General features: G+C 36.6%; 197 protein-coding genes, 1 tRNA gene, 1 other RNA gene, 1 pseudogene, 1 riboswitch and 1 other annotated feature (1 of these 202 only partly in view). Of the genes and pseudogenes, 68 read left to right on the top strand and 132 right to left on the bottom strand.

The annotated features are described in order from the left end of the window. The 7 genes from ltrA (D9780_RS03775) to D9780_RS03745 all read right to left on the bottom strand — a co-directional run. Nucleotides 1-1,197 carry the 5' portion of a group II intron reverse transcriptase/maturase gene (ltrA, locus tag D9780_RS03775; RefSeq protein WP_121638889.1) on the bottom strand. Its footprint begins 66 nt before the window's first position, so only the first 1,197 of its 1,263 coding nucleotides appear in the window; the start codon lies at nucleotides 1,195-1,197; the stop codon falls past the left edge of the window. 682 nt (nucleotides 1,198-1,879) lie between these two features. Further along, nucleotides 1,880-3,688 carry an oligoendopeptidase F gene (gene pepF / locus D9780_RS03770; RefSeq protein ID WP_121639337.1) on the bottom strand — a complete coding sequence of 603 codons (1,809 nt, stop codon included), beginning with the start codon at nucleotides 3,686-3,688 and terminating at the stop codon, nucleotides 1,880-1,882. Nucleotides 3,689-3,847: 159 nt separating this feature from the next. After that, on the bottom strand, nucleotides 3,848-5,032 hold the full coding sequence (locus D9780_RS03765) for a competence protein CoiA (RefSeq protein ID WP_121639336.1): 1,185 nt from the start codon (nucleotides 5,030-5,032) through the stop codon (nucleotides 3,848-3,850). A gap of 381 nt (nucleotides 5,033-5,413) precedes the next feature. Further along, nucleotides 5,414-6,097, bottom strand: coding sequence for an adaptor protein MecA (gene mecA, locus D9780_RS03760; RefSeq protein ID WP_121639335.1), 684 nt, complete (start codon nucleotides 6,095-6,097; stop codon nucleotides 5,414-5,416). A gap of 516 nt (nucleotides 6,098-6,613) precedes the next feature. Beyond that, complete coding sequence (gene spxA / locus D9780_RS03755) at nucleotides 6,614-7,009, bottom strand: transcriptional regulator SpxA (protein ID WP_073010767.1); 396 nt, start codon at nucleotides 7,007-7,009, stop codon at nucleotides 6,614-6,616. Between the two features lie 880 nt (nucleotides 7,010-7,889). Beyond that, complete coding sequence (locus tag D9780_RS03750) at nucleotides 7,890-8,474, bottom strand: GNAT family N-acetyltransferase (protein WP_073010764.1); 585 nt, start codon at nucleotides 8,472-8,474, stop codon at nucleotides 7,890-7,892. A gap of 267 nt (nucleotides 8,475-8,741) precedes the next feature. Beyond that, nucleotides 8,742-9,944 carry a putative glycoside hydrolase gene (locus D9780_RS03745; RefSeq protein WP_121639334.1) on the bottom strand — a complete coding sequence of 401 codons (1,203 nt, stop codon included), beginning with the start codon at nucleotides 9,942-9,944 and terminating at the stop codon, nucleotides 8,742-8,744. A gap of 343 nt (nucleotides 9,945-10,287) precedes the next feature. Between D9780_RS03745 and selD the strand changes: the two genes are divergently transcribed. From selD to trpS, 3 genes are all read left to right on the top strand, one after another. Next, nucleotides 10,288-11,337 carry a selenide, water dikinase SelD gene (selD, locus tag D9780_RS03740; RefSeq protein WP_121639333.1) on the top strand — a complete coding sequence of 350 codons (1,050 nt, stop codon included), beginning with the start codon at nucleotides 10,288-10,290 and terminating at the stop codon, nucleotides 11,335-11,337. Nucleotides 11,338-11,359: 22 nt separating this feature from the next. Beyond that, entirely contained in the window at nucleotides 11,360-12,403 is a 1,044-nt protein-coding gene (mnmH, locus tag D9780_RS03735) for a tRNA 2-selenouridine(34) synthase MnmH (RefSeq protein ID WP_121639332.1), read from the top strand. Between the two features lie 91 nt (nucleotides 12,404-12,494). Next, nucleotides 12,495-12,673: a binding site (T-box leader), on the top strand. 55 nt (nucleotides 12,674-12,728) lie between these two features. Beyond that, complete coding sequence (gene trpS / locus D9780_RS03730) at nucleotides 12,729-13,727, top strand: tryptophan--tRNA ligase (RefSeq protein ID WP_073011076.1); 999 nt, start codon at nucleotides 12,729-12,731, stop codon at nucleotides 13,725-13,727. A gap of 316 nt (nucleotides 13,728-14,043) precedes the next feature. Here the strand turns inward: trpS and D9780_RS03725 are convergent, their stop codons facing one another. From D9780_RS03725 to D9780_RS03700, 6 genes are all read right to left on the bottom strand, one after another. Further along, nucleotides 14,044-14,799 (bottom strand): YjbA family protein, encoded by a 756-nt coding sequence (locus D9780_RS03725; protein WP_073006195.1) that lies wholly within the window; start codon nucleotides 14,797-14,799, stop codon nucleotides 14,044-14,046. A 166-nt stretch (nucleotides 14,800-14,965) separates the two neighbouring features. Further along, entirely contained in the window at nucleotides 14,966-15,169 is a 204-nt protein-coding gene (locus D9780_RS03720) for a YuzI family membrane protein (protein WP_073006183.1), read from the bottom strand. Nucleotides 15,170-15,665: 496 nt separating this feature from the next. Beyond that, nucleotides 15,666-16,907: a beta-ketoacyl-ACP synthase II gene (fabF, locus tag D9780_RS03715; protein ID WP_121639331.1), complete on the bottom strand. Its 1,242-nt coding sequence runs from the start codon at nucleotides 16,905-16,907 to the stop codon at nucleotides 15,666-15,668. Nucleotides 16,908-16,933: 26 nt separating this feature from the next. After that, a complete protein-coding gene (locus D9780_RS03710) occupies nucleotides 16,934-17,875 on the bottom strand; it encodes a beta-ketoacyl-ACP synthase III (protein ID WP_121639330.1) in 942 nt (313 codons plus the stop codon). 407 nt (nucleotides 17,876-18,282) lie between these two features. After that, nucleotides 18,283-19,233: a BMP family ABC transporter substrate-binding protein gene (locus D9780_RS03705; protein ID WP_121639329.1), complete on the bottom strand. Its 951-nt coding sequence runs from the start codon at nucleotides 19,231-19,233 to the stop codon at nucleotides 18,283-18,285. A 257-nt stretch (nucleotides 19,234-19,490) separates the two neighbouring features. Beyond that, nucleotides 19,491-20,087, bottom strand: a complete 597-nt coding sequence (locus tag D9780_RS03700) for a hypothetical protein (RefSeq protein WP_121639328.1) — start codon at nucleotides 20,085-20,087, stop codon at nucleotides 19,491-19,493. Nucleotides 20,088-20,479: 392 nt separating this feature from the next. Here D9780_RS03700 and D9780_RS03695 point away from each other — a divergent pair, with 392 nt between their 5' ends. Beyond that, nucleotides 20,480-20,653: a DUF2929 family protein gene (locus D9780_RS03695; protein ID WP_073006176.1), complete on the top strand. Its 174-nt coding sequence runs from the start codon at nucleotides 20,480-20,482 to the stop codon at nucleotides 20,651-20,653. A gap of 181 nt (nucleotides 20,654-20,834) precedes the next feature. Here D9780_RS03695 and D9780_RS03690 read toward each other — a convergent pair whose 3' ends face one another. Beyond that, complete coding sequence (locus D9780_RS03690) at nucleotides 20,835-21,173, bottom strand: hypothetical protein (protein ID WP_073006174.1); 339 nt, start codon at nucleotides 21,171-21,173, stop codon at nucleotides 20,835-20,837. 281 nt (nucleotides 21,174-21,454) lie between these two features. On the opposite strand from D9780_RS03690, the gene D9780_RS03685 reads away from it, so the two are divergent. Then, the gene (locus D9780_RS03685) at nucleotides 21,455-22,279 is read left to right on the top strand and encodes an undecaprenyl-diphosphate phosphatase (RefSeq protein WP_371413727.1); all 825 of its coding nucleotides are present in this window, start codon (nucleotides 21,455-21,457) and stop codon (nucleotides 22,277-22,279) included. An 81-nt stretch (nucleotides 22,280-22,360) separates the two neighbouring features. On the opposite strand, the gene D9780_RS03680 is transcribed toward D9780_RS03685, so the two are convergent. Together D9780_RS03680 and D9780_RS03675 are read right to left on the bottom strand one after the other, a co-directional pair. Next, nucleotides 22,361-22,672, bottom strand: a complete 312-nt coding sequence (locus D9780_RS03680) for a metal-sulfur cluster assembly factor (RefSeq protein ID WP_121639327.1) — start codon at nucleotides 22,670-22,672, stop codon at nucleotides 22,361-22,363. Nucleotides 22,673-22,827: 155 nt separating this feature from the next. Continuing rightward, a complete protein-coding gene (locus D9780_RS03675; protein ID WP_121639326.1) occupies nucleotides 22,828-23,589 on the bottom strand; it encodes a prolyl oligopeptidase family serine peptidase in 762 nt (253 codons plus the stop codon). Between the two features lie 320 nt (nucleotides 23,590-23,909). Between D9780_RS03675 and D9780_RS03670 the strand changes: the two genes are divergently transcribed. The 4 genes from D9780_RS03670 to D9780_RS03655 all read left to right on the top strand — a co-directional run bounded on the left by D9780_RS03670 (nucleotide 23,910) and on the right by D9780_RS03655 (nucleotide 25,831). Next, nucleotides 23,910-24,731 carry a Cof-type HAD-IIB family hydrolase gene (locus tag D9780_RS03670; RefSeq protein ID WP_121639325.1) on the top strand — a complete coding sequence of 274 codons (822 nt, stop codon included), beginning with the start codon at nucleotides 23,910-23,912 and terminating at the stop codon, nucleotides 24,729-24,731. A 233-nt stretch (nucleotides 24,732-24,964) separates the two neighbouring features. Next, entirely contained in the window at nucleotides 24,965-25,114 is a 150-nt protein-coding gene (locus D9780_RS03665; RefSeq protein WP_162985778.1) for a hypothetical protein, read from the top strand. A 1-nt stretch (nucleotide 25,115) separates the two neighbouring features. Then, on the top strand, nucleotides 25,116-25,322 hold the full coding sequence (locus D9780_RS03660) for a DUF3813 family protein (RefSeq protein WP_073006165.1): 207 nt from the start codon (nucleotides 25,116-25,118) through the stop codon (nucleotides 25,320-25,322). 245 nt (nucleotides 25,323-25,567) lie between these two features. Beyond that, nucleotides 25,568-25,831: a NifU N-terminal domain-containing protein gene (locus D9780_RS03655; RefSeq protein ID WP_073006164.1), complete on the top strand. Its 264-nt coding sequence runs from the start codon at nucleotides 25,568-25,570 to the stop codon at nucleotides 25,829-25,831. Nucleotides 25,832-25,952: 121 nt separating this feature from the next. Here the strand turns inward: D9780_RS03655 and D9780_RS03650 are convergent, their stop codons facing one another. Next, nucleotides 25,953-26,378: a hypothetical protein gene (locus tag D9780_RS03650; RefSeq protein WP_121639324.1), complete on the bottom strand. Its 426-nt coding sequence runs from the start codon at nucleotides 26,376-26,378 to the stop codon at nucleotides 25,953-25,955. A gap of 21 nt (nucleotides 26,379-26,399) precedes the next feature. Beyond that, on the bottom strand, nucleotides 26,400-27,242 hold the full coding sequence (locus D9780_RS03645; protein WP_073006160.1) for a YitT family protein: 843 nt from the start codon (nucleotides 27,240-27,242) through the stop codon (nucleotides 26,400-26,402). 182 nt (nucleotides 27,243-27,424) lie between these two features. Between D9780_RS03645 and D9780_RS03640 the strand changes: the two genes are divergently transcribed. Next, nucleotides 27,425-28,297 carry a DegV family protein gene (locus tag D9780_RS03640; protein WP_073006158.1) on the top strand — a complete coding sequence of 291 codons (873 nt, stop codon included), beginning with the start codon at nucleotides 27,425-27,427 and terminating at the stop codon, nucleotides 28,295-28,297. A 154-nt stretch (nucleotides 28,298-28,451) separates the two neighbouring features. Here the strand turns inward: D9780_RS03640 and D9780_RS03635 are convergent, their stop codons facing one another. Both D9780_RS03635 and D9780_RS03630 read right to left on the bottom strand, forming a co-directional pair. Next, complete coding sequence (locus D9780_RS03635) at nucleotides 28,452-29,936, bottom strand: alpha-amylase family glycosyl hydrolase (RefSeq protein WP_121641419.1); 1,485 nt, start codon at nucleotides 29,934-29,936, stop codon at nucleotides 28,452-28,454. Nucleotides 29,937-30,107: 171 nt separating this feature from the next. Further along, entirely contained in the window at nucleotides 30,108-30,476 is a 369-nt protein-coding gene (locus D9780_RS03630; protein WP_073006157.1) for a YisL family protein, read from the bottom strand. Nucleotides 30,477-30,734: 258 nt separating this feature from the next. Between D9780_RS03630 and D9780_RS03625 the strand changes: the two genes are divergently transcribed. Then, on the top strand, nucleotides 30,735-31,931 hold the full coding sequence (locus tag D9780_RS03625) for an ornithine--oxo-acid transaminase (protein ID WP_073006155.1): 1,197 nt from the start codon (nucleotides 30,735-30,737) through the stop codon (nucleotides 31,929-31,931). Between the two features lie 307 nt (nucleotides 31,932-32,238). Here the strand turns inward: D9780_RS03625 and D9780_RS03620 are convergent, their stop codons facing one another. Beyond that, complete coding sequence (locus tag D9780_RS03620; protein ID WP_121639323.1) at nucleotides 32,239-33,414, bottom strand: DUF418 domain-containing protein; 1,176 nt, start codon at nucleotides 33,412-33,414, stop codon at nucleotides 32,239-32,241. 414 nt (nucleotides 33,415-33,828) lie between these two features. Here D9780_RS03620 and D9780_RS03615 point away from each other — a divergent pair, with 414 nt between their 5' ends. The 6 genes from D9780_RS03615 to D9780_RS03590 all read left to right on the top strand — a co-directional run bounded on the left by D9780_RS03615 (nucleotide 33,829) and on the right by D9780_RS03590 (nucleotide 35,879). Continuing rightward, nucleotides 33,829-34,041, top strand: a complete 213-nt coding sequence (locus D9780_RS03615) for a spore germination protein (protein ID WP_121639322.1) — start codon at nucleotides 33,829-33,831, stop codon at nucleotides 34,039-34,041. Nucleotides 34,042-34,062: 21 nt separating this feature from the next. Continuing rightward, nucleotides 34,063-34,263 carry a spore germination protein GerPB gene (locus D9780_RS03610; protein WP_121639321.1) on the top strand — a complete coding sequence of 67 codons (201 nt, stop codon included), beginning with the start codon at nucleotides 34,063-34,065 and terminating at the stop codon, nucleotides 34,261-34,263. Nucleotides 34,264-34,338: 75 nt separating this feature from the next. After that, a complete protein-coding gene (gene gerPC / locus D9780_RS03605) occupies nucleotides 34,339-34,917 on the top strand; it encodes a spore germination protein GerPC (RefSeq protein ID WP_162985777.1) in 579 nt (192 codons plus the stop codon). A gap of 2 nt (nucleotides 34,918-34,919) precedes the next feature. Further along, nucleotides 34,920-35,096, top strand: coding sequence for a spore gernimation protein GerPD (locus tag D9780_RS03600; protein WP_073006137.1), 177 nt, complete (start codon nucleotides 34,920-34,922; stop codon nucleotides 35,094-35,096). A gap of 13 nt (nucleotides 35,097-35,109) precedes the next feature. Then, nucleotides 35,110-35,490, top strand: coding sequence for a spore germination protein GerPE (locus D9780_RS03595; protein WP_121639319.1), 381 nt, complete (start codon nucleotides 35,110-35,112; stop codon nucleotides 35,488-35,490). Nucleotides 35,491-35,660: 170 nt separating this feature from the next. Beyond that, nucleotides 35,661-35,879 carry a spore germination protein gene (locus tag D9780_RS03590; protein ID WP_077703072.1) on the top strand — a complete coding sequence of 73 codons (219 nt, stop codon included), beginning with the start codon at nucleotides 35,661-35,663 and terminating at the stop codon, nucleotides 35,877-35,879. A 176-nt stretch (nucleotides 35,880-36,055) separates the two neighbouring features. Here D9780_RS03590 and addA read toward each other — a convergent pair whose 3' ends face one another. From addA to D9780_RS03570, 4 genes are all read right to left on the bottom strand, one after another. Continuing rightward, on the bottom strand, nucleotides 36,056-39,772 hold the full coding sequence (gene addA / locus D9780_RS03585; RefSeq protein ID WP_121639318.1) for a helicase-exonuclease AddAB subunit AddA: 3,717 nt from the start codon (nucleotides 39,770-39,772) through the stop codon (nucleotides 36,056-36,058). Beyond that, on the bottom strand, nucleotides 39,766-43,263 hold the full coding sequence (gene addB / locus D9780_RS03580) for a helicase-exonuclease AddAB subunit AddB (protein ID WP_121639317.1): 3,498 nt from the start codon (nucleotides 43,261-43,263) through the stop codon (nucleotides 39,766-39,768). Before addB ends, addA begins: the two co-directional genes overlap by 7 nt. A gap of 355 nt (nucleotides 43,264-43,618) precedes the next feature. Further along, entirely contained in the window at nucleotides 43,619-44,170 is a 552-nt protein-coding gene (lepB, locus tag D9780_RS03575; protein ID WP_342068339.1) for a signal peptidase I, read from the bottom strand. Between the two features lie 55 nt (nucleotides 44,171-44,225). Then, nucleotides 44,226-44,882, bottom strand: a complete 657-nt coding sequence (locus D9780_RS03570) for a TVP38/TMEM64 family protein (RefSeq protein WP_121639316.1) — start codon at nucleotides 44,880-44,882, stop codon at nucleotides 44,226-44,228. A 373-nt stretch (nucleotides 44,883-45,255) separates the two neighbouring features. Between D9780_RS03570 and D9780_RS03565 the strand changes: the two genes are divergently transcribed. Continuing rightward, nucleotides 45,256-45,651 carry a YhjD family protein gene (locus tag D9780_RS03565; protein WP_116278140.1) on the top strand — a complete coding sequence of 132 codons (396 nt, stop codon included), beginning with the start codon at nucleotides 45,256-45,258 and terminating at the stop codon, nucleotides 45,649-45,651. On the opposite strand, the gene D9780_RS03560 is transcribed toward D9780_RS03565, so the two are convergent. The 3 genes from D9780_RS03560 to D9780_RS03550 form a co-directional block, all read right to left on the bottom strand. Further along, a complete protein-coding gene (locus tag D9780_RS03560) occupies nucleotides 45,587-46,117 on the bottom strand; it encodes a competence protein ComK (RefSeq protein WP_073006233.1) in 531 nt (176 codons plus the stop codon). The genes D9780_RS03565 and D9780_RS03560 overlap by 65 nt on opposite strands. A 234-nt stretch (nucleotides 46,118-46,351) precedes the next feature. After that, nucleotides 46,352-47,887, bottom strand: a complete 1,536-nt coding sequence (locus tag D9780_RS03555) for a fatty acid--CoA ligase family protein (protein ID WP_121639315.1) — start codon at nucleotides 47,885-47,887, stop codon at nucleotides 46,352-46,354. A 315-nt stretch (nucleotides 47,888-48,202) separates the two neighbouring features. Continuing rightward, a complete protein-coding gene (locus D9780_RS03550) occupies nucleotides 48,203-49,198 on the bottom strand; it encodes a lipoate--protein ligase (RefSeq protein WP_073006121.1) in 996 nt (331 codons plus the stop codon). 661 nt (nucleotides 49,199-49,859) lie between these two features. Here D9780_RS03550 and yhfH point away from each other — a divergent pair. Then, nucleotides 49,860-49,988, top strand: coding sequence for a protein YhfH (gene yhfH / locus D9780_RS03545; RefSeq protein ID WP_073006120.1), 129 nt, complete (start codon nucleotides 49,860-49,862; stop codon nucleotides 49,986-49,988). Between the two features lie 750 nt (nucleotides 49,989-50,738). Beyond that, nucleotides 50,739-52,550 carry an oligoendopeptidase F gene (gene pepF, locus D9780_RS03540; protein WP_121639314.1) on the top strand — a complete coding sequence of 604 codons (1,812 nt, stop codon included), beginning with the start codon at nucleotides 50,739-50,741 and terminating at the stop codon, nucleotides 52,548-52,550. A 46-nt stretch (nucleotides 52,551-52,596) separates the two neighbouring features. On the opposite strand, the gene hemY is transcribed toward pepF (D9780_RS03540), so the two are convergent. The 4 genes from hemY to D9780_RS03520 form a co-directional block, all read right to left on the bottom strand. After that, nucleotides 52,597-54,003, bottom strand: coding sequence for a protoporphyrinogen oxidase (hemY, locus tag D9780_RS03535; protein ID WP_121639313.1), 1,407 nt, complete (start codon nucleotides 54,001-54,003; stop codon nucleotides 52,597-52,599). Continuing rightward, nucleotides 53,996-54,937 (bottom strand): ferrochelatase, encoded by a 942-nt coding sequence (gene hemH, locus D9780_RS03530; protein ID WP_121639312.1) that lies wholly within the window; start codon nucleotides 54,935-54,937, stop codon nucleotides 53,996-53,998. Before hemH ends, hemY begins: the two co-directional genes overlap by 8 nt. A gap of 33 nt (nucleotides 54,938-54,970) precedes the next feature. Continuing rightward, nucleotides 54,971-56,011, bottom strand: coding sequence for a uroporphyrinogen decarboxylase (hemE, locus tag D9780_RS03525; RefSeq protein ID WP_121639311.1), 1,041 nt, complete (start codon nucleotides 56,009-56,011; stop codon nucleotides 54,971-54,973). 102 nt (nucleotides 56,012-56,113) lie between these two features. Next, nucleotides 56,114-58,291, bottom strand: coding sequence for a transglycosylase domain-containing protein (locus D9780_RS03520; protein WP_121639310.1), 2,178 nt, complete (start codon nucleotides 58,289-58,291; stop codon nucleotides 56,114-56,116). A 687-nt stretch (nucleotides 58,292-58,978) separates the two neighbouring features. On the opposite strand from D9780_RS03520, the gene D9780_RS03515 reads away from it, so the two are divergent. Further along, nucleotides 58,979-59,476: an antibiotic biosynthesis monooxygenase family protein gene (locus D9780_RS03515; RefSeq protein ID WP_116278134.1), complete on the top strand. Its 498-nt coding sequence runs from the start codon at nucleotides 58,979-58,981 to the stop codon at nucleotides 59,474-59,476. 267 nt (nucleotides 59,477-59,743) lie between these two features. On the opposite strand, the gene D9780_RS03510 is transcribed toward D9780_RS03515, so the two are convergent. From D9780_RS03510 to D9780_RS03495, 4 genes are all read right to left on the bottom strand, one after another. After that, complete coding sequence (locus tag D9780_RS03510) at nucleotides 59,744-60,223, bottom strand: thioredoxin family protein (protein WP_121639309.1); 480 nt, start codon at nucleotides 60,221-60,223, stop codon at nucleotides 59,744-59,746. 150 nt (nucleotides 60,224-60,373) lie between these two features. Then, the gene (locus D9780_RS03505; RefSeq protein WP_116278133.1) at nucleotides 60,374-60,805 is read right to left on the bottom strand and encodes a disulfide oxidoreductase; all 432 of its coding nucleotides are present in this window, start codon (nucleotides 60,803-60,805) and stop codon (nucleotides 60,374-60,376) included. Between the two features lie 175 nt (nucleotides 60,806-60,980). After that, complete coding sequence (locus tag D9780_RS03500) at nucleotides 60,981-61,487, bottom strand: MFS transporter (RefSeq protein ID WP_305847185.1); 507 nt, start codon at nucleotides 61,485-61,487, stop codon at nucleotides 60,981-60,983. A 184-nt stretch (nucleotides 61,488-61,671) separates the two neighbouring features. Further along, the gene (locus D9780_RS03495; RefSeq protein ID WP_121639308.1) at nucleotides 61,672-62,319 is read right to left on the bottom strand and encodes a phosphatase PAP2 family protein; all 648 of its coding nucleotides are present in this window, start codon (nucleotides 62,317-62,319) and stop codon (nucleotides 61,672-61,674) included. Between the two features lie 124 nt (nucleotides 62,320-62,443). Between D9780_RS03495 and D9780_RS03490 the strand changes: the two genes are divergently transcribed. Both D9780_RS03490 and D9780_RS03480 read left to right on the top strand, forming a co-directional pair. Further along, nucleotides 62,444-62,878 (top strand): ferritin-like domain-containing protein, encoded by a 435-nt coding sequence (locus tag D9780_RS03490; RefSeq protein WP_073006102.1) that lies wholly within the window; start codon nucleotides 62,444-62,446, stop codon nucleotides 62,876-62,878. 335 nt (nucleotides 62,879-63,213) lie between these two features. Next, entirely contained in the window at nucleotides 63,214-64,383 is a 1,170-nt protein-coding gene (locus D9780_RS03480; RefSeq protein WP_121639306.1) for a M20 metallopeptidase family protein, read from the top strand. Between the two features lie 176 nt (nucleotides 64,384-64,559). Here D9780_RS03480 and D9780_RS03475 read toward each other — a convergent pair whose 3' ends face one another. Both D9780_RS03475 and D9780_RS03470 read right to left on the bottom strand, forming a co-directional pair. After that, nucleotides 64,560-65,771: an ABC transporter permease gene (locus D9780_RS03475; protein ID WP_121639305.1), complete on the bottom strand. Its 1,212-nt coding sequence runs from the start codon at nucleotides 65,769-65,771 to the stop codon at nucleotides 64,560-64,562. Beyond that, nucleotides 65,764-66,510: an ABC transporter ATP-binding protein gene (locus tag D9780_RS03470; RefSeq protein ID WP_073006095.1), complete on the bottom strand. Its 747-nt coding sequence runs from the start codon at nucleotides 66,508-66,510 to the stop codon at nucleotides 65,764-65,766. Before D9780_RS03470 ends, D9780_RS03475 begins: the two co-directional genes overlap by 8 nt. A 663-nt stretch (nucleotides 66,511-67,173) precedes the next feature. On the opposite strand from D9780_RS03470, the gene rbsK reads away from it, so the two are divergent. The 7 genes from rbsK to D9780_RS03435 all read left to right on the top strand — a co-directional run bounded on the left by rbsK (nucleotide 67,174) and on the right by D9780_RS03435 (nucleotide 74,720). Further along, the gene (gene rbsK, locus D9780_RS03465) at nucleotides 67,174-68,094 is read left to right on the top strand and encodes a ribokinase (protein WP_121639304.1); all 921 of its coding nucleotides are present in this window, start codon (nucleotides 67,174-67,176) and stop codon (nucleotides 68,092-68,094) included. A gap of 6 nt (nucleotides 68,095-68,100) precedes the next feature. Further along, on the top strand, nucleotides 68,101-69,027 hold the full coding sequence (rihC, locus tag D9780_RS03460; RefSeq protein ID WP_121639303.1) for a ribonucleoside hydrolase RihC: 927 nt from the start codon (nucleotides 68,101-68,103) through the stop codon (nucleotides 69,025-69,027). 24 nt (nucleotides 69,028-69,051) lie between these two features. Then, entirely contained in the window at nucleotides 69,052-70,473 is a 1,422-nt protein-coding gene (gene dcuC, locus D9780_RS03455) for a C4-dicarboxylate transporter DcuC (protein WP_121639302.1), read from the top strand. A gap of 358 nt (nucleotides 70,474-70,831) precedes the next feature. Continuing rightward, nucleotides 70,832-71,845, top strand: a complete 1,014-nt coding sequence (locus tag D9780_RS03450) for a LacI family DNA-binding transcriptional regulator (RefSeq protein WP_073006228.1) — start codon at nucleotides 70,832-70,834, stop codon at nucleotides 71,843-71,845. Nucleotides 71,846-72,658: 813 nt separating this feature from the next. Next, entirely contained in the window at nucleotides 72,659-73,087 is a 429-nt protein-coding gene (locus D9780_RS03445; RefSeq protein ID WP_121639301.1) for an HIT family protein, read from the top strand. A 256-nt stretch (nucleotides 73,088-73,343) separates the two neighbouring features. Then, a complete protein-coding gene (locus D9780_RS03440) occupies nucleotides 73,344-73,865 on the top strand; it encodes a tryptophan transporter (RefSeq protein WP_121639300.1) in 522 nt (173 codons plus the stop codon). 495 nt (nucleotides 73,866-74,360) lie between these two features. Beyond that, complete coding sequence (locus D9780_RS03435; protein WP_073006085.1) at nucleotides 74,361-74,720, top strand: YtxH domain-containing protein; 360 nt, start codon at nucleotides 74,361-74,363, stop codon at nucleotides 74,718-74,720. Between the two features lie 224 nt (nucleotides 74,721-74,944). Here the strand turns inward: D9780_RS03435 and D9780_RS03430 are convergent, their stop codons facing one another. The 4 genes from D9780_RS03430 to D9780_RS03415 form a co-directional block, all read right to left on the bottom strand. Then, complete coding sequence (locus tag D9780_RS03430; RefSeq protein ID WP_121641417.1) at nucleotides 74,945-75,817, bottom strand: glycine betaine ABC transporter substrate-binding protein; 873 nt, start codon at nucleotides 75,815-75,817, stop codon at nucleotides 74,945-74,947. A gap of 171 nt (nucleotides 75,818-75,988) precedes the next feature. Next, the gene (locus tag D9780_RS03425) at nucleotides 75,989-76,888 is read right to left on the bottom strand and encodes a glycine betaine ABC transporter substrate-binding protein (protein ID WP_121639299.1); all 900 of its coding nucleotides are present in this window, start codon (nucleotides 76,886-76,888) and stop codon (nucleotides 75,989-75,991) included. A gap of 68 nt (nucleotides 76,889-76,956) precedes the next feature. Continuing rightward, the gene (locus tag D9780_RS03420) at nucleotides 76,957-77,814 is read right to left on the bottom strand and encodes an ABC transporter permease (RefSeq protein ID WP_073006080.1); all 858 of its coding nucleotides are present in this window, start codon (nucleotides 77,812-77,814) and stop codon (nucleotides 76,957-76,959) included. Then, nucleotides 77,807-79,006, bottom strand: a complete 1,200-nt coding sequence (locus D9780_RS03415; protein WP_121639298.1) for a quaternary amine ABC transporter ATP-binding protein — start codon at nucleotides 79,004-79,006, stop codon at nucleotides 77,807-77,809. Before D9780_RS03415 ends, D9780_RS03420 begins: the two co-directional genes overlap by 8 nt. 357 nt (nucleotides 79,007-79,363) lie before the next feature. Here D9780_RS03415 and D9780_RS03410 point away from each other — a divergent pair, with 357 nt between their 5' ends. Further along, nucleotides 79,364-79,849, top strand: coding sequence for a GbsR/MarR family transcriptional regulator (locus D9780_RS03410; RefSeq protein ID WP_073006077.1), 486 nt, complete (start codon nucleotides 79,364-79,366; stop codon nucleotides 79,847-79,849). A gap of 100 nt (nucleotides 79,850-79,949) precedes the next feature. Here the strand turns inward: D9780_RS03410 and D9780_RS03405 are convergent, their stop codons facing one another. Next, the gene (locus D9780_RS03405; RefSeq protein WP_121639297.1) at nucleotides 79,950-80,285 is read right to left on the bottom strand and encodes a DUF1878 family protein; all 336 of its coding nucleotides are present in this window, start codon (nucleotides 80,283-80,285) and stop codon (nucleotides 79,950-79,952) included. A gap of 333 nt (nucleotides 80,286-80,618) precedes the next feature. On the opposite strand from D9780_RS03405, the gene D9780_RS03400 reads away from it, so the two are divergent. From D9780_RS03400 to D9780_RS03390, 3 genes are all read left to right on the top strand, one after another. Then, nucleotides 80,619-81,176, top strand: a complete 558-nt coding sequence (locus D9780_RS03400; protein WP_121639296.1) for a DUF3267 domain-containing protein — start codon at nucleotides 80,619-80,621, stop codon at nucleotides 81,174-81,176. Between the two features lie 581 nt (nucleotides 81,177-81,757). Next, nucleotides 81,758-81,943: a hypothetical protein gene (locus D9780_RS03395; protein WP_073006071.1), complete on the top strand. Its 186-nt coding sequence runs from the start codon at nucleotides 81,758-81,760 to the stop codon at nucleotides 81,941-81,943. Nucleotides 81,944-82,067: 124 nt separating this feature from the next. After that, on the top strand, nucleotides 82,068-82,958 hold the full coding sequence (locus tag D9780_RS03390) for a peptidylprolyl isomerase (protein WP_116278114.1): 891 nt from the start codon (nucleotides 82,068-82,070) through the stop codon (nucleotides 82,956-82,958). Nucleotides 82,959-83,007: 49 nt separating this feature from the next. Here D9780_RS03390 and D9780_RS03385 read toward each other — a convergent pair whose 3' ends face one another. Beyond that, a complete protein-coding gene (locus tag D9780_RS03385) occupies nucleotides 83,008-83,205 on the bottom strand; it encodes a sporulation YhaL family protein (protein ID WP_121639295.1) in 198 nt (65 codons plus the stop codon). Between the two features lie 278 nt (nucleotides 83,206-83,483). Between D9780_RS03385 and D9780_RS03380 the strand changes: the two genes are divergently transcribed. Then, a complete protein-coding gene (locus D9780_RS03380) occupies nucleotides 83,484-84,704 on the top strand; it encodes an HD domain-containing protein (RefSeq protein WP_121639294.1) in 1,221 nt (406 codons plus the stop codon). Nucleotides 84,705-84,918: 214 nt separating this feature from the next. Here D9780_RS03380 and D9780_RS03375 read toward each other — a convergent pair whose 3' ends face one another. From D9780_RS03375 to D9780_RS03345, 7 genes are all read right to left on the bottom strand, one after another. Next, nucleotides 84,919-85,464, bottom strand: a complete 546-nt coding sequence (locus tag D9780_RS03375) for a GbsR/MarR family transcriptional regulator (protein ID WP_240458772.1) — start codon at nucleotides 85,462-85,464, stop codon at nucleotides 84,919-84,921. A gap of 59 nt (nucleotides 85,465-85,523) precedes the next feature. Beyond that, the gene (locus D9780_RS03370; RefSeq protein WP_121639293.1) at nucleotides 85,524-88,484 is read right to left on the bottom strand and encodes an ATP-binding protein; all 2,961 of its coding nucleotides are present in this window, start codon (nucleotides 88,482-88,484) and stop codon (nucleotides 85,524-85,526) included. A 9-nt stretch (nucleotides 88,485-88,493) separates the two neighbouring features. After that, entirely contained in the window at nucleotides 88,494-89,717 is a 1,224-nt protein-coding gene (locus tag D9780_RS03365; RefSeq protein ID WP_121639292.1) for a metallophosphoesterase family protein, read from the bottom strand. Nucleotides 89,718-89,990: 273 nt separating this feature from the next. Continuing rightward, on the bottom strand, nucleotides 89,991-91,241 hold the full coding sequence (locus tag D9780_RS03360) for an ABC transporter permease (RefSeq protein WP_121639291.1): 1,251 nt from the start codon (nucleotides 91,239-91,241) through the stop codon (nucleotides 89,991-89,993). After that, nucleotides 91,234-92,130, bottom strand: a complete 897-nt coding sequence (locus tag D9780_RS03355; protein ID WP_121639290.1) for an ABC transporter ATP-binding protein — start codon at nucleotides 92,128-92,130, stop codon at nucleotides 91,234-91,236. The genes D9780_RS03360 and D9780_RS03355 overlap by 8 nt, the downstream gene beginning before the upstream one ends. A 344-nt stretch (nucleotides 92,131-92,474) precedes the next feature. Further along, nucleotides 92,475-92,798, bottom strand: a complete 324-nt coding sequence (locus D9780_RS03350) for a hypothetical protein (protein WP_121639289.1) — start codon at nucleotides 92,796-92,798, stop codon at nucleotides 92,475-92,477. Beyond that, complete coding sequence (locus D9780_RS03345; RefSeq protein WP_121639288.1) at nucleotides 92,788-92,997, bottom strand: helix-turn-helix transcriptional regulator; 210 nt, start codon at nucleotides 92,995-92,997, stop codon at nucleotides 92,788-92,790. The genes D9780_RS03350 and D9780_RS03345 overlap by 11 nt, the downstream gene beginning before the upstream one ends. A gap of 304 nt (nucleotides 92,998-93,301) precedes the next feature. Here D9780_RS03345 and D9780_RS03340 point away from each other — a divergent pair, with 304 nt between their 5' ends. Next, a complete protein-coding gene (locus D9780_RS03340) occupies nucleotides 93,302-93,487 on the top strand; it encodes a YhzD family protein (RefSeq protein ID WP_073006056.1) in 186 nt (61 codons plus the stop codon). Between the two features lie 92 nt (nucleotides 93,488-93,579). Here D9780_RS03340 and D9780_RS03335 read toward each other — a convergent pair whose 3' ends face one another. Both D9780_RS03335 and D9780_RS03330 read right to left on the bottom strand, forming a co-directional pair. Next, the gene (locus D9780_RS03335) at nucleotides 93,580-94,353 is read right to left on the bottom strand and encodes an enoyl-CoA hydratase-related protein (RefSeq protein WP_121639287.1); all 774 of its coding nucleotides are present in this window, start codon (nucleotides 94,351-94,353) and stop codon (nucleotides 93,580-93,582) included. Between the two features lie 649 nt (nucleotides 94,354-95,002). Then, nucleotides 95,003-95,356, bottom strand: coding sequence for a YlbF/YmcA family competence regulator (locus tag D9780_RS03330; RefSeq protein ID WP_073006042.1), 354 nt, complete (start codon nucleotides 95,354-95,356; stop codon nucleotides 95,003-95,005). A 158-nt stretch (nucleotides 95,357-95,514) separates the two neighbouring features. On the opposite strand from D9780_RS03330, the gene D9780_RS03325 reads away from it, so the two are divergent. Together D9780_RS03325 and D9780_RS03320 are read left to right on the top strand one after the other, a co-directional pair. Then, a complete protein-coding gene (locus D9780_RS03325; protein WP_121639286.1) occupies nucleotides 95,515-96,414 on the top strand; it encodes a PucR family transcriptional regulator in 900 nt (299 codons plus the stop codon). Between the two features lie 91 nt (nucleotides 96,415-96,505). Continuing rightward, a complete protein-coding gene (locus tag D9780_RS03320; protein WP_073006039.1) occupies nucleotides 96,506-97,603 on the top strand; it encodes an ABC transporter ATP-binding protein in 1,098 nt (365 codons plus the stop codon). Between the two features lie 376 nt (nucleotides 97,604-97,979). Here the strand turns inward: D9780_RS03320 and D9780_RS03315 are convergent, their stop codons facing one another. Continuing rightward, nucleotides 97,980-98,177, bottom strand: a complete 198-nt coding sequence (locus D9780_RS03315; RefSeq protein WP_073006037.1) for an alpha/beta-type small acid-soluble spore protein — start codon at nucleotides 98,175-98,177, stop codon at nucleotides 97,980-97,982. 424 nt (nucleotides 98,178-98,601) lie between these two features. Continuing rightward, nucleotides 98,602-99,987, bottom strand: coding sequence for a class II fumarate hydratase (gene fumC, locus D9780_RS03310; RefSeq protein WP_121639285.1), 1,386 nt, complete (start codon nucleotides 99,985-99,987; stop codon nucleotides 98,602-98,604). Between the two features lie 289 nt (nucleotides 99,988-100,276). On the opposite strand from fumC, the gene D9780_RS03305 reads away from it, so the two are divergent. After that, entirely contained in the window at nucleotides 100,277-101,188 is a 912-nt protein-coding gene (locus tag D9780_RS03305) for a zinc dependent phospholipase C family protein (protein ID WP_121639284.1), read from the top strand. A 30-nt stretch (nucleotides 101,189-101,218) separates the two neighbouring features. Here the strand turns inward: D9780_RS03305 and D9780_RS03300 are convergent, their stop codons facing one another. Next, the gene (locus D9780_RS03300) at nucleotides 101,219-102,514 is read right to left on the bottom strand and encodes an MFS transporter (protein WP_121639283.1); all 1,296 of its coding nucleotides are present in this window, start codon (nucleotides 102,512-102,514) and stop codon (nucleotides 101,219-101,221) included. A gap of 318 nt (nucleotides 102,515-102,832) precedes the next feature. On the opposite strand from D9780_RS03300, the gene D9780_RS03295 reads away from it, so the two are divergent. Both D9780_RS03295 and D9780_RS03290 read left to right on the top strand, forming a co-directional pair. Then, nucleotides 102,833-103,561: a MerR family DNA-binding transcriptional regulator gene (locus D9780_RS03295; RefSeq protein WP_121639282.1), complete on the top strand. Its 729-nt coding sequence runs from the start codon at nucleotides 102,833-102,835 to the stop codon at nucleotides 103,559-103,561. A gap of 21 nt (nucleotides 103,562-103,582) precedes the next feature. Next, nucleotides 103,583-104,191, top strand: a complete 609-nt coding sequence (locus D9780_RS03290) for a GNAT family N-acetyltransferase (RefSeq protein ID WP_121639281.1) — start codon at nucleotides 103,583-103,585, stop codon at nucleotides 104,189-104,191. A gap of 625 nt (nucleotides 104,192-104,816) precedes the next feature. Here D9780_RS03290 and D9780_RS03280 read toward each other — a convergent pair. Further along, nucleotides 104,817-105,050: an IDEAL domain-containing protein gene (locus tag D9780_RS03280; protein ID WP_073006026.1), complete on the bottom strand. Its 234-nt coding sequence runs from the start codon at nucleotides 105,048-105,050 to the stop codon at nucleotides 104,817-104,819. Nucleotides 105,051-105,361: 311 nt separating this feature from the next. Here D9780_RS03280 and D9780_RS03275 point away from each other — a divergent pair, with 311 nt between their 5' ends. Further along, nucleotides 105,362-106,234 carry a cation diffusion facilitator family transporter gene (locus D9780_RS03275; protein WP_121639279.1) on the top strand — a complete coding sequence of 291 codons (873 nt, stop codon included), beginning with the start codon at nucleotides 105,362-105,364 and terminating at the stop codon, nucleotides 106,232-106,234. Between the two features lie 373 nt (nucleotides 106,235-106,607). Beyond that, nucleotides 106,608-107,579 carry an IS30 family transposase gene (locus D9780_RS03270; protein WP_121639266.1) on the top strand — a complete coding sequence of 324 codons (972 nt, stop codon included), beginning with the start codon at nucleotides 106,608-106,610 and terminating at the stop codon, nucleotides 107,577-107,579. 330 nt (nucleotides 107,580-107,909) lie between these two features. Here D9780_RS03270 and D9780_RS03265 read toward each other — a convergent pair whose 3' ends face one another. Both D9780_RS03265 and D9780_RS03260 read right to left on the bottom strand, forming a co-directional pair. Then, nucleotides 107,910-108,200 (bottom strand): AzlD domain-containing protein, encoded by a 291-nt coding sequence (locus tag D9780_RS03265; RefSeq protein ID WP_073006023.1) that lies wholly within the window; start codon nucleotides 108,198-108,200, stop codon nucleotides 107,910-107,912. Further along, nucleotides 108,197-108,880 carry an AzlC family ABC transporter permease gene (locus tag D9780_RS03260; RefSeq protein ID WP_240458814.1) on the bottom strand — a complete coding sequence of 228 codons (684 nt, stop codon included), beginning with the start codon at nucleotides 108,878-108,880 and terminating at the stop codon, nucleotides 108,197-108,199. The genes D9780_RS03265 and D9780_RS03260 overlap by 4 nt, the downstream gene beginning before the upstream one ends. A 694-nt stretch (nucleotides 108,881-109,574) precedes the next feature. Here D9780_RS03260 and nhaC (D9780_RS03255) point away from each other — a divergent pair. Next, nucleotides 109,575-110,951, top strand: a complete 1,377-nt coding sequence (gene nhaC / locus D9780_RS03255) for a Na+/H+ antiporter NhaC (protein WP_121639277.1) — start codon at nucleotides 109,575-109,577, stop codon at nucleotides 110,949-110,951. Nucleotides 110,952-111,159: 208 nt separating this feature from the next. Here nhaC (D9780_RS03255) and map read toward each other — a convergent pair whose 3' ends face one another. From map to D9780_RS03225, 6 genes are all read right to left on the bottom strand, one after another. Next, nucleotides 111,160-111,912: a type I methionyl aminopeptidase gene (gene map, locus D9780_RS03250; RefSeq protein ID WP_121639276.1), complete on the bottom strand. Its 753-nt coding sequence runs from the start codon at nucleotides 111,910-111,912 to the stop codon at nucleotides 111,160-111,162. Nucleotides 111,913-112,370: 458 nt separating this feature from the next. Further along, the gene (locus tag D9780_RS03245; protein ID WP_121639275.1) at nucleotides 112,371-112,478 is read right to left on the bottom strand and encodes a YjcZ family sporulation protein; all 108 of its coding nucleotides are present in this window, start codon (nucleotides 112,476-112,478) and stop codon (nucleotides 112,371-112,373) included. A gap of 231 nt (nucleotides 112,479-112,709) precedes the next feature. Next, nucleotides 112,710-113,825 (bottom strand): IS4 family transposase, encoded by a 1,116-nt coding sequence (locus D9780_RS03240; protein WP_121638939.1) that lies wholly within the window; start codon nucleotides 113,823-113,825, stop codon nucleotides 112,710-112,712. A gap of 240 nt (nucleotides 113,826-114,065) precedes the next feature. After that, nucleotides 114,066-114,824, bottom strand: a complete 759-nt coding sequence (locus tag D9780_RS03235) for a (S)-benzoin forming benzil reductase (protein ID WP_162985774.1) — start codon at nucleotides 114,822-114,824, stop codon at nucleotides 114,066-114,068. A gap of 103 nt (nucleotides 114,825-114,927) precedes the next feature. Beyond that, nucleotides 114,928-116,295: a dipeptidase gene (locus tag D9780_RS03230; RefSeq protein ID WP_121639273.1), complete on the bottom strand. Its 1,368-nt coding sequence runs from the start codon at nucleotides 116,293-116,295 to the stop codon at nucleotides 114,928-114,930. A 166-nt stretch (nucleotides 116,296-116,461) separates the two neighbouring features. Further along, nucleotides 116,462-117,082, bottom strand: coding sequence for a YhcN/YlaJ family sporulation lipoprotein (locus D9780_RS03225; RefSeq protein WP_121639272.1), 621 nt, complete (start codon nucleotides 117,080-117,082; stop codon nucleotides 116,462-116,464). A 287-nt stretch (nucleotides 117,083-117,369) separates the two neighbouring features. Between D9780_RS03225 and D9780_RS03220 the strand changes: the two genes are divergently transcribed. Beyond that, nucleotides 117,370-117,606: a YhdB family protein gene (locus tag D9780_RS03220; protein WP_121639271.1), complete on the top strand. Its 237-nt coding sequence runs from the start codon at nucleotides 117,370-117,372 to the stop codon at nucleotides 117,604-117,606. A 58-nt stretch (nucleotides 117,607-117,664) separates the two neighbouring features. On the opposite strand, the gene D9780_RS03215 is transcribed toward D9780_RS03220, so the two are convergent. Both D9780_RS03215 and sigI read right to left on the bottom strand, forming a co-directional pair. After that, the gene (locus tag D9780_RS03215) at nucleotides 117,665-118,402 is read right to left on the bottom strand and encodes an anti-sigma factor domain-containing protein (RefSeq protein ID WP_121639270.1); all 738 of its coding nucleotides are present in this window, start codon (nucleotides 118,400-118,402) and stop codon (nucleotides 117,665-117,667) included. Beyond that, on the bottom strand, nucleotides 118,399-119,127 hold the full coding sequence (sigI, locus tag D9780_RS03210) for an RNA polymerase sigma-I factor (RefSeq protein WP_073006006.1): 729 nt from the start codon (nucleotides 119,125-119,127) through the stop codon (nucleotides 118,399-118,401). Before sigI ends, D9780_RS03215 begins: the two co-directional genes overlap by 4 nt. A gap of 1,135 nt (nucleotides 119,128-120,262) precedes the next feature. Here sigI and D9780_RS03200 point away from each other — a divergent pair. After that, nucleotides 120,263-121,840, top strand: a complete 1,578-nt coding sequence (locus tag D9780_RS03200) for a BCCT family transporter (RefSeq protein ID WP_121639269.1) — start codon at nucleotides 120,263-120,265, stop codon at nucleotides 121,838-121,840. 208 nt (nucleotides 121,841-122,048) lie between these two features. Here the strand turns inward: D9780_RS03200 and D9780_RS03195 are convergent, their stop codons facing one another. Genes D9780_RS03195 through D9780_RS03185 form a run of 3 tightly spaced genes read right to left on the bottom strand, consistent with a single transcriptional unit; the run spans nucleotide 122,049 to nucleotide 126,605 of the window. Further along, nucleotides 122,049-122,870, bottom strand: a complete 822-nt coding sequence (locus tag D9780_RS03195) for a S1C family serine protease (protein WP_073006001.1) — start codon at nucleotides 122,868-122,870, stop codon at nucleotides 122,049-122,051. A 31-nt stretch (nucleotides 122,871-122,901) separates the two neighbouring features. Next, nucleotides 122,902-124,923: an ABC transporter ATP-binding protein gene (locus tag D9780_RS03190; protein ID WP_121639268.1), complete on the bottom strand. Its 2,022-nt coding sequence runs from the start codon at nucleotides 124,921-124,923 to the stop codon at nucleotides 122,902-122,904. Further along, nucleotides 124,923-126,605 carry an ABC transporter ATP-binding protein gene (locus D9780_RS03185; protein ID WP_121639267.1) on the bottom strand — a complete coding sequence of 561 codons (1,683 nt, stop codon included), beginning with the start codon at nucleotides 126,603-126,605 and terminating at the stop codon, nucleotides 124,923-124,925. The genes D9780_RS03190 and D9780_RS03185 overlap by 1 nt, the downstream gene beginning before the upstream one ends. Nucleotides 126,606-127,022: 417 nt before the next feature. Here D9780_RS03185 and D9780_RS03180 point away from each other — a divergent pair, with 417 nt between their 5' ends. After that, the gene (locus D9780_RS03180) at nucleotides 127,023-127,994 is read left to right on the top strand and encodes an IS30 family transposase (protein ID WP_121639266.1); all 972 of its coding nucleotides are present in this window, start codon (nucleotides 127,023-127,025) and stop codon (nucleotides 127,992-127,994) included. Nucleotides 127,995-128,467: 473 nt separating this feature from the next. Here D9780_RS03180 and D9780_RS03175 read toward each other — a convergent pair whose 3' ends face one another. Further along, entirely contained in the window at nucleotides 128,468-129,538 is a 1,071-nt protein-coding gene (locus tag D9780_RS03175) for an undecaprenyldiphospho-muramoylpentapeptide beta-N-acetylglucosaminyltransferase (protein ID WP_121639265.1), read from the bottom strand. Between the two features lie 392 nt (nucleotides 129,539-129,930). Here D9780_RS03175 and D9780_RS03170 point away from each other — a divergent pair, with 392 nt between their 5' ends. Then, nucleotides 129,931-131,289: an MATE family efflux transporter gene (locus D9780_RS03170; protein ID WP_121639264.1), complete on the top strand. Its 1,359-nt coding sequence runs from the start codon at nucleotides 129,931-129,933 to the stop codon at nucleotides 131,287-131,289. 199 nt (nucleotides 131,290-131,488) lie between these two features. On the opposite strand, the gene D9780_RS03165 is transcribed toward D9780_RS03170, so the two are convergent. The 7 genes from D9780_RS03165 to D9780_RS20940 all read right to left on the bottom strand — a co-directional run bounded on the left by D9780_RS03165 (nucleotide 131,489) and on the right by D9780_RS20940 (nucleotide 142,342). After that, a complete protein-coding gene (locus D9780_RS03165) occupies nucleotides 131,489-132,676 on the bottom strand; it encodes a NupC/NupG family nucleoside CNT transporter (RefSeq protein ID WP_121639263.1) in 1,188 nt (395 codons plus the stop codon). 694 nt (nucleotides 132,677-133,370) lie between these two features. Then, nucleotides 133,371-134,621, bottom strand: a complete 1,251-nt coding sequence (odhB, locus tag D9780_RS03160) for a 2-oxoglutarate dehydrogenase complex dihydrolipoyllysine-residue succinyltransferase (RefSeq protein ID WP_121639262.1) — start codon at nucleotides 134,619-134,621, stop codon at nucleotides 133,371-133,373. Next, nucleotides 134,614-137,469 carry a 2-oxoglutarate dehydrogenase E1 component gene (locus D9780_RS03155; protein ID WP_121639261.1) on the bottom strand — a complete coding sequence of 952 codons (2,856 nt, stop codon included), beginning with the start codon at nucleotides 137,467-137,469 and terminating at the stop codon, nucleotides 134,614-134,616. Before D9780_RS03155 ends, odhB begins: the two co-directional genes overlap by 8 nt. Nucleotides 137,470-138,165: 696 nt before the next feature. After that, entirely contained in the window at nucleotides 138,166-139,428 is a 1,263-nt protein-coding gene (gene ltrA, locus D9780_RS03150) for a group II intron reverse transcriptase/maturase (RefSeq protein WP_121638889.1), read from the bottom strand. Nucleotides 139,429-140,351: 923 nt separating this feature from the next. After that, the gene (trmL, locus tag D9780_RS03145) at nucleotides 140,352-140,825 is read right to left on the bottom strand and encodes a tRNA (uridine(34)/cytosine(34)/5-carboxymethylaminomethyluridine(34)-2'-O)-methyltransferase TrmL (RefSeq protein WP_073005986.1); all 474 of its coding nucleotides are present in this window, start codon (nucleotides 140,823-140,825) and stop codon (nucleotides 140,352-140,354) included. Between the two features lie 260 nt (nucleotides 140,826-141,085). Further along, nucleotides 141,086-141,937 carry an amidase domain-containing protein gene (locus tag D9780_RS03140; RefSeq protein ID WP_121639260.1) on the bottom strand — a complete coding sequence of 284 codons (852 nt, stop codon included), beginning with the start codon at nucleotides 141,935-141,937 and terminating at the stop codon, nucleotides 141,086-141,088. 234 nt (nucleotides 141,938-142,171) lie between these two features. Next, nucleotides 142,172-142,342: a YolD-like family protein gene (locus D9780_RS20940; RefSeq protein ID WP_162985773.1), complete on the bottom strand. Its 171-nt coding sequence runs from the start codon at nucleotides 142,340-142,342 to the stop codon at nucleotides 142,172-142,174. A gap of 130 nt (nucleotides 142,343-142,472) precedes the next feature. On the opposite strand from D9780_RS20940, the gene D9780_RS03130 reads away from it, so the two are divergent. Together D9780_RS03130 and D9780_RS03125 are read left to right on the top strand one after the other, a co-directional pair. After that, a complete protein-coding gene (locus D9780_RS03130; protein ID WP_162985772.1) occupies nucleotides 142,473-142,979 on the top strand; it encodes a hypothetical protein in 507 nt (168 codons plus the stop codon). A 9-nt stretch (nucleotides 142,980-142,988) separates the two neighbouring features. Continuing rightward, entirely contained in the window at nucleotides 142,989-143,303 is a 315-nt protein-coding gene (locus tag D9780_RS03125) for a hypothetical protein (RefSeq protein ID WP_121639257.1), read from the top strand. Nucleotides 143,304-143,336: 33 nt separating this feature from the next. On the opposite strand, the gene D9780_RS03120 is transcribed toward D9780_RS03125, so the two are convergent. Further along, nucleotides 143,337-143,654, bottom strand: a complete 318-nt coding sequence (locus D9780_RS03120) for a YolD-like family protein (protein WP_121639256.1) — start codon at nucleotides 143,652-143,654, stop codon at nucleotides 143,337-143,339. 334 nt (nucleotides 143,655-143,988) lie between these two features. On the opposite strand from D9780_RS03120, the gene D9780_RS21580 reads away from it, so the two are divergent. Further along, nucleotides 143,989-144,132 carry a hypothetical protein gene (locus D9780_RS21580; protein ID WP_162985771.1) on the top strand — a complete coding sequence of 48 codons (144 nt, stop codon included), beginning with the start codon at nucleotides 143,989-143,991 and terminating at the stop codon, nucleotides 144,130-144,132. Between the two features lie 137 nt (nucleotides 144,133-144,269). Here D9780_RS21580 and queG read toward each other — a convergent pair whose 3' ends face one another. The 3 genes from queG to D9780_RS03095 form a co-directional block, all read right to left on the bottom strand. Continuing rightward, entirely contained in the window at nucleotides 144,270-145,412 is a 1,143-nt protein-coding gene (gene queG / locus D9780_RS03105) for a tRNA epoxyqueuosine(34) reductase QueG (protein ID WP_073005983.1), read from the bottom strand. Nucleotides 145,413-145,429: 17 nt separating this feature from the next. Next, nucleotides 145,430-147,127 carry an ABC-ATPase domain-containing protein gene (locus D9780_RS03100; RefSeq protein WP_121639254.1) on the bottom strand — a complete coding sequence of 566 codons (1,698 nt, stop codon included), beginning with the start codon at nucleotides 147,125-147,127 and terminating at the stop codon, nucleotides 145,430-145,432. Between the two features lie 269 nt (nucleotides 147,128-147,396). Next, nucleotides 147,397-147,470 (bottom strand) — tRNA-Gly (locus tag D9780_RS03095). A gap of 253 nt (nucleotides 147,471-147,723) precedes the next feature. Here D9780_RS03095 and dat point away from each other — a divergent pair. The 3 genes from dat (at nucleotide 147,724) to D9780_RS03080 (ending at nucleotide 151,341) form a co-directional block, all read left to right on the top strand. After that, complete coding sequence (gene dat, locus D9780_RS03090; protein ID WP_121639253.1) at nucleotides 147,724-148,596, top strand: D-amino-acid transaminase; 873 nt, start codon at nucleotides 147,724-147,726, stop codon at nucleotides 148,594-148,596. A 116-nt stretch (nucleotides 148,597-148,712) separates the two neighbouring features. Further along, nucleotides 148,713-149,216, top strand: coding sequence for a DNA topology modulation protein (locus tag D9780_RS03085; RefSeq protein ID WP_121639252.1), 504 nt, complete (start codon nucleotides 148,713-148,715; stop codon nucleotides 149,214-149,216). Between the two features lie 124 nt (nucleotides 149,217-149,340). Beyond that, nucleotides 149,341-151,341, top strand: coding sequence for a S9 family peptidase (locus tag D9780_RS03080; protein ID WP_121639251.1), 2,001 nt, complete (start codon nucleotides 149,341-149,343; stop codon nucleotides 151,339-151,341). 27 nt (nucleotides 151,342-151,368) lie between these two features. On the opposite strand, the gene carB is transcribed toward D9780_RS03080, so the two are convergent. From carB to D9780_RS03025, 11 genes are all read right to left on the bottom strand, one after another. Beyond that, the gene (gene carB, locus D9780_RS03075) at nucleotides 151,369-154,608 is read right to left on the bottom strand and encodes a carbamoyl-phosphate synthase (glutamine-hydrolyzing) large subunit (protein WP_121639250.1); all 3,240 of its coding nucleotides are present in this window, start codon (nucleotides 154,606-154,608) and stop codon (nucleotides 151,369-151,371) included. Then, complete coding sequence (locus tag D9780_RS03070; protein WP_121639249.1) at nucleotides 154,593-155,684, bottom strand: carbamoyl phosphate synthase small subunit; 1,092 nt, start codon at nucleotides 155,682-155,684, stop codon at nucleotides 154,593-154,595. Before D9780_RS03070 ends, carB begins: the two co-directional genes overlap by 16 nt. Nucleotides 155,685-156,064: 380 nt before the next feature. Further along, a complete protein-coding gene (locus tag D9780_RS03065) occupies nucleotides 156,065-157,012 on the bottom strand; it encodes an alpha/beta hydrolase (protein ID WP_371413701.1) in 948 nt (315 codons plus the stop codon). Between the two features lie 226 nt (nucleotides 157,013-157,238). Continuing rightward, nucleotides 157,239-159,434: a YhgE/Pip domain-containing protein gene (locus tag D9780_RS03060; RefSeq protein WP_121639247.1), complete on the bottom strand. Its 2,196-nt coding sequence runs from the start codon at nucleotides 159,432-159,434 to the stop codon at nucleotides 157,239-157,241. 364 nt (nucleotides 159,435-159,798) lie between these two features. Further along, nucleotides 159,799-160,911: an ABC transporter permease gene (locus D9780_RS03055; RefSeq protein ID WP_073005967.1), complete on the bottom strand. Its 1,113-nt coding sequence runs from the start codon at nucleotides 160,909-160,911 to the stop codon at nucleotides 159,799-159,801. Continuing rightward, a complete protein-coding gene (locus D9780_RS03050) occupies nucleotides 160,908-162,164 on the bottom strand; it encodes an ABC-2 transporter permease (protein ID WP_121639246.1) in 1,257 nt (418 codons plus the stop codon). Before D9780_RS03050 ends, D9780_RS03055 begins: the two co-directional genes overlap by 4 nt. A gap of 11 nt (nucleotides 162,165-162,175) precedes the next feature. Next, on the bottom strand, nucleotides 162,176-163,108 hold the full coding sequence (locus D9780_RS03045; protein WP_121639245.1) for an ABC transporter ATP-binding protein: 933 nt from the start codon (nucleotides 163,106-163,108) through the stop codon (nucleotides 162,176-162,178). A 180-nt stretch (nucleotides 163,109-163,288) separates the two neighbouring features. Beyond that, complete coding sequence (locus tag D9780_RS03040) at nucleotides 163,289-163,930, bottom strand: response regulator transcription factor (RefSeq protein WP_073005962.1); 642 nt, start codon at nucleotides 163,928-163,930, stop codon at nucleotides 163,289-163,291. Next, on the bottom strand, nucleotides 163,908-165,026 hold the full coding sequence (locus D9780_RS03035; RefSeq protein ID WP_121639244.1) for a sensor histidine kinase: 1,119 nt from the start codon (nucleotides 165,024-165,026) through the stop codon (nucleotides 163,908-163,910). The genes D9780_RS03040 and D9780_RS03035 overlap by 23 nt, the downstream gene beginning before the upstream one ends. A 203-nt stretch (nucleotides 165,027-165,229) precedes the next feature. After that, nucleotides 165,230-166,075, bottom strand: coding sequence for an SAM hydrolase/SAM-dependent halogenase family protein (locus tag D9780_RS03030; protein WP_121639243.1), 846 nt, complete (start codon nucleotides 166,073-166,075; stop codon nucleotides 165,230-165,232). A gap of 1,227 nt (nucleotides 166,076-167,302) precedes the next feature. Then, the gene (locus tag D9780_RS03025) at nucleotides 167,303-167,803 is read right to left on the bottom strand and encodes a DNA-deoxyinosine glycosylase (RefSeq protein ID WP_073005957.1); all 501 of its coding nucleotides are present in this window, start codon (nucleotides 167,801-167,803) and stop codon (nucleotides 167,303-167,305) included. Between the two features lie 75 nt (nucleotides 167,804-167,878). On the opposite strand from D9780_RS03025, the gene D9780_RS03020 reads away from it, so the two are divergent. Further along, the gene (locus D9780_RS03020) at nucleotides 167,879-168,814 is read left to right on the top strand and encodes an NADP-dependent oxidoreductase (protein WP_121639242.1); all 936 of its coding nucleotides are present in this window, start codon (nucleotides 167,879-167,881) and stop codon (nucleotides 168,812-168,814) included. Between the two features lie 224 nt (nucleotides 168,815-169,038). Here the strand turns inward: D9780_RS03020 and D9780_RS03015 are convergent, their stop codons facing one another. From D9780_RS03015 to pruA, 10 genes are all read right to left on the bottom strand, one after another. Next, nucleotides 169,039-169,434 carry a hypothetical protein gene (locus D9780_RS03015; protein ID WP_121639241.1) on the bottom strand — a complete coding sequence of 132 codons (396 nt, stop codon included), beginning with the start codon at nucleotides 169,432-169,434 and terminating at the stop codon, nucleotides 169,039-169,041. A gap of 256 nt (nucleotides 169,435-169,690) precedes the next feature. Then, nucleotides 169,691-171,130 carry an MDR family MFS transporter gene (locus D9780_RS03010; protein WP_121639240.1) on the bottom strand — a complete coding sequence of 480 codons (1,440 nt, stop codon included), beginning with the start codon at nucleotides 171,128-171,130 and terminating at the stop codon, nucleotides 169,691-169,693. Nucleotides 171,131-171,385: 255 nt separating this feature from the next. After that, nucleotides 171,386-172,678: a nucleobase:cation symporter-2 family protein gene (locus tag D9780_RS03005; RefSeq protein ID WP_116279477.1), complete on the bottom strand. Its 1,293-nt coding sequence runs from the start codon at nucleotides 172,676-172,678 to the stop codon at nucleotides 171,386-171,388. A gap of 1 nt (nucleotide 172,679) precedes the next feature. Further along, complete coding sequence (locus D9780_RS03000; RefSeq protein WP_073005950.1) at nucleotides 172,680-173,261, bottom strand: xanthine phosphoribosyltransferase; 582 nt, start codon at nucleotides 173,259-173,261, stop codon at nucleotides 172,680-172,682. A 286-nt stretch (nucleotides 173,262-173,547) separates the two neighbouring features. Beyond that, a riboswitch (purine riboswitch) is annotated at nucleotides 173,548-173,649 on the bottom strand. Nucleotides 173,650-173,728: 79 nt separating this feature from the next. Beyond that, nucleotides 173,729-174,097, bottom strand: a complete 369-nt coding sequence (locus tag D9780_RS02995; protein WP_121639239.1) for a VOC family protein — start codon at nucleotides 174,095-174,097, stop codon at nucleotides 173,729-173,731. A 162-nt stretch (nucleotides 174,098-174,259) separates the two neighbouring features. Then, nucleotides 174,260-174,433, bottom strand: coding sequence for a hypothetical protein (locus tag D9780_RS20935; protein WP_162985770.1), 174 nt, complete (start codon nucleotides 174,431-174,433; stop codon nucleotides 174,260-174,262). 215 nt (nucleotides 174,434-174,648) lie between these two features. Next, nucleotides 174,649-175,839, bottom strand: coding sequence for an MFS transporter (locus D9780_RS02990; protein WP_121639238.1), 1,191 nt, complete (start codon nucleotides 175,837-175,839; stop codon nucleotides 174,649-174,651). Nucleotides 175,840-176,419: 580 nt separating this feature from the next. Next, nucleotides 176,420-176,632, bottom strand: coding sequence for a hypothetical protein (locus D9780_RS02985; protein ID WP_121639237.1), 213 nt, complete (start codon nucleotides 176,630-176,632; stop codon nucleotides 176,420-176,422). Between the two features lie 17 nt (nucleotides 176,633-176,649). Next, a complete protein-coding gene (locus D9780_RS02980) occupies nucleotides 176,650-177,567 on the bottom strand; it encodes a proline dehydrogenase family protein (RefSeq protein WP_121639236.1) in 918 nt (305 codons plus the stop codon). Between the two features lie 270 nt (nucleotides 177,568-177,837). Further along, entirely contained in the window at nucleotides 177,838-179,385 is a 1,548-nt protein-coding gene (gene pruA, locus D9780_RS02975; protein WP_121639235.1) for an L-glutamate gamma-semialdehyde dehydrogenase, read from the bottom strand. A 405-nt stretch (nucleotides 179,386-179,790) separates the two neighbouring features. On the opposite strand from pruA, the gene D9780_RS02970 reads away from it, so the two are divergent. Further along, nucleotides 179,791-180,339, top strand: coding sequence for a helix-turn-helix domain-containing protein (locus tag D9780_RS02970; protein ID WP_371413700.1), 549 nt, complete (start codon nucleotides 179,791-179,793; stop codon nucleotides 180,337-180,339). A 399-nt stretch (nucleotides 180,340-180,738) separates the two neighbouring features. Here the strand turns inward: D9780_RS02970 and D9780_RS02965 are convergent, their stop codons facing one another. From D9780_RS02965 to D9780_RS02940, 6 genes and pseudogenes are all read right to left on the bottom strand, one after another. Continuing rightward, nucleotides 180,739-181,293 (bottom strand): helix-turn-helix domain-containing protein, encoded by a 555-nt coding sequence (locus tag D9780_RS02965; RefSeq protein ID WP_240458771.1) that lies wholly within the window; start codon nucleotides 181,291-181,293, stop codon nucleotides 180,739-180,741. 792 nt (nucleotides 181,294-182,085) lie between these two features. After that, entirely contained in the window at nucleotides 182,086-183,753 is a 1,668-nt protein-coding gene (locus D9780_RS02960; protein WP_121639234.1) for a glycoside hydrolase family 13 protein, read from the bottom strand. A gap of 55 nt (nucleotides 183,754-183,808) precedes the next feature. Then, nucleotides 183,809-184,597 carry an endonuclease/exonuclease/phosphatase family protein gene (locus tag D9780_RS02955; protein ID WP_121639233.1) on the bottom strand — a complete coding sequence of 263 codons (789 nt, stop codon included), beginning with the start codon at nucleotides 184,595-184,597 and terminating at the stop codon, nucleotides 183,809-183,811. Further along, the gene (locus D9780_RS02950; RefSeq protein ID WP_121639232.1) at nucleotides 184,594-186,228 is read right to left on the bottom strand and encodes a PTS transporter subunit IIBC; all 1,635 of its coding nucleotides are present in this window, start codon (nucleotides 186,226-186,228) and stop codon (nucleotides 184,594-184,596) included. Before D9780_RS02950 ends, D9780_RS02955 begins: the two co-directional genes overlap by 4 nt. Nucleotides 186,229-186,626: 398 nt before the next feature. After that, nucleotides 186,627-187,015 (bottom strand): annotated as a pseudogene (locus D9780_RS02945) (RidA family protein). Between the two features lie 27 nt (nucleotides 187,016-187,042). Then, nucleotides 187,043-187,957 carry a hydroxymethylglutaryl-CoA lyase gene (locus tag D9780_RS02940; protein WP_121639231.1) on the bottom strand — a complete coding sequence of 305 codons (915 nt, stop codon included), beginning with the start codon at nucleotides 187,955-187,957 and terminating at the stop codon, nucleotides 187,043-187,045. Between the two features lie 835 nt (nucleotides 187,958-188,792). On the opposite strand from D9780_RS02940, the gene D9780_RS02935 reads away from it, so the two are divergent. The 4 genes from D9780_RS02935 to D9780_RS02920 all read left to right on the top strand — a co-directional run bounded on the left by D9780_RS02935 (nucleotide 188,793) and on the right by D9780_RS02920 (nucleotide 191,684). Continuing rightward, a complete protein-coding gene (locus tag D9780_RS02935; protein WP_073005925.1) occupies nucleotides 188,793-189,230 on the top strand; it encodes a MerR family transcriptional regulator in 438 nt (145 codons plus the stop codon). A gap of 37 nt (nucleotides 189,231-189,267) precedes the next feature. Next, nucleotides 189,268-189,474: a YkvS family protein gene (locus D9780_RS02930; protein ID WP_073005924.1), complete on the top strand. Its 207-nt coding sequence runs from the start codon at nucleotides 189,268-189,270 to the stop codon at nucleotides 189,472-189,474. A gap of 362 nt (nucleotides 189,475-189,836) precedes the next feature. Beyond that, a complete protein-coding gene (locus D9780_RS02925; protein WP_073005923.1) occupies nucleotides 189,837-190,622 on the top strand; it encodes an enoyl-CoA hydratase-related protein in 786 nt (261 codons plus the stop codon). 21 nt (nucleotides 190,623-190,643) lie between these two features. Continuing rightward, nucleotides 190,644-191,684, top strand: coding sequence for an enoyl-CoA hydratase/isomerase family protein (locus D9780_RS02920; RefSeq protein ID WP_121639230.1), 1,041 nt, complete (start codon nucleotides 190,644-190,646; stop codon nucleotides 191,682-191,684). A 58-nt stretch (nucleotides 191,685-191,742) separates the two neighbouring features. Here D9780_RS02920 and D9780_RS02915 read toward each other — a convergent pair whose 3' ends face one another. The 5 genes from D9780_RS02915 to D9780_RS02895 form a co-directional block, all read right to left on the bottom strand. Beyond that, a complete protein-coding gene (locus tag D9780_RS02915) occupies nucleotides 191,743-193,203 on the bottom strand; it encodes a CoA-acylating methylmalonate-semialdehyde dehydrogenase (protein WP_121639229.1) in 1,461 nt (486 codons plus the stop codon). Continuing rightward, nucleotides 193,200-194,096 carry an NAD(P)-dependent oxidoreductase gene (locus D9780_RS02910; RefSeq protein ID WP_073005917.1) on the bottom strand — a complete coding sequence of 299 codons (897 nt, stop codon included), beginning with the start codon at nucleotides 194,094-194,096 and terminating at the stop codon, nucleotides 193,200-193,202. The genes D9780_RS02915 and D9780_RS02910 overlap by 4 nt, the downstream gene beginning before the upstream one ends. Before the next feature lie 118 nt (nucleotides 194,097-194,214). Then, nucleotides 194,215-195,879 (bottom strand): acyl-CoA dehydrogenase family protein, encoded by a 1,665-nt coding sequence (locus D9780_RS02905; protein WP_121639228.1) that lies wholly within the window; start codon nucleotides 195,877-195,879, stop codon nucleotides 194,215-194,217. A 438-nt stretch (nucleotides 195,880-196,317) separates the two neighbouring features. Beyond that, on the bottom strand, nucleotides 196,318-196,809 hold the full coding sequence (locus tag D9780_RS02900) for a GNAT family N-acetyltransferase (protein ID WP_121639227.1): 492 nt from the start codon (nucleotides 196,807-196,809) through the stop codon (nucleotides 196,318-196,320). 59 nt (nucleotides 196,810-196,868) lie between these two features. Further along, nucleotides 196,869-198,626, bottom strand: a complete 1,758-nt coding sequence (locus D9780_RS02895; RefSeq protein WP_240458770.1) for a sigma 54-interacting transcriptional regulator — start codon at nucleotides 198,624-198,626, stop codon at nucleotides 196,869-196,871. Between the two features lie 464 nt (nucleotides 198,627-199,090). Between D9780_RS02895 and D9780_RS02890 the strand changes: the two genes are divergently transcribed. Then, nucleotides 199,091-199,858: a tyrosine-protein phosphatase gene (locus D9780_RS02890; protein ID WP_073005913.1), complete on the top strand. Its 768-nt coding sequence runs from the start codon at nucleotides 199,091-199,093 to the stop codon at nucleotides 199,856-199,858. A gap of 215 nt (nucleotides 199,859-200,073) precedes the next feature. Here D9780_RS02890 and D9780_RS02885 read toward each other — a convergent pair whose 3' ends face one another. Next, nucleotides 200,074-200,445, bottom strand: coding sequence for a M20/M25/M40 family metallo-hydrolase (locus D9780_RS02885; protein WP_240458769.1), 372 nt, complete (start codon nucleotides 200,443-200,445; stop codon nucleotides 200,074-200,076). 292 nt (nucleotides 200,446-200,737) lie between these two features. Beyond that, on the bottom strand, nucleotides 200,738-202,120 hold the full coding sequence (gene gdhA, locus D9780_RS02880) for an NADP-specific glutamate dehydrogenase (protein ID WP_121639225.1): 1,383 nt from the start codon (nucleotides 202,118-202,120) through the stop codon (nucleotides 200,738-200,740). Nucleotides 202,121-202,446: 326 nt separating this feature from the next. Here gdhA and D9780_RS02875 point away from each other — a divergent pair, with 326 nt between their 5' ends. Next, nucleotides 202,447-203,352, top strand: a complete 906-nt coding sequence (locus D9780_RS02875; protein ID WP_073005907.1) for a glutamate biosynthesis transcriptional regulator GltC — start codon at nucleotides 202,447-202,449, stop codon at nucleotides 203,350-203,352. A 300-nt stretch (nucleotides 203,353-203,652) separates the two neighbouring features. Here D9780_RS02875 and D9780_RS02870 read toward each other — a convergent pair whose 3' ends face one another. From D9780_RS02870 to D9780_RS02825, 10 genes are all read right to left on the bottom strand, one after another. Beyond that, nucleotides 203,653-205,242: a long-chain-fatty-acid--CoA ligase gene (locus D9780_RS02870; RefSeq protein WP_121639224.1), complete on the bottom strand. Its 1,590-nt coding sequence runs from the start codon at nucleotides 205,240-205,242 to the stop codon at nucleotides 203,653-203,655. 149 nt (nucleotides 205,243-205,391) lie between these two features. Further along, a complete protein-coding gene (locus D9780_RS02865) occupies nucleotides 205,392-206,372 on the bottom strand; it encodes an NAD(P)H-dependent flavin oxidoreductase (protein ID WP_121641413.1) in 981 nt (326 codons plus the stop codon). Nucleotides 206,373-206,702: 330 nt separating this feature from the next. Beyond that, nucleotides 206,703-208,184, bottom strand: a complete 1,482-nt coding sequence (gene hutH / locus D9780_RS02860; protein ID WP_121639223.1) for a histidine ammonia-lyase — start codon at nucleotides 208,182-208,184, stop codon at nucleotides 206,703-206,705. Nucleotides 208,185-208,425: 241 nt separating this feature from the next. Beyond that, nucleotides 208,426-208,863: a histidine utilization transcription antiterminator HutP gene (gene hutP / locus D9780_RS02855; RefSeq protein ID WP_073005902.1), complete on the bottom strand. Its 438-nt coding sequence runs from the start codon at nucleotides 208,861-208,863 to the stop codon at nucleotides 208,426-208,428. A 157-nt stretch (nucleotides 208,864-209,020) separates the two neighbouring features. Next, nucleotides 209,021-210,301 carry an imidazolonepropionase gene (hutI, locus tag D9780_RS02850; RefSeq protein ID WP_121639222.1) on the bottom strand — a complete coding sequence of 427 codons (1,281 nt, stop codon included), beginning with the start codon at nucleotides 210,299-210,301 and terminating at the stop codon, nucleotides 209,021-209,023. Between the two features lie 13 nt (nucleotides 210,302-210,314). After that, the gene (gene hutG, locus D9780_RS02845) at nucleotides 210,315-211,277 is read right to left on the bottom strand and encodes a formimidoylglutamase (protein ID WP_073005898.1); all 963 of its coding nucleotides are present in this window, start codon (nucleotides 211,275-211,277) and stop codon (nucleotides 210,315-210,317) included. Nucleotides 211,278-211,480: 203 nt separating this feature from the next. Next, complete coding sequence (hutU, locus tag D9780_RS02840; RefSeq protein WP_073005897.1) at nucleotides 211,481-213,148, bottom strand: urocanate hydratase; 1,668 nt, start codon at nucleotides 213,146-213,148, stop codon at nucleotides 211,481-211,483. A 35-nt stretch (nucleotides 213,149-213,183) separates the two neighbouring features. Further along, nucleotides 213,184-214,320 (bottom strand): acyl-CoA dehydrogenase family protein, encoded by a 1,137-nt coding sequence (locus D9780_RS02835; protein WP_121639221.1) that lies wholly within the window; start codon nucleotides 214,318-214,320, stop codon nucleotides 213,184-213,186. After that, nucleotides 214,317-215,465 carry a CaiB/BaiF CoA transferase family protein gene (locus tag D9780_RS02830; protein WP_073005893.1) on the bottom strand — a complete coding sequence of 383 codons (1,149 nt, stop codon included), beginning with the start codon at nucleotides 215,463-215,465 and terminating at the stop codon, nucleotides 214,317-214,319. The genes D9780_RS02835 and D9780_RS02830 overlap by 4 nt, the downstream gene beginning before the upstream one ends. A gap of 124 nt (nucleotides 215,466-215,589) precedes the next feature. Continuing rightward, the gene (locus D9780_RS02825) at nucleotides 215,590-216,915 is read right to left on the bottom strand and encodes a YjiH family protein (RefSeq protein ID WP_121639220.1); all 1,326 of its coding nucleotides are present in this window, start codon (nucleotides 216,913-216,915) and stop codon (nucleotides 215,590-215,592) included. Nucleotides 216,916-217,162: 247 nt separating this feature from the next. Between D9780_RS02825 and D9780_RS02820 the strand changes: the two genes are divergently transcribed. Continuing rightward, complete coding sequence (locus D9780_RS02820) at nucleotides 217,163-218,734, top strand: helix-turn-helix domain-containing protein (RefSeq protein ID WP_121639219.1); 1,572 nt, start codon at nucleotides 217,163-217,165, stop codon at nucleotides 218,732-218,734. Nucleotides 218,735-219,108: 374 nt separating this feature from the next. Here the strand turns inward: D9780_RS02820 and ssrS are convergent. From ssrS to D9780_RS02795, 5 genes are all read right to left on the bottom strand, one after another. Beyond that, nucleotides 219,109-219,293: non-coding RNA, 6S RNA (gene ssrS / locus D9780_RS02815), on the bottom strand. Between the two features lie 142 nt (nucleotides 219,294-219,435). Continuing rightward, nucleotides 219,436-219,576: a small, acid-soluble spore protein L gene (gene sspL, locus D9780_RS02810; protein ID WP_073005888.1), complete on the bottom strand. Its 141-nt coding sequence runs from the start codon at nucleotides 219,574-219,576 to the stop codon at nucleotides 219,436-219,438. 85 nt (nucleotides 219,577-219,661) lie between these two features. Continuing rightward, nucleotides 219,662-220,276, bottom strand: a complete 615-nt coding sequence (locus D9780_RS02805) for a 3'-5' exonuclease (RefSeq protein WP_121639218.1) — start codon at nucleotides 220,274-220,276, stop codon at nucleotides 219,662-219,664. Nucleotides 220,277-220,509: 233 nt separating this feature from the next. Beyond that, nucleotides 220,510-221,208 carry a CBS domain-containing protein gene (locus tag D9780_RS02800; RefSeq protein WP_121639217.1) on the bottom strand — a complete coding sequence of 233 codons (699 nt, stop codon included), beginning with the start codon at nucleotides 221,206-221,208 and terminating at the stop codon, nucleotides 220,510-220,512. A 113-nt stretch (nucleotides 221,209-221,321) separates the two neighbouring features. Further along, nucleotides 221,322-222,083 carry an HAD-IIB family hydrolase gene (locus D9780_RS02795; RefSeq protein WP_121639216.1) on the bottom strand — a complete coding sequence of 254 codons (762 nt, stop codon included), beginning with the start codon at nucleotides 222,081-222,083 and terminating at the stop codon, nucleotides 221,322-221,324. 428 nt (nucleotides 222,084-222,511) lie between these two features. On the opposite strand from D9780_RS02795, the gene D9780_RS02790 reads away from it, so the two are divergent. From D9780_RS02790 to D9780_RS02775, 4 genes are all read left to right on the top strand, one after another. Continuing rightward, nucleotides 222,512-223,666, top strand: a complete 1,155-nt coding sequence (locus D9780_RS02790; RefSeq protein WP_121639215.1) for a pyridoxal-phosphate-dependent aminotransferase family protein — start codon at nucleotides 222,512-222,514, stop codon at nucleotides 223,664-223,666. A gap of 168 nt (nucleotides 223,667-223,834) precedes the next feature. Further along, complete coding sequence (gene serA, locus D9780_RS02785; protein ID WP_121639214.1) at nucleotides 223,835-225,421, top strand: phosphoglycerate dehydrogenase; 1,587 nt, start codon at nucleotides 223,835-223,837, stop codon at nucleotides 225,419-225,421. A gap of 314 nt (nucleotides 225,422-225,735) precedes the next feature. Next, entirely contained in the window at nucleotides 225,736-227,166 is a 1,431-nt protein-coding gene (gene nhaC, locus D9780_RS02780) for a Na+/H+ antiporter NhaC (RefSeq protein WP_121639213.1), read from the top strand. 133 nt (nucleotides 227,167-227,299) lie between these two features. Further along, a complete protein-coding gene (locus D9780_RS02775) occupies nucleotides 227,300-228,025 on the top strand; it encodes a GNAT family N-acetyltransferase (RefSeq protein ID WP_121639212.1) in 726 nt (241 codons plus the stop codon). Nucleotides 228,026-228,314: 289 nt separating this feature from the next. On the opposite strand, the gene D9780_RS02770 is transcribed toward D9780_RS02775, so the two are convergent. Further along, complete coding sequence (locus D9780_RS02770) at nucleotides 228,315-229,127, bottom strand: HAD family hydrolase (RefSeq protein WP_121639211.1); 813 nt, start codon at nucleotides 229,125-229,127, stop codon at nucleotides 228,315-228,317. A 146-nt stretch (nucleotides 229,128-229,273) separates the two neighbouring features. On the opposite strand from D9780_RS02770, the gene D9780_RS02765 reads away from it, so the two are divergent. Continuing rightward, the gene (locus tag D9780_RS02765; protein ID WP_073005871.1) at nucleotides 229,274-230,365 is read left to right on the top strand and encodes a branched-chain amino acid aminotransferase; all 1,092 of its coding nucleotides are present in this window, start codon (nucleotides 229,274-229,276) and stop codon (nucleotides 230,363-230,365) included. Nucleotides 230,366-230,686 lie beyond the last annotated feature (321 nt).

The raw sequence follows: 230,686 nt of genomic DNA, 5'->3' as shown, positions 1-230,686 counted from the left end.
ATCACCTAATGCTCTATGTAAGATCGGACTTTTAGCTATACGCCAATAAGCCTTTCTCGTGTTTGCCCACTCCCATGCTTTTCCTTTACTAATTCCAAGTTTTATTAAATTCTTGTATTTTGTTTTGACTTTCTTCCATTCTTTCCAGCGTATCATTCGCATCCTTCTTCGAATCCAGCTATCCAAAACTTCAAATATAGAGGGCGTCTCTGCTAGCTGATAGTAGCCTAGCCAACCTACTAAGTATCGATTTAGCTTTGCGATTCTATCCTGCATATTCATAGACTTCTTTCTTGAGGTTAGTTCTCTGACACGCTGTTTAAAGCGTTTGATACTTTCTTTAGAAACCCGAATCTTTGGGTTCTCTTTATGGAATGTGAAAGAAAATCCTAGGAATTTACGCTTCCATGGGCGGTCTACTGCACTTTTCTGTTCATTTACTTTTAATTTGAGTTTTCCTTCGATAAATGTAGTGATACTTTTCATCACTCGCGATCCCGCTCTCCTCGATTGAACATATATGTTACAGTCGTCCGCATAACGGACGAAATGGAGCCCCCTTCGCTCTAATTCTTTATCTAGCTCATCTAAAACGATGTTGGATAGCAACGGACTTAATGGTCCGCCTTGAGGGGCTCCTTCTGTGTTTGGTTGAACGATTCCGTCCTCCATAATGCCAGCTTGGAGATACCTACGTATAAGTTTAAGTACTCTCGGATCTTTGACCTTTTGGCTCAGTTTCCTCATTAATCGGTCGTGATGTACTTTATCAAAGAATTTCTCTAAATCCATGTCTATAACCCAGCGATAGCCATCTTTCATATAGCTTCTCGCTTTCCTAACCGCGTCATGTCCTCGTCTGTTTGGGCGAAAACCATAACTATGTTCAGAAAATGTTGCGTCATAGATGGTTGTTAGAACTTGTGCGATTGCTTGTTGGATGAAACGGTCTAGCACGGTAGGAATTCCTAGCTTCCTCACTCCGCCGTTTGGTTTCGGGATTTCGACACGGCGAACGGGTTGAGGATAGTAGGTACCTGATTCGAGTTGTTCTCGAACGGAAGCCCAGTGTTCCATGAGATGCGCTCGTAGGTTTTGTACGGGCATTTCATCCACACCGTGGCTTCCTTTGTTACGTTCGACACGTTTCAGTGCACATATTAAGTTTTCTCGTGATAGAATGCTTTCCAACATGATATCTAACTCCTACGTGAATGGCTCTTTCTTCTTGTGTGGCAATTTCTCTCAGCCCTTCTAGTGTCCCCCACGGGATTCACCGCTTCCTTCACTAGGAAGGTTTTCTTGTTTCTGCTTCATCAAGTATTGCGTACTCCGAAGCGACCATTCTTCTTCAATGATTCAGCCCTTCCTAGAAATATCTAGTACTACGGCTTCGGCTGACTTCTGACAGTTCAGCGAACACTTACATGTTCGGTTACGGCGTGTGCACCGCTTTTCTGTCAGATCTCCCGGGGTAAGCACACATTCTTCCTCTCCATATCCCCACTTCATTTACTCTGTGTACCCTTTGGCAGTAAGGACTTTGACTTGTTGTGCAGTCTCATCCAAGTACACCTAGCCTTCTATGAAGTTCGTGTTCCTAAGGGCGGAGATTTGCCGCCGACTTCCTTCAGATTCTGGGTCACCCCAGACACCCTTGTCTTAGGCTAACCACTACTACTGCCTTCGTGGTTCGGGACTCGAACCCTAGAGAATGTGTGCATGCCTGGCACACACAAAAAAGCAGGATGTTTTTAGCATCTTGCTTTTTTGTTACACTATAAAAAAACATATAGTTTTTAGGCTTTATCGTATAAGCAAAATGAGGCTTTCGCCATAAGAATTGGCGACAAGCCGTGATCTTAATGGGATAAACAGATTACTTAAGCAGACCTTCTAATTGCTCCAGTTTTTCAGCAAACACATCTAATGCATCCAAAATCGTTTGTTTACTATTCATATCTACGCCAGCTTTTTGCAATACTTCAATCGGGTACTCGCTACTACCTGCTTTTAGAAAATCCGTATAACGTTCCACAGCTCCATCGCCTTCTGTTAAAATTTGCTGCGCTAAGGCCGTTGCTGCTGAATATCCTGTTGCATACTGATATACATAATAATTGTAATAGAAGTGAGGGATTCGCGCCCATTCCAGACCAATTTCTTCATCAGAAATAACATCATCACCATAATATTTTTTATTCAAATCATAATACAATTCAGTAAGCTTTTCTGCAGTTAGAGCTTCTCCTTGCTGTTGCTTTACATGGATCATATGTTCAAACTCAGCAAACATCGTTTGACGAAATACAGTTCCTCTAAATCCTTCTAGAAAATGATTTAATACGTATAGCTTTTGTTTTTCATCTGTTAGATTTTTTAATAAGTAATCATTTAACAATGCTTCATTGCATGTAGAAGCAACCTCCGCAACAAAAATAGAGTAGTTTCCATAGCGATAAGGTTGGTTATTTCGCGTATAGTAGCTATGAACAGAATGCCCCAGCTCATGAGCTAAAGTAAACATATCATTTACATTATCCTGCCAATTCAGCAGAATGTAAGGATTCGTTCCATAAGCACCTGAAGAATAAGCCCCACTGCGTTTTCCTTTATTTTCTTCCACATCAATCCATCGATTATTATACGCTTCTTTTACAATATTTAAATAACCCTCTCCTAATGGAGCAAGGCCTTCAAGCACATATTGCTGCGCTTTTTCATAGGTGATTTCCATATCAACATCACGAACAAGCGGTGTATAAATATCGTACATATGCAATTCATCTAATTCCAACACTTTTTTACGCAATTGAATATATCGATGCAGTAACGGAAGACGTTCATTAACTGCTTCAACTAAATTATCATACACTTTCTCCGGAATATGATTATTATCAAGCGCGGCTTGTCTAGCAGATTCGTAATTTCTTACTTTGGCAACAAAGTTATCTTTTTTAATATTTCCACTCAATGTCGACGCAAATGTGTTTTTAAACGCACCGTACGTTTCATACATTGCTTGAAAAGCTGCCTTCCGTACAGAACGATCTTGTGATTCCATAAAGCGAATATATCTACCATGTGTAACGTCTACTTCTTCTCCGTCTTCATCCTTAATTGATGGAAACGTTAAATCTGCATTGTTTAACATACCAAATGTCTGAGAAGCAGTTCCTAACGACTCTGAAGCTTCAGCTAAAATCGCCTCTTCGCGCTTATTTAGAATATGCGGTCGCTGACGAGTGATTTCATCCAATGTTTTTTGATAACCTTGCAAACCTTCTTCTTCTTGCATAAACTGCTTTAAAGTAGCTTCGTTAATTTCTAAAATCTCTGGTACAATATAGCTCATTTTACTAGATGCAACCGTAATAACGTTCTCTGCTTGTGCATTTATCCGCTGATAAAATGAATTTGTCGTATCCTGATCATAACGCATATGTGCATATGTAAAGAGCTTGCCTAACCGTTCCGATAATTGATCCTGAAGCTTTAACACTTCATAAAGGTTTTTCGCAGAGGAACCTAATAAGCCTTGGTAATTTTCAATTTCTGGAATAGCTTTCTGCAAATCTGCTAATTCCTGTTCCCATGCTTCATCCGTTTCAAAAATATCCTCTAACCTCCATGTTAATTCAACAGGGAGTTCTGTTCTTTTAGGTAGTTCTTTATTAGCTTTTGCCATTTCCTTAACCTCCTCATTGTTCCTTAATAGGATACATTAAATTGTTCCCACTATAAAGATTTTCGCTTTTCAATAGCTTTTTCCTGTTCCAAATTTCTTTTTCAGAACGATTATACGATTTTTTCTATAGGAAAAAAATATTTTGTTATTTAGTATACATTATTTTGGAAGAAACATGCTTATTTGTTTCAATTTGTGGAGGAGATGTCTATCAGCAATCACTGCTTCATCTATTGTTTTAGGAAAATAAATCTCCGTTTGTTTCCTAAAAGTGATTGTAGACTGTTGGCTAAACATTTGTAGTTGCTTGAGGAGTAGCATATATTCATATAATGGATTGAATGTATTACAGGTTAAAGGAAATTCACTTGTTGTATTCACCTTAGGGATTCTTTTATAAGAATCGATATTTATCGTCTCACCAATTTGAAGTAAAGCTAATTTTTCTAATACAAAGCTACTTTGCCACTCCCATAGCGGCTTGTTCATGAAAAGCTGGGATTGAATTGGAAGATAAATAATAGAAGGAAGGTTATGAAGATATACGTTTTTGCTGTAGAGCCATTTGTGCCATTGAAGCTGTTGAATAGAAAGTTTATGACGTTGTTTTGTACGAAAAATTAATTTTTCTCGCTCCCATAGCGTATACAAATTTTCACTAGTAAATAATTTATGATCAAACAAATTTAAAAATGAAAATTGATTTAATTTGGAATTTATAAAGTTGGTAATAGCTAATTGTTTGGAAGTCATATAAATATCGTGGGCAATAATGAATTGATTTGCTACTGGACAGAAGAAGAAAATTCGTGGTGAGAGTTGAGCGGAAAACTGGTGGATAAAAGACTGAACGAAAGTATTTATGCGCAATTTATGCGCGCTTTTTCGTTTTAACTGGTTTGCCCCTAATATCCATAATGGGTATATACCAACCGAACGATAACCTTCTGTTCGAGCTTTTAGAAGTTCCCTAGAAATAGTTGCACATTGATACTCGATTGCTATCCGCTTTTTTCCAATATGGAGAAGTAAATCTGGACGCTGTTTAATTTCTTTAATATACGATTCTAATTCAACTGCTAGATTCTGTTTAGTCAACCAATTAAAAAGTAACATTTTTCCTCGTTCATGATACAGTCCCTCACCTTCTTCTACTGCGTGACAATTTGGATTGGAATAGTGCGCAAAATGAGGAATTACCTTTTTACCAGAACGTATAAAAACGGCGCCTTTGCAAATCGGGCAAAAAAAAGATTGCACGTTTTTTTTCATATTAACTATTTCCCGGTAAGTATTTGTAAATAATGTTATTGTGTTACCATGCTTGTCCATAGCTTGTAGCATGAAAAACCTCCTCTTCTATTTGATATGTTATTGTTGTTTATTTATTTGCTTGAAAATGTAACACAGACTCATGTTTCCATCCACAAAGAGGCTGTTGATTTGAACAAGAAATCCTATTCCTTTAGTGACGGCAGAATTTTCGACTGCTTATTAATATGGACAGGCTTTATTTATTGGACACTTATCTCAAGTCGATGGTTAAAAGATTTTATCAATAAGGACTCGTCAAAAATACCATTTAACGCGTAAAGTATTTCTGATAGCATTGTTAAAGCAGAAAGCACTTATAGAATAAATCCTCGTTTAATGAAAGAATGCAAAAAAGGAAAGTGAAGGCGGGGGATATGAATAAATAAAACGCAGGCACTCTATACAGAGTGCCTATATGTTTGCAGGGAAATAGGCTCTAATATTCGAGAATGTGTTTTGTTCAAAAATAATTTTTCCATATTCAGACAGCACATGATTCGTAATATCTGTATCATTACCAAATTCAAAAACTTTACTAATCATGTTCTCTTGTTCTTCTTCTTCTATTTCATCTTCCAAAAATTCCATATATAAATAATAGGTATCGTTATAATGGTATAAGGTTTCTACAGTCCCGAAATCGTCATTTATAAAATAGTGACTTAACTGGATAACATCTTCAAAATCTTTGAAGCTAGCAATAATCCAAAGGTTCTCATCATTGTATTGCTCGTTATCTTCTTCATCTTCTTTACTAAATTTGTCCTCAAGCATATTTTCAATTTTCTTGTCCACTGGAAAATCTACTGCATTTCCTTCATCTGTTTGCAATTCTATATTATCACCATTTTTGGAAATATGAGCCTTCGTAACAATGATTTCAAGCCCCTTTTCCAAAGCTTGAACTTGAATCCATAATGGACCATCAACATTAAAATCTTCTTTATAATTTACTTCATCCATCATTTGCCAAAACAGTTGTTCGCTTCGTTCTCTGTTGTACCAAATCTCCTCGCGTTCAAAACCACGATCTTCAATATCCATATATGAAATGTAAAACTTAACTGTATTCTCATTTATTCTTTCTATTTCCATTTTTTTCTCCCCCTTCTTTTTTTGGTAGGTGGAAGATACAGTCTCACCACTTGTAACTTACCTGGACAATACCCTTATTTGTTCATTCTTAACCTTATTTTTCAACATTATGAATCTCGCCTTTATTTGTCACCGAATCTAAAATAAGGTACATTCACTTAATCATATTGTATGATATGAAGAAGGGATTTGGAAACATATATGCCTATTTAATTAGTAACATATTTTAACCTATAATGAAAGATTTGTCACGCTATTTTTTTTGACGATTTTAGGAAATAATAAAGGTTACCAAATACATTAGATAAATTGAACTTTATGAGTGGGATTTTCTTTTATCCACACTAATCTAACGTATCCCAAGGCAGCTTACAATGATTGATACGGGCGTTACAGCTCTTTGTATCCAAAAATTAAATTTCAACGCAAAAAACACAGCACCACTGGCCTGGTCTGTGTTTTTTATATTATCCATATAACTCTGTGTTCTGCAATTATTATCTTGTTACTTCAAGATTAATTAACCATTTTTTGCGCTTCCCGTAATTGAAAGGTACGAACAGTTCTTGGAAGAAAACGACGGATTTCGTCTTCATTATAACCAACTTGTAGACGTTTTTCATCTAAAATAATTGGCCTTCTTAAAAGCCCAGGGTTCTTTTGAATCAAATTAAAGAGATCCTTCATTGGTAGTTGGTCAATATTTACTTCTAATTTTTGAAATACTTTTGACCGAGTTGAAATAATTTCATCTGTACCATTTTCAGTCATACGCAGGATTTCCTTTATTTCATCCAATGTTAACGGTTCAGAAAATATATTACGCTCCGTAAACGGGATATTGTGTTCTTCCAACCATGCTTTAGCTTTCCTACACGATGTACAACTTGGTGAGGTATAAAGTGTAACCATCAAAAACTTCACTCCTCATTCTAAATAGTTTATTCCTTTATAAACTTTGAATGTTTTATCAAATAAAAATAAGTTTAAATTACCTTATATGTAGATTATACTACAAATGTCAAGCGAAAGGTAGAGGATTTTTGAGAAATTATTAGATTTTATACTTTTTTATTACGTTTATTTTACCGCTTAATTGTAAGTTACCCATAATTGTTCTTATTTAAACCTGTTATTTGATAAAATACACTTTTTTCACTAAAAAATTAAATATTGATGACTACGTAGGCGCAATTTGAGTCCATGGACTTTACCGTATTTGGGGGGGCACTTGCAGTTGGTTTTTTTCAACTTCTTCTGGGTTCATTAACGGCCATAGTCTAACCTAACTCGGCGTTCGAACGCTTGATGTCATTGTCATTACTTGTTGGACAACAGCTTGTTTAGGGGACTTGTTATTCGCAATCAAGCAAATAACCTCCCTGCGCGTTTCTACAGAAGAAATAGCGGGATTAAATTTCACAGAACACGGACTCTAGCGCTTTTGCAAGCGGTGAAAATTCCACAACATCTACGCTTGGATTAGCCGCAAAATTAAATCGATTGACTAAGACGAAAGAAATAAGCTAACACTTGTTATATACTATTAGACGATTGCTCTACATTTGTCATTAATTACGTCTAAACCACCATAGAAAAGCCTTTTTACTAAGTAAGTAAAAAGGCTTTTCTAGGTGCTATTAGTCACCCACTTCAAGAATGGGACAATGTGCATTTTACAAGACTAAGCAAGAAATAACCTGCACCTTTATGGGTTTTATTATATTATTAGAAAAACTTACCTATCATCATAAAAAATTGCCGATAAGCACAAGGTTTCTCCATTAATACTTTATTTATCTGCTTGTAAATTGTCAAAAATGTTGTTTTCTCGATCCTCATCGTATTTTAAAACCTCATCTACATGCTGATAACTTCGACCATAGACCTCTTTATCTTTATACGTATGAATTACTTCATACATTTGTTTCATCTGCTCATATATAAAACCTTCTGATTCATTACTTGGCGACCAGTATAGTATCTCCAATTCGGTGTCTTCGTTGGTAGCAAGCGATCTCCTACTATAACCAATCGATTGCGCATGTGCAAAACCTTCTCTTCGGTAAAAATGTAATCTTTTGGCTGTATCCGTATCTTCATAATCAACTGGCTCAACCTCTAGAATAATTGGCTTATTCTTTTCTTTCAACTTCTCAAGTAATGAATGTCCTATCCCTTTACCCCTAGCTTTAGATGACACCCATAAATAATCAATAAAGATGAAAGTATCAAATTCTGCATACATCATTACGTGCAAGTCACTTTCATCTTTGTAATAGACATTACCTTTCTCATCCAAAAGCTTCTCCATATGCTCCTTCGACTTCATCTCCTCTACAGAAAAATAATTATTTAACTTTTCATACCAATTCATTGATCCACTCCCTTATTTTTTAGTACGCTTTATAAGTATAAGTATTAGGAAGATTTGCTTGCCATTAAAACTTTAGCATAAACGGTAGTTTGCCTAATACTATAAACCTTAAAACGTTAAACTTTTTCTATAGTATAACGAAAAAAAGAATATTTGTTAAATTACCAATGAACAAAAATATACTTATAGGATTCACAAAATTAATACATTTTATATAAAAATGGAGAAGTTTTACCGTTTCAATAAACAGCAACTTCTCCAATTTTATTATTCGTCTAATCCAATTGTGTAATCAACATTTTCTGAATACGTGTTACCAGCATTCCAAAGCAAGAACTCATTTATTCCATTTTCATACAACGCCTTAATCTGCGCTTCTACTTCGGCTTTGCCGTATTGCTTCGTTGCTCCAGAATACAACCAAGGTGCTTCAAAATCTTGAAGCCAAGGTCTTGAAACTGGCGGTTCTTCTAAAGCACCTAATACTTTATTTTCCACCTTCGCATACTCATCCACTAATTTATAAGGCTCGGTATCTGGTTTTTCAATACCGAAATAAGATGTCCAATGACTAGGATAAATCATGGATGAAATAATATCTACGTTCTCTGATATTTTAGAAAAGTTCTGTCCAATTCCAGGCGCTTCTTCTATTGTAGCTGCATAACCAAAGATATCTACAGAAACATCAACATCGTAGTTTGATAGTTCATTTCGCGCATATTCTACGAAATCATTAACTGCTTGAACACGCTTTTGCACATCGTCCATTTCACTGTCCTTATAATCACCTAAACTATAATCCAATTCTTTGTCTCTCGTTTCAAATCCTTCCGGAAAACGAACATAATCAAATTGAATTTCTTGAAATCCCATCTGCGCAGCCATCTTAGCCACTTCTACATTGTATTCCCATACTTCCTTTTGAAACGGATTAACAAACGCTTCCCCTTTATTATTAACCCACACTTGTCCATTCTTTTTAAATGACAGGTCAGGACGTTTTTTAGCTAGAACGGAGTCTTTAAAAACTACCACTCTAGCAATCGGATAGATTTCTTTTTCTTCCAGAGTTTCCATCATTTTCTCAGGATTCTGTATCATATTTGAAGCCATATCTTCATAAGGAGAACCTTCTTCAGGAGTGAATGTTAAATTGCCATTATCTTCTTTTACATCAATGACCATTGAATTCAATTCCGTCTGATCAACAAAATCAACAAGATTGTTGAACCTGCTTCCTCCCGCTGAATTTCCAGTCACATAAATACCACGCACCGCATCTGGATATTCAAATGTATAGTCTGAGGTATGTACAAATCGTTTCATACTATCTTTTAACGGCTGTAGGCTAAGTTCACGTTCTTGGTGTAAGCTAGCAGTAGCTGTCTCTTCCCCATGTGCAACCATAGGAAGACTTAATAAAGCAATACTAATCCCTGAAATTAGTAGATTTCGTGTTTTTCTCATGCTTATCAATCTCCATTTTCATAATTGTAGTTCTAGTATAAAGGAAAACCTGTCAATTTTGAATGAAAAATATCAATTTATGTTGAAAATGATTACCATTTCCTAGAACACTCGTTATTTGTTAATAGGACGTGCTAGATTGTATTTTTATAGAAGATAGATCCAATTTTCATTAATTCCTTTTTTACATATGCAAATTTAAAAAGTTTGTTCTATAATAAGGGTTAGATATATTAGAAAAACTTGACTTACCGCCAAAACTTCATGGCGGAAGCGATAGTTTTTCTTAAAATAAAACCTAACAATTATACTTTCCTATAGTATAAGAAAGGAAGTCTTCTTAATGACGAAGAACAATGTAAAACTAACAACGCTCACCACAAAAGGAGGATGCGGTTGTAAAATTGGCCCCGCAGATTTAGCTGACATTATAAAACAACTCCCTTCACCCACTCCAAACCCAAACGTCCTTGTCGGTTTAGATACAAGCGATGATGCTGGAGTATACCAAATTAATGAGGATACAGCTATTGTGCAAACGTTAGATTTCTTTACACCAATTGTAGATGATCCATATTCATTTGGACAAATTGCTGCAGCTAACGCCATTAGTGATATTTATGCTATGGGCGGTACACCAATAACGGCATTGAACATCGTTGCTTTCCCAGTTCACACCTTAGATAAGGAAATTTTAGCCGATATACTACGTGGTGCTGGTGATAAATTGACTGAAGCAGGAGTTGCATTAGTAGGCGGACATTCCATTGATGACAAAGAACCAAAGTTTGGACTTGCCGTAACCGGAATCATACACCCTGCAAAAGTGCGGACAAACAGTGGAGTGAAACCGAATGATAAGCTAATTCTGACAAAACCGATTGGTGTAGGTGTACTAACAACATCAATTAAACGCAATTTACTTACAGATACAGAGATTGAACATGTTACGAAGGTAATGGCTACATTAAATAAAGCAGCTGCTCATATTATGCAAAGGTATGAAGTACACGCCTGTACAGACGTCACAGGTTTTGGGTTGTTAGGCCATGCATCCGAAATGGCCATAGGTAGTGAAATCAGTCTTACTATATACGACCATAAAGTCCCTAAACTACCTAGGGTTAAAGAGCTAGCAGAATTAGGTGCTATTCCTGGTGGTACAAAGAATAATTTTCAACACGTACAAGGAAAAGTCTCTTTTTCAAGTAGCATGGATCAGATAGACCAGTGGATTTTATGTGATGCGGTTACTTCAGGTGGTCTGTTAATGGCCGTAAAGGATAAAGAAGCTGCTCAACTTCTATCTGAACTACAAGCTGAAGGTATACATGCCGCAATTATTGGCGAGGCTACGGAAGATACGAAAGCACATATTTACGTACAGGAGTAAGATAGGAAGAGGTGGCAAAACATTGTTGCAAAATATTACTATTGAAGCACTTAGGTCAATGAAGGAAAAAAAGAAACTTACGCTTATTGATGTAAGATCTCCTTCTGAATTTAACACCGCCACGATTCCAAACATTATCAATATTCCCTTTTTTAATGATGAAGAAAGAGCAGAAGTAGGTACATTGTACAAACAAAAAAGCCCTGAAATAGCTAAAGAGCATGGCTTAAAAATAATGTCTGAAAAACTACCTCATTTTGTGAAAAGTTTTTCAAATACAGATGGAGAAAAGATTGTATTCTGTTGGCGCGGTGGCATGCGGAGTAAAACAACAGCTACTGTTTTAGACTTAATGGGGATTAGCGTTTATCGGTTAGATGGAGGCTATCGCAGTTATCGCAACTGGGTTGTGAACACGTTAGAACATTTAAATTGGGATACGAAAGCACTCGTACTAAACGGTCATACTGGATCAGGAAAAACAACCATACTTAGAAGATTAGCAAAACTAAATTACCCTGTTATTGATTTAGAAGGAATGGCTAATCACCGTGGTTCCATATTTGGTCAAATTGGCTTACAACCACATAACCAAAAAACATTTGATGCGTTGCTCATCGAACAAATAGAAAGCATAAAACAAACGCCATTTATGCTTATTGAAGGTGAAAGTAAGCGAGTAGGTAGAGTGATTTTACCAAACTTTCTCTTAAAAAAGAAGACGGAGGGCACGCAATTTATCATTGAACTTCCCATTGAAGAACGAACCGCAGAAATTATAAAAGAATACGAACCTTGGAAGTATAAAGAATCTTGTTTAGAAGCATTTAAACGTATCAAAAAGCGCATTCATACACCTATTGCTAAACAAATTGAAACGGAATTAAACGCAGGACACTACGAATTAGCAGTCATGCTATTGCTCAAATATTATTATGATCCTTTATACGACTATACGACGAAACAAATACCCGATAATAAAAAAATAAGAATTAAAGCGAAAAATATATCCGAAGCCTATCACTTATTAAAGGAGCAAATAGATAACAGCTTTTATGCCAAATAACCTAATCAGCAAATGACAAGAAATGGCGTAGACGCCAAACTCCTGCCTTGCAATCTTTAACAAAGCTTTATATAATAATACAAAACAAATACCATTAGCGATGACAAAGATATAGTACAATATTCCCGCTGGTTTTTAAGAGAGCTTGTGGCAGGTGAAAACAAGCACCATGGTTTATTGGAATTGGGCTTTAGAGCTTGTTAGCATGAATGAAGTGACCTTTTCTATAGAAGGTAATTAGGGTGGCAACGCGGTTCAATCGTCCCTGTAACAGGGGATAATTGAGCCTTTTTATATGGAAAATAATGAAAATGGAGTGAACAAAATGACAACAATTTTTTCAGGAATTCAACCAAGTGGTACGTTAACTTTAGGAAATTACCTCGGTGCATTAAAACATTTTACGGAACTTCAAGATGACCATACATGCTATTTTTGTATTGTGGATGAACATGCGATTACTGTTCCGCAAGATCGATTAAAACTTCGAAATAACATCCGTTCGCTTGCAGCCTTATATTTAGCAGCCGGTATTGATCCAGAAAAATCAACGCTATTTATCCAATCGGAAGTCCCTGCACATACGCAATTAGGATGGATGCTACAATCCATTAGTTATATGGGTGAATTAGAACGAATGACCCAATATAAAGATAAATCTGCAGATAGAGAAGCTGCTATTCCGTCAAACTTACTCACCTATCCTGCCTTAATGGCGGCTGATATTTTACTATATCAAACCGATCTCGTTCCTGTGGGAGAAGATCAGAAACAACATTTAGAATTAACGAGAAATTTAGCACAACGATTCAACAATCGATATAACGATATCTTTACTGTACCAGAGGTAAGTATACCTAAGGTTGGTGCACGTATTATGTCATTGCAAAACCCTTTAAAGAAAATGAGTAAGTCCGATGAGAATGAAAAAGGGTTTATTTCTATGCTTGATGAACCAAAAAAAATCGAAAAGAAAATTAAGAGTGCTGTCACTGATTCTGAAGGAATCGTAAAATACGATAAAGAAAACAAACCAGGTGTATCTAACCTATTATCTATTCATTCCATCTGCTCTGGTGAATCTATTGCATCCCTTGAACAAAAATATGCGCACAAAGGTTATGGAGAATTTAAGCAAGGAACAGCTAATGCTATCATTGAGGTGCTAAAACCAATTCAAGACAACTATTATTCACTCTTGGATTCTGAACAATTAGATTCAATTTTAGATGTTGGTGCCGAAAAAGCTGCCCTCACCGCAAATCGAACAGTGGCAAAAGCCAAAAAAGCAATGGGCTTAGGAAGAGTAAAAAAGAAAAAATAATGTAAAATCAATGAGTGGGGCTTTTCTGTTATCCCCATTCATTGTTTAGTAACCCAAGGGGGCCTATCGTCCTCTTATGAAAAAAGGGAAATTAAGTGCTGTTATTACCCGCTTTGTTTTGTCCAACACTTATATAAGGGATTAAAAAACGCTTCTCGTTATAACGACTTTCTTATAAAGAAAAAAATCGGGTAAAGCGTAGTTGCTTCACCCGTTACTTTAATACTATAGAAAAGTATAATTTTTAAGTAGTATAAGAAAACGACAGCTTCCACCATAAAGATTTGGCGGTAAGCTAAGTTTTTCTAAACATCCATTATTTCGAAGCATTTTGTTCTTGCCCATTTTCTATTTCCCACATTTTTTCCAAGAAAGGCTGTCCTTTAATAAGTTTGTGACAGAAATCCTCATGCCTATCACTCCACCCTTTTTTCACACCTTCATATAGAGCGGTCCAAACTGCTTTCTCATCCATAAAACGAATATATGGATAACGTTTTGGATTCCATTCTGTTAACCAGTAACGTAACTCTTCCAAATTATTTGTCGTCCATAACTGATCTAGCCCCATCATCATTAATTGTTTTAGTTGACGCTCTCTTCTAGTTAATCCAAAAATGAGTTCTGGTGGCATAGAAAGCATATGGTATTCTTTTTTATAATTGTTCCCGTCATATTTAAACGATTGCACTTTGGCATTTTTTATCATATCGTAGACGAGCTGTTCTTGCCTTGGAATTAATCTGCTTTTTCGAACTGGGATCCGATAACCAATAGTGTCAAAGATAAGGATTTCCTTGCCATCTGTTATAATGCTAGCATATTCTAGAACTGTTCTATCATGCCCTTTGCGCATATAAGCACGTTTATAGATAGCGTCTAAAAGCGGTTTTGGGATTTCCTGCATATCATTTTCAATATAAGAGAACAGTTCTTTCGTTATGTATAATAATGGTATTTGATCTAATAATTCAATACCATCATCTTTACGCCACTCATGAAAATAACATACATTATAACCATTCTCTTCTCCTTCAAACCAATTCACCCAAACATCATGCATATATAGCATAAAACAACCCTCACTTTTTCAAACTGAATTTAACATACATTATGACCATCTAGCAGACAAAATATTCTAGTTGCAACATATTATTTTTCAAATAAGCGTTTTGAACTATATATTTTCAACAAACATTTTTTAAATAGTTACAACCAAGCATTCGTGAAATAGACGGCTAACTGTTTGGGTAACGTTTTAAAGCAATATGCATGATAATTAGTCCAACTGGAAGAAAATAACATTCTACTCTGCTAGCTATAAAACTCATATACTCCCCCCATGATAGACCAGCTGGAAGAAAATTCATATATGCAATAATGGTGACACCACCCATAATAGAAAAACCAAAGCCCATTAAAAATAAAAACACGTATCCCATTTTCCCTCTCCTGCCTTGTCCTTTTTAATAGACTATGCTTGTCCTAAACCATACATGTTAGAAAAACTGCCCCTTTTCCAACTCTCCATGGCGAAAGGCGTCGTTTTTCTTATACAATAAACTTTTATACTTTCCTATAGTGGAACAAAGGCTTTGGGCACCCGGCTAGCAACGTAGCGACTGGAACGAATCAACGAAAGTTTTAGGAATCATGCTCCTGCAACAGGAGTATGCCGGCGCCCTCCAGCAAGCCCGTTTTTAGTTGGACTTCCTCTTAACCACGAACCAATGATGACTTAGCGTAGGGCAATGGAGTGAAGTCGCTAGTTGCTGGGTGCTTGCGCCGGACGTGGCTAAATAACTTAGTAAGTTTATCCACAGCTGCTAAAATTTTATAATTTCCTAGACCACAAAAAAAGCCGATCAAATTTGATCGGCTTTCTTATTTTTTATGACGTTTCACAACTACGAAGCGTTCCTTCTTCTCACTTTCTAACTATGCTTGGTATTTCTTAAATAGTAGTGCAACATTATGACCGCCAAATCCAAGCGAATTACTTAACACAACTTGAACATGCTGTTTTCTTGCCCTGTTTGGAACATAATCCAAGTCGCAATCTGGGTCAGGATGTTCAAGATTAATGGTAGGCGGAATGATTCCTTCTTCAATTGCTTTAACAGAAATCACCGATTCTACACCACCAGCAGCACCTAGTAAATGTCCTGTCATTGATTTTGTTGAAGAAATGGCAACATCATTCGCATGGTCGCCCAACACTGTCTTTATAGCAGCAGTTTCAAATTTATCATTAAGGGCTGTGCTCGTACCATGTGCATTAATATAATCAACCTCATTTGGTGCAATTGTTGCATCATTTAACGCCATATCCATCGCACGTCCTGCACCTTCACCATTTTCTGCTGGCGCAGTAATATGATAAGCATCACCAGTAGCACCGTAACCAACAATTTCTGCGTAAATATGCGCGCCACGTTCTAACGCCTTTTCTAAGTCTTCTATCACTAAAATACCACTACCTTCCCCCATTACAAATCCATCACGATATTTGTCAAATGGGCGACTTGCTTTTTGTGGATCTTCATGAAGAGAAAGTGCTTTGGCAGAAGAAAAGCCAGCAAACGCCATATTAGATATCGGCGCTTCTGTTCCACCTGTAATAACAGCGTCTGCATCCCCACGCTGCACAGCTTTAAACGCATCACCTATGGAGCTTGCGCCTGAAGCACAAGCTGTAACAGAACATGAATTTATTCCTTTTGCACCTAATTGAATAGAAACTTGACCCGCAGCCATATCTGGGATCATCATTGGTACAAAAAATGGACTAACTCGCTTAGGCCCTTTTTCTAACAGTTTTCGATGCTGATCTTCCCAAGTTTGCATACCACCGATACCACAGCCAATCCAAACGCCTACACGATTCCGATTATCATCATCAATAGTAAGGTTGGCATCTTCAACCGCCATTTTTGACGCTACAACAGCGTATTGTGTAAACAAGTCCATTTTACGAACATCTTTCTTCTCGATATAGGCACTTGGATCAAAATCTTTCACTTCTCCAGCTACTTTAGCCGGAAATAGCTCTTTATCCACTTTGGTAACGAAATCAATCCCAGACTTCCCTGAAATTAAGTTTTCCCACATGGTACTAACATTATTTCCAACAGGCGTAACAGCACCAACTCCTGTTACTACAACTCTTCTTTGTTTCATATGGTTTTCCTCCTAGCTCCATCCAGTTATCTTCCCCATTTTATCGCTAAGGCGCCCCATGTTAAACCGCCGCCAAAGCCAACTAAAACGATCAAATCATTATCATTTATTTTACCATCTGCGACTGATTCCGACAAAGCAATTGGTATAGAAGCTGCAGAGTTATTGCCATACTTCTTTACTGTTTTCGCCATCTTATCTTCGGCGATACCTAATCGTTGTCGAGCCGCCTCCATGATGCGGATATTTGCTTGATGTGGCACTAAATAATCTACATCATCTTCTTTATATCCAGCAGCTTTAATTACATTAACAGATGATTCTGGCATTTGTCTAACAGCAAATTTAAATACTTCACGACCATTCATATATAAATAACCAGTATCTTTTTCCTGCTTTAATTCTTTTCCGCCTGCGCCATTAGCACCTAATTCGAACGAAAGAATCCCTTTACCATCGGATACTTGGCCCATTACAGCTGCACCAGCACCATCACCAAATAATACACATGTGCTACGATCTGACCAATCAGTAATCTTTGACAGCTTTTCTACACCTACAACTAATACATGTTTATATGTGCTGTTTTCAATAAATTGCTTTGCTGTTACCATCCCATACATAAAACCTGAACAAGCTGCACTAATATCCATGGCTGCTGCATTCATTGCACCTAAACGTTCTTGAATCATACAGCTAACAGAGGGAAATGGTGTGTCAGGAGTTACTGTTGCGACTAAAATAAGGTCTATATCGTTAGGTTTTAGATTTGCATTGTTAATAGCTTTTTCTGCTGCTAAAAACGCCATATCTGAAGTATCCATGTCCTCTTCTGCTATTCTTCTTTCTTCAATACCTGTTCTCGTACGAATCCACTCATCATTTGTATCGACGATCTTCTCTAAATCATGATTCGTAACAACTTTTTCAGGAACATAATGACCTAAACCTAAAACACCAACATCCATATTTCCATCTCCTTAAAAAATAATCTAAAATTATTATTATCTATTATTATTACTTGGTACTAATTTTAATGTATCGTGATTTTTTTTGCAAGTTACAGGCTGATAATCTTACCTAGCTAATGATGGTTTGTAGATAGGTTCCTTTTATTCGCTTACTACTTTTTCATGGCATTAGCGAAAATTAACCTATCGTCCATTCTTTATAACATCGAACGCTTTTACTATTTTTCTATGGTTCGTTTAAATTCTCTGTCAATACTTGTTACGGCACAGAAGTTTATGCGAAGAGCTTTAATCTACTGTAGACTTGTCCAATTAAGTATGATCTTACAGCAGCTTATATTCAGCTTAAAAAGGGGGGAGAGGTCACTTTCAATACCGAATAGTAATCGATATGAATAACATAACTACATTTCAGGGAGCAATCCCGTATTTGTATAATGTTCCATTGCTTGGTTCATCTCATATTGATAAGAAAGGGGCACTTGGTCACTAAAAGGCGCTAAAGAAATAACACCATCTTGAAAATCAAAGCTTTTTAATTGTCCGGTTAATTTGCGATCATTCACATGTTCCACTGCATATTCATACAGTTTCTCTACATGATGGACAGTCGAAGTTAAAACTGTATTTTTTGCTAACTCTGCTTGATTAGTCCTATACCCAATGGCATAAACCTCATCTCTTTTTGCATACTTAATAATCTCTTCACTAAAAGTATCACCTATTGGATAAAATACATCTACACCCGTTGATTTCATTTGTTGGTAAATCCCTTGTGCTGTTTGCACCTCATTCCAGTCATTTAAAAAAGCTAATTCTATTTCCGCTTTCGGGTTTACATTTTTAACTCCCTCAAAAAAGCCTTCAATCTCTGACTGCCATTCATAAGTAGCAATGATGCTCACTTTATTTGCAGCTGTCATTTTACCAGATAACATACCAGCAAAATATCCAGCCGCATACGTATCAAATGTAAAACTAGTTACATTTTTTGCAACATATGAACCATTAAAATAAACAAACTGTATATGGGAATAATTCTCAGCAACATCTGTAAAGTGTTTTCCATAAAAAGAACTATGGCCAAATATAAGATTTACTCCTTGATTGGAAAATTCCTCAATCGCTTTAATAATTTCCTTCTCAGTTGCCACATTTTCTTTATAATAAACATCCATTCCATACTTTTCTCCTAATGAAACAAGTCCTTGGTACCCTTTTTCATTCCATACGTGATCAGAGATGTTTCCGTTTAATAACATACCCACATTCTGTATTCGCTGTTCTGTTTGCAAGGGACTACTACAGCTACCTAGTATCAATAACACGCTAATAATGACAAAAACATTTCGCAATAGAAACACCTCCCACTCTACTTCCGTATGAAGACAACCGCCTTTTTTATGCTATAGGAAAGTTTAAAGGTTTATCGTATAAGAAAAACGACAGCTTTCACGATAAAGATTTGCATTAAGACATGTTTTCATAAAATCACTTTACAAATTACGTGTACTTATAATTGTTGCTCATCTAACGCTGGCTATGGAACAAAAAGTCCACGTACTCAAAATTTTACCGTTCGCTTATAAGTCCGTTAATATACGTCCTTTGGTCAGAACCTCTTCCCTAATCGTTGATTTCGAAAGTGTTGAATGACCTGATTAACTGTCGCCTCTTTAGGTCTATTGTCCTTAATATCTATATAATTATCAAGTTTTATTTTGTTTACGTTTTGCTTCTCCTCACCTACCTCGTACATTTCTAACCAATTAAGAAAAACGTCTATAAAATCATGAATATATACGGCATGTTGAAGGAAATAATCCGATGAAAAAGGAACAAGTTCTCCTTGAAAATACATACCATTCTCTGACATAGGCATCCATTCACCAAATAAAAGAGGTAATTCAATAAATACGCCATTTAGGCTTGTAGATCCATGTACTGTACTTGGATGTGCTAGTGTTACACATACTTCCGCAGAAATATTGACATCTTCATGGATGGAACCAAGGCAAATGAATTGTTCATATATTTCGTTTTTATCACCTGAATAAAAAGAAAAATTACTATTTCTCCCCAAAAAAAGAGACAGTGAATCATCTTTCTTACAGTCTACAATCCCTTCCACTTTCATGCCTTGTTCCAATAATTGATTCGTGATATGAAAACCAATCCAATGATTACAATTTGCAACCGCCGTAACCAAAGACACCACTCCTGTTCGTAATTTTTTTCATATATACGGTATACAGAAAAGCTTTTAGCAGAGCTCCCCGCAACATTTGAACGGATGACTAGCAAGGGCAGTACTTCAATTTCTTTCTGCAAATAATGCATTTAAGCCCTGTTATCTCCGAGGAAACTTCTCTAGCATACGTCTTCCTTACTTCCATTAACTTTCTTTTCGAATACATGACTGGATATAGAATAAGTACTCATTGTTCCATAATATTCTTATGGAGAAAAGAACTCTTCCATTCGTTACATTAATGTTATGATTTTCAATAAATGCAAGTTATACTTTTTTTTTCATCTTTGTTTTGGTAAACTAGAAAGAGATATTTCTAATAAAGTTACTGTGAAAAACGAGGTGTTATCATGCGATACATTGTTACACTTTTCTGGTCATGTTTAATTGGCGCAGTGGTTTCCTATGTTTTATCAAGTATGGGAAGTGAACCATTCAACTTAACAGCAACCATCGGATTATCAGTCGTCTTCTTTGTTATGGTATCCGTACTAGGTGACGGTATTTTAAAAGAAGATAACTAAGTCCATTTATAATGACACTGCAACTGTGTGGCAAGCCCACACCGTTGCTTTAGTTTATTCTCCATACATAGCTAATTTCAGGATTGTACGTTTGTACCGTACCCACAGTTGCCTAATTGAAGAAAAGGGAAAGCCCTTGCCTCTTTTTAACGTATAAGGCAAGGGTTTTTTCTTGTTTCCATTAATACCATGGTAAAATGCTGAGTGCAGCTAAAGCTGTTAATGGTAAAATAAGCCTTCGAAATCGGTTAGGAGGGTACCCATATCCTCCGTAACCATAACCAGGCCCACCGTATCCTGGATAGCCATAACCAAATTGTCTGTGATGTTGGCTATGCCCTTGCTGCATATGTGAGTGATGTTGTTCATGCGCTTCTATTGGTACTGCTAAATATACAGATTCGTGATCCAAACCAGTTATTATCCCGTCAACGCTAGAACCATCTACTAACTCAATAAGCACATAAGCATGCATATGATCCTTACAAACATCGTATATATGTTGATGACTGTGACTCATATTATCTGCCTCCTCACCACACAGCCTATTCATTTGCCCATAGGTTGGTGACTTGTATAGTGGTCAAAATCTACTATTGCAACAAGTTTTATCGCAAGGCTCTGAGGTTTCTTAAAGGGATATGAGTATAAATCGCCCTTCTTAACGTTTTGTTTTCTATAGTACAGCTAAAGAGCTTACAAAATTGTAAGCTTCCTGTAAGGTAAATGAATACCTTGATTTTCCATTTAAGTTTAATCTTACAAAAGAGAAATATTGGAGAGGATTTTTTCATGGACGCTATATCTAGCTTAAGTATCATTTTAAAATATTTATTACTCGGTTTATTTCAAGGTTTCACGGAACCAATACCTATTTCATCAAGCGGACATTTAGTTATGCTTCGTGATCTCCTTCATTTACAAGTCGAATTAACAGGATTGTCATTTGAAATTTTAGTAAATTTCGGATCACTAATCGCTGTCCTGGTCGTTTTCCGTAAAGATTTAATTCGGTTAACAAAAAATGGGCTTCGATTTGTTTTACAAAAAGATAGAGATAATGAAGCAACAGCTGACTTTCAATTTATCGTATTTCTAATTGTAGCAACCATTCCTACGGGAGTTTTAGGCTTCTTATTAAACGACTATATAAGTGACATTAAAGCTGTTGCTGTCGGATACACCTTGCTGATTACTGGGGCAGCTTTATGGATAATTCGTAATCTTCACGGGAAGAAAAATGACGGAGATTTAACGATAAAAGACGTACTTATTGTCGGTGCAGCACAAGCCGTCTCATTAGTTCCTGGGATTAGCCGTTCAGGTGCTACTATTGTTGCTGCTATGCTTGTCGGCATGAAGCGGGAAACTGCTTTTCGTTTTTCATTTTTACTTTATATTCCCGTTAGCCTTGGGGTAACGATTTTAGGAGTAAGTGATATTGTCAAAGATGAAAGGTTTAATGAATTAATGATTCCTTATGCTATTGCCTTTTTAGCTTCCATTATTGCTACCTATTTTGCCCTTAAATGGTTCGCTAACATCATGGCTAAAGGCAACCTAAAGTATTTTAGTTTCTATTGTTTCGTAGTTGGAATTCTAGCAATTATTATCTTTACACGATAAAACACAATGGATTCCATGGAATAAAAAAAGCAGTTGTCTATGTCAGGCAACTGCTTTTGATTTATTTTCCTAGATAATAAATTAATCCGGAATACCTAGTGCAATTTTAGCATAACGTGACATTTTTTCCTTGCCCCATGGAGGGTTCCAAACAATGCTAACTTCCGTTTCTTTCACTTCAGGAATATCAGATAATGCGTGTTTCACATCTTGCTCAATATGTCCAGCAAGCGGACATCCCATAGAAGTTAGTGTCATGGTAACCTTACATATACCTTCTTCATCTAATTCTACATCATATACTAAACCTAAATTAACAATATCTATGCCTAATTCAGGATCAATAACATTTTCTAATGCACCAAAAAGATTCTCCTTTAATGCTTCATCCATACAATTTCCCTCCTCCAATATGTTACTACTATTTAAACATATTTTTGTGTATATTTAAAGAAAACAACGCTTGTTACAAACAGTTTGAAAACGGTTTGAATGAATTCCTATGCTTGTAAGCTGGGAATATTTATGTAAAATAGCGTATAACTTGATTATAAATGATCTACAAACCACTTTACCGTTTCAAGTGTGGCAAATCTTCCTACTTTATGACCACGATTTGCTTCTCCTAGAAATACAATATCTTTAGAGTTAGCATAAGTTGGTGCTACTTGTTTATAAAAAGAGTAAGCATGATTAAACGGTACAATTTCATCTGCTTCCCCATGCCAGATAAACAACGGACGTTCATTTAACTTCTCTGGTTGCTGAGACAAATCATACTTGGCTAGCTGATCCAACAAGTTCGTAATTTCTTTTTGTTCTACAGGCAGATCGCCCTTTTGTTTAAACGCATCAATAATTTCCTGAGCAAAGGTTGTAATCTTCGGTGTACCCATTAAGATAGCAGCTGCTTTAACCCATTCATATTGGGTAATGGCAGCAGAAGTCGTTATTCCTCCCATGCTTGTCCCCGCAACGCCAAAGCGATCATCTAATAATAATCCAGCTTCATCTACATAATCCTTTATATATTGTAATTCAGTTACATTTTGTACTACAATATCCCAAAAGGATAGTTGTCTTTCCTCCGCATGAATGCTATTTTCTCGGGCGCCATGATACTTGCTATCAGGCAAAATAACCCGGTATCCTTTTTGAGCAAGTAAAAATGCTAGGGGCAAATTATGCTCTTTTGCGCTGGTAAACCCGTGGAAATAAGTAATTACGGGCAAAGCGACGTCGTTTTTTTCTGCATCCACTATAATTAAGCTTGGAATGGTGTCAATTTTCTCTTCATATATTCCGATCATGCTACACTGTCCCCTTATGTACGTATTCGTATATTTTTCATTCTACTATCACAAAGAATGCCTATCAACTTTTAATCATTACACCGTTCATTCTTTAATTGAAAAACTTACATTATTATTGGATTATAATTGATAAAGCATCTTTCTCCCAATTGTTTGGGCACCGAATAAGTCATCTAAATATATTTTGTTTTTAATTTTTTAATCTAACAGTACTTTATGTGCAGAATAGAGCAAGACACATAGATGTTAGGACAAGTTTTAACTTTACATTCCTTCGTTTCGACTATACACTATGAACAGATGAGGTGATTGTAAATATGCAAACAAACAGACACTTAATAGCATTAGATCTTGATGGAACACTGTTAACCGATAAAAAAGAAATCAGCCCTAAAACAAAACAAGCCGTTTTAAGAGCAATGGACGAAGGTCATATCGTTGTTATTGCAACAGGCAGACCACATCGGGCAAGTATTGGTTATTATAAAACATTAGGGTTAACTACTCCGATGGTAAACTTTAATGGTGCACTTATTCACCATCCAAATGATAAGAAATGGGATGCTCTGCACAGTCCGATGTCCATTCGAACAGCTCATAAAATTATCGGAACGTGTTATGAGTTAAATGTACGAAATATTTTGGCTGAAGTTATGGATGATGTGTATTTAGATCAATATGATCAGGCCATTATTGATATATTTCATATGTCACAAAATGACCCCCCTTTTACAATAGGGAGTCTAAGAAATAAATTAACAGAAGACCCTACTTCTATCTTAATTCATCCGAAAGATGAACATATTTCCACATTGCGAAAGAATCTCGATGACTTTCATGCTGACCTTATTGAACACAGAAATTGGGGAGCACCATGGAACATTATTGAAATTGTTCGCAAAGGAATGAATAAGGCTGTTGGTTTACAGAAGATTGCTCATTATTTCCATATCCCCACAGACCGCATTATCGCTTTTGGTGACGAAGATAATGATTTAGAAATGATTGATTACGCCGGGGTAGGTGTAGCTATGGCCAATGCAATTGATGAATTAAAATCCATAAGTAAATACGTGACAGATTCTAATGAAGAAAACGGAATAGCAAATTTCTTACAAACCTATTTAAAACTAGGCTAAAATCTGTTTCTTATGGCGTTGTTAGGCACTTTTACTGCTTAAAAATATCTTATTATCGCTAAAAATTCAATTATTTCCATTTATAATTATGGAGAACAAGATCACACTAAGGGTGAGCACAATTCATGTGTTCACCTTTTTTGCTTTCGAATAGCAGGAGACGTAATAAAACGCCTAGGATAACTTCAATCATGATTTTTCAAAAAGTGCATATGCACAAGGGAGGAAATATCGTGAGTAAAGCAAGTAAATCAAAGCGTTTTGCCCAACAGAGCGCAGATTCTGTAAAAAAGCATGCTGAACGCTTCCCTTATCGAAGCAGATTCTCTGAGGTGCAGAGAAAACAAGATGAAGCTGATAACCATACAGTAGGAGGGTTTTAGGTTGGAAAACAATCAAAATAATTTATTTCAACAAGCAAGAAATGCTGTGATGAACTTTATGAATCAGCAAAACAATGCTTCTAATGCAGAAGATAAACAAGCTGCACAAAATGCGATTCAAGCTGCTTATCAGGATGCTACACCTGAAGAAAAACAGCAATTACAGCAATTGGAAAATCAATTGAGACAACATAATCAAATACAGTAACCTCTGCAATTAGTAACTTGTATTTGGTTAACCCCTCTAGAAAGTCCCTTAACAGGGGCTTTCTTATGGATAAGTTAATAACTACCATTACCAATTTTAGCTTCGAACTGCCTAACATACATTGATGTTACGAACAAAATACGAAAAGACACGCCTTTAACACATATGCTTAGCAACAAAATACTTTTTAATCCTTCTTATATCTGCTATTATTGAGAATAAGTATGATTTAGGAGGGATGAAATTTGAGTATTCGTGCTGAAGCCACCCCGAATCCAAATGCAATGAAATTTACTACAGATAAAATAATATTTGAAGGAACAAACAGTATATCCATAATGCCTGGAGATACGAGTGAATATGACATTTTAAATGACTTAATGCAAGTAGAAGGTGTAGATAATGTTTTTGGATATCAAAACTTTATTACCGTAAATAAGCAATTCGATACAGAATGGGATGATTTAATACCAAAGGTAACGGAAGTAATAGAAAAAAATGGATTTTAAAAGGCCAGCATCCTTATTGCTTGGCCTTTTCTTACATGATAGAAATAAAAAAAGTTTTTGCTGCTTTCGCCATATTGGCTTGGCGACAAGCCAAGTTTTTCTAACATACACGCCCTTTTGGTTATTTGTTTTCAACATCTACAGGGAAATAATTCGGGTTTATTTTTTCACCATCATGATTCTTTCCATATATCACAATTACTGGAGGTTCCTCCGCATTCAATGTTTCCTCTGGCAGTTCAACCTCTACCATAAACTTCTCCCATTGCCCTTTCTTCTTCTCTAAAGGTAAAGCCGTTTCGTCACTAAGAGACTCTCCTTCATGTTCCAATTGGTAGAATACATTCGTTTCATTCGCATGCACTTCACCTTGTAAAACAGCTATTCCATCGTTCACTTCCATATCCAAGTTTTCAAAACGAACGCCGTTTGCCTGTGCTTCTCGTGTTGAAGTGTCTTTGGCTGTAGTGCCAGCCTTTTCATTCTTCGTACTACATCCAAAAAGTACTAATGATATAGCTAAAAACAAGAAAACTTTTTTCCACATAGCTCCCGCTTCCTCTCTTTTTTAATCTCTGCGAAAAAAACCAAATATACCTGTCGTTTGAACGATATTTGTAAATGCGTTCGGGTCTACTTCATTAATAATTCTCTCTAAATCATACAATTCATACCGAGTGATGACCAGATAAAGCATATCCTTATCTGTTTTCGTATAAGCTCCTTTAGCTGGAAGAATCGTAATACCACGTACCATAGTTTGGTGAATAGCAGCCTGCAGTTCATCCGCTTTACGAGTAATGATCATAGCTGTAACCTTTTCATGACGTGTATGAAGAGCGTCAATTACACGTGTCGTTACGTATAAAGTAAGTAAGGTATACAAAGCATTTTCTGGTTCATATAAAATACCAGCGAATGCTATAATAATCGCATTTAACATTAAAAAATACGTACCTATCGGTTTATCTTTCATTCTCGATAGAACCATCGCCACAATGTCCATTCCTCCAGTGGAAGCACCGACTTTAAGTGTAATCCCTACACCAGTACCACCAACAACACCACCAAAGACAGCATTTAAAATAATGTCTTCTGATATTTGAACCATAGGAATAAATTCTAGAAAAAGAGTCGTGCAAAATACAGAAACGACACTATAAATCGTAAACCCTTTACCTACTTTAAACCAACCCAATATAGCAACAGGGATATTAAATAGAGCTAATAAAATTCCCGTACTAATTCCGATGCCAACGAAATCATTAAAAACGCTAGATGCTAATTGAGCAGCACCAGTAAACCCACTAGCATACACATTTGCTTCAATTAAGAAAAAGTTCAGAGATATTGCATTAAGCAACGCTCCAAAAATGACTACTGCAATTCGTTTTGCTTCAAAAATGAACATAGAGGCCTCCTTCTCCGTTTACAGATAATTAGTCTGTCATCATACACACACCCAAACGCTAGATGTCATTAACTTTTTTATTTGAAAATTATTAAAATTAAACATTCCTTTTTTTTGACTAACTACATAAACAACTATAAACTAAAAGAAAGATTACTAAAAGGAATGTAGGTGAATAAACGATGGATATTAAAATCCTTGCCGATTCAGCTTGCGATTTAACAGCAGATTATTATAATAAATACGACATAGCATTTATACCATTAACCGTCCGGCTTGATGATAAGGATTACGAAGATGTCAAAACAATAGATCCTAAAACAGTTTACCACGCAATGCGTGATGGGAAAACCCCAAAAACATCGCAAGCTTCAGCTCAACGTTTTAAGTCTATTTTTACATCTCATGCTGAAGCAAATCAACCTTTAGTTTACCTTGCTTTTTCTTCTCAACTATCTGGTACATATCAAGCAGCAAAAATGATGGAACAAGAAGTAAAAGAAAGCTATCCCGATGCACCTATTCACGTAATTGATACGAAATGTGCTTCACTAGGGTATGGGCTTGTTGTACTTCATGCAGCAAAGCTTGCCAAGCAAGGAGCGGCGTTACAAAGAATCGTAGAATCAAGTAAGTCCTGCGCTCTTCATATGGAGCACATCTTTACTGTTGATAACCTAGAATATCTATATCGAGGTGGCCGTGTAAGCAGAACAGCAGCGTTTGTTGGTTCTTTGTTAAAGATTAAACCAATTCTTCACGTAGAAGATGGGAAGTTAATTCCTTTAGAAAAGATACGCGGTTCAAAAAAATTGTTTCACCGTATGCTAGAAATCATGGAAGAACGCGGTGATGATTTATCAAACCAAACCATTGCAATCTCCCATGGCGATGACTTCGAGCGAGCAGAACAACTTGCTTCCATGATTAAGGAGAAATTTCACGTAAAAGATGTTATTATTGAGATGGTTGGTTCGGTTATAGGTGCGCATTCAGGGCCTGGAACGATTGCACTCTTCTTTTTAAATGATACCGATTTTGATCGCCCTGCATAAATGGAAGCACCAAGCAGAAAAGGGACTTTACATCCCTCTTCGCAAAGTAACAATACGAAGAGGGCAAAATCCCTTTGTGAAATGCGCAAATAGAATATTCGATTTCTTCTATTGTAATAAATATCACCAAGAATCGCCTGCTTTGTAGTCTCCGTTACCCCTCATTTTTCTTTTGTTTTCTAGATAACACCACTATCCCAACGATAAACAATAAAAATATACCGATTATAAAACCAATAAACCACCAGTTAAGCCCTGTGTCTTCTTCTACAGAGAATATTTCTACCATCTCTCTATCTAAACCAACCCGATATTCTCCGTTGCCATTAGCTCGAAAGGTTTGATCACTTAAATATCCTCGCAATTCTTTTCCTTCTTCTACATCTGAAATGGTAACAGAACGTGTTTTTACATCGTTATTAATAGCAATATACATCGTTTGCCCATCATAAGTACGTTTAAACACACTCATTGCTCCATCTGTCCCTACCATTTCATAGTTTCCTCTTCGTAAGGCGGAAAACTCTTGACGTAAGGAAGATATCCTATTAAAAAACTCCGTTAATTCTTTATCTCCACTGTTAAACTCTACCATCCGTTGTACTTCATCCAATGTGGAACCATACATCGGCAGATGAGAACCTTGATAGATGACGGGGACATCTGGCATGGAATATAAAAAGGTTAAAGCTAATTTCCAAGCTGTCAATGGATTTCTGCCATTTTCCGCTAAAGTTTGTGTAAAACGCTCCATAGATTGGTCATCCATAAATAGCATATCAACAACACTATCCTGCATTGTTGCTTCAAATATATTTTCCGGTGAGACACCGGGTTTAGAAAAAACATCACGCATTGCTTGCTGTGCATTATGGTTCTCAACAGCATCAATATGTTGATTTTCCTGTAAAGTAGTTACATCAGATTTTCCCTCTAGTACATCTGCTAACAAATAAAAATTTTCATCAGATTGTTTTATTTCATTTGAAAGTAGTTTTAAAAACGATGGGGAAGCTTGGTCTGCAGCGTGTAATTGGAAACCGTCAACATCCGTTTCTTCTTTCCAATACTTTGCTACATCGACTAAATAATCTTGTACTGCTTCATTTTCTTGATTCAATGCAACAACATTTTCTCCCCAAGCTGTGTTTACTTGTGCATCTCGATCGATCCAATCCGCTTTAGATGGATTAGTAACAATCGGATGGCTTTTAGCAACATACTTCGTGACAAGCTCCAAAACAACTTTTATCTCTCTTTCATGAGCTTCATCAATTAACTTTTGCAAACTTTCCATATCACCAAATTGCTGTTCTACGTTATAAAAGTCTTCTATCCAATAACCATGATAACCGTCTGGTGCGTTTGCCATAATAGGTGACAGGATGATGGAAGTATACCCCAATTCCTCAAAAGTATCCAACCTATCTGTAATCCCTTCCAAATCACCACCATGATATGCTTTTGGATTATCAAGATCAATTTGTTTATCACGTTCAACATTTAAATTATTATAGCGGTCAACTAAGATACGATAAAAAACTTCATCTTGAATGCTTGTTTCATCCGCTTGAACCATAGTTGGTACATAAATAAAAAACATGAAACTAACTATTAAAAAAGCAATTACTTTCTTCATCACTTCTCTTTCCCCCGTCCATCTTTTTCTTGTCCGATTATTTTTCGCTTTATCTATAATCCAGTTAAAACTTTATGATGAAAAACTGTAGTTTCGCCTATTCTAAAGCCATTATAGTATAAAAAAGGCTGTCCTACGTTCATAAGGACAACCTTTTATTTTTGTTCATTTTTAACCTAATTGAATTCCCATAGGTAAACGAACGAATCCTAATACAAGCAGAATAATAAGCGCAATGACAAACTGTATCCACAGTACTTTTAATGGTTTCTCCTTTGGTAAGCGAACGAGTATCATTTCCATAATAGCAATCATCCATATACCCGCAACCCCTTTAACAATTGCTTCTGCCATTAACGATCCACCATTAAAGTAAGGAGTGATTAAGTCTCCTCCAGAATATAGTATAAGTAAATAATCCAAGCGCAAAATCATATGTACGATTTTCCCTGCTTTTGTATTACCTTTCTTATACATAGCATAAGAGATTGCTAATAAAATAAACCCTAATACCCATCCCGTTATATGCAAATGTGTCATGAAACAATCTACCTCCTATTTCCAATTCAACTAATGCTATCATATCATGATCCTAGTAACTTTTCATTTTTAACACTCTATCGTTTAACAAATATGTAACAGCTACTCTATTATGATAAAAATTACTTTCTAATTAGGAAAGCTTCCCATCTATCAGCTAGGTTTAAATTTAATAGATTCATTTTTTTATAGCTGGCAGTTGCAATAAAAACTGTTATACTGTATTTGTAGATTATTTTTAAAATTCGGAGGGATCATATGGGACAAACAAGTCAACAAATTATTGATCAAACACAGGAATACGGTGCTAAAAATTACCACCCTCTGCCTGTGGTCATCTCTAAGGCAGATGGAGTGTGGGTAGAAGATCCTGAAGGAAACCGCTACATGGATATGCTCAGTGCTTATTCAGCTGTTAATCAGGGACATCGCCACCCACAAATTATTAAAGCGCTAAAGGACCAAGCGGATCGCTTAACTTTAACATCCCGAGCTTTTCATAATGATCAGCTTGGGCCTTGGTTTGAAAAAATTTGTAAGCTTACAAATAAAGAGATGGTATTGCCGATGAATACAGGCGCAGAAGCAGTAGAAACGGCTATTAAAGCAGCTAGAAGGTGGGCTTATGACGTAAAAGGAGTGGCGGAAAACAAAGCTGAAATTATTGCTTGTGAAGGTAACTTCCACGGTCGAACAATGACCGCTGTCTCTTTATCATCTGAAGCCGAATACAAACGTGGCTTCGGACCAATGTTACCAGGTATTAAAATTATTCCTTACGGAGATGCAGAAGCTCTAAAGGCTGCAATCAATGAAAATACCGCTGGATTTCTATTTGAACCAATTCAAGGAGAAGCTGGTATTGTTATCCCACCAGATGGGTTTTTACAAGAAGCATATCAGATTTGTAAAGAAAACAATGTACTATATATTGCGGATGAAATTCAGTCTGGACTAGCTCGCACAGGAAAAATGTTTGCATGTGACTGGGAGAATGTAACACCTGACGTACAAATTCTTGGAAAAGCCTTAGGTGGAGGCGTCTTTCCAATCTCATGTGTAGTTGCTAACAAAGATATTCTCGGTGTATTCAATCCTGGTTCTCACGGTTCCACATTTGGAGGTAATCCACTAGCATGTGCTGTCTCTATTGCTGCATTAGATGTATTAGAAGAAGAGAATTTAGCTGATCGTTCTTTAGAATTAGGAACATACATGATGAATGAATTAAAGTCCATCCCTAATCCAAAAATAAAAGAAGTTCGTGGTAAAGGGTTGTTTATCGGTGTGGAGCTTACCGAACCAGCCCGTCCATATTGTGAAGCGTTAAAGGAAAAAGGACTGCTTTGTAAAGAGACACATGAAAACGTCATTCGATTTGCACCTCCATTAATTATTAAACAAGAAGATTTAGAATGGGCTGTTTCTCATATTAAAGAAGTATTAACACCATAAGAACAAAGGCTCGGGGCGCCCGGTTAGCAACGTAGCGAGTGGAACGAAGCAACGAAAGTTTTAGGAATCATGCTCCTGCAACAGGATTATGCCGGCGCCCTCCGGTAAACCCGTCTTTAGTCGACCTTCCTTTTGAGAACGAACCAATGATGACTTTGCTTCGGGCAATGGAGTGAAGTCGCCTAGTTGCTGGGCGCTGGAGCCGGACGTGGCTAAGTTTATCCATAGATATAAAATTTTATGATATACCAGACCATAAAAAAGCAGCTTGTCACTGTTCCAAGCTGCTTTTTCAGTGTTTCATGACTTATTTGCCCATAACTTGCATCTTTCCATAAGTAAGACTTCTCCATAACCACTCCAAAGGCCCATAACGGAACTTCCTTAACCATATACTACTATATATCATTTGCAAACCATAAATAATAATGGCTATACCTACACCTTGTAACGGGGAAGTTTGACCATACCAACCTAATCCAATCCCATAAAACAAGAGAACACAAAGGATAGATTGCATAATATAGTTGGTAAATGCCATTCTCCCAACATAGTTAAATGGTTGCATCAATTTAGCACCTAATTCTGTTTGTCCCAATAGTGTAATGGACAAAATATAAAACAGGGCAGAGAACAAGCCTCCAATACTATCTTGGGCAATTTCAAACCACAATGGGTTACCAAAGAAATACGGCCCTAATTTAAACACTAAAAACAAAATAAGCGAATACACCCATAACTTTTTTAGTACTGATTTATGTTGCATTGGGTGATGTAACCAACGTTTTCTTGCAAAATACATACCCACTAAAAATAATGGCAAGAGTAAAAAGGGAAGAAAGAAGAGACCTAATCCACTCCCAAACAGCCAATCTTGCGCATTTTGTGACCAAATAGTAGTAAAGGAGTTACTTTGATAATTTGCAATAATAGGTTCAACTGGCTTTAATGGCTCTTGTCCATACATAGCTATCCATGTTCTCGCCAAATAGGAAATAAATGTAATAAAGCCAACAAACCCTCCTAATAGCCCCACAGCCCAATAAATTAAAGTCCTCTCCTTTACTTTCAAAAATAACAATGCAAGTAAACCGACTAGAGCATAGGTAATTAAGATATCACCATACCAAATTACAAATGCATGAATCACTCCAAATAATAACAAAAATAAAAGTCTTCGAGTTAGAAGCGGAACAGCTTCTAACTTTTTTAATTGGAGACGATCCGTCATTAATTGGAGGCCAAATCCAAATAAAAAAGAAAATAAACTGTAAAAGCTCGCTTGAAAAACGATATCAATAACAGCAAGCGTTACCTCATCTTCAGGATTATTCCACACTAACCCTTCTCCTCTGTATGTAAAGTAAGGAGAGCTAAATGACAGCATATTAACAATTAGTATGCCAAAAATGGCAAATCCCCTTGCCGCATCTACCCAATGCAGTCTGTCTTTTGTTTGCACAGGTGAAGCTTGTTGATTCATAAACACATCCCTTTCCTTTATTAGTTTAATTGTCATTAGAAAAAACAATCATTCTTTATAGTGAAAAACACCTATAATACCTTAAACAATAAAAAATCGCTTGTGGGCAAATCAGAAACATTTTATGTATTCTTAACACAAGAAGCTTCGAAATGGATTTACGAATGTTCCTTTTATTTAACTATAAGAAAAGAAACAACAAATCACAAGCTAAATTTTTAAACAAATGTAACATAATTTCTTCTTTTAATTCCTCAACAATTTATTTTTTATACATAACTTAATAATAAGCGAATTTACCTAAAGTAAACTTCTCCTTATTGTTAGAAAAACGTAGCTTATACTATAAAGTGAAAGTTGTACACTTTCCTATAGTGAAAAAAAGCTTTGTCTCGTTAAAGAGGAGGTATTGAAATGCCAGCGAAAGTAGGGGCAGTGAAAGTCGTTAACTTATCATCTTCCAGTATTTTTAATATTGGTGACGTTTACTCGATGTCTCCGAATAGTACTGCTAAAACATTTGCTGGTGGAGGGTCCTTTAATACCGGCAATGGGATTCGCGTAAACTTAGGAAGTGCTAAAACGTATATATACGATTCAGATAAAGTAGATATGTCTTATAACTAAAAGGTGACAGGAGTGATGTAAATGCCTTTAACCGTGCATCAAACCATAAGTATTTATATGATTAAAGTTGGAGCTATTACGAATTCATCTGTTCTACAAATCGGTAGTACGGGGAGTGTTCAATCCCAATCTGACATTTACAATACCGGTGGTTATACGGAACCTGCGCCAACAGCCGAAATTATTCAAGAAGCAGTTCCATTGGTTCCTTTAGCTCCCTAAACTGCACATTTCTCGCCTTTTTTGCATATAGTAAACATAGGCATTCGTCTAGGTATGGCAGAGGAGGGAGTTTCCATGAATCATTCAAACTGGTCCGCTTATATTTACGATATACATGAATACATGAGACAACAGGAAGCGTTAATTCAACAATTAACAGCACGAGTAAATGAATTAGAAGAAAAGCTACAGAACACAAAATCTAACCATATCGAAAAAGTAGAATATCATTTTGACCAACTAAAAATTGAACAATTAGATGGAACACTTCATATTGGTTTATCTCCACAAGATTTGGCTAATCTAGACGGCAGCTTTATTGACCAACCGAAACCTCCAAACTATCAAGCTCCTTTAAAACAAACGATACAAGCAGAATTAAATGACTATTTGCATCAAAACGGCACAAATATAATTAATCAAATGGCAGCAGAATGTAATGTAAATATGGATGACGGTTATCCTCCCATTTTGATTCAAGATATGATCAAACAGTTACCAGGACGAATTGCCTTTTACGAAAACGAAGCATATAACGAAAAAAACTTACAAACAAGAGATGACATCCATCAATTTATATCCGACAACGTAAAACATGAAATTAAACAGTCGCTACGAAAATATATGGATACCCAAAGATCTAAAGGAGAATAGCTATGAATATGGAAGTTCATAATTGGGGATTAAATATTGGTAATGTTCAAGTTGACAACGTGTCCTCATCATCTGTGTTTTTAATTGGGGACAATGAGCAATTTCTTCTTTCATCCTTTTTCGATACACCACCCGAAGCATTTACGTTAGGAAATATCGTACCGTTAGCACTTACGTAAAAGGGGGAGAGAAATGAAAAAAAGAACATCCATTGTTGATAATTTGTTGACTAACTCTGTATCCACAAGTAGTATACTTTCCATTGGAGATACAGAAAATGCTGCGTTAAAATTTAAAGGCATTGCTATTCAAAAACAAAACCCTGTTTTTTCTAAACGTGATGAAGAAACATTCAATTACCCACTATTTAAGCGAAATACGAATTGGCCAGAAACTAAAATGCTCGTAAACAAATCAACGACCCAACACAAAGGGTGCATTCATGTGGCGAATGTTGCAAGTATCGGCGTAAGTAGTTCTTCGTTACTGCAAATTGGTAATTTAACAAGAGTATATGCAGAGTCTCGTGTGAAGCATTTCCGTAAGTTACAAGATACAAGTGAATCTTTTTGAATAAAAATTGGGATTTAGCTATTGTTACCTCCCGTTTAGATTTGTCTAGTCCAAATCTTTCCATTCTTCAAAGAGACTTACAGCACCTTTAACCGAAACAAACCATACGCACCAATAGCTAATAAAGTCATACGCTATAAAAACAGAATTTTTTCAAAAGGTGGTTTCCTATGCCTTCTATTGTTGGTCCGATTAAAATTGTTAGTGTTAGTGGTGGGGTCGTAAATTTCGGTGATTCCTTTTATATTGCTCCAAAAGAATCCACAAAAACAAATGCTGGTTCTGGTTCCTTAAACACTGGAGATTTCACATGTACAAATAATGGAGTAAGTTCAACCAATCCATTTGACCCAGATATAAACGACCAAAATTTAACTGCAAATGCTTAAAAAATATGCCGTGGATGTAGTAAACTCCACGGCATATTTTTTCATCGCCCGCGGATCAGTAGTACTAATCCGTATGCAATACAAAATAGAGTATCTAAGGGCTATTATTTTTCACCATTGCTTGTCCATTTTACAAAGAATCTTAGAATAAATAGGAGCAACGGTTATAAATATCATTATCTTCTGGACGGCACCTGAACAAGCGCCTGTTTTGTAAAGAAATAAAGATATGTTTCCAATACTGGCTGTCTCCAAATCGTTTCAACTGCATGGCGGTAAAGATCCATTTGTGTTTGATATCTTCGCAACAACTTTTCCTCTACTAACTCGGACCATTCTCCGTGAATGGAGTCCGTTTTATAGTCCAGTATAATCCAACCATCCTTTGTCGAAATAATCGCATCGATTACACCTTGTATTAATACATCTTCTTCTTTTCCTTGCCAATCATGATATACTTCTGTGGCTGGAATGGTTAAACTAAACGGAATTTCCCGTTGCACATAAGGAGCTGTTATCATTTTCTGAGCAATTGGCGTTTGATAAAAATGTTCAATAGCTGTAATATCTATTTCTTCGACAGCCTCTCGACCAATCATTTCTTTTTCCACCATTTTTTCTAATTCCGCTTCAATCTCCTCATACGTCAACGAACGATGCAGTGGTAAATGTTGCATTACTTTATGCATAAAGGTACCCTTTTCAGCAGCTGATACTTTCTTTTCCTTTTGCATAAAAACAGGGCGTTTCATAATTGGTCTTTGCCTAGGTGTAATTAAATGATCACTACTATATTCATCTTTTAGTTCCTGCTGCCGCTTTAATTCGGTTACCGTTTGTTTCGCTCTGGATTGCGCAGCGTGTATATAAGGATACGTATCACTCAAACGTTGTTGCACCGTTTTTGCTAACTTGTCGCTGGATAATGTAAACGGAGTCCATTCAGAAATGTGTTGATGAAGCTGATCTAATTCACCATCAGCTTGCTTCCCTGTTTCTTCAAGCTCGTTAGCGTGAATGATGTTAATTTCCCAACTAGAAGGGTCTTGTTGAATTTCTTCTTTTACTTGTTCTCCTATTTCTCCTAGTCGTAATACTTCATTTTCATGATGCCGTACAAGTGCAGGGGCGACCCAATCAAGGTATGTTTTTGCTTCTATTCGTCCATGAGTCGGTAGCACCCAGTAAGGATGGTTTTGAACGGCTTGCCATTTTTCCTTTTTCTTATCAAAAGATGCCACACTTCCAATCATAACAAGCTTTTCTTTGGCTCGAGTTAATGCGACATATAAAACGCGCATCTCCTCCGCTAATTGATCACGTAACATTTCCCGTCTTAATGCATGATAATAAAGCGTAGGATAGGATAGCCGTTTAACTGGATCAATATACTTGCTAGCAAAACCATAATCTTTATGCAATAAATATTTTTGATTTAAATCACTTAAATTAAATTGCTTATCCATGCCACCTAGTATGACTACAGGAAATTCCAAGCCTTTACTTTTATGGATGGTCATAATCCTTACGACATCTTCTTGTTCACTTAAAGCTCTTGCAGCGCCTAGGTCTTCCTTTCTCTCTTCCATACGTTCTATAAAGCGAAGAAAACGGAATAACCCACGGAAAGAGGTTGCTTCATACGTTCGAGCCCGATCATACAATGCACGGAGGTTCGCCTGCCTTTGCCTACCTCCTGGCATACCACCAACATAATCATAATATTTCGTTTCTCGATAAATTTGCCAAATTAACTCCGATAAAGCTCCTTGTCTTGTGGCTTTACGTAATCGTTGTAACGACTCTAAAAACATGGTGATTTTATCAGCTAATGCATTGGCATGCTCTTTTTCGTAGGATAGTAATGCCTCATAGTAGGTTTGTTTTTTTCTTGCTAACCGAATGGTAGTTAATTCTTCTTCATTTAGACCGACAATTGGTGAACGCAAAACAGAGGCTAAAGGAATATCTTGCCGTGGGTTATCTATCACTTTTAAAAAACTAATCATGACTTTTACTTCAATCGCTGCAAAATAGCCTGTCGACAATTCTGCATAAACAGGAATTCCTTGTTTTTTCAGCTCATCTGTAATCACAGGTGCATCCGTCATGGAACGCAGTAAGATAACGATATCTCGATACTGCACGTCACGTTGTTGCTCTGATTTTTTATCTACTACTTGTAATGGTCGCCCGTCTTCTTGGCCAATCCAATGCTTTATTTTTTTTGCATACATTCGCGCTTCTAGTTCTGCTTTCTCTAAGTCCATGGAATGATCGAAGTCTGTTTCTTTACGCTCATTCGTTTCCCGATCAATAATAAATAATTCTGGACTAGGAGTTCTATGGGGAAAGTTGTCATACATCTTATTTCCATAAATGAGCTCTGCATTTGCATCATAATTTATTTCTCCAAGCGATTCATCAATGATTTGTCTAAATACATAATTTGTTGCCATTAAAACTTGGCTACGGCTTCTAAAATTACGCGACAAGTCGATTCGTTTAGCAAGATGTTCAGATTGAGCAAAACGATTATACTTTTTTATAAACAAAGACGGCTCTGCGTGGCGAAAACGATAAATGCTTTGTTTAACATCCCCCACCATGAATCTGTTTCCCGCACCTGCTTGATTGCTTATTAGTGATAAAATAGTCTCTTGAACAAGGTTTGTATCTTGATACTCATCAATGAGTACTTCCGTATATTGCTTTTGGAAACTTTCTGCTACTTTTGACGGCTTTGGCTTATCCACATTTCTATCTTCAACCAATATTTGCAAACACAAATGCTCTAAATCGGAGAAATCGACGAGAGCACGTCCCTTTTTTTCTTCTTGAAACTTCGCTTTAAATGCTTTCACGAGGGAAGCTAACTGTTTCATTATCGGAGCCATTTCACGCATATCTTCTAGGTGGCTTTTTAAATCTCTAGCAAACCAACCTTGTTTCATGGCTGTCCAGCGCTTTTTATAGCTTTCTCGTAATTTTTTTACTTGTTTTTTCTTTTCCTCATTCACCTCTACTTTTTTACTAGATAGCTTAGCAAACGTACTTGCTTGTATGCAATCGTGCAATTGTTGCCAATCATCCAAATAAGCGTTCGCTTCATGAACGAGTACCAAATCCTTCTCGAGTGTATCGGCATAATGATAGGGTCCATCACTTTCTCTTGTTACGTTCATTGCTTGCTCTATTTCCTCTTTCATGGCGTTTAGCTGTTCTTTCACTTCGCGTTTTAAAATTTTTAGCCAGCTTAACTCCCTTTCTTGCACAGTTTTTGGTATATCATAAGCTTCCGCTAATTGATCTAACCATTTATCCGGCCAAGGGTTTTTTACTGCAAACTCATATAATTGTAAAATTAATGTCTCTACATCGGCATCGCTTCGATCACTGGAAAAACGGTCAACAACTTGAAAAAAAGCTTCTTGCTCTTCTGCATCCGTTCCATACCAGCTTTCAAATAAGTCGTCTAATACTTCCTGCTTTATCAGTTCTGCTTCCATATTATTTGCAATCCGAAAAGCTGGATCAATATCTAACAAATAAGCATATTGTTTAACAACATCTAAACAAAATGCATGTAGTGTGGAAATAGATGCCCGTTGCAATAACGATAATTGTTTTTTCAAGTGTAACGAAGCTGGGTTTTCTTCTAAAGCTTTTTCTAAGGCATCCCCAACTCGATTACGCATTTCTTGTGCAGCAGCATTCGTAAATGTAACCACAAGTAAGGAGTCAATATCTACAGGTTGCTCCTTATCTAACAGTTTTTGAATAATTCGTTCCACCAAAACCGCTGTTTTCCCTGAACCAGCAGCTGCTGCAACAAGAATATCCGACCCTTTTGTATAGATAGCTTCTTGTTGTTCCGTTGTCCAGCTTACCATGTTGCGCCCCCCTCTGCTTGCATCCGTTTGAGTATTTCATCCTGCTTCATATCTGCTAGTTTACGGTAATCATTTGTTGGTATCGTCGGATCAAATTGACATACAGATTGAAACGGGCAGTGGGTACAAGCATTTTGTTGTTTAAAATAATATGGATTTAAATCAATGGCACCATGTGTCATATCTATCCCCGCCTGCGTCATCAGTTGATGAACATGTTGCTGTAAATGCTTCATAGTCCTTTCATCTGCTACTTTAGAATAACTGTAAAATCCACCATTCTTTTTAATTGCAGCTGGAATAATTTGGCTTGCACCTGATTCTAAAGCTTGGTCCATGAGTTTAGCAATATCTTCATCTGCCAACAACAGCCCTTGCATCTTATACTTTTTAAACAATTCTTTTTCAATCGTGGCATCATCAAGCTTGTCTTGTCCTGTAATCATCGGATTATGGACGTGGAAATACAGAATACCTGCTGGTGTTGCTTTTACGCCTAACCATTTTTCCGAATGCGTAATAACTACATCAAGGTATGTTAACATTTGCAATGCAAGTCCGTAGTACACCTCAAGCAAATTTAATTCTTTTGCACTTGATTTGTAATCAATAATTCGTAAAAATAGCTCGTCATCTTTAACAGCTTTATCGACACGATCTATCCTGCCTCTAAGCATCAATTCAAATCCGTTTTGCAAAGGAACAGTTAACGGCGGTAGATCTTGATTGTTCCCAAATCCTAACTCCAAACCAACTGGAGAAAAGTGACTTCTTCTAGCTTGCTCACTTAATACATACGTTGCCCTTGCAATTACTTCTTCTAATTTCTGTTGAATATACTGATAGCGATTCGAACTGTGCAAGATTTGGTGCTGTAATATTGGAGATAGCTTAGTAACTGCTTGATGTGCGTATGAAGCCGCATCAGCTTGTGTAAGTTGAGAAAATTCTTTATTTCCTTGTTGAATCCATTCGGTTATCGTTTTTAACGCCTCATGGAATAACTGACCAATATCTGGTGCATCTAGCTTATATGTTCGCCTTTCCTCTAAACCAAGGCTATATTTGGCGAAATGCTGATAAGAACATCTGTAATATGTCTCCAGTCTAGAAACACTTGCTTGAATCTGTTTTGGATATAGCTGCTCAACGGTTTCTGACGATAGATTACTAGGTTTATTTTGATAATATAGGCTCTGTAAAATACGGTATGTCGTTCCGTTCTTTTTTTCCTGCATGATATACCAATTGAGTACATGCCACCAAATGGGTTTTATTGGATACCCCTTACGATACCTTGCTAGTTGTGCTGTTAAGGCAGCTCTTGTTTTATGAGGTGTTGTCACAAAACGATCTGCTTCTAACAATTCATCGGGCTCTTGCAGCAATTGATGTTCACAACAGCTTGGGAATAAGTTCTCTATTCGCTTAATAAGTTGTGATGGCATCTTCGTATTTCCCTCTTCATCACTTAGTGGGTAACTAATCCATAACTGATCACTTGCTACTGTAAAAGACACATACATATAAAACCAGTCGTCTAGTAATTGACGTTTACTCGTTTCTGCAAGCTGTACGCCATGATCAGCTAATAAATTACGCTCTTGTTCATTAATTAACCCATCCACGGGCGGTTTCATCGGCCAAATTCCTTCATTTACACCTAATAAAAAGGCACAACGAATATCGCTTATTCTTGAGCGATCAATAGAACCGACAATCACATGATCTATACTTGGGGGCACATGAGCAAACTTCAATGTTTCTAAACCAGCTTCCAATGTTTTACGGAATACAGGTAAAGACATCGTTTCTTCGCCTACCATTTCTACCATTTCATCCAACAGTTGAATAATCGCATCCCAAACCTGTTCCTGTTCTCGGCCCTTTTCAATTTCAGCTTGTTCATCGTATTCAGCTCGCAATTGTTCTAACTTTGTAGGAACTTGAAGCTCTTCCATTAATTCATACAAGCAAACACATTTTTCCTTCACCGTTTCTGCTTCTCTTAACTGCGTATCAAAGCCTTCAAAGGCTTTGACTACTTGTTGGCGATAACGATTAATACGTAATTGTGTTTCCCGTTCTGTATCAGTTTGTGACAGCTGGTCAAATCCACGAAATCGTTGAAAAATCCAGTCTTTCTTAGAAAACCAGCTTGCGCGGGATCGAACGCCATATTCCAGTACATAATTTTCTAATTCATCAATTGCATCTGCTGTTAGCGGATATTCCTTGTCCAAAATCGGCACAAAACTTGTTTTTAACAGACGAAACACCGCATCGTAACGCCAATTTCCTTCAACGACATCTAATGCTGAACGAATAAATTCCATTAATGGATGGTTTAACATCGTCCGCTTCTCATCAATAAATACAGGGATATCGTAATCATGAAAAATCGTCGCGATTAGATCATGATACATGTCTGTTTGCCTTATAAATAGGGCCATATCTTGATAACGATATCCCTCGTCTCGCACCAAATGAATAATTTGCTGTGCAGCACCTTCCACTTCTGCACGAGGATGAACGGCCTCAGCAATTTGTATAGGTACTGGTTGTTCATATGTTGGTGCTGGACGATGATCAAAGTACTGTTCCAAATGAGCAAAGTATGGGCGATTACGAAAGCGTCCATATGCAGGATCTAGTTTCATCGTTTCTTCTACTGTTACATCTATAGACGCAGCTAATTGCTTTAATGCATAAAACGTTTCTTTCGTTTGATAAAACAAATCAACTTCTGAAGTAGGTTCTTCTTCTGGCTTATCGACCGTTAACGCAACAGTAACTTGCTTACATTTTTTTAATAATGCTTCTATTACAATAAGTTCTGTAGGTGTAAAACGATAAAAACCATCAATATAGATTTCTGCATGTTCTAATAGCCTGGAATGAGCAATTTTATCTGCAAGTAATTGTAATTGATCTTCCCCGTCTATATATTTTCCTTGTAATGAAAGCAACAGTTTTTCATAAATATACAACAAGTCTTCCAATTTATGAAGAAGACTTTCTTCTCCTGTTTTCTTATGTACATAGCTATTCATATGCTCCATTTTAGCTTGTAATAATTCAGGTGTAATAGCATAGCGTTTAAATTCGGTAATCATCGTTTCTAATTGTTCAATAAACCCATGCTTTTCCATAGCATGTTGAAACACATGCCATTCTCCTTGCTTTTCTTCCATAATTTTTCGTAGCATCATTTGCATTCCTATGGTACTAATAAAGGGCTTATTTCCTCCGCCTGTTTCTTGTAACACCCTCCATGCTAAACGCGAAAAACTAACTACTTGTGCCCGTATACTGCCACGAATGTCTTTATCTTTAAATAGATTATATTCTTGCTGAAAAGTCATCTGATCAGGTACAAGATAAAATATAGCTGCGCCTTGTGGCTGATCTAGCAATTTTTCTTTTATTTCATCAAATATGCGACCGCTTTTCCCTGTACCTACGCGTCCTGTTATAAAACGGAGGCCCATCACTCACTTCCCCTTTCATGGTTAAAAATTGATTTATCGACAGCTTTATGACAAAAAGGTATATGATCAGATTTAAATCCCTGCAATGATCATAGATCATGGGGGATTAGCCTAACGTCCACGATCTTCTCCTATACGTATAAAATAGAAAACGGACAGAAGACCCTTTCCTTAGATGAAGACCGGGATCGTCCGTCCGAACTGACTTTATAATTGTTGCTTATGTCTTTACCATTCTAGTATATCATGTTTGAAAAGAAGCATCTTGCTGTAGATGAAGAAGGTGTGACTGGCATCCATATTTGCACAACATCTTGTACAACTATCATAATGACACCAATAACGCTATTTCCCACTAGTTACCCAGACTTAGACTAGCTTGAGAAATAGGCCAATATTTCACATCTACTTTGCCTACCAACTGTGTCTGTGCAATAAATCCAAATACACGGCTATCCAAACTTTCCCCACGGTTATCTCCCATAACGAATAGCTTCCCCTCTGGCACTTTTGTCTCTCCAGTTATTTCTTCCAGCGAGAAGTTTTCTGTATATGGTTTATTACTTAACGTAGCTTGCGCATATTCTTGCAAAAAATCTTCCTCAACATAATTCCCATTTATATATAATTTGTCATCTTGGTAATAAATCGTATCCCCTGGAATTCCAATTACTCTTTTCACGTAATCTTCTTTCTCATTAGCACGAAAAACAATCACATCAAACCGATCGACTTCCGTTAAATCATACACAAATTTGTTTACCATTAGCAGGTTCCCATCGTCCAAAGTTGGCTCCATCGATTCACCTTCTACCACATAGCTGGCAAATAAAGCTGACTTGCTAACAAACATAATCATGGCCCCAAATAAAATAACAAAGACCACTTTCCGATATTTATTTTTCATTTTCATCTTCCTCCAGAGTAAATTCTACTAATAGCTTACCCTAGAAACAGATGTTTTAATCTTTTCTCATATCAGATTCTTCGCGCAGCTCCGCTTTTTTCTGTAATCGCTTTTCAATATATTTACCAATCATCCAAAATAACATGATACATATTCCAACAACAATCGTTTTCACCGGATTCTTGGCAAATTCCATAATACTTGAGCCAACATAAGCAATGGAGAAAATCATGACGGATTTTCCCATAATTACGGCTAAGATAAATTGTTGGGTACTAATTTTAGACAATCCAGAAACAACATTAATAACAGATGACGGAGAAAAAGGAAAACACATTAATAAAAACAGTGGTCCAAAACCATGCCTTTCTAGCCATGCAGTTACTCTCTTTACCTGTTTATTTTTACGAATTATTTTAAATACTTTTCGATCACCTAACTTACGAATAATTAAAAAGACGAGAATAGCACCTATTGCTGCACCTGCCCAAGATAAAATGAACCCTTCAAACAGCCCATAAGCAGCAGCATTGGCAAAAACGAATACAACTAGCGGCAAAAATGGAAAAAACGCCTCAATAAATGGCAACAGGATGCCAGGGATAGGGCCTAGATTCTCATAATTTTTTAATAGTTGCGTAATGTAATCATCAAAAGTTTCACTATCAAAAATCATTTCCCAATCGGATAGTTGGATGTCTAATAAAAGCATGTAGTAAATCTCCTCGATAATATGAATGTTATTTTTCTAGTTTTTTCACATAATAATGATATCTCCATGTTTTCCTATAACAGACGATTTCATACTGAGAAAAACGTCGGTTATACGATAAACTTAAAACTTTACACATTCCTATAGTAATTAAAAGATGAAATGATAGACAAAGTAAAGCTTGAATTAGAGGTGTTCTCTTTAACCCCTTGAAGAATGGTTAGTACTTTCTATTTTAATAGAAAAATCGCCATGTGCAAAGTCCTATCACTTATATCGCCACTTTCTTTTCTTTATGAATTGAATTTTTTTATGGTTATCGCATATACTAGCAACAAAGGAACGTACGTTCTTTATAGAGGAGGAATTCTTTTTGCGTTACTTAAACGAAGATGAGTTAACATTGGCGTCACGCTTCCTGTTTCTTTCCATGACGATCTTAGTAATTCAACAAGATATTTATTTTCTACAGACTGGTTCATTCAAAGCATTTAAAATAAAGGAATCCTATCTAGAAGTTTTAACAAGAATGGAACAGCTTGCATTTCAGGAGCGAAAAAACTTACGGAAAACGATGCAGAAAAAACGAATACAAGTTGTAAAGTTGGAGAAAAATGATTCCTTTTCCTCTTATTTGTTTATTTGTCGAGGACGTGAGGAAAAACGCAATTATTTCAACCCTGCTATCCGAAAAAAAGTGAAACTTATATTTGAGGAGTTGATGAAAAAGTCGATTCTGAAGGAGCAATGTGCTTCTTTAAAAACTTGAGTCGGTTATTTAATAAATACCGAAATTGAGCTGTTCGCTGTATTTGGTTTATCATCGACCCATAGGAAATGTCTAATTCAATAATTTTTCCATTTAGAAAGATAATTTCCGTCCCATATTCGTGCTTCCTTTGAACTTGTTCGATATGGGAATGGGCGATCCATGTACACTGAGAGCTCGAAGGAGAAATCGTTGGAAAAAAATACATGCCGCTTAATGGATCAATTGTAATGGGGGCCTTATGGGTAATACCGCAAACATCACGCGTTCCATCCTGTCTTCCTTTTAAACTGCTGCCAAAATACTTACAAGCGTGATCCATCACCTTACTTGGGGAGCAACCGACTGCATATTCTTCCTGATCTTCAAGCACCATCGTCATTGCTTTGTTATTGGAGTCTCGTCGAGCGACCAAAGCAGCAGTAAAAGGGGTGATTTCGGGAGGATCTGTGTAGAAGTTAAACATGTTTTCATCCTTTCTAGAAGAAAAGAAAGTGGCTTCTTTACTAAAATACCAAACTTCTTCAAAAAAAGAAATAACAAAACTCATTTTTTTCTAATTATTTTATTTTGTTTGCCAATTATTTTCACCATTTCATCAACAAAAATAGAATAATGTCTATTAAAAAATGCCATGTCGTTAGAAAAACTTAGCAACTTGCCACCTGTTTAATGGCAAAAGCTGCTAAGTTTAGACTTATCATTGAAGTACTTGTTCCCGTAAGTTTTTCCTTAAAATTTTTCCAGTAGTATTCTTTGGTAATTCATCTAAAAAAATGATGTTTGTAGGGATTTTATATTTTGCTAAATACGTCTGGCAAAATGAAATTAATTCCTCCGCGGTTACGCCATTTTCATCTGTCACAACAAAGCATTGTACCGCCTCACCAGTTTCTGGATCAGGCGTACCTATTACAGCTACTTCTATTACATTTGGATGCCTATAGAAGACTTCTTCCACTTCACGAGGATACACATTATAACCACCTACTAAAATCATATCTTTTTTCCGGTCAACGATAAAGAAATAACCTTCGTCATCCATTCGTGCCATATCTCCCGTATATAACCAGCCATTTTTTAAAGCAGCTGCTGTTTCTTCCGTAAGCTTATAATAGCCTAGCATTACATTGGGACCGCGAACGATTAATTCCCCAACCTCGCCAACAGGCACTTCTCCACCCCATTCGTCTACAATCTTGTTTTCAACCCCTTGAATACTGCAGCCGATGGATCCCGGTTTACGTGGTCGATCTAACGGATTAAAACAAGTTACCGGTGAAGCTTCAGATAATCCATAGCCTTCAGATATGGTGACATCAAAAGCTTGCTCAAATCCCTTTAACAAAGCTACTGGCATGGAAGCTCCTCCAGAAATACAGAACCGGATCGTTGCAAATGGATTTTCTTTATCTTCGCGCTTTGCTTGCAATAAATAATTATACATCGTCGGTACCCCAGCAAAAATAGTTGCTTGATAGGTTGTACTTAATTCAAATACGGTAGAAGGTGAGAATTTTGGTAAAACGATAACTGTCCCGCCATTCATCAAAGGTGCATTAAGGGAAACCGTTAAGCAAAACACATGAAACATGGGTAAAGCAGCAATTACTTTGTCTTTATCATTTATACTTAAATAATCTGCAACATCTTTTGCATTGGAATACAAATTGTGGTGAGAAAGCATGGCTCCCTTTGGTGTACCAGTTGTCCCAGATGTATATAAAATAATGGCTAAATCATCACTTTGCAGGTCTGGTTGGTCGAAATACGGATCTCCTAATTGTAGCACCTCAGAAAAAGTGTGCAATCTTTCTCTCTCCATCGGTATTGGTTGTTCTCCTACCCGAGAATCACAAACAATGTAATTAGAAATACTTAGTTCCCCATCTATCGCCTGAAATTTTTCTAGCAATCGGTCTAACGTTATTACCGCCTTGACATCTCCATTATGTAAAATATAACTCAGTTCACTTGGTGTATATAATGGATTAATCGGAATAACCACTAACCCCAGCCTTAGAGCACCATATAAACCAATAATGTAATAAGGGCTATTTCCAACAACTAAAGCAATGTGATCACCTTTTTTATAACCAATTGCTGCTAACCCAGAAGCAAATAAAGTCACAGCTTGATCGAGATCCTTATAACTCGTTGGCTGATGCTCAAAGATATATGCTGGCTTATTCGCATATTCTTGCGCAGTACAAGACAATTGCTTACTTATATTCATAAAACTCCCCCTTGTCTTAGAAAAACTCGGATTGGCGACAGACCTTCGTTTTCCTTTTGCTATAAACTAATCCATTCCATCCTTTTCTCTAGCACAATAAAATGAATGAATAATCATTCATTTTATTGTGAACAAATACATTCTCCCCATATCTAACTAAACTATATGAATCGTTGCATAATTCAATTATATATGAGGTTCTTTATCATTTCAAGAGAAAGCGCTATCGAAGAAAAGAACAGCAAAAGGCATGAGCTCCCTAACTGAACTCATGCCTGAATTTCAGAATATAGTTCTTCCAACATTACAAAGACATTAATAGATTAATTGAATAAAGTCTTCTTTCGATATCTTTCCTAAATAACGAGGAACATCAACATCGGTTAACGCTTCTTCAATTGCTTCTTGTTGATGGCGGACACCAATAAGACTATTTTCCAAAACATTGATCTCTCCCACACCGAAAAAGTCACCATAAATTTTACAATTCTCTATTATTCCTTTCTTGACGTCTAAACGAACATCAACAAGACCTGCATCAAATTTATGGGAAGATTGAATGTTAAACGATGGCGACTTACCGTAGTTCCAATCCCAATTATTATAGCGGTCACGTGATATTTGTTTAACATTTTCCCAATCTTCTTCTGTTAATTCATAACGCGGAACTTCCGAGATATCCTCCACATCAAATACGTGCCGTAAAATGACGTGTTTAAATTCGTCCATGGATATTTTTTGATTGAGAAATTCGGAAATGTTTGCTACCCGACTCCGGATGGACTTAATTCCTTTGGAAGCTATTTTTTCTTTATTTACTTTAAGTGCTGATACAACTTTATCAATTTCAGAGTCAAGCATGAGCGTCCCATGACTGAACATCTTTCCTTTTGTCGCATACATGGCATTCCCTGAGATTTTACGATCTTCGACAATTAAATCGTTACGTCCTTTCAATTCGGCAGGCACACCTAACTTATTTAATGCTTCTACTACAGGCTGGGTGAACTTAGCAAAATTTTGAAAGCTATTCCCATCATCTTTTGTAATAAAACTAAAGTTCAAGTTTCCTTCATCATGGTAAACGGCCCCGCCCCCTGATAAACGGCGCACAACTTTAATATCATGCTCGTTAACATAATGCGTATTTATTTCTTCAATCGTATTTTGATTGCGTCCAATAATGATGGAAGGTTGATTCACATAAAACAATAAAAATGTATCTTTTTCACCAAAGTTTTCTACAATATACTGTTCCAATGCTAAGTTCATAGCTGGGTCTAAAATACCTTGATTATCAATGAATTTCATACTTGTCATACTCCTTCCAAAGTTTGCAATTTCTTCTAACTGCTTATCCTTTATGCTCTAAACATTCACCTGATATCGTAATGAAGCAACAAAAGAGCAAAGAAACAACATTTTGATCTTCTTGTCCCTTCTTTCTAGTTTAATAAAAAAAACAGATAGAAGCAAAAATTGTGTAAGCCAAGCTTTTCTTGGCATAATTATAACTTCTATAATTCTAGCACTCTATTTATGTACAATTTTTCTGATTTTTAATACAACAGTCACTTCGAAAAACACTACGCTTCCCATGTTTATCCTCGCTAGCTTAACAGTATCAACTGCCCTTTATTAGCATGGAAAAAATCTAACCACTAACACACTATCACTTGCCCACCTGCTTTTTCTATCATGACTGAATGCAAATCGCCCCAAAGGGCCAGTTAACCCTCATCTTGCTTTTTAACAATAATACTTTCCTATAATCTAAATAAGTTATCATACCTTAAAACGGCCAATATACTGTTACATTACTAAGTCGTTCTTCCACGGCACTACATACGTTTTGCTGCAGCAGATACCAAAAATGGTGAAATAATATTTTTGTTGTAACACAGCATTGACTTTAATCATACTGTTATATTACAATAGTGTATAATTACTAACCGAGGGGGGAGGAATTCCAATGCTCAACGTTCTTGAATTTTTCAGAAATTTACCTAAGAAAAAATGTAGTAAATGTGGGAATGATATGTTTGAAAAAGCAGACTGCTATGGAAATTTATGTGATGAATGTGATCATCCAGCAAGATAAATGTTCGAGAGAACTACTTTATCTGCCAGCAGTTCAAGTACCATCTTCAAATTAATCGCATCAAGCATGAACGGCCTATACACAAAGGTGCAAGCGCACATTTAGCAACACAGCGAGTGGAACGAATTAACGAAAGTTTTAGGAACCATGCCCTCAACAGGGGCGTACCGACGCCCTCCGGCAAGCCTGTTTTTAGTCGGACGTTCCGATTTAGCACGAACCGATGGTGACTTATCGTAGGGCGACTTCGTGAAGTCGCCTAGTTGCTGAGCGCTGGAGTCGGACGTGGCTATCATTTAAATCCTTATCCCATAGCAACAAATTTTATAGTTTCTTATCTTTTGAGAAAAGCTGACAATGGACATGTCAGCTTTTTTCCTGTTCAAAGAAAGTTATTTTGCATGATAAAGTGAACCTTCAGTAAGAGGTGGTTTTTTTATCCCCACTGATTGTTAGGTGAACGAATCAGGGATTTAGGTGCTGTTACCTCCAACTTTTGAAGTAGCATTCTTACAGTGTCTTATATAGAAATGAATACTAAATTTTCTCAAAACACCTATTATTATTTCAGTCATTATAATATAATAATACATACATCCAATAAAGTAGGAAATTTTTTCTACTACACGGATTGCTTTAGAAAGATAATTCATCTTTAAATCAGACCTCTTATACTAAGGATGTCAAATCAAACTTACAGCATCACTATTTACAATTTACTAATTTTCAATTATGAAAGGGGAAGCGTCCATGAAGAAACGACCAGCTCGTTCTGAAGTATCTGAAAACTTAACATGGGATTTATCAGATCTATTTTCTACACACAAAGATTGGCAAAACGAATTAGAGGCCATTCAAAAGGATGTAGAACAATTTGCGATTTTTAAAGGAGAATTAGGAAAAGAAGCTTCTACATTATATCAATGCCTTGCCACCTACGAAGCTTTTCAAAAAAGAGTTATTTGGGTAGCAACCTATGCTACTTTACGAAACAGTACAGATGGAACAGATCCATCTCGTCAAGAAGATAGCGCAAAAGTAGCCCAAGCTCTAGCAATAATTCAAGCAAAACTATCTTTTATTCAGTCAGAAATACTGGAAATACCTACAGAAACCATTGGGGATTTTGTAAAACAGCACCCCCAATTAGCAACGTACCGCAAAATGCTTGCTGATTTAATAGAAAAAAAACCTTATACATTGTCTTCGCAAATAGAAGAACTACTCGCTTCCCTTTCTGAAGTTCACGATGCGCCATATATGATTTATCAGCGTAGTACATCGTCCGATATGATGTTTGCTTCCATTACGGATGAGCATGGAAATGAACTTCCGATGTCTGCTGCATTGTATGAAGACCGTTATGAGCTAACTGCTGATAACACTGCTCGTAGAAATGCATATAAATCTTTTGTAGAAACGCTTCGACAATATCAACATACATACGCTGCCGTTTATGCAACAGAAGTTACCAAGCAAGTGGTGATGGCAAGGCAACGTCAGTATGATAATGTCACGGATATGCTATTGCACCCACAACAGGTAACGACAGATATGTATCATAATCAGCTAAATATTATTCAAACGGAGCTCGCTCCTCATATGCAACGATTTGCTAGACTAAAAAAAGAACAATTAGGATTGGAAGAATTATACTTATGCGATCTGAAAGCGTCGCTTGATCCAGACTTCAATCCGGTCACTACATATGAAGAAGCGACAGCTACAATTGTGGACGCTCTCGGTATCATGGGAGAAGAATATCAACAAGTTATGAAACAGGCTATTCAAAACCGTTGGGTCGACTTGGCTGATAACATTGGAAAAAGGTCAGGTGCTTTTTGCTCCAGCCCTTATGGCGTACATCCCTATATCCTAATTACGTGGACAGATACCATGCGCGGTGCATTTGTATTAGCTCATGAATTGGGACACGCAGGTCATTTTTACTTTGCCGGAAAAGAACAGTCTTTATTTAATACTCGTCCTTCAACGTACTTTGTTGAAGCACCTTCCACTTTAAATGAATTACTGCTCGCGAATCACTTATTAGCTAAAACAGATGATGAGCGAATGAAAAGATGGATTATCACCCAGTTATTAGGGACATATTACCATAATTTTGTGACGCATTTACTGGAGGCAGAATTCCAAAAAAGGGTGTATACGTTAGCCGAAAATGGGACGCCTTTAACAGCAAAAGTTCTTTCTGAACAAAAGAAAGAAGCTTTAGCGAATTTCTGGGGAGATAAAGTAACAATGGATGAAGGAGCCGGACTCACATGGATGCGTCAGCCGCATTACTACATGGGACTCTACCCTTATACGTACTCTGCCGGTCTGACCGTCTCTACTGCTGTAGCACAGACTATCCAGCAAGAAGGGGCTCCAGCTGCCGAACGTTGGATGAACGTATTAAAATCTGGAGGTACACTAAAGCCGCTTGATTTAATTCAAAAAGCTGGTGTGGATATGTCTTCGCCTGAACCTATTAAGCAAGCTGTCGACTTTGTAGGATCACTTGTAGATCAATTAGAAGCAAGTTATCAGAAAGAAAAGTAACGGCATGATGCCCCCTATAATGGCAATCATTATAGGGGGGGTAAGGTTAACGTAAAACAAACTGTAATGCTTCCTGAGCTGTTCTTTCTCCTTGTTCAATGCAGTCTGGAATACCTTGACCATCATAAGAACAACCTGTTAAAAAAACACCAGGTAGCTGCAGCCTAGCTTGTCTTCTAATTTCAGCAAGTCGTTCCAAGTGCCCGACTGTATATTGCGGTCTTCCATTTCGCCAACGTGTAACAACACTAAATGTCGGATCACCTTTTAATTTCATTGCTTTATGTAAATCTTTTAGCACAATGTCTGTTAGAGTATCATCTGACTCCTCAACTATTTCTTCGTTATCTGGTCTCCCAACATAACAACGCATTAAAACTTTCCCATCTGGGGTTGTTAACGGCCATTTTTTATGTGTCCACGTACAAGCAGTAATATGGTAATTGCTGTCCTTGTTCACAAGAAAGCCTGTGCCATCTATATCTTTTATTTTCACCTTATCAAACGCCAACACAATATTAGCCGTTGATGTGGCAGGTACTTCTGTAAAAGGTTGAAAGAAATCATACTGGCTAAATATTTTCGGCACGGCAAAATGTGGTGTAGCCATAATAACAGCATCTGCTTTATAAACATTTCCATCACTTAGCAGTACATGATAGCCGTGTTCCTTTTTTTCAATATGATCAACAGCTGTCTGAAGCATCATATTCTCTTCTCCAATTTCTTCTGCTAAACGATCTACTAAAGTACCTAAACCGTTTTGAAAGGAAAAGAAAGCACCAGGTGCCGGTCCTTTTTCTTTATCTTTGGTAGCTTTTGGAATGGTTTGGTTTAATCCTTTCATTAAACTTCCATACTCTTGCTCCAATTGACGAAAATGTGGGTAAGAAGCTGTTAAACTCATTTCTTCTATATTCCCAGAATGAATTCCAGATAACAGCGTTTCAATCTGATTATGGAGTAATTCATCTCCGAAGCGACGTCTAAAAAAAGCTGCTAAAGACTCATCTGTTTCGTCTTTTCGTTTTCCCTTCCAAAAATCTGCCAAAGCTCTTAATTTTCCTTTTGGAGAAATTAATGTAGAAGCCCATATAGAACGCGCATTTTTCGGAATTCCCATGTAGGTATCCTGTGGCATACGGTGGAACTTATTTCCCTTCAAAATATAGGATTTCCCCGTAGCATTACGAACAATTTGATCTTCAAGATGTAGCTCTTGTACTAATTTCATAGCCGGCTGTTTACGAATTAACATCGAGTCGGCACCTTGTTCAATCGTAAATCCATCCCGGTGCAACGTTTTTATTTTCCCCCCTAGATGACTACTTGCTTCCACAAGCTTCACCTTATAAGGAAGTTGCTTTTCAACAAGCTGTTTTTGTAAATAATAGGCAGCAGATAAACCTGTTATACCGCCGCCTATAATGACAATTTGTTTTGAATTATTCATTCGATTCACGCTTTACTTGCTTTAGTACAACATCACTTAATGTATGAATAAATTGTGGATGTACGTTTGGCATCTCTGGTCGATAATAGGATGCACCTATTTCATCACAAACTACTTTGCATTCGTAATCATTGTCATATAACACTTCTAAATGGTCGGCTATAAAACCTACAGGTGCGTAAACAAAAGCTTGGTATCCCTTTTGCTCGTAAAGATCTCTTGTAAGATCCTGTACATCTGGTCCTAACCAAGGATCTGGCGTGTTACCTTCACTTTGCCAACCAATTTCATAATTCTTAATCCCAGTTGCTTCTGAAATTAGTTTGGCGGTTTCTTCTAACTGTTGTGGATAAGGGTCACCATCCTGTAAGATTTTCTCAGGCAAACTATGGGCAGAAACAATCAGCACTGCTTTTTCCCGTTCCTCGTCTGCCATCTTGGCATAAACGTCGGTAATTTGATCAGCCCAATATTTAATAAAACCAGGTTCATCAAACCAGCTTTCCACTGAAGTAATCGTAATACCATATTTTTCAGCTTCATTGTTTGCTCGTTTATTATAGGATTGTACGCTAAAAGTAGAAAAATGTGGTGCTAAAACAATTGACACCGCTTCTTCCATGCCATCTTCAGCCATTTGTTGCACAGCATCTTCAATAAATGGCTCAATATGTTTTAACCCAGTATATGCTTTAAAGTCATATTCGTTTTGAACGGCATTTAATGTTGCCTCCAGCTTCTCCACTTGCTGATTCGTTATTTTTGCCAATGGAGATATGCCTCCAATTGCTTTGTAACGATCTTTTAAGTCTTGCAATGCTTCTGCTTCAGGCTTTCTGCCGTGGCGAATATGCGTATAATACCGTTCAATGTCCTCTTCCTTGTATGGTGTTCCATAAGCCATCACTAATAATCCCATTTTCTTTTTTTCCATGATTCAACACCTCGCAAATATAATTTTTTCTTTTTACCTATTACGCTGGCTATACTCATGAATAAACGCAGTTAATTTTTTTAATGTAGCCGGTTGAATATCTGGCGTCACGCCATGACCAAGATTAAAAACATGGTTTCCATCTGCTAAGCCTTCATCCAATATAGCTTGTGTTCGCTTCTCTAGCATTTCCCACTCTGTTAACAAAATTGCTGGGTCTAAATTTCCTTGCAACACTTTCGTAACTCCCATATTCCTTGCTTCTTGCACGGAAGTCCTCCAGTCTAACCCAATCACATCAACAGGTAAATTGTTAAACTCCATCAATAAATGCCGTGCGCCGACACCAAATAGAATGAGTGGAACGTCGTGTCGTTGCAGTTCAGAAAAAATTCTTGTCATTACTGGTTTAATAAAAATACGGTAATCAGACGCATTTAAATTACCTACCCAAGAATCAAAAATTTGAATAGCCTGTGCACCAGCTTCAATCTGAGCTTCTACATACGTAATGGTCATATCAGCCAATTTATCCATTAGTAAAAACCACGCTTCTCGTTGCTGATACATAAATGCTTTCGTTTTACTGTAGTTCTTTGACGGTCCTCCCTCAATCATATAGCTCGCCAATGTAAAAGGAGCGCCACTAAAACCAATTAAGGGTACTTGTAACTGTTCTTGTGTCAACAGGCGAATTGTCTCCAATACATACGGAACGTCGGATTGTGGATCAATTGCTCCAAGCTTTTCTACATCACGAAGAGAGGCAATTGGATTATCAATCACTGGACCAATACCTGATTTAATTTCCACATCCACCCCTATTGCTGGCAGCGGAGACATGATATCTTTATACAGAATTGCTGCGTCTACATTGTAATTTTCTACTGGTAATCGCGTTACATAGGCACATAATTCTGGTTGATGTGTAATTTCAAATAAAGAATACTTCTCTTTTAATTTTCTATATTCAGGTTGTGACCTCCCAGCCTGACGCATAAACCAAACTGGTGTATAATTCGTAGATTCCCCTTTATAAGCTCGAATAATCGTATCATTGAATTTGTTTGCCATGCCCATCCATCCTTTTCAACGTTCTATATTCCCAATCTTACTATAACGATCATCTGGAATTGTGTACAGTAAGCGCTACTATTTGTCATTATTTTGTCTAAATCATGCTCCCCAGCTAAGCGTTACTGCGTTAGATGAAGAACCTTCCGTTTTTGTCAACGGGTCATAAGGGACAACATAATATTCTTTTTCGTTCAACAATGCGTTTTCAACTACAAATTCCGTTTCTCCTTTGACTTGACCAACTCGTTCATCAATACCTTCTTTTTTTCGGTAAATTCGATAGATAACGCGGTCATCCTCTGACCCTTGCCAAGTAATCTTCCCCTGAAACAAAGACAAACTACCAAAAGCATAACTGGCTTGTACATTTTTAATTTCTGGTAGTATGATAGGTTCCGGTAAAGCATCTACTTCTGCAGGTTTTGCAAACGAATCCGCTAATGGCTCTTGCTGATCTAGCTCTGTTAAAATAGATTTTACTAACCTCGTCGGATAGGCGCTTCCCCCCGTTAAATAATGCTCCTCATCCGTTTGATCGTACCCCATCCATAATGCCATTGCATACGTTGGAGTATAGCCTGCAAACCACGCATCTTTTACTTTTCCTTCCACTTGCGGATGCTCTGTAGATCCTGTCTTTCCAGCTAATGCTTTTGCAAAACTTCCCGCAGACGCTGTTCCTGATTTAACGGTTTGCTCTAGCATTTCTGTCATATTCCAAGCTACTTGTGGATGAAATACTTTTTCTGCCTTGCGATTCGCTTGGAACACTTTTTGGTGGTGTCGATCCTTAATTTGATCAATAGCTTGAGCTTTAACGACTTTTCCACGCTGAGCAAAACTAGTATAAGCTTCCATTAATTCAGCTGGTGTTACGCCTTTAGATAAGCCACCTAAAGCAATCGCTAATCCTTTATCCTCGACGGGAAGATGGAGCTTTTTTAAATACTTCTTTGCATCGGTAATCCCAATTTCATTTAATAACCATACAGCAGGGGCGTTTTTAGAATAAATAATGGCATCATAAATGGAAACAAAACCACCATACTGATCATCGTAATTTTCCGCTGTATAACCATCATAGGCTTGTTTTTGATCGGGTATTAAAGCATAAGGATGATACTTTTCTTCTTTCATAAGTGCTGGACCATAAACCGCTAGTGGTTTGAAGGTAGAACCTGGTTGCCTCGATGCAGTTGCTCGATTCAAGTCACCAAATGTAAAATTACGTCCACCAATTACCGCTACAATATCCCCTGTTTTGTGATCCATCATCGTAAAAGCGCCTTGTACATCATCCGTGCTTCCAGGAAAAAAGGAATCTTGTTTAAATTGTTCATAAGCAACTTTTTGTACAGCAGGATTAACGTTAACAATTAAACGATAACCGCCTCGCTTTAATTCTTCTAACGATAAATGATGTTCTTGAGCGGCTTCTTTCATAACAAAATCACTATAGTCTGTCCACCATGGTTCAGGTTCCCATTTATTTACTTTCAGATCAAGTTTCTGCTTTTTTGCTTTATTTTGTTGTTCTTCGCTTATAACGCCAATATCTTTCATTGCCAAGAGTACTGTATTCCTCCGATTTATTGCCTTTTCAGGATAGTTAATAGGTGAATATCCATTAGGTGCTTTAGCAAGGCCAGCTAACAATGCACCTTCTGCAATAGACAGATCCTCTACATCTTTGGAAAAATAATAATTAGCAGCTGTAGCTATGCCATAAACGCCATGTCCAAAGTAAATTTCGTTTAAATACAATTCCAATATCCGCTCTTTCGGTAATGTGCGTTCTAAATAAACAGATGCCATGACTTCTTTGGTTTTACGAAGCCATGTTTTCTCATGACTTAAAAATAAATTTTTAACAAGTTGTTGTGTAATCGTGCTAGCGCCTTCTACTTTCTGCATAGCCAAAATATCTTTATACACCGCTCGAAAAACAGAACGAAAATCAACCCCTTGATGGTCATAAAACCTGCGATCTTCAATAGCAATAAATGCATCTCGCACATGCTCAGGTATGTCATCTAAATTAGCTAAGGTGCGATTTTCATGATAAAGCCTGCCAATTACCTTGCCATCTCTTGTTTCTACCGTTGTCGTTGCGTCCAAAAAAAATTGTTCATCATCAACAATCAACCGACCACCAAAAATAATGGAAGCATAACTAACTAATCCGATGATTATCATGAATAAACAACTATATAAAATTATTTTCCATTTCTTCAACAAGCGTGAACGCTTCTTCTTCCTTTTTTCTATTCTGCTCATTGGTTCACCTCTATATTGTCACTTCTACATTATACGACAGAATGATACAATCTTAAAGTATTTATATTTCATATTAAATAATAATTGTTTCAATTTCCCTTCATAAGATGGTGCAGAACGCTTCAAAAATGGCTGTGCAAAAGGCACCTATACTTTATTTTCAGTTTTTGAAGTAAGTGAGAGTTTTACAGCCTATCTGGAAAAAAGAGAAATGATTTGACTTAGCTCCTGTTCACTAAGGTAGTATAGTAGGTAAGAGATACTTACTATAGTAAGTCAAGCATCTACTGTCTAATTTCACTTCATAAAGACTTCACTTAGCGCCAAGTCTTTATGGGAAGGTTGAAGGTCGAAACGCACACGGAGAAACAGTCTTCGTAATGCAGTTACGCCCGCAGAAGGAAAAAAGAATTGTCCCAAATGATCTAGGAACATCGCGGAACGTCCAAGGTATTTGACATATTATTTAAAGCTTTTACTCTTTCATGAATTCTAAACCAAGTTACTTGAAACGGAAGGCGGCGACTCCAGTGGGGGAAGCATGAGTCTTGAGACCCCACAGCGAACGGTTTTTGTGAGCAAGGAGGTTCAAGCAGCCTGGGTGCACGCAGATTAATTTTTATGAATGAGTTAAGATTGAGAAGGCGAAAGTAATGCCTAAACATACTATACGAGGAGGTAATGATTATGTTTGCTCATATGACAAATGGAACCGCTGAATTTTTACAAAAAATCATTGATAAACACCCAAAAAAACATATATCCCTTATGCATGGTGAATCCAGTTCGCTTGCCTATTATGAGGATAAAGCTAAAAGCATTTTCAATTCTGGAAGAGAATATGTAATTTTAATTACAATTGGAGCGATACAAGAAGAAGGATATGTTGTTATGAATAACATACCCGTAACAGAAGAAGGGCAACCCGTTTTTGAGCATCATTTTCAAAATCGCAAACATGAGGTAGAAAAAATGCCAGGATTCCAAGCATTCCGCCTGTTAAAACCAAAAAAAGGAAATACCTACATTGTTTTCACCCAATGGCGCTCTGTGCAAGATTTTGAGAATTGGAAAACGTCGGATCAGTTTAAACAGGCACATAAGAATCCATCTGTGAAAACTCCCGATTATTATGCAGATCGACCATTTATAACATCTTATCATATGGTGACAGAAGAGAAATAATCGTATGTTTTTATGTCGCGATCGGGGTGTAGTAGCTATCGAAAAAAGCGGAAACGGTAGCCAAAAATCTCAGTATGGATAATCATTCAGTAAGTTGATAGTACAGGTGGTACAAATCTTGTTTAGTTAGTATTTGAGGGACTGGATATAATGGATTTGCTTCCTTTAGATCCCTTTCTACCATTTTAGGTATCTATTTAGAAAAGCCAACTATTGAATAGTTGGCTTTTCGATGCTACATAATAAACTCTATAACATGTTACTGTTTTATCTATTTACATATTCATCAAAGAAGGTTTGAAAATTAGCTTCTCCCTGATCACCAACAATACGTGAAACTTCTTTGCCATCTTCAAAATGGACTAAAGTAGGCGTAGAATCTATGCTGTAAACTTCCCACTCATCTTTAAACTCAAGTAAGTTCATTTTTTTCATATCGATGTCATTATCTTCTGCTAAAGGCACAAGATACGGAGTAGTTGACTGACAGTGTGAACATGTTGGACTATAAAAATAAACCGTTACAGGATCTCCACTATCCACTTTCTTTTTGAGCTCATCTGGCATAATCTGATTCTTATAGTTTGGATCATCTAATTGATCAATTGTTCCCTGCTCCAGCTCTTTATCTCCATAAGGGTTGTTGTTATCTTCAACAGCTTGGTTATTTTTGTAGTCGACAACAAAATATAGACCTGCAAATAAAACGACAATAACACCAATAAAAATGGATATTTTTTTAGCCATAATTTCAGCTCCTTTTGAGAAAGACTCTTCGACATTATATACTACAATATCATTCTAGTAAATCACTATTTTCTTTGCCCGTTAAAACAATTGACATCTTTAACTGTCATTTCCTTACCATCCATTTCTTTTAGTTACTATTTTTCACAGCTATAACATCCGTCTAGATCGTATTAATATTATATGTAATCCAAATATAAAAATAAATGCTGTACCTGCTAAAAAGGGAATTGTCACAAAACCAAACCAATTAATATAGATAGTATTGCATGGGATCAGACCACATGCATCGCCAGCCTTTTGTAAGGCTGGGAGTTTTTGCGTTAGATAATGGTATATGGATACAAGCATTCCTATCCCACTCAAAAACAAACCTGGTAACGCAATGGAGATGTCTTTCTTCCATAAGGCTGTACCGTAAATAATAACAAGTGGGTACATGAATATTCGCTGTATCCAACATAAATCACAAGGCGGGTACCCCATTATTTCAGAAAAAAACAGACTCCCAAGTAGAGCAACTACAGACGGCGCCCAAATAAGTAATAAAAGATTTTCTTGTTTGTTTGAAAGTTTCACCATAAATAATCCTTTCCCCTATCCCCATCGCTATTGCGACTAGATTTTCTCATCTCATATGTGTTATTAATAGTATACAAACAGCAGAGAAGATTAGCAAAAAGAAAAAATGACATGTATCCAATGGCTGCTTAAAAGTTGTTAAGCTATGTAGTACAGTCAGTATAACAAATAGACCTTATTTTTGCTGATACAATCGATTACGGTGTACATAAACTGCAGCTTGGGTTCGATCGTTCACTTCCAGTTTTGATAGAATATTACTCACATCCGTTTTTACTGTCATAGAGTTTGTAACCGGGTAACTAAAAGCATCAGCGATCCCAAACAATGCGGCTAAAATGATTAAATGCCAAACTGTTACCATATCAAGATAGAAGAATAACAAAAGCGCAGCAATGAACAAAGCCCTAAGCAAATCAGCAATAAATAAAATGATTCGTTTATTAAACCTATCAGCAACAACCCCACCAACTGCCAATAGTAACAATCGTGGAACAGAAGCTGCGAAAAACAGCATGCCAAAATAAACTCTATTTTCACTGATCGTTAACATTAACCACTCTGCTGCGATTAAATAAATGTAGTAACCAGGTGCAGAAAAAAGAGAGCCAATAAATAATAACAAAAAATTTCTATTCTTTAATACTGGTACTGCTTTACTTGTTTCAGATATTACGTCCATCTTCATTTCTCCTCTCATAAATAACGGGATGCTTAGAGCAATGAAGCCTTTCATCCATTGGAAGTTGCTAAGATAGTTTAAATAGAAGGCTAGCAAAAGCTTCACGAAACGCATCAGCATCTCTGTCATTTTTATCCTATCAATATAAGTGGGAGAGGAGAACATCCTCGGGACTGCTTTCTCCTCAACCTCTAGACGGAGAAATTTGTCTGCTCGTTAACTGATAAAGATATACCAAACCAATCAAGCATAAAAAACCGATAAAGAACCCTGCAAGAACATCTGTTAAATAATGGACATTAATGATATATCGACTCATGCCTATTAAGAGTATCAAACCGGCAAAAAAGACTTGGATGAGCCATTTTTTTGTCTTTTGTTTTAGGCGATTGGACAGGAAATACGCAACTAAACCGTAGCAAACCATTGATATCATAGCATGACCTGAAGGAAAACTATGTCCTTCTGCATTTGCTGCAACGAGTACACTCGGTCTGTCTCTTTCCACCAAATGTTTAATGGCTATGTTAAAATAATGCGTTGAAAGTGTCCCTAAGCTAAAAATCAACGCAGGTAATATACTACGGTACATCCACCAAAAAACAAATGCCATTACAAGGACAAACGGAATTGTAAAAGATGATGAACCTAGCTCTGTAATCCAGCGAAAAGCAGTATAAATGGCTGTATCATCTAATCTCTCTACTACATCACGTGTCCATTGATCAACATATGGCATTGTTTGATTTGCCACTTTATAACCCCATGACAATGTGAGAACAACTCCAATGAAAAATACGGTCGCATACAAGTACATCATACTTCTTCTCATAACCAGATCCTCTCCTTTATTTTTGTCTTTTTTCACATCATACCCGAATTTACGTTTTAAAAAAACAGAGAAGGGTAATAGATATGTGGAGTATTTAAGAAGTTTATGAAAGGATGGATTGCAAATGGAACAAGACTTACAAACATTAATTGATGGTTTAAATGTAGACTTAGCAAATGAATATGGGGCAGCTATTCAATACACGTATAGTGCCTCCGTAGTTAGCGGACTATATCGTTCTGCATTAAAACCTTTTTTTGAAGCAGAAGTGACAGATGAATTAGGACATGCTTTATACCTTTCAGAAAAAATCAGCTCTTTAGGTGGCACACCTACGACTAAAGCAGCTGACGTTCCACAACCCACAGACGTTAAGGATCTATTACAAGCAACATTACAAGCAGAAACAGATACAATTAAACGTTATGAAAAAAGGAAAGAGCAAGCTGAGAAATTAGGCTACACGGAACTTGTTGTAAAATTAGAAGATATGATTGCTGATGAAACACATCATAAAGAAGAAATTGAGCGACTATTAGCTGATCCACGCTTGGCATAAGCATAAGCATAATCGATCCTAATATTTAAAACAAAGGTTCGGTTATTTCGTTATACAGAAGCACCTTACTTTTTACTTTCTTATCTTTTTAGAAAAGACTTGGCCTATCATACCACCAAGTCTTTTCGGTATACTTTCCTATCTTCCAAGGGAACAATTTCCGCACGCACCTTCCACACCTTCTACTTTTATGTAACCAAAATATGACGCGGCATGCTTTTGTACTTTCATCGAGCAAGTACATACATCACCTTTGTTTATTTTTTCAAAAAATAGATTCTTTTTATACACTGCTAATGGTATAATTACAACTAAAAACATTGGAGGTACGTTCTTTGTTAAAACAAATATATCACTCCATTGAAGCGTTGTATGAAGAAATGGTACATATTCGGAGACATCTTCACCAATATCCAGAGCTATCGTTTCAAGAAACAAAAACAGCTGCCTATATTGCTAATTATTACGAAACATTAGGTATACCTTATGAAACAAATATCGGAGGCAATGGTGTCATTGCAACTATAAAAGGTGGAAAGCCAGGAAAAACAATTGCGCTGCGAGCCGATTTTGATGCGCTTCCCATTCAAGATGAAAAAGATGTTCCCTATCGTTCTAAAGTAAAGGGTATGATGCACGCATGTGGGCATGACGGTCATACAGCTACATTGCTAACTTTAGCTAAGGCATTAATAACGTACAAACAAGAATTGCCTGGGACAATTGTTTTTTTACATCAACATGCAGAGGAATATGCACCTGGAGGAGCAAAACCTATTATCGATTCAGGTGCCATTGATCATGTTGACGCTGTTTTCGGTACCCATTTATGGGCCACAACGCCACTTGGGGTGTTACAAACATCCAAACAGGCTTTTATGGCCGGAGCAGATCGTTTTACAATAGAAGTCCAGGGCAAGGGTGGCCATGGCGCGTATCCACATGAAACAAAGGACGCCATCGTTATTGGATCACAAATCGTGTCGCAATTACAACAAATTGTCAGTAGACGAATGAATCCGTTAGATACAGCCGTTATAACCGTAGGCATTTTCGAAGCTGGTAAAGCATTTAATGTAATAGCTGACAAAGCAAGTCTTGTAGGAACGGTACGATATTTGAACCCTGACTTACAAGCAACAATTATGAAGGAAATGGAAGCAGTCATTAAAGGAATATGTATGAGTCAAGATGCCACCTATAGATTTGATTACATCAAAGGGTACCCCCCTTTAATTAATCACAAGGAAGAAGCAGCACTTTTGTTACAAATGGATCAACATATTAAAGAGATTACAAAAACAGAAACGATTGAGCCTTCTATGGCTGGTGAGGACTTTGCATATTATCTGCAAAAAAAACCTGGAGCGTTCTTTTTTACAGGCGCTCAAAAAGATAAACAACCATTCCCACACCACCATCCAAAATTTGATTTTAATGAACAAGCTATGCCAATAGCTGCCAAAACACTCATAACTGCTTATTTAGCTTATCAAACTAGATAATGCCCCCTTTAAAATAGATGTTGAAAGTATAATGATGCTATGCAAAATCTTATACGACCTCTGGTAAACGACGACTTTAGACATAAATCAGCCGTATTATCTCTTGCATAGCTGTTAAAAATGTTAGACTAGTGCAACGTAAAAAACACATGAGGTAACATACCCCTCATGTGTTTTTACGTAAGCTTTCGTTTCACATAGCCATCTACAAACAACCAAGAGAATATAATCCCACCTGCAAATGTTATCATGGCCCCTATATATATACCCATTACAATAAACAATGCCGTAAATAGAATCACTTGTACAATACTTAATTGCAATAGTAACTTTAATAATGATTGTTGGCGAATTTGCAGGGAAACCGGGTAGAGATCCAGCCACAAAATCGTACGGTGATGCTGGTATAAGGTCATCATTTGAAAACTACTTAAATATAAAAACAATAAAGCAAAGATAATTTTCAGCCATAATGGTGGAATCACATAAATAAGCACCCCACCTATAACGACTAATCTCATATAGATACCGAGGTAATCACCACTTCGTATCAAAGTGATTCGATATAAATAATCGTAAGTAGCTGTTCGAGTAAAAGGAACTTGACTAACGATACGGACCAACCAATGCCGTTTTTTCACTTGACTTTTTAAATGAGGTACATCTGCGAACATATTTGCTAATCGGTAAAATGCTTGCATACGACTTTGGTCTTTTTCCACCAGTAAATCCCATAGTAATCCAGAACGTTTACTCGCTATTTGATAATCATACAAAAACACAATGGCAAAAAGCAATGTTGTGATACCGGCTAATAACATGCTGCCAGATATAAAAAAATAAAAGACAGCTATATTTAACACAGTACGAACGACTGTATCAATCAACCGAGAATCACGTTCCCTCACTTTGAGCATCCACCAATTCGCAATTAGATTGGCGAATTTAAATACAAGCAACAATACAATGGTTATGAGATATACAACCCCAGCACGATTAGCGAAAACAGTTGTATATAACGGGCCCAAAGCTGCAGCAGCTAAAAATACTAAATACAATTGAATCGTAAAGCTGTATGCAATAGCATTACGAAAATAAGCTTTCATTTTCTGTTCTGCTGGAATTAAAAATACAAGATCTGGTTCTTTTAACAAGGTGCGCACCGGGCTATAACTTGCTATCAAGCCAAAAACAATGGATATAACCCAAGCAGCAGGAAAATCATCTGGGATCTCTTGCAACCACTTTTGGTAATAAACAGCTAACGCAGAGATGAAAAATAGCATTGCAATAGCTATATGACCATTAAATATATAGCGTAAATAACGACTTGTCTCTTTTAAATGCGCTGAAAACCGTTCCTTGAAAAAATGGTGAGAATTAAACATGGTCATTTTCTTCCTTTGTTAATTGTACATACAAATCATCTAAAGTAGCATGGGGCATTTTAAAGCTCTCTCTTAATTGATCCAGACTGCCATCAGCTCGTATCGTTCCGTCATGTAATATAACAAAGCGATTACAATACCGCTCTGCTGTTGCTAAAATATGGGTAGACATCAGCACACCCGATCCATTTTCTTTCATCTGATTCATTAGCTGTAAATAAGATTGAATACCTAACGGATCAAGCCCTACAAAAGGCTCGTCTACAATATATAATGGTGGCTCAATTAAAAATGCACACATTATCATAACCTTTTGACGCATACCCTTGGAAAAATGGACAGGGAACCAGTTTAACTTCTTCTCCATTCTAAATTCTTTTAATAAAGGCTCTAACCTTTTTTCAAATATATCTTGCGGAATATCATAAGCCATAGCTGTTAAACGCAAGTGTTCATACAATGTCAGTTCATCATATAAGATAGGCATTTCAGGAATATAAGCCATTTGATTCCTGTATGTCTCCGTATTTTCTTGAAATGTTTTTCCGTTTACAGTAATCGTCCCTTTTTTTGGTTGCATTAACCCGATAACATGTTTAATAGTAGTGCTTTTTCCAGCTCCATTTAAACCAATTAACCCAACAATTTCACCTGTATGTACCGTAAAGGAAATACCTTGTAACACATGCTTATGCGTATATCCTCCATAAAGGTTTTCAATATGTAGTAAAGATTCCACAAATGCCCCTCCTCTTCTTGTTTATATTTTAGCACTTGCTCAATATAAAAAACAAAGTAAACAGTATGCTTTTTTTCGACAAATATAAGTTTGCCTTTGTCACGAAAAATTTCACAGTAAAATGTTACCTTCTCCATACATGTTGTCATAATGGTTCTTATAGCTCAAAAAATATTTTTTACGTACGTATATTTTGTAGATTACTGCTAATAATAAGTAGCGAAGGAGAAAAAGTTCTTATAAATATCCTCCAAACAATTTATTAATACAAGAAAAATGTATACAGTCTTAACTGTCTGCACAGATTCTTTTTAGTAATTTGTTTCTTAAAGGATACGTTGTCCAGTCTTTATGCTGTTCCACTAGCTGGAACTAACTAATGATCATGTAAACAACTTTATGAAGCAAACCCCGCTCTATGAAGTGTACTGTTTACTTCACAATGCATAAGAACTCTCTCCTTCAAGAGAGCTGGTCCTTAATAAGGCCAGCTTTTCTATATCTTCCTCTCTTTTTTACGCATTCCAACTATTAATTCAAAAAAACTTTAACATCCATTCGACAAAATTCGATATTTGTATTGACTATTTTTATGTACACGTTGTATATTTATTATGATAAAACGTTTTATCATAATATTTTTTACGTAAAGGAGGGAATATATTGAAGAGAGTACTTACTTTTGGAAGCTTAAATATGGACCTTTCCATTTATACCGATCGCATTCCAAATAACGGAGAAACGATACAAGGAAAAAACTTTTTCCTATCTCCTGGAGGTAAGGGGGGAAATCAAGCTGTAGCTGCCGCTAAAAGTGGAGCAAATACTTGGATAGCAGGAGCAGTAGGCACAGATTTATATGGGAACAAATTAGTAGAAACGCTAACAAAATATAATGTGAATTGTGATTATATAAAGATGAGCCGACATATAACGACCGGAATTGCCATGATCATTAGGAATGATGGAGACAATCGAATTATTTTAGACAAAGGAGCGAATGACGACGTTGATTTCCAAGACGTCAACAAAATGCTGCAAGATATCGGTCGTCCTGGAGATATTTTTTTAACGCAATTTGAGAACGATTACGAAACGACTTTGCACGCACTAAAAGCTGCAAAGAAAAAAGGACTTTTCACTATATTAAACCCTGCACCAGCTAAACATATTACAAAAGCCAATTATCTTCATATTGATTTACTTATCATTAATCAATCAGAATGTGAATTTTTATCGGGAATATACCCATCCGAAGAAAGCGAATACAGAAAAGCAATACAATACTTTCAGCAACAAGGAGTTCATGCAGTACTGATTACCTTAGGAGCGGAAGGGAGTATAGTTGGTGAGGGTACAACCATCCATTTCGTGCCTAGTCTCTCTGTAAATACTGTAGATACAACCGCTGCTGGAGATACTTATATTGGGGCGCTTGCCTGTGAACTTTCTCATGGAAAAACAATTCAAAAAAGTATGGAATATGCTACGTGTGCCGCCGCGTTAACCGTATCTAAAGCCGGTGCGCAGAAATCCATACCTACTAGACAAGATATAATTGATTCCAAATATGTAGAGGAGTAGATATTGATGAATGACAACCAAACACCTATTATTATTGATACAGATCCAGGAATTGACGATGCTGTAGCCCTTGCTGCCGCATTATATAGTAAAGAATTAGATATTAAATTGATTACGACAGTTGCTGGTAATGTAAGTCTCGAAAAAGTAACGTACAATACGTTACGACTTTTACAATTTTTCAAAAAAGAAATTCCTGTTGCTGCTGGTGCAGCGCAACCACTAATTAAAGAACCGATAGATGCGAGTAATGTTCATGGTGAAACAGGTATGGATGGTTATGATTTTCCAGAGCCTAACGAAAATCTCTTATTAAAAGAGCATGCTGTTAACGCGATGTACAAAACCATTCTTCAAAGCAATAAGCCAATTACGCTTGTACCCATTGGGCCATTAACCAATATCGCATTACTTATAAGATTGTATCCAGAAGTGAAAACAAATATTAAAGAAATCGTATTAATGGGCGGATCTACAACGCGAGGGAATTCTGGAGTCATGGCTGAGTTTAACATTCATGCTGACCCCGAAGCCGCAAGTATTGTATTTAACAGTGACGTACCCATTGTAATGGTTGGATTAGATGTCGGTTGGAAAGCACTCGTTTACCCTGAAGACAGTGAAAAATTGAAAACATTAAACGAAACAGGTCATATGATTTACCATTTATTCCAAAAATATCGTGGCGGTAGTATGAAAACTGGACTAAAAATGTATGATAGTTGTGCTATAGCCTACTTGCTATGTCCAGAGATGTTCACGACACAAAAAGCTTATGTAGGTATTGAGCTAAATGGCTCCTTATCAAAGGGGTGTACTGTTACTGACTTAAAAGGATACTTAAATATGCCAAGTAATGCGACCGTTTGTTTAGACATTGATGAAAAATTATTTAAAGGATGGTTTTTGGATAGTTTACAAAAATGCAACTAAACAACTCAAACAGGAGGATACACCATGACAGATAACTTAATTATGTATAGCTCAGCAATCCTAGCTGTTATTATCGTCATTTATATGCTAGTAAAGAAAATGGACATAAAAGTCGCTTTATTTTCGATTGGTATACTTTTAATATTTATAGGGACGAGTATGGGCAATGAAATTCCTATAGCCGACTTTGAAACAACCGGTTCTACATTACTAGACCCATTGCAAGTTATTGTTCAGCAATTTAAGGAAACCTTTACGAAAGCAGGACTTATTATCCTCATGCTTGGCGGATATACAGCATATATGTCTTCAATTGGTGCGAACGACGTTACTGTACAAGTTCTAACAAAACCAATTAGTAAGATTAAATCTGTTTATTTTTTAGTTCCAGCAGTGTTTTTGCTCGGAAACTTATTATCGCTCGTTATTCCAAGCGCTTCCACATTAGCTATTTTATTATTGGCTACTTTATATCCTGTGTTAAAGCGAGCTGGAATGTCGGTACTAAGTATAGCTGCAGTTATCGCTACTTCAGCTACAATAATTCCAACACCATTAGGAAGTGATAACGTCGCTGTGTCGGAAGAGTTGGCGAAATTCGCTGCTTTTACTGACTTATCTGTAACCGATTACGTGTTTCAATACCACGCTATTGTCTCTATACCGACGTTAATATTCATAGCAATAGTTCATTATTTTTGGCAAAAACGAATGGATAAAAAAACGCTAGCTTCTCAAGCGAAAGAGGAAGTGGAATTAGAAAATATAGAGGAAATAACTGGTGGTAAATTATTCAAAGTTGTATATGCATTACTACCTATCTTTCCAATTGTCCTTTTGCTTATTTCTTTTATCTTGGAAATGACTACAAATGCAACGATCTCCCTTAGCGTAGAAAATTCCGTGCTTTTTTCGCTAATCATCGCTGTTGTTTGTGAATTAATACGTAAAAAAGGTAATAAAGCGGTTTTATCAAACACAGAGAAGTTTTTCGAAGGGATGGGGAAAGCTATTCCTATCGTAGCGCTTATTGTTGCAGCTTCCGTGTTTGTTACTGGTTTAAAGTCCATCGGCTTGTTAGACACGTTACAGACGGCTATGCAAAACTTTCACGGACAAGGGTTAGATTTTATCTTACCACTAATTTTAGTGCTTTTTACTGCGCTTATCGTCTTATTAAGTGGAAGTGGTATTGCATTATTCTTTGCAATGATTCCTTTAATGGTTCCATTAGCAGAAGCAGCAGGAATAAGTCCAGTGGCTATTTCCATACCAATGGGACTTGCTGGAAACCTATTTCGTGCAGTATCTCCTGTAGCAGCTGTTGTATTAATTATTGCCGGCACATTAAAAGTAGATCCATTAGATATTATCAAACGTACATCTGTGCCAATGATTTCCGGCGTCGTTTTCATGTTCGTTCTTTCAATGGTCATCTTTCTATAGGCAATTTATAGTAGAAGCTGTAGTTTTTTCTTAGGCTATAAATAAGACATTCCCTGTTTTATTTAGTAAAATGATATTAAGGTGAAGTGTCCTTAAACAGATGGTAATATAGCGATCACTAGATTTAAGGGGGAAGTAGCGCACAGAGAGTATCGAAAATGAATGTTACAATTTCTTTGTGTGATCTCTCTGAAGCAAATTCCTTGCAAATGCGACAAGTTTAACAAGAAGAGGATAGCAAAATGCTACAGATTAACCTTGACTTGAACTCACAAGCTCACTTACATCTAGTTATTCCATTAAAGTTTTTGGTTCAAGCCAATTTAAAGCGATTAAATTTATAGGGGATGTATTTTTAGTGAAAGTAACTATTAAAGATATTGCCAAGAAAGCTGGTGTCTCTCCAAGCTCCGTTTCATTAGTATTAAATGATCGACCGAGCCGGATTTCCGACCAAAAAAAAGCTGAAATTAAACAAATTGCCAAAGAGCTGAACTATACTGCAAATCAAATAGCAAGAAGCCTTGTTACGAAACAAACAAAAACGTTCGGTTTAATTATACCTGACATTGAAAATATATTCTTTTCTTCTTTAGCCAAACATATCGAAATGCAATGCCGTATGCACGGTTACACATTAATTATTGTGAATTCCAATGACCAATTTGAAAATGATATCGCATTACTGGATTTATTATTATCGCGTGCTGTAGAAGGTATATTTCTTATCCCTGCCAGTGAATCATGGCTAAAAAAACCAGAGCTCATCGAAAAATTAAAGCAACTCACTGTCCCTTATATTTTGCTGGATCGTGTGTTTTCTGACCTATCTTGTGATAAAGTTTGGTTTGATAATGAATATGGAGCTTATATAGCGGTGAAATACTTATTGGAAAATGGCCATCGAAAAATCGCCTGCATTGCCAGTTCCAGTTTTATTAATGGACAATTTCGTTTAAACGGGTATTTGCGGGCTTTAAAAGAATTTAATATTCCAATCGATTATAACAACATTGTAACTGGTGATTATAAAAAAGAAAGTGGTTATCTAGCGGGCCAAAAAATAATAAACAAGGATGTAACAGCTATATTTATTACAAATGATATGATGGCGCTTGGTTTCATTCATAGCATTTATGAGAAGAACAAAAAAATACCCGACGATTACTCTGTTATCAGCTATGATAACACCATTTATCCTTACTTATTTGGTGTTGAATTATCATCTGTTAAACAAGATGTAAAAAAATTAAGTGAAACTGCTTTCAAGCAATTGTTTCAAAAAATACAAAAAAAAGATACTGTTGCCCAAAATACTTGTTTACAGCCTGAACTTATCGCAAGAACAAGTGTAAAAACCATACATGCTTAGCATCAAAAAAAATTATTTTTCCTATGTATATTTCTTAGCACATTGCACAGACTAATCATTGTAGGCAAAAGGATTAAAAAAGTTATCAAGCAAACAATTTGCGTGTTTAATGAGAAATGAGCTAAGTTTCGAACTAACCTTCATGAAAATGAGGTGTCTGCGATCGATATTTAACTGTGTTTCAAAAAATAACACAAATGAGGTGTTTGCAAACGGCAATTAACATGCCATATTAACTCATTAAGCCACTTCTTCTGAGAAGTTCATTAAAGGAAATTGTAAAACGTCAACCAAGCTGAATTGCTTATTGCCTTTACAATCTGCCTTTAGCAAAGGCTTTATCCTTCATGCCTTCAAACCAGTCTCCTCCTAGGGGGCTGGTTTTCTTTTTTCATATGATAAAGTGAATCTTCGTGTGCGTTTTTTATCCTTCATTGATTTTTTAGATAAAGCGAAATGGAAGTTTAGGTACTGTTATTCCCACTTAAACTTGTTCAGCTCACAGCTTCCAATTATTGTGGGACCTTATATTCCCGATAAATATGTATTTTATTAGAAAGACTTGGCGACAAGCCGTTGTTTTTCTTATACTATAAACAAAAAACCTTATACTTTTCTATAGTGTCAGAAAACAGCAGTGCTTCTTACTCTTACTAAGTCACGCTTAGATAACGTTATACACATGTTCTAACAAAAAGTTCTTAGCGAATTTTTGCTAGTTAACATTCCTTAATAAGTTAAAGGATTTGCTTTACAACCTCATCCATTCCTATATACAATAGAAATAATATGGAAAAGAAAGGGGAGATCATAATGAGTCATGAAGATTGTATATTTTGTAAAATCATTAATCAAGAAATTCCTTCAGCTAAAGTGTATGAAGATGAGCATGTATATGCCTTTTTAGACATCAGTCAAGTTACAAAGGGGCATACATTAATTATTCCTAAAGTACATGTTAAAAACATTTATGAAACTCCATCTGACGTTGCCGCAGCTCTTTTTGAAAAGGTGCCAAAAGTGGCAAATGCAATTAAATCAGCTTATAAGCCAATTGGGATGAACTTACTTAATAATAATGAAAAGCCAGCCGATCAATCCGTTTTTCACTTACATATCCACCTTCTTCCACGATACGGAAAAAACGACGGCTTTTCCTCTAATTGGAAAGTACACTCCGATGATTATAGTGCGAGTGATTTGCAAGAAATCGCCGGAGCGATAACAAACCATATGGATTAAAATCGTAGAACCAGTGAGCCTCCTACTCACTGGTTTTTAAACGTCTGAGTATATAAGGTTATTTAAGACGTACTTCCACCATACTTATTATCCTTCCATACTAAGGATTGCATTTTAATAAGGAAATAAGTGTTTTTTACAGCTTTTTATTTTATAAATTCTTTGTTATAATAAACGTAAGTTCTTGCAATTGGCAAAGAGTTGTACAATTGAGGAATGATAGTTTGAGAAAAGTTGAGTAGAGGAGAGTTTACAAATGAATATTCGAATTTTAATGATTTTATCGCTACTGATAGGGATTGGCGCTGTGTTGCATGCTATTGTACCACCAGTTATTTTTGGAGTGAAGCCAGATATGTTGCTTTCTATGATGTTTTTAGGAATTTTATTATTTCCTAAACTGAAATACGTCATTATTCTTTCCATTGCTACTGGAGCTATATCTGCTTTAACAACAAGTGCACCCGGCGGCCAAATAGCTAACATGGTTGATAAACCTATTACTGCTATTATTTTCCTTAGTTTATTCTTCATTATCTCCAAAACATTGCGCCCGCTTTCACAAGCAGTTATTTTAACTGCAATTGGGACAATGATCTCAGGTGCGATATTTTTAAGCGTTGCACTCTTTTTAATTGGAATTATGGAGGGTTCATTCATAGCGATGTTTAGCATAGCCGTATTGCCAGCAGCATTTTTAAACTCTATCCTTATTGCTGTTGTTTATCCAATTGTACAAAGGATTTTAAAAAGAACACCGCAATTAATGATGACATGAATTAAAATCCTCTGGCATACTGGATTGTCCAGGGGATTTTTTAAAAAAGATAAAAAAGCATAAAATTTGGTGCTATGGCGTAACCAATAACCGAATAGGCTCCGTCCGGCTCCAGCGCCCAGCAACTAGGCGACTTCACGAAATCGCCCTACGATAAGTCATCATCGGTTCGTTCCTCACCGTGATTCCTAAAACTTTAGTTGATTCGTTCCAGTCGCTACGTTGCTAACCGGGCGCTTGCGCCTTTGTTTTCAAAACATACGAAGTTTAACGATATTTGTTCGTAGAAAACGAAACCTATCGCCAAACTTTTACGATGACGTCCACCACTTTTGTTGTACGATAAACCTTTAGAAAAACTTGGCTTATACTAAAGACACTAAAAATTTCATATTTTCCTCTAGTATAAAAAATTATATTTTATACTTTTCTACAGTACAAAATATACGAAAGTCCCTTTTAACTCTTAAACAAATAGAAAGGAGCGATAAATGAATGACAAATGCGAAATCACTATGGTTAGGAATTGCAGTCGGCGGTGCTGTAAGTGCAACTGTTACGCTGTTAAGTGCACCAGCTTCCGGAAAACAACTTCGGGTGAAAATGAAGGAAAAAGGTATGGAGTGGAAAGATATGCTTTTACATTTAAAACAGGATGGTGTTCGATTAAAGAATCAAATTAAAGAAACTTCACAGGAAGGCGCCATATTAATTAAAGAACTCACGCAAGATATGAAAAAATCGGTATCGGAATGGAAAACAACTGTAGAGCCTCATCAAGAGAATATTCATCAATATTTGGCGCAAATTGAATCCAGCCTAAATGACCTTGAAAATAAAATAAAAAAACAATAAACATTAGGATATTTGGTGGGAAGCTTTCTCAAAAGGGAAAGCTTTTTATATGTATATGCAAAGTGGTGAAATTTCCAGCATGGGCTTTAAATAAAAATAAATTTTTTTCCATAAAGTTTGTTTACTAACCAAGTTTTTCTTATATTCCCTTGTCTAGACTGGGGTACATCCTTGTTTCATAAAAACAGAACGAGCATTTCATAGCTCATTCTGTTTCTAGAGATCTATTTAGCTTGTATATCTTCAATAGAATCTATATCCATATAATCAGGTACAACTAAACCAATCTTTGCCCCTTCTAAATTTGCTCCTAAATCTTCAAAATCATCTTCAAACTTCTCATAAAAATCTTTATGAGTTGCTGGCATCCAAGCAGCTAATGTAGCATCTCCGTCCCCATTAGCAACTGCTTCAAACATAACGGCGACATCTACAGGAGTAATTGTCACTTCAAACCCTTTTTGACGCATGACTTCAGCGACAACATTCGCCGAAGCTCGTTCTGAATCCCAAGGTGTAGAAACAAGTTCGAATTCAACACCATCCACATCTTCTACCCCTTCTGTCCACGCTTCTACTTTATCCGGATTATCCTTAACCCACTGTTTTGCTACTTCAGCAACTTCTTTCCCGCTTTCAGAAGCTTCATACATAATTCCTTCCATATCTTCTACAGACCATTCAAATTGGTCAATTAGCTTATAAGCATTCGGTTTATCTTTTTCTAGCCCTTTTCTTGCTAGTGATTTAATAACCTCTACGTCACCATAAATACCTTTTGGATCTTCCAAATATTTCAGATTATCGAATTTTGCAAATTTCCAATGTGGATTCCACCCGGTCACAATAATTGGGCTTTCACTTGCAATTGCTTCTTCTAATTCCGTTACCATGGCTGCCGTGGAAGACTGTTCAAGCTCCCAACCTGACAAACTATCATATTCTTCTATCGCCTTCTCTGTTGCTACTGTAATCCCTGCCCCGGGCTCAATCCCCGTGATCGTATAATCTATTTCTTCGCCATAATTCGTCTCACCTGAATCCCCTTCTGCATTGCCTTCTTCTTTCTCCTCAGAACCGCAAGCCGCTAGTAGCATCACGGCAATAATTGAACTAAATAATAACAGTTTACTCCAGCCATTTGCTTTCTGCACTAAACCCTCTCCTTATTCCTTATACTAATTTTTATTAGAAAGCTGATACAGGATAGTATCAGCTTCACATATACATTTCTTTGTGGCTGTTATTTAAACAAAATATATTTCAACTTACTCTACACCTTTTAGCCATTCATCCACTTTATCTTGATTTTCTTCTATCCAATTTGCAGCAGCTTCTGTAGGCTTAGCGCCATCTGAAATCTCAAGCATAACAGCTTCCATATCTTCAGCCGTCCAGCTGAATTGATCTAAAATCTGGTACGCATTTGGCATATCTTCTTCCAATCCTTCACGCACCATCGTTTCAATGGTTTCAGCCTCTCCAAATGAACCTTTTGGATCTTCTAAATATTTCAAGTCATATTTTGCAAATTTCCAATGCGGCGTCCAACCTGTTACTACAATTTCCTCTTCATTTTCAATCGCAGACCCTAACTCCGTTGCCATTGCACCACTTGAAGAGGTCTGTACAGTCCAATCACTTAAGTTCTCATAGTCCTCAACCGCTTTTTCTGAAGCAGCTACAACACCTGCCCCCGGCTCAATACCAGTAATAGTTTGATCAGCTTGTTTATCTAAATCCTCAATACTAGTGACATCCATATATTCTGGTACAACTAAGCCGATCTTTGCACCTTCCAAATTTACGCCTAGTTCTACTACTTGGTCGCCATATTGCTCATATTGACTTTGATGTGTACCAGGAAGCCATGCTGCTACCATACCGTCTGCCTCTCCATTGGCTACCGCTTCCCACATAACGGCATTATCTAGTGGGGTTAACGTAACATCAAAGCCTTGATCTTCCAATACTTTTCCAATCACATGCGTAGAAGCTACTTCGGAATCCCACTCTACATAGACTAATTCTATTTCTTTACTTTCACCTTCGCCAGATGTTCCTTCTTTTGAATCAGATGATTCATCATCTGACCCACAACCAGCTGCAAATAAAGTTAATGAAAGCCCAGCAACTAAGCCAAGTCGTTTCCAATTAAATTTTAACATAATCTAATACTCCCCTTTTTCTTCATAGTTATATGGAAGCTTTTCTTTAAGAAAAGGTACCATTGAGCTTATTTTTCTTTTCGATTATTCATACTTTGCGTGAAACGATCCATAATGATCGCTAAAATCACTATACCAATTCCTGCAACAAATCCAGCTCCCGCTTCTGCACGCTGTAATGCTGAAAGAACGTCTCTACCTAAACCAGGTGCTCCGATCATAGATGCAATGACAACCATAGATAAGGCTAACATGACCGTTTGGTTAATTCCTGCCATAATGGTTGATTTCGCCATCGGAAGTTCGACTTTAAACAACTTTTGAGCACCTGTGCTTCCGAAAGCTTCTGAAGCTTCTACTAACTCAGCAGAAACTTGACGAATTCCTAAATTTGTAAAGCGAACAGTAGGTGGGGTAGCAAAAATTAAGGAAGCGAACACACCCGGTACCATTCCGATACCAAAGAACGCTACTGCCGGAATCAAATAGACAAAGGCCGGCATGGTTTGCATAAAATCGAGAATTGGTGTAATAATTGCGGTTGCAATATTACTTTTAGACATGAGAATACCGATAGGAACACCAATAATGACGGATAAAATACTCGCCAACAATACGAGTGTAAATGTGTTAATTAGCTGATCCCATAATCCTTGGTTGTAGATCAACCACAGACCAACAATGGAAAATGCAGCAAGCCCAACTTTCTTTCCTGATATAAAGAACGCTATAATTGCTACAACAAGAATAATAATAAGTGGCGGAACACCCATCAAGGCTTCAGAAGTAACATCCATAAATTTCTCAAACTGTTCTTTCACAGGATCAAATAGAAAGGAAAATGATTCTGTAATCCAATCTGTAGCGTTATCAGTCCATTTAGCTAATGGCATATTTGGTACAGCATCTAAGACATTATTAAACATGTAAATTCACCTCATTCTCACTGGATAAAGCGGCAATTACTGCCCCTCTAACGATCACGCCTGCTAACTTTTCATTGTCTACAACTGCAACTGGAATAGGTGAATTATAAATTAAATCAAAAATATCATGCATCGGTGTTTCTTTTTCTACAGTTGGAATATCATTTTTCAATATTTCTTTTAAATCCTTGATCCCTGATTTTTTTGCTTCAGATGCATTATCTGCTGTGATATACCCCTTAAGATTTCTTTTACTATCTACCACAAAAATACTTGACAACCCTTCTTCACGCATTCGTTCCAGCGCCACTCTTGGTCCATGCCTATCTAAATTAACAGTTTCCGGTCGCTTCATGATATGTTGTGCTGTTAACACTTTCGAACGATCCACATCCTCGACAAATTTTTCTACATAATCATTCTCTGGATTAACTAAAATCTCTTCTGGTGTACCAATTTGGACAATTGATCCGTCTTTCATAAGTGCAATACGATCACCAATACGTAATGCTTCGTCTAAATCATGCGTAATAAAGATGATCGTTTTTTGCATTTTATTTTGTAAGTCCATTAATTCATCTTGCATTTCTTTACGAATTAGCGGATCTAAAGCAGAAAAAGCTTCATCCATTAACAGCACTTCCGGGTCATTCGCTAACGCACGTGCGAGGCCAACACGTTGTTGCATACCTCCTGATAACTGGTTTGGTTTTTGATGCATATAATCTCCTAAGCCTACCAATTCTAATGCTTCTTTTGCTTTGCTTTGTCGTTTTTCTTTATCCACCTTTTGAATTTCTAAACCGTATTCAGCATTTTGTAAAATGGTACGATGAGGAAATAAACCAAAGTTTTGAAAAACCATGCTTAGCTTTTGTCTACGAACATTACGTAGCGCTTGTTTATCCATTGCTACTAAATCCTCACCATCGATCAAAATCGTACCTTCTGTCGGTTCAATGAGTCGGTTCAGCATTCGAACTAAAGTAGATTTTCCGCTACCAGATAGCCCCATAATCACAAACACTTCACCTTGCTCTACCGAAAAAGAAGCCCGATTGACTCCAACTGTATTACCAGTCTCTTTCAATATTTCTTCTTTCGATAAACCCTGATCCAATAACTTAATGGATTGCTTCGGGTTCTTTCCAAATATTTTAGATACATTCTTTGCCTCTATTACTATCGGCACACTTTTCACCTCGTTATTTAGTTTGCGCAAATGATCATGCAATCGTACTACTACTTTTTGATCATTGCGACTACATACCAAGCCCCTTGAAAAACTAGCATAAATTTTTCATAGTTTTTCAACAGTTCGGAACATGTCATTTACTTACTTTACAACTATAACTATTTTGTATTTACAACACAAACTTTAAATTCTTTAAGTTTTGTACATATTTTTTATACAGTTAAAACTGAACAAAAAATATGTACGTTATTCTTTATATAACTTCAATATGCTTTAAATTACTACCCAATGACAAAGTTTTAATCGTTTGCTATTTAGTGTAACCTTTATATATCAAGGTTTTAGGAGGATTTTATGAATAAACCTCAAACAGAGAATATAAACAATAAAATTTTACTTGAATTTACAAAGACTATTGAAATGTTTGGACTAACACCATTAGAGTCAAGACTATTTACATATTTATATTTAGCTGACAAACCGATGACACTAGATGATATGGCGGAGGCCCTAGGAAAAAGTAAAACAGCGATGAGTACAAGTATTCGAACGCTCGCAGACCAAAATTTAGTCACACGCGTTTGGAAGAAAGGCGTGCGTAAAAGTCTTTATAGAGCGCATACACAATTATTTAAAGCATTTATGATTTCTTATTTGAACAAGTGGGTAGAAGCGGTGAATCAACAAAAAAGCGCATTTATAGAATTGGAGCAAATGATGAAAGAAATAAAGAGGAATCATACTAATTTAAAATTAAAAGCTACGGAAGAACGTCTTCAGGAGATAATTCAGTTTCACCAGAAAATGGAAGATGTATTTCGTGAGGTAAAAAAGGATTAGCAAAATGACAATAAAGCTGTAAAGCAGGCAGTGGAATTCATTATTTTACCGTAAAATAAGATTGCCAGCTTCTCAGAAGAAAACACATGTATGTTGTATGCTAATCCTCTAAATTTTCCATGATTTTTAAAAACTCATTCATTAAAGAAGGATAATATCCTTCTTTTTTTAGTGCATAAATAGTTTGATGAGGTGCTAATTTTTCAGTTAGCATACCAGCAAAATGGATCAATAAGGAAGAAAAATCTAATAATCCTGCTTCTTTTTGTTTTTTTAATTGATTTTCTAGCAGATCAAGTAAGTGAATTAAGCGATTGTATTCATCTTCTGTTACACCTTGTTCTATAATTAGCTTCGTAAACGGGTGTGCTTCCTTATCAATAATTTTGGAAAGTAAATGCAAGTGAAAAGCAAACGTTTCTGCCTCATTTTTCATAGGTATTCCCTCGTTTCTCCTTTCCAGCCTATTTTTCTATTATAGCATAAGTAGGAGCACACCCGTATGGTAAAAGGCGTTTCATCTGATGTTCGCAAATAAAAAGATTTCACCATAATATTCGCCGATAAGCTATGTTCTTCTAAAGCTCCTGACAATCAGGGGGAAGAAAAAAACCCCAACTAATTGTAGATTCAATTACTGTTCTATGAGGTAAATGTAAACATTTTTTAACAAGTAAAAAATTTGCTTCAAACCTATTGCTTTTTGCAGCCATTTTTACTATGATTCTTGAAGGATAAGTAACATTTTATAGGAATTGGAGGGATCCACATGAATTGTTGGAAATCCATCAACCTTGCAAAAGACTTTGGTCGTAATCGATTATTTCTTATGTCAAGCTTAATTACGTTGTTCTCTTTTATTCTTTTATATGTAGTAATAACTATGGCACAAGGTTCAACAGCAGAAGTCAGTGAGATCGGCATTTTACCTTTCTTCTTATTTCTCATGCTTCTACCACTGGTTCATTCGTCCATGCACATACTTCCTTTAATTCTAATGAATAAACGTATGAAAATCGTCTTTAAATTTAAAAATAGATGCTTTCCTGTGTTCTATTATTATACAAAATATCACTTAACCAAAAAAGCGTATTTACTTGCAACTATAGCACCAACCGCTTTATTAACTATTCCAGGAGTTGTTGCCAGTTATTACTTTCACTCCTATTCGGTGTACATTTTATTACTTACATCCGTAAATATCGGCATTGCTTTCATTGATTTACTATATATTTGTCAGCTCTGGAAAGCGCCCAAATGTTCACTCATAGAGAATAATGAAGACGGTAATGGTTTAGATATACTAATTCAAGGTTCAATAACCTAAAGAAGTGCTTGGGCTTTATCCAAACAGCTAACTAAAAATTTTCAACCCGCAAATTATATACTCCCTATAGTGTGAACAAAGGCTCGGGGCGCCAGTTTAGCAACATAGCGAGTGCAGCGAATTAACGAAAGTTTTAGGAATCACGCTCCGGCGCCCTAAGGCAAGTCCGTCTTTAGTCGGCCTTCCTATTGAGGCACGAACCGATGATAACTTATTGTAAGGTGATTCGTGAAATCGCCTAGTTGCTTGGCGATGAAGCCGGCCTCATATCATCAAACTTTTATACTTTCTTATCTCTTAAAAAAAGCCGAACAATACCAATTTTATTGTTCGGCTTTTACTATATCGCATTTGTTCATCCCCTACGTTCTGAGAATAGTAGGATTGTTTCATGCTTAGATGGTAGGGCAACATGATGTTCTAATCGGACAAAGAAACCAATTAACCCCTATTCAGATGATTAAACTTTTGATACAGTAAAGAATATGATATTTTAAAATGACAAGGAGATTAACAGCCCTTCGTCGTTCCTTTTTAGAGCCAATAAGTATAATCTGTTCTTTAAATATAGGGGGGGTACCATGAATATCATTTTTCTCATTTATGGATTTATAATATTTCTTATTTTTAATTCTTTAACGCATAAATTGTGTATTAAAATGGAAATGGAAGCACTAAAACAAGGGAAGATGTTCCGAGTCATTAATCTAATGATTACAATTCTTCTCGTCAGCTCCTACTTGCGATTGATGAACGCAATGGTATAACCAAACTAATTGACGAAAATTTTTTATTGTTATTTTAGAAATGAACTGTATTTTTAACTTCATTTTATGTTATATTAATTGCTAGGGGAGAATTATTGTACAAGCAGATTAGGAGTGTTTGAGTATGAAGAAAATAGCAATTGCTGCTACGTTAACTGCTAGTGTATTAGCACTAGGCGCGTGTAGTTCTGGTGATGACGAAGCTGTCGTTGAAACTGGAGCTGGAAATATAACGAAAGATGAGTTTTATGAAGTACTAAAGGATCGCCATGGCGAAGAAGTTTTACAGGAATTGGTGACTGTAGAAGTACTTAACGATAAGTACGATGTTTCTGACGATCAAGTTGATAAAGAAATTAAAAAAATGAAAGACCAACTTGGTGAGCAATATGATATGGCTATTGAACAGCAATTCGGTAGTGAAGATGAATTGCGTAACATGATAAAAATTAGCTTATTGCAGGAAGAAGCGATCGCTGAAGATGTAGACATTAAAGAGGAAGAATTGAAACAGCTTTACGACCGTAAAAACAAAGAAATAAAAGCACAGCATATTTTAGTAGAAGACGAAAAGACTGCTAAGGAAGTCAAGAAGAAGTTAGACGATGGCAAAAAATTTAGTGACTTAGCAAAAGAATATTCTACAGATGGTAGTGCTGAAAAAGGTGGCGACCTAGGTTACTTCTCTGCGGGACAAATGGTGCCAGAATTTGAAGATGCTGCCTATAGTATGAAAAAGGATGAAGTTAGTGATCCAGTCAAAACACAACATGGTTTCCATATTATTAAAGTAAATGATATTCGCGATAAAGAAGAAAAACTTGGAAAATATGAAGATGTAAAAGAAGACTTACGTCGTGAGCTATTAACAAAGAAAATGGATCCTACTAAAATGCAGGAAAAAATTGATAAGCTAATTAAAGACGCAGACGTTAAAGTGAAAATTGATAAATACAAAGATTTGTTTAAACAAGACAAGAATAAAGAATCTGAAGATACAGAAGCAAAAGGTTAATATTCAATGTAAAACAGAGGCTAGGCCATTCGTTGGCACTAGCCTCTGTTTATTCATCAGTTGCTTGTTTCCCCCTTTCTTTCAACGCCCTCCCCTTTCTAACACGCTCCATGTATACTTCCCCTTCTTGCTCAATGAAATGCTGTTCCATTCTTCTTTCAGCAACCATTCCCCGAAAAGCCATATATCCGCTAACAAAAATGAGTAAAATCATAGCAAACACCCACCAAGGTACACCGAGTATCATATTATCTCCTCCTACTTGTCTCTTGTACAAGTATATGTTTTCTAAGGGAAAAAATAACCTTCGATATGAAATATCACTTTTCCTTATAAAGGCTAGTATCTATGCTCGTTCAGAACAAGGATGCAACAAACAAACAGGAGTTTTTCAAGCGAAGTTAAGAGCCTTTTTTTCACTCTAGGAAGATTTAAAATTTTTAAGGTTTATAGCAAATTATTTTCGATAAAACATGATTTAAGATACACTTAATTAAGCTTAGTAAAATGGAGTGATGATACATAATGACATTATCTTATTTTTACAATTTTGTTCCTATCACCTTTAACTGCAATGAAGCAGAACGAAAAGAAATTCTTAACCAATTCCCAGCACCCGTTTTACCTGATTCTACGGAGTTTTTTAACATAGCAGATGAATCCCCTGGTAACCATGTGAAAGTTCGAGTACTTCTTAATGAATTTCATGTACAAAAAACAAAAACAAACAAGCAGTATCTTAAAATGCTGTTCAGCAATAATGCTGGTACGATAAATACAAAAATGTGGGATAATCAAGGTGCTGTAGAGAGGCATCAACCTATTTTAGAGAAATACGCTGTTTTTGACATTGAAGGAATAGTCGATGATTTTCGCGGACATAAGTCTTTAACAATTCATCAATTAACTCCTTGCACAGAAGAGATAGACCCGTTCTCATTATTAGCTTATACCCAACAAAATATAGACGATTTAACTATTGAACTATTTTCCTATCTAAATGAATTAGCACTACCATATAAAGACATCGCATTAGGGGCAATGCGTCAATTTTGGGATCAGTTTAGAATTGGACCTGCCGCAAAAGGGTACCACCATAATTATTTAGGTGGCCTATTAAAGCATACGGTTGGCCTAATGAGATTTGCTAGATATATAATTAAAATGGAAGAAAATCATTATAAAGCTGTCATGAAGCTAATTAGTGTAGTAGAAAAAGCTTATAAAAATGAATTATGGTCGCAATTTCAAACAAGTGAAAATCAACAACTTATCTGGAAAGGTACCATAGATCACCTCTACGATATGTTGCAAGGTATGATGGTCTATAAGGAACAAGAACCTAACTATGATGTAATCATGACGAGCATTCTATTTCACGATATTGGTAAGTTATTAGAGTACGACCATGCTGGAAAAACATTTGAAGCATTTAAATTTCTCTTCCCTACAGCTGTCCATTCTGATTTAGAAAATAGAAAGCAAGCGGGAATTACAATGGATGAATTAGGAGTAATGGTTGGTCATATTCCCTATGGCGTATTGATCCTTACAAAGATAATCGAAGCAGAAGGCATAGAATTATCTTTAGGAGCTATTCATCAAATGTCACATTGCATCCTCTGCCATCACGGGCTACCAGAGTGGGGAGCCTGTGTTCGAAAACCGCAATCTATTGAGGGGTATATTATTCATATTGTGGATTTTTTAGACAGCCGATATGAAAATGCTGAAGAGATAAAGTAATTCTTCATTCTCTATTTGTAAGAGAAACCTAGGCTTGCCATCCATGCTTTATGGAGAAGACTGTTTTTTTAGTACACAGTAAAAAACAGCTTAGGAAAACTTGGCTTTTCGCCAATTCCTATAGTGTAAAAAATCCTTGCTATAAATGATAAGCAAGGATTTTTTACATCATTGGTAAGGAGACACCGGATATTTGTTTTACCTTAAAAGATGATTAATGTTTTGGTATATAGTTAAATATTTCACCTGATTCAATCACTTGGATAAATTTCATTAACCATTCATAGTAATTTTTAGCATACTGTAACCGTTCTATATCCGCCTGAATCTTTGCTTTTAATTGTTCATCTTCTGTTTCTTTTGCTATCTGTTGAAGTTCCGCCATTGCTTCTTCCGCTTCTTCGATATTTGTTTCCGTATGGTGACGCCAACGATTGCCAAACAAAGAAGTAAAAGATTTATACCAATCTTCTTCGGATTGATAAAGGTCTTTCCGAATACCACGTTTAAAAGTGGATTCCACCATTTTCATCTCTGACAGCGTCCTCACGCCTGTCGACATGCTTGTTTTACTCATTTCAAGTGCATCACGCATATCGTCTAAAGTCATTGGCTTATTAGAAAAATATAATACACCATATAATCTGCCTACTGAAGATGTAAGGCCATAAAGGTTCATATTTTTGGCAATGACTTGAATGAATTTTTCAATTGTTTCATCATATTTTTCCCAGTCTTTGTATTCATTTTTCTCTGGCACTGGATGTCCCTCCACATGCATTATAATCATATAATCTGCAAATAGTTTATCATTTATTGTCAATGAATGCGAATAGAATTTAACATTTGAACAAAACTTCTTTTTTTCGCTACTTCAGCAAGGTCTTGTTTACACGTGAAAACGATCACTTGTTGCTCTTGTGCAATGCGTTCAAGTAGCATTGTGACACGCTTTGTACGTAACGAATCAAAATGTACAAATGCATCATCAAGAATAAACGGTAAAGCATGTTCTTCACTCATACTTACACTAACCGCTAAACGTAATGCAACATATAATTGATCCATCGTACCTTGAGATAACTCTTTCACATTTAAACGTGTACCATCCTCTTTTTCTACCGTAAAAAATCGCCCTACAGTTGGTGGGTAAACACAGCGATACTTCTCTACGGTTAGTTCGCGAAAATAGATTGAGGTTTTTTCCATCACCTTACTTATATATTTACTCTGATAAGATCGCTTCGCCTGTAATAGCATTTCTTTTGCTACTTTTAATGTCGCCCAATGTCTAGCTTGTTGATGTAGTGCTTCCTGCTCCATTTCTTTTTGATGAATCAATGTAGAAAAATCTTCTTTGTTCTCCAATATATCTACTTCCGTATGAACCTTTGCTAATTTTTGCTGTCGTTCGTCTAAATGCGTCTCTAATTCTGTAATGATTTGATGCACTTTTTCCCCTTCCTGTTCCAAGTCAAAAACAGATGGGGTATTAGATAGCAATGCTTGCCACTTTTCTTTAGGAAACAAGGAATCAAGTTGCGCTACTAATTCTTCCTCTTGTTGCTTGAGTGATTGCAATCGTTGCTTCTGCTTTCCTTTCTCGTAATACGCTTCTTCATTTTCTACCAGAGCTGCTTTTAATAAGTGATTCATTTCCAATTCTAAAGGCTTCATTTGTTCGTATACCTGTTGCAATGCCCATTCATTTTCCGCTAACTGATTCTCATAATACGATCGTTGGTTCAGATGTGCTTCATTTTGTGTCAAGGCATCCTCTACATATTGAAATTGCGTTTGCACAGTCTGATCCAACCATTCCCCATTTATACGTTCGATAAACGCGCTTAGTTTCGTATGAATTGCCTGCATCTGTTGTGCTTGTTCATTGTAAATGGTTTCATCTTCTTCCATTCGTTTGTGAATAAACTGTAACTGTTTTAAACTATGAAAGGCATCTACCCAATATTGGGGGGCAAGTTGTGCTAAAAATGGATAAATACGTTGCTCAGCAAGAATACGTTCATCCATGCGCCTCATTTGCTCCGATAAAAGTAGTTGTTGTTCTTCTTGTTGTAACGCTTTTACATCGACCGATTTCAATTGTTCGTCCATTGTATCACGCTTTGTGCGAAACTGTAATTCTTGATGCACAGATTGTTCTAGACGTTCTCTCTCGTCATCTGTTATAGAATAACGCAGCTCACTTGTCGACGCTGTAAACCATCTGTCCATCTCTTTTATCGACTGTGTCCGCATCTTCCATTGAAAAAAAGCTAAAATCACTACAAACGGAACCACAAATAGAAGCATGTTATAATTCGTAACACTACCCGCAAATGCTAAAACGAATGCAACAATAATCCCGCTAAGCAAGAATGATCGTGCTTGCTTTTGTTTTCGCTGCTTTTCTTGCTGCCAATTAACTGCGTTTCTTTTTTGTTGATCCATGGATAAGGAAGGATCAGACGTTTGTGCTTGTTGTAGTTGTGCTTTCCATTGCTTTAATTGATGTTCTTTAGCCATCCGTTCTTGAATAGCTTGTTTCTCTTCCATCAGTTTCTGCCGCTGCTTTGCCAATTGTTGTTTTTCTAGCTGTAGTTGCATTTGTTTTGCATCTAATTGGTCTAAATCCTCTTTTATTTTCTTCCAATTCTTTTCCGTAAAGATAGACAACTCTAGTTTACTTACCTCTTCACGATTTATCGGTAATTGGAGGTCGCTACAAATGGTCTGAAACTGTTGTTGCTGTTTTTGTATTGATTGCAACAAATTATCTGTTTGATCCCGCAAATGTTCATATCGTCCCATTTCTTCCAACACGTTTTTTCCATCATGATTTAAATCCACTGGTAATAATGTTTCGTCTAATAATTTTATTTCATTATGGTAACGCGATTGGTTTGCTTCTAAAACAGCTTGTTTACTCTTTATAGGCAAGAGCTTCTCTTTTACCTGCTCCCAGCGCTCTATTCCCGCTTCAGGAAAACAAATTTTCTCTGGCATCTGCTTCAATTGCTTATAGATAGATTGAAGAGCTTGAATAGTTGGCAAGGCATGTCTTTGTTTTTCTATAAAAAATCGTTCTTCATATTGATCACTAATACTTTGTTTTATATCCTTTAACGATTGCTCTAATTCCTTTATATGCTTTTGTTTTTCTTGGTACGTTAATTCTATCCGTTTCCAATCGATGGCCTTTGTTTGAATTTCTTGAAGCTTGGTTAATTGTTGATTGATACTTGGGTTCTTTCCAGAAGGTTTAAATAACGCTCCTAGTTGCTGATCCAATCGTTTTTCTACTGTATATAAATTCTTCACCCCTGTTAACCCAATTCCAAGGATAACCTCTCCTAGGTCATCCGCCTGCATGTCGGATATGCCCATTAAATCTTTAGCAGAAAAAGAATAAATAGACTGATAAGTTGCTAACGTCATTCCTTTCAGCTTATCTTGTAGCCAAACTTCTCCTTTTTCATCCCCATCTGCTGTATAAATAACCGCTTCGCTATGCCTACCTTTGTATAAACGTTCAATTATACACATATCCCCATGAAGAGAAACATGCAATCTACCTCCAAATTGTCCGCTTGTCTTCGGGCGATATAATTCACATTGTTTGGGTGGTAAGCCAAATAACATAAATAGAATAAATGTATGCAAAGTAGACTTGCCTGATTCATTTTCTCCGTAAATATAATGGACTGGACCATTAGAAAAATTAAAGGTCTCATTCACCCATTTTCCAAACCCAAAAATGGTTGCTCGTTGAATAATCACATTTCTCCCTCATTCCTTTAACAGTTCATGAACAAGAAGTTGTTTTGCCGCTGTTTTTATTGCTTGTTGTTCTTCCTCTGTTAACGGCGGCAAAAACTTGCGTGCTAGCTTTTGCTTATAAAGGTCTGTTAACAACGGTTGCACTGGCTGTTTTTCAGCTTCACGGAGCATTTCTCCAATGAAGTGGTTGCCATCATATAATGTTTCATCAATATTTGACTGCCCGTAAATTGTAAAGTGAAAAATGTACGACCAAGGATGAAATTGCTGAAGTGTTTCATTGACTACATCGATCACATCTTCTACGTGTCCATCGCGTTCCCATTCATAGATATGCTCATTCTTACTTTCTAGTTGTACATCGATTAACTGTGGTGTTACAGCTGCCATCTCTTTTAGTGTTGCTAATAGCACGCTCTCCATATCAAAAACAGTGTCACATGATGTTATGTCTACGGATACATGTTTAATTTGAATAGCTTGTAGTGGCAAAAATTCCAGCTGTGGTTCATTTTTTGTAAGGCGAACATAATAACAGCCTTTTTCTCCTGTTTCTTTACGATGTCGACCTTGAATATTTCCCGGATATATAATTGGAGGTGTCTGTTTTACGATTTGTCGTTGATGAATATGTCCTAGTGCCCAATAATCCATATCTATTTCTGTAAGATCCGATATTTTAAAAGGTGCATACGTATCGTGCTCTGTATTACTTTGCACACTTCCGTGTAACATAGCAATATGAAAGGTTACAGCTGGATTCTTTATCTCATATTCGCCCACTTTATTATCTAACACGACTCGTTTTTCGTAACTAAAACCGTAAATTTCTGCAACGGGTTCGCCGTTTTTGACATATGTATACGAAGATACCGTTTCATTTGAAAATTCAATCACATTATTAGGATAAGGAACAAAACGAGGATTCCCCTCCACATGATCATGGTTACCATAAGATAAAAACACGGTAATATTATATTGTTGGAGCGTTTCAAAAGCCCGTTTTAGTCGAATTTGCGCTTGCAAGCTTTGTTGCTCATTGTCAAACAAATCTCCTACAAGTAATATAAAGTCTACTTGGTATCGAATCGCCTTATGAACCAAATGTTCCAAAGCTGTAAATGTACTTTTCCGTACTTCTTGAAAGATAGCTTCAGGTGCAGAAGCTAACCCCTTAAATGGGCTGTCTAAATGTAAATCAGCCGCATGAATAAACGTGATTTCTTCTAACACATTTCCACCTCCAGTTCGTTTACTATTTTAGCAAATTCATTATCAGAATGCACGTTCGTCCATTTGTTAGAATCATTGTCGCTCCCATTTCTAAAGGAATTCCTAAATCGTTCGAAAAAAAAGCTAAGAAAGCGTTGGCATGGTTGACTACTTCTCAACAAATTCTCTTTAAAAATATTTGCGAAAACCCCCTATTCTTTATGCTTCCTTTTACTGGAAAAAAGCTCTGCCTTAAAGCAGAGCTTCGACACTTACTGTATTATTTTCAATAAGTTATTTTTCTTTTTTTGATAATGCTAGTGCTTTTTTTAAATCTTTTAGTGAACTAGATCGACCATACAGGAGAACTCCTCCACGGTACACTTTAGCTCCTAGAATCGCTAAAATAATAATGGTTCCAACTAAAAGACCGATAGATAAGGCAATTTCCCAAACAGGAATATCTAACATACCGACTCGGAGAAACATTATCATCGGTGTAAAAAATGGAATGAACGACGTGATTTTAATAAACCCGGCATCTGGTGTAGAAAGACCACTTATTGCGATGATAAAAGCGATAACAATTAAAAATGTCATCGGCATAATGATTTGTTGCGCATCTTCAATTCGACTAACTAACGAACCTAACATGGCTGCAAGTGTCGCATAAAGAAGATAGCCTAAGAGAAAAAATACGATCGCATAAATATAAATCGACGCAGAAGAAGAACCAATCCCAAACTGCGCAAATAGCTCTTTAGTTGCTTCATCTTTGGCAGTAATAAGCGCATAACCAGCACCTAAAAACAGTACTATTTGTGTTAATCCGACTAACGCTACACCAATAATTTTAGCAAACATATGTGTCACAGGCGATGCACTGGAAATAAGAATTTCCATTACTCGAGATGACTTTTCCGTTGCTACATCTGTGGCAATCATATTGCCATACATAATAACAGTCATGTATAACAAAAATAACATGATGTATACAATGCCACGAGCTTGATTCAGTTCTTCTTCCGTTTTAGCTGATTCATCTAAAGCAATGGTATCAAACACTACTGGTTCATTAATCATAGCTAGTGTCGCTGGATCAACACCAGCTTGCTCTGTAGCATACATTGTTTTCAGCTGCTGTAGCTGTTGCTCTAACGTTGTTTGTAAACTTGACTCGGAAATACTATTCGCGTAATAAGTTGCTTTTGGCAGTTGCTTTTCATTTTTACTCAAAAGGATAAGAGCTGCATATTCTTCTTCCTCTACCGCTTGTTTTGCTTTTTCTTCTGTGTCCTCATAAAGCGTAAGTTCTATATCTTCATTGGTTTGTTCCACATTTTCAGCAAGTGGCTTAAAAAGTTCATCTGTCTCATCAATAACAGCAATTTGATCTTTTTCCCCATCAGAAAAAACATCAATAAACGTTTTTATATTCGTTAAAGCAAATATAAAGACGAGTGTAATGAGTGTTGTAATGATAAATGATTTCGATTTCACTCTAGTCGTATACGTATGCCCTAAAATAATCCAAAACTTATTCATAGGAAGCACCTACTTTCGCAATAAAAATATCATTGAGAGACGGCTCTTCCAACTCAAATTTTCTTACAAATCCCTTGCCTTGTATAGCAGTGAAAATTCCTTGAGACACTGCTTCATTTTCAATTTGCAACTCGCACCCTTCCATAACGGGTTTATATTTCGTAACACCAGGAAAATTGCTAAGAAAATCAACGGAAAAGTCAGCATAAACACTTAAGTTTTTCTTACCAAAGGAACGTTTTATCTCCCGTAATGACCCTTGAACGACTTGCTTGCCTTTATGTAATATGCATAAATGCTCACAAAGCTCTTCCACATGCTCCATGCGATGAGAAGAAAAAACAATCGATGTCCCTTGTTCTTTTAAATCCACTACTGCTTCTTTTAGCATTTCCACATTTACTGGATCCAGTCCGGAAAAAGGTTCATCTAAAATTAATAGTTTCGGTTTATGGATAACCGCAGAAATAAACTGGATTTTTTGTTGATTGCCTTTGGATAATTCCTCAACTTTCTTATTTAGATATTCTGGAACTTGAAATCGATCAAGCCAAGATTTTAACTCTTTAATTGCTTCTGTCTTTCCCATTCCTCGAAGCCTTGCTAAATAAGTAAGTTGATCTTTCACAGTTAACTTCGGATAAAGTCCCCTCTCCTCAGGAAGATAGCCAATTAAATGACTCTTTTCATAATTAACTGCCTTTCCCTCCCATGATATGTCTCCAGATGTTTTGTCTAATAATCCTAAAATCATACGAAATGTTGTTGTTTTCCCAGCACCATTTCCGCCCAAAAACCCATACATTTCTCTTTCAGGTATTTCCAATGACAGCTGGTCAACAGCAGTATGAGTCCCAAATTTCTTTGTTACTTCTTTTAGTTGTAACATATTTCGTCTCCTCTCTAACTATATTTAGGCGTTAATATACGCCTTTATTGCTAACAGTTTATTTGTTTTCCGAATCGAAATTGTATACGTGCTTGAACCCGTCGCTTTCCTCAAGGCATGACTTACCCCCTCATTTGCCAAAAAAGTTCGGGGTCTCATCCTTTTCCCACAGGAGTCTCCCACATGAAATTCCAAACGATTGATTACCTGCTACTACTATTACTGGATATGCCAATTCCTTTGACACTCCTAAGATGTACCTAAATATTGATCTTAAGATCATGTGAGACAATTCTTTCATTCATCTAATAGCATATACGTAAAATAACGGCAAAAGATTCATATCATTCTACTTTTGATCTAAAATAAACGGAAGCAACCATAAAAGATCCACAATGTAATTGGAATACAATAGACATTACAATGAGATGCAGATAGTAATAATCAAACAGCATCATAACAATATATGCGAAAAAAAGGACAAAAAAAGTAATATTCCAAGACTTCGCTTTTGCTTGGTTCATCATTTCTTTATGTCGTTCATCAAATAAACGTTTCTTTTTACCAATAGTTCGGGTGATAAAATAAACAATCGGAAGTAAGAGCAAATTTCCTACAAGAAATATCCAAATGACAATAGGTTTTTCGAGATAAATGTCACTTAACATTCTCATCCCCCTCAAAAATAAAAATATCTTCTATTGTACAGTTAAATGTCTGTGCCAATTTATGAGCCAGTATGAGCGACGGTTTATATTTCCCTTTTTCTAAGGATATGATCGTCTGTCTTGATACTTCCAACTTTTGTGATAATTCCTCTTGTGTCATATCGAACTGAATACGTTTTTCACGAATAAGTGTTTTCACTTCTCTCAACCTCTTTAGTAAAGTAAGCTTTACGCACAGCTTCCTTTACATTTATGATGCTGTCAATAGAGACAGAAGAGACAGATTAAAAAACTCGATTATCCCCAATACCTTTCCCATCGTTTTAAACTTTCTATGGATAAAATAGAAAGAAGGAGTTTCCTTTTCTTTGTCGAATTAACACTATAAAGTCAAAACACATTTTCAATATATATCCAAAGACTTAGGTGAACACTGTAATTAAAATAGAACAGCCTAGATGCGAACTTTAATACTTTAAAACGCAATAAAGGAGAAAGATACTATGCCAAATTATACATTGACTGTGTTTGATCCATCTGGTGAAAAATTGCTAGATGAAACATTTACAGCTACAAATGATGAAGAAGCGAAAAAAATAGGTACAGCTAAATTAGAAAAGGAAGGTTATTCCGAACATACACACCGTTGTGTTACACCAGATGCTAAACTTCTTTTGTTTCATCGTTGACGTATGGAATACTAAAATCGTAACGTCTGTACGAAAATCTTTAAAACTACACGAATAAACCGACCTTTTAACAGTCGGTTTATTCACTTCACCTAAATCCCTCGAAATTCGGGCTTTCGTTTATTTAAGAAAGCTTGTACACCCTCTTCGTGATCTTGTGTTTGTCGTAACTTCCACTGCGCCTCTTTTTCCGCTTCTAAAAAATCAAGAAGCGTTTCTTTTTGGCGTGAATGGTACATCATCTTTGTTTCCACCATAGATAGTATAGGTGTCTGTTTTAATTTATTTGCCAATTGAATGGCATATGGCATCACGCGCTCTGGCGCTAATTCATCGACCAATCCAAGCTTTTTAGCGCTGCTAGCATCTACTTGTTGTAAACTCCAAATAAATTGTTTTGCCTGTTGCGCTCCAATTCGCTCCTTTAACAGAAAATGCCCCCCTCCATCTGGAGCTAAACCAATGCCAATAAACAACATACCAAGCTTTGCTTCTTGCTGTGCTACAACAAAGTCCGCAGTCAATGCATAACTCAGCCCTAGACCTACAGCTGATCCTTGAATAGCGCTGATTACTATTTTTGGCATCATATATAACTTCAACGTAATTTCACCAATTAAATCCATAATGGATGCAAAATCGTTATAGTCTGCTAATTGATTCATCATGGAAATATCTCCACCTGAGCAAAATGCATTGCCTTCACCAGAAAGAATCACAACTTTATCGTCATTTGCCTCCACTTTTTCAATCGTCGTTAATAACTCATCTAACATCTCTAAATGAATCGCATTGTAACGTTCCGAACGATTCAAATGAACATACGAAATTCCTTCCTTACTTTCATAAATAACGGTCGTTCCCATTTCTACTCCCCCTTTGTTTGAACTACATAATAAACTTCATTACTTCCTTTTATTCGGTAAAGTTTTTCATATTCCTGCTTTATTTTTAGAAAACTTAGCTTCAATGCCAGAGCTTTATGGGGAAAATAGTATTATTTTTTAAACTAAATGAACAAAGGCGCAAGCGCCCGTTCAGCAACGTAGCGACTGGAACGAATCAACTAAAGTTTTAGGAATCAAAGTGAGGAACGAACCGATGATGACTTATCGTAGGGCGATTTCGTGAAGTCGCCTCGTTGCTGGGCGTTGGAGCCAGACGTGACTAAATAACTTAGTCAGTTTATCTACAGCTGCCCCAGACCATAAAAAAACTGCGGAAATAGCTGCAGTTTTTTCAGTGTATAGTAAATCACAAACTGAAGTGCTTGTGTATAACAAAATAACCGAATAGTCACTTTTGCCACCAATCGATGAACAACGAGAGGCCTTCGCTCCATTGCCCTAAGATAAACCATCATCGGTTCGTCCCTAAGAGGAAGGCAAGCTAAAAACGGGATTGCCATCAGGCGTCAGCGTATCCCTGTTTTAATGGCATAATTCCTTTATCTCCATTAATACCATCCATTCACTACGTTACTTAACGGACACCCCACGCCTTTATTGTGGTGTCCTATGCGTTTGCTTCTGGGCCGTAAAGCTCTTCTAAAGGTTTCGTAATAATTCGACTAATATCATTAATTACCATATTAAGCCGTTGTTCCTCTTCCATCAATTTAGAAATTGCTTCATGTTGCTGAACAACTTCAACAACTTGCCTTGCTTTTTCTACTTCTTCTTCCGATATTTCCTGACCTTGCATTTGTTTTTCTTGTAAAGTCATTTGTGTTTCTCGAAAGTTATCAAACATCTGTTTAGCAGATGAGTCGTTCATCACTTCATCATAAGCTTGTTTTAAAGCCTTAAACTCTTCACTTTCACGGATTGCTGTTTCTAATTCATATGCACTATCATAAATATTTGGCAAAATTGTTCCTCCTTCGAATCACTTTCTCATTTACTATAACAAACGAAGCCTTTCATGTATACCGTTTGTTTTAAGACAGGCTATTAGGTATTTTATTTTTTTAACTTGCTTTTACTGCTATAATGTAAAAAACAGCTTCTTAAAAAGGGGTTTTCAACATGAACGAACGTCTAAAAAAAATATTTCCTAATCTTATTATAGAACCAAAAGACGCCTCGCCAACATCAACCGTATATAAATGGTTTTTATTACAAAATGGTACGAAAGTAGGTATTCCTAAACAAGACTTAACAGATAAAGATATACATTTATTAGCAACATTTCTTACCCCTTACCGAGCCGACCTGCCACATCCCACGAAAAAAGAAATACGATGGCAAAGCATTGTCGAACAAACCATTGAACACGTCCCAACTGAGCCATTAACCTCCTACCGATTTGTTTATTTTTCTATGAAGGAAAAACAAATTGAACCGTTGATGTTTAAAGAATCGGTTCAAACACTATTCGATTATGAAATAGCCATTTTATGGGAAAACAGAAATGAAGGGGTATTTATTGAAGAAAAGGTGGGAGCTCAAGATGAAAGCATTCCATATGAACAAATCATTGATGTATTAATGAATGACTTATCTGTAAACATACGCTTTTTAGTAGGACCTTATTTAAATAGCTATCAACAAGCAAGTATTCAATATATGCATATATTGACCTACGCGAAAACGGCGTTCAAATATGCAACTAAAGCCGTTTTAAAATATCAAGAAGCATTGCCCTACATATTGTTAGAACAAACGGATGACACATTTCAACTTTACTTGTCTGAAGTGGCTTTGCAAGAATTTGCGACCGATAAAGACTTTTTACAAACCATACGTACTTTTTTACAATGTAACTTGAATATATCCGTTACAGCCAAAAAATTATATATGCACAGAAATAGCTTACAATATCGAATAGATAAATTTATTGAAAAAACTGGAATTGATCTTCGGCAATTTCACGAGGCCGTCACTGTCTATTTTGCACTTCTAGCAAACATGCACAAAGACGAATAATATCTTTGTGCATGTTTGCTATTTTCGATTTCCTAACTTTTATCTATACTTAAGTTAGCTAATCAAACGCTTTCAAATTGGAGGAATAAAAATGGCTGAACTACGCTTAGAACATATTCAAAAAGTTTACGACAAAAAAAATGTTGCCGTTGATGACTTTAATCTTCATATCCAAGATAAAGAATTTATTGTCTTTGTTGGTCCATCTGGTTGTGGTAAATCAACAACGCTTCGTATGATTGCAGGATTAGAAGAAATTTCTGATGGCGACTTCTACATTGACGATAAGAAAATGAATGACGTTGCACCTAAAGATCGAGATATTGCAATGGTATTTCAAAACTATGCGCTATACCCTCATATGAATGTCTATGACAACATGGCATTTGGCTTAAAGCTAAGAAAATTTAAAAAAGATGAAATTGATAAGCGTGTAAAGAACGCTGCAAAAATATTAGGGCTAGAACCTTACTTGGATCGTAAGCCAAAAGCATTGTCCGGGGGACAGCGACAAAGGGTAGCGCTAGGAAGAGCTATCGTTCGTGATGCAAAAGTATTCTTAATGGATGAGCCTTTGTCCAACCTTGACGCAAAACTACGTGTGCAAATGCGTGCTGAAATTCAAAAGCTACATCGTCGCTTGCAAACAACTACGATTTATGTTACTCATGATCAAACAGAAGCGATGACAATGGCAACACGACTTGTTGTTATGAAAGACGGAATCATTCAACAAATTGGTGCCCCAAAAGATGTTTATGACAATCCTGATAATGTATTCGTCGGTGGTTTTATCGGATCACCTTCTATGAACTTCTTTACTGGAAAATTATCAGAAACACATTTTGAAATTGGTGATACGAAAATTGCAGTGCCTGAAGGGAAATTAAAGCCATTACGTGAACAAGGATATATAAATAAAGAAGTTACTTTAGGTGTTCGACCTGAAGATATCCATGATGAGCCAGTGTTTATTGAAGCATCTCCAGAAACAAAGATTACCGCTACCATAGAGGTGGCTGATTTAATGGGTGCTGAAACCTTCCTTTATTCCAAGATTAATGAGCAAGATTTCATCGCTCGCATTGATTCGAGAACAGATATTAATGTCGGCTCCAACATTGATTTAGCACTTGATATGAATAAAGCGCACTTTTTTGATATTGAAACAGAATTACGTATTCATTAAGAACATAGGCACGGAGCATCCGTTTAGCAACGTAGCGACTGGTGGAACAAATTAACGCCACTAAAACAAAGGCGCAAGCGCCCGACTAGCAACGTAGCGACTGGAACGAATTAACGAAAGTTTTAGGAATCATGCTCCTGCTACAGAAGTATGCTGGTGCTCTTCGGCAAGCCCGTCTTTAGTCGCTATTTAGAACGAACCGATGATGACTTGTCGTAGAGCAATGGAGTGAAGTCGCCTATTTGCTGGAAGCTGAAACCGGACGTCGCTATTCGGTTATTTTTGTTATACAAAAGTACCACATTTTATAATTTCTTATCTTTAAAAATAGGGAAAAGCTTCTTTTATGAGGCTTTTCCCTTTTCACCATTCATATTTATGCTTTTGGTCCTAATTGTTGTTGTGCTGTTTGCACAAGTCGTTTCGTAATCTCTCCTCCAACTGATCCATTAGCACGAGAAGTAGAATCTGGACCTAAATTCACACCAAATTCTTGAGCAATTTCATACTTCATTTGATCAAGAGCCTGCTGTACGCCAGGAACGACTAGCTGATTTGAACTGTTTCTAGCCATATTTATCACCTCCTGTACCTATAGTGTGAGCAGAATTTCTTTACTTATGATAAATTAGAGTTGGTAAATAATAGGGTTATTTCTGAATTAGGCGGGTTGCGTTGCATATAAAATCGCTGTTATTTATTATTGCGTGAATATGCAATAGCTCTTACAGACCTTAAAAAAATTGGATAGCGTCAAGTATCAATAAATGAAGCCTCTTTTTGCTCAAACTCTAAAAAATCTGCTATTATGAAGAACATTGTGCTTTTGGCGGTCGTTCCTGTTTGTATGGAGTAGAAAAATTGGATTATCCTCGTCTCTTAGTAACAAAATTTACCGTCCGTTTACTTATACTAAACGAGATATTCATGCTTTCTTATGATGCATAAAAAGGCTGTTGCACCATCAGAGTCTGATAGCGCAACAGCCCATTGTTCATTTACTTTGGATAGGTCATTTCCTTAGGATTTACATATTGTTCGAACTGTTCTTCGGTAAGTAAACCTAATTTGACTGCTGTATCTTTCAAGGTTGCATTATTTTCAAAAGCAGCTTTGGCTATTTTAGCTGCATTCTCATATCCAATATGTGGATTTAATGCTGTTACTAACATTAAAGAATCTTTTAAGTTTTTGTCAATATTCTCTAAGTTTGGTTCAATTCCTTTTGCACAACGCTCATCAAATGATACGATGCTATCTGCCAGAAGCTCACAAGATTGTAAGAAATTATATGCGATTACTGGTTTGAAGACATTTAATTCAAAATTACCTTGACTAGCAGCAATACCAATAGTTGCATCATTTCCCATCACTTGGGTGGCAACCATCGTAACTGCTTCGCTTTGCGTTGGGTTTACCTTACCTGGCATGATAGAACTTCCTGGTTCATTCGCTGGAATATTAATTTCTCCAATCCCACATCTTGGTCCACTTGCAAGCCAGCGCACATCATTAGCAATTTTCATTAAATCAGCAGCCAACGCCTTTAAAGCTCCATGCGCATAAACAGACTCATCGTGACTCGTTAAAGCGTGAAATTTATTCGGAGCGGAAATAAAGTTTTTACCAGTGGTAGCATTTATCTGTTTACACACGTGCTCCGAAAATTCTGGATGAGCGTTTAAACCTGTACCAACAGCGGTGCCGCCTATTGCTAGCTCTTTTAAATAAGTAGTACTTTGCTCAATCATCATTTCTGATTTTTCAAGCATGCGATGCCAACCGCTAATTTCCTGTCCTAATGTAAGGGGGGTAGCATCTTGCAAGTGTGTTCGACCAATTTTTACAATATCTTGATAGTTGTCCATCTTTACTTTCAATGTATCTTTTAATGTGCGTAAAGCAGGCAGAACTTTATCCTCCAGCTTCAATACAAAAGCTATATGCATTGCTGTAGGATATGTATCATTAGAACTTTGAGACTTATTCACATCATCATTAGGATGTAAAGTCCATTCACTTCCTTGTTCTTTCAACCACTTGTTCCCTACATGTGCAATAACTTCATTCACATTCATGTTTGATTGTGTACCGCTACCTGTTTGCCATACTACCAAAGGAAAGTGTTCTGTTAATTCGCCTCGAACAATTTGATCTGCAGCTACTTCAATTGCTTCCGCTTTTTTTGGTTCCATAAAACCTAGTTCTTTATTTGCAAGAGCTGCACTTTTTTTTAAAATCGCAAACGCTTTAATTATTTCTAATGGCATTGTCTCTTTACCAATAGGAAAGTTTTGTTTACTTCTTTGTGTTTGCGCCCCCCAATATTTTTCTTTTGGTACATGAATTTCTCCAAGCGTATCTTTTTCTATACGATACTCCATTGTACATATCCTCCCTATGTTAAATACTCCATTTCTATTGTATCAGAAAATAGCTTAAATTTAATTATAAAGCCTGCCTACATTAACAATTATACTTTTTATTATCTTTTTTTAAAAAAACTTTCTGGTGATAAGCCAAGTTTTTCTATGGGACACAAAATTGTACGGGCTTTTTATTCCCTTCTTTGAAGAATATCTTTTATAATATGTAAAAGATGCCTTTCATAGTTTTTATGCACAGTAAGGATATTTGCTTTTGTTAGAGAGTACTTTGAAGGAGGATTCAATCGTGCCCAATATTTGGACTCATATTATGTTTTGTGAAGAAATGGCTGATGCGGTAACAAAGACCCATCAATTTCCAAGTTACGAACCCATGATGAAATTAGGCGCCCAAGGACCTGATCCTTTCTTTTATCACCGTTTTTGGCCATGGATGAAAGAGGGAAAAGCTCAAGAAATAGGCTTAGCATTACATGAAACAAAATGTGGGCCATTTTTACTTGATTTAATACACACAGCTAAAACCATGGATAATCAAGTAAAAGCTTATGTATTTGGCTTCATTACACATCATATATTGGATCGCAATACACATCCATACATTCATTACTACGCAGGTTATGAAGGGAATAAACATCAAAAATTAGAAATCATTATTGATACGTTAATGCTGCATAAGTTCAATAACTTAAAGACATGGAAAACACCGGTTTATAAAGAAATTGACGTTGGAAGGAAATTAGATAAACAAATTGTTCGCTTACTTTATCAAATAATTAATAAACACTATCCAGAGTTAAAAGCAACTCCATTCTATATTCAAAAATCATATAAAGATATGAAATTAGCCTTAAAAATATTATCAGATCCATATGGGTGGAAGAACCGTCTCTTCCCTTCCCTTATTTCATCCTATTCTCATCAACCGGTGGAAAATGAGAAGGATTATTTGAATGAGAAAAAAAATACTTGGTATCACCCCGCAACTAGAGAACCAAGCAACAAAAACTTTATTGAACTATATCAACAAGCAAAAACAGAAGGTGTAAAAATCTTAACTACTGTCCATAGTTATTGGAAAGAACAACATGATGAGCTGTATCATGAGTTAGCTCTGCAAATTGGCAACATATCTTATGATACTGGCAAGAGTCTTGCGTTAAAACTAGCCAACCAATATGCTGATCCAATTGTATAGGTACATTTAAATCATGTACTTTGCATGTGGCTATTTTAGGATAACCCCAGCTTCTGAAGCGGGGTTTTGCCTTGCAGCGTCCGCAATACCTTTTTCAATATTCACAAACTTTAATAAAAGGATACCGCCAATGAAAAAGACAAGTAACGAGATAATTCCATAGCGGCTTGATCCTGATAGCTGCCCCACAAGCCCAAATAAGAACGGTCCAAAAATAGCAGCAAACTTAGAGGAAATACCGTAAAAGCCAAAAAACTCAGCATGCTTATGTTCTGGAACCATTCGACCATAAATCGATCTACTTAACGACTGCGCTCCGCCTTGGACAACCCCTACACAAATAGCAAGCAAATAAAAATGCAAAGCGGATGTCATGAAATATCCAAGTAATACAATACCTGTATATGCATATAAAGAAATCGACAGAGCTTTTTTTGCCGTTATTTTACTAGCAAGCCACCCAAAGAAAAAAGTACAAGGAATGCCTACAAATTGAGTAATCAATAAAGCTACAATTAAACTGTTTCCATCTATTCCAATGTCTCTTCCATAAATGGTAGCCATTTTTATAATGGTAGAGATGCCATCATTATACATCCAGAAAGCTAATAAAAAGATTAATAATTGCTTGTATTGTTTTATATCTTTAAATGTAGTAACAACTCTAGAAAAACCAATAGCTACATAAGATTTATCCCGTTTTACAGCTTGTTTCTTTTCTTCTTTAATATTACGAAAAAGTGGAAGTGAAAATAAAAACCACCATATTCCGACAGTTACAAAAGCTAGCTGACTTGCCGCTGTAGCATTTGAAATTCCAAACCAATCAAACTTTAAAATCATGAGAATGTTAATCGCTAAGAGTACTCCGCCACCTATATATCCCCAAGCAAAACCTGCAGCAGACACTTTATCTATATCGCCTTCTTTGGCGATTTCAGGTAAAAATGCATCGTAAAAAACATTCCCTCCTGAAAATCCAATCGTTCCAATAATTAGTAGTATGGACGCAAATATGTAGTCTCCTTCACCCACGAAAGCGAGTAAAATACTAGCGATCATTCCCATATAAGCAAAAAACTGCAAAAACTGCTTTTTCGCAGCTGAATAATCACTAATCGCCCCTAAGATTGGTGCTAAAATAGCTACGATTAATACAGCAAAAGATTGAGAATACCCCCAAAAGCTAGCCGCTAAGTTTTGATTTGCACCAACTGCTGCGACATCATAATAAAAAACCGGTAAAACCGCTGCCATAACCGTTGTCGCAAACGCAGAATTACCAAAATCGTAAAGCACCCAACTAAGGGTGGTCTTTTTCTTCATTTTGCTTCAACCTCCTTTTCAATTAGCATAACAAAAGTACGAATGAAAACGTCGGTTATTTACAAAAATTTAACACTTCTTTCCTATGTAACAAACATTCCCTTAAGTAGTAACTGTACTTTTATTGTAATGCATAAAGTGATGCGTGAACAGTTATTTATATAATATTCTTACTATTAAAGTTTTAGGTAAAAAATTTTTGTACGTTTTTATTTTGCACTATTGACCTTAGAGTAACTCTAGGGTATATACTATAAGCCAAAGACGTGCGAAATTACAAGGATAGTAATAGACCACATATCTACGAGGAGGTGCAAGATGAAACATACATACTCTGTTGGGGAAGTAGCAAAATTGCTTCAAATCTCCATTCATACCATTCGCTATTATGAAAAAGTTGGCTTACTTCCTAAAATAGAACGATTGGAAAATGGTTACCGTTATTTTGATACAGAATCGATATTACGCCTAAAAGGTATTGTTTTGCTTAGAGCGTGCGGAATGTCGATAGATAATATTTTAAAAATCCATCAAGATAATTCCATTGAAAATAATCTTAATTTAATGCTAGATACATCTAAAATGCTGGAAAGTCATATTGCAGAACTTCAAAATAAAAAAAGAGAGCTGGATGAAGCCATTATTGCCTCCGAAGAATTTCATACTACATCGAGTTCATCCATTGTAAAAGAGAAAATCACAGGATGGTTTACTCCTTACTTTAATAATGAGATTTCTCTACCTGATTTTTTAGAGGATGACGATACAGCTTGGCTTCTCCGAGATGAAGAATTTGTTATGGGAAAAATGAACGCATCACAAGAATCGGAAGACTCCCTTTCATTGAAAGATCAGATATATTTATGCTGTTACTTTTCATTTAATAATGAAGAAGCAATCGAACAAGCCTTAAAAAAGCTACTCGCTTATGCAGCAAATAAAAAGTATAATACGAAAGATTATGCTCTTTTGACAGTATTGTCGAAACCATCCATTTCCCTAGGACATCATTTAGCAGGACGACTGATGCTGGCATTACACAATTAAATTATTAAAGGAGACGATAACATGTATACCATTAAAAAAGGGTTTGACGAATCCAATAGACAAAGAGCAGCAAAACTTTATAGTGAAGCATTTGAGCGAAAATTTTCCAAAGTCGTTGGTAATAGAGAGGTTGTTGAAGGTCTGCTTGAACAATGTATGGACTCTCAGTTTTGTTTTGGTGCCTACAACGAAAACAAGCAATTAGTAGGACTAATGGGTTTTCATATGGATGACCAAGCATTAATAAAGATAAATATCCGAAAATTAATCCAAACATTTGGTGTCATTAGAGGTATCTATAAAGCTTCTTTATTAAAAATGCTTTTTAATCACAAAGCAGATAATGCCGAACAACTATTGTTGAGCGGTGTTGCTATAGAGACTACTTATCGTGGCAAAGGTATTGGTAGCCAACTTTTCGAAGCGTTATTCACCTTTGTAAAAGCAGAGGGATATGAAAGTATAAAATTGCATGTTATTGATGAAAACCCACGAGCTAAAGCTCTCTACGAACGGCTTGGATTTGTACAAAAAAAACACGAAAAATTGCCTCGATGGGCGATAGATTTATTTGGTGTAAGCGGATTTTCTGCAATGGTGTTACCAATAGGAGCAAAGGAAAAGAAATGAACATTCGTGTAAGACTTATATTAGGCGTAGGTATTGGTGTAATTTTAATTGTTGTTTTCCTTATTGCTCGGTTTCATGAATTCGAGATTCAATCCAAATAGAAAGTTCCAAGCTTCTGGAGTAAAGTTATCCGGGCCGTTTTATACTTACCTAAGTCCCCCACATTATGATGTTGCTGTGTTTATACATGGAGACGGACCACATGATCGGACTTCAAATGGGCACTATGCATTTATAATGAACGCTTTACTAAAAAACAATATAGCATGTTTCTCTTTTGATAAAGCAGGGGTAGGAGACTCTAAAAAGAAAATTATAACACATATAAAGCGATTTTCAATGATATGGGCGAGACTTATGAAATGGTGATGCTATCGAATGCTACTCACAAACTTTTAGATGCGAAATATAATGGCCAACGAAAAATCTTGACACGTGACGCCTTTTTATGGGGAGATCGGTTTTATACTGATGAGGCACTGTTTACGTTAGTGGATTGGATCAAAAAAACGGTTGATTAATATTTAAAAGAAGGCATATCCATCGTTTGCTAAGTCTTTCTATTTGATAAAAATCACCAAAAAAGCCGCCCTACCAACTTGGCAAGGCAGCTACGTATTTCTACTTATTCCCAAAGGAAGGTTTTATACGCTTTACTCCATTTCAAAAAATCGCTTTTATTCCCTTCATCAATGGAACGATTAATTTGTTTCTCAAGATATGCTTTATTATAATTAAAGCATATTTCATCCAAAAGCAGACGACTAGACAATCGCAGTTCAAACGTAATTTCTCGCTTCGCTTTTACCTTTTTTCCATTGTATCGAAAGAATTGATATACAATCTTCTGCTTTTTCATGGAACACTTCCCCCTTGTTCCTTTTCACTATTATCCTAAATTTTTAGAAAAATTTCAATAGGTAAGTGACGAAAAAATATAATTTCCTCTTTTTCCCTAATGAAACATCCTTCTATTCGCTCAATACATATAGTTGCATGCTTCAATTTTTCTCTAGACTCACCAGCACTGCCTTTGGTAGAATCTTAAAGGTATAGCTGAGGACTTTCGAAAGGAAGTTGTTTAAAGATGTATCGTTGGCATATGTTCAGCTGAAACTAAATCGTACATCAAACGTGCAGTTATGTGTCAGAAAACAGGAGGTCCGTATAATGAATCATTCGGATAACTTAAAAAAGGGAGAAAAAGGGGCTTGGATAAGCATCTTTGCGTATATCATATTGGCTGCTAGCAAATTAGTAATTGCTGCAATTGGAAATTCTGAAGCTTTACGTGCCGATGGATTGAACAACGCAACAGATGTTGTTGCTTCCATAGCTGTTTTAGTCGGTCTAAAAATATCTCGCAAACCACCAGATGAAGATCATCATTATGGACATTTCCGAGCAGAAACAATTGCTTCTTTATTTGCGGCTTTTATTATGATGTTAGTAGGAATTCAAGTAATTATAGAAACATTCCAATCTATCTTAAAGGCACATTATGTCCAGCCTGATATGCTAACAGCATGGACAGCATTAGTTGCCGCTATCATCATGTTTATGGTTTATTTTTACAATTTACGTCTTTCTAAAGCCGTTTCAAGTTCTGCATTATATGCGGCTGCTCAAGATAACCGCTCCGACGCATTAGTTAGTATTGGTGCTTTTATCGGCATTATCGGTGCTCAGTTTGGTTTATTTTGGCTAGACCCAATCGCAGGATTAGTCGTAGGTTTTATTATTTGTAAAACAGCTTGGGGTATTTTTAAAGATGCTACACATACATTAACAGATGGTTTTGATGAGAATCAAATAGAAAAAATAAAATCAAGTGTATTAAAAGATCCTGATGTAAAACAGTTGTATGATATTAAAGGAAGAATTCACGGTAATCAAGCATTTGTTGATATTACAATATTGGTTGACCCAAACCTTAATGTAGAAGAAAGCCATGCGATTACCGAACGAATTGAAAGATATTTATATAGGAATTACCATATCACACATGCGCAAATTCACATTGAACCTTACCGAAACTTTTAGAAAAAGCCTAGATTGTAAAATTAAGCGAGACACATAAAATATTGTCATCAGATTAGGGCTTTAAGTGAAGGTCACCCTACCACCACCCTTGACCTTGTTTGTGTCCGTGGTGAGATGTAAACGACGGATGGTTGAAAAAATGCCTTAAGGCAACATCCGCATGAATAGCGTACCACGGACAATTCATTCTAAGCTCCGCTGGTGGGGCCCCGACCCCTTCCAGCGATTACTAAGAATGGGCACGGCGGTCAAGGGCAGGCAGCTAAAGCTGTGGTTAGTGTGATATTGTGACTTCAAAGAGATGCAATACAAAAAAGACATGCCATGATATACTCAATCAAAACCTACCAAAGTTAAGGAGAGTGTATCTGACATGTCCTATACCCATCTTACCAAAACAGAGATCATATTCATAGAGGAATATCTTGAATTTGGTCTATCAGGTCGAAAAATTGCTGAAAAATTAAAGCGTGGTCATGAAACTATATATCGTGTGATTCGCGAATTGAAAAACGGTCTAACTGCGATAGACATTCATTTGAACTATCAAGCGAACAAAGCTAAATGTGGTCGAAAAAGAACGCAGTTAACAGATGAAGAAAGAGCCTACATTGAAGAAAAAGCCCGTGACGGTTGGACGCCTGATGTCATCATCGGTCGGAATGAAAGACCTATTTCCTGTAGCATGCGCACGCTTTACCGTAAGTTTAAAAAAGGCGAATTTGATGTAAATACTTTACCTATGCAAGGCAAACGCAATCCAAATGGCTATAAAGAAAAAAGAGGGAAACAAAGCTTTAGACGCGGCATTCAAGACCGAGACAATGACCATCCGAACTACAAGAAAGAATTTGGTCACCTAGAAGGAGACACGATTGTTGGTCGCCACCATAAAAGTGCTGTCATCACATTGGTTGAGCGATTAACAAAATGTATCATTGCCATTAAGCCAGAGGGAAGAAGAGCTGCTAATGTTGAATCATCGCTTAATGACTGGCTCGCTCCACTGCCGAAACACTTGTTTAAATCGATTATTTTCGACTGTGGTAAAGAGTTTTCTAATTGGAAATCTATCAGTAATAAGCAAGATATTGATATTTATTTTGCAGATCCTGGAACCCCTTCACAAAGAGGATTGAATGAACATTCAAACGGTCTGCTTCGAAGAAATGGGCTACCAAAAGATATGGATTTCAACCCCATAACCCAAACGTATATATCTGAAGTAGCACTTAGAAGAAACAATATTCCAAGAAAATCATTAGGTTACAAAACACCGATGGAGTGTTTCATGTCCCATGTCGATAAAGAATTTGATCAAAACATGTTGTCTCGCTTAATTTGACAAATCAAAAAGGTTTAAAATCGACGGAGGGGGCATGTTCTTTCTGCATTGTTTACCTTATCCCTTCCTTGTCCTGTTAAAGGTTTCCATAGTAGTACATTATCTCCTATCTCTAGTTGGTAAAAGAAATTTGTGCGTAGTGTGTTTTGTGTGTTAGGCACTTCTCCTCTCCCCACAGGACATGGCATTTTTTAGAGGAAGGTCACGTATACAAACACATACATGAGTTCAAAAATGGACCTACATCCAAATTCACAAAGCTGTTGTCTTTCTAGGATGTCTGTCATTTTGTTACTCATGTTACTCATACGTATATCGCAGCCTGTTTTACTATGTTAGTAAGTACACCGTTACAATAGCTGTAATAACGACAAGTATAATATGAACGCCTAAGTATGCTAATAGAATAGCAACAATACCACCAAACAAGCCAATATGCGGTTCATCTGCTTTTACTGACATAATCCCCGGAAAAATGAGCGCCCCTAACGCAGCATATGGAATAGCATTCAGCCATCGATTTACCCAATCCCGAAATTGCAGTTTATCTACAATAAAAGCTGGTATTACTCTAGGAATCATCGTTACCAGTGCCATCCCGGCTACAATAAACAGCATCATGCTTGTTCCCCCTTTAGAAAATAAATTCCACTTAACCCACCTAATAAAGTACCTAATACAATTGCCCAACCTGTACTCATTCCTAGTTGTACACAGATTGCGTTAATGAGCATAGCTAAAACAGCGATTAATGCCACTTGTTTATTTTTTTTCACAGAAGGCATTAAAAGACCAATAAACATGGCATAAAGAGCAATACCCATGCTTTGGCTTAACCTTTCAGGAATAATTTCTCCAATTATTCCTCCTAAAAAAGAACCAATAACCCATGAGAGATAGGCAGTGAGAATAATTGCACCATAAAAATAAACGCCATGCTTCATACTTGCTTTTTTTGGATACATAGCAGTAACTGCAAAGGTTTCATCTGTTAGTCCCATCGACATGGGAAGTTTCCATTTTAATTCTAACCCTCGCAATCGATTCATAAAAGAAAAACTCATCACAAAATGACGAAAATTGAGTACGAAAGTTGCCACAATAATTTCAAGTGCTCCAGCTCCTACCGCTATCATATTCGCCGCCATAAATTGACTAGCTCCAGCAAACACAAACACGCTCATTAATGTCAGTTCTGTTAGCGACATCCCTGCCTGTTTTGCCAATACACCGTACGTTATTGCTATTGGAATATATCCAACCATAATAGGAAAGCCCTTAGCGAACCCTTTTTGTATCATAGCTGAAGGAGATTCATTATATCCTTCTCCATAGTTCGTATCCAACACGTCTCCCCCCCAAAAAATATAATTCATGCTATTATACCTTAAAGTAAATAAATTTGAAAAGGTTAACTTCTGTAAATTTTGTATTGACAAAATTGCAATTCACAGTTATATTCAATAATAATCTTCAAAAATTATTTTGTTGCAACAATGATTTTTGAAAAACTTATCCATCGTGTAAAAATAAGCGTGCACGCTTCATTTAAATCGATACACACAATTTAAACATTAAATATGACTTATCATAAAAACAACATAATACAACCTTGAATGATAGTAGACATTTTCTGAGCAGCTATGATAGAGACAGAGTGGTTGGTGTAAACTCTGGCAAGAATTTGATCGAAGTACACATTCGCTTGTAAAAGGTAGAATAAATCGAGCGGCTGGTGTATATACCAGCAAGTTGGGTGGTAACGCGGAGTTAAGCTTCGTCCCTTCATGAGGGATGGGGCTTTTTTGTATTTATATAATGCCTTTTTCGCATTATTACGATGATATGCATCTAACAATTATTTGAAAAACTTGGCTATTGCCAAGTCTTGATGCTCCATAGCCTTATTTTTTCTTATACTATAAACTAAAAAATCTTATACTTGCCTATAGTGCAAAAAATAACTTCAAAGACAGACAGAAAGGAATGATAATCATGTTTCCAATTCAACCAAAACATCAACCAACTTTATTAGGTGCCATTGCATTTTTTATTATCATTGTTAGTTTAATTAGCTTCTTTATTATTAAGCTGGGAACAAATCCACATATTCCAATTATTTTAGGTATTTTTCTATTACTTGCCTACGGTCTTATTTGCAAGATATCGTTTATTGATTTACAACATGGTCTAGTAGAAGGTGCTAAAACGGGAATGGGTGCTGTATTTCTATTTTTTGTCATTGGTATTCTAATTAGCAGTTGGATGATTAGCGGCACTATTCCAGCACTCATTAACCTTGGCTTTTCTTTTATTGGCACTACTTGGTTCTATGCTGTCGTATTTTCGATTACAGCAATTATCGGCGTCTCTATGGGAAGTTCATTAACAACAACTGCCACAATTGGAGTAGCTTTTATTGGTATGGGGGATGCTATGGGAGCATCAATGGCGATTACAGCAGGTGCTATTGTTTCAGGAGCTTTTTTTGGAGATAAAATGTCACCCCTTTCCGATACGACGAATCTTGCGTCAACTGTAGTAGGCGTAGATTTGTTTGAGCATATTAAGCATATTAGTTTAACGACAATTCCTGCCTTTATTATTTCGTTTATTATATTCGCTTTCCTCTCACCAGAAGCAACTTCAACATCTATCGGAAGTGGAAAAGCGTATCAAGAAGCTTTGGAGGCAACGAATTTAATTCATTGGACTTCTTGGATTCCTCTAATTGTACTAATAATATGTACGTATTTCCGGATACCAGCCTTCATTTCTATTTCGCTTAGTAGCTTAGTTGCTACAGCTTTTGCCGCCTTTACAAGCAATCTAGCGTGGAATGAAATTTGGAGCATTTGGTTTAATGGTTACACTGCGACAACAGATTTTGAACCAGTTAATTCGCTGCTTACAAAAGGTGGAATGAACAGTATGCTGTTTACGATCTCCTTAGTTATTTTGGCTTTAGGGTTTGGTGGTTTATTATTTGTAACTGGAATCATTCCTACATTACTATTAACATTACAAGAAAAATTAAAACGCGTCCGTTCTATTGTCGTTTCAACAGCAGCAACAGCTATTGGAGTAAATATTTTAATTGGTGAACAATATCTCTCAATCATGCTAACAGGCGAAACGTACAAAACAATTTACACAAAAGCGAAACTACCAAAGAAAGTATTAGCACGTACTTTAGAAGATGCTGGGACGGTTATTAATCCACTCGTACCATGGAGTGTATGTGGAGTATTTATTGCTGATGTTCTAGGTGTCTCTGTCTTAACCTATTTACCATTTGCTTTTTTCTGCCTGTTAAGTCCCATTATTACGATGATTTTCAGTGGAAAGTCATTTGAAACTTCCAAAAAATAAACAAGATGCTTTCACTTTCATAACCGTATATAGCTAAAGCAATAAAAACAGTAGCAACTCGTGGATAGTGTTAAACTTCATCGGCTTTTCATGAAACTCAAAATGATAATAAACTGCAGCGACTTTACTAATTTCCTACTTTATAGTATAAGCAAAACTACGGCTACCGCCATAACAACTTGGCGATAACCGTAGTTTTGCTAAAAAATCATTTATCTTGCTCTGTAAGTATAATGGGTTCATCTTTTGTTATTACTATCGTATGCTCATACTGTGCAGAACGCCCCTGATCAATGGTTCTGGCAGTCCAATTATTGCTACCCATTTGACTATGCCAGCTTCCCTCATTAATCATAGGCTCTATCGTAATAACCATCCCTTCTTTTAAACGTAATCCTTTATTTGGTAACCCAAAATGAGGGATGTGTGGGTCTTCATGAAGAGTTGGACCAATACCGTGACCGGTGAAATCACGCACAACGGAAAAGCCCTCTCCTTCTGCATATTGCTGAATGGCGTGACCAATGTCGCCAATTCTCTTTCCAGCACGTGCTTGCTCTATTCCTTTATACAACGATGTTTTTGTAACTTCCATCAAACGAAGACCTTTCTCATCTACATTCCCAACCGCATATGTCCATGCAGAGTCGGCAAGCCCTCCATCGACGTTTACAACCATGTCAATCGTTACAATGTCCCCATCGTTTAGCTTTTCGTGGCGAGGAAAACCATGACAAATTTCATCGTTAATAGAGGCACATATAGCATAAGGATATCCATTAAACCCTTTTTGCTCAGGGGTTGCACCATGTTTTCGTAAAAATGATTCTGTAAATGCATCAATTTCCATCGTCGTCATTCCAGGCTTTATTAATTTTGCAATTTCTTTATGGCATTTTACTAATACATTAGCAGCTTTTTGCATTTGTTCTATTTCACGTTTACTTTTTCTTGTAATCATTACATATCCTCTCTTTCCTGTTCGTCTTTAGATAGTCAATTTTTTTGCCTTAAAGCAACTAGTCAAGGTACGTTTACAATAGAAATGCACCGTTACATTATAAGCATTTGCGCACACAACTGGCAGTAAGACATCTACTTCATTAAACAAGGAGAAGTTGCAGATGATCCAACTGCCAGTAAAAAACAAGTTTGTAGTCTACAATCAGAAAATTGTAGGATAACGTACTAGTTGAATGATTGTACTTTTCGTTTGCAATTTTCACCCATATAAAAGTGTATCATAAATGAAGAAAATCTAAAACGAATTAGACACATTATCAATATAAGTGTGCATTCGAGTAGTTTGGCTTACTGCCAAGTGTTATGGTTAAAGCTGTAGTTTTTCTTATACTATAAAGCTTTAAACTTTTACACTTTCCTATAGTAAAAAATGCAGAGAGTCTTCTCTGCATTTTTTTAGCAACATCCGGATCCTGTGTAAGCAGTACCGATAATAATTAATAAAATAAATAGTACAACTAATAAGGCGAAACCTCCGCCATAACCGTAACCTTCTTTACCCATTCAGTCCCCTCCTCTGTCAATAACTAATGTATTATATGACAGTTAATTAAAAATGGGAGAGAAACAGTAAAATATGGGCAGCATCACTAGCATTGCATAAATGTGGTTTGAAAATTCAGTAAACATCTTTGCAGGATTTTTTGCCAAAAAGACAAAGGCTAAACAAAGGTGGTCTGTCCATTTGGAAAAATTATACAATTAAACTATTAGCAACAACGACACTGTATGTATTTACGGAATAGATCTATCGTCAAATCTGCGAATCCAGATGTACGCAGGTTTCCACAGCGCTTTATTTAACCAGCGGCTAATTCGGAGTAAGGACTTCTTACTCCTCATCTCTAACTGGATAAGTACATGTAAACAGTAAGCAATAAGTGCAAGGAAAATTTGATTTTGAATGGCAGTTTCGCTCATGCCATAAAAGTGTTTGATCTTTACATGCTGTTTGAGCCACTTGAAAAATAGCTCAATGGTCCATCGTTGACGGTAAATTTCACTAATCTCTTCGGAATCTAGATCGAAACGGTTAGTAATTAATCGTAGAATGTTTCCCTTTGTATCCACTACTTCAAGTAGGCGGAATACATTCTCTGTACGATTTTGCGTCGAACCGATGTAAACCATCTTGTCGGATAAAACCGTAGAATCTTTAGGTATAGAAAATGATTCTACTTCACGAGTGATGGCGTTTTTCTTCAGTCTTGATACGAAAAAATAGCCTTCATCTGTCATTCGATCAAATCGTTCATAATCAACGTATCCACGGTCAAACACATACATGGCTTCTTTGTCGTCTACGAGAACTTCCAGTTGATTTCTGTCATGTTCTTTGGCTGTTGTAATCACTGCTTTTTCAGGATAGACGGTGTCTTTATTCATAAATACAAGTCGTAAATGTAGCTTAACTCCTGCTTTTGTTTTACGGAACTTTGCCCACTTATGATTCGTTAAGTTCAATGGAAGCGTGCTAGAATCAATGATTTTCAATGGCATGTATTTCCCGTTTTTAAATTGGATACCTTTTATTTTGTAAACAAGTTCCAAGAATAAATGGGAAAGGATCATTGGATTCATTTCATTATTCTTCCTTGATAGCTGAGATGTACTAATCGATTCAAACCCCAGTGCTTTTTGAAGTCCATCATCTATTAGGGCATCGCTCATTTCTTCCAAGCTCTCGAATCCTTGCAGTTGGGCAAGTAACATAAGCTTTATATACGCTGCAGTTGTTAGCTTTTTTGTGTAGTAATCTTGTTTATTTTCTTCTACTTGTTCAAATAGTTTTTTCGTATTTATAGGTGAAACCCATTTACCAAATGATGATTTTAGTGTATTCTTGTCCATACGGATTATCCTTTACTTTTGGATTTGGACAGGAACCACCTGTACTTCCATTGTAAAGGATTTTTTTGTATCATGAACACATAATTATTGAACATTTTCAGTATTTTGAATCATCAGGTTTAATTAATGCAATGCTAGTGGGGCAGCATATATTCATAATTAGAAAAACTTGTCAGGTAAAAATCAACAAATCCTATCATCATAAACTTCTTCCAATTATTCAAATTTTGACATTAACTCTTAAGATAAATAATCTCGCGCATAATATATTCGTCCATTTTCTATGTTATTGTCTAACATGATTTCTGTAGCTATAGAGGCAATTTTATCTGCTTGTTGTAACCGTTTAGTTTCATAGTACGCTTTAAATGTGTCTACTGCTTGAAATGCAGATTTTTCACTCGAACGAATTTGTGCTTGCATCTCCGTATCCATAACACCTGGACTGAAAGCAACGATAGTATGTTTTGTTTTTAACTCATCTTGCTCTTTAGCAATGGTTTTTGTATACATGTTTACACTAGCCTTAGAACTACAATAAGCAGTCCATCCAAACGTCGGTTTTTCAGCAGCACCAGAAGTCACTGTTAAACAAGTTAGTGGAATATCTTTTTGATTCGCAAACTGTAAGAACAAATTCGTTAATGCCATTGGCGCGACAGCATTAATCTGAAAATGGTAATTTAAAGACGTAGGTGATATATGAGCTCCCTGATTAATCGGTTCAATGACGGCTGCATTATTCACAAGATAAAGCTTTGTAACGTCATTTTCCATATGCTTTGTAGTGATTGTATCAAACAACTTTTCTAGATTTGCTACATCCACTAAATCATAAGTAACACTTTGAAAAGTAACCTTATATTTATCGGCTACACTGTGTAAATCAATAATCTTACTGCGGGAAATACCGATTACATGTACACCGTAACTCAATAACAACTTAGCTATTTCTTTTCCCAACCCTTGTGAAGCTCCTGTAACAATTGCATAATCCATGAACCATCCTACTCTCATAAAAAATTGTTTACATATGTTACTTGCAAAAATTATTCATTTAGTTGAGATAACCACTTTAATTAGACAGTTAACAAAGTCTCCTTTAATTACCTACTGAATTCCAGTAATAGACAATGGTTTCCATCCCTTTATCAAAGCTATCCAAAGGAAAACTCTCATTAGGTGCATGTAGACGATCTTCTGGTGTTCCAAAGCCTAGTAATACAATAGGGATACCATATATGGATTCTATCCACTCTACTACAGGTATAGATCCACCCATTCTTACATACACTGTCTCAGCTTGAAAAGCTTTTGTATATGCTTCTGCTGCTTTTTTTATTAAGGGATGATCCGGCTCTACTTTATACGCTTTAGCGGATAATTTTTCTTTTTCCACATGAACTTCAACACCTGACGGCGCTACCTTATAAATATGATCTTCCAATAGTTGTTGAACTATTTCAGGATCTTGCCCAGGTACTAGACGACAAGTTATTTTAGCTGTTGCCGAAGAAGGAATAATTGTCTTCGTGCCTTCCCCTTGGTAGCCACCAAATATTCCATTCACCTCAAAAGTTGGGCGGCCCATTGTATGTTCGACTGGTGTATATCCTTTTTCTGAAACAGTTTGATTTACACCAGTGGATTTAGCAAAATCTTCACTAGGTACAGCTGCCATCATTTTGCGCTCTTCAATAGATAGAGGCTCTACACCATCATAAAAGCCATCGACTGTAATAAACTCTTCTTCATTTTTCATGGAGGATAAAATGTGGCTTAATGCCATAATTGGATTTCTAATTGCCCCACCATACATGCCAGAATGTAAATCATGGTCCGGCCCTTTTACGGTAATCTCCAATCCTGTGAATCCTTTTAAGCCATACAAAATGGTTGGCTGATTTTTAGCAACCATCCCCGAATCAGATATCACTGCAAAATCTGCCGTAAACTGCTCTTGGTGTTCTTGCAATATGTTATATAAATTCTCACTACCAATTTCTTCTTCACCTTCAATACATACTTTAACGTTCACAGGTAGTTTTCCTTCTGTTTTTAAAAAAGCTTCAAATACGGCCAAATGCATAAATACTTGTCCCTTGTCGTCACTTGCACCTCGTGCATATAACCTTCCGTCTCTAATTTCTGGTTGGAATGGGTCACTATGCCATAATTCCATTGGATCAGCTGGTTGCACATCATAATGTCCATAGAACAACACCGTCGGCGCATCTTTTCCAGCGCTATTGTATTCACCATAAACAAGCGAATGGTTATTTGTTGGCTGTTTCTCAGCGGAGTCAAACCCAATCTCTTGCAAATATGTAACAATGAAGTCTGCTGCTTTTTCCATATCTTCCTTATAATCGCTATCTGTGCTAATACTAGGTATTTCTAAGAATTTAAACAGCCGTTTCAGAAAATATGATCGATTTTTTTTTAAGTATAGCAATACTTGTTCACTCATGACGGAGCCCCCCTTTAGGTAATTATATATATTTTAGCATATTCTTATTATTTTACTAAAGAGAGCACTTTCTTTGTTCCTGTATTTATTAAACGTAATCATTTCCCGGGAAATTTTGTACGAATTAAATAGGAGTAAACCTCTTTTTAAGGCTTACTCCTTTTAATTAGCGGTTTTGCGGAAATAATCGTTCTATCATATTGCCAAATTGGTCAAAAAATCCTTCAACAGGTTCACCATTCTCCATATCGTTTGCATAGTTTTGTGTTAAATTAACGAAGTCTGGGTTTGTTGAGACATATACATTGTTAATATCAGCGTCAACGGATTGAACAATTTCCTTCACTCTAGATTTCACATCACTTGTGAGATCATTACCTTCATCTACATTATTCATATTATTTGCCGTATTGTTTCCTTTGTTTTTGTTTTCTACGTTCGTATCATTGGAGTCTAACCCTGCTGCAACGTATGCATTGTTACCCATTGTCAATACATATGCTGTGTCAATCTCATCAATTTCATCCGTGATTCTTTCAGCAGACTCCTTAGATACTTCATAACGGCTTTCATTATTACGGTTATTGTTTCTTTCTTGATCACGCTCCGCTTGTCTTGTCATGTCGTAATTTCGGTCACCAGTCATACCATCGCCCGTATTATTGTACCTTGTCTGTTCTACATTATCATTAGCCGCATCATTATCCTTATTGGTGTCATTACCATTCATACATCCTGCTAATACTAAACCAAGAATCGCGATGAAAGTAAATAGTTTCAGTTTCATCTATGTTCTACCTCCTTTGTTTTGCCCTTAGTATGGAGCAAAATAAAAGGATTATACGTTCTCTGACCCACCTTTTTATGGCAAATACACCATTTTTCTTTTAGACAATATATATATAATACGGGAATGCTAAAAAAGAAGTAAAGTCCTCTATTGATGAAGATTTTTCAATTTAATTGGTTTTAAATGAATTACTGCTTCGCTTTTTTCATTTCGAGAAGGAAGCCTTATGACAACAGATTATATATGGGGGAAGTAACCCTTATGTTTTAAGGAGGGGAAGGAATTTGGATATACCTGACTATGATAAAGCACTTTACTATACACTTTGGGGATACTGGGACGATTTGCTTGTACTTATGGTTCGAACAAATGATGACATGTTGTCAAAAAAAATTCAATTATTTTTACATGCTTTCCACTACTCCCTTGATGAAAAAAAAATAATGGAATCGCATGACAATTTACTTTACTATCTAGATCACGCTATGAAGTATGACCCTTCGACAGTTCTGAAATTGTAAGAGAGCTGCTGTTTATAAACAGCAGCTCTCTTACAATTAACAACATAATTGTTGTTACTTAATAATTATAAAATGATTGTATAATTGCTCTGTCTTCCTTTTTCAATTCCTCCACGTTTTTAAACTGGATACGCATGGGTTTTTTTTCTGCAAGTTCTTTCGCCATTAACTCATTCATGGATACATTTTGCGCTTCTGCTATATTTCTAATTTCATTTGGGACTTTCACAGTAGTTATTTTCCAATCCTGTAAAGAAACTGATTTTTCCTTTAATTCCTCAAGCAAAGTAACGTCTGTTTCTTGTAACGAACTAACTCCGATAATCATCTGCTTATTCTTATTCGTCAAACCTGCTTGTTCTACCTTTTCAATAAATAATGGAATAACATCGGTTGCATTTTTGTCCTTATAATTCATTAAGTATTGAGAGATTCGTTTAGCTTCGTCATTAATTGATCGTATTCCTTGTACATGTAAATCCTTATCCAGTTTAAATTCAATGCTAGGATTGATATCAATTCCTACATACGCATAAACTCTATTATTATCTGCTACAAAATAAAAAGGCAATACAAATAAACATATCATACTTACAAAGGCAAGGAAGCTAAAAAAGTTATGATACTGCTTCTTTCTTCGCATAAACTTCAGTTCCCCTTGATCTGAAAGTGGCTCAAAACACACTTCCATACCTATATCTACACCTTTTATTGGTATAGCTTTATGAAAAGCGCCATCTTTAGTCAGTACAATCATATACTCACGGCGCTTTTCCATAATTATCCCTTTATTCACTGCTTCACCACCTTTAAATAGTCCTTTAAATATAAATAATCTTCTGTAAGCACAATAAAAACAGCTAAAATATACTTTCTGTTTCGCTCAATTGTCTTTTTACTTATATCGACTTTTTTAACAAGTTGTTTAATTGGTAGCTTACGTTTTGCTAATACGTAATCTCTTAAAGATTTATTCTCATATAATACCTTAGCTGTATGAATGGCCGACTCTCTCGCATCTCGATGCTTTGGGGCTACTTCCGTTAGCTCATCTAAACTTAGCTTGTACACTTTTAATTTCTCTTTAAAATCTAAAATTTCCTGCTTTCTATGCCAAGAATCTTGTGCCAATTGATACTGTTTCTTTACGGCTAGTATTTCGGTGGGATTCTCTAATAAATCTGCATCGTATATTTCATCTAACGATAACACAGTAGGATTCTTTTGCGTATAGCGAATATAATCAATTACTTTTCGTTTAATAACTAGTTTCGCGAACCCTAAAAAAGAGCTACCCCTTTCTCTGTTATAGGATTTAATTGCCTCATTAAACGCCGAAAGCCCTATACTAAATTCATCATCGTTTGCTATATCTATGTAACGTTTACACACTTCTGATACACATTTTGCAACAAATGGCTGATACGTTTTAAGTAAATAATTTTGAACGGATTGCTCACCATGTTGCGCCATTACAACCAGTTCTTCAAGAGGTGTATCTTTTTTTATATGATCTAACATATAGGAAAAGCCCCCTTGAATAATATAAATTTCGTTTTACTACAATCTTTTTTGGGCGTAATATTCTCCTTCATCAGAAGTTGTCCAAGAAGATTCCTACATTTGTTTATAATTAAATTGCTGCTTTGTTTTCGAAAAATGAGTGCCGATTTTTTTAAATTATTTAAAGCCTTTATATATTTCACGATGTTTTCACCATCTTTATAAAAATTATGAAGCAAATATTAATTAAAATACATATACATTCGACAATTTTCGCCGTTTTCATTAAAAAATATAGCCTTTGATAAATCTAATGCGAAAATTTATTGTTTTATTTTTAAAGTCCTTATCTCCACATGTTTATGGTACAAACGTAGTTTAGCTTAGACTATCTATCTTAAAGTTTTATACTTTTATATAATACATTAGAAGACTTTGGCTATCGCCAAAGTCTTTATGACGATCAAACGCGTCGTTTTTCTTAAACTATAAACCCTTAAAAATTTATGTTTTCTTACCGTAAAAAAATAAATTTATCTTTAACCAGACAAGTTATTATATCTTAACGTATCGCTGGTCTATTAGCTATCACAAAATCGTTACAATTTGTTTAAATAGGCGTGACTATTATGTAACAAGATTACTACGTTGCCTCCGAGAGAATGGTACTTGAAGCTTTTTCATTAAGCAGTTTATGTAGAAGGCCTGGCCGTATTGCTTTATAGTCATAGAAACTTTCCGTTTTCCCATTCTATATTTCCTTAAAATAATCCCTATAGTACCGACAACACTATCTTACTCGTACATTATATGAAGATTATGTCTCATACTTGCATACTTTTTGGTTCCATTAAAAAACATTATAGTAAAATTTGCTTACTCTGAAAACTGAAATTTTTGCTTTCTCACAGTACAAAGAGGATAGAAATGATGTTTGCGTAATTTATGGAATATGCTGCTACGTATTAGCAGTAAATACAAGTATATCTAAGGAAATGAACTATTCTTAAGCGTAAATCTTATAAATCATTTAAAATATTTATTTTATGAACTTTTTTGCCAGTTGTTTGTTTATGCCTACTTTGTTAAGCTAATAGAGTCCTTAAAAATCGGCAAAATATGACATTAATAAAAGAAAGGTGTTTGATTTTGAATGCGATTTAAACTAATTGATTGGCCAACATTTTTAGGGGCACTGGTGATTTTATTAGGGGTTTCTCTACCGCTTATATTTTTCCCAGAGGCTGGAGCTGAAGTTATAGGATTAGCCAATAACTTTATGACAAGTAACTTTGGAATTCTTTATTTATTGATCGGGCTTTTCTGTTTCCTTTTTTTAATTTATGTCGCTTTTAGTAAAAACGGACGTATAAAGTTAGGAAATAGAGAGGATAAGAAAGAATTTAGCACATTTTCTTGGGCTGCTATGTTATTTGCAGCTGGTATTGGTTCCAGTATTCTATATTGGGGAATGATAGAATGGGCTTACTATTACCAAGGACCCCCCTTTGGCGCAACTCCGAAATCAAATGAAGCTGTAGAATGGGCCTCTACTTATGGGATCTTTCACTGGGGACCTATTGCTTGGGCTATTTACACATTACCTGCTTTACCAATTGCCTATTTTTACTATGTTCGAAAAAAGCCTGTGTTAAAAGTAAGTGAAGCAGTGCGACCTGTTTTAGGAAAGTTGGTTGATGGTCCGATAGGCAATATTATTGATATTCTATTTATATTCGGTCTTATGGGTGGCGCAGGCACAACATTAGCTTTAGGAACTCCTATGATTGCTGAAGGTGTCCATGACTTAACAGGTATCCCTGTTACATTAGGCTTAAAAGCAGCCATTATGATATTATGTACCATTATTTTTGCAATTAGTGCTTATTCTGGATTACGCCGAGGGATTAAAGTGCTAAGTGATATCAGTATTTGGTTAACCATTCTCTTGATGGCGTTTGTTTTTATATTTGGACCAACTTTGTTTATTAGTGAAACGACTTTTAATAGTCTAGGAATTCTAGCCGATAATTTCTTTCGCATGGCTACATGGTTAGAACCATTTAGAGATTTTGGCGGATTTACTGAAACAGGTTTTCCTGAGTCATGGACTGTTTTTTATTGGGCATGGTGGGTTGTATATGCACCATTTGTAGGTTTATTTGTCGCTCGTATTTCCAGAGGGCGCACTATTAAAGAAATGGTTTTAGGAACGATGATATATGGAACATTCGGATGTGTCCTATTCTTTGGTATACTTGGCAATTTCGGTCTTTACCTTCAACTAACGGGGGCTTTCGATGTTATTAGCTTTATGAATGAATACGGTGCTCCAGCAGCCATTATTGAAGTCCTTCACCAGTTGCCGATGTCCAATATTGTTGTGGCTGCTTTCTCTATTTTAGCTATTCTATTTTTAGCAACTACATTTGACTCCTCATCTTATATTTTAGCATCTGTTGTTCAAAAACAAGTAACGGGAGAACCATTACGTTGGAACCGTTTATTTTGGGCATTTATGCTCTGTTTATTACCGCTTGTCTTAATGTTTATCGGCGATTTAGAAACATTGCAAACAGCTAGCATTGTTGCTGGCTTCCCACTGATTTTCATCATGTTTCTATTAGCATGGTCATTTGTTAAAGCTTCTAATTATGACTTGCGTATGTCGAGGGAATTTAAGTCTCCAACCATCTTCATTACTGGAAAAGAAAAAAGAGAAAAGCAATAACATGTTAGAAAAACTGGTCTTTTCGCCAAGCCTTATAGCGGAAAACGCCTCCGTTTTTCTTATACATAAAAAACTCCCCTGAAGGTAGACAGATTCTATTTTTTAATCTGCCTACCTTCAGGAGATCTTAAGACTTCTTTTTAATAAGCATGAACGAGGGTATTATATACATATTTTTTTATGAATCTATCCGTATGAGCTAGCTCACCTAATTTGTTCTGTACTCATAATAATAATGAATCGGATAAAACAAACCTACTTTTCCATGCTTTTTATCATCTAATGTCGCAAAGATAATGCCAATCACTTCTCCAGATTCATTCAATACAGGGCTGCCACTATTTCCACGATACACCGGTGCTTCGATCATCACCACTTCTTCTTCCCATGAGCTAAGCGATGTGTAATCAATAATTTCCCCTTCGTTGGCAATCCCATTAAAATTTAACGGATTGCCTATAAAACGAATCGGTTGATCTGGTTGCACAGCTGTCTCTTTGGTCAATTTCAAGAATGGAACATCTTTTACATCTGCTTGCAAAACGGCTAAATCAATAGTTGGGTGCGTTTCCTTTACTTCCGCTTCATGTAATCCATCTTCTGGAAAAGCAACAGCGACTTTTTCTTCCCCTTCTACCACATGGTGATTTGTTAAAATGACACCATCTGATGTTATGGAGAAGCCTGTACCTTTAGAGTCCTTTGTTTCAATCGTTACTACTGCTTGTTTGTACGTTTGTATATCATCCTGCAGCGAGAGCTTAGCTGATTTGTAGAGAAAATCTATCGCTGGAATAGAAAACGTCTGAGGGAGAAGAGCAACAACATTTAATAATAGCATCCATGCAATTAACCAGAACACCCATTTAGGAAATGGACGCTTGGGGCGTTTGTTCTCTTTAGCTTCTCTTTCTCTTGCCAATGCTTTCTCTTTTTCCCTCTGCACAAGTTCATATAGTTCTTCTTCATCTATTTCTTCATATAAATCTTCATCTATAATATCATGCTTTTGCTCTTCATTTTTATCCATAAGCCACCCCACAACATGAATAATTCCTATTTTAAACAGCAGATTTACTACTTTGTTGCATCTGATACATGTGATAATAGATACCTTTTGCTTGTAACAAAGTATTATGATCTCCCTTTTCTTTTATCGTACCATGATCTAATACAAAAATGGTATTAGCTTGTTGGATGGTTGATAATCGATGTGCAATCACCAATGTCGTACGCCCTATTTTAAGAATTTCTAAAGCTTTTTGAATCATTGCTTCTGTCTCCGTATCAATATTAGCGGTAGCTTCATCTAATATAAGAATTGCAGGATCAAAAGCGAGTGCGCGTGCAAAGGATATTAGTTGCCTCTCTCCTAATGAGAAAGTCGTGCCTCCCTCACCAACTTCTGCTTCATACTGATTTGGAAGCTTTTCAATAAATGTGTCAGCGCCAACTGCCTTTAACGCTTGTTTTGCTTTATCAATTGAAATGGCTGGATCATTCATCGTTACATTAGAAATAATTGTTCCCGAGAATAAAAAAGGGTCTTGAAGCACAATTCCCATATGACTTCGAGTTTGTTGTCTGGACCAATCAAGTGTTGAATAGCCATCAATGGTGATTATTCCTTGTTGTGGATCATAAAACCGAAACAACACATTCATAATAGAGCTTTTTCCTGAACCCGTATGCCCAACAAAAGCTGCCGTTTCGCCAGGTTTTATTTCAAATGAAATATCCCGGAGCACATAATCTTCCTCTTTATAAGCAAACCATACGTTATCAAAACGAATATGTCCGTTATAACGCTCCACTTTGTTGTCAGTTACGTATTCCCCTTTATGATCTATTAAAGTAAATACACGACTTCCTGCAACTCTTGCTTGCTCAATTAGAGGTAATTGATTCACAATATCAGTAACCGGTTCAAATAGCCGCGTTAAATAATCGGTAAACGCATAAAGTAGACCTATAGATATGGCGCTTGTCGGTTCTAGCGATGCAGAACCAAAATACCAAATAAAACCAACAAAAGCAATATTTCGAAATACAGTCACCAAGTTATACGAAGTTAAAGCACTTAATTTCACCAACTTACGCTGATAGATATAATGTTTTTGATTTAACTTCTCAAACTCTTGCTTTGTCTTTTTTTCTCTTTGGAATGCTTGAATAATTGGCATACCTTGAATTGCTTCATTAATATTTCCATTAATTTCACTTATCGTTGAACGGATCACTTGATTGTATTTCGTACCAAAATGCTTATATAACTTCATCCATCCCCAAATTAACGGGATTAATAGTAAACACCATAAAGCAAGTCGCGCATCCAATAGAAACAGGGCCACAAATATTCCTGCCATATAGATAACACTTGTAACTATAATCGATAATACACGTTCATATAAATCTCGAATTGCCTCGGTATCATTTGTAATTCTAGCTACGATCTTACCAGCAGGCTGATCGACGAAATAATTAATGGGAATGCGCTGTGTATGCTCAAATAAGTCATTTCGCATCTTTCTGACAATCTGATTAGAAGCTTTTTGCAATAAAAAAGTTTGATAAAATTGAAAGAAACCAGCGATAACTAATAAACCAACATATAAGCTAAGCAAATAAAGAATAGGTCTTTGTTCTGGCTTAAAAAATGGATAGATTTCTGCTAAGGACAATTTATTAGCAGTAAATTGCTGCTCAGCTTCAGCTGTTTTTACCGTGAGCGTATCATCTTGAATTTGCCTTTCACCTTCAAGCGGTACGTCATCATTAATAAAATAATAGCTTGATCCTACCGCTAAAATGGTAACCATATCTTCTAAAGTTGTTTCATCGCTTTCCATGCGGTCTGATCGTTTAAAATGTTTGCTTTTATACTCCACTGTATAGCGATCATTTTGCTCTCTTACTTGATTCCAAGTCCCTTCTATGCCTAAAATATGCTCATCTATAACCCGCTTCGCAATTAATGGACCCGCTAGTTCAAGAACGACGGCAATAATTAAGCATATCAAGCCAATTAGAATATGTTTCTTAAACGGAAAAGCATATGCAACTAATCGTTTTTCTGTAGACATTATCCTGTCACCTCCACCCCATGAAGCTGCTGTTGTACATATTGGGTGTAATACCAACCTTGCAGCTGCATCAACTCATCATGTGTTCCCTGCTCAACAATTTGCCCCTCATGGAGCACGATAATATGATCTGCATGGGTTACAGCAGACAGTCGGTGAGCGGCAATAATTGTCGTTTTATTTTGCCTCTCTGCTCGTAAATGCTCTAAAATGTTTGCTTCTGTATTTCCATCCACAGCTGATAAAGAATCGTCTAGTATTAGGAGTTCAGGACACTTAATAAAAGCTCTCGCCAAGGCGACTCTTTGCTTTTGACCTCCTGATAAAGTCACACCGCTCTCTCCAACTTGTGTATCTAACCCATTTGGGAGCTGTTTTATATCATTTAAGAAATGGGCGAGCTCCATCACTCGAAATATTTCTTCATCGGTTGCGTCTTCTTTACCAAACTGAATATTTTCTCGAATTGTTTTCGAGAACATCATTTGATCCTGAGGAACATACCCAATCCAAGAGCGAATCGTATTCAAAGCTAAATCACTCACATTTACATCTGATATACGAATCTCTCCTTTAACTCCTGAATATTGACGTAATAATAATTTAAATAAAGTTGTTTTTCCCGCCCCTGTTTTCCCAACTACCCCAAGTGTCTCTCCTTGTTTAATTTGAAAAGACACCTGTTCTAATTGATTTTTATCCGTATTCGGATAAGCAAACGAAACATGATCAAATGTGATAGATGTTACTTTTTCTACATGTACGGGCACATCCGACTCTGTTACATCCGCTTGATAATGTAATATATGGTTTATTCGATCTAAGGAAGCATTTCCTCGTTGTAAAACATTAATTAACTCCCCTACGGCAAACATAGGCCAAATAAGCATACCTAAATATACGTTAAATGTTACTAAATCTCCTAATGTTAATACATTTTCAAAAACAAGCAAAGCCCCATATCCAAGTCCAATCGTATACGACAATCCAACAAGTATTTTCATCGTTGGTTCAAATAAAGCATCAATCTTAGCTACAGCAATATTTTTGTCATATACATCTTTAGTACGTTGTTCAAAGCGCTTCGCATCATATTTCTCCTGCACAAAAGCTCGAATTACCCGAACGCCTTTAATGGATTCCAATACTTCGTTATTCATTTCTCCAAACGCTGCTTGTGCTGTGGAAAATCGTTTATGAATAGCAGCGCCATATTTATTCATTACTATAGCCATAATTGGCAATGGAATAAGCGCGGCAAGTGTCAGCTTCCAACTAATTGTAAAGCCCATCATCGCAATGATCATGAGCATAAAAATGCTAGAATCGACCAATGTAAGCACACCAAAACCTGCTGTTAAACTAATTGCTTTTAAATCGTTCGTACTTCGCGCCATTAAATCTCCAGTTCGATATTTACTGAAAAATATTGGTGTCATGGATAAAAAATGCTGCATCAGTTTACTACGCATCCATTTTTCTAAAATGACAGCGCCACTAAATAGTGTGTAATCCCATAAAAATGAAATGGAATAATGAATGATAATTAAAAGTACGTAACCAATAATAATAGCTGTCAGCAATTGTAATGTTAATGTTTCAAATTGAATTTGATCAATGGTATAACCAGCAATCTTGGGTGGGATCAATCCAATAGCGCTAGCTATAATTAGGGAAATAATAGCAAATACATACCGTTTCCAATAGTACCTAAAAAACCAATTTAATTTTTCCTAGATTGTAAAATTAAGCGAGACACATAAAATATTCTCATCAGATTAGGGCTTTAAGTGAAGGTCACCCTACCACCACCCTTGACCTTGTTTGTGTCCGTGGTGAGATGTAAACGACGGATGGTTGAAAAAATGCCTTAAGGCAACATCCGCATGAATAGCGTACCACGGACAATCCATTCTAAGCTCCGCTGGTGGGGCCCCGACCCCTTCCAGCGATTACTAAGAATGGGCACGGCGGTCAAGGGCAGGCAGCTAAAGCTGTGGTTAGTGTGATATTGTGACTTCAAAGAGATGCAATACAAAAAAGACATGCCATGATATACTCAATCAAAACCTACCAAAGTTAAGGAGAGTGTATCTGACATGTCCTATACCCATCTTACCAAAACAGAGATCATATTCATAGAGGAATATCTTGAATTTGGTCTATCAGGTCGAAAAATTGCTGAAAAATTAAAGCGTGGTCATGAAACTATATATCGTGTGATTCGCGAATTGAAAAACGGTCTAACTGCGATAGACATTCATTTGAACTATCAAGCGAACAAAGCTAAATGTGGTCGAAAAAGAACGCAGTTAACAGATGAAGAAAGAGCCTACATTGAAGAAAAAGCCCGTGACGGTTGGACGCCTGATGTCATCATCGGTCGGAATGAAAGACCTATTTCCTGTAGCATGCGTACGCTTTACCGTAAGTTTAAAAAAGGCGAATTTGATGTAAATACTTTACCTATGCAAGGCAAACGCAATCCAAATGGCTATAAAGAAAAAAGAGGGAAACAAAGCTTTAGACGCGGCATTCAAGACCGAGACAATGACCATCCGAACTACAAGAAAGAATTTGGTCACCTAGAAGGAGACACGATTGTTGGTCGCCACCATAAAAGTGCTGTCATCACATTGGTTGAGCGATTAACAAAATGTATCATTGCCATTAAGCCAGAGGGAAGAAGAGCTGCTAATGTTGAATCATCGCTTAATGACTGGCTCGCTCCACTGCCGAAACACTTGTTTAAATCGATTATTTTCGACTGTGGTAAAGAGTTTTCTAATTGGAAATCTATCAGTAATAAGCAAGATATTGATATTTATTTTGCAGATCCTGGAACCCCTTCACAAAGAGGATTGAATGAACATTCCAACGGTCTGCTTCGAAGAAATGGGCTACCAAAGGATATGGATTTCAACCCCATAACCCAAACGTATATTTCTGAAGTAGCACTTAGAAGAAACAATATTCCAAGAAAATCATTAGGTTACAAAACACCGATGGAGTGTTTCATGTCCCATGTCGATAAAGAATTTGATCAAAACATGTTGTCTCGCTTAATTTGACAAATCAAATTTTAAAAACACGAAACATAATACTCCTCTTTTCTTTCCAAGACTTTTAGAACATTACCTCAAGCAAATTTCCCTACACAAAACTTACAGTAGTTTTTATAGCATTAAAAAAATTTAGCTTATTTTAATTTTTAAGCAATGGCTATTGTTTTACATATACTATAAAAACGTAAAATTTTGATACTTTCCGAACAAAAAAATGCGCATTCATCTATGACGAATGCGCATTTTTGAAAAGCATACAAACACTTTTCCACATAAAAAGGTCACAGATAGACGTGACCTTTTTTCGAGAATAAGTCTATAAGTTGATTGTTAAACAGACTCCGCTTGAGGCCACAAAATAATACGTATATTGGTTTGTTGTTTGAAATAATTGTTTTTTCATCATTGTGACCTCCCTTCCAGTTTTAACTAATTATAGATGGATATATATTGAAAGTCAATATAATTTTTAAAATTTCTTATTTGCCCACTTCTTCTAAAATAGCTAATACTCTTTCACGGGACTGCTCTGTTTGATATTGCTTCATGGTATCTATCATAATTGGTGCATGTTCTCTTAATAAATCAAGTTCTTTCACTAATGTTTCTTCTGTTAAAGATTCTTCTTCCAATACACGAGCATACCTTTTTTCTGCAAAGGATTTGGCATTAATTATTTGATCACCACGGCTCGCTTGTCGTGATAAAGGAATAAGTAACATCGGTTTACGTAAAGCTAGAAATTCAAATATTGCATTCGAACCAGCTCTCGATAAAATAAAATCACTTGCTGCAAATATATCTTTTAATTCATCATGCACATATTCAAATTGCGTGTATCCTAGTTTATTAATGCTACGATCTATCTTTCCCTCTCCGCAAATATGGATAATCTGAAAAGTAGAAAGTAATTCTGGTAAACTTTGACGAACTGTTTCATTAATCTTTTGTGAACCACCACTACCTCCCATAATAAGAAGCACTGGTTTCTGGCTATTTAAACCAGCTATAGTGCGCCCACGTTCCTTTTCTCCTTGAAAAAGTTCATCTCGAATAACTGCTCCGACATACTCTGATTTTTTTTCTGGTAAATACTTCATTGTTTCTGGAAATGTCGCCAATACCTTTTTCGCAAACGGCATAGCAATTTTATTTGCTAAGCCTGGTGTATAATCAGATTCGTGAATAACCGCTGGAACATTTGTTAATTTTGCTGCTAATAAAACTGGTACAGATACAAACCCTCCTTTGGAAAAAATGACCTTTGGCTTTTGTTTCCTTATAATTCTTACTGCTTGCCACGTCCCTTTTAAAACTTTAAATGGGTCTTTTATATTTTCAACCGAAGCATAACGTCGTAGCTTCCCCGTAGAAATAGGGTGATAAGTCACCCCGTTCAGCTTTTCAATAAGCTTACGTTCAATACCCGTTTTTGAACCAATATAATCAACTTCCCAGCCTTTCTCCTGATAATACGGAATTAAAGCTAGGTTGACGATGACATGCCCAGCGGTTCCCCCACCAGTGAATAAAATACGTTTATGTGTCATAAGATGAATATCCTTCCTTTCCAAGTCATTCATAAAGCGTTATAATGTCTCTTATATATGTGTGTTTAACAAAGGCTCAGGGCGCCCGGTTTGCAACATAGCGACTGGAGCGAATCAACAAAAGTTTTAGGAAGCCTACCACTAAAACAGGGGGACGCCTAGGCACTAAGGCAAGCCCGTTTTAAGTTTATACGAAATCGCCTTTTCTCATGGTCTTTTTCATAAAAACTGGGCTATTGCCAAGTTTTTATGGCGAGACAACAGCTTCGTTATGCCTATACGATAGAGCCTAAAATTTTTGCGCTTTCCTATCATATAAATAAAACCTTGGAAGAAAAATTTACGTCCTCTTCTATCCTAATAAAAATCACATAAAAAAGGAAGAGAATTATATGTATCGTACAACAAGTTTAAGCGAAAAATTAACCTTATTTATTACGATTGTTATCCCCATTTTAATTACTCAAGTAAGTATGTATGTAATGAATATTTTTGATACGATGATGTCTGGTCGCGCAAGTGCAGCAGATTTAGCTGGGGTAGCAATCGGTTCCAGTTTATGGGTCCCTATTTTCACAGGAGTTAATGGCATATTATTAGCTATTACTCCCATTATTGCCCAATTATTAGGAGCAAAATCAGAAGAACAAATTAGTAAGAAAGTGAAGCAAGCATTATACCTTTCTGTTACACTTGCCCTTTTCGTCTTTCTATTTGGAACCATACTTCTTGACCCCATCTTGCAATTAATGGATCTTGAAAACGACGTTGAACACATAGCAAAATTTTATTTAGTAGCACTCAGTACAGGTATTATTCCGTTGTTTATTTTTAATACATTACGAAGCTTTATCGACGCGCTTGGTCAAACCAGAATCTCTATGTTTATCATCCTACTGTCCTTACCATTAAACCTAATCTTTAACTACATGTTTATTTTTGGTAAATTTGGTATACCTACTTATGGCGGTATCGGTGCGGGAATCGCTACATCAATCACTTATTGGCTTATTTGTTTTATAACGTTCGTTGTTATTCATCGACTGTATCCATTTCGCAAATTTTCTATTTTATCTTATTGGATTAAACCATCGTTTAAAGCATGGTGGGGACAATTAAAAATTGGCGTGCCTATTGGAGCTGCGATGTTTTTTGAAACGAGCATTTTTTCTGCCGTCACTTTATTAATGAGCGCATACAGCACGTATACCATTGCAGCTCATCAAGCAGCCATGAACTTTGCTTCTCTTTTATATATGATTCCTCTTAGCGTTGGTATGGCATTAACAATTGCAATTGGCTTTGAAGTTGGAGCTAAGCGTTTCGATCAAGCGCGTATATATGGGTATATTGGAATAAGCGGTGGAATTTTCATCGCATTATTTGCTGGCTTGGTGCTCTATTTTACGAAAGATGGGGTAGCTCTACTTTATAACTCTAATCCAGAAGTAGTTCATTTGACCAAGCATTTTCTGATTTACGCTATTTTCTATCAACTAGCTGATGCCTTCGGTGCGCCTATTCAAGGAGCGCTTCGAGGATACAAAGATGTGAACGCTACATTAGTGATCGCTTTCATTTCCTACTGGGTAATTGGCTTACCTGTTGGTTGGCTGCTAGCGAATTACACTGCTTTAGAACCTTTTGGTTATTGGGTCGGAATTATTACTGGACTATCATGCGGAGCTATAGCATTATTAACACGCTTATTGTATTTACAGCGTAAGTGTAAGAAAAAAATGCATGCGTAAATTTTCTTTTGCTAACTTGTAACTCGGGATGCTCTTTCCTTGTTTAGCAAAAGACTTGGCTTATTGCTAAATTTTATGACGAAAGCCGTCCTCTTGTTTATACCTTTAATATCTTATTAATAGTACAAAAAAACTGTCCTAGCAATAAAGCTTAGGACAGTTTTTAATAACAAAACTGCAGGTGTAGTAAACTTCTATTTTATAAAAACATTCCTACAACAGAAGCGGATAAAATAGAGGCTAGTGTTGCTCCAATTAAAAGTTTCATTCCAAAACGAGACACGCTAACAGCTTTTTCTTCATCAATTCCTTTTACAGTACCAGCAATAATACCAATAGAAGAGAAGTTAGCAAAGCTGGTTAGAAATACCGTAACAATACCGATTGTTTTTTCCGACATATCCCCCATCGCTTGTTGAAATTGCAGCATAGCGACAAATTCATTTGTCACAATTTTCGTACCCATAATAGAACCTGCTTGAATAACTTCACCAGGAGAAATTCCCATCAATAAACCAATAGGATATAATATATAACCTAGTATTTCTTGTAATGTTACACCAGCGAAGATCAATTGAATAAGCCAGTTCACTAACTCAAGGGAAGCAATAAAAGCAATTAGCATAGCTGCAACAATAAGGGCAATTTTTCCACCTTCTAACGCACCATTTCCCATTGCTTCAAAAATACTTTTCTCTTTACTAACGTTTTTTATGTCTACAACGTCTTCTTCTTTTGGTACATTGACCGGTGCAATAACAGAAGCAATCATTAAAGCACTGAACATATTTAACGGAAGTGCGACTAGCACGTATTGTGGTGGAAGCATTTGTAAATATGCACCAACAATGGATGCTGAAACAGATCCCATCGCGGAAGCACTTACAATATAGAGCCGATTAGCATTTAAATGATGAAATTGAGACCGGATTGCAATCAAGGCTTCAGATTGCCCGAAAAAGATACTATTTACCGCATTAAACGATTCTACTCTAGGCAGTCCAGTAACTTTAGAAATTAACCAACCTAAATATTTAATAATTGGTGGCAAAATTTTCAAATATGTTAGAACAGAAAGCAAGGTAGCAAAGAAGACGATTAAAAGTAGAACGTTAAAGAAAAAGACGCCACCCTCTTGTAGTTCAAATCCTCCTACAACAAAACTGATTCCCACATTACCAAATTCAATTAATTTATTGAATCCCTCTGAAATCTTTTTAATAACCCATTGTCCAACACCCGTTTCAAACATAAACAGTGTAATTAAAATTTGAAAAATCAACATAATTCCAATTGCTTTATAATTAACATTTTTCTTATCATTCGACATTAAAAATGCTAACCCAAGTACAACGACAACGGCTAATAAACCTAGTAAAATATGCAAGGTGTTTTTCCTCCCTTATTTTGTAACTGTTTTCATAACTTCTTTTAAATCCATTTTAACAAGTTGTCTGACGTCATGCAAGTGATTGTTTTTTCTGTCAAATCACCCATTTTTATATGTATTTATTGAAAATCCGACAGCAATTAGCAAAATTAGCGTCATCTCTATAACAAAACTTATTAGCTATTATTTCTATGCAAATATTTTCCCTGATTAGCCTAATTGTTAACCTTATATTTCATTTAACTCATCAACGGGTAAACAGCTTTACAAAGTAATGCTTCCATTAAAAATTAGTTTTTCATCTCATCTTAAAGCTCGTTTGTTCGCAAAAGGTAATAACGAAATACTAGACTAGCATTTACATCTCTATTTCCTGCTTACGTAATATCTTTAATTTTTAACCCCTTTACTTATAAGGATTTCGAAAAGGACAAAGGCTCGGGGCGCCCGGTTAGCAACGTAGCGAGTGGAACGAAGCGACTGGGATAAAGGAATCATGGTGAGACAGTGTTGACGAACCAATGATGACTTATCGTAGGGCGATTCGTGAAGTCGCCTAGTTGCTGGGTGCTGGATCCGGACATGACTAAATAACTTAGTAAGTTTATCCACAGCTGCAAATTTTATAATTCTCTAGACCACCTAGAAAACCCCCGTTTCATAAAGAAACAGGGGTATGATTTAGTTTCCATTATCCTTCTAATAATAAATCGTAAGGATCTTCTAATAATTGTTTAACACGAACAAGGAATTGTACCGCCTCTTTGCCATCTACAATACGGTGATCATAGGATAGCGCTAAATACATCATTGGACGTACTTCAATACTATCATCTGGCATTACAACGGCACGTTTTTGAATATTATGCATTCCTAAAATTCCTACTTGAGGTGCATTTAGTATTGGTGTGGAAAGCATAGAACCAAATGTTCCACCGTTTGTAATCGTAAATGAACCACCTTGTAAGTCACTCATTTCTAGCTTCTTATCACGCGCTTTCTTACCTAAGTTACCAATTTCTTTTTCCACTCCTGCAAAATCGAGACGATCAGCATCTCGTACTACAGGAACTACTAAACCATCTTCTGTAGATACTGCAATACCAATATCATAGAATTTCTTCATTACTATTTCATTACCTTGAATTTCTGCATTAAGCAATGGAAAATCTTTTAATGCACCAACGACAGCTTTTGTAAAGAAAGACATGAAGCCTAACTTCACACCATGCTTTTCAATAAACTTCTCTTTACGTTCACTACGTAGTTTCATAACATTGGTTAAATCTACTTCATTAAACGTTGTAAGCATAGCAGCTTCTTGTTGTACTTCAACTAGACGTTTAGCAATAGTTTGACGGCGACGGGACATTTTTACTCGTTCAACCGGTTTATCAAACTCTGTTTTCTCAACAGGCTTCTTCTCTTCTTTTTGCTTGCTTGATTTTGCTGTACCCTTCGCAGCATCTTCCACATCTTCTGGACGAATGCGGCCTAATGGGTCGCGTGGGCTCACCTTACTTAGATCAATACCTAGCTCCCTAGCACGCTTTCTAGCAGCTGGTGAAGCGATTACGTCACCACTTGTTTGGGTCTCTTCTCTTACTTCTTCCTTCATGTCTTGTTTTGGAGACGCTTCTGTCTGCTTTTCTTCTTTTGCATCAGCTTGACCTTGAGCAGATTCAGTATTTGCATTTCCTGCTTCTGCATTTTCGTCAATTTTTGCAATGATGTCGCCAACTTCTACATCATCGCCTTCGACTTGAATTATTTCAGTAATTACACCAGAATATTCAGAGTTTACTTCCACATTCACTTTATCTGTTTCTAACTCAACAACTGGATCGCCTTTTTCTACTTTATCCCCTTGCTTCACTAACCATTCCGCAATGGTTCCTTCTGTAATAGATTCAGCTAGCTCTGGTACTTTTATTTCATTCATTAGAATCTCCTCCTTGTGATGGGGCTATTGCTTCCTGAATAATCTGCTTCTGTTCTGTTTTATGCACATTTGGCTCGCCTACTGCTGGAGACGAACGGTCTGGACGACCAATATAGCGCAACTTCTGCCCGTCTTGTAGCAAATCTCTTAAATAATCGTCAACAAAGTCCCAAGACCCCATGTTTTTCGGCTCTTCTTGGACCCATACAATTTCCTCTAAATTTGGCAACTGCTTTATTTCGCTCGCTAATTGTTCTTTAGGAAACGGATATATTTGTTCTACCCTGAGTGCTCGCAACCAATCAAATTTTTCTTCTGAATGTGCTATTTCTTCTTCAATATCTACCATTATCTTTCCACTACCTAGAAGTAAGCGTTTCGCATTTTTCTTGCTTACTTTTAAGTTAGGTTGATCTCGTAACGCTAGGAACTTACCATTTGTAAACTCTTCTGCTGATGAAGCCATTCGCTCATTTCGTATTAAACTACTTTTAGGCGTCATTATGATTAACGGTCTAGCCTCTTCACGATTACGCAATGCAGCTTGACGGCGAATTAAATGGAAAAATTGAGCAGATGAAGTAACATATGCTACAATCCAGTTATTCTCTGCAGCCATTTGTAAAAAGCGTTCCAAGCGAGCACTAGAATGTTCTGGCCCTTGACCTTCATACCCGTGTGGAAGCAACATAACCATATTGGATTTTTCGCCCCACTTCGCCCGAGAAGAAGAAATAAATTGATCAAATACAACTTGAGCCGCGTTAGCAAAATCTCCAAATTGCGCTTCCCAAATAACAAGTGTATTTGTTGCTTCAACACTATACCCGTATTCGTACCCTAGCACACCTGCTTCAGACAACGGGCTGTTCCGAATGTCAAAAGAAGCTTTTGCTTCATCTATAATATGCAAGGGACTAACTTTTTCATTTGTTTCCACATCGTGTAACACAAGATGACGATGCGCAAAAGTTCCTCTTTCTGAATCTTGTCCGGTTAGTCGAATTGGGATGCCGTCTCGTAAAATAGAAGCATATGCTAAAGCTTCTCCAGTTCCCCAATCCGCTTTTTCCCCATCATTAAGCGCATTCTCACGTCGTTTTAAAATACGTTCTAGTTTTCTGTTGCTGTTAAAACCTTCAGGTCGTTTCAACATCCCTTTATTTAGGGATTGTAACGTTTCTAAATCAATAGCTGTTTCAAACTGATCCAAACCATTTTTCAAAGCTTTTGGCATTGGTTTTGGTTCGCAATCTCCTGTTTCATTCTCTTTCATATTATTATAAATGTCCCGCAACTTGGACTCTGTATTTTGCTTCATTTCTTCCAATTGTCCATCGTTAATAATCCCTTTTTGTTCCAAGTCATTTGCAAAAACTTGTGAAACGGAAGGGTGATTATCAATTAGACTATACAAATCTGGCTGAGTCATTCTTGGTTCGTCCATTTCATTGTGACCATAGCGGCGATAACCAACTAAATCAATCAGAAAATCTTTATGGAATTTCTGGCGATACTCGTAAGCAATTTGAATAGCTGAAATACACGCAATTGGATCGTCTGCATTCACATGGATAATGGGAATTTCAAAACCTTTTGCGAGATCACTTGCATATCGAGTAGAACGACCGTCTTCTTGATCGGTAGTGTATCCGAGTAAATTATTAGCAATAATATGCAAGGAACCACCAGTCGTATAGCCTGGCAAACCACTTAGATTTAAAGTCTCTGCAACCACACCTTCGCCGATAAACGCCGCATCTCCATGAATTAATACAGGGATTGCTTTATTTACATCCTGCTTAGGATAACCTTTTTCATAACGATAATCTTGTGCTGCACGTGCAAAGCCTTTGACAACCGGGTTAACAAATTCTAAATGTGAAGGGTTGTGTGCTAAACGAATCCGTGTCGTTCCCTCTTTCACATCTGGTTCCTTTGTTGCACCGAAATGATATTTCACGTCACCTGTCCAGCCATAATTAATGCCGGTTGAACCTTCAGAAGGTATCAGTTCTTTATTTGGCGAATGGTGAAACTCTGAGAAAATTTTATCATAAGGTTTTCCAAGAATATGTGCTAAAACAGCAAGGCGACCACGATGAGCCATCCCCATCATAATATTCTCTACTTTGTCCGCGCTTGCATTTTTTACAATCTGATCAAGCATAGGGACCATGACTTCTAAGCCTTCAATGGAAAAACGCTTTTGACCAACAAAGGTTTTTTGTAAAAATCCTTCAAAGCCTTCTACTTGAGCAAGTCGGTCAAGCAACTGAATTCTCTCGTCATTTGGTAGATTAAGCCTCGCCTTACCAGTTTCAATTAGATCCATTAACCAATTGCGTTCTTCTTCGTTATTTACATGATCAAATTCAAACGCAATTGTGCCAGAATAATACTTTTTCAATTCTTTTACTACATCTAATCCATTTTTTACATGGCTAGGAGCTTTTTCCCATAACCAAGAAGCTGGAATGCTCATTAAGTCTTCTTGTGTCAATCCATAGCTTTCTGCATCTACTAAGTTAGACGTTCGTTCACTTCTTCCAACTGGATAAATATCTGCCACGAGATGCCCAAAACGTCGAATAGCCTCAACAAGTTTCATTGCTGAGGTAAGTTTCTTCACATCGTCTATGGATGCAGCTTGAGTTTCTGCTACAGTTGAAACACCTGCTTGGGATAACCATTGAGGGGCTCCATGCTCATCGAACATCTTTTTAATGGATGGATCTACTGCCTCTGGATCCGCTTTGTATAAATCATATTGTTCTTCTACATACCCCATGTTAGGACCATGAAATTCTGACCAGAATCGCTCATTGGATTCTTCATATTGTGCCACCTTCTATACCCCCATTAAAAGTTACGTTATCCGTATGAAACGGTATACATTATTCACTGTTCATTATAGAACTGAGTACCCATTACTTCAACTAATATACCCTATTTTGTTAGCGGAAACAACAGCCTGCTCGAACGTTTTATATAATTTAAATTTTCTAATGATTCCTTTAATAAAAGCAATATATTTTTACTATACAAATTTAACCGTTGTTCATTCTATTTATATTTCAAAATTCATTCATTTGCTACCTTCACAAACGTACATTTTATAAGCAAGGTTAAATGGAGAAAAATATTCGTTTACGATACATGTTGTTTCATTTTCACTAATCATTCGTTATAATAGAATCACTAGAAATTATACTGTCTGTAACAAAAGGAGGATGACAAGATGAAATTAGCATTAATATTAGGGGTAGCTATTGTATTTATAACTTCTTGCTTCACTGCGGGGTACGAATCAAAACCAGGTATGCCGAGAAAACAACAAAGGACATAACATTCCTATTGCAGGTTTATAAGAAAGCCTCTACTTGAACATAGGCGCGGGGCGTGCGTCCGTTTATCAACGTAGTGAATGAAGCAAATCAACGAAAGATTTAAGGATTATGCCACTAAAATCGAGTAGGAGGGGGCGACTAACCCCCGACCTCTCACACCACCGTACGTACGGTTCCGTATACGGCGGTTTCATTTAAGTCCAACGCATCGTTTGATATCGTTTATGTAGACTCTTTAAGCCTAGGTTTGACCAGTATCGATCACCTAATGCTCTATGTAAGATCGGACTTTTAGCTATACGCCAATAAGCCTTTCTCGTGTTTGCCCACTCCCATGCTTTTCCTTTACTAATTCCAAGTTTTATTAAATTCTTGTATTTTGTTTTGACTTTCTTCCATTCTTTCCAGCGTATCATTCGCATCCTTCTTCGAATCCAGCTATCCAAAACTTCAAATATAGAGGGCGTCTCTGCTAGCTGATAGTAGCCTAGCCAACCTACTAAGTATCGATTTAGCTTTGCGATTCTATCCTGCATATTCATAGACTTCTTTCTTGAGGTTAGTTCTCTGACACGCTGTTTAAAGCGTTTGATACTTTCTTTAGAAACCCGAATCTTTGGGTTCTCTTTATGGAATGTGAAAGAAAATCCTAGGAATTTACGCTTCCATGGGCGGTCTACTGCACTTTTCTGTTCATTTACTTTTAATTTGAGTTTTCCTTCGATAAATGTAGTGATACTTTTCATCACTCGCGATCCCGCTCTCCTCGATTGAACATATATGTTACAGTCGTCCGCATAACGGACGAAATGGAGCCCCCTTCGCTCTAATTCTTTATCTAGCTCATCTAAAACGATGTTGGATAGCAACGGACTTAATGGTCCGCCTTGAGGGGCTCCTTCTGTGTTTGGTTGAACGATTCCGTCCTCCATAATGCCAGCTTGGAGATACCTACGTATAAGTTTAAGTACTCTCGGATCTTTGACCTTTTGGCTCAGTTTCCTCATTAATCGGTCGTGATGTACTTTATCAAAGAATTTCTCTAAATCCATGTCTATAACCCAGCGATAGCCATCTTTCATATAGCTTCTCGCTTTCCTAACCGCGTCATGTCCTCGTCTGTTTGGGCGAAAACCATAACTATGTTCAGAAAATGTTGCGTCATAGATGGTTGTTAGAACTTGTGCGATTGCTTGTTGGATGAAACGGTCTAGCACGGTAGGAATTCCTAGCTTCCTCACTCCGCCGTTTGGTTTCGGGATTTCGACACGGCGAACGGGTTGAGGATAGTAGGTACCTGATTCGAGTTGTTCTCGAACGGAAGCCCAGTGTTCCATGAGATGCGCTCGTAGGTTTTGTACGGGCATTTCATCCACACCGTGGCTTCCTTTGTTACGTTCGACACGTTTCAGTGCACATATTAAGTTTTCTCGTGATAGAATGCTTTCCAACATGATATCTAACTCCTACGTGAATGGCTCTTTCTTCTTGTGTGGCAATTTCTCTCAGCCCTTCTAGTGTCCCCCACGGGATTCACCGCTTCCTTCACTAGGAAGGTTTTCTTGTTTCTGCTTCATCAAGTATTGCGTACTCCGAAGCGACCATTCTTCTTCAATGATTCAGCCCTTCCTAGAAATATCTAGTACTACGGCTTCGGCTGACTTCTGACAGTTCAGCGAACACTTACATGTTCGGTTACGGCGTGTGCACCGCTTTTCTGTCAGATCTCCCGGGGTAAGCACACATTCTTCCTCTCCATATCCCCACTTCATTTACTCTGTGTACCCTTTGGCAGTAAGGACTTTGACTTGTTGTGCAGTCTCATCCAAGTACACCTAGCCTTCTATGAAGTTCGTGTTCCTAAGGGCGGAGATTTGCCGCCGACTTCCTTCAGATTCTGGGTCACCCCAGACACCCTTGTCTTAGGCTAACCACTACTACTGCCTTCGTGGTTCGGGACTCGAACCCTAGAGAATGTGTGCATGCCTGGCACACACAAGGGGTATGCCGACTTCGGTCGACATACCCGTTTTTTAGTCGGCCTTGCTCTTAGTAACGAACTGATGATGACTTAGCTTAGGGCGATTCGTGAAGTAAGTCGCCTCGTTACTGGCGATGGATCCGGACGGGGCGTATTCTTTGGTTGCGCCATAGCATCTTTCTTATCTTTGAAGCAAAGGCATAGTAAGCATCTAGTTACTATGCCTTTTGCCAACACATTTAAATTTTTTCCATTTAAAATGCGCTGCACCAAAAGGATAGGAATACAACGTTCAGAGTGATACCTGTAGAGAATAACACGCATCTTTCATTTATGAAGTTGAGGAAGCAATAAAGTACAGCGGAGGCAACTACTTTACCTTGCTAGACTTTCCCAAAATTAAAATAGCCCAGGAAAACCTTGTTGCCTTAAAGCTTCGTAAATAATAATCGCCGCAGTGTTGGATAAGTTTAATGACCTCACTTTATCCCCCATGTGAATGCGTAAACAACGGTCTTCTTTCCCTTCTAGTAATTGCTTTGGTATGCCATTTGTTTCCCTACCAAACACAAAGAATAACGGTTCACCCTCGTCACTAAAATCAAAATCGGTATAGTGCTTCGTCCCAAAGTTTTCAATATAATAAAAACTTCCTTTTGGATATGCTTCATATAAAGCTTGAATAGACGGATATTCATGGATATCTACATCATGCCAATAGTCTAACCCTGCCCTACGTAGCATTTTATCATCTGTAGAAAACCCAAGCGGGTGAATTAAATGCAGTGTTGCATTGGTTGCTAAACATGTTCTTGCGATATTGCCAGTGTTAGCTGGAATTTCTGGTTGATATAATACGACATGTAAACTCACTATTCTCTATTCTCCTTACTTCTTCATTCAGTGTTTAGTATAGCATTACTTTTTTCATTGGTGAAGTTATCTGTAAGCCGTAGTAACTTTCTTAGAAAAAATTAACTTATAATCAGATCTTATGACGAAAAACACTATCTAAACAAAAATACTCTCTGTTAAATTATTAAAAATGCAGCTTATGTTCATGGTTCAAAAAACGGCAGTGCTAATAAAATATTACTCTAGTTATATTACCTAAAGCTCGGGTACTAGGAAAGTTATTCTATGTGAATACGAAAAAACTTATATTGAATGTCAGGTGTCCATGCTGTTGAATCTTCATACGACCAATAACGGTTACGACTATTATCTGTATGTGCATTGACAAGTGGCATCCCATTTGCATCTTTGGCAACTACAATTGTATTGTGGTCCCATCTCCCATCTCCGGTAAAATCATAACATATAACATCACCTGGTATAAGCTGATTAGCAGTTTTCATTTCTTCCCCTCTTAATCCACTTGTTGCTCCGGCTAAATACCAGCGTAATGAATGTGCAACTGCCCAACTAAAACTCCAATTGGTATCTTGATACCACCATCCCCGCTCGCGAACAGGAGCACCATGCATTGGCGCACCGCCCGCATATAAACATTGTGATACATAGTTCGTACAATCTACCGGAAATTGACGATAGGCAGGATTATAATCATTCCACCAACGTTCTGCATATTGTACCGCAGCCTGACGATTGTATTTACTTCTGCTATTTAAAGAAGAACTATCGCCTTGCTTAAACATTTCCGTCTTAACTAGATCTTCCTGTTTGTAGTCATGGCGACGATGTGCTTGCATGTTACCTTGATGATCTTTCTTAAACACATAAGGAGTGACAGACTCTTCTAAATATAGTTGCTTTTGCTGCTTAATAAGATATTGGACATGTAGATGATACTGGTGAATATTCTCTTGTTCATAACTTAATTTACTATATACATGCCCATTTCCTTTAATTTGAATAATGTCAGCACCTCGCTCAGCGAATAATGCTTGCTTCCTTGCCCACCAATCATTTTCATTTCGATCTATTGCAAAAAAATCTTGCCAATATCTTTTAAGTTGTTCCATAAAAAAATCCCCTCCATATGAAAGTATATGGATAAAGGTTTTTAGTTAGCACTATTAAATGAGTTAAAAACCAGGATTTATAAGCGTTTGAGAAGAATATACAAAGAATCTGCTTTGTATATTCAACCATATAAAACTTTTTATTTGGGGGAGGTTTTTAAGTAAGTGTGGGCAGGTGTCTATTCTTTATTAATAATCGATAAAAGAGAAGGTGCAAAAACCTTCTCTTTTATATTACTCTACATCCACAATAATATTAGCGCTTACCATAAATTTTCCAACATCAAATGTAATCATCTTTGTTTCCGCATTTGCACTTTGTATTACTCCTGTAAATTTTTCGTATTGCCCTCTGTTGTATGTAGTAATTGTAATCTCGTTTTTAAACTCCAATGCATCCGCCAATTTTTCCGTTACCTCAAAGAATAAATGTGTAAAAAATGTAAATTTTTCGCAAAAACGGTTTACATGTACATGAAGAAATGGTAACTTTTTTGATAAGATTTAAAAAAATAAATTAATTTAGGAGGGTTTCATGATGAAAAGTTTGTTAAAAAAATCAGTATTTCTAGTGACTTCCGGCGTATTGCTGATGAGTGGGCTATTTATGGGTACGACAAAAGCACATGCTTCCACTTCAGCTACTATGAACAATGTAAATGTATCAGTACAATCAAAAAATGTCTACCCTTTATCTTCTCGACCAAACAATGATGGTTTAGTCACCCCGATGGGAGTTAAGTCAACAGCTGTTATTAAAGTAGCAAACGCTCTTAGAGCTGGTGGCGACGTAGTTATTGATGCAGCTAAACATTTTAAAGTTATTGACGGTTCTACAGCAAGAACTCTAAAAAGAAACAGTAAAAAGATCGGTAATTGGTTAAAAAAGTTTGAAAATGCGGGTGATACAGCAGCGGCGCAAGTACGTGAACAACTACCTGTATTTCTAAAAGAAAATACTAAGATGAGTAAAGGCACAGCTGAAAACATTTCAATTGCTGTAAGTTGGGCAATTAAATGGGCGGATGTCATATTTTTATAGGAGGTATCTATGGATAATCTCACTGTCAGCGAATGGATGAAAGAAAACGGTTTAACTGATGACGAAGTAGATTTTATTGAAACGATATTAACATCTACCGCCATGCAAGAAAGCGGAATAATTAACTACAAAGAAATTAATCGTAAAATTAATATGTATTTCCCAGAAAGAAGATTTTATTTAACTGGAAAAATTAACTTTGAAAAATTTTTAAATATCTTAAAAGAAAATGAAATATTTATAGATTTAAAGGAACTGTTAAACAGATATCATTCTCAAGGAACTTGCAAAGAACACTGCGAAAAGTTATTAGAAAGAGTTTAATTATTAATTCTCACCACCTCCTATAACAAAGAGTTATGGGGAGGTGGTTTTGATATATATATAGAACTTCTTTAATATATCCATAATGCACTCAAAAGGAAAACATTGTCCAGCTATGCTTCTGTATTTATTTTGCTTATTGATACTGCTAAACTTACCTTTTACTTTATAAAAATCATGCTTATCAAAATACTTTAATTCAACTGTAAGATCATTTACTATAGCCATTAGTAATTTTGTGTTTATTTCCTCTTGCTGCTGTTCGTCCAAAATCGGCTTTTCTTTATGATTTTGTTCTTCCCATATTTCCTGTAGCATCTCTATGTGTTCAGGCATAATGAGAGATTCCATTTTATCGCACCTCGATCATTAGCCATTAAGCCCCAACCTTCTTTCTTACTTTTCCAGCGGATAAAATATTTTTAATGTTAAATGTTCGCACTTGTTTACGATAAAAGCAATAGGCTAAAATACTATTTTCCTTTATCTCCAATACACGTATGTAGCGCTCAGTTACTTGATTATTGCTATAAATATAAAAGATGATGATTTTGTTTTTATATCCAGAACAGGAAAAATAAGAAATGACCACGTAGCTTTTAATAAAGCTTTGATTAGAATGATCGAAAAGGCAAAAGTATAACGTATCACGCCACATGGTTTAAGACACACGCACGCAACAATATTGTTAAACAAAAAAACCTCAATAGTGACAGTAGCTAAACGGTTAGGGAATACTCCTGAAGAAATTTACAAAACTTATGGTCATACTGATGAACAAGCTAATAAACAAGCATCGTTAGCCTTTATTTCCGAAATGAGTATATAATTTTTTGGGGGAGGTTCTCATGTCTAACCTCGAAACACCCTAGTGTTATCGAACTAATCAAGCTTTAACCCTCCATATGAAAGTATATGGAGGGAAAGCTTGACACATCATCATTTTTTACATGGTAGGTGCTACATTCATGAATGATATACATCTTCAAAAGCAAGTCCTTTTTCCATTTCCACTAGCACCTGTTCATCCTTTTCTTCTTGCATCGCTTCCCTTATAGCTTGGAAAGCTTCTTTTGTGCCAATTTTCCCTAAAGACCAAGCTGCAGTTCCACGTATAACAGGTCGGGGGTCATTTTTCATCACTGTTATCATGTCTGCTACAGCCGTTTTGTCCTTATAGTGTCCTAAAGCAATAAGTGAATTACGCTGAATTGGCTTTTTACCGCGCCACGAACCTGAAATATGGCCGAATGTCTGTTTAAATTCACGGTTGGATAGTTTTAACATGGGAATTAACTTTGGCTTAGCGACTTCATGCTCTGGCTCAAATTCACGATGATGATGAAAGTCTATCTTTAAATTTTTTGGACAAACCATCTGACATGTGTCACAGCCGTATACACGATTACCAATTTTTGAACGAAATTCATCTGGTAAAAAATCTTTTGTTTGCGTTAAAAAGGCGATACATCGCTTGGCATTTAGCTGTCCACCTTGCACAATCGCTCCTGTAGGACAAGCATCTATACATTTCGTACAAGATCCGCAGCTATCATCAACAGGCTCATCTGGCGTAAACGGAACATTTGTTATGAGTTCTCCTAAATAAACAAATGAACCAAACTCTGGAGTTATAATGGAGGTGTTTTTCCCACTAAAACCAATACCTGCCCGTTCTGCAACAGCCCGATCAGATAGTTCACCCGTGTCCACCATCACTTTGTTTTTTCCATCTGGGACTCTTTCTTGAATGAAGGACGCAAGCTTTTCTAATCGTTCTCGCATGACAATGTGATAATCAACGCCCCAAGAAGCTCTAGCAAATAACCCCCGTCGTTCTTCCTTTGTACTTCTTGGTGCACCTTTCATGCGGGAGGGATACGCTAAAGCAATGGAAATAATTGATTTTGCTTCTGGTAATAATCGCATAGGCTCCGTTCTTTCGTCTATGGACCCTTTTTCGAAGCCGGACTGATAATCCAATTCTTGCTGTCTGCGCAGCCTCTCTTTTAATTCGGTAAACACATCAGCTGAGGCGAAACCAATTTTATCAATCCCAATTTGTTTACTGTATGCAATTATTTCCTGCTTTAGTTGATCTGTGTCCATGTCATCTCCTCCTAATGCTACTTTACAACAGCTGTACGCATACGATTAACCACTGCTGCAATTTCAAACTTACGTGGCCTTGCTAAATCTCCTGGATGCTGATTCGAGTACGGGGTAAAGGAAGCAAGGCCGCGTTTATTCATTTGTTCTTCTACCTCAGCTAACAGCTGGGGTAGCGTTTGATTGGCTAGCTTATTCTGGCGATCTAAGTATTGGAGAATTTCTGCAATCATTCTTGTTTGTGAAGCATCTACCAACTGCTCCACCTCAGAAAAAGTAATATCGGTTGTTCCCATTAAAATATGATTCAACCCTTTAGCTTGAACTTTTGAACGCTTGCCTTTTCTCGTCTGTAAAGTCTGTTGTTGAAAATAGCGCTGCTCTCTTATTTGAATTGGGACATCCAATTTTTCGTTTCTTTCTAACGGATAGTTTTCTATAATTACTTTCGCTTCCTTTGTAGCATTATCAGGAATGTAATTTTCTAAACGAATTACTGTATCCGCATGTGCAAAATAATCTCCCGATCCGCCCATAACAATAATCGTCGATACGGCTAATTCATCGCGGATCTGCTGAATCTTATCAATAAATGGGGTGATTGGCTCTTTGTCAGCATGAACAAGTAACTGCATACGATGATCACGAATCATAAAGTTGGTCGCGCTCGTATCCTCATCAATAAGTAATGTAGTCGCCCCCGCTTCTAACGCTTCCATGACATTTGCAGCTTGGGAAGTACTTCCACTTGCATTATCCGTTGAGAAAAATGTCGTATCTTGACAATATGGCAAGTTATTAATAAATGGGGAAATGTCTACACCGGTTACTTTTCGACCATCTTCAGCTCGAATTTTTACCGCAGCAGGGTCTGTTAATACATACTCTCTACCGTCTCCTTGTACATGATTATAAACACCACGTTCAATGGCTTGTAATAATGTACTTTTCCCATGGTAGCCACCACCAACAATTAACGTAATACCTTGTTTAATTGCCATACCTTTTATTGGCTCTTTGGCATGTGGAATGTCGATAGTGACCTCATTTTCAGGGGGACTTTGAAAAGGTATCGCTCGTTTTAATGGACGATTACTAATACCGCTTTCTCTTGGCAATGTAGAACCATTCGCCAAAAAAGCTACCCAGCCATTTTGTTTCATTTTTTGACGAATTGCCTCTTGCTGATCTGCAAGTTGTATAGACTGGTTCACTGTTTCATCCTTCATAGCAAAAACAGATCGTTCCATAATAGACGGTAACACTTGTGTAAATAGCTTTTCTGCTTCTTTTCCATTAATCTTTCTTCCATTAGCAGGTAAACCAATTGAAATACAGATCGTTATGGATGTAGCATTTATTTGCACAGCCGTCCGCTCTAACTTTTCTTGTCCTGGACGATCAAATAAGATCAACCCGCTTTTGCCAGATCCTTTGATAAACGTAGATTGTTTAGCGGCTGCTTTTCCTATCCACCGTGCAAATACGTCCTCTGCGGCAACTTTTCTTGAATAGGTTTGCAGCCAAGCTGATCGGATGGGCCGTTCATTACTAGGGATAATAATGCGTATTTTAGAAGGTGAAGCAAACGGGTCACCTTGTACGTAATCAACCGCTAATTGATAATGATCTGCTTGATAATGGCCTTGAATACGCTTATACCCTTTATAACCCTTTCCGTCCAATTCTCTTAAAAGCTGTATTAAGTTATGCATACATACACCTCCGATTATACATCATACAGTTTCATCATTTTCTACCGTTAGATTTTACATGTTCCCACGCTATAAGTAAAACAAACATCTACTTTATGTTTGGCAATGAATGATATTAGAAATACTTGGTTTATTGCATAGTTTCTTTTAACTTTATCATAGATGAATCGTTCGCTTGAAAGAAACACCATCGTTTCTTATCGTACAACGTAAAAAACGCAATACTTCGTACCCTTACTAATACGAAATACTGCGTTAAGACATATGTATGGAGCGGATGAAGGGAATCGAACCCTCGTCATCAGCTTGGAAGGCTGAGGTTTTACCATTAAACTACACCCGCATCAAAAAATGTGTTTTTTTGACTGCAGAAATAATTATAGCAATTACTTTGCTATAAATCAAGGGGGAAATTCACTTTTTTCGACAAAAAGTTTACAAATTATTTACATTAGCTTTATAAAACAATCTTATTCCACTTTTGTTACAATCTTTTAGTATTACAATGATAGCTTTATGTAGTTAGGTGATTTGTATATTTACAATTTAGGGAAGAAGTTATAGAATAGTCATAAGATTTAGGGAGGAGAGAAAGCATGACTGTATATCCAATCGTCATAGCACAGCAAAATTTCACGCACCAAGATAGCTTGCATTACCCGTTTGAGGAACGTGGGTTGCAATTTGGTGATGGTATTTATGAGGTCATCCGAATTTATAAAGGGAACTACTACCTTTTAAAAGAACATATGGATCGTTTATTTCGTTCAGCGGAAGCGATTAAAATTGATCTAAATATAACGAAAGAAGAACTCACTCGTCTGTTACTCAAATTATTAGAAAAAAATAAAATGACTACGGATGGAAAAGTATATTTACAGGCAACTAGGGGATCAGCACCTCGAGATCACGTTTTCCCAGTAGATACGCCTGCAAATTTATATGCTTATGTCCAAGATTTACCACGTCCTAGCGAAAAATTAAAGAATGGGATTTGCACGATTACAACCCCAGATGTTCGTTGGGAAAATTGTTACATTAAAAGTTTGAATTTGCTTCCGAACGTTCTTGCTAAACAAGAAGCAAAGGAAAATAATTGCTATGAAGCTATCTTACACAGAGGGGAACTTGTTACTGAATGTAGTTCATCCAACATTTACATAGTTAAAAATGGAGAAATTTATACACATCCAGCAACAAACCGCATCCTACACGGTTGTGTACGTATGCGTGTTGAAAAATTTGCTAACGACCTTTCCATACCGTTTCATGAGCAAGCTTTTGATAAAGAAGCTATTTTTCAGGCAGATGAAGTTTTCCTATCCAGTAGCACATCGGAAGTAATGCCTGTCGTTCGAGTAGATAATCAGCACATTCAAGAGGGAAAACCTGGGGCAGTTACGCGAAAACTACAAAAAGCTTATGAATTAGATGCTGCTATTACAGAAAATAATATTACGCAAGCTTAATGTATTATCATACGAAGTCGTTCAAGGCTTCGTTTTTTTCTAACATAAGGATATACTAAAATTCCATGCACAGTTAAACTGCTCGGTTTTCATCCCACTAGAAGGGAGGCTTTATTTTGAAAAAAATCATGATTATTGGAAGCCCTGGTTCAGGAAAATCAACTTTAGCTAGACATTTAAGAGAATTATTGCATATCCCCGCTTATCATATGGACTACATTTTTTGGCAACCTGGCTGGGTGCCGATAAAACGAAAAAAACTTGTTGAGGAAACCAAAAAGCTAATGGAAAAAGACACGTGGATTATTGACGGCAATTACAGCGCAACGATGGATATACGTTTGCAGGAAGCTGACACGATTATCTTTTTACATTTCTCCACCATGCGTTGCTTGTATGGAATTACGAAACGGCGCCTCCAGTATCACAAACAAACACGCCCTGGCTTAGCTGCAGGCTGTCCCGAAAAACTGGATTGGGAATTCTTTCAATGGGTTCGCAAATTTAATAAGCGGAAAGCTCCGCACATCTACGAGCTTCTAACGAAATATCCCGATAAACAGCAGATCATTTTCAAGAATAGATCCCAATTACAAAAATTTCTTCAAGAACTTAACTAAAATCCCTGAAATACGAATCATCATGATAATCTAACGAAAAATCAAATTATTTTTCATTAGCTAATTGATTCGGGAATCGAAATAGTTTAAACTATGGTTACATATTCGTAAAGGAGTGTTTTTCATGCATGATAAACGAGCATTGCAAACAGAAGATATCTTACAACTGAACGTTGTCAGTGACCCACAATTCACACCAGATGGTCAAGCTTTCACATACACTCTCACTACTATTAATGAACAAAATGAGTACGAATCACAGTTGATGTATCAAAATTTAAAGGAAAAACAGACTACTCCTTGGACCTTTCACTCATCCAAAAATAGTAAACTACGACTTTCCCCTGACGGAAAACGAGCTGTCTTTCAATCTACTAGAAGTGGACGCCCGCAATTGTGGTTACTCCACACAGATGGAGGAGAAGCAAAACAGTTAACAACTTTCCGCTATGGCGCTATGGATCCCATGTGGTCAAAAGATAGCCAACATATTTTCTTTACCGCCCCCCTCGAACACGATGATGATATACATAATCAAACAGAGCCTTCGAAAGAGGAAGAAAAGAAGGAAAAAGAAGCAAAGAAAAAACAGCCATTCATGATCAACCGTTTAAAATACAAATCAGATGCACGAGGGTTTCATGATGATACACGCTCACAGATCATTAGACTGACAATAGATAATTCTTCCTTACTGCAAATAACAGACGGTGATGCCGACTATCGTTTGCAAGATATCTCACCTGATAGCACAACGCTTTTATACACGGCTAATCTAAATGATCATGCAGATTATGAGTTAAATAATGACCTCTACTGTTTCCAAATGTTCACCAAAGAAACAACCAAACTTACAGATGGGAAAGGGATTTATCACAATGCTCATTTTTCCCCTGATGGTAGTAAAATTGCCTGTTTCGGACATGAGTTTGCGTATAAAGGCGCTTCCCTTACTGAACTTTATTTGTTTGACATAAAAACAAAAGAAAGAAGTTGCCTAAGTTCAGATTGGGATATAGAGATTGGTGATGCAATGATTGGCGATACACGCCTTGGTGAATCCGAAATTGGCCCAGTTTGGAATGAAGATAGTTCAAAGATTTTCTTTATTGTAACAAATCAAGGTGCTACGGAATTACATGCTGCATCCATTTATGGCAAAGAAGAGGAAATATATAAGGATAATAACCATATTTTCGGTTTTGCTTATAACAAACACTGTCAGTGCTTCATCCTCGGCATAAGCAGCCCGACTAATCCAGGAGAATTTTATTTATTGCATGACAATGGTTCTTTAGAAGCCCTTACAGACCATAACTGTGCCTTCTTAAAAGAAATAGCGCTTCAAGAACCTGAGGAATTGTCTATTCAAACAGAAGATAATTGGCAAGTTCAAGGTTGGGTTTTACGTCCTTATGCGTTTATAGAAGGAAAGAAATATCCTACCATACTAGAAATACATGGTGGTCCTCACGCCATGTATGGGCAGGCATTTTTCTTTGAAATGCAGCTCTTAGCCGCAAAAGGCTATGTCGTCTTATATACGAACCCCCGTGGAAGTCATGGATACGGACAATCATTTGTTAACGCATGTAGAGGCGATTATGGTGGGGGCGATTATCGTGACGTGATGACAGCTGTAGATGGCGCCATTGAAAAGTTTAGCTTTATTGATACAGTGCGCCTCGGCGTAACAGGAGGAAGTTATGGTGGTTTCATGACAAATTGGATTGTGGGGCATACCAATCGTTTTAAAGCGGCTGTGACACAACGTTCTATATCAAATTGGCTCAGTTTTTATGGTGTAAGTGATATTGGATTTTTCTTTACAGAATGGGAGCATGGAGTAAACCTATTAGATGATCCAACAAAGCTATGGGAATTCTCCCCATTAAAATACGCTGCAAATGTTGAAACACCACTCCTCATTCTTCATGGTGAATTAGACTACCGTTGTCCCATTGAGCAAGGGGAACAACTATTTATTACATTAAAACATCTAAAAAAAGAAGTAGAATTCATTCGCTTCCCTAACGCAAATCACGAGCTTAGCAGAAGCGGTGATCCAAACATGCGCATGGAGCGGTTGCAACATATGCTGAGATGGTTTGACACATATCTTTAGATGGAATCGAGAGCTGATAAGTACCATTCAGCTCTCGATTATTTGATGATCTTTTACTAACAAGGCCTGATAATCTTGTAATGCTAATATTTCTAGCCCGCTATAATTACTTGTGTTTTTTATCACAATAGCTGCAAATGTTTCTATGCTCGTAAAACAAGGAATTTGGTTGCGTACTGCCCATTCCCGAAGGTTGAAGCCAAAACTACGATTATTTCTTCCTTGTTCTGGCAAATTCAACACCATATCAGGTCGATTGTTTTCCAAAATAATGGCGAGATCATCTTTGTGATGAATCACTTTCGTAATCAAAATACCATTTTCTCGCAAAAATTGAGCCGTTCCTTTTGTCGCAATCAATGACATGCCCATCTTACTAGCAGCTTGAATCGTTTGCAGACTAGATGATTTCATACGATCTGCAATAGATACGACCAGCGTAAGGCCTTTGCCTGCTTTTACTTCACCAAGAATCGAAATAGCGATTTTAGCAAAAACTTCCTCTTGACGACGCGATATAGCCATAATTTCTCCTGTTGATTTCATTTCAGGTCCTAATACAGCGTCCACTCCCTTTAACTTTCCTGTAGAAAAAACAGGTGCCTTCATTATATGAAATGACGGTTCAAGACATAGATTGCTTTTCGTCGTAATATCTTTTAAAGCAGCTCCAAGTTGTACTTGAACTGCCCATTTCACCATTGGTATATTTGTTATCTTACTTATTATTGGAACTGTTCTTGATGCTCTAGGGTTCACCTCCAACACATACACTTCACCATCTTGTAAGATAAACTGAATATTCATCATCCCAATAATCGGTACCGTTTGAGCAATTTTTTTAGCTATTGCGTTGATTTTTTGCTTTTCTACATCTATCAATGTAAGCGGAGGACAAACAGCTAAACTATCACCGGAGTGCACACCAGCCTTTTCAATATGCTCAAAAATAGCAGGGATAAGAATGTCTTCCCCATCGCTTATAACATCCACTTCACATTCTTTTCCAGGCAAATATGCATCAATGAGCAGTGGCCAACAGTGATCATTTGTGTCCTCTTGAATACGTGATACATACACGTTAAGTTCTTCCTGATTATAAGCTATAAACATAGACTGCCCTCCAATAACATAAGAAGGACGAATTAACACAGGGAACCCTAACTGTTCCTCTGCACCACTTAATTGAGTGGGATTGTAGGCCATAAATCCATTCATGTGTGGAATGGAACATGTATCTAACATGTTATAAAATAGCTCTCGTTCTTCCATTTGATCAATATGTTGTGGACTAGTTCCTAATATACGTATTCCTTCTTCGTCCAGTTCTGTCGCCAAGTTCACCGCTGTTTGACCACCAAATTGAATCAATACTCCATATACTTTTTCTTTAACAATAATATGCAAAATATCTTCAAGTACTAAAGGTTCAAAATAGAGTTTATCCGCAACAGCGTAATCTGTACTTACCGTTTCTGGATTATTATTGATGACAATGGCTTCGCACCCAAGTTGCTTCACTGCTAAAGCAGCATGAACGGAACAATAATCGAACTCAACTCCTTGCCCTATCCGAATTGGTCCTGATCCTACAATTACTATTTTCTTCCTCCCTTGACTTACTTTCACTTCATCTTTTCCATGCCAAGTAGAATAATAATAAGGGGATGTAGCAGTGAATTCTCCTGCACAAGTATCTACTAATTTATAAGCAGGCTGCATATGTAACCGTTTATATTTATTTCTTAGTTCATATGGCTTCACACCAATTAACTTAGCAATCTGGTGATCACTTATATTGAATCGCTTTGCTTGCATGAGTAAATCTTTTGGAATCTCGTCCAAACGATAGGTTGTTAATTCTTTTTCTAAAGCAATTATTCGTTTTATTTTATTTAAAAACCAAAGATCTATTTGAGTTAGCTCATGGAGGTTATCCATAGACCAGTTGCGATAAATTGCTTCAGCAATTGCAAATAAACGCAAATCAGTCGCCTCTGTAATTTGTTGATGCAAAATCGCATCTGTTACATTGCTTAGTTTAGGCGAAAACAAGCTATATATACCCATCTCCAATGAACGGACCGCTTTATTTAGGGCTCCTTCAAATGTCCGGTCAATTGCCATAACTTCACCAGTCGCTTTCATTTGCGTCCCCAGTATGTGATCTGCTTCGGTAAACTTATCAAAAGGAAAGCGTGGTAATTTAACAACGACATAATCTAATGCAGGTTCAAATGCCGCTGAAGTTGTACCCGTAACCGGATTGATAATTTCATCTAAATGATATCCAATGGCACATTTCGTAGCTACACATGCTATTGGATAACCTGTTGCTTTGGAGGCAAGTGCCGACGACCTACTTACTCTTGGATTCACTTCAATAATGCAATAGGTATTCGAATTAGGATCTAAAGCAAATTGAATATTACAGCCTCCTATTACATCAAGTGCGCGGATTACTTTTAATGAAGCCGAACGTAACATCTGATACTGCTGATCCGTTAATGTTTGTGAAGGAGCAACTACCGTCGAATCACCTGTATGCACACCAACAGGATCTATATTCTCCATATTACAAACAATGACACATGTATCATTTGCATCACGCACTACTTCATACTCAATTTCTTTCCAACCTTTAATGCTTTTCTCGACAAGGACTTGATGAATGGGGCTAAGCGCAAGAGCTGTGTGTAATTTTTCTACAATTTCTGTTTCATTATAAGCAAACCCTCCTCCTTCTCCTCCAAGCGTATATGCAGGCCTTAATATAACAGGAAAATCAATTTCTTCAGCAAAAAGAATTCCTTCCTTTACATTTTCCACTACTTTTGACTGAGAAACGGGCTCATTTATATGAAGCATTAACTGACGGAATTCCTCTCTACTTTCCCCTTTTTGAATCGATGCTACACTCGTTCCAAGTACTTTTACATTGTATTTATCCAAAATACCTTGATTATGCAACGCGATCGTTACATTTAGTCCAGTTTGCCCTCCAAGCGTGCCAATGAACCCATCTGGTTTTTCCTTCGCTATAATTTTCTCCACATTTTCTACCGTAATGTCCTCCATATAAACACGATCCGCAATTTCTTTATCTGTCATTATCGTTGCTGGGTTATTATTTACTAAAACAACTATTATTCCTTCTTCTTGCAGTGCTAAGCACGCTTGTGTACCAGCATAATCAAATTCTGCTGCTTGACCGATGACAATTGGACCGGAACCTACTACGAGCACTTTTCTTAAACTTTTTCCCATAAGTATTCTTCCTTTAACTGTTTGACCTGTTGAACAAAATCCGTCAGAATGTATGTCGTATCTCTTGGACCTGGATGAGCTTCTGGATGAAATTGCACCGTCGTAATTGGCAATTGCTTATGTTTCATCCCTTCGACAGAATTGTCATGAACATGTTCGAAAGTAAGTTGAAAAATAGATTCGTTCACACTTTCTCTATTTACTACATAACCATGATTTTGCGCAGTTATATTTATTTTTCCTGTTTGTAAATCTTTTACTGGATGATTTGCTCCCCTATGTCCAAATAGCAATTTTTCTGTTTTCGCACCATATGCTAGGGCAATAAGTTGGTGCCCTAAACAAATTCCCAATGTTGGAAAGGATTCAGCAACTGATCTAATTTTCGGAAAATAAATTTGTAGCTCACTAGGATTCCCTGGACCATTACTAATCACAATGCCATCTGGGTTTAGTGCTTCAATTGCTTCCATATCATAATGATAGGGTACAATTGTTACTTTACATCCTTCATTCACAAGGAAATGTACCATCGATTTTTTAAAACCAAAATCAATGATGACTATATGACAACTACCTGCACCTGTTTGTACCATAGATGTTACAGCTACTTGTTGAACGAGCTTTTTTGCATCCGGCAAAATAAATTCATGTTTATAGTCTGGAAAAGGTTTCTCTAACACCAGCTTCCCTTTTATCGTTCCATGTTTCCTAATAGCAACAACTAGTGACCTCGTATCCACATTTTTCAATCCTGGAATACAATGTTTCTTTAATATATCCGTTACCGTTGCCTGCGATTGAAAATGGTTTGGTTCTTCACAAAGGTCATTCATAATAACACCTGCTACTTGGAGGAAATCGCTTTCTAAATCTTCGTGATTTATTCCATAAGTCCCAATGATAGGGTAGGTTAGTGTAATCATTTGCCCAGCATAAGATGGGTCTGTTAACATTTCTTGATAACCTGCCATACTCGTATTAAACACGACCTCACCTACACACTCTCCTCTATACCCTATCCATTCTCCAGAAAATACCTCCCCAGTTTCTAAAACGAGCTGTCCCTTTGTCATATTATTCATTCACCTCTTAGATTAAATTCTAATTATTCCATATTATAGAGGTACTATTTGGTTAATTCAAGTATATTTATAAAATTTTATTTATATTTATGCAAAAAGAAGTTACCGTTATCCTTAATATAGAACATGGCCTTTTTGAAAAACTTTGCTTTCCGGCAAATCTTATGGCGAAACTTGTGGTTATTCTTATACTAAACCTTATAATTTCACCCCAGATATAAGGTGCTGTCGTCTTCCACTTTAAAAATTCAAAAATGGAAGCTGACCAAGTCTACTTGGGAGCGTACAGCACCTTCATCCATTTTTCGTACGAACCAACGCGTGGAATAAAAGCAGGTCCCTACCGTATAAAAGATTCATTTCATAAATTCCTATTGTGTTAAAAACTCATGTAACTTTTCTATATAATCTTCTTTATGCGTAACAAAAGCTTCACCATGCCCTGCCCCATCGAATATAATCAACTCTTTATCACTATTTGTTTGCGCATATAACGCTTCACTCATACGAGTAGGTACAAATGTATCTGCACTCCCATGAATAAACAATATAGGTATGTCTGTTTTTTTCACTTGTTCTACTGCGGAAGCTTCTTTTAAACCATACCCAGCACGTACTTTCGTCACCGCACTTGTACTAGGTAACAGTGGAAATGAAGGTAAATGGAACATTCGATCCATTTGGTAAGCAAACATGTCATACACACTCGTATAAGGACTATCTGCTACAATTGCTTTTACATTATTAGGGAGTTTCTCACCGCTTGCCATTAATACAGTCGCAGCCCCCATAGAAACCCCGTGTAACACAATTTCTGCATCTTCTCCTTGTTCTTCAATTACTCTATGAATCCAATCTACGTAATCCAGGCGATCATGCCAGCCGAACCCAATATAATTTCCTTCACTATCACCATGACCTCTTAAATCCGCTGTAAACATATTATAACCAAGTTCTTCATAGTAGTGTTGACCAAACATCCCCATGTCTAAGCCACTTCCTAAATAGCCATGTGCGAAAATAACTGTTTTATTTGTTTCTTTCTTTGCAGGTAAATAATAGCCTTGTAGTTTTAGCCCGTCGTAAGATGTCATATTCCACGTTTCAAAGTTCTGTTCACGGACCCAATCCCGCCAATCTCCTTCAAGCATTTCGTCTAACGCTTGCGCAGAAACTTCAAGATCTTCATTGCCTTGCAAAAAATCCTTTTGATTACGTGCAATTGCTAAATGATAAAAATAGAAACTAGCAATTATATCAATAATAAATAATAATATAATGACACTAACACTTATATACAAAACTCTTTTTTTCCTCAACAGTCTTTTCCACCTTTCACATCTTTCTTATTAATTATATAGGGAAAAAGCCTTATATAAAACTAACACGCAGCTGGTACTTGTTTACAAGTAATGAAAAATACTTGGGATAGAACTTCCTGCATATGAGGTCTCTAAACTATTCTTTTACACATAATTGCCTCTAAACGAATAGTTAAAAAGCCCCATTTGATACATCTTTCGTATCAAATGGGGCTTCTTTGTTTTAGTGAAATAAACCAGATTCTTTGGATTTTTTCTTCAGTTTATTTGTATGCCGATTAATGATTGGTTTAAAGAACGCACCTAGTACGATAGCTACAACCCCAAAAAAGCTGAGGTATAAAATATCCTTGCTCGCTCTCTCCCAAACGATACCGCCAACAGATTCTCGTAATAAGTCAATGGCGTAGGTAAACGGAAGAAATGGATTAATCATTTGGAAAAACTCTGGTAACAATACAACAGGATAGGTTCCTCCCGATCCAGCAATTTGCAGAACGAGAAATACAATTGCCATTGCTTTTCCGACATCACCAAACACGGAAACAACTGTATAAATAATAAGCATAAAAATAAAACTAATAAATATCCCAAACGTCATAAACCAATATGGCGCAGCCGCATCGACTCCTAGTAAGAGTAAATCACCTGCTGTTACAATAATCGTCTGTAAAAAACCAATTCCCATAAATGTATATAACCGTCCGAAATACATTTGTCGTTCTGTATAATTAATTTGGTCGTGCACATCGGTGGCTAGTAAAGAAATGAGCAGTAACCCACCAACCCATATTGCCAAAGCTGTATAAAATGGTGTCATACCAGTACCATAATTCTCCATTGGGAACAGCTTATTCTGATTTAGCTGAACAGGTTCCGCAAAGAAACCTTTCTCAGCTTCTGGGTCATTTTGCAACAGGTTAATAATTTCATTCATGTCCGTTTCACCTTTAATGCTACGAATTCTGTCCGCTAGCTCATTAACCTTACTATTCACATATGGGAATTCACCTAAGGCTTGCTTAAGAACATCTTCTCCTTTCCCTAAATTACTCTCTGTACTACCAAGAATACGTTCTACTTCTGGTATTGTCTCTTGAATATCTACCAAGATCCCTCGGGCTTCTGAAAGCGTACTTTTTGCTCGACTAATTTCCTCCATCACTGTAGGTTCAATCGATGCTTTATATTCTTTAACAAAAGCATCAATATTTGCCGAAGTATTTTCAGCCACTTGCTGCAAATCATTTACCATTTGATCTACATCTTTATCTTTCGCATCTATAAATTGGATAACTTCTTTATTTGTCTCTTTTATATTCGTTAAGGCTTCTTGTAATGTCGTCAGTCTTTTAATAACCTGATCCATTTGTTCACGATTCACGTTTGAGCTATTCCCTTGCTCACTTTCATTGTTGTCCGTTTGATCATTTTGTTGTTTCAATTGCTCTAACGAACTAATCACTGCCCCCACTCTATTAGCGCCATCGTCAAGCTGTTGGTTTATTTGATTAGCAAGTTCTTTTCCACCACTAAAATCAACATCTGCTTTCTGAACATCTTGCAGAAAGTTGTTTGCTTTACTCGCAACATCTTGCACTGTACGTAAATCCTGTTCAATTTGCGGAGCCATTTTATTTAATCGATCTTCTGCTTCTTTCAAAAAAGACGTTGTATTATCAATGGTTGTTAATCCATTATCGGTTGCTTTTTGCGCATCAGGAATTAAGTTTTGTGCCTTATTAACGATATCTTGTGCCTGATTTGCGTCAGATAATGATTGATTAAGCAAATCATTAATTTCCGGAAGCTTTTTCTCCATTTCAAATACGTAATTTTCAAAGCGTTTAATATCAGGTAAATCTTTCTCTAGTTCAATACCTAATTGGTTAAACATATCAAAGATTACCCCATTGACCGTAGAAATAAATTGACTACTTATTTGCTCGACAATAACCGAGGCACCTTTTTCCGTAATTTTCGGCGCAATCGCATTGACTTTTTCATTCACATAGTATTCTACGTTTGCTTTTTCTGGATTGTCTTCCATAACGCTACCCAATTGTTTTGAAAAATCCTTTGGAATAACGATAACAGCAAAATAATCACCGTACTCCACTTCTTCCATTGCCGTCTTTCGATCTGTAAATCGCCAATCCATTGCTTTATTTTCTTGAAGTGTGTCTACAAGATCTTTCCCAACGTCAATGTTTTCCCCTCTCACTGTTGCGCCCTGATCTTCATTCACTACTCCAACGGGGATCTGATCCGTTTGCCCATAAGGGTCCCAAGACGCCTTAATATTAAACCAAGCATAGAAAGAGGGTAAGAAAATAAGCCCACCAATGATAATCAGCGCCACCCAGTTCTTACTCAATTTTTTTATATCTGTCATAAATATTCTTAAGCTGTTTTTCATAGATTCACGCAACCTTCTAACCAAAAATGAATGACTGTTCATTTTTTAGTGATAAAAAACGAATATAATGGATGATTATAACAACGTTAATAGAACAATACCAGCCATAAGTATAAATCAATTAATTCTTAATACTCTAACAAAATAATTTTAGTTGGATTCTACAGTGTACGATTACCAAAAAACACGCCACTCAAACTACAAAAATGTAAATTATTCTTAACACAAGTTTGGTTAGACACAGAGTAACTCTCTATTCTCCGAAAATTGTTTAAGCATTTCCTATCCCCTATTGGAATAAGAATAGACCCCCTTGCAGCAATTATATGTTATTGCAAAAGGATCTATTCAACCACTGCACTAATTATATATGTCGCCTTTCCATTAAATGTATGCCCACACCAATCATAACAGTTCCCATTAGTAACAGAATACTCACCGGGTAGAAAAGTTCTTCCAACGAATAACCATAGTTTACAACCCCATGTAAAATTTCCATGCCATAAGTTAATGGATTTATTTTTGATATGGCAATTAGAAAGTTGGATTCTACAATTTCGATCGGCCAATAGGCACCACCAACCATAGCCATACAAACTGCTAGAATGGTAATAAATGCATTAAATTGTTGGGAATTTTTCACTATGGCTGTTAACAAAATACTTAATGCAACAATGGTAAAAACATAGGGAATTAAAAGTAATAATGTTTCCGGAAATTTCCCATTAAAGTCAACGCCAAAAACAAAATAGAAAAACGAGAATATAATCAATACTTGCAAGTACCCTATACAAAAACTGTAAATCATATTTCCAGCGTACATTTTCCATTTCTTAACTGGAGATAAAATAAGCCGATCCCAAACCCCTTCCTGCTTTTCAATTAGCATTGGTAACACATTATAAGCAACCGTATAAATAACGAAAAACAAACCAAAGCCAAATACATACTGATAAATTGGATCGTACATCATCGTCTGATCAGTAGTAAAATTGCTTGTAGTAACAGAGAAAACAGGATTTTTTGAAGCTTCGTCAATTTCCTTTTGCAACGCATTCTCCGTTTGTTTTAAATCACCTATATGCTCTATTATTTTTTGCCGTTGTCCATATTCTGTATAAGCTTGACGTATCATATTGTCCACGGACGAAACCGTTGTTGATTCTACACCTACGATTAACTCATATGTGTCTTTATTTAGTATGGCGCCAACTTCTGCTTTTCCTTCCTTCACAGATTGAATTAATGCATCTTCTTCCACCTCTTTAAAGGAAATGCTTTCTTCATCATTCAATGTTGTAAGGATAGAAGAACCTGTTACTTCCTCGTCCGCAATTACTATGGGAACGCTAGATCGACTCTCAAAACCAGTTAGTCCCATAATAAGCGCAAACACAATACATATTCCAGTAAAACCGAGAAACGCCCACGGATTACGTAATAGATGTTTTAGCTTAGCAAGTAAGATTGCTGTCATACCATTCTCCCCCTTTTAGGAAATGTCATTGCAGCAATCATAATCATGGCAAAACCAAAAACAGAAAGAAATAAAATATGATTACCGATTTTTTCAATAGATTCCCCTCTTAATATTGCTAAATAGGCTGACATTCCTGATCCATTAGGAGTAAAATTACCAATTAGTTCAATGACTTGAACATTTTCTCCGATTGGAAAAAAGCTACCTCCAACTAAAGCGAGTATGGACACAATGACACTTGAAAATAAATTGGTTACCGCTTCGGAATGCATTCGATAACTAATTGCTGTTAATAAGACAGTAATACCTCCAACCGAAATGGAAAATGCAATCGTTATTAAAATAAAAGCTGTTAAATCATCCCATGATACATCAAAGATAAGCCAAGCAAAACCATAAATAACGAGTAATTGTATGAGCGAAAAAATTACAGCTGAACAAAGGACACCTGTAAAATAGGTCCATTTTGACATATTAGCTAGAATAATGCGCGCAAACACAAAGCTTTGCCTTTCCCGAAATGCTATAAGCCCAATTGTTGAAGCAACAAATAGTGCATTCATTACAGCCATGCCAACAGTGTAATATTCTTTTGCCGTTATAGGTTTGCTTTGCTCAAGATTTTTTTGTTGGCCTTCAACAGATATAGTAGATAAAGCTGCCTCGTTTTGATCCATTCCTTTTTCTTCAAGTAATGACTCCAAAGTAAGCTGTTGCTGAAAGCTTTTAATAATACTTTGAATAGCTCCTGCACTAAGTTGTTTCTCTTCGTTTTCATACAGTTGTAACTGTGGAGCCTGCTTACGATCTAACAAAATGTATGAAAGGTATTGATAGGAAAAATCTTCTGGAACTTCAATAACTGCAGTATACGTGTCCTCCTGCAATATTTTACTTTTTTCTTCCACACTAACCTCTTTTAACTCCATCATTTTCGAGATCCCTTTTGTATGAAAAATTGTTTTTAACATTTGAATAGGTAAACGTTTTTCTATGTTTGCTACTGTGTCCTCCGTCAATCCCAGGTCCGTTTTAAAATCACGTTTAAATTTTTCAAATTGCTCCCTTTCTGAACTGTGCTCTATCATAGCTACTTTTGCATGCATACCTGGCGAGTCTCCATCCATAAAGTTCCCTAAAGCTGACCCTAAAATTACAATAAGAACAACTGGTAAAGCGAGAAGTAACAACAGCTCTACAGGACTTCTCCATAATAGAAGGAATTGTTTTTTAATAATTTGTCCAATCATCTGCCACTCTCCTAATCTCGCAACGCTCTACCAGTAAGATGTAAAAACACATCTTCTAATGTCGGTGTTTTTATATTGACAGAAATTAACTCGATGTTTGCCTCATCTGCCATTGCAATTAAATCTTTAAATAGATTAACCTCTTTAGAAACCATGACGGTAATCTGTTTATCCATTACATCCACACTATTTACAAGTGGACATGTTTTTAATTCATAAATAAATGGATTGGTTAGATGGCTTGCTTTAATTACGATTGATTTTTCACCAGATAGAATACGGTTTATCTCTTCCTTTGTTCCAGCTGCAATAAGATTCCCTTTATCCATGATATAAATGCGATTACATAAATACTCGACTTCTTCCATATAATGGCTCGTATAAAGAATTGTGACATTCATTTCTTTGTTTAATCGTTTTACCGTTTCTAAAATATACTTTCTCGATTGTGCATCAATTCCAACAGTCGGCTCATCCATAATAAGTAATTCTGGTTCATGTAATAAAGCTACTCCAATATTTAACCGTCGCTTCATCCCACCAGAATATGTTTTCACTGCTTCTTTCTTTCGATCTGCTAAACCAATTATTTGTAGAACGTCTTCTATGCGTTTTTGTAATTGTTTTCCTTTAATCTGATAAATCCTACCAAAAAATCGTAAATTTTCTTCCGCAGTTAAATCCTCGTATAGCGCAATTTCTTGTGGTACAATGCCAGCAACTTTACGAAAAGACGTAGGGTTTTTTAAAATACTTCGATTGTCAAAGTAGACTTCCCCTGCTGTTGGCTCCACTAATGAAGACATAATAGATATAGCTGTTGACTTCCCGGCTCCATTTGGCCCTAGTAAGCCAACAATTTCACCACGTTCCATGAACATATTCATATTCTTAACTGCATACGTTTGTTTAAATTTCTTTGAAATATTTACTAATTCAAGCATAACATTCCTCCTGTTAATCATCTTATCGGTTTTACTTTCTATTTTGCAGTATCTTCAGTCATTAAAAAAAAAATAAAAGTGACGGAGGTCACTTTTATTACTCTATAAGAAATGACTTACAAAGTTATTCTAAAATAAATAAGTTATTCATCGTTTTAAGTTCATACTTTCATAGAAGCATTACATCGTTAAGTGATGTTTCACAGCGAAAATAGCAAGTTGCGTCCGATCTCGTAAGTTAGTTTTTTGTAAAATTTGTGTCAAATGGTTTTTTATCGTCCCAAGAGACAAATGTAATGTTTGAGCTATTTCCTTGTTTGTTTTTCCTTCCCCTACTAATCTGGTAATAAGTAATTCTCGCTCTGATAAAGGAACGTCTAATTCTGTCTTGTTTTGTTCTGTACCTTTTAGTAAACGCGGCATCACTTTAGCAGCTACCTCTTCATGAATCGTCATTCCACCACGCATACAGCTATGTACTGCATCAATCAACTTTTTTGACTCTGTAGTTTTAAGCAAAAAGCCTTCTGCCCCTTCTTTTAAAGCTGATAAAACATAGTCATCATCATTAAACGTTGTTAAGATGAGAATTTTTACAGAGGGGTTCATCTGTTTAATAATCCGAGTAGCTTCAATACCATTCATGACCGGCATTCTAACATCCATCATTACTAAGTCAACAACATGTTGTTCAACAATTTTAATTGCTTCTTTTCCATTCGCAGCTTCAAACGGTACGCTAATTTGCTCATCTTGCTGTAAAATTACTTTTAAACCTTGCCGAACAATAGCTTGATCTTCAACAACTAGAATTCGCCACATGCTTTTCAATCTCCTTTACAACGCATGGAATAGTTCCCACAACTACAAAATGCTGCTCTGTTTGATAAATATGTAATTTACCATGTATCTCCTCTATTCGTTTTCGCATGTTTGTTAACCCAAACCCAACAACAAACTGTCTAGCCTGTAAAATTCGGTTTCTAATCTCAAAAGTGACATCATCCACTGCCGATCTTCCTAGCTCTACTTGTACTTCTCGATATGAGGAATGCCGCATGACATTTGTTAAAGCTTCTTGTATCGCTCGATATAAAGTAATACTTTGCTTATTTGTAAGCGCAACTGATAGAACACCTTGCTTCATCGTAAACTTCACCATTAGCTGACTTTCTGCTTCTAACTTTCGAATGAGTTGAACAACAGATGCTACACCCTGAATCTCTTCCTGGTGTAAAGCCTTTACAGCCTCTCTTGTTTCTTTTAAAGCTTCTTTGGCCATTATTTTTAACTCTTCATAGTCACGTTCCTTATTTTGAATGGATAAAATTTCTATTTTCATCATAAGCGCTGTTAAGCGGTGTCCGACAGAATCATGAATGTCGCGAGCAATATTTGTCCTTTCCTCTAATCTCGCCTCTCGATCAGCTGAAGCATTCATTCGTTTGTTTTTTCGAAATTCGCCAAGTAGTTGCTCATACATTTGCCTTAGCTCTTGCCTTTCTGTAAAAATCCTATTTCCGACTAATATTAAACTAACAAAAAGAATATGTAATAAGATTACTTCGATTATGAAATCTTTAATTAAAATCGTGTACAAAATGGAAATTACAAAATTAACGATGAGATAGCCTTTCAATAAATATCCTTGTAACCTAAAAGTAGCATCGACAACGAGAAAATAAAGATAAGTGATGATATAAAATTGCTCAGTCCCTACTGTCCACATGTGTAGAATTGCAATAACAGACAAGACAACATAGAAATAGATATGATGCTTTTGTAACGATAATAAGCAAAAAAAGGCAAAAGAAACTGCAAATAAACTAATGCTAAACGGTATATAATTACTATCAAACAAAATAAGCATAAGCCATAAACAACTAAACAAGCTAACCCTTCCCATAAATACCCCCACAGCTTCACCCCTCCCTCCTTCAACATGCACTTGCCACCAAGTATTAAAAAACAAAATTTAAGTGTTTGACGTTCCAAATTTCCTTATATCACAAACCTAATACTTGCAAAAACAAACGTCTACAATCATAGTCAATCAACGACGGTAAACGGTGATTATTCTCTATAGTGTAACAGAAAAGCCAAGTTTAAAAACCATTCCATTCACTCGTCAACTTTCTGAATAAAAACTCCCCAACTTGTTCCCGTTCCTATATGATACGCTTTAGCAAAAGAACCTTGATTAAGCGCAATAGCTGCTTTATCTAATGAATTAATGTATAGTAATGGTTCTCCTAAATGTGTTTCAGCGAATGAACGGACAAATAATAGTTTGTTTTTGTATACATCCTTCTGATGATGCGAAATCGTAACATACAGCCTATCCCCATATTGATACTCAGCTTCAACTAATAAACGACGATCTATGTTTGTCCACACATTTCCAAATCGCACATCAAGTATGTCGATACATCCACGAATGATTCCTTTATTAATTGCAGCCTTCTCTTCTTTTAAACAAGTAATTCGGTCTTCATCCCTTTTCGGTCCAACCTCTTCATAACGAATGACACCAGCAGAAAGTCTTGCAGCTGTATATGCGTAAATATCCCTTCCATGAAAAGTGTGTGACTCTCCGGATCGCGGCAATCGGTTTATTTTTTCATCAATGATTCGAACTTCTTTTATACCAATATGGCTTTTAACATGCGTCAGTGTTCCGTTATCTGGTGTTACAATATACTGGTCGCTATTTGTTTTAACAACAACACTTAATCGATCCGTTCCTACCCCAGGGTCGACAACAGAAACAAACACCGTTTCTTCTGGCCAATAGGACATCGTTTGATATAAACGGTAAGATTCTTCCCAAATATTATATGGAGAAATATGATGTGTTAAATCAAAAACTTGAATGGAAGGATCCACCGATTTAGCAACACCATACATAGCACTAACCGCGCCATCACTTAAACCAAAGTCTGTTTGTAATACAACATGCTTTAACATTTCTATTCCTCCAATATTTTATCATAAGGATATCTCTTTACTTATCCTACTAGAGATTACAGTTGTTACACTTTTTTCATTTAACTTATGTCTTTAAGTACCGTTTCTTATGTTTAAAAAATCTTTATGTATCATTCAGTCACTATGGCAAAAAACGATGTTTCCTAAGTACAAAAACACGCTCCCATCTCCAATTCTGGATAAGGACGTGATTATATTTACGTCATACCACCTAATTTTACAGCAGCTACTATATACAGTTTTCCAAATATGCTTACTCAAAAACTCGATCACACTTTGACATCAAGTACAGTTTGCAGCTGATACTTAGGTTACTCAAACAAAAAACGCTCCGTCGTAATCTACAAATGATTAAAAACGATGTTTAAAGAGGTCATTGTATGCCATTCAGACTTTTCTACTGAACCAGTCTTGTCGTAAAATCTCTATCATAAAAAGTGGCTTATAGCTTCATTAAAATCTGTCCATCTTTCATTTTGTCAAAACATGTATTCATGCTAACAATAGCCTATTTACCCACAGAATTGCCTATTTTCTACTTACGTAATTTGAAAAGAAACAAATCTAGGTTTATAACCTACGAAAAAGCAAATATAGCATAGGGAATATTGCTTAATTAATTGAAAAATAAGAATTTTATACCATTTCCTAATAATTCCCACAAATTACTGCTGGATTATAGTATAATGAGGGGGACGGGTTATGCAGAGGGCGAAAGCAGTGAAGAAGATTTCTTCATGCTTGGCGACTGGTAATCCCTTAGAGAAAGGGGCTGAATGAATTGATACCAATTGACAAGACGATTGAACTGATGTTTTCGTTCGCAACGCTTGTATTGTTAATTGTAAATAGCCGCGAAAGCAAATAAAGCCTCTCTGCCGACGGAGTTAGTAAAGGATAATGATGACGCCACTAATGACATGATGTGCCATGCTATCCTATAGCGAAGTCGCCATAAGGATAACCCGTCGCAGGAGTCGTAAGTTGCCGCTTACGACTCCTTTGCTGTCCCCCGTCCAACTAAAAAATCACTGCATCATCTCTCTCTAATCCTTTCATTGCAATTCCATTTCAAACAACCAATCTTATACTATTAGCGAACAGTTACACTTATTCATACTAAACGCTAAACTAATTATTTCTTCCTACTACATTCATTATACCCTATTTTCTGACTACTAATCGACAATAAACATAAGCTATTCGTCAAATATAATTCAAAATCACCTTCCACGCTTCCACCTTATCTACAAAACGCTTTGTATATTTCCCGGGAATTGGGCTCGTTGAAGGTAGCTTAACCACATCTACTTGAGCTAAATGCTCTTGCTTAAAATACTTATTTAATAGTTGATAGGATTTCCCTCCATTACAAGCAATTAATTTGATGGCAGGATACTTATGTAATAAAGAAGGAATATCATTAGGGGTTTCATCTTTAATATTTGCATCTAAACTGCCTGCTCGATAACAAGTCCCTACCGTATCCCAAAGTGCTAAGCAATGTTTTTTACAAACCTGCAACTTTTGCGTATAATCGAATACCTTAGGTTCTTGAAGGATCGTGAACAGGATATCCCAAAACTGATTTCTTGGGTTTCCATAGTACTCTTGTCGTTGAAGTGATTGTTTTCCTGGCATGGAACCAAGGATAAGCACTTTAGGATCTTTTGGTAAAACAGGTTGAAAAGATGATAGTCTTTCCATCTTACTACCTCCTATGCATAATCTGAACAGAACCCTTAGATTATAATACTAACATCTTTAGAAAGTAGGGAAAACATGAAAGCTATTATTATAAATCAATATGGTCATGCAAACCAGCTTCAAGAACGTGATGTTCCTAAGCCACAAATAAAGGATAATCAAGTGCTTGTAGAGATGCACGCTACAAGCATTAACCCAATCGATTGGAAAGTTCGTGAAGGTTATTTAAAGGAGATGCTACCACTTGAGTTCCCCATTATCCTTGGTTGGGATGCTGCTGGTATCGTTCAAGAAATTGGTTCGAGCGTTACAAAATTTAAAACTGGTGACCGTGTATTTGCCCGTCCAGAAACAAGTGCACAAGGAACTTATGCAGAATACACCGCGATAGACGAAGATAAACTAGCGCTTCTTCCTGAAAATATTACATTTGATGAAGCAGCAGCTGTACCTTTAGCCGGTTTAACGGCTTGGCAATGCCTTTTTGACTTTGGCCAAGTCAAAGCGAATGACAAAGTATTCATTCACGCTGGGTCTGGAGGAGTCGGAACATACGCCATTCAATTTGCAAAACATGTTGGCGCATATGTAGCTACTACAGCAAGCGAGAACAATAAGGAACTTGTTGAATCTTTAGGAGCGGACAAGTTTATTAATTATAAAAAAGAAGATTTCACTGACATCATTAAAGACTACGATTTAGTTATTGATACCATTGGTGGAGAAGTACAAGAAAAGAGCATGCATGTATTAAAAGAAGGTGGAAAATTAGTTTCCATTGTTCAACCACCAAATGAAGCTTTAGCAAAAGAATTAGGGATTACAGCTGGATTTTTATGGTTACAAGCAAATGGAAAGCAACTCGAGGAAATAGCAAAGTTAATGGAAAGCGGTCATGTCAAATCCATTGTTGGACATCACTTCCCGCTAACGCAAGAAGGAGTACAACAAGCTCACCAGCTTAGTGAAACGCATCATGCTAAAGGAAAAATCATTATAAATATGAAGTAAATATTTGATGATGTGGTCATAAACGACATGACCATATCATCTTTTTTGGCAGTATACTGCATGTGGTGGCATCCTCAATCGCAATAGAGTATAACAGTTTAAAAGCTGGTCAACAAGTCAAGTTTTTCTAATGGAAAACGAGCTCAAATAAAAAAATTGTGCCGTGAACATGACGTCAACTTATTTAAAAAAGTTCTTTTTATACCTCATGTAACGTCCATAACTTAAGTGTTCTCTTTGTTTCTATCTTTACGAACATACATTCTAGTTCTTATGTGATTTATCCAAGTATGAAAGTAAACAGACAATTTTTTTCCTACGTTATCTTTTAAAAATAAACCTAATGAAAACAGTAAGTAGAGATGGAGCAGTACAATAATAAAAGCATTTAAATTAGCAGCCACTATTTGTTTAAAAACATACATGAACCCATTCGTGTTTGTTGGTTTTCCATTTATAAATAGAAAAGCTACTAACGGTGAAGCAATAGCTAAAACAATCGATGCATAGGCAAAAGGAATCCATTGATCACGAAAATTATGAATAATTGCAAGCAAAAACGTAGCAACAATAAAAATAACATACATAAAGACTAGTGTTGCAGACAACAAATTCAACATATATCACCTCTTTAAGCATGTACCCCACTTACTTCCTTTACAACCTTTTTTGGTAAGTAAGCATAAAGAAAGCTGTCGTATACGTTAAGTGACAGTGTTTTTCGTCATGGTACTCGATGATAAGCTAAGTTCCTCTAAAAGAAACTTGTACTAAAATAACTATTCATATGAAGCCCCTATATGATTCCGCGTAGATATTTTTAAAGATACTTGCAATTACTTTTAATATAAGTTATTTCCACAACATTAGCCATACTCAAGCTTCCTGTTGTTCTAAAACTTTTTCTTTTATTTTTTTGGACGTCTTGTCTTTTACGAAGAAAGCTAAGATAAGACCAAGGAAGGAAATTGCTGTTGCAACATAAAACGCCATGTTCACCCCATGTATTTGTCCTGTAACAGTTACTTCTTTACCAGTACTCAAAGCCGTCACAGTCATAATTGTAATTAATAAAGCTGTTCCAATGGATGCGGCAACTTGGCGCATTGTATTCGTCATTGCTGAACCATGTGGAATTAAACGATAGGATAATTGATTTAACCCCGCCGTCGTAGAAGGCATCATAATCATGGATATACCAAACATTCGAACTGCAAAGACGATAGTTAAATAAGTAAATGACGTATCTACAGACAGATTGGTATACAATAATGACGTAATCGTTAATAAGAATAGCCCAATGATGACTAAATATCTAGCACCAAATCGGTCAAAAATTCTTCCATTGATCGGCGACATAATTCCCATAAGTAGTGCGCCTGGCAAAATCATTAAACCAGATTCAAATGGCGTAAATCCCGCCATATTTTGCATATAGATTGGCAGAATGGTTTCTGCAGAAATTAAGCCAATAAACCCAATCATTCCAATGATCATCGTAATGGTAAATATTTTGTTTTTAAATACTCGAAATTCTAAAATTGGCTCTCTTAGCTTAAATTGACGTGTAATAAATAGTGCTAAAGTAATTACTCCGATAGCTAACGACACAAGCACCGATTGATCGATCCACCCACTATTACCAGCACTACTGAATCCGTAAAGTATTCCTCCAAAACCGAGGGTTGAATATACTATGGATAAGATATCAACTTTTGGATAGGTACGTTTTGTTATATTCTTCATCACAAAATACGCAATGATAACGTTCATAATAGCTAAAGGTAAAACGACATAAAAAATAGACCTCCAATCGAAATGCTCAACTAACCAACCAGAAATAGATGGTCCTAAAGCAGGGGCAAAACCAATTACAAGCCCAACCATTCCCATGGCAGTTCCTCTTTTTTCAATTGGAAACATAAATAAGAAGATGGTCATCATCAGTGGCATCATAACTCCAGCACCAGCAGCTTGAATAACTCTTCCCGTCATTAATAGAAAAAAGCTTGGTGATATAGCGCAAATAAATGTACCAACAGAAAATGTTCCCATAGCTGTAATAAATAATTGTCTTGTAGTAAAGGTTTCAATTAAAAAAGCAGTAATAGGTATCATAATGCCGTTTACGAGCATAAAAATCGTCGTTACCCATTGGGCGGTATTTTCCGTTAAATGTAAGTCTTGCATAATAGGAGGTATAGCTGTGGTAAGTAATGTCTGATTTAAAATGGCTAAAAAAGCTCCAGTAATCAGCACGATAACGATCGGTAATTTATTCATATTCTCTACTTCTTTTACGGATTGACGTCCCATCCTATTCCCCCTTTCTCTTTGAAAACAACCAAATACGACTTATATAGAAAAGTATCTCTTATTCTATCATAAGTCTATTGGATAATAAATAAAGTAAAATTTCACGCAATAGAGTTATAGGAAAGGTGCTTCAACGAAGAAAAGCGGAACAGAGTGGAGATCAAAATACCGTTATTCACTCCCTTCGCTTTTTTTCTAATCAGGTTTTGAAGGGAGAATAAATACGGTACTTCATATGTTGTGGCATCTATATCTTTATACTTCTTGCTCACGCAAACTAATATGCTCATTGGTTTTTCTTTGTGGCAGCATATGGAATAAGATGTTTAGTACTATAGCTGTAACACTTCCTGCCACAATGCCATTACTTGTTAATATTTGAATGCTTTCAGGAAATTTGGCAAACAATTCAGGTACGACAGTTACACCTAACCCCATTCCTACAGAACATGCCACAATCATCGCATTTTCCGATGATTTCATAATGACAGGACCGAGCATTTTAATTCCTTGAGAAATTACCATACCAAACATAGCAATCATCGCACCACCTAATACAGGAGTTGGAATAATTGTCGTTAAAGCAGCAATCTTAGGAATGAAACCAAGCGTTATAAGCATGACACCAGTAATAACGATAATGCTTTTCTTTTTCACACCAGTCATTTGCATCAAACCAACATTTTGAGAAAAAGCGGTGTATGGAAAGGCGTTAAAAAAGCCTCCCATTAAAATAGCTAATCCTTCCGCCCGGTAACCGTTTGCCAAGTCCTTCCCTTTGAGTTTTCGATCTGTTATATCTCCCAAGGCAAAATATACACCTGTAGATTCTACTAACGAAACGATCGCTACTAAGGTCATCGTTAAAATAGCAGACCATTCAAATGTTGGTGTACCAAAATAAAAGGGGTGCGGTAAATGAAGATAGGAAGCTTCTCGAACAGCTTGAAAATCAACTAACCCCATCATCCCAGCCGCTAATGTTCCGACAATTAAACCTACTAAAATAGCAATAGATTTCATAAATCCTTTAGCAAATCGATATAATATAATAATAAATAATAGCGTCCCAAAGGATAAACTTATGTTTACTAATGAGCCAAAGTCACTTGCTCCTTGCCCGCCCCCCATATTATTTATAGCTACAGGTATAAGCGTAATTCCAATAATCGTTACAACAGAACCTGTTACCACTGGAGGAAAGAATTTCACCAATTTACCAAATATCCCGCTTACAGCAATGACAAAAAGCCCAGATACAAGAATAGCTCCATATATAGCAGTCACTCCATAACTAGAGCCAATTGCTATCATTGGACCTACGGCTGTAAAAGTACAACCCAAAACGACAGGTAAGCCAATTCCAAAGAATCGATTTCGTAAAACCTGTAATATAGTCGCTACACCACACATTAAAATATCAATAGCAACAAGATACGTTAGTTGAGCTGACGTTAAGCCAAGTGCATCACCAACAATAAGTGGTACTAAAATAGCCCCTGCATACATAGCTAATAAATGTTGTAGCCCTAAAGCAGCATTCTTCATGCTAGTTTTCCTCCTCTAAAAAGGTGACATTTCCGTCTGATAAATGTGCTATTCTGGCAAGGGACTCTACTCGATAACCAGCGTTACGAATGGATTTTCCACCATCTTGAAAACTTTTTTCAATTACAATACCTATCCCAGCAATCGTTGCTTTAGCTTGCTTTAAAATATCAATCAAACCAAATACGGCTTGTCCATTAGCTAAAAAATCATCAATAATGAGAACTGTATCGTCCTGAGTTATAAACGTTTGCGAAATTGAAATTTCATTTGTTTCTTGTTTGGTGAAAGAATGGACTTGTGCAGAATAAAGATGATCCGTTAATGTTAGAGATTTACGTTTTCTTGCAAACACAACAGGTACCTTTAAAACTAAACCCGCCATCACGGCAGGAGCAATTCCTGAAGATTCCAAAGTCAATATTTTCGTTATCCCAGCAGCTGCAAATCGATCAGCAAATTCTTTTCCAATCTCCTCCATTAAGGCTGGGTCAATTTGATGATTTAAAAAAGCATCCACCTTTAAAACCGTATTGGATAATACTTTTCCTTCTGCTAAAATAGTCTGTTTTAAACGCTCCATGATGATAAACTTCCTTTCCATGTCAATATGCATACAAGATTTTCATTTTTAAAAGGTGGACTTCAATGAAGCTTTTATGCAGTTAAATAAGTCCAATTAGGAAAGGAGTGCTATACGGTAAATCTGCATATTTTCCGATTATGAAAAAAACTCGAAAATCCGCTTCCGTCAACCTAACTATGAACGGAAACTGATTTTCGAGTTAAAAGAGAAACGATCGTATTTTGCATAAGAAAACTTCACGTGATGGCGAAATGCGAACACTTTTCTTACAGTGTAAAATACAATCTATATCAGTTATTTTCATAGTCGGTTTATTTACGGTAAACCGGTAGAAACTCGCAAGCCTTATCCCTGCTATTATATGAAAATCGTATTTATTTGAATGTAATTAGTATAGCACGTCACCATGAATAAACAACCCGCAAATAAATAAAACTAACATTACTATTTTTCTGATATTTTTTCTAACTTTTCTCCAAAAACTCTAGCCGATTTCCAAAGGGATCACTAACGTAGAAGCGTTTATAATTTGGCAATCGCTCGTCTTCCAAATAAGCTACATCGTGGTCTTGTAAATATTGTTTTAGCTCATCTAAATGTTTTACGTAAATAGCAGGATGTGCTTTTTTCGCTGGCATAAACGGTTCTTCCACACCAATATGTATATGAACATCACCTGATTGTAGCCAAATCCCGCCATTTTTTTGTAAATTCTCTGGTTTATTTATTTCTTTAAATCCTAGAACATGAACGTAAAATGCCCTTGCTGTTTGTTCCTCATCTTTTGGTGCTGTTAATTGAACATGATCCAATTTTTCATAATAAAATGCCATCTTATCCCCTCCCTGTTTTTAGTATAAGGGGAAATGACATCGCTTGCTAATACCGTTTGATTATCACATGATATCATAACTAATTATGATGTTTGTTTTTAATGTTATTAAAAGTTACTTTCAGAAAAAAAGCGAACTCCACCCTTCTTTTCAACGTACGATTCAAGCAAAATCAACTGTTTTTCCAAAACCAATCGAAAGAGCTTTCCCATAAATACCCCTTGCTACAGCTAAGTCAAAGTAAGCCGTACCGACGGATTTTAAAAAAGTGATTGCCTCAACAGATGGGCGAATAATATGCTCCTGTCGAATCCGTTCATTTAATTCTGCAAACACCTGATGAAGCTTTTAATGAAGGATACCATTCAACGCGTATTATCATTCTTTGCATTCTTTAAGAGAATTGCTAATACCAACTAATCCCAAATGCTTAGAGCAACTTCCGTCCTTTCAGCTCAACCAAAAATTAACACTTTCAATTTTTATTAAATTAACCAGCTTCACTAATGCCAGTTATTATTAAAAACGATATTAACTTAAGATATTTTTTCTCAATGTTTTGCACGGTTAAACTTATCATTTAATATCCCTACAAGAGATGCCGACATAATAATTAAACCACTTAAAATAGTCGCAAACTGAATATTTATGTACTCTATTAAAAATCCAAAAATGTAGTAACCGATTGGTAAAAATAAAAGACCACCAAACATTTGCAGACTTGTTACACGACCGAGATATTCTTCTTCAATTAATTCTTGAACGGTACTATCCCATATAATTACAAAAGATGTAATGGAAAAACCTATACCAAACATAATTATTAAAGACATTAGAAAATGATTTGAAAATGACAAAAACAATATTAATAGTCCCAAACTAAACATAAATATATAGTATTTTTTGAAGCTCTTGGAAACTTCTGATTGTTTACTAATTAACCATGCCCCTAAAAATGCCCCTAGCGCCATACTACTTAAAAACCAACCAAAACTTTCAATTCCATTGAAATATTCATTTGCATAAATTGGAAGGATGATAACATCAAATGAAGCGACACCTATGTTAACTATGGAACCAATCAAGATACTTAAACCTAACCACTTATGTTTAAATAAGATTTGAAATCCTTCCTTAAATTGTAGGAACATTGTTTTTTTAAATTCTGATTGTGGTTTTTTTTCTAATGAAATAAATACAAAGGTAAAGGCGGCAAGCAAAAATGATAAACCATTCATTCCAAAGGCTATAAATATGCCAAAAGTCGCAACTAAATAGGCGGCTAAAACAGGTCCCACCATTTCCAGTACTTGTTGTGCCATCGATCTATAGGAATTCGCTTTAACCAGATGTTGTCTATCAACAATACTCGGCAATATCGCTTTTAATGTTGGTCGATATAAAGTGTTCAATGCTCCCAAGAAAAAGCTAAGTAAGTAAATATGCCAAATGAGTATATTTCCACTTAATATTAGATAGGTAATAAGTAAAAGGGCAAGACCCCTCATTATGTTAATGACTACAATCAGAAATTTTTTAGGGAGTTGATCTACGAGCATGCCACCGAAAAGAAGAAGAAAGAGTTGAGGTATAATAAACATACTTTGAGTTGCACTGATGTCACTTGCTTGACCATCCAAGTAAATAATTAGAAAAGGCAAGGAGGTTGAAAATAAAGCAATCCCTGTAAATGAAATGATTTGTCCACTAAATAACATAGTGAAGTTTTTATTTCTCCACATTTTTCACCCCTCCTGATGATATTCTATTACAAATATATATATTTGTATAACATTATATATTCTTTCTATTCTCAAAAATATAAATAAAAATGAATTAAATCTATATTTCGTTTATTATATGTTATAAATTGAGGGGGAAAATTTAGGTGGTGATTTATAAGGAATATTTTTTATATAATTAGCTTAGGCGATCATAAATGCCAATAGAAATTCCAACTAAACATGTTCAAAGAAAAAGGGATGCCCCTTTTGTAGAATAAAGTTAGCACACAAAATTCACAGAAAAGAGAGCTTCCCTTTGAACGGTCTTGGTAACGATAGTGTAAAAAGTTTTTTTATAAATGAATATACTTTCCAATTAAGGAGAAGATCATTTATGCAAAAATCATCAGAAATTCGGAAAGAGAATGTCGTACTGTAGAAGATGTTCCAGACAGATAGTAGATCTCGTGCTACAGTTAACAATATTAGCAGATTTCATGTCAGATTTGACAGTTTGTACTACTTGTATGGAGTTATTTACTCCCCATTCGATTAATTTATCCTTAAATGCGAAAGTTTTTTCTAATATACGATTATATCAAATAATTTCTTTAACAGAAGCAATATCTGACGATACATCCGCACTTGGCATATATAAATCGGAGCCATTGAACGTTGGAAGATGTATAACTGTCCGATGCGGATTTTTAATCATTGCATTATTTTTTGCTTGTAACCCTTGCTTCAAATCTTTTATTGCATCGAGCATGAAATAATTTTCTCGTATTTCTTTTTTCGATGAAATTAACATATAGGATTCTTTTCCGCTTATTTCTTAAAAATTCCTTTTAATACGAAAGCAACATTAGCAGGCCTTTCAGCTAATCTTCGCATATTATAGCCGAACCAATCATCGCCGTAAGGCATGTATACACGTACTTTGTACCCTTCTTTTAGTAATTGTTTCTGAAGCTCAAGTCGAATTCCATAAAGCATTTGAAACTCAAACTGCTCTTTGGAAATTTGATATGTTTGTTCCAGTTCTTTTGTATAAGTAATGATCTCATCATCATGAGTAGCTACTGCCGTGTAATTACCATTTAACAAGTTCTGCTTAATAATTTTTTTATAATTCTTATCTACATCTGATTTATTAGGAAAAGCAACTTTTTCTGATTCCTTATATGCCCCCTTTACTAATCGCAAGTATGGGTTATATGGATTTAATGCTTCTAAATCTTCTTCTACTCGGTATAAATAGGCTTGCAGTACAGTTCCTACATTATCATATTCCTGTTTAAGACTCGTAAAAATATGTAACGTTTTCTCTAATCGTGCATAGTCTTCCATATCTATCGTAACAATAACATCATTTTCTTTACCTGCTTGTAATATTTTGTGCATATTCTCCATCACAAGCTCATGAGATATATCTAACCCAAGTGAAGTAAGCTTTAAAGATAATTCGGATTGTAAGCCTTCTTTAGCAATTACTTCAATTGCTTTGACACATTCCTCCGCAGACTGTTTAGCCTCTGATTCACTATCTATAAACTCCCCTAGGTGGTCTACAGTGATAACAAAACCTTTTTCATTTAAAGCCTTTATTTTTTGTGCAGCTTCTTGAATATTTACCCCTGCGACAAAACGTGAAGCTCCAAAACGAAAGCCATATTTTTTTGCTACTTTTGTTAAAGTTTTATTATTAGATAGAAACAAAAAGAAATTTCGCATTATTTGTTCCATGAACTTTCCCCTCCCGACTTTCTCTAAACTTTGGTTGCTATCATTTTATATTGTATATAGGGAAGTATAAAATTTTAGGCTTTATCGTATAAGAAAAAACGACAGCACTTTTCGCCATTGAGACTGGCGTTTTCTAATAACGAGATAGCGTCAAGTCAATTGCCTTATTCTGTTTGTAGTTAAACTATCTCCCTCTGTTTTTATGCATAAACAGAGGGAGATGTGACTATTCATTTTAGCAAGAATGCCCTATTCTATTTACTTTAAGAACTAAAACATTTCTGAAGTTGTTTTACCTTGCATATGATGTATCAAGTAGTCTGGTCCTCCTGCTTTGGAATCCGTTCCAGACATATTAAATCCACCGAATGGCTGATAACCTACAATTGCTGCTGTGCAGCCACGATTAAAGTAAAGGTTTCCAACATGAAAATCTTCTCTCGCTTGTTCAAGATGAGCACGATTGTTTGTAATAACAGCGCCAGTCAGACCATACTCGGTATTATTTGCAATTTCAATTGCTTCCGTAAAATCTTTAGCTTTCGTAAGACCAACAACAGGGCCAAATATCTCTTCTTGCATAATCCGACCTTTCGAATCCACATCGGCGAATACGGTTGGCTTTATAAACCAACCTTTGCTATCATCACCTTCACCACCGGCGATTAACTCTCCTTCCTGCTTACCAATATCAATATACCCCATTATTTTATCATATGCAGCTTGGTCAATAACCGGCCCCATATAATTTGCATAGTCTACTGGATCACCTACCGTTAACGCCTCTGTTAACTCTACAACACGGGTTTTCACATCTTCATACACGTCCTCATGAATAACAGCCCGAGAACAAGCAGAACATTTTTGTCCAGAGAAACCAAAAGCAGATTGAACAATGGACTGGGCAGCCAATTCTAAATCAGCTTCACGGTCGACGACGATGGTATCTTTTCCACCCATTTCAATAATTGTTCGCTTCAGCCACTTCTGACCTTCTTGTACCACAGCAGCTCGTTCAAAAATACGGGTCCCAACTTCACGAGAGCCTGTAAAGCTTACAAAACGTGTTCGCGGATGATCCACTAAATAATCCCCAACGTCTTTGCCTGACCCAGGAATAAAATTGATCACACCAGCTGGAAGACCCGCTTCTTCGAGCACTTCCATAAATTTATAAGCGATTACAGGTGTAGCACTAGCCGGTTTTAGCAACACTGTATTCCCAGTTACCATAGCAGCAGCAGTTGTACCTGCCATAATGGCAAATAAGAAGTTCCAAGGTGAGATAACAACACCAACACCGAGTGGGATGTAGTGAAATTGATTATGTTCAATAGGACGACTATTTATTTTAATACCGTCTTTTAATGTAAGCATTTGCCTTCCATAGTATTCCAAAAAGTCAATCGCTTCCGCGGTATCAGCATCTGCTTCCTTCCAAGGTTTGCCACCTTCTTTCACTAAGTGTGCAGTAAATTCGTGCTTTCTGCGACGAATAATGGCAGCTGCACGAAATAACAAATCAGCGCGAAACTTTGGATCTGATTTACGCCATGATGCGAATGTTTCATCTGCTGTTTGCATTGCTTTTTCTGCTAACGCTTGATTTGCTTTGGAAACATAACCAACAACTTCATCTTTATTTGCAGGATTTAGAGAGATAATTTTTTCTTCTGTCGTAATTCTCTCTCCACCAATAATTAACGGATATTCTTTTCCAAGATCTTGTTCAACTTTTTCCAAGGCTTTTACCATTTTCCGCCTATTTTCTTCAACTGTAAAATCTGTAAATGGTTCATGTTTGTAAGCTACTACCATACAAAAACCTCCTTCAATATTTTCGCCACTCTACAGGAAGCGTTTTCAAATGTTGCAATTTGTTCAACCATAATTTAACTATTATTAAGCGCCGCATCCCCCTTCAGCAATGAATTACTAAGTTTTACTACAAGTCAGCTTCCTATAACTGCATTTGAACACATACTAAATTGCAAACGATAGTAATTTTCACACAATTTAACGCGAAACTATTTAAGTATTACTTAAATTATGGTTAACTAAATTATAAGATAGTTTCATCTTTTTCGTCAACCGATTCTTAGAGAAGAAAGCTCATTTTATAAATAGCGTGTTCACATATACCTTTCATTGATATAAAAACGCTTTTATTATCTAAAGTTAAAAGATATATCTTATAAGAAATGGTGTAGAGGAGGGCAAACGATGCAACTGACAACACATATAGGAAAAAGAATAAACGAGCTGCGAAAGAGAAAAAAATTAACGTTAAAAAACATCTCTGAGCAAACCGGGCTATCAATTAGCTTCTTATCACAATTAGAGCACGGAAAAACCTCTGCTACTTTAGAGTCACTTAAAAAAATTTCAGAATCACTTGATGTAAACCCGAGCTATTTTTTCTCAGAAACAGATGATGACTCGCGTTCTACAATTACTAGAAATACGGTAGACACAGCGAACTTGACAGAAAATAGATTTATTTATAAAAATTTATCAGGAGGCATGAAAGATCCCGCGTTTATTCCAAATTTAATTATTCTCGATCCTGGTGCAAATCGTGGTAACAATTTTTCTCATAAGGGGCATGAATTTTTATTTGTCCTAGAAGGCACCTTAACCATTGAAGTAAATAATTGTGTGAATGTTTTACAGCCATATGATTGTGTATTTCTTGACTCTTCTAAACCACATTATTGGTTTAATAAGACAGATAAACCGATAAAATTTTTATGCATTTCAACAAACGATTAATTCTATGGAAAAAATCGGCGGCATATCGAGAAATTTTTATGGAGAAAGTCTTCGTTTAACTTTCCTATCGTGTAAAAAACGGAGAGCGTCGGGGAATTGATAGGAGCGTTGCTTTATTTACACTATGTTCTGCTATCATCCACTTTCACGCAGGGATAATACCTTCACTACTAGGAGGCGAAGTAAATGGTGGCTTCCTACTTTTTTCGGCTATTGCTTTTACTACTTAGAACCTTCGTACAAACGGATCCTACTGCCTAAAATATCCAGTTCAAACTGTCCGAGGAAGGTTAAGAAAACTTGTTGTTATCGCCAAATATTTATAGCGAAAGCAAGTTTCCTTATAACTATAAACCTTCCTATAGTAGAAAAACGCCACGGATGGAAGTTTGACTGGATTTACAATTGGTTATCAATAAAAATAGTTAGTACACGTGCAGGTTCATTATTGACTGGAATAAATAAATGAGGTTTATCCCCTTTAAAATAAGCGCTATCCCCTTGTTCCATATAATGTTTTCTACCTTCATAACGCAAATGAATCGCACCTTCCAATACATAGATGAATTCATCTTGAGAGTGAGTATAAGACTCTTCCCTTACATTCATATCCCTTGGCGTAACATATACAATTGTCGGTTCAACGCCTGTGAATGGAGATCGGTTCGCCAACAATTCATAGGAATACCCCATATTGTCGTCCCCAACTTTAAATTGCCGTTTATTAGAAGGAAGTAATACGAGATCACGATCTTCTTGATCATCTAAAAGCCATGATAGTGGCACGTTTAACGCTTCACTTATTTTAGATAAAGTAGCAATTGCTGAAGCTGTCTGTCCGTTTTCTATTTTCGACAGTAAACTTTTGGATATACCACATTCATCTGCGACCTGTTGTTGCGTTTTCTTCGCGCGTAAACGCATTTGCTTTACTTTTGCTCCAATGTTATTCAAATTTATAGCAGCTCGCTCCTTCCATGTATAACATTTCTTTTCTCAAATTTTTATTAGTGGATTTCAATTATTTAAAAATGCTCTTTTATCTCCCACTTATTGTTCGTAGTCTTAGAAGAGCTTGGGTTATGTATAAGCCCTAAAACACCTAAGACCTGTGAACAAACTAGGTATGTAGGTGCTATCGTCTCGAATAAGATTTGTTCAGCCCGCATTTTTTTCAAATTTTGCAAGCGTCTTGTTGTAACTTTTCTATTGGCATAAAGGGTACATAAGTATATTTAATCATAGAATAGAAGAAAATTGTCGTCAAATATTTGTATGTGTCTAGTTTTTCTCGACTAATTATAAACACTATATTTTTCACTCTATTCTAAACACTTTTACTGTCGTTAATATAACAATTGTTTTAAATTACAAGCGTAATGTAGGTGGTGACAACTGCGGAAAAACACTACACTTTCCATGGACCCAAGCTCAGACTCCACAAAAAAGCAGTTCGCTTTTTTCCCTACTGGGGGCTTCCCACTGCGCTTTCCCATAGTACAAACAGCGAAACGTCGCAAAGGGACTATTTATTTTCTATCCACTGTCGTTTATTTGTACTAGAAAATCTAACAACTACGAGTTATTCCTTATCGTCCTGCTCTTTTCTATCACGTTCTTCAAACCAAGAAACTAACTGAAAAAAGCAGGATATTATCAAAAATCTTAGCTATTCTACAGCACAAAAAAAGAAGGTTAAGTGATCCGCTAAATTACCTGCGGCCACTTAACTTTCTTTTAGCGTACTTAAATTAATTCATACACTCTAGCTTCATACGGTTTTAAAGTTATCTGTTCCAACGATTTAGACGCGTCAGCTTTATAATTGGCTAAAAGCAGTTTTCCTTCTTTAGATGTAATCGTTTTTGGTAATTTAAAGGTAGTTTTCTCAGCAAATAGATTCGTTAACACAAGCATTTGTTGGTTATCCAACGTTCTCGTATAGGCATAGATTTGGTCATGATCCTCCAAAATAAGATCATAACGTCCGTAGATGAATACATCATTTTCTTTTCTTATTTGAACCATTTTACGATAATAATGGTAGATCGAATTAACGTCTATTTGTTGCTGTTCCACATTAATTTGTTTATAATTTGAATTCACCTTCAACCACGGCGTCCCCGTTGTAAAGCCAGCGTTGGCTTGATTATTCCATTGCATTGGGGTTCTCGAGTTATCACGACCATTTTTCCAAATAATTTCCATGATTTCCTCATGACTTTTTCCATTTTCCAGTTCTTCCGCATACATATTTTTAATCGATACATCATTATAATCGTCAATAGAATCAAATTGAACATTAGTCATACCGATTTCTTGACCTTGGTATATAAAAGGCGTTCCTTGCATTAAAAAATAAAGTGTGGCAAGACACTTGGCCGATTCTTGCCAGTAAACTCCATCATCACCCCACGTCGATACGGAGCGGGGCTGATCATGATTTTCTAAAAATAAAGCATTCCAACCATTTCCCTCTAAACCTTTTTGCCATTTTGTCAATGTTTGTTTTAAAGCGTGCACATCTAAGCCACCTGTAACACTTTTTCCCCACAAGTCCAGATGTTCGAATTGAAACACCATATTAAATTTACCTTGTTCTTCACCAACCCATAAGTGAGCGTCATCGATGGTAACCCCATTTGCTTCACCAACAGTCATAATATCATAATTTGAAAAAGTCTCCTTTTTCAATTCTTCTAAAAAATTATGAATACCAGGTTGGTTCATGTGACCTGCAAAAGAAGGTACATATTTTTTATTATCTGGATTTGGGAGATCAGGAAAACCAGGCGCTTTTTTTATATGTGAAATAGCATCTACACGAAAGCCATCAATACCTTTATCTAACCACCAGTTCACCATATCATATAAACTTTTACGTACAGTAGGATTTTCCCAATTTAAATCCGGTTGCTTTTTAGAAAAAACATGTAAATAATAGGCTTTTGTTTGTTCATCATATTCCCATGCAGAACCGCCAAAAATAGAAGCCCAATTATTTGGCTTTTTCCCATTTTTTCCTTCATGCCAAATATAATAATCTCGGTATGGATTATCCGTTGATGATCTTGATTCAATAAACCACGGATGCTCATCAGATGTATGGTTAATCACTAAGTCCATAATTAATTTCATTCCACGTTGATGAACTTCATCTAATAATAGATCAAAATCTTCCATCGTTCCAAACTCAGCCATGATTGCTTGATAATCACTAATATCATACCCGTTATCATCGTTAGGTGATTGGTAAACAGGGCTTAGCCAAATGACGTCCATTCCCAAGTCCTTTAAATAATCGAGCCTTTGAATGACACCGGGTATATCGCCAATGCCATCCCCATTTGAATCCATAAAGCTACGTGGATAAACTTGATAAGCAGTTGCTTCTTTCCACCAAATTCTTTTCATCGCTGTCTTCTCCTTCTTACCTTTTCTACATTTCTACTTCATAATTAAATGCCTTTTATATACTGATGGTAACATCTACGCCAAAATGATCAGAAATAATGGGCAAATTCATTCCATTAAAAATCACTTGCGAACGAATAACTTCAACCTTTGCAGAAGAAAAAATATAATCAATTCGTTTATTCGTATGACTATCTTGCCAACCAGCAATATCACCACATACTGTAATGCCTGCGTCTTTTTCTTTCGCTAACTGATAAGTGTCATAATACCCTACATGTTGAACATAATCATACCCTTCATTCTCTAATGATGCTTCATTGTTAAAGTCACCTACTAAGAAATGAAGTCGATCCTTAGGGACGGACTTGACTAGTCGATCGATTTGCCTTTTAAAAGGTTCTACGCTATCGTTCCACCAGCCCATATGACAGGAATAAAAGTCCACTTCTTTTCCGTTTATATCTATTGTCATACCAACCACTTTTCGAGCCTTCCAATAGGATGTATCTTCACTTTCACTCACAAAGAATGATTGTCCATTTACTACCTTATGCTTTGTTAATAAAGCGACTCCTTCTTCAAATCGATCATAAGCAATATGTGCATAGTCCCAAATGAATGCATACGTTGACCCTAATGCTTGCAATTCTTTTTGCAGCAATAAAATAAAGTTATCTGCTCTCAAGTTCTTACTCACTTTTTTTGCTGTAATGGTTTGATTTACTTCCTGCAACGCAATAACGTCATAGGATAGATGATGAATTGTTTCTGCTAGAATAGAGAGCTTATCTAGTTGCGAATCTTCTAGCCAAGAATGGCAATTTAACGTTAATAGCCTCACGATCTATCCTCCAAATAATCAATCACTTTCGATTTCAATACATCTGCTTTCGGGCCATATATTGCTTGAATACCTGACCCTCTAACTACTAGTCCCATAGCGCCGGTTTTTTTCCAATCTGCTTCTGACGCTACTTGTTTTACATCTTTCAACGACACACGTAATCTGGTCATACATGCATCTACCTCATCAATGTTTTCTTTCCCACCTAACATGTTTACAATAGCGACTACCTCTTCATCTCCTTGAAAGGATCCGCCTTTTTCCACTTCATCATCTGAATAATTACCAGCGCGGCCCGGTGTTGCTAAATTCATTTTTTTAATGAACAAGTAAAACAGAAAGTAACTACATACGAAGAACACAATACAGGTGAGTACAAAGTTGATAACATCTCCTAAAAGCCCTGCATTTATAGCCATTGGTAACCTGGTAAAAAATTCAACTAAGCCAAATGAATGTAAACGTAAATCAATCAAATCCACGATAGCAAAGCTCAACCCTGCTACGATAGCGTAAACAAAGTAAAGTAAGGGAGCTGCAAACATAAACATAAATTCAAGTGGCTCTGTTACACCAGTAATAAACACAGCTATACCTGCTGAAAAGAACATCGATTTATATTTTACACGTTTGTCTTTATCCACATTACGATACATTGCTAAAGCAGCACCCATTAACACAGCGGTGGATAAAATCATTTGCCCCATTTTAAACCTTGCCGGTGTTACATCTTGCATTAATTGATGATAAGCTGTTGTATCACCATTAGCTTTTAAATTTACTAAGTCAGATATCCAAGCTAACCATAGTGGATCTTGTCCAGCTACGATTTCACCTGCTGTTGCACCTGTTAAAACGGTATAGGTGCCACCTAATTCCGTATAATTAATTGGAACAGTTAACATATGATGTAGACCAAACGGAAGCAATAATCGTTCAAGCATTCCCATCGTAAAAGGAGCTAAGAATGGTGCAGCATCTTTTGAATTTGCTAACCAGACTCCGAAATCATTAATTAACCCTTGAATAAAAGGCCATACAACTGACATAACAAGCGCGATAATAACAGACCAAAGAATCACTACAAATGGGACGAACCTTTTCCCATTAAAAAAAGATAATGCTTGTGGTAACTTGCTGTAATTATAATAGTTGTTATAAATGATCGCCCCGACAAACCCAGAAATAATACCAATAAATACTCCCATATTTAACGCTGGGGCACCTAATATGGTTGTAAAGTAATTATCTACTATGAGGTCGCTTCCAAATAAAGAATGAACGGTAGCTTTTGCATTGGTAAACATGTCATTTGTTACACCAAAAACAGCACCTGTAATTCGGTTAATTAAAATAAAGGCGAGGAGTGCAGCAAAAGCTCCACCAGCTCTCTCTTTTGCCCAAGCACCACCAATAGCAACTGCAAATAATATATGTAAATTATTTATAATTGCCCAACCTATATCTTCCATTACTCGTCCAACTATAAGGATAAAAGAAACATCCCCAGACATGCCTAAAACTTTTCCTAAAGAAATCATGATTCCAGCTGCAGGCATCACAGCCACTACAACGAGTAAAGCCTTTCCTAATTTCTGCCAAAAATCAAATGAAATTACATTCTTCATGCTGTCTTCCTTTCTCTATTGTAATAAAAAACCTAAAAGGTGCAATCGTTTTCTACAACCGTTTTCTTTTACACCCAAGATAATATTTTGTATATACTACAACATCCAATGTATTTAAAACAAAATAATGATTGCTCCAATAACAATTCAGCACAAATGTTGCGCAAACGATTGCTCGTAGTACATTAACATCATATAAGATAAATCAAATTCGGTCAATACCAAATAAATTACTTTTTTACTAATTTGCAGTGGGACATAGAAAAAGAAGGCTAGTCGCCAAATCTTTATGACGAAAGCCTTCGTTTTGCTTATACTAACATGTGTATTTTCTATCGTGGAACAAAACATAGAAATATATCATATTAAAACTCTTAACTTCTAATTTCCTATGAAAGTTACTCTTCTTTGCACGCCCAAGCATCTATTTCAACTTTACATCGTGGAGCTGCTAAAGCTACTACATACACCATCGTAGTACACGGCAAATGATCACCAAGAAAATCACGAATCACTTTTTTTCGAGCTTCTGTATCTATATTTTCTACTAGATAAAATACCAATTTCGTAATATCTTTTATTTCCATATTAGCTGCAACTAAATTATTTTCTATATTTTGAAACGCCAATCCCATTTGCTCTAATGCACTTTCTGGAACATTTCCATCTACACACATACCTAATTGCCCAGAAATAGTTAACCACCTCATTGGGTTTAAAATTTCGATTTGATGCACATAGGGCGCTACAGGAGATGAACATTTTTTGGATTTCTAGCTATTTTCAAAACAATCACGTTTCGTTAGAAAAAGCTTTATACTGTCTTTTTATAATCGTTTGCTTGTGAAGCTACTGTTTTACTTGGTAATTTCTTGCCAATTTTATCTTGAATAAATAAAGCCGCTTGTTGCATTTTATCTTCTTTAATGCCTGTTTTTATACCTAAACCGTGTAACAAATAAAGTACATCATTTGTTGCCACATTTCCTGCCGCACCTCTTGCGTATGGACAACCGCCTAAACCTCCTACAGAACTATCAAAACGAGTGATTCCATAACGTAGAGACGTTAAAATATTTGCTATCGCCATCCCTCTTGTATCATGAAAATGCATGATTAACTGCTCTGAGCTAAACTCAGTCAACATCCGTTCCAAGAGGGCTTCAACTTGTGAAGGGACTGCTGTTCCAATTGTATCTCCTAATGAAATGGCATCTACACCATCTTCCATTAGCTGATTACATACACGAATAACTTGTTCAGGGTCCACTTTACCTTCATAAGGACAATCGAAAACCGTTGACACATAGCCAGTCACATATTTATTGGCTTGCTTTGCTTCTTTAATTACTTTACGCAATACTGGATATGTTTCTGAAATAGATTTATTAATATTTTTTTTATTATGTGTTTCACTTACTGACATGAATATGGATGCTCCATCAATCCCGACTTCTAATGCATGCTCTAAACCTTTTAAATTTGGCACAAGTGCAGAATAAAAGACGTTCTTATTTCGTTTTATTTTTCTCCCTACTTCTTGAGCATCCCTCAGCTGTGGGATCCATTTTGGATGAACAAATGAAGAATATTCGATCTCGCCAACCCCAGACTCAGACAGCATATTGATCCATTTAACCTTATCGTCCGTTTCAATAAACGCTTTCTCATTTTGTAACCCATCTCTTGGCCCTACTTCTTTAAGCCGAATACAGTTAGGATAATTCACTTTTCTCCCCCTCTCGTAAAATCCGTGCTTTGCTAAAAACTTCCAATAGCATCCAAAACAATAATTCACTCCTGTGTACTATGGAATTAATCAATAGGTACATACGAAGCTAAATTGGAATGCGCTTTCAATCCATAATATGAAATGACGACGATGTTGTTATTTCCTAGTATAAAATTCACATGTATTCGATTATGTTTATTTTCATTCAACATTGTTGAATAAAGTATATTACAAAAATTCAGGTATCGTCAACCCGTTTTATGATCTAACTTTTAAAGACATGTCGCAACGTATACTATTCGTAAAAATTCATACATTCACTTTTCTTCTTTTCAGAAATATATTTTCATGATAAAATTACTTCAAGTTTTTAGAGGAATTAGCTTATGTCAAGAAGGTGTAATAACGACTGATACATGCAAACTCAACATGAAAAACCTTGTTAGAAAGATTTTGTTTTCCTTATACTATAAACAAAAAAATCTTATACACTTCTATAGGGTAAAACACACCGTTATTCCTCTTACATTTTCAATGCTTTACTTTTACTCTCAATAATGAGCAGCAGCGTTAACACACGGTGTCTCAATCAAAAAATTCACCCAAAACAAACCTACAACCATGACAACGGTCACCTTTTTCTAATCGCATTCCAAAGAAAATTACTTATTTATTCCACATTTTTCACATAATACTACCGTCTCCATCCATTAAGATAGATCGTAAAGTTCATAATTTTTGACAAGAGTAAGCTAAATTTCTAATAAGCCTTGTTCAAATAACATAATTGTATGAAATAATTGTTTGGACAAACAAGAAAGTGGTGACAGTAGTGGAATTACTTAGCCTTCAAGGATTAGCACATATTGTAGGTGTTCCACCATCTATTCTGGCAACATGGATAAAACAATTTGCCATGTATGTACCTAAAGCACAGGAAGAGGATGAAAATTACTATCTTCCTGAAGCAATTGATGTGCTAAAATACATTAAACAATGTAAACAAGCGCAGTATAGTTTTACGGAAATTGAAAATTTATTACTATCTGAATTCACAAGCATAGAAAATAAATCAGCATCAACTGTTTATCAGACAGAAGACAAAGAAACGATTCGTTGTATGATGCAAACCATTGGCTTGACTGTAACGAACATGAATCAACTTACCGAATCATTTCATGCGTTAGAACACAAGTATAAAGAACAAACACGAGAATTAAACACATTAAAAAAACAAATAGAGCTACTCCATAGCAAACAAATTCAATGACCTTTTCCATTAATTCTGTTTAAAAGGAGGAAAAACTATGTTTAAACCTGATACAAAGACAGCTAAGCCAGGTGATATTATCGAATTTAAAAGAGAGGATGTACTTTTACAAGGAAAAGTACTACCTTCAAGCTGTAAACAAAGTATCATTGTCGATATTTCAAAAGCACAGAATTTAGCTGAGTTAAACAACGGTTATTCTACTACTGTTGTAGCTCATAAAAATTACCGTGTTATTGGATAACATGTATCGTTTTCTTTTCCCGTTCAATGTCTAAAATGAAGGACCTTATAACATCTATGTTCGTGATAAAATGTGGCATAATGTATGTACTTAATTGACGTTAGAATGCAGACACCTTACCGATCGCAAGTTCAATCGTAATTTGTAGAATTGCTTTTAAATCATGTATAATTGTGTAGACAGTTATACATGATTTTTTGTTTGCTTACCCTATGTTTAAAAAAGGAACGCATCATGTAAAGCCTATCAATTAACTATATTAGCTACATTCTTCTCTATTTTTATACACTTTGTAAGCTTTGGCATAGGATTTGCTTTAATAAAAAAACAGGACTGTTGATGAACTGAAGGAGGAACTTACTATGGAATTTAATCACGTTACAGTAATTTATGAAGAAAATATCGCTATCTTGACCTTAGATTCACCACCAGCTAACGCCCTATCCTCAGCAATGATTACAGAATTACGCACCATGTTAAAACAATTTCAAGACGATTCCAATGTACATGCTATTATTTTAACTGGAGCAGGCAAATTTTTTGCTGCTGGGGCTAATATTAAAGAGTTTGTACCAGCAATGGGAAATTATCAAAAAGGAATGGATATGTCTAAAGCGGGACAGGATTTATGCAATGAATTGGAATTTATGACAAAGCCGGTAATTGCAGCAATAAATGGACCAGCACTTGGCGGAGGTTTAGAAGTAGCAATGGGCTGCCACTTCCGAATCGCATCTGAAAAAGCAACAATTGGCTTACCTGAAGTAAAACTTGGACTTGTCCCATCATTCGGCGGGACACAACGTCTTTCACGAATCACTAGCGTAGCTACTGCGTTAGAATTAATTCTTACCGGAAAACATATAGACGGTGATAAAGCACTAGAGTTAGGTATTGTTCAAGCAAAAGTTTCTAGTGACGAGCTAATGTCAACTGCGAAGACGATTGCCCGTTCTTTTATAGAAGGAAATAGTATGCAAAGTATTACAAGAGCTGTTGAAAGCGTCGTTCAGGGGGCACAGAAATCTTTTTCGGATGGATTGCAGAGAGAAAAGGAAATCTTTGGTGAGTTATTTCTAACAGAAGATGCTAAAGAAGGCGTTCAGGCTTTTGTCGAAAAACGCAAACCTGATTTTCGCCACCAATAATACATAGGGGGTCATAGGAAGATGAGCGATGTTTTATTTTCCAAAAAAGAACATGGCGTTGCAACCATTACATTAAATAGACCAAAAGCAATTAATTCGTTAACATCAGGTATGCTTTCGCCAATTTATGAGAGATTGCTAGAATGGGAAAATGATTCTGATGTGCAATTAATTATTTTAAATGGTGAAGGACAAAAAGGGTTTTGTGCTGGTGGAGATATAAAAACATTATATCAGGCAAAAGAAAACGAAGAAGCGTTTGAAAAAGCAATGGATTTTTTTGAAATAGAATACGCAACGGATAAATTCATCGCTAATTTCCCAAAGCCAATAATCGCATTGCTCGATGGTGTTGTCATGGGAGGTGGCGTTGGACTCTCTTACGGAGCTAGCCATCGTATCATAACAGAAAAAACAAAATGGGCGATGCCTGAAATGAACATTAGCTTTTTCCCAGATGTCGGTGCAGCATACTTCCTTAATCAAGCTCCGGGCTACGTTGGAAGGTATTTAGCACTAACGTCGGAGATTATAAAAGGTGCAGATATTCTATATGCTAATGCTGCTGATTATTATATAACAACATCGCAAATAGAACCACTAATCAAAGCAGTTTATGATATAAATTGGCTGCATGAAACAGAAACAGAACTAAAATTAACTCAATTGATAAAAAGCTTCGAAACTGAATTAAAATCTGAAAGTAATTTGGCGCAGCATCAAGAGGAAATTAACCATCATTTCGCGCATCAAACAGTAGAAGAAATTGTTGCTTCTCTGGCGTCAGCTGATAGTCTATTTGCAACAGAAACAAAAAATACGATTGTCTCTAAATCACCTATTTCTCTAAAAGTTACTTTAGAGCAGCTAATTCGTGGAGAGAACCAAACTTTAGCAAAATGTTTGGAAACCGATCTAATTATTGCTAAAAATTTCTTGAAAACAAATGATTTTTATGAAGGGGTACGTTCCGTCGTCATTGACAAAGATAAACAACCAATCTATCAATACAAGCAATTATCCGACGTCTCTCAATCTGTTGTAGAATCATTTTTTCAGTAAAAAACGATGTCAAAACAGCCGAACAATAGGTTAAAATGTTCGGCTGTTTTCAAATAACCTAGAACCAGCGTTCCGTTACTACTTTCTTTCTTGTATAGAATTGCACCCCGTCTTTTCCGTTCGTTCCTAAATCACCATAAAACGAAGCTTTATTTCCTGCGAAAGCAAAAAATGCCATCGGAGCTGGAACATTTACATTCACACCGACCATTCCTGCATCAATTTGGTCACGGAACGTTTGCGCATGTTTTCCGCTTGACGTATAAATGACCGCCCCATTTGCAAATCTCGATGTATTCGTTAGCGCTATCCCTTCTTGTAAATCCTTCACTCTTACTACACTTAACACAGGAGCAAAAATCTCATCCTGCCAAATCTTCATATCTGGTGTAACATGATCAAAAATAGTCGCACCTACATAGTAGCCATCTGGCGTTTCTTCTTCAATCGTTCTGCCGTCTATGAGTAGTTCAGCCCCTTCCTCTACTCCCTGATCAATATAGCCAACTACTTTATCTTTGTGAGATTGTCGGATGAGTGGACCAACAAATGTTGAATCATCTAATCCATCTCCAGCCTTTAATTTTTTTGTTTCTTCCGTTAATAAATGCAAAAATGCATCTGCTACTTCATCTACAACGGCAACAACCGAACAGGCCATGCAACGCTCTCCACTGCTTCCAAATGCAGCACCAATGACACCTTGGACTGTTTTTTCTAAATTACAATCAGGCATGACGACAGCGTGATTTTTCGCACCTGCTAATGCTTGCACCCGTTTCCCGTGTGCCGTACCTGTCTGATATACATGCTTAGCTACTGGCTCTGATCCTACAAAAGAAATTGCCTCAATATCCGGATGCTGTAACACCCGATTTACAACCTCTTTCCCTCCGTGAACGAGGTTAAGTACACCATCAGGGAAACCTGCTTCATAAAATAATTCAACTAATCGTTCTGCTAAAATCGGTGTACGTTCAGACGTCTTTAAAACAAATGTATTTCCACAAGCAATAGCTAGCGGGTACATCCATAGTGGAACCATCATCGGAAAATTAAATGGTGTGATGCCTGCCACTACACCTAATGGGTAACGCCAGATAGTCCCATCGATGCCACTTGCAATTTGTGGCAATGCATCACCCATCATTAAATTCGGAGTAGATGTTGCTAATTCAACTACTTCTATTCCGCGTTGTACTTCTCCCCTTGCATCTCTGAGCGATTTCCCATTTTCCAATGTAATAATTTTTGCCAAACTTTCTTTATGCTCTTTTAATAAATGCAAATAATTAAATAAATAACGCGCACGGTTTGGAACAGGGACATTCGCCCAATCCTCATAAGCATTTTTAGCTGCTGCTACCGCTTGATCGACGTCTTCCTCCGTTGATAGCACAACTTGGGCAATGATTTCACCTGTTGCTGGATTAGGTATATCATGTTTTTCTGCACCAGATGAAGCCACCCAGCTATTTCCAATATAATTTTGCATCACTTTTACTTCTTGCGATATCATTTTTCAGCCTCCTTTTTAGCCGACTGTTCCTTTACCCGTTCATAAAGAACAGCCATATCCTGATCTCCATATCCTTCTTTTTCCACTTGTTGATATAAAGATAATAACGTTTTGCTAATGGGTAAATCTAATTGATTGTTTTCCGCTGCTTCCATAGCAAACTCTAAATCTTTACGCAATAATTTTAAAGAAAAACCAGGTTCAAAATCATTGTTGGCAATAAACGCCTTATAGTTTCGTTCATAAATACGACTTTGCCCGTAACTCACACTTAACATAGAATATAAGTCATCTAAATTAATATTTTTCTTTATAGCAATATGCAACGCTTCACTGACACCAGCTGTATAAAATCCAATTAGTAAATTATTAATTAGTTTCACCGTCGTACCGCTATCAATTTGTTCATTAACATGAAAAACATTGCCACCAATCACTTCAAAAATTGGTAAAACACGCTCAAAAACTTCTCTTCTGCCTCCCGCCATTACGGTTAACGTTTGCTGTTCTGCACCGACGACACCACCACTTACAGGAGAAGCCAGAAAAGGAATTTCTTTCTCTGCACAGGCTTGATCAATCATTTGGTTTAATTCGGGAGAAACGGTACTTGTATCGACGAGTATTTTCGTTTTATCTCCTTGTTCAATTAATCCATCGGCAGCTAAATATACTTCCTCGACAGCTTTCACCGATGGAAGACTTGTCAAAATGACATCACTGGAAACGAGAACTTGCCCAATCGTTGTCGCAATTCTTCCTCCTTGCTCTTTCAATGAAAGGACAGCCTGTTCATTAATGTCATATCCAGTAACGGTATATCCTTCTTTTACTAAACCAATCGCCATTGGCAATCCCATATTTCCTAAGCCGATAAACCCAATTCGCTTCATATTCTTCCTCCTTGTTCCCATTGTACGTAACGAAATTATGTTCCATTACTACTTCGCATACGATCCATACGATATTTTAAGGTAATACTTCGACATTCATTGCTAAAACATTTAAAATCTAAAATCCATTACGGTTAATCATTTCTTTTGCAATGGTCTGTTTCTTTGCAATAATATTTGTGTATAGCACAGGGAACGAACGCACCTCCCTTATTCGCTCTTCGTATGTTTCCATTTCTTCTGAAATAGAAGCAAGTAAAGCGATTGTATGCTTTTCAACTCGTTGGTAGGCTTCCTCACAAAAGACGTCAGCTAGATTGATATATAGTGAATCTTTCTCCAACATAGCCTTGATCTCTGTAGCTTGCATAAGATAAATATCTTCTAATATAAGAGCTAGTCGATGTAAATGAAATTGATCGAGATGTGGAAGTTCGCCTGTTTCAGAAAGCGCATTCAAAACCATTCTTAATAGTTGATTCGCATAGCGAATAAATATATTCTCTTCCTTCTCGACGGATAAAATGACAGATGAGTCTTTTGTATACTGCTTTAAAAACGCCTTAGCAGTTGTTAGTCGATTAATTTCATTTGTTCCTTCAAAGATTCGATTTATTCTTGCATCTCGATATATACGCTCTACCTCATATTCTTGCATATACCCATATCCGCCATGGATTTGCACAGCCTCGTCGATGACATAATCAAGCGTTTCAGAAGCTTTCACCTTATTAATGGAGCAAGCCATTGCATAATCCGATAACCTTTCCAATATATCCCCTTTGTTGTCTTGCTCCATTTCGTCTAACCTATTCACCGTGTAATAGGCTGCACTTTCTGCTCCATATATTTCAAGCGCCATATTAGCTAATTTCTCTTGCACCATTCCAAAGTGAATGATTGGCTGTTTAAACTGCTTACGTTCTTTTCCGTATTCTACGGCGAGGCGTAACGCTTGTTTGGAAGTTCCAATATTAGCAAAAGCTAGCTTTAATCGTGCTAGATTTAAAATATTCAGCGCAATTTTATGCCCTTTCCCAACTTCACCTAGTATATCTTCTTCTTTCAAACGAACATCCTCTAAAATTAAAGTCGCCGTTGAAGAACCCTTAATGCCTAACTTCTTTTCCTCAGGTCCTACGGATACACCTGGCTGGTCACGCTCAACAACAAAAGCAGTAATGCCATCTGAAGTATTAGCAAACACTACATATACTTGAGCTATATGTGCATTCGTTATCCATTGCTTTTCTCCATTTAATGTCCAGCCTGAACCATCTACTGCCTTTTTAGCTGTCGTCTTAGCAGATAATGCATCAGACCCAGCATCTGGTTCTGTTAATGCATAGGCACCAACCCATTCACCGGAAACTAACTTCGGTAGATATCTGGTTTTTTGTTTTTCACTCCCAAAATATACAAAAGGTAACGTACCTACGCCTGTATGAATATTGAAAGATACACTAAATGATCCGCCAAAACCCATTTTTTCAGCAATAATTCCAGCCATACGCTTTCCCATTTCTAAACCACCATAAGCTTCAGGCACTTCCGCACCTAACAGCCCTAATTCACCAGTCGCTCGAAACAATTCACGAGCAATTTCATAATCATGCGCTTCCAACTTATCTAAATTTGGCGTTACTTGCTCTTCTACAAACTTTTCAATCATCCCTATAAGCAGTTCCTCTTCCTCTGCAAATGGATTCGTGGAATCCTCCTTAAGAATCCACTGTTTATTTGGAAAAATAGAATCTTTATCATGAAAGTTTACTTTTTCCATTACCTATCCCCCTTTCCATTTCTTAATGCAAATTACATGCCAAATTATAAAATTTAAAAAATAAAATTTAGACTAAACAATGAAACTTTTTCTTTTTTGTTTAAAAACTCGTCTTTAAGATTTGTCAAAAGGCGAAAACGGAAATCATAGTAAGACTAAATAAATCTAGCTTATCGTCAAGTTTCAATACTAAAAGTCTATAGTTGATTCCATCTAGTGGTGTTAAATAACCGAGAATAGTATGAACAAACAATGGAACAACTGTCTAACTGTTTAAACAATAATACATTTTGTGCTTCAAAAACTTATTTTTTAAATAATTCGTCTTATTGCCAAATTCTTAATGATGAAAAAGACCATCGTTTTATTAGTGATTAGCGAGATCTTGAGGGATTGCAACGATTAGTTCAGTCCGTTTCTGCGGAGCTTTGCTCTATATTAAATTTTTCGGTAATATCGAAGCGATACCTGTCTCTCACTTGTTTCCGTTTCCGTCACATTTTTCTGCTTATAGATAAAACCTCTTGCTTCATAAAAAGGAATTCCTAATTGATTTCCTTCTTGAACCGATACCCACTGCTCTTTCGCTCCCTCAGCTACTTGTTGTTCCGTTAATGCTGCGAGCAATTTACTGCCAATTCCCAAATAGCGATACAAACTATCTACGTAAAGAACATAGATTTCAGTCGAGCCATCTTTCATTGCCCCACCAATAACGCCAACCACTTTCATGCTAACTAACGCTATATAAGAATACAAACCAGCTTGTACATCCTGAGCAACTTTTCCCGGGTTGTACCAATAGGCTATATTTTGTTTTTGGTATTTTGCGCTTAATATTCCAGCTACTGTTTGTTTCCAACCTTCTGCACAAATTCTTGCTATATCATCTACATGTACCAATTGCGGTTTTACAATAGATATAGTCATTCGCACCTCCTATTTATCCACCTTACAAATAGACTTTGAACTACCTTACCAGTCATCTGTTAAAAATGGTTTAATTTATAACGAGCCAACTTATTGTAGAGCGTAGCCCTTGACATACCTAACCTTTCAGCTGCCTTTGTTTTATTTCCTTGTACTTGCTTTAATGTTTGCGTAATCATTTCTTTTTCTTGTTTTGTAGCCTCTTCTAAAAGTTCGTCCTTTCGATGATTGTATGGGTGATACGTTTGAAAAAAAGTCTCCCTTACCGAAGCAGGCAAATGATTAAATGTTATGTGGTTCCCATCTGTTAACACATATAGTCTTTCTATTATATTCATTAACTCACGCACATTTCCAGGCCAATGGTGCTGTTTCATCCATTGCAATACATGTTGATCAAAGGTTTTTTCTCCTTGTTTATAACTCTTCGCTAACTGCTGTAATTGATAGGCAATTAAAGTAGGTAAATCCTCCAACCGTTCTCGTAACGGCGGTATCTCAATAGGAATAACATAGAGCCGGTAGTATAAATCTTCGCGAAATTTCCCATCCTTGACCATTTGTTGCAAATTTTGATTCGTTGCCGTAATTAAACGAAAGTTCACGCCTACAGCTTTTCTATCTCCTACTCGTTCCACTTTCCTTTCTTGCAACACACGTAAAATTTTGGCTTGCATGTTAAAAGGCATATCGCCAATTTCATCAAGAAAAATCGTACCCTCGTGTGCCAATTCAAATTTTCCTGGTTTTCCATCTCGATGTGCGCCAGTAAATGCACCTTTTGCATAACCAAACAATTCAGATTCCATTAATCCATCTGGAATAGCAGCACAATTCACGCTAATAAATCTTCCATTTTTAGCAGCACTCGCATCATGAATGGCTTTTGCAAACTGTTCTTTACCCACCCCACTTTCTCCTGTTAACAATACAGCCGCACTTGAATCTGCAGCTTTTCGAGCTATTTTTTTCGCTTCAGTAAGCGCTTTACTATCACCTAAAATATTCTCGAATTTAACAACTTCTAACGCTGGGCTATCAGATATTATAGGTAGGTTTTCCACTCGTCGCCTTTTATCCAATTGATCCATCTTTTGTATTACTTCATAAATTTCCGACACACCTTCATATACAAGGATACCGGCTGCACCAATAATTTTGTTGTTTTTCCAAATTGGAATTCGATGAACGACTAAGTTTTGCCCTTGTAACCGATGAGGTTGGCTACGTTCTGGAATGCCTGTTTTTAACACAACAGGTAATCGCGTGTTTTCGATAATGTCATCTGCCTTCTTTCCTAAAGCCTCTTCTTTAGCTACTCCAACATAACGACTGTACGCTTGATTAAACAATTGGATAACCCCTTGATCATCAACAACCGTCAACCCTTCATATGCCGTGTCAAAAATTAACTCGTACCAATGCATCAGATTTCCCATTTGGATAAACTCACGATGCATATACTTTTGAAAACCTAGTAACTCTTTTGCCGTTATTTGTCCAAGTAATTCTTCCGTGTTACCATCAATGACATAAACAGGGGTTTGATAAATATCTTCCATAGATGACCCTACAAAAGCTGTAGGATAATGTTTATTCATGATAGAAACTACTAACTCTTTTTGGCCCTTTATTTTTATATACTTCCATACATCATAACTTGACACAACACCTTGCATACACCCTTCAGCTACAACCGGTATATGAGTAATGGCGTGATTACATAACGTAGTAAATGCTACTTCAAGAGACGTAGATGGAGAAATAGATAGGGGGTTCGTGTCCATCCAATGCTCAACAAAAAAATTCTTTTTCAACTTATCTCTCCTCCAGTCATTTTAGCAACAGTACACTAATATAATTTCCTGATTTCACTTTTAAAAATGAATAAAAATGAACATGGTTTTAAATGATGCATTTTTCAGAATTATATCATTGTCGCTATCACACCGCAAACGGATAATAGTTACATAATTTATTTCATTTAAAGCACATTAATGAAAAAGGAGGTTACACAATGGCTAAAGATAAAACAAAAACGAAAAACAAAAGCAAGCAAGAGCTAAATGATATGAAACAGCAAAACAAGTACAAGCGCAATCGCCCTCCAAGCAACTAATAAAACAACACTCTATGTGGGGAAAATCTTTTCTCCACGTACTATCGCCCTTCTCTCATAAACTCTCCTTGACTTTTATATGATTCCCCCAGACAATACAGAGAGAAGCACAAGTTCAAAATCAAAAACAAACTATTTATCGGAGAGGCAGGGAGAGTACGTATGGAGAAAAAAAATACTGTGAGAACGATTGACTTAGAAGGAAGTTTTAATTTTCGTGATTTAGGTGGATATGAAACGCGTTCAGGAAAAAGGGTAAAAAATGGAATTCTATATCGTTCTGGTAATTTGCAACATATTACAAAGAACGATATCGAGAAAATTAATCAAACTGGCCTAAAGACGATATTTGACCTTCGAGGAAGTGACGAAGTAAAAAACTACCCTACGCCTTCCATTTCAGGAGTTACGATAAAGCATATGCCTTTAATAGAAATAGATAGAGAAATGGTACGACAACCTAAAGACCTACAAAGATTTGGCGAACACCCACAAGAACCGGGAATGATATTAGAAAAGCTTTACCGGGAAGTAACGAAAAACACTAACGTCTATAACACATTTTTCTCAGCCTTACTAACAGATCCTGAATCGCCTCTATTATTTCATTGTATGGCGGGAAAAGACAGAACTGGTGTCATGGCAGCATTAACTTTGTATGCGCTAGATGTCCCCGAGGAGCTCATCTTTACAGATTACTTATATACAAACAACTTCCTTGATATTTTACGTGCAAATTTACAACCTGAATCTATTCAAGTAAATCAAGCTTTTATGCAAGCAATGCTCGAAGCAAGGCGAGAATATTTACAAGCCTTTTTTGATGAAGTGGAGAGCCAATTTGGTTCCGTGAATCAATATATTAATGAAGGTATCGGTTTAAGCAAGTCAGATGTTAAAACCCTACAAGCAGCTCTACTCGTTAAGTAATAACGGTAAAGACCAAAGAGAGGTTTATACTCCTTTGGTCCTTTTTAAGATAGTATAAAATTAGTATGGATTATAATATAAGAAAAACGAAGGCTTCCGTTATGAAACTTGGCGGCAGTCAAGTTTTTCTAAGCGAGCAATATAGGAAAGTATAGCGGGTTCGATCGTATAAGCCGCGTTTCCTACTATACAAAAAGTGAAGGAATATCCTTCGCTTATCCTTTTCTCGCTACTTGATCCATATATGGTAACGTAGCAACTCCTAATACTTTGGCTGCATGCAATAAAGCGCGCTCATCTATATCAAATTTGGGCTGATGGTGTGGGTATGCCCTAGCCCAGTTAGGATTACTAGCTCCTGTAAAAAAGAATGCACCGTTTACATGTTGTAAGTAATAAGAAACATCTTCTCCACCCATTATTGGTGGAGTTTCGGTTACTTCTTTAATCCTAGGAACTTGTTTAGCTATGTTGGCAACAAATTCTGTTTCTTGTGGGTGGTTTACGAGAATAGGATATCCTCGAGTAAACGTAAATTCATAATCAGCATGAAACATGTCGTAAGAAGCTTTTATTGTGCGTTCCACTTCTGCTTCAATACATGTTCGCGTTTGCTCTGTTAACGTACGTACTGTTCCTGTTACGTACGGATACGCAAAGTAGCAAAAACTAATTGCGCTATTACAACGAAAGGTTAATATGCATTTATACAGTCAACAAGAAAAATTATTGACCCTATAAAGGAACAAGGACCCAATCATTAGGTCCTTGAAATAGTATTTTCTATTGAAGTAGTAAATTACTTTGCTCGTTTTGCTGCAAGAGAAAGTTAGCTCGAATATTGATTAAATAGTATACTGCATTTGGTTACTCTTTCATTTAAATGACACCTTGTGAAATCATAGCAGCAGAAACTTTTTTGAAAGCAGCAATATTCGCACCGACAACCAAGTTTCTTGACTCACCATATTCCTCTGCAGCTTCCGTTGAGTCTTTGTAAATCGTATGCATCATTTGATGTAATTTCCGATCCACTTCATCAAAACTCCATGCAATTCGTGCACTATTTTGCGCCATCTCTAACGCAGATACAGCTACACCACCAGCATTTGCTGCTTTAGCAGGAGCAAATAAAATATGGTTATTCATGAAAACTTCTACCGCCTCTAAAGTGGATGGCATATTTGCCCCTTCGCCTACAGCTTTCACTCCATTGGCAATGAGTTGTTTAGCAGCTTGCACATTAATTTCATTTTGTGTCGCACATGGTAAAGCAATATCACAGGGGATAGACCAAATTTCTGTACATCCTTCATAAAAAGTTGCTTTAGGATGGACGTTGACATATTCATAAATTCGGCAATTTCCTTCTTCTTTTAGACGTTTTACTGTTGCCAAATCAATGCCTTGTTCATCATAAATGCAACCATCTGAATCACTGCAAGCAATCACCTTTGCACCTAATTGGGTTAATTTTTCCATTGCATAAATGGAAACATTTCCTGAACCAGATACAACCGCATTACTCCCTGAAATACTTAAACCATTATCCTTAAGCATAGCGTCCATGAAATAAACTGTCCCATACCCAGTTGCTTCTTTACGGGCTAAACTACCGCCATATCCTACTCCTTTTCCGGTCAACACACCAGCCTGATAGCCTCCGCGCATTTTTTTATACTGACCAAACATATAGCCAATCTCTCTTTGGCCAACACCGATATCTCCAGCAGGTACGTCTTGATCTGGTCCGATATAATTACTGAGCTCTGTCATAAAACTTTGTGTAAAGCGCATAATTTCAGTATCAGACTTTCCTTTAGGATCAAAGTCTGCCCCTCCTTTTGCTCCACCAATTGGCTGGCCAGTTAAAGCGTTCTTAAAAATTTGTTCAAAACCTAAAAACTTAATAATACTATCGTTTACCGTAGGATGGAAACGAATTCCGCCTTTATAAGGGCCAAGAGCACTATTAAATTGGACACGGTACCCGCGGTTTACCTGAACATTGCCTTCATCATCGATCCAAGGTACACGAAACGAAATCATCCTCTCTGGTTCTACAATACGTTCAAGAATAGACTGTTTCATATATTCTGGATGCTTTGCCAAAACTGGGATTAAGGAAGCTAAAACTTCTTTTACTGCTTGCTGAAATTCTTCTTGATGAGGGTTACGCATTTTCACCGTTTCGTATACAGATTCTACATATTCTTTCGCTTTTTGCATGTACGTAAATTCCATTTTGTCAACTGTTTTCATTCAAGTCATTCCCTTATCCGTCATAATGTTTAGAAAGATATGGCCTGTCGCCAAGTTTAAATGGTAAAAGTTATCGTTTTTGCTAACCACTTTAAAGATATTTACTTTCTATAAAAAACTTATCTGCAAACACTTTTCCATGAAGACGCTAACTCTTTGAATGCCATGATGGTTTTCCTAACGTTTCAGAAAAACTTGGCTTCTATCGTGCAAAAATAGTAGATTTCCTTATAAGGAATATTCTATAATTAAACAAAGTATCGAATCAATATAAAGAAACGATAAAATCAATGCGTTTTACGCATGAATAAGGAGCATGAGGCAAAATGGAACTGAGGCAAATTCGTTATTTCATGGAAGTAGCTTCCAGAGAACATGTTACAGAAGCAGCGGCTGCGCTACATGTTGCCCAATCTTCGGTAAGTAGACAAATTGCCAATTTAGAATCTGAGTTAGGCGCTGATTTATTCATTAGAGAAAACAGAAAAATAAAGTTAACCCCTATTGGGAAAATCTTTTTCGAACGGATGAAGCAAGCGATGAACGTTATAGATCATGCCAGTAGGGAAGTAGAAGAATATGTAGACCCTAAAAAAGGTACCATTCGCATCGCCTATCCAATTAGTCTCGCTGCTTATATGTTACCTACCGTTATTCATGCCTTTCGAACAGAATATCCAGAAGCAAAATTCAACCTAAAGCAAGCACTTTATCCTGAATTAATGCATGGGCTTACAGATGGAGATTTTAATTTAGCTTTGCTTGGTCCGTTGCCTAAAGAAAATAGCAAATTTCAACGAAAAGCATTATTTACTGAAAGAATCGTAGCATTACTACCCCTTCATCACCCACTTGCAAATAGAAGTTCCATTCGCCTCAGGGAGCTAAAGGATGATCCTTTTATTGTTTTGCCAGAAGGATTTGTATTACGTAATCTAGTTGAGGAAGCATGTTACACCAAAGGTTTTGCTCCTATTATTGGGTTTGAAGGAGACGACACAGATGCTTTAAAGGGGTTGGTGTCAGCAGGACTTGGCATTGCGCTTATGCCAGAAGTCACGTTAATTGATAATACACCACGCTCTACGGTTGCCATTCCGTTAGCAGAAAACGATATTACACGAACAGTTGGCGTGATTACCCCTTCCCATCGACAATTATTACCAACAGAAGCAATCTTTTATGACTTTTTATTGCATTTTTTTTCTAGAATAAACTACTTTAGTCATTAGTTGTGCCTATAAAAGTAGCCTCCCGACAAGCATTTGTTGTTAACGGAAGGCTGTTGTAAGGGTTTTTTATTATACTGTAGGAGCGTTTAAAGGTTTATCGTATAGGAAAAACGACATCTTTTTTCTCCATAAGACCTGGCGACAAGCAAAGTGCTGTAAGACTGCTGCTCCAAGATTTGGAACATGTGAAGTAAAAGAAAGATCCCACAGATGAACAATCAATTCTTATTGCAAAAGTAATTGTTGTCCTTTAGGCTAAATGTGCTTTTTCTATATTGATAAACGAAGACGCTTCATGGATTAATTCACCAGCCGTTCACTATCCCAATACATTTGACGCAAACGAAATTTCTGTAATTTTCCTGTAGCTGTTTTAGGTAATTCTTTAACAAAAACTACTTTTTTTGGTGCTTTAAAATGTGCCATATTGTCACGACAATACGTAATCATATCTTCTTCAGTAACTGTAGCGTTTTTCTTCAAAATAATAATTGCTAGTGGTACCTCCCCCCATTTATCATGTGGAATAGCGATAACAGCTGTTTCTAATACGGCAGGATGACGATATAAAACACCTTCAATTTCCGTAGAAGAAATATTCTCACCGCCAGAAATAATGACGTCTTTAGCTCGATCACGTATTTCTATATAGCCATCAGGATGCGTTACAGCTAAATCACCTGTATGAAACCAACCGTCCTTGAACACCTCTTTGGTTCGCTCCTCATCTTTATAATAACCTTCCATAACAACATTGCCTCTAGTTACAATTTCTCCAAGTTCTTCCCCGTTCCATGCAACTTCTTCGCCATCTTGATCGACTACTTTTGTTTCTCCATTAAAAACCATTTCTACACCTTGCCTCGCTTTTAAAGCGGATTGTTCTTCAATAGATAATTGGTTGAATGAAGATTTCCACTCATTGTATAAAATGAATGGGGAGGTTTCTGTCAAACCATACACATGTAAGATATCCAATCCAAGCAAATCTTGCGCTTGTTGGATTAACGCTGCTGCTGGTGGAGAACCTGCTGTAGCCATTCGTGATTTCACATTAATCGAAACCTCGTTTACTTTTGGCTCGTTTACAAGCATGTTAATCACGATTGGAGCGCCACATAACAGCGTTATATGATGTTTTTCAAATAAGTCTAAAATGACCGTTGGATCAACTTTTCGTAAACATACATGTACACCACCTACTGCCGTAATCGCCCAAACACCACCCCAGCCATTCACATGAAACATGGGAAGTGTGTGGAGATAAACGTCTTCGTGCTTTACCCCTAAGTGAAACATAAAATCTGCGGCATTCATATAATTGCTACGATGTGTTTGCATCACTCCTTTAGGCTTAGATGTTGTACCACTTGTATAATTAATGGTTAAAAGTTGATTTTCATCTATGTGAAGTGGTGAAAATGAACTGTGCTCAACGTATTGAATGAAATGTTCATAATCTATTCCCTGTATTTGATTATCATAGCCAGGTACCTCGACAACAATAATATCATTCAGATTCAATTCAGATTGAATCTCTTTAATAGAGGCAGTGAATGCTGCATCAACAATAAGTAATTTAGCATCGCTATGATTAATAATATACGCCATGTCTTCAGGTGAAATACGATAATTTAACGGAACCATCACCGCCCCCGTCTGACATATCCCATAAAAACATTCCAGCATATAATGTGTATTCGGTAACATAACTGCTATGTGATCTCCTTCATGGATTCCCGTATTAATTAACGCTTGTGATAGTCGATCTGTTCTTTCTCCAAATTGCGCATACGTAAATGTTTTTTCTTCATCAATAACTGCCACTTTGTTCGGATAATATTTCGTTGCTCTTCGTTTCCAATCAATTGGTGTTAGTGGATAATGCATACAACCTGCCCCTTTGTATGTAGTTTTTATCTTCTTCATAATAGATGTCGTAAACGAACAGAAACTACGGATACGACATCTCTATGGCTAAAGTATTAGTCGGTACGTGCACGAGTTTCTTAACAAATCAGATAGTTTAGTAGAGAAGATTATTTGGTGTATACAGCATTTCGTTGTTTTATATTTCGTATGGCCTTTTCATAGGAATATTCTAGCTCATCCACAATTTCTGAAATAGTTTGAATCTCTTTAATAGGACCAATTCCTTGTCCAGCACCCCAAATATCTTTCCATGCTTTTGCCTCTGTTTGCAGCTTATTAAAATCAATTTCCTGTTTCGGTTTTAAGTTAGTTGGGTCTAACCCTGCTTTTGTAATACTCGGGATAAGGTAATTAGCATGTACTCCACTAAAAGCATCCGTATAAATAATATCTTCAATAGCAGATTCAACAATCATTTGCTTATAATCTTGAGAAGCTTCACTTTCTTTTGACGGAATAAATCGCGTCCCCATATAAACAAAATCTGCTCCAAGTACTTCAGAAGCTAGAATATCTTCTCCTTTTGACATTCCACCAGCTAAGATAACCGGACCTGAAAAGAAAGATCGAACCTCATGCAGAAATGATATCGGATTTAGCTGCCCTGCATGGCCACCTGCACCACTTGCTACTAAAACAAGTCCATCTGCTCCTTTTTCTATTGCTTTTTTAGCAAATTTCATATCAATGACATCTGAAAAAACAATTCCACCATATTCATGAGCAATTTTCACAACTGGACTAGGGTCACCTAAAGAAGTAATAACAATTGGCGGTTGATATTTTTCTATTAATTGTAAATCCTCCGTATAACGCTTATTAGAACGATGCGTTATAAAATTTATTCCCCACGGAGCCATTTTTTTATTTGGATTATCTTTTTTCATCTCCTCTAACTCGTTCGTAATTTGTTCCAACCAATCCTCCAATATTTCTTTTGTTCTTGCATTTAATGCAGGAAATGTCCCTACAATCCCTGCTGCACAAGCTTCTGTGACCATTTTAGGACTAGAAACTAAAAACATTGGTGCCATAATGACAGGTAAACGCATAGAAGCTTTCATTTCTTGGATTGCTTCGTTAACCATCATTTTTACTCCCCCTTTTGTCTGTATTTAGATCTACCACCCGAAGTAATCGCTTTCAGTAGCGCGTCTAGCAAATTTACTATGAGCATTAAATCCATCGTATGATTACTGATAATTCTAATAATTATTCCAATAATTGTCAAGACTTTTTATGCATAAATGCCTATGGCTTACAAACATACTTCTCTAAAAAACAGCATAGTGCCAATGCATATAAGAGGTATTTTATATGCACAAATAATAATTGGTCGCTAGTGCTCTCGGCAGTTATGATGGCTCTTTATTCAATTGAAACGATAACTACTTCATAGCAAAAATAGCACTTATAATTTAATGGCTTGATAGCGTATCAGATAACCGCTCTATATCTTTTGAAAAAACGCGATCTTTGGTAATCCTTGGCACAAATTCTCTATATTTCCTCCATTTATCTCTCGTTCTTGGGGCCATCTTATCAACTCCCCTATATTCTACAGCTTCAAGAGCACAAATACATTCTATAGCAATGACTTTTCGCAAATTATCAATAATTATTTTCGCATGTCTAGCTCCGATAGTTCCCATACTTACATGATCTTCCTGATTAGCAGAAGAAGGAATAGAATCCACACTAGCTGGATGCGCCAACGTCTTGTTTTCTGATACTAAGGAGGCAGCAACATATTGCATAATCATAGCTCCTGATTCGAGTCCTGGTGATGGGCTAAGGAAAGCTGGCAAATCATTTAACTGTGGGTTAACTAACCTTTCCACCCTACGCTCAGAAATATTTGCTAACTCAGCAACTGCAATTTTCAAAAAATCCATTGCTAAAGCAATTGGCTGCCCGTGAAAATTCCCGCCTGAAACGATCAACTTTCCATCATTTAAAATTAACGGATTATCTGTGGCTGCATTGATTTCTATCTCTAACTTCTCTTTCACATAATCCAATGCCTGCCATGAAGCTCCATGAACTTGTGGAATGCACCGTAATGAATACGCATCCTGTACTCGTTTTTCACCTTGACGTGTAATTAACTTGCTTCCTTTAAGCCACTCCCTCATTCGCTCTGCTACAGCTGTCTGTTGAGGGTAACCCCGCACTTCATGAACGGCTGGATGAAATGCATCGATAATACCTTCAAGCCCTTCCATCGTCATTGCTGCAATCCATTCACTATCAAACGCTAGTTTTTCCGTTTCAATATAATTCATGACACCTACTGCCACCATTGCTTGTGTTCCATTAATTAACGCAAGCCCTTCCTTAGACTGTAACATGATTGGGACTATTTCTTTTTCTGAGAAAACCATTTCTGTAGACCTTATTTCACCGTTCTTACCGAAAACGTTGCCTTCTCCTATCAACACTAAAGCTACATGCGCAAGTGGAGCTAAATCACCTGAAGCCCCTAATGATCCTTGTTGAGGAATAACTGGATGAACTTGTTTGTTAATCAGCTCTGCTAGTAAGTGTACCAATGTTGGCCTAACACCAGAAAAACCTTTCACTAGAGCATTTAGTCGCAGTAATAGCATAGCCCGAGAAATTGTTTCAGAAAAAGGCTCGCCAACTCCACAAGCATGCGAACGAATTAAGTTCAACTGTAAATCGCTTACGTCATCATTATTAATAATAACGTCACTAAGTTTCCCAAATCCTGTATTTATGCCGTAAACTGTTTTCTGATTTGCTACTATTTGATCGACGCTATTACGACTAGCTTTCACTTTTTCCATGCTTTCTTTGCATATAGATATATCTTCCATATTAACACAAACACGCCTCACTTCATCGACCGTTAATGAATGACCTGTTAATTCCACCATACGTACTCCCCCTTTTGAAATGTCTTTGTTAAACTGTATCTTCAAGTAGTAGGGTTTTCCTTCATCCCAAAACTTGTTGATAGCATAAGAGAAACTTGGCATTTTCCCTTTTTATGAAGAAAGCCGAAGTTTATACCCCTTTGGCCTTTATGCTTTCTTATAGTACAACAAAAAAGAGGTAATAATGGCAGATAAAACTAGCCATCATCACCTCTACTTAGCTAACGACTATAGGTAATGATTATATATGATTAATTCCTAAGCCAATTGCTTCGTGTTCCAATCCTTTTATAGGCGCTCCAATTGTCCCATAAAAGGCTACCGCTATCCACTCACCTTCTTGTTCAAGCTCATACGGCTTTCCGCGTACGACAGCAAAGCGCAAACCAACCGTTCGCATCATTTCTCCAAGCGCCCACTGCCCTCGTGTCACACCTTCAAGCGCTTCCAATATAGCATGATATAATGCATGCGTTTCACGGTAAAGCTTTCCTTCAATCATTCCACTCCGTTTAACAGCGGTTTCTACAGAGGAAATAACCTTCTGTAATTCCATTGACCCTACTTTCCCCTCACAAACCTGCACCGTTTCAAAAGCAGATGAGAAGTAAGTACGTTCTTCCTCATCCAGCATGACATGTAAAGTTGCAATCTTACCAATACGCAAATGGTTATTCATGATTAGTACATACCCCTAAGCCGACATCTTTTCTATTAACTAATAGCTATCTTCAGTATATGCGTTCTCCAATAATTTCGTCAAGATTGTGAAAACGAAGCGTAATATTATTTTTTACTTTTAACAAAAACTGTACATTCTCATCAATTCCAATTACTTAGTAATACACTAAATGTCTATCTTCCACAACAATTCCCCCATTTTTAATCACTGTATCTACATGATTCATCCCATACTGATAGGATAATGTTAAGTAGTTAGGTACATCAAAAATCGTTATATCTGCTTTTTTACCAACTTCTAAACTACCAACCTCTTTTGCACAGTCAATAGCGTGAGCAGCATTTATTGTTGTTGCCGTAAGCACCTCTTCTGGTGTCATTTCCATCTTTAAACAACCTAAATTCATAATAAATGGCAATGATAATGTTGGAGAGGATCCTGGATTAGCATCCGTTGATAATGCAACAGCAACCCCATTATCAATCATCTTCCGTGCATCTGCAAATGCCGCCATTAGGAAAAAAGCAGTGCCAGGCAGAAGAACACCAACGACATCATTTTCTGCCATTTTATTCATTCCTATTTCAGAAGCTTTTAACAAATGATCTGCAGAAATAGCACCTACTTCCGCAGCTAACTCTGCTCCACCGTATGGCTCAATTTCATCCGCATGAATTTTAGGTATAAGGCCATATTGCTTTCCTGCTTCTAAAATTCGTCTGGATTGATCAGGCGTAAATACACCACGCTCACAAAAAACATCGTTAAACACTGCTAAATTACGCTTGGCTACTTCTGGAAGCATTTCATGAATCACTTTATCGACAAATTTTTCCGGGTGGTTTTTTTCTGTAATTGGAATTGCATGCGCCCCCATAAATGTAGATACAATATCCATGACATGATCCTTATTTAACTGCTGCGCTACTTCCAATTGCTTTAATTCGTGTTCTGTTGTAAGACCATAGCCACTTTTCGCTTCAATTGTTGTCACACCATGTAATAGAAACGTATCTAACCTTTTTTTTGCCGCTTGATAGAGTTGTTCAAAATCTGCTTTCTGCGTCGCTTCTGTCGTTGCATGAATTCCACCTCCTGCATGCATAATATCCATATACGTCTTTCCTTTTAGTCGCATTGCATACTCATTTTCTCTCGTTCCAGCATGTACAAGATGTGTATGTGGATCAATAAGCCCAGGTGTGACAATTTTTCCTGTTGCATGAATTTCTTTCGCATTTCTAACTACGTCTGGATAATTGTTTTTTATTTCTGCTTCCGTACCTACTGCTATTATTTCTCCGTCTTGAGCTAACACACTTCCATTCTCAACAATGCTTAATTGCTTCATCGCTTCTTTTTTAGCTGGTTTATCTGTATGACCTTGCATCGTAATTACCTGCGCGGCATTTTTCACAAATAGAGAGTTTGACATCTATAACGCCCCTTTATAGCATATTTTTTCTATTTTGTATGGATTGCATAGCTTCTGCAATGAAATAAGCAGCTAATTTTACTGTTTTATTATTTTCATCAACAACAGGGTTTACCTCGGAAATATCCATACTAAGTACATTCGGTTTGGCTACTATATACCGTATCAAGTCTCTTACTATTTTAGGTTCTAACCCAAGCGGAGATGGAGCGCTCACACCTGGAGCTGCAGTTGCTTCCACCGCGTCCATACATAAAGTGAAGATAATATAATCATGCTGTTTCGTAAAATCGTCTATCACTTTTATAGTTTGGCTATCATTGGCTACGTCCTCAGCAAAAATATAATTACTTTGATACTGAGCTGCTTCTTGAAAAAGAGCTTGCGTATTTCCCCATTTTTGAATACCTAAACATAAATACCCTGCATACTTATCTTGCTCCAATATTTGTTTAAACATCGTACCTGAAGTTGGCGGAAAATCATTTCGTAAATCAAAATGGGCATCCATATTGATTATCCCCAGTTTCGTTGTTTGATTGGCATATTGACGTGCCCCAAGATAATGTCCATATAATGTTTCATGTCCTCCACCAAGTATAATTGGTGTGGATTGTGCTCGTAGTAAATAATGCATGTATTTCCCTAATTCTTCTTGTGATGCTTCTAATTGTTGATCTATACAACTTACATTCCCTACGTCAAATAGAGACAATTTTTCTAAATGGTAGGCTAAATTTGCCAGTACAGATCTAATTTCATATGGAGCTTTTGCCGCACCGACTCGACCTTTATTTCTACGAACACCTTCATCAGAAGAGAACCCAAGCAAAGCTATGGATTCCTTTAAATCATTATCTTGTTTACATGATGCAATGTCTTTTAATTGAATAGCTTGGTGAAACCGAAAGTAAGCTGGATCTGTCGCATGATCAACCCTTCCAGACCACCATTGTTTTTCTGTCATCGAGTACATGTTTCAACCACCTTTCAGATGCTTTGTGACAAAAGCTATTGTTCTATACGAAAAGCCTTTATTTTTCTATGGGAGCACACTGATCATGGTTAGAAAAATTTTGCTTGTCACCAATCTGATGACGAAAAAACGCTGTCGTTTATTTAACGATAAACTTTAAAATTTGTATAAAAAGGAAAATCTCAGCAGTTCAAATTCTTCGACTATACTTCGGAATCCATCATCGGAATGTGAATTCCTTTCTCTTTTGCTGTTTCAATGGCAATATCATATCCAGCGTCCACATGCCTCGCTACTCCCATGCCAGGATCAGTGATTAAAACCCGCTTTATTTTTTCAGCTGCTTCTTTCGTGCCATCTGCTACAATAACTTGACCCGCATGCTGTGAATATCCCATACCAACACCACCACCATGATGTACGCTAACCCAACTAGCACCACCTGCCGTATTAAGGAGTGCATTCAATATTGGCCAATCAGAAACGGCATCACTTCCATCTTTCATCCCTTCTGTCTCTCGATTTGGAGAAGCTACCGACCCTGAATCAAGATGATCACGACCGAATACAATAGGAGCTTTCATTTCCCCTGTGGCAACCAGCTTGTTAACTTCTAAAGCAAAACGATGACGATCTCCATATCCGAGCCAGCAGATGCGAGAAGGAAGCCCTTGCCATTGTATCATTTTTTGTGCCATATTTATCCACTTTACAAGAGACGCATCTTCAGCAAACATTTCTTTAACTAGACGGTCCGTACGATAAATATCCTCTGGATCACCTGAAAGCGCTGCCCAACGAAATGGCCCTTTCCCTTCACAAAATAACGGACGGATATAAGCAGGAACAAAGCCAGGAAAATCAAAAGCATTTTCAACTCCCATTTCTTTCGCATAAGCCCGAATATTATTACCATAATCAAACACTTCAGAACCAGATGCTTGAAAATCCAACATTGCCTGAACATGAACACCCATAGCAGCTTTTGCCTTTTCTTCATAAGCTTTAGGGTCATTCTTTCGTAATACCAAGGCTTGTTCGAAACGCATTCCATTTGGTATATATCCATTTATTGGGTCATGCGCGCTCGTTTGATCTGTTACAATATCTGGGACGATTCCCTTTTCATAAATAGCTGGAAATATATCAGCACAATTACCAACAAGACCAATGGAAACAGCTTCCCTTTTTTGGCGATATTTATTCACTAGCTGTAAAGCCTCGTCTATGTCGGTAACCAAGTAATCACAATAGCCCTCATTTATTTTGCGTTCAATTCGTTTTCTTTCTACTTCGACTACAAGCGTAACCGCTCCAGCCATTTTCCCTGCTAATGGTTGCGCACCACTCATACCTCCCATGCCGCCTGTTAAAATAAGTCTTCCGGATAAATCTGCCGATCCAAACGCTTTTTTGCCAGCTTCTACAAAGCTCAAATAAGTTCCTTGTAAAATGCCTTGTGCCCCAATATATATCCAACTACCAGCTGTCATTTGCCCATACATCATAAGGCCTTCACTTTCCAATTTATAAAAGTGATCCCAATTTGCCCAACTGGGCACGATATTTGAGTTTGCGATTAATACACGAGGTGCATGGTCATGTGTTTTAAATACAGCTACAGGCTTTCCTGATTGTACAATTAGTGTCTCATCGTTTTCCAGCTTTTTCAACGTAGCAATTATTTGATGGAAAGATTCCCAATTCCTTGCTGCTTTGCCTATCCCACCATAGACAACTAATTCATCTGGATTTTCTGCCACTTGTGGGTCTAAATTATTCATTAACATCCTCATTGCTGCTTCTTGCTGCCAACCTTTACATGTTAATTCCGACCCCGTAGGTGCCTTAATAACTTGATTTGTCTTCATCGTAACATCTCCCCTTTATATTCTTTATGAAGGAATCATTTTAATAAGTGACTAGCGATAACAATTTTTTGTATTTGAGACGTGCCTTCAAAAATTTCTAATATTCGTTGATCGCGATAATATCTTTCTACCGGAAATTCCTTCATATATCCATAACCGCCATGAATTTGAACTGCTTTATGTACAATTCTTTGACTCGCTTCAGACGTAATTAATTTCGCAATAGCTGCTTCTTGAGAAATTCTTCCTCCATTATCTTTTAATGAAGCTGCGTAATACGTGTACATACGAGATACTTCTAAATCAGCTTTCATTTCAGCCATCATCCACTGCAAACCTTGATATTCTGCAATGGGGTTGCCAAATGCTGGCCTTTCTTTAGCATATTGAACTGCTGCATCTAAGGCAGCTTGTGATAAACCTACAGCCATCGCCGCAATGCCTATCCTTCCCCTATCCACAACTTGCATAGCAAGCTTAAAACCATCCCCCTCTTCTCCCAAAAGATTTTCTTTTGGTATTCGACAGTTTTCAAAAATCACTTCATCTGTGGTTGCTCCCCTAATCCCCATTTTGTCATCCCCTACTCCAAACGAGAGCCCTTCTGTTCCGTTTTCTACTATAAAAGCACTAATGCCTTTATTTCCTTTTGATGTATCCGTTTTTGCATAAACAACAATAATATCAGCGTATTTACCATTAGTAATAAAATGTTTCATACCGTTTAAAACATAATCATCCCCATCCTTTACGGCTGTCGTTTTCATGGAACCTACATCTGTTCCTCCAATCGGTTCTGTTAACCCAAATGCAAATAGCTTTTCACCTTTACAACCAGGGGTTAAGTACTCCTTTTTTTGTTCAACACTCCCAGCTAAGAATAAACCATCAACTCCTAAATAATGGGCTGTTAATATGGAACCAGTTGCTGCACAGCCATATGTTATTTCTTCAACTGCTATTGCTTCCGTTATAGAGTCAGCACCTACACCGCCAAATTCTTCTGGGTATGCTATTCCTAACAATCCAAGTTCCCCCATAGACTTTATGTGCTCCAAAGGGAATGCATTCTTCTCATCCAACTCTTTTGCGCGGGGCGCCAATACATTTTTCGCATATTCATGAACCATGCTTCGAATACTTATTTGTTCCTCCGTATACCCAAAGTTCATTTCATCATCTCCTTATATTTTTCAAGTATAGCTTCTGTATGCTCTCCAAGCTCTGGTGCTCGCTGCATATTCGTTTGTTTTAAGCTTGATAACTTAATAGGATTCCCGGGTATTTTAAACAACCCATGATCTAATTGGTTTACATCTACAAGCATATTTCTCTCTTTTATATAGGCACTTTCAGAAATATCTTTAATGTCGTGTATAACAGAACAAGGTATTCCCCCTTGTTCAAGTAAAGCTGCTGCCTCTGTTGCAGTGTATTGACATAACCAATTTTCTATTTCAACTTTTAATAATTCTTGGTAATTCTGTCTATTATTATCTGTACGAAATCGTTCATCCTCTAGCATATCTTCTCGATGAATGAATATAGCAAATCTTTCGAACAATGATTCATTAGCAATAGCAATAGCTAAATATCCTTCTTTTGATTGATATATATCAAACGGTGCACTTATCGGGTGCCGATTTCCAATACGTTGTGGAATATTTTTTTCTACGGTATACCGCATCACATTACTCTCCAATAATGCATATATCGAGTCTACCATCGCCACATCAATCTGCTGCCCTTCGCCCGTTCGCTCTCTATGAAATAAAGCAGTAGTGATACCAATCGTTGCATTTAAACCAGCACTAGTATCTCCTAAAGAAGCGCCAACTCGAGTCGGTGGTGAATCGGGATAACCATTAATACTCATTATGCCTCCTGCTGCTTGTGCAATAAGATCATAGGCAGGCTTATTACTCCAGACACCTTCTTGTCCAAAACCGGAAATAGAAGCATAAATTATATCTGGTTTGATAGCTTTTAAAGACGCGTAATCTAAATTAAATTTGCGCATAATTCCAGGTCTAAAATTTTCAATGACGACATCTACATCTTTCACCATTTCCTTTAATAAACAAATAGAGTCAGGGTCTTTTAAGTTTAGTTCAACGCTCTTTTTTCCAGTATTTAAACAAACAAAATAGCCACTTAACCCATTTTGAAATGGACCAAAAGAACGTGTATCGTCTCCTTGCCCTGTTCTTTCTATTTTTATAACTTCAGCACCGAAATCTGCTAGTATTTTTGTAGCAAATGGGCCAGCTAAAACCCTTGTAAAATCTAACACTTTTATTCCCTCTAATGGTTTCACAGTAAAACCGTCCCCCTTTTATTTTGAAATTTTTCTTTTATTTACGTGCTTATCCGATAATTGCAGTTTTTATTGTACTAAACCTTAAATTTTTATATTTTCTTATAGTTTTAAATTACTCTTTTCAAAAAATGAACTTTGCTATAGGTATGATGATAACTAACGTTAGCACAACTCTCTGAAACCATATAATAATCATCTTAGATATCGGTATTGGTATATCCGTTGAAATAATGACAGGGATGACTGCTGAAAAAAATAAAATAGATGATACGGAAAGCACAGCAACTATAAATCTAGTTGCAAGCTCAGCTTCCACCACAAGTAAAGATGGTAAAAATATCTCTGAAATGGAAATAGCAGCAGCTTTCGCCGTTAATAGAGCTTCAGGTGCTTGTAAGAGCCATGTAATTGGAACAAAAATATAAGCCAACCAATCAAATAGTGGTGTATAATAGGCAAGTACTAAACCAAGTAGACCTACAGACATTATGGAAGGGAGCGTATTCATTGTCATCATTAATCCTTCTTTTAAATGCGCAACTACACTAGTAAATATACTAGGAGCTCGATTTGCCGCATGAATGCCTTCTTTCCATCCATGATATAATCGATTCTTTTTGATAATCGTTTCTGGATTTCCTTTTCCGCTAATGTACGTATCCTTTATCCTACTTAAGGGCCAAATTCTTACTGTAATAGCTGTTACAACAAACGTTATGATTAAAGACATCCAAAAGTACAAGTTCCAAAAATCCATTAGATTTAACGTATTTGCAATAACTATCATGAACGTAACAGAAACTGTAGAAAAGCCAGTAGCAATAATGGAAGCCTCTCGAATTGTGTATTTACCCTGATTAAAGACTCGATTTGTTACTAATAAACCTATCGAATAACTACCGACAAACGATGCAACTGCATCAATTGCTGAGCGTCCTGGAGTTTTAAAAACAGGGCGCATAATTGCTTGCATAAATACGCCAACGAACTCTAAAAATCCATAGTTAACAAGTAATGCTAAAAACATAGCTCCTATGGGTATTAAAATACCAACAGGTATGATTAATTGCTGTAATAAAAATGGCCCGAGATCAGGATGAAAGAGCCAAGCTGGCCCAACATTCCATACAAGCATGGTTCCTAAAACAAACCCAACAACTTTAAATAAAGTAAGGATTACATTAATAAAACTATTTTTCCATGTCTTATTAGCTATTGGATATACAGCCCCAAGGAAAAGAATGAGAACAATATAACTATGTATGACAAACATGGGGAGGGTAGTTTCAATTCCATTTACAATATGGTCGAGTAAAATCGATGATTCTCCTCCAATTGGTATGGGAACAAAGAAAGAAATGATCCCAAACAAACTGAATAGCACAAACTTCCAAGCGGCTCTTTTATCCGATAACGATTGCTCCTCTCGAATTTTTGTTTTTTCCATTGCTTAACCCCCAGAACTAATAATGCGCTTACATTTTTATTATTTTCTTTATTATATTTTTTCTGATATCATTAAAAAAGAGATTTTTTTACGAACTTTAGCATATTTTTATTACTCAATTCGATATAGCAATTCCTTTGTAGCAATACTATTTTATAGTTAGGATTTTTTATTAACTAGGCATGCCTCCAATCTTATACTACAGCCTAATTAAGATGTTCAATACGTTAAGGAAAGGGTCTAGATTATGGATATTTTAATTATTGATCGAGATGAAACCGAAAGAACTGGAATGGAATGGTTTATTCGTTCCAACCAGTTGCCATTTGAGCATATTCTTCATGCAAGGAATATCAAACAAGCAAATATGCTTTTAAGCAAAAGAAAACCGCATGTTGTCATACTCGAACTGGAATTGCTTTCTCCTACTAATTTTGCAGCTTTTGCTACGAACATTCGCAGGTATTCCAAAAGCTTAATTACAACAACAGCAGAGCCTGTCTTTGAAAGAGCCTCGCAAGCTATTGAACTGCAAAGCAAATCACTACTTGTCAAACCACTTAACCTTACACTATTAAAAAAAGCACTAACAAACGCTACAAAAATAGAGCACAGCAGTCAGCCTATGGAATACATTTCAAGAAGTCACGAAATATACCATTCCTTATTTTTAAAAACTTCTTTATCAGACCCTGTTCAGCCCATTTTTTTGCTAATGGAACCAGAAAAGCAAGCACACATACAGGATTTATTTACATGGTTATACAATAATAGCCCACCATTTAAAATTGAACTTTACCCACTGCATAACCGAATTGTTTGTTTAGCGTATGTCAGGTATCCGTATACAACGGAGAACATCAAATTCGAAGTCTCAAAAATAATGCAGTTATGGAGAGAAGCATTTGACTTCAACATAAATATCGCTATTTATAAAAACGAGAAGGATCATATCAATCTGCATCAAGCCTATACAGTGACAAGAACTGTGCTTAACATGAGATTTTACAAAGGGTTTAATCAGGTATTTGTAGTTGATCAAGTTCACACCTTCTCATCTTTCGACCCTTTTTTAACTTCTGATGAACAGAGATTTTGGATGGAGAGCTTAGAAAAAGGAGATATTGAGAGTATTAAAGATTATTTATATCAAACGTTTACAAGACCATTTAACAATTATCCCGAACCAGAGATTGTACGAATTCAACTTACAAGTGTTCTTGCACAGGTGCGACGGTTTATTAATAACTGTAAATTATCTAAAATAGAAGTTGTGGAAGAAGCTTATCACTATACATTTCAAATCATTTTAAATCATCCAGTTCTGTACACAATTGTGCAAGAATTCATTCTGTTTTGTATCACTATCATCAAACATGCTCAAGTTCAAAAGCAAAAGCGAGAATTTAATTATTTAGAAAGGTCGCTTTTGTATTTAGAACATCATTTTAATAATGTAAATCTTCGCCTAGAAGATGTAGCGAATCACCTAGAAATCAGCCCCAATTACTTAAGTCATTTACTTTCGATGGAGAATAAACCATTTAAAAAAATTGTAAATGAATTCAGAATAAATAGTGCAAAAAAACTTTTACTCCATACAAATGAAACCATCTATAACATAAGCAATTCGGTCGGCTTTAAAGACCAAAATTACTTTTCCAGAGTTTTTAAGCAATTCAACAATACATCACCAAAAGAATATAGAAGGTCACATCAAACGCAGCCAAGAACAAAGGCGCAAGCGCCCGTTCAGCAACGTAGCGACTGGAACGAATCAACTGAGATAAAGGAATCACGGTTAGGAACGAACCGATGATGACTTAGCGTAGGGCGATTTCGTGAAGTCGCCTAGTTGCTGGGCGCTGGAGCCGGACGTGGCTATATAACTTAGTAAGTTTATTCACAGCTGCTAAATTTTATAATTTCCTAGACAAGAACAAAGGCGCAAGCGCCCGTTCAGCAACGTAGCGACTGGAACGAATCAACTGAGATAAAGGAATCACGGTGAGGAACGAACCGATGATGACTTAGCTTAGGCGATTTCGTGAAGTCGCCTAGTTGCTGGGCGCTGGAGCCGGACGGGGCTATATAACTTAGTAAGTTTATCTACAGCTGCTAAATTTTATAACTTCCTAGACAATTAAAAACGACCAGTTCTAATAAAAGAACTGGTCGATCGTATTATTTATCTTACAGGCCACAATTGCCGTATTTTGTAATAAAAAGTTTTAAACCACCACTTCGCTAAGTGGGTGTTTGCAGAAACTATCCTGTCTTCCGCTCGAAGACGGCACGACATTAAAGCTTCGATATAAAACTCCCTATTCATTCATTAGAGGTTAAAACTAAATAAAATACGTACATTGCAGCTTGTAAATTTATTATACCACCGCTAACAAAAAAATCAATAAAAAAAGCAACGGATGATCAAATGAACCACAAAAATTACACTTATTTTTCAAAAGCTGTTCACAGATGCTTAGGTTAGGAATCAATAGCCCTGCAATTTATCTCCTATTAGATCTTCGTATTTTTCTTTTTCGCCCTATCTTCTAGTTGCGTTTTTGGACGATGATCTTTTTTATCCTCAGACAGACCTTGGGGATTGACACTACTTTGAGCGCGCTTAGAACGATATGCATGTTGCTCTTCTTTCACGGATCACACCTCCTACTCCTACTACAATAGTGTGAACCAAGCAGCAACTTCCTATGCAGTTATCTTTATTTCAAACAAATAAGATTTAAGTAAGAAAAATCTGTTTATATTGACGTATTTTCTTTTTCTTTGGTGCATGATACCCATGATGAAAAATTTTACCACTTTGTATATGATACATAGCTAATAAGCCTTCTATTGTATGCTGCTTACTTTCATTTAAAGATTTAGAAAAAAGTTTTGCTGCAACACGGGCATCTTCTAAAGCATGATGATGTTCAAAAGGGATTTGATGGAAGGCAGCCAATGTATCCAATTTATGATTATGTAGCTGTGGCCATATTTGTTTTGCAAGCATAACTGTACATAGATAATTCAAGTCAGGGTATGTTAACCCAAAACGATCTAATGTATTTCTTAGTACACTCATATCAAAGCTCGCATTATGAGCAATAACCATACCTTGCTGTAAGTATGTAGAAAGGACTGGCCAAACATCTGTAAAAGTTGGAGCATAACGAACATGTTCTGGCGTAATACCATGTATTCGTATGTTCATTGCTCGAAAATCTGTAAGCGGATTGATTAAACTATAGTACTCATCCACTATTTGTGTCCCATCTGATACAACGATGCCAACTGCACAAGGGCTTGTCCGTTTTTCGTTAGCCGTTTCAAAATCAATTGATACTAGAGTCATATTAGAATCCACCTTCATCATTAAAACTTAAACTATTTATCGTGAACTAAATCCATTTAATTAGAACTAATAATAAGCGGGTAGATTGGAGATCACATGCCTTTACTAAGCTCGCAACAGTTAACTATGCCGACATGATTTATCTTAGTTATGCTATTACTATAGCATAGCCATTCACGTCGTTGATCATGACATCTACAGACAAGCTACATAACGCTTCAAGCTATTTCAAACTATGAAATCTCCAAAATATCCCACGCTGTAATAATACCTAATAATTCGGCTGAAGGTTCACCATTCGAAGTGATGAGCAAGGCTTCTAATCGCTTACCCCTACTTGTATGTTCTTTAAACATTTCAATTGCTTCATACAAAGTAGTGTCCTGGGCAATAAACTTCGAATTCTCATTGTTTTCAAAAGGTAAAATATCTTTTAAGTGATAACTGCTTTTTAACATTTCACCTCGTTGATCTATGCTCGCCAACCAATTCGTAATTCCTTTTTGGGTAAGCAAACCTCGGTACACTTTACCTTCATAAATTGGGAATTTGGACAATCTTTTTTCATGAATAATCTTTAACAATTTATTTAATTCATCATTACTTTGAAAACAATATACATACTTTTGAAACGTAGGAATAACGAGTTTAGGCTTTCTTAGCTCCTCTTCAATCCATTCAATTCTTTCAACAATTTCATCGTGTGGTTCAGCTATGGCATAAGTCATATCCACTTTATTATGCACGATTGCATTTCTGAGTTCCGCAAACTCAAGCAAGTCATCACTGTATTGGCTCACTAATGCATTTGAATTCCGCAGAATTTTTACTGTTTTAGAAAAGCTTACATCCTTTTTATGTATCATGAAAGAACGGAGCATCTTTTCAATTCGATTAAAAGAAGTTAAGAATCGATCTGAGTTTTTGTACATATATCTTTCTCCTCATATTTGATATCAACTTTCCTTTTATTGTATACGTGCTGCAACAAATGACAAAGCTATACGATATTCCAACTCCAAAGCTACTTGTAGGAAGCACCATACTAAATATACACGGTTTCGGAATAAATGGATTGGATTTTTTCCACAATTGCTTTTTCTCCATCTTCTTGGTAAGAAACATGCTCATCAGCAAATCGTGACAATTGATCGTGATCGTCAATCATAATTGCCTGTGCAGCATGTTGGAACATGGAGATATCATTCGCATCATTGCCAAAAGCTATAAAACTGTTCGGCTTTATACCTAATACTTGTAACGCACTCCACTTATCAATATTTCTTGGACTTACGTCAATCAGTTGTTCATTACGATGTTCGTGAACAGTTATGTCCAAGCGCTGTAATTGAGTGAATAAAATTTCGTAATCCTTCATCGTAATGAATAATATTTTTACTACAGAGGAAAGTTGAGCAACATCTACATGTTGAGCTAATTTTCCTTGGTCCAGATTGTGTACAATCGGATGATCCTTTGGGCCTGTATACACATAGTCCCAATCACTATCCATTAAGAAAGTCGCTTCCTGCTCCTCAATTAGCTTTAAAATGACATGTAGCTGTTGTTCGGTAAATGTTTGGGCGTGTAATAGCTTATTATCTTGATAAATCAGTGCACCATTTCCACCAATGAGCGTATAAGAATGAAAATCTTTAGGAAGCACTGGAAGCATATCCCTGATTGGTCTAGCCGATGCAAAGATAACGTCATTTTTATTTAACTGTTTTAAACATTGGACAATCGTATTTGAAAGTGGTTTACCGTTGAAACATATCGTTCCGTCTAAATCAAACACAAACTTCATGGTTACACCTCGCTATCATCTATACTTTCCATTATAAACTATTTTTCAGGAACGAAAACAAAAAATAGTTAGCTAATCTAATTAGCTACGCTCCATTCTTACACTATAGGCAAGTATAGAAGTTTTAAGGGTTATAGAAAAACTTAAGCTGTCACCATAAAGGATTCATGAAGCTTTTTAGAAAAACGAAAAATCTATTGCCAATTCATTCGAGTAGAAGCCTTCATTTTACTCATAGTAAAGTATACCCCTAAATTTTTATCCTTTTCTATAGTGTAAAAAAACTTATAATTTTATACTTATCTACAGTCAATAAATTTAAAACAAATAGCTTAAATTTATTGACAATATATAAAGTTCTGCTATGCTGTTAACTATTATTCAGAAAAAATATCAAAATAAACCAACTAGTTTGAAAGGAGATAATCATGCAACCCGATCAACATCTACTTAGAATTCCTGGCCCAACACCCATTCCACCTAGTGTAGAACGTGCAATGGCACAGCCTATGATTGGACACCGAGGACAGGAAATGAAAGAACTGTTAAAAATTGTAAAGGAAAAATTAAAACCTATCTTTGGTACAAAAGAGGATGTACTTATTTATACTGCAAGTGGTACCGCAGCATTAGAAACAGCAGTCGTAAATACCGTACAACCGGAAGAAGAAGTGCTTGTAATTGTCACAGGCGCTTTTGGTGAACGTTTTACAAAAATTTGTGATGAGTATCACATTGAAACCCATAAATATTTGGTCCCTTGGGGGGAAGCAGCTGATCCGAAACAACTAGCATCTTTATTGCAACAACATCCCAATATTAAAGCAGTGTTTGCGACTTTCTGTGAAACTTCTACAGCCGTATTAAATCCAATTAAGCAACTTGCAGAAGTCGTGCACAATGAATCGGAAGCATTATTTATCGTTGACGGCGTCTCTTGTATTGGGGGAACAGAAACAAAAATGGATGAATGGGGATTAGACGTCGTTGTAACCGGATCGCAAAAAGCAATGATGCTCCCTGCAGGGCTAGCTTTTATAGCTGCAAGCAAACGTGCCTGGGACGTTATTGAAAAAAATCCACATGCTAGATTTTATTTAGATATGCGCAGGTATCGTCTTAAACTTCAAGAAGATTCGACTCCCTTCACACCAGCAGTATCCTTACTACAAGGCTTAAAACAAGCCCTTACCCTCGTGGAGGAAGAAGGATTAGAAAATATTTTCTATCGCCATGAGATGATGAAGAATATGACTCGGGAAGCATTTAAAGCTTTATCCATTCCATTGCTTACATCGGATAAAAATGCTTCCCCAACAGTTACTGCTGTAAAACCAGGAGATTTTGCATCTGAAGACTTACGAAAGATCGTTAAAAGTGATTTCGGTTTAACTTTAGCGGGAGGACAGCAGCATTTAAAAGGACAAATTTTTCGAATTGGACATATGGGCTACTGTTCCCCTGCTGATGTGTTACAAGTAATAAGCATTATCGAAATTGGTTTACAAAAAATTGGTAAACACGTAGAGCTTGGAACAGGCGTACAAGCTGCCCAAGCTACCTATTTGAAAATGAATGGTTGATACCAAATTTTAAATAGATTTCATCCTTTCTAAAATGAAAAATACATTGTACCATATAATAAATTTATCTGGGGATATGGATATGTACGTTGCCTCATAGATTCTATCGCTGTAAAACAAAACATGCTATATATAATAAAACGAATTACACTGGGAGGAAGACGAAAGATGGGATTTAGAGTATTAATTGCTGATCCTTTAAGCCAAGAAGGAATTACCCCTTTATTAGAATCGGAAGAAATTCAATTAGATATTGGAACAGAATGGACAAATACGGAACTGTTTGAACGAATTTCAGAATATGACGCCTTAATAGTTAGAAGTCAAACACAAGTAACGCGTGCACTCATTGCGAAAGCAACCCATTTAAAAATCATTGGCAGAGCTGGTGTGGGTGTTGATAATATTGATCTAGATGCTGCAACAGAGCAAGGAATCATTGTTGTAAACGCACCGAATGGTAATACAAATTCAGCAGCTGAACATACAATGGCAATGATGATGGCTTTATCTAGAAAAATTCCACAAGCATACTTATCTTTAAAAAACAAACAATGGGATCGGAAAAAATATATTGGCAAAGAGCTAAAAAATAAGACTTTAGGCATCATTGGATTTGGTCGTATCGGAGCAGAAGTCGCCTACCGAGCGAAAGGACAACGGATGCGTATAATTGCATACGACCCGTTTTTAACAGAAGAACAAGCAAGTAAATTAGGTATTAAAAAAGGTTCCCTTGAAAGTGTTTATGCGCAAGCGGATCTCATTACCATTCACACGCCATTATTAAAGGAAACGCGATATCTTTTAAATCAACAAGCCTTCGAAGCAATGAAGGACGGCGTTTACATTATTAATTGTGCTCGAGGTGGAATCATTGATGAAGCGGCACTGTATGATGCTATCCAAAATAAAAAAGTTGCTGGAGCTGCTCTCGATGTATTTGAAGAAGAACCATTTTATGAACACCGTTTATTAGAATTACCTGAAATAATTGCTACTCCTCATTTAGGCGCAAGTACGGTAGAAGCACAAGAAAGTGTTGCGATAGATGTTAGTGAAGATGTCATTCGCTTCATGCGTGGAGAGGCTGTTCATAATCCTGTCAATCTTCCTTCTATTCCGCGAGAAGCTTTAACAGAAATTAAGCCATATTTCCTCTTAGCTGAAAAGCTTGGCCAATTTCTTATTCATTTAGCAAATGAACCGATTCAAGAAATTAACCTTTATTATTCTGGGGATGTGGCTAAAACAAAGATTGGTCCAATTACGAGGAATGCAGTGAAAGGACTGTTAGCTCGCCATTTAGGTGATCACGTAAATGATGTAAATGCCCTTTACCTCGCAGAAAAAAGAGGCTTAACTATTCATGAAAACATGACTTCTTCCACGCAAGGATTTACAAACTTAATGCGTGTAGAAATAGTAACTAAATCTGAAAAGAAAAGCGTTGCCGGTACACTGCTTAATGGATTAGGCCCTAGAATTGTTAAAGTAGATCCTTATAGTGTTGATGTAACTCCAAAAGGACATCTTTTAGTTATCCACCATCAAGACCAACCAGGCGTTATTGGTAAAATGGGCAGCCTGCTAGCTACAAAGGAGATAAACATTGCAACCATGCAAGTAGATCGTGCCAATGTTGGGGGAAATGCTATTATGGTTATGACAGTAGACAGACATATAGAAAAGATAGAATTAGAAGCATTAGAACAGCTTGAAGAAATTCATAAAGCTATTTCTATCGATTTATAATACATTATATTTTTGCGCTCATGTTGAAGATCAGCAACTACTATATAACAAAAGCCGAACAATTAAATGCTAGTTGTTTGGCTTTTGTTGTACCATGAGAAGCGTTCAATGTTCGTATTCTCGCCTTACCTAGCACGAAAAAACTGCTACCAAAGATCGTTTTTTTAACCTATTTTCCTAGGACTCACCAATGAATAGCCCCCAACAGGTCATCCTCAGCGTTTGTAAACTAAAAAACATTAATTTGACAATTCTTTCATTTCTAATTAAAATGAATTTTACTATGTTATTTTTTTACAGAAAGGAGCTTTTGCATGACCGAAATATCTAAAAAAGATATTAGCTTTTGGTGGGCACTTACACCTCTTTGTGTGATGATTACTTCCATGATACTTACCATTGTGGCTTTTCAAGGAGAACCCCACTTGCCACTCATTATTGGCACAGGAACAGCCGCGCTTGTAGCTTGGAAACAAGGCTATTCATGGAAAGAAATAGAAGAGATGATGTTTCGCGGCATACGATTAGCCCTACCGGCCATTCTCATTATTATGCTTGTTGGATTAACTATTGGTGCTTGGATTGGTGGTGGTATTGTTGCCACCATGATTTATTACGGTTTAAAGATCATATCACCGTCTATTTTTTTGGTAACGATTACAATTATATGCGCTGTTGTAGCTTTAACCGTTGGCAGCTCTTGGGCAACAATGGGAACGATTGGGGTTGCTGGCATGGGAATAGGAATGAGTATGGGAATCCCAGCTCCTATAGTTGCAGGTGCAGTTATTTCAGGCTCTTACTTTGGAGATAAAATGTCTCCTTTATCAGACACTACGAATCTAGCTTCAGGTTTGACAAATACAGATTTGTTCATTCATATTAAACATATGCTATATACAACAGTGCCAAGTTTAATCATTGCTTTACTCGTTTTTGCTTACATAGGAAGAGACTTCGGAAAAGATGCCATTGAGAATGAAAGAATTACGCAAACCATCTTAGACATGCAGGCGAATTTTGTCATGTCTCCATATCTTTTGCTTATACCGCTACTTGTCATCGTACTCGTTATGTTCAAAGTACCCGCTGTGCCTGCTATCGCAACCGGAATCGTTATGGGCTTTTTCTCGCAAATATTCGTGCAAGGAGACGCCCCGTCCTACGCGCTACAAGTGTTGCAAAATGGCTACACGATAGATACAAGCAACGAAATAGTTTCTGAATTATTTAATCGCGGTGGACTGATGTCTATGATGTATACCGTGTCGATGACCATTGTCGCTATGACTTTTGGAGGGATCATGGAATATTCGGGGATGCTAAAAGCGATGATGGATCAACTATTAAAATTCATAAAATCAACTGGGAATTTAATTGCATCTACATTGGGAGCAGCTTTTTTAACGAATGCAACATGTTCTGAGCAGTATATTTCCATTGTCGTTCCATCTAGAATGTTTGCTGCCGTATATAAAAAGAAAGGCTTACATTCGAAGAACTTATCAAGATCTTTAGAGGATGGCGGAACATTAACTTCTGTCTTTATTCCTTGGAATACTTGTGGGGTCTTCATCTACACAACGCTAGATGTGCATGCCTTTAGTTATGCACCTTATGCTATTTTAAATTTCACCGTACCAATTATTGCCTTGATCTATGCTTATACTGGGTTCACCATTACAAAAATTGAAAAAACAGATCGCTCTCAGCAGACGACATTGATTAGAAAAAAATCTATGTAAGCCTTTAAACCAAATGTAGCTATCATGAAGCTTTTATGGCGACAAAATGCCGTTATACTCACACTATAAATATTTTAAATTTTATACTTTTTAATCAAGTGAACAAAAAATTTAAATAAAAGAAGGGGATTGCATGCATACATCAATTATTACTACAGGGAAATTACCTTTGCATGGTCAAGCTTTTTTCGTTCGTTTTTTACATAAAGAAGATATACATGAGATCTTACATTTGCAGACAATGGTTAAAAATGCCTTGGAAGTGCCAGATTTTCTTCAACCCTTAACAGCAGAGGAATATAAATCTATTTTGGGAGGCTGTGGTTCTATCATTGGGGTCTTTGTTAATAACAAGTTAATTGCATTTCGTGCTATGCTCATTCCCAAAATGAATGATCCCGAACATTTAGGAATAGACCTGCGGCTAAACGAATATCAACGTAAAAAAATGCTTTATTCAGAAATATCAAATGTTCATCCTGCGTTTCGAGGCAATCGGCTGCAAAGCTACATGGGGAGATTATTATTTGATCAAATTGATCAGCAATCCTTCCGCTATGTAGCTACAACTGTTGCTCCATTAAATATTGCTAGCTTAAAAGACAAGCTTGCTTTAGGGATGGCTATTTGTTCGCTCAAAGAAAAATACAATGGTAAATTACGCTACATCCTATTTCGTGATTTGCATACAACCAATGATACTCCATTTTATAGTGACAAACAGGAAGTAAACATACAAGATATTACAAAACAACAGCAATTAATTAAGAAAGGATACAGGGGATTTTCGCTACAAGAAAAAGAACAGATGTATTGGGTATGTTTCATTAAAGAACAAAGGCGCTGGAGCCCCGTTTAGCAATGTAGCGAGTGGAGCGAAGCAACGAAAGTTTTAGGAATCATGCTCCTGCAACAGGAGTATGCCCGCGCCCTCCGGCAAGCCCGTCTTTAGTCGGCCTTCCTATTTAGAACGAACCGATGATGACTTATCTTAGGGCAATGGAGTGAAGTCTCCTAGTTGCTGGGGCGCTAGAGCAGACGTGGCTAAATAACTTAGTATGTTTATCCACAGCTGCTAAATTTTTTATAAATCGCCATTTATTTGGCGACAGCCTTTCTTTTGCTTATAAGCTAACCTTAAAATTTTTTCAAATTTTGAAAGTGCCTTTTGCTTTCCCAAGCCTATTATAAACAACATCTAATACTTGTAATAAGTCATCTACTTCAAAAGTGGGGCATTCGTTACTGTCTATATGATTCCAATTTATCCATATAGAAGCCATCTCAGTTTTGAAGGCCCCTACTATATCTGTATTTAAATTATCACCAACCATGACTGCTTCGGAAGCGTCTACCTCTAATTTTTCCAACATATGTTGAAAAATGGCTGGATCAGGCTTCCCACTCCCAAATGCGCCTGAAACAACGATTTCATCAAAGTAAGGCTTCAATTGAGGAGTCATATCAAGTTTCGTCTGTTGTAAACTCGGTGAACCATTTGTTAATAAACCTAATTTATAATCTGCACGTAATGCGTTTAACACTTTAAATGTACTAGAAAATACAATCGGTTTCTGTTTTCTCACCTTAGGAAATGCTTCCGCTAACGTTTCCGCTAATTGTTCATCTAAGACTCCAGTTTTATCTAACCCTCGTTTCCAGGCTGATTTTCGATATTCAGGGGCAATTTGCTTTAATTTGTCAAACTCTCTTCCGCCATCATCAAAGTCTCCCCAAAGCCCCTCAAAAGGATTAATCCCAATCATTTGTGTAAATGCATACGTCGGAAAAGACGCATACAAGGCACGTGCTTCTGTTCTCACATTCTGCTCTAAACGTTCGGGATCAATTTGCGGATACACATCTCTCGCCATATTACAGGTTGCCCGAAAAGATTCAGCAACACTTTTCTTATCCCATAAGAGTGTATCGTCCAAATCAAAAATAATTGCTTTAACCATCCATACATCTCCTTTTTGTCTTACATACAATAATGTAAAGTATACAACATTTTATAAAAAATAGAAAAGTAAGTATTTAGGGTTGATTTTATTGAAAATATAGACTAATATAGTTATTAAAATTTTACAGCTAAGGGGATAGTATCATGGAAGAATGGACAGTTAAAGTTAATCATTGTGCAGTCAAGAAAGAAAAGCCTCAAACAGACCAACTAGAATTCGGGAGGATTTTTACCGATCACATGTTTGTCATGGATTATTCTGAACCTTTAGGTTGGCACGATGCTCGAATTGTCCCATATCAGCCTTTAACGATTGACCCATCAGCAATGATATTTCATTATGGCCAATCCGTTTTTGAAGGATTAAAGGCATATCAAACTCCTGAAGGAACCATTCAATTATTTCGTCCGGAAAAGAATTTGCAGCGTTTAAATAGATCCAACGATCGCTTATGTATTCCTGCGATTGATGAAGCTTTTATACTGGAAGCTCTAAAACAATTAATCTATTTAGATAAAGAGTGGATCCCCTCTGCAGAAGGAACATCCCTTTATATTCGCCCATTTATTATTTCAACAGAACCTTATATTGGCGTGGCACCTTCTCATCAATACAAGTTCGTAATCATTTTATCACCCGTAGGAGCTTATTATAAAGAAGGCATTAACCCGGTGAAAATTGCTGTGGAAAATCATTACGTCCGAGCGGTGAAAGGTGGAACTGGAGAAGCAAAAACTGGTGGAAACTACGCTTCAAGTCTGAAAGCACAAGAAACATGTTCCCAAAAGGGCTTTGCTCAAGTACTTTGGCTTGATGGAGTGGAAAAGAAATATATTGAAGAAGTTGGCAGTATGAACGTATTCTTTAAAATAAACGGAAAAGTTTATACTCCGATGCTAAATGGAAGTATTTTAGAAGGAGTTACGCGTAATTCCGTTATTCAGTTATTAAAACACTGGAATATCCCTGTTATCGAAGAAAAGTTATCCATGGAAAAGTTATACCAAGCATATCTTGATGGAGAGTTGGAAGAAGCTTTCGGCACGGGTACAGCAGCAGTTATCTCACCAATCGGTCAACTAAGTTGGGAAGACAAAGATCTAATGATTAACAATGGGACAACAGGTGAATTAGCTAAATCACTATATACTACACTAACAAACATCCAATATGGTAAAGAGGCCGATCCATTTCATTGGGTCGAAAAAGTTAGCGAAGCATATGCTGTAAAGTAGTAGCAAGTGCACTTATTTTACATTTTACATCACTCTATTATTCGTATATGCATGGGAAATCGTAGTTAGCTTATGATAAGTAGAAAGACTTGCTCATCGACAAATTTTTTAGCACACGCTATCCTCTTTCTTATACGGTAAATCTTAACATTTAATTTTCTAATAGCACCGCTAATAAGCCGAGCAATTTCATTTAATTGTTCGGCTTTTGCTATGTTAACCATCTTACTCAATCGGCTACCTATTTATTTAATTGTACTATTTTTGTAATTTTCGTTGACGAAACAACCATTGTTTGCGTATAATAACTTAAATTCCTAC

The organism is Virgibacillus sp. Bac330 (assembly GCF_003667845.1).
Classification (GTDB): domain Bacteria; phylum Bacillota; class Bacilli; order Bacillales; family Amphibacillaceae; genus Virgibacillus; species Virgibacillus chiguensis.
The sequence above is the reverse complement of the archived record's forward strand: the minus strand, read 5'-3'. Positions and strand labels throughout refer to the sequence as shown.

Coding starts and splice junctions, on each gene's coding strand:
- nhaC (WP_121639277.1), top strand. CDS start 109,575: ATGTTTCCAATTCAACCAAAACATCAACCAACTTTATTAGGTGCCATT.
- D9780_RS02875 (WP_073005907.1), top strand. CDS start 202,447: ATGGAACTGAGGCAAATTCGTTATTTCATGGAAGTAGCTTCCAGAGAA.
- D9780_RS03015 (WP_121639241.1), bottom strand. CDS start 169,434: ATGTTGAATTTGTTGTCTGCAACACTAGTCTTTATGTATGTTATTTTT.
- D9780_RS03475 (WP_121639305.1), bottom strand. CDS start 65,771: ATGTTTAATTCTCACCATTTTTTCAAGGAACGGTTTTCAGCGCATTTA.
- D9780_RS03275 (WP_121639279.1), top strand. CDS start 105,362: ATGAATCATTCGGATAACTTAAAAAAGGGAGAAAAAGGGGCTTGGATA.
- hemE (WP_121639311.1), bottom strand. CDS start 56,011: ATGGCAAACAAATTCAATGATACGATTATTCGAGCTTATAAAGGGGAA.
- D9780_RS03340 (WP_073006056.1), top strand. CDS start 93,302: ATGCCAAATTATACATTGACTGTGTTTGATCCATCTGGTGAAAAATTG.
- D9780_RS02775 (WP_121639212.1), top strand. CDS start 227,300: ATGCATACATCAATTATTACTACAGGGAAATTACCTTTGCATGGTCAA.
- fabF (WP_121639331.1), bottom strand. CDS start 16,907: ATGAAACAAAGAAGAGTTGTAGTAACAGGAGTTGGTGCTGTTACGCCT.
- D9780_RS03550 (WP_073006121.1), bottom strand. CDS start 49,198: ATGAAATTCATTGATAATCAAGGTATTTTAGACCCAGCTATGAACTTA.
- trpS (WP_073011076.1), top strand. CDS start 12,729: ATGACAACAATTTTTTCAGGAATTCAACCAAGTGGTACGTTAACTTTA.
- D9780_RS03670 (WP_121639325.1), top strand. CDS start 23,910: ATGCAAACAAACAGACACTTAATAGCATTAGATCTTGATGGAACACTG.
- D9780_RS03335 (WP_121639287.1), bottom strand. CDS start 94,353: ATGGGAACGACCGTTATTTATGAAAGTAAGGAAGGAATTTCGTATGTT.
- D9780_RS03020 (WP_121639242.1), top strand. CDS start 167,879: ATGAAAGCTATTATTATAAATCAATATGGTCATGCAAACCAGCTTCAA.
- hutH (WP_121639223.1), bottom strand. CDS start 208,184: ATGGTGGAATTAACAGGTCATTCATTAACGGTCGATGAAGTGAGGCGT.
- gdhA (WP_121639225.1), bottom strand. CDS start 202,120: ATGAAAACAGTTGACAAAATGGAATTTACGTACATGCAAAAAGCGAAA.
- mecA (WP_121639335.1), bottom strand. CDS start 6,097: ATGGAAATAGAAAGAATAAATGAGAATACAGTTAAGTTTTACATTTCA.
- D9780_RS03430 (WP_121641417.1), bottom strand. CDS start 75,817: ATGCTACTAGCGGCTTGCGGTTCTGAGGAGAAAGAAGAAGGCAATGCA.
- D9780_RS03495 (WP_121639308.1), bottom strand. CDS start 62,319: ATGAGAAGAAGTATGATGTACTTGTATGCGACCGTATTTTTCATTGGA.
- D9780_RS02770 (WP_121639211.1), bottom strand. CDS start 229,127: ATGGTTAAAGCAATTATTTTTGATTTGGACGATACACTCTTATGGGAT.
- D9780_RS03435 (WP_073006085.1), top strand. CDS start 74,361: ATGACAAATGCGAAATCACTATGGTTAGGAATTGCAGTCGGCGGTGCT.
- D9780_RS03680 (WP_121639327.1), bottom strand. CDS start 22,672: ATGGATGAAGCATTAAAGGAGAATCTTTTTGGTGCATTAGAAAATGTT.
- D9780_RS03595 (WP_121639319.1), top strand. CDS start 35,110: ATGAAAAAAAGAACATCCATTGTTGATAATTTGTTGACTAACTCTGTA.
- D9780_RS03060 (WP_121639247.1), bottom strand. CDS start 159,434: ATGAAAAACAGCTTAAGAATATTTATGACAGATATAAAAAAATTGAGT.
- D9780_RS02950 (WP_121639232.1), bottom strand. CDS start 186,228: ATGAAGAATGTAATTTCATTTGATTTTTGGCAGAAATTAGGAAAGGCT.
- gerPC (WP_162985777.1), top strand. CDS start 34,339: ATGAATCATTCAAACTGGTCCGCTTATATTTACGATATACATGAATAC.
- hutU (WP_073005897.1), bottom strand. CDS start 213,148: ATGAAGACAAATCAAGTTATTAAGGCACCTACGGGGTCGGAATTAACA.
- D9780_RS03650 (WP_121639324.1), bottom strand. CDS start 26,378: ATGTGGAAAAAAGTTTTCTTGTTTTTAGCTATATCATTAGTACTTTTT.
- D9780_RS03265 (WP_073006023.1), bottom strand. CDS start 108,200: ATGATGCTGTTTATTGTAGCCGGGATGGCACTGGTAACGATGATTCCT.
- D9780_RS02995 (WP_121639239.1), bottom strand. CDS start 174,097: ATGGCATTTTATTATGAAAAATTGGATCATGTTCAATTAACAGCACCA.
- D9780_RS03630 (WP_073006157.1), bottom strand. CDS start 30,476: ATGACACATTTGCATATAACGGGATGGGTATTAGGGTTTATTTTATTA.
- D9780_RS02805 (WP_121639218.1), bottom strand. CDS start 220,276: ATGACTCTAGTATCAATTGATTTTGAAACGGCTAACGAAAAACGGACA.
- D9780_RS03625 (WP_073006155.1), top strand. CDS start 30,735: ATGGGACAAACAAGTCAACAAATTATTGATCAAACACAGGAATACGGT.
- D9780_RS03425 (WP_121639299.1), bottom strand. CDS start 76,888: ATGTTAAAATTTAATTGGAAACGACTTGGCTTAGTTGCTGGGCTTTCA.
- D9780_RS03395 (WP_073006071.1), top strand. CDS start 81,758: ATGAATATCATTTTTCTCATTTATGGATTTATAATATTTCTTATTTTT.
- lepB (WP_342068339.1), bottom strand. CDS start 44,170: ATGAAAAATAAATATCGGAAAGTGGTCTTTGTTATTTTATTTGGGGCC.
- D9780_RS03405 (WP_121639297.1), bottom strand. CDS start 80,285: ATGAAAAATGAGGCAGAAACGTTTGCTTTTCACTTGCATTTACTTTCC.
- D9780_RS03225 (WP_121639272.1), bottom strand. CDS start 117,082: ATGAAACTGAAACTATTTACTTTCATCGCGATTCTTGGTTTAGTATTA.
- D9780_RS03355 (WP_121639290.1), bottom strand. CDS start 92,130: ATGTTACAACTAAAAGAAGTAACAAAGAAATTTGGGACTCATACTGCT.
- D9780_RS03170 (WP_121639264.1), top strand. CDS start 129,931: ATGTATCGTACAACAAGTTTAAGCGAAAAATTAACCTTATTTATTACG.
- D9780_RS03030 (WP_121639243.1), bottom strand. CDS start 166,075: ATGTTAAAGCATGTTGTATTACAAACAGACTTTGGTTTAAGTGATGGC.
- D9780_RS02970 (WP_371413700.1), top strand. CDS start 179,791: ATGCAACTGACAACACATATAGGAAAAAGAATAAACGAGCTGCGAAAG.
- D9780_RS03100 (WP_121639254.1), bottom strand. CDS start 147,127: ATGCATAACTTAATACAGCTTTTAAGAGAATTGGACGGAAAGGGTTAT.
- D9780_RS03005 (WP_116279477.1), bottom strand. CDS start 172,678: ATGAAGAATGCTGCTTTAGGGCTACAACATTTATTAGCTATGTATGCA.
- D9780_RS02890 (WP_073005913.1), top strand. CDS start 199,091: ATGGAGAAAAAAAATACTGTGAGAACGATTGACTTAGAAGGAAGTTTT.
- D9780_RS03635 (WP_121641419.1), bottom strand. CDS start 29,936: ATGAAGAAAGTAATTGCTTTTTTAATAGTTAGTTTCATGTTTTTTATT.
- D9780_RS03380 (WP_121639294.1), top strand. CDS start 83,484: ATGACATTATCTTATTTTTACAATTTTGTTCCTATCACCTTTAACTGC.
- D9780_RS02985 (WP_121639237.1), bottom strand. CDS start 176,632: ATGTTAATTTCATCGAAAAAAGAAATACGAGAAAATTATTTCATGCTC.
- D9780_RS03180 (WP_121639266.1), top strand. CDS start 127,023: ATGTCCTATACCCATCTTACCAAAACAGAGATCATATTCATAGAGGAA.
- D9780_RS03245 (WP_121639275.1), bottom strand. CDS start 112,478: ATGGGTAAAGAAGGTTACGGTTATGGCGGAGGTTTCGCCTTATTAGTT.
- pepF (WP_121639337.1), bottom strand. CDS start 3,688: ATGGCAAAAGCTAATAAAGAACTACCTAAAAGAACAGAACTCCCTGTT.
- hutI (WP_121639222.1), bottom strand. CDS start 210,301: ATGTCAAACTCTCTATTTGTGAAAAATGCCGCGCAGGTAATTACGATG.
- D9780_RS03765 (WP_121639336.1), bottom strand. CDS start 5,032: ATGCTACAAGCTATGGACAAGCATGGTAACACAATAACATTATTTACA.
- D9780_RS02930 (WP_073005924.1), top strand. CDS start 189,268: ATGTTTAAACCTGATACAAAGACAGCTAAGCCAGGTGATATTATCGAA.
- D9780_RS03690 (WP_073006174.1), bottom strand. CDS start 21,173: ATGAGTCACAGTCATCAACATATATACGATGTTTGTAAGGATCATATG.
- D9780_RS02915 (WP_121639229.1), bottom strand. CDS start 193,203: ATGATATCGCAAGAAGTAAAAGTGATGCAAAATTATATTGGAAATAGC.
- D9780_RS02980 (WP_121639236.1), bottom strand. CDS start 177,567: ATGGAACAAATAATGCGAAATTTCTTTTTGTTTCTATCTAATAATAAA.
- D9780_RS03555 (WP_121639315.1), bottom strand. CDS start 47,887: ATGAATATAAGTAAGCAATTGTCTTGTACTGCGCAAGAATATGCGAAT.
- D9780_RS03125 (WP_121639257.1), top strand. CDS start 142,989: ATGGATAATCTCACTGTCAGCGAATGGATGAAAGAAAACGGTTTAACT.
- D9780_RS02900 (WP_121639227.1), bottom strand. CDS start 196,809: ATGACTATATCTATTGTAAAACCGCAATTGGTACATGTAGATGATATA.
- D9780_RS03130 (WP_162985772.1), top strand. CDS start 142,473: ATGATGAAAAGTTTGTTAAAAAAATCAGTATTTCTAGTGACTTCCGGC.
- D9780_RS03300 (WP_121639283.1), bottom strand. CDS start 102,514: ATGAAGAAAAAGACCACCCTTAGTTGGGTGCTTTACGATTTTGGTAAT.
- odhB (WP_121639262.1), bottom strand. CDS start 134,621: ATGAATGAAATAAAAGTACCAGAGCTAGCTGAATCTATTACAGAAGGA.
- D9780_RS03315 (WP_073006037.1), bottom strand. CDS start 98,177: ATGGCTAGAAACAGTTCAAATCAGCTAGTCGTTCCTGGCGTACAGCAG.
- D9780_RS03590 (WP_077703072.1), top strand. CDS start 35,661: ATGCCTTCTATTGTTGGTCCGATTAAAATTGTTAGTGTTAGTGGTGGG.
- D9780_RS03235 (WP_162985774.1), bottom strand. CDS start 114,824: ATGGATTATGCAATTGTTACAGGAGCTTCACAAGGGTTGGGAAAAGAA.
- D9780_RS03140 (WP_121639260.1), bottom strand. CDS start 141,937: ATGGAACAACTTAAAAGATATTGGCAAGATTTTTTTGCAATAGATCGA.
- D9780_RS03570 (WP_121639316.1), bottom strand. CDS start 44,882: ATGCTTTTATTAGACATCCAACTATCCGATTGGGAAATGATTTTTGAT.
- D9780_RS02795 (WP_121639216.1), bottom strand. CDS start 222,083: ATGAAGTTTGTGTTTGATTTAGACGGAACGATATGTTTCAACGGTAAA.
- D9780_RS02920 (WP_121639230.1), top strand. CDS start 190,644: ATGAGCGATGTTTTATTTTCCAAAAAAGAACATGGCGTTGCAACCATT.
- hemH (WP_121639312.1), bottom strand. CDS start 54,937: ATGGAAAAAAAGAAAATGGGATTATTAGTGATGGCTTATGGAACACCA.
- D9780_RS03725 (WP_073006195.1), bottom strand. CDS start 14,799: ATGCTATATATGCATGATGTTTGGGTGAATTGGTTTGAAGGAGAAGAG.
- D9780_RS03295 (WP_121639282.1), top strand. CDS start 102,833: ATGAAACATACATACTCTGTTGGGGAAGTAGCAAAATTGCTTCAAATC.
- D9780_RS02865 (WP_121641413.1), bottom strand. CDS start 206,372: ATGGTTAACGAAGCAATCCAAGAAATGAAAGCTTCTATGCGTTTACCT.
- pruA (WP_121639235.1), bottom strand. CDS start 179,385: ATGGTAGTAGCTTACAAACATGAACCATTTACAGATTTTACAGTTGAA.
- D9780_RS03010 (WP_121639240.1), bottom strand. CDS start 171,130: ATGGGACGTCAATCCGTAAAAGAAGTAGAGAATATGAATAAATTACCG.
- pepF (WP_121639314.1), top strand. CDS start 50,739: ATGAAGAAACGACCAGCTCGTTCTGAAGTATCTGAAAACTTAACATGG.
- D9780_RS02765 (WP_073005871.1), top strand. CDS start 229,274: ATGGAAGAATGGACAGTTAAAGTTAATCATTGTGCAGTCAAGAAAGAA.
- D9780_RS03025 (WP_073005957.1), bottom strand. CDS start 167,803: ATGGAAAGACTATCATCTTTTCAACCTGTTTTACCAAAAGATCCTAAA.
- nhaC (WP_121639213.1), top strand. CDS start 225,736: ATGACCGAAATATCTAAAAAAGATATTAGCTTTTGGTGGGCACTTACA.
- D9780_RS03620 (WP_121639323.1), bottom strand. CDS start 33,414: ATGAATCAACAAGCTTCACCTGTGCAAACAAAAGACAGACTGCATTGG.
- D9780_RS02910 (WP_073005917.1), bottom strand. CDS start 194,096: ATGAAGCGAATTGGGTTTATCGGCTTAGGAAATATGGGATTGCCAATG.
- D9780_RS03600 (WP_073006137.1), top strand. CDS start 34,920: ATGAATATGGAAGTTCATAATTGGGGATTAAATATTGGTAATGTTCAA.
- spxA (WP_073010767.1), bottom strand. CDS start 7,009: ATGGTTACACTTTATACCTCACCAAGTTGTACATCGTGTAGGAAAGCT.
- D9780_RS03720 (WP_073006183.1), bottom strand. CDS start 15,169: ATGGGATACGTGTTTTTATTTTTAATGGGCTTTGGTTTTTCTATTATG.
- map (WP_121639276.1), bottom strand. CDS start 111,912: ATGATTACAAGAAAAAGTAAACGTGAAATAGAACAAATGCAAAAAGCT.
- D9780_RS03055 (WP_073005967.1), bottom strand. CDS start 160,911: ATGACAGCAATCTTACTTGCTAAGCTAAAACATCTATTACGTAATCCG.
- D9780_RS03710 (WP_121639330.1), bottom strand. CDS start 17,875: ATGGATGTTGGTGTTTTAGGTTTAGGTCATTATGTTCCTGAAAAAGTT.
- D9780_RS03520 (WP_121639310.1), bottom strand. CDS start 58,291: ATGAGCAGAATAGAAAAAAGGAAGAAGAAGCGTTCACGCTTGTTGAAG.
- hutP (WP_073005902.1), bottom strand. CDS start 208,863: ATGAATAACCATTTGCGTATTGGTAAGATTGCAACTTTACATGTCATG.
- D9780_RS03400 (WP_121639296.1), top strand. CDS start 80,619: ATGAATTGTTGGAAATCCATCAACCTTGCAAAAGACTTTGGTCGTAAT.
- D9780_RS03420 (WP_073006080.1), bottom strand. CDS start 77,814: ATGTTTAATAATGTCTTAGATGCTGTACCAAATATGCCATTAGCTAAA.
- D9780_RS03640 (WP_073006158.1), top strand. CDS start 27,425: ATGGATATTAAAATCCTTGCCGATTCAGCTTGCGATTTAACAGCAGAT.
- D9780_RS03190 (WP_121639268.1), bottom strand. CDS start 124,923: ATGTCTACAGAAAAACGATTAGTTGCATATGCTTTTCCGTTTAAGAAA.
- D9780_RS03290 (WP_121639281.1), top strand. CDS start 103,583: ATGTATACCATTAAAAAAGGGTTTGACGAATCCAATAGACAAAGAGCA.
- D9780_RS02800 (WP_121639217.1), bottom strand. CDS start 221,208: ATGTACAAAAACTCAGATCGATTCTTAACTTCTTTTAATCGAATTGAA.
- D9780_RS03045 (WP_121639245.1), bottom strand. CDS start 163,108: ATGCTTGAATTAGTAAATATTTCAAAGAAATTTAAACAAACGTATGCA.
- D9780_RS03270 (WP_121639266.1), top strand. CDS start 106,608: ATGTCCTATACCCATCTTACCAAAACAGAGATCATATTCATAGAGGAA.
- queG (WP_073005983.1), bottom strand. CDS start 145,412: ATGGACACAGATCAACTAAAGCAGGAAATAATTGCATACAGTAAACAA.
- D9780_RS03120 (WP_121639256.1), bottom strand. CDS start 143,654: ATGGAATCTCTCATTATGCCTGAACACATAGAGATGCTACAGGAAATA.
- hemY (WP_121639313.1), bottom strand. CDS start 54,003: ATGAATAATTCAAAACAAATTGTCATTATAGGCGGCGGTATAACAGGT.
- D9780_RS03325 (WP_121639286.1), top strand. CDS start 95,515: ATGAACGAACGTCTAAAAAAAATATTTCCTAATCTTATTATAGAACCA.
- D9780_RS03610 (WP_121639321.1), top strand. CDS start 34,063: ATGCCTTTAACCGTGCATCAAACCATAAGTATTTATATGATTAAAGTT.
- fumC (WP_121639285.1), bottom strand. CDS start 99,987: ATGGAGTATCGTATAGAAAAAGATACGCTTGGAGAAATTCATGTACCA.
- D9780_RS03445 (WP_121639301.1), top strand. CDS start 72,659: ATGAGTCATGAAGATTGTATATTTTGTAAAATCATTAATCAAGAAATT.
- D9780_RS03500 (WP_305847185.1), bottom strand. CDS start 61,487: ATGGACGTAATATCTGAAACAAGTAAAGCAGTACCAGTATTAAAGAAT.
- D9780_RS02960 (WP_121639234.1), bottom strand. CDS start 183,753: ATGAAAAGAATTTGGTGGAAAGAAGCAACTGCTTATCAAGTTTATCCA.
- D9780_RS02990 (WP_121639238.1), bottom strand. CDS start 175,839: ATGTGGAGAAATAAAAACTTCACTATGTTATTTAGTGGACAAATCATT.
- D9780_RS03040 (WP_073005962.1), bottom strand. CDS start 163,930: ATGTGGCGAATTCTAGTTGTTGAAGATCAAGCTATTGTTCGGCAAGGT.
- addB (WP_121639317.1), bottom strand. CDS start 43,263: ATGGGCCTCCGTTTTATAACAGGACGCGTAGGTACAGGGAAAAGCGGT.
- D9780_RS03240 (WP_121638939.1), bottom strand. CDS start 113,825: ATGGACAAGAATACACTAAAATCATCATTTGGTAAATGGGTTTCACCT.
- dcuC (WP_121639302.1), top strand. CDS start 69,052: ATGACAGATAACTTAATTATGTATAGCTCAGCAATCCTAGCTGTTATT.
- D9780_RS03615 (WP_121639322.1), top strand. CDS start 33,829: ATGCCAGCGAAAGTAGGGGCAGTGAAAGTCGTTAACTTATCATCTTCC.
- D9780_RS03200 (WP_121639269.1), top strand. CDS start 120,263: ATGCGATTTAAACTAATTGATTGGCCAACATTTTTAGGGGCACTGGTG.
- D9780_RS03385 (WP_121639295.1), bottom strand. CDS start 83,205: ATGATACTCGGTGTACCTTGGTGGGTGTTTGCTATGATTTTACTCATT.
- hutG (WP_073005898.1), bottom strand. CDS start 211,277: ATGTACTCGATGACAGAAAAACAATGGTGGTCTGGAAGGGTTGATCAT.
- yhfH (WP_073006120.1), top strand. CDS start 49,860: ATGCTCAACGTTCTTGAATTTTTCAGAAATTTACCTAAGAAAAAATGT.
- D9780_RS03320 (WP_073006039.1), top strand. CDS start 96,506: ATGGCTGAACTACGCTTAGAACATATTCAAAAAGTTTACGACAAAAAA.
- D9780_RS03280 (WP_073006026.1), bottom strand. CDS start 105,050: ATGAAAAAGCAGAAGATTGTATATCAATTCTTTCGATACAATGGAAAA.
- D9780_RS03745 (WP_121639334.1), bottom strand. CDS start 9,944: ATGAGAAAAACACGAAATCTACTAATTTCAGGGATTAGTATTGCTTTA.
- D9780_RS02825 (WP_121639220.1), bottom strand. CDS start 216,915: ATGGAAAAAACAAAAATTCGAGAGGAGCAATCGTTATCGGATAAAAGA.
- D9780_RS03645 (WP_073006160.1), bottom strand. CDS start 27,242: ATGTTCATTTTTGAAGCAAAACGAATTGCAGTAGTCATTTTTGGAGCG.
- D9780_RS03195 (WP_073006001.1), bottom strand. CDS start 122,870: ATGGATAAAAATGAAGAGCAAAAGCATGATATTATAGATGAAGATTTA.
- sigI (WP_073006006.1), bottom strand. CDS start 119,127: ATGTTAGATCATATAAAAAAAGATACACCTCTTGAAGAACTGGTTGTA.
- D9780_RS03695 (WP_073006176.1), top strand. CDS start 20,480: ATGCGATACATTGTTACACTTTTCTGGTCATGTTTAATTGGCGCAGTG.
- carB (WP_121639250.1), bottom strand. CDS start 154,608: ATGGGAAAAAGTTTAAGAAAAGTGCTCGTAGTAGGTTCCGGTCCAATT.
- addA (WP_121639318.1), bottom strand. CDS start 39,772: ATGGTAAGCTGGACAACGGAACAACAAGAAGCTATCTATACAAAAGGG.
- D9780_RS03000 (WP_073005950.1), bottom strand. CDS start 173,261: ATGGAGCGTTTAAAACAGACTATTTTAGCAGAAGGAAAAGTATTATCC.
- D9780_RS02905 (WP_121639228.1), bottom strand. CDS start 195,879: ATGGAAAAAGTAAACTTTCATGATAAAGATTCTATTTTTCCAAATAAA.
- D9780_RS03260 (WP_240458814.1), bottom strand. CDS start 108,880: ATGATACAAAAAGGGTTCGCTAAGGGCTTTCCTATTATGGTTGGATAT.
- serA (WP_121639214.1), top strand. CDS start 223,835: ATGGGATTTAGAGTATTAATTGCTGATCCTTTAAGCCAAGAAGGAATT.
- D9780_RS03560 (WP_073006233.1), bottom strand. CDS start 46,117: ATGTTTAACTTCTACACAGATCCTCCCGAAATCACCCCTTTTACTGCT.
- D9780_RS03230 (WP_121639273.1), bottom strand. CDS start 116,295: ATGAGTGAACAAGTATTGCTATACTTAAAAAAAAATCGATCATATTTT.
- D9780_RS03490 (WP_073006102.1), top strand. CDS start 62,444: ATGGAACAAGACTTACAAACATTAATTGATGGTTTAAATGTAGACTTA.
- D9780_RS02925 (WP_073005923.1), top strand. CDS start 189,837: ATGGAATTTAATCACGTTACAGTAATTTATGAAGAAAATATCGCTATC.
- D9780_RS02870 (WP_121639224.1), bottom strand. CDS start 205,242: ATGCATTATCCACTAACACCAATTGATTGGAAACGAAGAGCAACGAAA.
- D9780_RS03750 (WP_073010764.1), bottom strand. CDS start 8,474: ATGAATTGGTATGAAAAGTTAAATAATTATTTTTCTGTAGAGGAGATG.
- rihC (WP_121639303.1), top strand. CDS start 68,101: ATGAATGACAACCAAACACCTATTATTATTGATACAGATCCAGGAATT.
- D9780_RS02835 (WP_121639221.1), bottom strand. CDS start 214,320: ATGAACTTTGGGTATACGGAGGAACAAATAAGTATTCGAAGCATGGTT.
- D9780_RS03175 (WP_121639265.1), bottom strand. CDS start 129,538: ATGACACATAAACGTATTTTATTCACTGGTGGGGGAACCGCTGGGCAT.
- D9780_RS03360 (WP_121639291.1), bottom strand. CDS start 91,241: ATGAATAAGTTTTGGATTATTTTAGGGCATACGTATACGACTAGAGTG.
- dat (WP_121639253.1), top strand. CDS start 147,724: ATGACTGTATATCCAATCGTCATAGCACAGCAAAATTTCACGCACCAA.
- D9780_RS03080 (WP_121639251.1), top strand. CDS start 149,341: ATGCATGATAAACGAGCATTGCAAACAGAAGATATCTTACAACTGAAC.
- D9780_RS03440 (WP_121639300.1), top strand. CDS start 73,344: ATGAATATTCGAATTTTAATGATTTTATCGCTACTGATAGGGATTGGC.
- D9780_RS02790 (WP_121639215.1), top strand. CDS start 222,512: ATGCAACCCGATCAACATCTACTTAGAATTCCTGGCCCAACACCCATT.
- D9780_RS02820 (WP_121639219.1), top strand. CDS start 217,163: ATGGATATTTTAATTATTGATCGAGATGAAACCGAAAGAACTGGAATG.
- D9780_RS03070 (WP_121639249.1), bottom strand. CDS start 155,684: ATGACAAAGGGACAGCTCGTTTTAGAAACTGGGGAGGTATTTTCTGGA.
- D9780_RS03350 (WP_121639289.1), bottom strand. CDS start 92,798: ATGTTAAGTGACATTTATCTCGAAAAACCTATTGTCATTTGGATATTT.
- selD (WP_121639333.1), top strand. CDS start 10,288: ATGACGAAGAACAATGTAAAACTAACAACGCTCACCACAAAAGGAGGA.
- D9780_RS03050 (WP_121639246.1), bottom strand. CDS start 162,164: ATGATTGGACAAATTATTAAAAAACAATTCCTTCTATTATGGAGAAGT.
- D9780_RS03510 (WP_121639309.1), bottom strand. CDS start 60,223: ATGGCTAAAAAAATATCCATTTTTATTGGTGTTATTGTCGTTTTATTT.
- D9780_RS03505 (WP_116278133.1), bottom strand. CDS start 60,805: ATGGTGAAACTTTCAAACAAACAAGAAAATCTTTTATTACTTATTTGG.
- D9780_RS03410 (WP_073006077.1), top strand. CDS start 79,364: ATGAATAAACCTCAAACAGAGAATATAAACAATAAAATTTTACTTGAA.
- D9780_RS03515 (WP_116278134.1), top strand. CDS start 58,979: ATGTTTGCTCATATGACAAATGGAACCGCTGAATTTTTACAAAAAATC.
- D9780_RS03675 (WP_121639326.1), bottom strand. CDS start 23,589: ATGATCGGAATATATGAAGAGAAAATTGACACCATTCCAAGCTTAATT.
- D9780_RS03390 (WP_116278114.1), top strand. CDS start 82,068: ATGAAGAAAATAGCAATTGCTGCTACGTTAACTGCTAGTGTATTAGCA.